214 protein-coding genes, 5 tRNA genes and 1 pseudogene (2 of these 220 cut by a window edge) are annotated in these 221,587 nt (G+C 66.0%); 112 read left to right on the top strand and 108 right to left on the bottom strand.

Annotated elements, in window-relative coordinates; all coding sequences use genetic code 11:
• Positions 1-1,092: the 5' portion of a glutamate--tRNA ligase gene (gene gltX, locus KUV38_RS08845; protein ID WP_222469688.1), read on the bottom strand. The gene continues 309 nt to the left of window position 1, outside the view; the window shows 1,092 of its 1,401 coding nt (coding positions 1-1,092); it begins with the start codon at positions 1,090-1,092; the stop codon falls past the left edge of the window.
• 221 nt (positions 1,093-1,313) lie between these two features.
• Between gltX and KUV38_RS08840 the strand changes: the two genes are divergently transcribed.
• Positions 1,314-3,218 carry a ComEC/Rec2 family competence protein gene (locus KUV38_RS08840; RefSeq protein WP_315898608.1) on the top strand — a complete coding sequence of 635 codons (1,905 nt, stop codon included), beginning with the start codon at positions 1,314-1,316 and terminating at the stop codon, positions 3,216-3,218.
• Between the two features lie 30 nt (positions 3,219-3,248).
• On the opposite strand, the gene lexA is transcribed toward KUV38_RS08840, so the two are convergent.
• The 7 genes from lexA to KUV38_RS08805 all read right to left on the bottom strand — a co-directional run bounded on the left by lexA (position 3,249) and on the right by KUV38_RS08805 (position 8,916).
• On the bottom strand, positions 3,249-3,944 hold the full coding sequence (lexA, locus tag KUV38_RS08835) for a transcriptional repressor LexA (protein WP_222469687.1): 696 nt from the start codon (positions 3,942-3,944) through the stop codon (positions 3,249-3,251).
• A gap of 84 nt (positions 3,945-4,028) precedes the next feature.
• Positions 4,029-5,198, bottom strand: coding sequence for a gephyrin-like molybdotransferase Glp (glp, locus tag KUV38_RS08830; protein ID WP_222469686.1), 1,170 nt, complete (start codon positions 5,196-5,198; stop codon positions 4,029-4,031).
• The gene (gene moaC / locus KUV38_RS08825) at positions 5,195-5,668 is read right to left on the bottom strand and encodes a cyclic pyranopterin monophosphate synthase MoaC (protein WP_222469685.1); all 474 of its coding nucleotides are present in this window, start codon (positions 5,666-5,668) and stop codon (positions 5,195-5,197) included. Before moaC ends, glp begins: the two co-directional genes overlap by 4 nt.
• A gap of 3 nt (positions 5,669-5,671) precedes the next feature.
• Positions 5,672-6,475, bottom strand: coding sequence for an indole-3-glycerol phosphate synthase TrpC (gene trpC / locus KUV38_RS08820; protein WP_222469684.1), 804 nt, complete (start codon positions 6,473-6,475; stop codon positions 5,672-5,674).
• A 42-nt stretch (positions 6,476-6,517) separates the two neighbouring features.
• The gene (locus KUV38_RS08815) at positions 6,518-7,219 is read right to left on the bottom strand and encodes a DUF3592 domain-containing protein (protein WP_222469683.1); all 702 of its coding nucleotides are present in this window, start codon (positions 7,217-7,219) and stop codon (positions 6,518-6,520) included.
• A 96-nt stretch (positions 7,220-7,315) separates the two neighbouring features.
• Entirely contained in the window at positions 7,316-8,335 is a 1,020-nt protein-coding gene (trpD, locus tag KUV38_RS08810) for an anthranilate phosphoribosyltransferase (RefSeq protein WP_222469682.1), read from the bottom strand.
• A complete protein-coding gene (locus KUV38_RS08805; RefSeq protein WP_222469681.1) occupies positions 8,332-8,916 on the bottom strand; it encodes an anthranilate synthase component II in 585 nt (194 codons plus the stop codon). Before KUV38_RS08805 ends, trpD begins: the two co-directional genes overlap by 4 nt.
• A 182-nt stretch (positions 8,917-9,098) precedes the next feature.
• Between KUV38_RS08805 and KUV38_RS08800 the strand changes: the two genes are divergently transcribed.
• Entirely contained in the window at positions 9,099-11,282 is a 2,184-nt protein-coding gene (locus KUV38_RS08800; RefSeq protein WP_222469680.1) for a divergent polysaccharide deacetylase family protein, read from the top strand.
• A 157-nt stretch (positions 11,283-11,439) separates the two neighbouring features.
• Here KUV38_RS08800 and trpE read toward each other — a convergent pair whose 3' ends face one another.
• The 4 genes from trpE to gpt all read right to left on the bottom strand — a co-directional run bounded on the left by trpE (position 11,440) and on the right by gpt (position 16,644).
• A complete protein-coding gene (gene trpE / locus KUV38_RS08795) occupies positions 11,440-12,954 on the bottom strand; it encodes an anthranilate synthase component I (RefSeq protein ID WP_222469679.1) in 1,515 nt (504 codons plus the stop codon).
• A 26-nt stretch (positions 12,955-12,980) separates the two neighbouring features.
• On the bottom strand, positions 12,981-14,840 hold the full coding sequence (locus tag KUV38_RS08790) for a peptidyl-prolyl cis-trans isomerase (protein ID WP_222469678.1): 1,860 nt from the start codon (positions 14,838-14,840) through the stop codon (positions 12,981-12,983).
• A 90-nt stretch (positions 14,841-14,930) separates the two neighbouring features.
• Positions 14,931-16,124 carry an aminotransferase gene (locus KUV38_RS08785; protein ID WP_222469677.1) on the bottom strand — a complete coding sequence of 398 codons (1,194 nt, stop codon included), beginning with the start codon at positions 16,122-16,124 and terminating at the stop codon, positions 14,931-14,933.
• 1 nt (position 16,125) lies between these two features.
• Positions 16,126-16,644, bottom strand: coding sequence for a xanthine phosphoribosyltransferase (gpt, locus tag KUV38_RS08780; RefSeq protein WP_222469676.1), 519 nt, complete (start codon positions 16,642-16,644; stop codon positions 16,126-16,128).
• Positions 16,645-16,781: 137 nt separating this feature from the next.
• On the opposite strand from gpt, the gene KUV38_RS08775 reads away from it, so the two are divergent.
• Both KUV38_RS08775 and KUV38_RS08770 read left to right on the top strand, forming a co-directional pair.
• On the top strand, positions 16,782-17,444 hold the full coding sequence (locus KUV38_RS08775) for a potassium channel family protein (RefSeq protein WP_222469675.1): 663 nt from the start codon (positions 16,782-16,784) through the stop codon (positions 17,442-17,444).
• Positions 17,441-18,796 carry a TrkH family potassium uptake protein gene (locus tag KUV38_RS08770; protein WP_222469674.1) on the top strand — a complete coding sequence of 452 codons (1,356 nt, stop codon included), beginning with the start codon at positions 17,441-17,443 and terminating at the stop codon, positions 18,794-18,796. The genes KUV38_RS08775 and KUV38_RS08770 overlap by 4 nt, the downstream gene beginning before the upstream one ends.
• A 29-nt stretch (positions 18,797-18,825) precedes the next feature.
• Here KUV38_RS08770 and KUV38_RS08765 read toward each other — a convergent pair whose 3' ends face one another.
• Together KUV38_RS08765 and fabI are read right to left on the bottom strand one after the other, a co-directional pair.
• Positions 18,826-19,242, bottom strand: a complete 417-nt coding sequence (locus KUV38_RS08765; protein WP_222469673.1) for a hypothetical protein — start codon at positions 19,240-19,242, stop codon at positions 18,826-18,828.
• 9 nt (positions 19,243-19,251) lie between these two features.
• Positions 19,252-20,076, bottom strand: a complete 825-nt coding sequence (fabI, locus tag KUV38_RS08760) for an enoyl-ACP reductase FabI (RefSeq protein ID WP_222469672.1) — start codon at positions 20,074-20,076, stop codon at positions 19,252-19,254.
• Positions 20,077-20,279: 203 nt separating this feature from the next.
• Between fabI and pdxH the strand changes: the two genes are divergently transcribed.
• The 5 genes from pdxH (at position 20,280) to KUV38_RS08735 (ending at position 26,794) form a co-directional block, all read left to right on the top strand.
• Positions 20,280-20,888, top strand: a complete 609-nt coding sequence (gene pdxH / locus KUV38_RS08755; protein WP_222469671.1) for a pyridoxamine 5'-phosphate oxidase — start codon at positions 20,280-20,282, stop codon at positions 20,886-20,888.
• Between the two features lie 116 nt (positions 20,889-21,004).
• On the top strand, positions 21,005-21,544 hold the full coding sequence (locus KUV38_RS08750; protein ID WP_222469670.1) for a cold-shock protein: 540 nt from the start codon (positions 21,005-21,007) through the stop codon (positions 21,542-21,544).
• A gap of 149 nt (positions 21,545-21,693) precedes the next feature.
• Entirely contained in the window at positions 21,694-22,152 is a 459-nt protein-coding gene (locus KUV38_RS08745) for a DUF192 domain-containing protein (RefSeq protein WP_222471021.1), read from the top strand.
• Between the two features lie 42 nt (positions 22,153-22,194).
• Positions 22,195-22,271 (top strand) — tRNA-Pro (locus KUV38_RS08740).
• A gap of 854 nt (positions 22,272-23,125) precedes the next feature.
• Complete coding sequence (locus KUV38_RS08735; protein ID WP_222469669.1) at positions 23,126-26,794, top strand: vitamin B12-dependent ribonucleotide reductase; 3,669 nt, start codon at positions 23,126-23,128, stop codon at positions 26,792-26,794.
• A gap of 338 nt (positions 26,795-27,132) precedes the next feature.
• Here KUV38_RS08735 and KUV38_RS08730 read toward each other — a convergent pair whose 3' ends face one another.
• The 3 genes from KUV38_RS08730 to KUV38_RS08720 form a co-directional block, all read right to left on the bottom strand.
• Positions 27,133-27,777 (bottom strand): SGNH/GDSL hydrolase family protein, encoded by a 645-nt coding sequence (locus KUV38_RS08730; RefSeq protein ID WP_222469668.1) that lies wholly within the window; start codon positions 27,775-27,777, stop codon positions 27,133-27,135.
• Between the two features lie 196 nt (positions 27,778-27,973).
• Positions 27,974-29,815, bottom strand: coding sequence for a toll/interleukin-1 receptor domain-containing protein (locus KUV38_RS08725; RefSeq protein WP_222469667.1), 1,842 nt, complete (start codon positions 29,813-29,815; stop codon positions 27,974-27,976).
• A 424-nt stretch (positions 29,816-30,239) separates the two neighbouring features.
• Positions 30,240-30,971, bottom strand: a complete 732-nt coding sequence (locus KUV38_RS08720; protein ID WP_222469666.1) for a L,D-transpeptidase — start codon at positions 30,969-30,971, stop codon at positions 30,240-30,242.
• A gap of 134 nt (positions 30,972-31,105) precedes the next feature.
• Between KUV38_RS08720 and KUV38_RS08715 the strand changes: the two genes are divergently transcribed.
• Positions 31,106-31,741 carry a pyridoxamine 5'-phosphate oxidase family protein gene (locus KUV38_RS08715; protein WP_222469665.1) on the top strand — a complete coding sequence of 212 codons (636 nt, stop codon included), beginning with the start codon at positions 31,106-31,108 and terminating at the stop codon, positions 31,739-31,741.
• A 54-nt stretch (positions 31,742-31,795) separates the two neighbouring features.
• Here KUV38_RS08715 and KUV38_RS08710 read toward each other — a convergent pair whose 3' ends face one another.
• From KUV38_RS08710 to mazG, 3 genes are all read right to left on the bottom strand, one after another.
• Positions 31,796-32,224: a peptidylprolyl isomerase gene (locus KUV38_RS08710; protein ID WP_222469664.1), complete on the bottom strand. Its 429-nt coding sequence runs from the start codon at positions 32,222-32,224 to the stop codon at positions 31,796-31,798.
• 192 nt (positions 32,225-32,416) lie between these two features.
• Positions 32,417-33,412, bottom strand: coding sequence for a Fe(3+) ABC transporter substrate-binding protein (locus KUV38_RS08705; protein ID WP_222469663.1), 996 nt, complete (start codon positions 33,410-33,412; stop codon positions 32,417-32,419).
• 254 nt (positions 33,413-33,666) lie between these two features.
• Positions 33,667-34,494: a nucleoside triphosphate pyrophosphohydrolase gene (gene mazG, locus KUV38_RS08700; RefSeq protein ID WP_222469662.1), complete on the bottom strand. Its 828-nt coding sequence runs from the start codon at positions 34,492-34,494 to the stop codon at positions 33,667-33,669.
• A gap of 61 nt (positions 34,495-34,555) precedes the next feature.
• Between mazG and KUV38_RS08695 the strand changes: the two genes are divergently transcribed.
• The 4 genes from KUV38_RS08695 (at position 34,556) to KUV38_RS08680 (ending at position 37,597) form a co-directional block, all read left to right on the top strand.
• Complete coding sequence (locus KUV38_RS08695) at positions 34,556-35,725, top strand: M20 aminoacylase family protein (protein ID WP_222469661.1); 1,170 nt, start codon at positions 34,556-34,558, stop codon at positions 35,723-35,725.
• A 3-nt stretch (positions 35,726-35,728) separates the two neighbouring features.
• The gene (gene speB, locus KUV38_RS08690; RefSeq protein WP_222469660.1) at positions 35,729-36,688 is read left to right on the top strand and encodes an agmatinase; all 960 of its coding nucleotides are present in this window, start codon (positions 35,729-35,731) and stop codon (positions 36,686-36,688) included.
• A 36-nt stretch (positions 36,689-36,724) separates the two neighbouring features.
• On the top strand, positions 36,725-37,102 hold the full coding sequence (locus tag KUV38_RS08685) for a hypothetical protein (protein ID WP_222469659.1): 378 nt from the start codon (positions 36,725-36,727) through the stop codon (positions 37,100-37,102).
• Positions 37,103-37,183: 81 nt separating this feature from the next.
• On the top strand, positions 37,184-37,597 hold the full coding sequence (locus KUV38_RS08680; RefSeq protein ID WP_222469658.1) for a DUF1499 domain-containing protein: 414 nt from the start codon (positions 37,184-37,186) through the stop codon (positions 37,595-37,597).
• Here the strand turns inward: KUV38_RS08680 and KUV38_RS08675 are convergent.
• Positions 37,536-37,817, bottom strand: a complete 282-nt coding sequence (locus KUV38_RS08675) for a hypothetical protein (RefSeq protein ID WP_222469657.1) — start codon at positions 37,815-37,817, stop codon at positions 37,536-37,538. The genes KUV38_RS08680 and KUV38_RS08675 overlap by 62 nt on opposite strands.
• A gap of 60 nt (positions 37,818-37,877) precedes the next feature.
• Here KUV38_RS08675 and prfA point away from each other — a divergent pair, with 60 nt between their 5' ends.
• The 3 genes from prfA (at position 37,878) to KUV38_RS08660 (ending at position 40,579) form a co-directional block, all read left to right on the top strand.
• Positions 37,878-38,933 carry a peptide chain release factor 1 gene (prfA, locus tag KUV38_RS08670; RefSeq protein WP_222469656.1) on the top strand — a complete coding sequence of 352 codons (1,056 nt, stop codon included), beginning with the start codon at positions 37,878-37,880 and terminating at the stop codon, positions 38,931-38,933.
• Entirely contained in the window at positions 38,930-39,757 is an 828-nt protein-coding gene (gene prmC, locus KUV38_RS08665) for a peptide chain release factor N(5)-glutamine methyltransferase (RefSeq protein WP_315898607.1), read from the top strand. Before prfA ends, prmC begins: the two co-directional genes overlap by 4 nt.
• A gap of 213 nt (positions 39,758-39,970) precedes the next feature.
• The gene (locus KUV38_RS08660; protein WP_222469655.1) at positions 39,971-40,579 is read left to right on the top strand and encodes a DUF4167 domain-containing protein; all 609 of its coding nucleotides are present in this window, start codon (positions 39,971-39,973) and stop codon (positions 40,577-40,579) included.
• A gap of 283 nt (positions 40,580-40,862) precedes the next feature.
• Here the strand turns inward: KUV38_RS08660 and KUV38_RS08655 are convergent, their stop codons facing one another.
• The 7 genes from KUV38_RS08655 to lptF form a co-directional block, all read right to left on the bottom strand.
• Complete coding sequence (locus KUV38_RS08655; protein WP_222469654.1) at positions 40,863-41,480, bottom strand: DUF3800 domain-containing protein; 618 nt, start codon at positions 41,478-41,480, stop codon at positions 40,863-40,865.
• A gap of 225 nt (positions 41,481-41,705) precedes the next feature.
• The gene (rsmA, locus tag KUV38_RS08650; protein ID WP_222469653.1) at positions 41,706-42,542 is read right to left on the bottom strand and encodes a 16S rRNA (adenine(1518)-N(6)/adenine(1519)-N(6))-dimethyltransferase RsmA; all 837 of its coding nucleotides are present in this window, start codon (positions 42,540-42,542) and stop codon (positions 41,706-41,708) included.
• Positions 42,529-43,551: a 4-hydroxythreonine-4-phosphate dehydrogenase PdxA gene (pdxA, locus tag KUV38_RS08645; RefSeq protein ID WP_222469652.1), complete on the bottom strand. Its 1,023-nt coding sequence runs from the start codon at positions 43,549-43,551 to the stop codon at positions 42,529-42,531. Before pdxA ends, rsmA begins: the two co-directional genes overlap by 14 nt.
• Positions 43,529-44,935: a peptidylprolyl isomerase gene (locus KUV38_RS08640; protein ID WP_222469651.1), complete on the bottom strand. Its 1,407-nt coding sequence runs from the start codon at positions 44,933-44,935 to the stop codon at positions 43,529-43,531. Before KUV38_RS08640 ends, pdxA begins: the two co-directional genes overlap by 23 nt.
• A 152-nt stretch (positions 44,936-45,087) precedes the next feature.
• On the bottom strand, positions 45,088-47,259 hold the full coding sequence (locus KUV38_RS08635; RefSeq protein WP_222469650.1) for an LPS-assembly protein LptD: 2,172 nt from the start codon (positions 47,257-47,259) through the stop codon (positions 45,088-45,090).
• Positions 47,256-48,365, bottom strand: a complete 1,110-nt coding sequence (lptG, locus tag KUV38_RS08630) for an LPS export ABC transporter permease LptG (RefSeq protein WP_222469649.1) — start codon at positions 48,363-48,365, stop codon at positions 47,256-47,258. Before lptG ends, KUV38_RS08635 begins: the two co-directional genes overlap by 4 nt.
• The gene (gene lptF / locus KUV38_RS08625; RefSeq protein WP_410000874.1) at positions 48,362-49,504 is read right to left on the bottom strand and encodes an LPS export ABC transporter permease LptF; all 1,143 of its coding nucleotides are present in this window, start codon (positions 49,502-49,504) and stop codon (positions 48,362-48,364) included. Before lptF ends, lptG begins: the two co-directional genes overlap by 4 nt.
• A gap of 121 nt (positions 49,505-49,625) precedes the next feature.
• Here lptF and KUV38_RS08620 point away from each other — a divergent pair, with 121 nt between their 5' ends.
• The 3 genes from KUV38_RS08620 to KUV38_RS08610 all read left to right on the top strand — a co-directional run bounded on the left by KUV38_RS08620 (position 49,626) and on the right by KUV38_RS08610 (position 52,907).
• A complete protein-coding gene (locus tag KUV38_RS08620; protein WP_222469647.1) occupies positions 49,626-50,900 on the top strand; it encodes an FAD-dependent oxidoreductase in 1,275 nt (424 codons plus the stop codon).
• A gap of 76 nt (positions 50,901-50,976) precedes the next feature.
• A complete protein-coding gene (locus KUV38_RS08615; RefSeq protein ID WP_222469646.1) occupies positions 50,977-52,437 on the top strand; it encodes a leucyl aminopeptidase in 1,461 nt (486 codons plus the stop codon).
• A 5-nt stretch (positions 52,438-52,442) separates the two neighbouring features.
• Positions 52,443-52,907: a DNA polymerase III subunit chi gene (locus KUV38_RS08610; RefSeq protein WP_222469645.1), complete on the top strand. Its 465-nt coding sequence runs from the start codon at positions 52,443-52,445 to the stop codon at positions 52,905-52,907.
• A gap of 148 nt (positions 52,908-53,055) precedes the next feature.
• On the opposite strand, the gene KUV38_RS08605 is transcribed toward KUV38_RS08610, so the two are convergent.
• The 9 genes from KUV38_RS08605 to cysG form a co-directional block, all read right to left on the bottom strand.
• The gene (locus tag KUV38_RS08605; protein WP_222469644.1) at positions 53,056-54,648 is read right to left on the bottom strand and encodes a tannase/feruloyl esterase family alpha/beta hydrolase; all 1,593 of its coding nucleotides are present in this window, start codon (positions 54,646-54,648) and stop codon (positions 53,056-53,058) included.
• A gap of 110 nt (positions 54,649-54,758) precedes the next feature.
• Complete coding sequence (locus KUV38_RS08600) at positions 54,759-55,340, bottom strand: TIGR02281 family clan AA aspartic protease (RefSeq protein WP_222469643.1); 582 nt, start codon at positions 55,338-55,340, stop codon at positions 54,759-54,761.
• 32 nt (positions 55,341-55,372) lie between these two features.
• Positions 55,373-55,987, bottom strand: a complete 615-nt coding sequence (locus KUV38_RS08595) for a MarC family protein (RefSeq protein ID WP_222469642.1) — start codon at positions 55,985-55,987, stop codon at positions 55,373-55,375.
• Positions 55,988-56,041: 54 nt separating this feature from the next.
• On the bottom strand, positions 56,042-56,899 hold the full coding sequence (locus tag KUV38_RS08590; protein ID WP_222469641.1) for a ferredoxin--NADP reductase: 858 nt from the start codon (positions 56,897-56,899) through the stop codon (positions 56,042-56,044).
• Positions 56,900-56,983: 84 nt separating this feature from the next.
• Positions 56,984-57,427, bottom strand: coding sequence for a DUF934 domain-containing protein (locus KUV38_RS08585; RefSeq protein ID WP_222469640.1), 444 nt, complete (start codon positions 57,425-57,427; stop codon positions 56,984-56,986).
• A gap of 1 nt (position 57,428) precedes the next feature.
• On the bottom strand, positions 57,429-58,247 hold the full coding sequence (locus KUV38_RS08580) for a phosphoadenylyl-sulfate reductase (protein ID WP_222469639.1): 819 nt from the start codon (positions 58,245-58,247) through the stop codon (positions 57,429-57,431).
• Entirely contained in the window at positions 58,237-59,904 is a 1,668-nt protein-coding gene (locus tag KUV38_RS08575; RefSeq protein ID WP_222469638.1) for a nitrite/sulfite reductase, read from the bottom strand. The genes KUV38_RS08580 and KUV38_RS08575 overlap by 11 nt, the downstream gene beginning before the upstream one ends.
• Positions 59,904-60,203, bottom strand: coding sequence for a DUF2849 domain-containing protein (locus KUV38_RS08570; RefSeq protein WP_222469637.1), 300 nt, complete (start codon positions 60,201-60,203; stop codon positions 59,904-59,906). The genes KUV38_RS08575 and KUV38_RS08570 overlap by 1 nt, the downstream gene beginning before the upstream one ends.
• The gene (cysG, locus tag KUV38_RS08565; RefSeq protein ID WP_222469636.1) at positions 60,203-61,582 is read right to left on the bottom strand and encodes a siroheme synthase CysG; all 1,380 of its coding nucleotides are present in this window, start codon (positions 61,580-61,582) and stop codon (positions 60,203-60,205) included. Before cysG ends, KUV38_RS08570 begins: the two co-directional genes overlap by 1 nt.
• Positions 61,583-61,719: 137 nt before the next feature.
• Between cysG and KUV38_RS08560 the strand changes: the two genes are divergently transcribed.
• Positions 61,720-62,190 carry an Lrp/AsnC family transcriptional regulator gene (locus tag KUV38_RS08560; RefSeq protein ID WP_222469635.1) on the top strand — a complete coding sequence of 157 codons (471 nt, stop codon included), beginning with the start codon at positions 61,720-61,722 and terminating at the stop codon, positions 62,188-62,190.
• 78 nt (positions 62,191-62,268) lie between these two features.
• Here the strand turns inward: KUV38_RS08560 and KUV38_RS08555 are convergent, their stop codons facing one another.
• Together KUV38_RS08555 and KUV38_RS08550 are read right to left on the bottom strand one after the other, a co-directional pair.
• Positions 62,269-62,766 (bottom strand): hypothetical protein, encoded by a 498-nt coding sequence (locus KUV38_RS08555; RefSeq protein WP_222469634.1) that lies wholly within the window; start codon positions 62,764-62,766, stop codon positions 62,269-62,271.
• 29 nt (positions 62,767-62,795) lie between these two features.
• Positions 62,796-63,977 (bottom strand): cytochrome P450, encoded by a 1,182-nt coding sequence (locus KUV38_RS08550; RefSeq protein ID WP_222469633.1) that lies wholly within the window; start codon positions 63,975-63,977, stop codon positions 62,796-62,798.
• 45 nt (positions 63,978-64,022) lie between these two features.
• On the opposite strand from KUV38_RS08550, the gene KUV38_RS08545 reads away from it, so the two are divergent.
• Both KUV38_RS08545 and KUV38_RS08540 read left to right on the top strand, forming a co-directional pair.
• On the top strand, positions 64,023-65,792 hold the full coding sequence (locus tag KUV38_RS08545; protein ID WP_222469632.1) for an ATP-binding protein: 1,770 nt from the start codon (positions 64,023-64,025) through the stop codon (positions 65,790-65,792).
• Positions 65,789-67,024 (top strand): sigma-54-dependent transcriptional regulator, encoded by a 1,236-nt coding sequence (locus tag KUV38_RS08540; protein ID WP_222469631.1) that lies wholly within the window; start codon positions 65,789-65,791, stop codon positions 67,022-67,024. The genes KUV38_RS08545 and KUV38_RS08540 overlap by 4 nt, the downstream gene beginning before the upstream one ends.
• A gap of 55 nt (positions 67,025-67,079) precedes the next feature.
• Here KUV38_RS08540 and purF read toward each other — a convergent pair whose 3' ends face one another.
• From purF to radA, 3 genes are all read right to left on the bottom strand, one after another.
• Positions 67,080-68,537: an amidophosphoribosyltransferase gene (gene purF / locus KUV38_RS08535; protein ID WP_222471019.1), complete on the bottom strand. Its 1,458-nt coding sequence runs from the start codon at positions 68,535-68,537 to the stop codon at positions 67,080-67,082.
• 183 nt (positions 68,538-68,720) lie between these two features.
• The gene (locus KUV38_RS08530) at positions 68,721-69,338 is read right to left on the bottom strand and encodes a CvpA family protein (RefSeq protein WP_222469630.1); all 618 of its coding nucleotides are present in this window, start codon (positions 69,336-69,338) and stop codon (positions 68,721-68,723) included.
• Between the two features lie 27 nt (positions 69,339-69,365).
• Positions 69,366-70,730: a DNA repair protein RadA gene (radA, locus tag KUV38_RS08525; protein WP_222469629.1), complete on the bottom strand. Its 1,365-nt coding sequence runs from the start codon at positions 70,728-70,730 to the stop codon at positions 69,366-69,368.
• Between the two features lie 135 nt (positions 70,731-70,865).
• On the opposite strand from radA, the gene KUV38_RS08520 reads away from it, so the two are divergent.
• The gene (locus tag KUV38_RS08520) at positions 70,866-71,960 is read left to right on the top strand and encodes a hypothetical protein (RefSeq protein WP_222469628.1); all 1,095 of its coding nucleotides are present in this window, start codon (positions 70,866-70,868) and stop codon (positions 71,958-71,960) included.
• An 84-nt stretch (positions 71,961-72,044) separates the two neighbouring features.
• Here KUV38_RS08520 and KUV38_RS08515 read toward each other — a convergent pair.
• The 9 genes and pseudogenes from KUV38_RS08515 to pyrC form a co-directional block, all read right to left on the bottom strand.
• A pseudogene (locus KUV38_RS08515) lies at positions 72,045-72,467 on the bottom strand (paraquat-inducible protein A); the annotation flags it as partial.
• 88 nt (positions 72,468-72,555) lie between these two features.
• Positions 72,556-73,314, bottom strand: coding sequence for an ABC transporter ATP-binding protein (locus tag KUV38_RS08510; protein WP_222469626.1), 759 nt, complete (start codon positions 73,312-73,314; stop codon positions 72,556-72,558).
• Entirely contained in the window at positions 73,311-74,096 is a 786-nt protein-coding gene (locus KUV38_RS08505) for an ABC transporter permease (RefSeq protein ID WP_315898606.1), read from the bottom strand. Before KUV38_RS08505 ends, KUV38_RS08510 begins: the two co-directional genes overlap by 4 nt.
• Positions 74,097-74,106: 10 nt before the next feature.
• Entirely contained in the window at positions 74,107-75,156 is a 1,050-nt protein-coding gene (alr, locus tag KUV38_RS08500; protein WP_222469624.1) for an alanine racemase, read from the bottom strand.
• Positions 75,157-75,233: 77 nt separating this feature from the next.
• Positions 75,234-76,016, bottom strand: coding sequence for a DUF1194 domain-containing protein (locus KUV38_RS08495; protein WP_222469623.1), 783 nt, complete (start codon positions 76,014-76,016; stop codon positions 75,234-75,236).
• 76 nt (positions 76,017-76,092) lie between these two features.
• Positions 76,093-77,418, bottom strand: coding sequence for an MBL fold metallo-hydrolase (locus KUV38_RS08490; RefSeq protein ID WP_222469622.1), 1,326 nt, complete (start codon positions 77,416-77,418; stop codon positions 76,093-76,095).
• 92 nt (positions 77,419-77,510) lie between these two features.
• Positions 77,511-78,998, bottom strand: a complete 1,488-nt coding sequence (locus KUV38_RS08485; RefSeq protein ID WP_222469621.1) for a replicative DNA helicase — start codon at positions 78,996-78,998, stop codon at positions 77,511-77,513.
• Positions 78,999-79,214: 216 nt separating this feature from the next.
• Positions 79,215-79,892: an orotate phosphoribosyltransferase gene (locus KUV38_RS08480; protein ID WP_222469620.1), complete on the bottom strand. Its 678-nt coding sequence runs from the start codon at positions 79,890-79,892 to the stop codon at positions 79,215-79,217.
• Between the two features lie 84 nt (positions 79,893-79,976).
• The gene (pyrC, locus tag KUV38_RS08475; RefSeq protein ID WP_222469619.1) at positions 79,977-81,026 is read right to left on the bottom strand and encodes a dihydroorotase; all 1,050 of its coding nucleotides are present in this window, start codon (positions 81,024-81,026) and stop codon (positions 79,977-79,979) included.
• A 412-nt stretch (positions 81,027-81,438) separates the two neighbouring features.
• Here pyrC and KUV38_RS08470 point away from each other — a divergent pair, with 412 nt between their 5' ends.
• Together KUV38_RS08470 and KUV38_RS08465 are read left to right on the top strand one after the other, a co-directional pair.
• The gene (locus KUV38_RS08470) at positions 81,439-82,386 is read left to right on the top strand and encodes a hypothetical protein (protein WP_222469618.1); all 948 of its coding nucleotides are present in this window, start codon (positions 81,439-81,441) and stop codon (positions 82,384-82,386) included.
• 287 nt (positions 82,387-82,673) lie between these two features.
• Positions 82,674-82,904 (top strand): hypothetical protein, encoded by a 231-nt coding sequence (locus KUV38_RS08465; RefSeq protein WP_222469617.1) that lies wholly within the window; start codon positions 82,674-82,676, stop codon positions 82,902-82,904.
• A 37-nt stretch (positions 82,905-82,941) separates the two neighbouring features.
• On the opposite strand, the gene KUV38_RS08460 is transcribed toward KUV38_RS08465, so the two are convergent.
• The gene (locus KUV38_RS08460) at positions 82,942-83,133 is read right to left on the bottom strand and encodes a hypothetical protein (RefSeq protein WP_222469616.1); all 192 of its coding nucleotides are present in this window, start codon (positions 83,131-83,133) and stop codon (positions 82,942-82,944) included.
• Positions 83,134-83,248: 115 nt separating this feature from the next.
• Between KUV38_RS08460 and KUV38_RS08455 the strand changes: the two genes are divergently transcribed.
• On the top strand, positions 83,249-83,869 hold the full coding sequence (locus tag KUV38_RS08455) for a hypothetical protein (RefSeq protein WP_222469615.1): 621 nt from the start codon (positions 83,249-83,251) through the stop codon (positions 83,867-83,869).
• A 168-nt stretch (positions 83,870-84,037) separates the two neighbouring features.
• Complete coding sequence (locus KUV38_RS08450; protein WP_261384553.1) at positions 84,038-84,265, top strand: DUF1127 domain-containing protein; 228 nt, start codon at positions 84,038-84,040, stop codon at positions 84,263-84,265.
• Between the two features lie 75 nt (positions 84,266-84,340).
• On the opposite strand, the gene KUV38_RS08445 is transcribed toward KUV38_RS08450, so the two are convergent.
• The 7 genes from KUV38_RS08445 to KUV38_RS08415 form a co-directional block, all read right to left on the bottom strand.
• Positions 84,341-85,324, bottom strand: a complete 984-nt coding sequence (locus KUV38_RS08445) for a phosphoadenosine phosphosulfate reductase (RefSeq protein ID WP_222469614.1) — start codon at positions 85,322-85,324, stop codon at positions 84,341-84,343.
• Positions 85,325-85,421: 97 nt separating this feature from the next.
• Positions 85,422-86,609, bottom strand: coding sequence for an acyl-CoA dehydrogenase (locus KUV38_RS08440; protein ID WP_222469613.1), 1,188 nt, complete (start codon positions 86,607-86,609; stop codon positions 85,422-85,424).
• Positions 86,610-86,757: 148 nt separating this feature from the next.
• Complete coding sequence (locus KUV38_RS08435; protein WP_222469612.1) at positions 86,758-89,100, bottom strand: glycosyltransferase family 2 protein; 2,343 nt, start codon at positions 89,098-89,100, stop codon at positions 86,758-86,760.
• A gap of 202 nt (positions 89,101-89,302) precedes the next feature.
• On the bottom strand, positions 89,303-90,280 hold the full coding sequence (locus KUV38_RS08430) for a hypothetical protein (RefSeq protein ID WP_222469611.1): 978 nt from the start codon (positions 90,278-90,280) through the stop codon (positions 89,303-89,305).
• Entirely contained in the window at positions 90,277-91,287 is a 1,011-nt protein-coding gene (locus tag KUV38_RS08425; RefSeq protein ID WP_222469610.1) for a hypothetical protein, read from the bottom strand. The genes KUV38_RS08430 and KUV38_RS08425 overlap by 4 nt, the downstream gene beginning before the upstream one ends.
• A gap of 164 nt (positions 91,288-91,451) precedes the next feature.
• Positions 91,452-92,483 carry a hypothetical protein gene (locus KUV38_RS08420; RefSeq protein ID WP_222469609.1) on the bottom strand — a complete coding sequence of 344 codons (1,032 nt, stop codon included), beginning with the start codon at positions 92,481-92,483 and terminating at the stop codon, positions 91,452-91,454.
• Between the two features lie 14 nt (positions 92,484-92,497).
• On the bottom strand, positions 92,498-93,577 hold the full coding sequence (locus KUV38_RS08415) for a PAAR domain-containing protein (RefSeq protein ID WP_261385185.1): 1,080 nt from the start codon (positions 93,575-93,577) through the stop codon (positions 92,498-92,500).
• Between the two features lie 332 nt (positions 93,578-93,909).
• Here KUV38_RS08415 and lon point away from each other — a divergent pair, with 332 nt between their 5' ends.
• The 7 genes from lon (at position 93,910) to KUV38_RS08380 (ending at position 103,332) form a co-directional block, all read left to right on the top strand.
• Complete coding sequence (gene lon / locus KUV38_RS08410; RefSeq protein ID WP_222469608.1) at positions 93,910-96,321, top strand: endopeptidase La; 2,412 nt, start codon at positions 93,910-93,912, stop codon at positions 96,319-96,321.
• 154 nt (positions 96,322-96,475) lie between these two features.
• A complete protein-coding gene (locus tag KUV38_RS08405) occupies positions 96,476-97,384 on the top strand; it encodes an AAA family ATPase (protein WP_222469607.1) in 909 nt (302 codons plus the stop codon).
• A gap of 68 nt (positions 97,385-97,452) precedes the next feature.
• Positions 97,453-97,893 (top strand): hypothetical protein, encoded by a 441-nt coding sequence (locus tag KUV38_RS08400; RefSeq protein WP_222469606.1) that lies wholly within the window; start codon positions 97,453-97,455, stop codon positions 97,891-97,893.
• 3 nt (positions 97,894-97,896) lie between these two features.
• A complete protein-coding gene (locus tag KUV38_RS08395) occupies positions 97,897-99,156 on the top strand; it encodes a vWA domain-containing protein (RefSeq protein WP_222469605.1) in 1,260 nt (419 codons plus the stop codon).
• A gap of 66 nt (positions 99,157-99,222) precedes the next feature.
• Positions 99,223-101,220: an OmpA family protein gene (locus tag KUV38_RS08390; protein WP_222469604.1), complete on the top strand. Its 1,998-nt coding sequence runs from the start codon at positions 99,223-99,225 to the stop codon at positions 101,218-101,220.
• 148 nt (positions 101,221-101,368) lie between these two features.
• Positions 101,369-102,346: an XdhC family protein gene (locus KUV38_RS08385; protein WP_410001025.1), complete on the top strand. Its 978-nt coding sequence runs from the start codon at positions 101,369-101,371 to the stop codon at positions 102,344-102,346.
• Positions 102,343-103,332, top strand: a complete 990-nt coding sequence (locus tag KUV38_RS08380; protein ID WP_222469603.1) for a molybdopterin-binding protein — start codon at positions 102,343-102,345, stop codon at positions 103,330-103,332. The genes KUV38_RS08385 and KUV38_RS08380 overlap by 4 nt, the downstream gene beginning before the upstream one ends.
• 89 nt (positions 103,333-103,421) lie before the next feature.
• Here KUV38_RS08380 and infC read toward each other — a convergent pair whose 3' ends face one another.
• Positions 103,422-103,967, bottom strand: coding sequence for a translation initiation factor IF-3 (infC, locus tag KUV38_RS08375; RefSeq protein WP_222471015.1), 546 nt, complete (start codon positions 103,965-103,967; stop codon positions 103,422-103,424).
• A 231-nt stretch (positions 103,968-104,198) separates the two neighbouring features.
• On the opposite strand from infC, the gene KUV38_RS08370 reads away from it, so the two are divergent.
• Positions 104,199-105,044, top strand: a complete 846-nt coding sequence (locus KUV38_RS08370) for a translation initiation factor 3 (RefSeq protein WP_222469602.1) — start codon at positions 104,199-104,201, stop codon at positions 105,042-105,044.
• Positions 105,045-105,148: 104 nt separating this feature from the next.
• Here the strand turns inward: KUV38_RS08370 and KUV38_RS08365 are convergent, their stop codons facing one another.
• The 3 genes from KUV38_RS08365 to KUV38_RS08355 are packed head-to-tail and all read right to left on the bottom strand — an operon-like array spanning position 105,149 to position 108,288.
• Entirely contained in the window at positions 105,149-107,005 is a 1,857-nt protein-coding gene (locus KUV38_RS08365; RefSeq protein WP_222469601.1) for an ABC-F family ATP-binding cassette domain-containing protein, read from the bottom strand.
• A 53-nt stretch (positions 107,006-107,058) separates the two neighbouring features.
• A complete protein-coding gene (locus tag KUV38_RS08360; RefSeq protein ID WP_222469600.1) occupies positions 107,059-107,541 on the bottom strand; it encodes a hypothetical protein in 483 nt (160 codons plus the stop codon).
• A gap of 51 nt (positions 107,542-107,592) precedes the next feature.
• The gene (locus tag KUV38_RS08355) at positions 107,593-108,288 is read right to left on the bottom strand and encodes an SDR family oxidoreductase (protein ID WP_222469599.1); all 696 of its coding nucleotides are present in this window, start codon (positions 108,286-108,288) and stop codon (positions 107,593-107,595) included.
• 108 nt (positions 108,289-108,396) lie between these two features.
• On the opposite strand from KUV38_RS08355, the gene ndk reads away from it, so the two are divergent.
• The gene (gene ndk, locus KUV38_RS08350) at positions 108,397-108,819 is read left to right on the top strand and encodes a nucleoside-diphosphate kinase (protein ID WP_222469598.1); all 423 of its coding nucleotides are present in this window, start codon (positions 108,397-108,399) and stop codon (positions 108,817-108,819) included.
• A 74-nt stretch (positions 108,820-108,893) separates the two neighbouring features.
• On the opposite strand, the gene KUV38_RS08345 is transcribed toward ndk, so the two are convergent.
• The 3 genes from KUV38_RS08345 to KUV38_RS08335 all read right to left on the bottom strand — a co-directional run bounded on the left by KUV38_RS08345 (position 108,894) and on the right by KUV38_RS08335 (position 109,916).
• Complete coding sequence (locus KUV38_RS08345) at positions 108,894-109,292, bottom strand: DUF4112 domain-containing protein (RefSeq protein ID WP_261385183.1); 399 nt, start codon at positions 109,290-109,292, stop codon at positions 108,894-108,896.
• Positions 109,293-109,349: 57 nt separating this feature from the next.
• A complete protein-coding gene (locus tag KUV38_RS08340) occupies positions 109,350-109,685 on the bottom strand; it encodes a TfoX/Sxy family protein (RefSeq protein WP_222469597.1) in 336 nt (111 codons plus the stop codon).
• 78 nt (positions 109,686-109,763) lie between these two features.
• The gene (locus KUV38_RS08335) at positions 109,764-109,916 is read right to left on the bottom strand and encodes a hypothetical protein (protein WP_222469596.1); all 153 of its coding nucleotides are present in this window, start codon (positions 109,914-109,916) and stop codon (positions 109,764-109,766) included.
• Positions 109,917-110,155: 239 nt separating this feature from the next.
• On the opposite strand from KUV38_RS08335, the gene KUV38_RS08330 reads away from it, so the two are divergent.
• The 4 genes from KUV38_RS08330 to KUV38_RS08315 all read left to right on the top strand — a co-directional run bounded on the left by KUV38_RS08330 (position 110,156) and on the right by KUV38_RS08315 (position 114,000).
• Positions 110,156-111,808, top strand: coding sequence for a thiamine pyrophosphate-dependent enzyme (locus tag KUV38_RS08330; RefSeq protein WP_222469595.1), 1,653 nt, complete (start codon positions 110,156-110,158; stop codon positions 111,806-111,808).
• A gap of 39 nt (positions 111,809-111,847) precedes the next feature.
• A complete protein-coding gene (locus KUV38_RS08325; RefSeq protein ID WP_222469594.1) occupies positions 111,848-112,567 on the top strand; it encodes a 3-oxoacid CoA-transferase subunit A in 720 nt (239 codons plus the stop codon).
• Positions 112,567-113,238: a 3-oxoacid CoA-transferase subunit B gene (locus KUV38_RS08320; RefSeq protein WP_222469593.1), complete on the top strand. Its 672-nt coding sequence runs from the start codon at positions 112,567-112,569 to the stop codon at positions 113,236-113,238. The genes KUV38_RS08325 and KUV38_RS08320 overlap by 1 nt, the downstream gene beginning before the upstream one ends.
• Positions 113,239-113,424: 186 nt before the next feature.
• Entirely contained in the window at positions 113,425-114,000 is a 576-nt protein-coding gene (locus KUV38_RS08315; protein ID WP_222469592.1) for a transglutaminase-like cysteine peptidase, read from the top strand.
• A gap of 39 nt (positions 114,001-114,039) precedes the next feature.
• Here the strand turns inward: KUV38_RS08315 and KUV38_RS08310 are convergent, their stop codons facing one another.
• The 4 genes from KUV38_RS08310 to KUV38_RS08295 form a co-directional block, all read right to left on the bottom strand.
• Entirely contained in the window at positions 114,040-114,441 is a 402-nt protein-coding gene (locus tag KUV38_RS08310; RefSeq protein ID WP_222469591.1) for a hypothetical protein, read from the bottom strand.
• A gap of 181 nt (positions 114,442-114,622) precedes the next feature.
• Positions 114,623-115,207 carry a hypothetical protein gene (locus KUV38_RS08305; RefSeq protein WP_222469590.1) on the bottom strand — a complete coding sequence of 195 codons (585 nt, stop codon included), beginning with the start codon at positions 115,205-115,207 and terminating at the stop codon, positions 114,623-114,625.
• Positions 115,208-115,543: 336 nt separating this feature from the next.
• A tRNA-Asn gene (locus tag KUV38_RS08300) sits at positions 115,544-115,618 on the bottom strand.
• A gap of 68 nt (positions 115,619-115,686) precedes the next feature.
• Complete coding sequence (locus KUV38_RS08295; protein ID WP_222469589.1) at positions 115,687-116,592, bottom strand: MBL fold metallo-hydrolase; 906 nt, start codon at positions 116,590-116,592, stop codon at positions 115,687-115,689.
• 36 nt (positions 116,593-116,628) lie between these two features.
• Between KUV38_RS08295 and KUV38_RS08290 the strand changes: the two genes are divergently transcribed.
• Positions 116,629-117,954 (top strand): ATP-binding protein, encoded by a 1,326-nt coding sequence (locus tag KUV38_RS08290; protein ID WP_222469588.1) that lies wholly within the window; start codon positions 116,629-116,631, stop codon positions 117,952-117,954.
• Positions 117,955-117,985: 31 nt separating this feature from the next.
• Here KUV38_RS08290 and rnd read toward each other — a convergent pair whose 3' ends face one another.
• The 3 genes from rnd to purM form a co-directional block, all read right to left on the bottom strand.
• Entirely contained in the window at positions 117,986-119,140 is a 1,155-nt protein-coding gene (gene rnd, locus KUV38_RS08285) for a ribonuclease D (RefSeq protein WP_222469587.1), read from the bottom strand.
• Between the two features lie 107 nt (positions 119,141-119,247).
• Positions 119,248-119,844, bottom strand: coding sequence for a phosphoribosylglycinamide formyltransferase (gene purN, locus KUV38_RS08280; RefSeq protein ID WP_222469586.1), 597 nt, complete (start codon positions 119,842-119,844; stop codon positions 119,248-119,250).
• Positions 119,841-120,887 carry a phosphoribosylformylglycinamidine cyclo-ligase gene (purM, locus tag KUV38_RS08275; protein ID WP_222469585.1) on the bottom strand — a complete coding sequence of 349 codons (1,047 nt, stop codon included), beginning with the start codon at positions 120,885-120,887 and terminating at the stop codon, positions 119,841-119,843. Before purM ends, purN begins: the two co-directional genes overlap by 4 nt.
• A 103-nt stretch (positions 120,888-120,990) precedes the next feature.
• On the opposite strand from purM, the gene KUV38_RS08270 reads away from it, so the two are divergent.
• Positions 120,991-121,067 (top strand) — tRNA-Ile (locus tag KUV38_RS08270).
• A gap of 45 nt (positions 121,068-121,112) precedes the next feature.
• Positions 121,113-122,321, top strand: coding sequence for a methyltransferase domain-containing protein (locus KUV38_RS08265; RefSeq protein WP_222469584.1), 1,209 nt, complete (start codon positions 121,113-121,115; stop codon positions 122,319-122,321).
• A 30-nt stretch (positions 122,322-122,351) separates the two neighbouring features.
• On the opposite strand, the gene KUV38_RS08260 is transcribed toward KUV38_RS08265, so the two are convergent.
• Positions 122,352-122,825: a hypothetical protein gene (locus tag KUV38_RS08260; RefSeq protein ID WP_222469583.1), complete on the bottom strand. Its 474-nt coding sequence runs from the start codon at positions 122,823-122,825 to the stop codon at positions 122,352-122,354.
• 124 nt (positions 122,826-122,949) lie between these two features.
• Between KUV38_RS08260 and KUV38_RS08255 the strand changes: the two genes are divergently transcribed.
• From KUV38_RS08255 to KUV38_RS08175, 17 genes are all read left to right on the top strand, one after another.
• Positions 122,950-123,378: a SufE family protein gene (locus KUV38_RS08255; protein ID WP_222469582.1), complete on the top strand. Its 429-nt coding sequence runs from the start codon at positions 122,950-122,952 to the stop codon at positions 123,376-123,378.
• A gap of 11 nt (positions 123,379-123,389) precedes the next feature.
• Positions 123,390-124,376: an oxidoreductase gene (gene acuI, locus KUV38_RS08250; RefSeq protein WP_222469581.1), complete on the top strand. Its 987-nt coding sequence runs from the start codon at positions 123,390-123,392 to the stop codon at positions 124,374-124,376.
• A 236-nt stretch (positions 124,377-124,612) separates the two neighbouring features.
• A complete protein-coding gene (locus KUV38_RS08245) occupies positions 124,613-126,322 on the top strand; it encodes a BCCT family transporter (protein WP_222469580.1) in 1,710 nt (569 codons plus the stop codon).
• A gap of 122 nt (positions 126,323-126,444) precedes the next feature.
• The gene (locus tag KUV38_RS08240; protein WP_222469579.1) at positions 126,445-127,566 is read left to right on the top strand and encodes a vWA domain-containing protein; all 1,122 of its coding nucleotides are present in this window, start codon (positions 126,445-126,447) and stop codon (positions 127,564-127,566) included.
• A gap of 211 nt (positions 127,567-127,777) precedes the next feature.
• Entirely contained in the window at positions 127,778-129,217 is a 1,440-nt protein-coding gene (locus KUV38_RS08235) for an alanine/glycine:cation symporter family protein (protein ID WP_222469578.1), read from the top strand.
• Between the two features lie 141 nt (positions 129,218-129,358).
• Positions 129,359-130,741, top strand: a complete 1,383-nt coding sequence (locus tag KUV38_RS08230; protein ID WP_222469577.1) for a cryptochrome/photolyase family protein — start codon at positions 129,359-129,361, stop codon at positions 130,739-130,741.
• Positions 130,742-130,877: 136 nt separating this feature from the next.
• Positions 130,878-131,384 carry a TrgA family protein gene (locus KUV38_RS08225; protein WP_222469576.1) on the top strand — a complete coding sequence of 169 codons (507 nt, stop codon included), beginning with the start codon at positions 130,878-130,880 and terminating at the stop codon, positions 131,382-131,384.
• A 31-nt stretch (positions 131,385-131,415) separates the two neighbouring features.
• Positions 131,416-132,549: an NUDIX domain-containing protein gene (locus KUV38_RS08220; RefSeq protein WP_222469575.1), complete on the top strand. Its 1,134-nt coding sequence runs from the start codon at positions 131,416-131,418 to the stop codon at positions 132,547-132,549.
• 213 nt (positions 132,550-132,762) lie between these two features.
• Positions 132,763-133,800 carry a cysteine synthase A gene (locus KUV38_RS08215; protein WP_222469574.1) on the top strand — a complete coding sequence of 346 codons (1,038 nt, stop codon included), beginning with the start codon at positions 132,763-132,765 and terminating at the stop codon, positions 133,798-133,800.
• Complete coding sequence (locus KUV38_RS08210) at positions 133,800-136,406, top strand: DUF3772 domain-containing protein (protein ID WP_222469573.1); 2,607 nt, start codon at positions 133,800-133,802, stop codon at positions 136,404-136,406. Before KUV38_RS08215 ends, KUV38_RS08210 begins: the two co-directional genes overlap by 1 nt.
• A complete protein-coding gene (locus tag KUV38_RS08205; RefSeq protein WP_222469572.1) occupies positions 136,403-137,119 on the top strand; it encodes an alanyl-tRNA editing protein in 717 nt (238 codons plus the stop codon). Before KUV38_RS08210 ends, KUV38_RS08205 begins: the two co-directional genes overlap by 4 nt.
• A gap of 113 nt (positions 137,120-137,232) precedes the next feature.
• On the top strand, positions 137,233-137,571 hold the full coding sequence (locus KUV38_RS08200; RefSeq protein WP_222469571.1) for a hypothetical protein: 339 nt from the start codon (positions 137,233-137,235) through the stop codon (positions 137,569-137,571).
• Between the two features lie 83 nt (positions 137,572-137,654).
• The gene (locus KUV38_RS08195) at positions 137,655-138,164 is read left to right on the top strand and encodes a hypothetical protein (protein ID WP_222469570.1); all 510 of its coding nucleotides are present in this window, start codon (positions 137,655-137,657) and stop codon (positions 138,162-138,164) included.
• 105 nt (positions 138,165-138,269) lie between these two features.
• The gene (locus tag KUV38_RS08190) at positions 138,270-138,803 is read left to right on the top strand and encodes a hypothetical protein (protein WP_222469569.1); all 534 of its coding nucleotides are present in this window, start codon (positions 138,270-138,272) and stop codon (positions 138,801-138,803) included.
• Between the two features lie 113 nt (positions 138,804-138,916).
• A tRNA-Ser gene (locus KUV38_RS08185) sits at positions 138,917-139,006 on the top strand.
• Between the two features lie 67 nt (positions 139,007-139,073).
• Positions 139,074-139,835, top strand: a complete 762-nt coding sequence (locus KUV38_RS08180) for a hypothetical protein (RefSeq protein WP_222469568.1) — start codon at positions 139,074-139,076, stop codon at positions 139,833-139,835.
• A gap of 7 nt (positions 139,836-139,842) precedes the next feature.
• Positions 139,843-140,265: a GFA family protein gene (locus tag KUV38_RS08175; RefSeq protein ID WP_222469567.1), complete on the top strand. Its 423-nt coding sequence runs from the start codon at positions 139,843-139,845 to the stop codon at positions 140,263-140,265.
• On the opposite strand, the gene KUV38_RS08170 is transcribed toward KUV38_RS08175, so the two are convergent.
• On the bottom strand, positions 140,262-141,278 hold the full coding sequence (locus KUV38_RS08170; protein WP_222469566.1) for a Gfo/Idh/MocA family protein: 1,017 nt from the start codon (positions 141,276-141,278) through the stop codon (positions 140,262-140,264). The genes KUV38_RS08175 and KUV38_RS08170 overlap by 4 nt on opposite strands.
• Positions 141,279-141,381: 103 nt before the next feature.
• Between KUV38_RS08170 and KUV38_RS08165 the strand changes: the two genes are divergently transcribed.
• The 32 genes from KUV38_RS08165 (at position 141,382) to KUV38_RS08010 (ending at position 168,103) form a co-directional block, all read left to right on the top strand.
• On the top strand, positions 141,382-142,404 hold the full coding sequence (locus tag KUV38_RS08165) for an SIS domain-containing protein (RefSeq protein ID WP_222469565.1): 1,023 nt from the start codon (positions 141,382-141,384) through the stop codon (positions 142,402-142,404).
• Positions 142,405-142,428: 24 nt separating this feature from the next.
• A complete protein-coding gene (locus KUV38_RS20890; RefSeq protein WP_261385181.1) occupies positions 142,429-142,815 on the top strand; it encodes a hypothetical protein in 387 nt (128 codons plus the stop codon).
• Between the two features lie 62 nt (positions 142,816-142,877).
• Complete coding sequence (locus tag KUV38_RS08155) at positions 142,878-143,768, top strand: LysR family transcriptional regulator (RefSeq protein ID WP_222469563.1); 891 nt, start codon at positions 142,878-142,880, stop codon at positions 143,766-143,768.
• A 139-nt stretch (positions 143,769-143,907) separates the two neighbouring features.
• Complete coding sequence (locus KUV38_RS08150) at positions 143,908-144,273, top strand: NADH-quinone oxidoreductase subunit A (protein ID WP_222469562.1); 366 nt, start codon at positions 143,908-143,910, stop codon at positions 144,271-144,273.
• On the top strand, positions 144,264-144,851 hold the full coding sequence (locus KUV38_RS08145) for a NuoB/complex I 20 kDa subunit family protein (RefSeq protein WP_261384559.1): 588 nt from the start codon (positions 144,264-144,266) through the stop codon (positions 144,849-144,851). Before KUV38_RS08150 ends, KUV38_RS08145 begins: the two co-directional genes overlap by 10 nt.
• A 19-nt stretch (positions 144,852-144,870) precedes the next feature.
• Entirely contained in the window at positions 144,871-145,479 is a 609-nt protein-coding gene (locus KUV38_RS08140) for an NADH-quinone oxidoreductase subunit C (protein ID WP_222469561.1), read from the top strand.
• Complete coding sequence (locus KUV38_RS08135) at positions 145,476-145,877, top strand: nuclear transport factor 2 family protein (protein WP_222469560.1); 402 nt, start codon at positions 145,476-145,478, stop codon at positions 145,875-145,877. The genes KUV38_RS08140 and KUV38_RS08135 overlap by 4 nt, the downstream gene beginning before the upstream one ends.
• A gap of 3 nt (positions 145,878-145,880) precedes the next feature.
• On the top strand, positions 145,881-146,777 hold the full coding sequence (locus tag KUV38_RS08130; RefSeq protein WP_222469559.1) for a sulfotransferase family protein: 897 nt from the start codon (positions 145,881-145,883) through the stop codon (positions 146,775-146,777).
• Positions 146,778-146,781: 4 nt separating this feature from the next.
• On the top strand, positions 146,782-147,999 hold the full coding sequence (locus tag KUV38_RS08125) for an NADH-quinone oxidoreductase subunit D (protein WP_222469558.1): 1,218 nt from the start codon (positions 146,782-146,784) through the stop codon (positions 147,997-147,999).
• 4 nt (positions 148,000-148,003) lie between these two features.
• On the top strand, positions 148,004-148,213 hold the full coding sequence (locus tag KUV38_RS08120; protein WP_222469557.1) for a hypothetical protein: 210 nt from the start codon (positions 148,004-148,006) through the stop codon (positions 148,211-148,213).
• Positions 148,214-148,216: 3 nt separating this feature from the next.
• Positions 148,217-149,560, top strand: a complete 1,344-nt coding sequence (locus tag KUV38_RS08115) for an NADH-quinone oxidoreductase subunit E (protein ID WP_222469556.1) — start codon at positions 148,217-148,219, stop codon at positions 149,558-149,560.
• Between the two features lie 22 nt (positions 149,561-149,582).
• Entirely contained in the window at positions 149,583-149,795 is a 213-nt protein-coding gene (locus KUV38_RS08110; protein WP_222469555.1) for a DUF5337 family protein, read from the top strand.
• A 123-nt stretch (positions 149,796-149,918) separates the two neighbouring features.
• On the top strand, positions 149,919-151,205 hold the full coding sequence (gene nuoF, locus KUV38_RS08105; RefSeq protein WP_222469554.1) for an NADH-quinone oxidoreductase subunit NuoF: 1,287 nt from the start codon (positions 149,919-149,921) through the stop codon (positions 151,203-151,205).
• The gene (locus tag KUV38_RS08100; RefSeq protein WP_222469553.1) at positions 151,202-151,495 is read left to right on the top strand and encodes a hypothetical protein; all 294 of its coding nucleotides are present in this window, start codon (positions 151,202-151,204) and stop codon (positions 151,493-151,495) included. Before nuoF ends, KUV38_RS08100 begins: the two co-directional genes overlap by 4 nt.
• Before the next feature lie 46 nt (positions 151,496-151,541).
• Positions 151,542-152,276, top strand: coding sequence for a class I SAM-dependent methyltransferase (locus tag KUV38_RS08095; protein WP_222469552.1), 735 nt, complete (start codon positions 151,542-151,544; stop codon positions 152,274-152,276).
• 170 nt (positions 152,277-152,446) lie between these two features.
• Complete coding sequence (locus KUV38_RS08090) at positions 152,447-152,863, top strand: DUF5333 domain-containing protein (protein WP_222469551.1); 417 nt, start codon at positions 152,447-152,449, stop codon at positions 152,861-152,863.
• Positions 152,864-153,048: 185 nt separating this feature from the next.
• A complete protein-coding gene (gene nuoG / locus KUV38_RS08085; RefSeq protein WP_222469550.1) occupies positions 153,049-155,076 on the top strand; it encodes an NADH-quinone oxidoreductase subunit NuoG in 2,028 nt (675 codons plus the stop codon).
• Positions 155,077-155,081: 5 nt separating this feature from the next.
• Positions 155,082-155,531 (top strand): hypothetical protein, encoded by a 450-nt coding sequence (locus KUV38_RS08080; RefSeq protein ID WP_222469549.1) that lies wholly within the window; start codon positions 155,082-155,084, stop codon positions 155,529-155,531.
• A 14-nt stretch (positions 155,532-155,545) separates the two neighbouring features.
• Complete coding sequence (gene nuoH, locus KUV38_RS08075; protein WP_222469548.1) at positions 155,546-156,586, top strand: NADH-quinone oxidoreductase subunit NuoH; 1,041 nt, start codon at positions 155,546-155,548, stop codon at positions 156,584-156,586.
• 3 nt (positions 156,587-156,589) lie between these two features.
• A complete protein-coding gene (locus tag KUV38_RS08070) occupies positions 156,590-157,039 on the top strand; it encodes a hypothetical protein (protein WP_222469547.1) in 450 nt (149 codons plus the stop codon).
• A gap of 10 nt (positions 157,040-157,049) precedes the next feature.
• On the top strand, positions 157,050-157,544 hold the full coding sequence (nuoI, locus tag KUV38_RS08065) for an NADH-quinone oxidoreductase subunit NuoI (RefSeq protein ID WP_222469546.1): 495 nt from the start codon (positions 157,050-157,052) through the stop codon (positions 157,542-157,544).
• Positions 157,541-157,951 (top strand): carboxymuconolactone decarboxylase family protein, encoded by a 411-nt coding sequence (locus KUV38_RS08060; RefSeq protein WP_222469545.1) that lies wholly within the window; start codon positions 157,541-157,543, stop codon positions 157,949-157,951. Before nuoI ends, KUV38_RS08060 begins: the two co-directional genes overlap by 4 nt.
• Positions 157,948-158,562 carry an NADH-quinone oxidoreductase subunit J gene (locus tag KUV38_RS08055; protein ID WP_222469544.1) on the top strand — a complete coding sequence of 205 codons (615 nt, stop codon included), beginning with the start codon at positions 157,948-157,950 and terminating at the stop codon, positions 158,560-158,562. The genes KUV38_RS08060 and KUV38_RS08055 overlap by 4 nt, the downstream gene beginning before the upstream one ends.
• Positions 158,563-158,715: a hypothetical protein gene (locus KUV38_RS08050; protein ID WP_222469543.1), complete on the top strand. Its 153-nt coding sequence runs from the start codon at positions 158,563-158,565 to the stop codon at positions 158,713-158,715.
• A gap of 22 nt (positions 158,716-158,737) precedes the next feature.
• Positions 158,738-159,043 carry an NADH-quinone oxidoreductase subunit NuoK gene (gene nuoK, locus KUV38_RS08045; RefSeq protein WP_074255352.1) on the top strand — a complete coding sequence of 102 codons (306 nt, stop codon included), beginning with the start codon at positions 158,738-158,740 and terminating at the stop codon, positions 159,041-159,043.
• Between the two features lie 6 nt (positions 159,044-159,049).
• Complete coding sequence (gene nuoL, locus KUV38_RS08040; RefSeq protein ID WP_222469542.1) at positions 159,050-161,218, top strand: NADH-quinone oxidoreductase subunit L; 2,169 nt, start codon at positions 159,050-159,052, stop codon at positions 161,216-161,218.
• Positions 161,218-162,768 carry an NADH-quinone oxidoreductase subunit M gene (locus KUV38_RS08035; protein ID WP_222469541.1) on the top strand — a complete coding sequence of 517 codons (1,551 nt, stop codon included), beginning with the start codon at positions 161,218-161,220 and terminating at the stop codon, positions 162,766-162,768. The genes nuoL and KUV38_RS08035 overlap by 1 nt, the downstream gene beginning before the upstream one ends.
• Positions 162,768-164,210, top strand: a complete 1,443-nt coding sequence (gene nuoN, locus KUV38_RS08030; protein WP_222469540.1) for an NADH-quinone oxidoreductase subunit NuoN — start codon at positions 162,768-162,770, stop codon at positions 164,208-164,210. The genes KUV38_RS08035 and nuoN overlap by 1 nt, the downstream gene beginning before the upstream one ends.
• Complete coding sequence (locus KUV38_RS08025) at positions 164,200-164,946, top strand: biotin--[acetyl-CoA-carboxylase] ligase (protein WP_261385180.1); 747 nt, start codon at positions 164,200-164,202, stop codon at positions 164,944-164,946. The genes nuoN and KUV38_RS08025 overlap by 11 nt, the downstream gene beginning before the upstream one ends.
• Positions 164,947-164,957: 11 nt before the next feature.
• Positions 164,958-165,743 (top strand): type III pantothenate kinase, encoded by a 786-nt coding sequence (locus KUV38_RS08020; protein WP_222469538.1) that lies wholly within the window; start codon positions 164,958-164,960, stop codon positions 165,741-165,743.
• Positions 165,740-167,407 carry a ribonuclease J gene (locus KUV38_RS08015; RefSeq protein ID WP_222469537.1) on the top strand — a complete coding sequence of 556 codons (1,668 nt, stop codon included), beginning with the start codon at positions 165,740-165,742 and terminating at the stop codon, positions 167,405-167,407. The genes KUV38_RS08020 and KUV38_RS08015 overlap by 4 nt, the downstream gene beginning before the upstream one ends.
• A 126-nt stretch (positions 167,408-167,533) precedes the next feature.
• Positions 167,534-168,103, top strand: a complete 570-nt coding sequence (locus KUV38_RS08010; RefSeq protein WP_222469536.1) for a hypothetical protein — start codon at positions 167,534-167,536, stop codon at positions 168,101-168,103.
• Between the two features lie 37 nt (positions 168,104-168,140).
• Here the strand turns inward: KUV38_RS08010 and KUV38_RS08005 are convergent, their stop codons facing one another.
• Positions 168,141-169,607, bottom strand: coding sequence for a DEAD/DEAH box helicase (locus KUV38_RS08005; RefSeq protein WP_222469535.1), 1,467 nt, complete (start codon positions 169,605-169,607; stop codon positions 168,141-168,143).
• A gap of 120 nt (positions 169,608-169,727) precedes the next feature.
• On the bottom strand, positions 169,728-170,567 hold the full coding sequence (locus KUV38_RS08000; RefSeq protein WP_222469534.1) for an alpha/beta hydrolase: 840 nt from the start codon (positions 170,565-170,567) through the stop codon (positions 169,728-169,730).
• A gap of 101 nt (positions 170,568-170,668) precedes the next feature.
• Here KUV38_RS08000 and KUV38_RS07995 point away from each other — a divergent pair, with 101 nt between their 5' ends.
• Positions 170,669-171,640: a serine hydrolase domain-containing protein gene (locus KUV38_RS07995; RefSeq protein ID WP_222469533.1), complete on the top strand. Its 972-nt coding sequence runs from the start codon at positions 170,669-170,671 to the stop codon at positions 171,638-171,640.
• Between the two features lie 12 nt (positions 171,641-171,652).
• On the opposite strand, the gene KUV38_RS07990 is transcribed toward KUV38_RS07995, so the two are convergent.
• A complete protein-coding gene (locus KUV38_RS07990) occupies positions 171,653-173,251 on the bottom strand; it encodes a peptide chain release factor 3 (RefSeq protein ID WP_222471012.1) in 1,599 nt (532 codons plus the stop codon).
• A gap of 70 nt (positions 173,252-173,321) precedes the next feature.
• Here KUV38_RS07990 and KUV38_RS07985 point away from each other — a divergent pair, with 70 nt between their 5' ends.
• Positions 173,322-173,588 (top strand): Rho termination factor N-terminal domain-containing protein, encoded by a 267-nt coding sequence (locus KUV38_RS07985; RefSeq protein ID WP_222469532.1) that lies wholly within the window; start codon positions 173,322-173,324, stop codon positions 173,586-173,588.
• 8 nt (positions 173,589-173,596) lie between these two features.
• Here KUV38_RS07985 and KUV38_RS07980 read toward each other — a convergent pair whose 3' ends face one another.
• Positions 173,597-174,646 (bottom strand): Hint domain-containing protein, encoded by a 1,050-nt coding sequence (locus KUV38_RS07980; RefSeq protein WP_222469531.1) that lies wholly within the window; start codon positions 174,644-174,646, stop codon positions 173,597-173,599.
• Between the two features lie 263 nt (positions 174,647-174,909).
• Here KUV38_RS07980 and KUV38_RS07975 point away from each other — a divergent pair, with 263 nt between their 5' ends.
• The 6 genes from KUV38_RS07975 (at position 174,910) to KUV38_RS07950 (ending at position 179,611) form a co-directional block, all read left to right on the top strand.
• Entirely contained in the window at positions 174,910-175,692 is a 783-nt protein-coding gene (locus KUV38_RS07975; RefSeq protein WP_222469530.1) for an SDR family oxidoreductase, read from the top strand.
• 85 nt (positions 175,693-175,777) lie between these two features.
• On the top strand, positions 175,778-176,857 hold the full coding sequence (locus KUV38_RS07970; protein ID WP_222469529.1) for an ABC transporter ATP-binding protein: 1,080 nt from the start codon (positions 175,778-175,780) through the stop codon (positions 176,855-176,857).
• Between the two features lie 159 nt (positions 176,858-177,016).
• Entirely contained in the window at positions 177,017-177,232 is a 216-nt protein-coding gene (gene tatA / locus KUV38_RS07965) for a twin-arginine translocase TatA/TatE family subunit (RefSeq protein ID WP_222471011.1), read from the top strand.
• Positions 177,233-177,253: 21 nt separating this feature from the next.
• Positions 177,254-177,910, top strand: coding sequence for a Sec-independent protein translocase protein TatB (tatB, locus tag KUV38_RS07960; protein WP_222469528.1), 657 nt, complete (start codon positions 177,254-177,256; stop codon positions 177,908-177,910).
• A gap of 4 nt (positions 177,911-177,914) precedes the next feature.
• Positions 177,915-178,772, top strand: a complete 858-nt coding sequence (tatC, locus tag KUV38_RS07955; protein WP_222469527.1) for a twin-arginine translocase subunit TatC — start codon at positions 177,915-177,917, stop codon at positions 178,770-178,772.
• Between the two features lie 44 nt (positions 178,773-178,816).
• On the top strand, positions 178,817-179,611 hold the full coding sequence (locus KUV38_RS07950; RefSeq protein WP_222471010.1) for an ATP-binding protein: 795 nt from the start codon (positions 178,817-178,819) through the stop codon (positions 179,609-179,611).
• 167 nt (positions 179,612-179,778) lie between these two features.
• On the opposite strand, the gene KUV38_RS07945 is transcribed toward KUV38_RS07950, so the two are convergent.
• From KUV38_RS07945 to tpiA, 7 genes are all read right to left on the bottom strand, one after another.
• Positions 179,779-180,954 carry a M23 family metallopeptidase gene (locus KUV38_RS07945; protein WP_222469526.1) on the bottom strand — a complete coding sequence of 392 codons (1,176 nt, stop codon included), beginning with the start codon at positions 180,952-180,954 and terminating at the stop codon, positions 179,779-179,781.
• Between the two features lie 52 nt (positions 180,955-181,006).
• On the bottom strand, positions 181,007-181,654 hold the full coding sequence (locus tag KUV38_RS07940) for a protein-L-isoaspartate(D-aspartate) O-methyltransferase (RefSeq protein WP_222469525.1): 648 nt from the start codon (positions 181,652-181,654) through the stop codon (positions 181,007-181,009).
• Complete coding sequence (gene surE / locus KUV38_RS07935) at positions 181,651-182,436, bottom strand: 5'/3'-nucleotidase SurE (RefSeq protein ID WP_222469524.1); 786 nt, start codon at positions 182,434-182,436, stop codon at positions 181,651-181,653. Before surE ends, KUV38_RS07940 begins: the two co-directional genes overlap by 4 nt.
• A gap of 122 nt (positions 182,437-182,558) precedes the next feature.
• Positions 182,559-183,212, bottom strand: a complete 654-nt coding sequence (locus tag KUV38_RS07930; RefSeq protein ID WP_222469523.1) for an SDR family NAD(P)-dependent oxidoreductase — start codon at positions 183,210-183,212, stop codon at positions 182,559-182,561.
• A 65-nt stretch (positions 183,213-183,277) separates the two neighbouring features.
• On the bottom strand, positions 183,278-183,538 hold the full coding sequence (locus KUV38_RS07925) for a hypothetical protein (protein ID WP_222469522.1): 261 nt from the start codon (positions 183,536-183,538) through the stop codon (positions 183,278-183,280).
• 142 nt (positions 183,539-183,680) lie between these two features.
• On the bottom strand, positions 183,681-184,370 hold the full coding sequence (locus tag KUV38_RS07920) for a DUF2199 domain-containing protein (RefSeq protein ID WP_222469521.1): 690 nt from the start codon (positions 184,368-184,370) through the stop codon (positions 183,681-183,683).
• Positions 184,371-184,544: 174 nt separating this feature from the next.
• A complete protein-coding gene (tpiA, locus tag KUV38_RS07915; RefSeq protein ID WP_222469520.1) occupies positions 184,545-185,306 on the bottom strand; it encodes a triose-phosphate isomerase in 762 nt (253 codons plus the stop codon).
• Positions 185,307-185,490: 184 nt separating this feature from the next.
• Between tpiA and KUV38_RS07910 the strand changes: the two genes are divergently transcribed.
• Together KUV38_RS07910 and KUV38_RS07905 are read left to right on the top strand one after the other, a co-directional pair.
• Positions 185,491-186,267 carry a hypothetical protein gene (locus KUV38_RS07910; RefSeq protein WP_222469519.1) on the top strand — a complete coding sequence of 259 codons (777 nt, stop codon included), beginning with the start codon at positions 185,491-185,493 and terminating at the stop codon, positions 186,265-186,267.
• Between the two features lie 75 nt (positions 186,268-186,342).
• Positions 186,343-187,257: an isopenicillin N synthase family dioxygenase gene (locus KUV38_RS07905; RefSeq protein WP_222469518.1), complete on the top strand. Its 915-nt coding sequence runs from the start codon at positions 186,343-186,345 to the stop codon at positions 187,255-187,257.
• Between the two features lie 255 nt (positions 187,258-187,512).
• Here the strand turns inward: KUV38_RS07905 and KUV38_RS07900 are convergent, their stop codons facing one another.
• From KUV38_RS07900 to KUV38_RS07880, 5 genes are all read right to left on the bottom strand, one after another.
• A complete protein-coding gene (locus tag KUV38_RS07900; RefSeq protein ID WP_222469517.1) occupies positions 187,513-188,802 on the bottom strand; it encodes an MFS transporter in 1,290 nt (429 codons plus the stop codon).
• A gap of 84 nt (positions 188,803-188,886) precedes the next feature.
• Positions 188,887-189,051: an apolipoprotein acyltransferase gene (locus tag KUV38_RS07895; protein ID WP_222469516.1), complete on the bottom strand. Its 165-nt coding sequence runs from the start codon at positions 189,049-189,051 to the stop codon at positions 188,887-188,889.
• Between the two features lie 112 nt (positions 189,052-189,163).
• Positions 189,164-190,549, bottom strand: coding sequence for a DUF2927 domain-containing protein (locus tag KUV38_RS07890; RefSeq protein ID WP_222469515.1), 1,386 nt, complete (start codon positions 190,547-190,549; stop codon positions 189,164-189,166).
• Positions 190,549-191,004 carry a GNAT family N-acetyltransferase gene (locus KUV38_RS07885; protein ID WP_222469514.1) on the bottom strand — a complete coding sequence of 152 codons (456 nt, stop codon included), beginning with the start codon at positions 191,002-191,004 and terminating at the stop codon, positions 190,549-190,551. The genes KUV38_RS07890 and KUV38_RS07885 overlap by 1 nt, the downstream gene beginning before the upstream one ends.
• Before the next feature lie 204 nt (positions 191,005-191,208).
• Entirely contained in the window at positions 191,209-192,492 is a 1,284-nt protein-coding gene (locus KUV38_RS07880; protein ID WP_222469513.1) for a cation:proton antiporter, read from the bottom strand.
• A gap of 63 nt (positions 192,493-192,555) precedes the next feature.
• Here KUV38_RS07880 and KUV38_RS07875 point away from each other — a divergent pair, with 63 nt between their 5' ends.
• Positions 192,556-193,479 carry a DMT family transporter gene (locus KUV38_RS07875; RefSeq protein ID WP_315898605.1) on the top strand — a complete coding sequence of 308 codons (924 nt, stop codon included), beginning with the start codon at positions 192,556-192,558 and terminating at the stop codon, positions 193,477-193,479.
• A 10-nt stretch (positions 193,480-193,489) separates the two neighbouring features.
• On the opposite strand, the gene KUV38_RS07870 is transcribed toward KUV38_RS07875, so the two are convergent.
• From KUV38_RS07870 to KUV38_RS07855, 4 genes are all read right to left on the bottom strand, one after another.
• Entirely contained in the window at positions 193,490-194,890 is a 1,401-nt protein-coding gene (locus KUV38_RS07870) for a protein adenylyltransferase SelO (RefSeq protein ID WP_222469512.1), read from the bottom strand.
• On the bottom strand, positions 194,887-195,354 hold the full coding sequence (locus KUV38_RS07865) for a GNAT family N-acetyltransferase (RefSeq protein WP_222469511.1): 468 nt from the start codon (positions 195,352-195,354) through the stop codon (positions 194,887-194,889). Before KUV38_RS07865 ends, KUV38_RS07870 begins: the two co-directional genes overlap by 4 nt.
• Entirely contained in the window at positions 195,351-196,292 is a 942-nt protein-coding gene (locus KUV38_RS07860; RefSeq protein ID WP_222469510.1) for a nucleoside hydrolase, read from the bottom strand. Before KUV38_RS07860 ends, KUV38_RS07865 begins: the two co-directional genes overlap by 4 nt.
• An 83-nt stretch (positions 196,293-196,375) precedes the next feature.
• Entirely contained in the window at positions 196,376-197,590 is a 1,215-nt protein-coding gene (locus tag KUV38_RS07855) for a bifunctional alpha/beta hydrolase/OsmC family protein (protein ID WP_222469509.1), read from the bottom strand.
• A gap of 53 nt (positions 197,591-197,643) precedes the next feature.
• On the opposite strand from KUV38_RS07855, the gene KUV38_RS07850 reads away from it, so the two are divergent.
• On the top strand, positions 197,644-198,531 hold the full coding sequence (locus tag KUV38_RS07850; RefSeq protein ID WP_222469508.1) for an endonuclease/exonuclease/phosphatase family protein: 888 nt from the start codon (positions 197,644-197,646) through the stop codon (positions 198,529-198,531).
• Positions 198,532-198,590: 59 nt separating this feature from the next.
• Here the strand turns inward: KUV38_RS07850 and KUV38_RS07845 are convergent, their stop codons facing one another.
• Together KUV38_RS07845 and dddP are read right to left on the bottom strand one after the other, a co-directional pair.
• The gene (locus tag KUV38_RS07845) at positions 198,591-199,397 is read right to left on the bottom strand and encodes a lytic transglycosylase domain-containing protein (RefSeq protein ID WP_222469507.1); all 807 of its coding nucleotides are present in this window, start codon (positions 199,395-199,397) and stop codon (positions 198,591-198,593) included.
• A gap of 120 nt (positions 199,398-199,517) precedes the next feature.
• Complete coding sequence (dddP, locus tag KUV38_RS07840) at positions 199,518-200,852, bottom strand: dimethylsulfonioproprionate lyase DddP (RefSeq protein ID WP_222469506.1); 1,335 nt, start codon at positions 200,850-200,852, stop codon at positions 199,518-199,520.
• 108 nt (positions 200,853-200,960) lie between these two features.
• Here dddP and KUV38_RS07835 point away from each other — a divergent pair, with 108 nt between their 5' ends.
• Positions 200,961-201,722: a heme-dependent oxidative N-demethylase family protein gene (locus KUV38_RS07835; RefSeq protein WP_222469505.1), complete on the top strand. Its 762-nt coding sequence runs from the start codon at positions 200,961-200,963 to the stop codon at positions 201,720-201,722.
• On the opposite strand, the gene KUV38_RS07830 is transcribed toward KUV38_RS07835, so the two are convergent.
• The 6 genes from KUV38_RS07830 to KUV38_RS07805 all read right to left on the bottom strand — a co-directional run bounded on the left by KUV38_RS07830 (position 201,719) and on the right by KUV38_RS07805 (position 208,034).
• Entirely contained in the window at positions 201,719-203,239 is a 1,521-nt protein-coding gene (locus KUV38_RS07830) for a hypothetical protein (protein ID WP_222469504.1), read from the bottom strand. The genes KUV38_RS07835 and KUV38_RS07830 overlap by 4 nt on opposite strands.
• A 115-nt stretch (positions 203,240-203,354) precedes the next feature.
• On the bottom strand, positions 203,355-203,666 hold the full coding sequence (locus KUV38_RS07825; protein WP_222469503.1) for a hypothetical protein: 312 nt from the start codon (positions 203,664-203,666) through the stop codon (positions 203,355-203,357).
• A 60-nt stretch (positions 203,667-203,726) separates the two neighbouring features.
• The gene (locus KUV38_RS07820; RefSeq protein WP_222469502.1) at positions 203,727-205,115 is read right to left on the bottom strand and encodes a nucleobase:cation symporter-2 family protein; all 1,389 of its coding nucleotides are present in this window, start codon (positions 205,113-205,115) and stop codon (positions 203,727-203,729) included.
• A 234-nt stretch (positions 205,116-205,349) separates the two neighbouring features.
• Positions 205,350-206,084: a hypothetical protein gene (locus KUV38_RS07815; RefSeq protein ID WP_222469501.1), complete on the bottom strand. Its 735-nt coding sequence runs from the start codon at positions 206,082-206,084 to the stop codon at positions 205,350-205,352.
• Positions 206,085-206,232: 148 nt separating this feature from the next.
• On the bottom strand, positions 206,233-207,639 hold the full coding sequence (gene glnA / locus KUV38_RS07810) for a type I glutamate--ammonia ligase (protein ID WP_222469500.1): 1,407 nt from the start codon (positions 207,637-207,639) through the stop codon (positions 206,233-206,235).
• 56 nt (positions 207,640-207,695) lie between these two features.
• Positions 207,696-208,034, bottom strand: a complete 339-nt coding sequence (locus KUV38_RS07805) for a P-II family nitrogen regulator (protein ID WP_222469499.1) — start codon at positions 208,032-208,034, stop codon at positions 207,696-207,698.
• Positions 208,035-208,213: 179 nt separating this feature from the next.
• Between KUV38_RS07805 and KUV38_RS07800 the strand changes: the two genes are divergently transcribed.
• Complete coding sequence (locus KUV38_RS07800) at positions 208,214-209,821, top strand: NAD(P)H-hydrate dehydratase (RefSeq protein WP_315898604.1); 1,608 nt, start codon at positions 208,214-208,216, stop codon at positions 209,819-209,821.
• A 28-nt stretch (positions 209,822-209,849) separates the two neighbouring features.
• Here KUV38_RS07800 and KUV38_RS07795 read toward each other — a convergent pair whose 3' ends face one another.
• On the bottom strand, positions 209,850-210,347 hold the full coding sequence (locus KUV38_RS07795) for a Hint domain-containing protein (protein ID WP_222469498.1): 498 nt from the start codon (positions 210,345-210,347) through the stop codon (positions 209,850-209,852).
• 158 nt (positions 210,348-210,505) lie between these two features.
• Here KUV38_RS07795 and KUV38_RS07790 point away from each other — a divergent pair.
• Positions 210,506-210,587, top strand: a tRNA-Leu gene (locus KUV38_RS07790).
• 65 nt (positions 210,588-210,652) lie between these two features.
• The gene (locus KUV38_RS07785) at positions 210,653-213,592 is read left to right on the top strand and encodes a CHAT domain-containing protein (protein ID WP_222469497.1); all 2,940 of its coding nucleotides are present in this window, start codon (positions 210,653-210,655) and stop codon (positions 213,590-213,592) included.
• A 47-nt stretch (positions 213,593-213,639) separates the two neighbouring features.
• Here the strand turns inward: KUV38_RS07785 and KUV38_RS07780 are convergent, their stop codons facing one another.
• Entirely contained in the window at positions 213,640-215,184 is a 1,545-nt protein-coding gene (locus KUV38_RS07780) for an alkaline phosphatase D family protein (protein ID WP_222469496.1), read from the bottom strand.
• Positions 215,185-215,459: 275 nt separating this feature from the next.
• Between KUV38_RS07780 and tig the strand changes: the two genes are divergently transcribed.
• Positions 215,460-216,785, top strand: coding sequence for a trigger factor (tig, locus tag KUV38_RS07775; RefSeq protein ID WP_222469495.1), 1,326 nt, complete (start codon positions 215,460-215,462; stop codon positions 216,783-216,785).
• Between the two features lie 67 nt (positions 216,786-216,852).
• A complete protein-coding gene (locus tag KUV38_RS07770; protein WP_222469494.1) occupies positions 216,853-217,791 on the top strand; it encodes a hypothetical protein in 939 nt (312 codons plus the stop codon).
• Between the two features lie 14 nt (positions 217,792-217,805).
• On the opposite strand, the gene KUV38_RS07765 is transcribed toward KUV38_RS07770, so the two are convergent.
• The 3 genes from KUV38_RS07765 to KUV38_RS07755 form a co-directional block, all read right to left on the bottom strand.
• Entirely contained in the window at positions 217,806-218,225 is a 420-nt protein-coding gene (locus KUV38_RS07765) for a PACE efflux transporter (protein WP_222469493.1), read from the bottom strand.
• Positions 218,226-218,393: 168 nt separating this feature from the next.
• Positions 218,394-220,343, bottom strand: a complete 1,950-nt coding sequence (locus tag KUV38_RS07760) for a bifunctional 2',3'-cyclic-nucleotide 2'-phosphodiesterase/3'-nucleotidase (RefSeq protein WP_222469492.1) — start codon at positions 220,341-220,343, stop codon at positions 218,394-218,396.
• 62 nt (positions 220,344-220,405) lie between these two features.
• Entirely contained in the window at positions 220,406-220,879 is a 474-nt protein-coding gene (locus KUV38_RS07755; RefSeq protein ID WP_222469491.1) for a lytic transglycosylase domain-containing protein, read from the bottom strand.
• A gap of 154 nt (positions 220,880-221,033) precedes the next feature.
• Here KUV38_RS07755 and KUV38_RS07750 point away from each other — a divergent pair, with 154 nt between their 5' ends.
• Positions 221,034-221,587, top strand: the 5' portion of a protein-coding gene (locus KUV38_RS07750; RefSeq protein WP_222469490.1) for a hypothetical protein. 175 nt of this gene lie beyond the right edge of the window; 554 of the gene's 729 nt are visible here — the first part of the coding sequence; its start codon is at positions 221,034-221,036; its stop codon lies beyond the right edge, outside the window.

Raw genomic sequence — 221,587 nt, 5'->3', positions numbered from 1 at the left:
TTCGAGCAGTTGGGGCAGGGTGCGGGCGGAGGGCTTGAGGCAATACATCGCCCGCAGCAGGCCGTCCTTCTGGGTTTCGGTCAGCTCCTGGGCCTCGATGGCGGTGAGGTAGGCCTCGATTTCGCCCATCAGGTCCATGTCGTCCATCGCGGCGATGTGCTGGCCGGAGAGATTGTCGAGCTTCTTGAAGTCGAAGCGGGCGGCGGCCTTGTTGATGCCGTCGAGCGAGAACCACTCGCGGGCCTGCTCGTCGGTGAAGAACTCGTCGTCGCCGTGGCTCCAGCCCAGACGGGCGAGGTAGTTGCGCATGGCGGGGGCCGGATAGCCCATCTTCTGATACTCCTCCACGCCGGTCGCGCCGTGGCGCTTGGAGAGCTTCTTGCCGTCCGGGCCGAGGATCAGCGGCAGGTGGGCATAGACCGGCAGGGGCCAGCCCATCGCGGTGTAGATGTGGCACTGGCGGGCGGCGTTGTTGAGGTGGTCGTCGCCCCGGATCACGTGGGTAACGCCCATGTCGAAATCATCCACCACCACTGCGAGCATGTAGGTGGGGGTGCCATCGGAGCGCAGCAGGATCATGTCATCGAGCGTGGAGTTCTTGAAGGTCACCGTGCCCTGCACCGCATCCTCGATCACCGTGTCGCCCTCGCGCGGGGCCTTGAGGCGGATCACGAAGGGGGCGTCGGGGTGGGTGGCCGGATCGGCATCGCGCCAGGGCGAGAGGTAGAGGGTGGAGCGGCCCTCGGCCTTGGCCTCTTCGCGGAAGGCGGCGATTTCATCCTGCGTGGCAAAGCACTTGTAGGCGGTGCCAGCGGCGAGCATCTGGTGGGCGACCTCGGCGTGGCGCTCGACCCGCTCGAACTGGCTCACGGCGTCGCCATCCCACTCCAGCCCGAGCCAGCGCATGCCGCCATAGATCGCATCGGTCGCCTCGGGGGTGGATCGCGCCCTGTCGGTATCTTCGATGCGCAGCAGGAACTTGCCGCCCATCTTGCGGGCGAAGATCCAGTTGAACAGCCCGGTGCGGGCGGTGCCGATGTGCATGGTGCCGGTGGGCGAGGGGGCGATACGGGTGACGACCTGGGCAGGCATGTCCGAAGGCATGGGGCGCGTTAACCTTTTGTAAAGGATGATTTGTATAGCTGGTCCCCGTGTATGCAATCGGCTCAGGCAGGGCAAGGCCACCACTTTGGGGGAGGCTGGCGCTGCCGTTCCTTGCCCAACGGGGGCACCTGCTGCTGTGGACTCCGGTCTGCCTGGGGCTGGGGATCGGTGGGTATTTCTCCCTCGCAGAAGAGCCGAGCGGCGGGCAGGTGAGCCTTGCGCTGGCCGCCGCCTGCGCCGCGCTGGTGCTGGCACGGCTGGCTGGTGAGGCGCTGGCGCCGCTCTTCGTGGCGCTCGCGCTGGTGCTGGCGGGCGGCGCGCTGGGGTGGGCGCGCACGGCGCTGGTGGCCGCTCCGGTGCTGGATTTTCGCTATTACGGGCCGGTGGAAGGCCGGATCATCGGGATCGACCGCTCGCAATCGGACGCGGTGCGGCTCACGCTCGACCGGGTTCAGCTGGGCGACATGCCCCCGGGTCGGGTGCCGGAGAAGGTGCGGGTTTCGCTGCATGGCGATCAGCGCTGGCTGGTGCCGGAGCCGGGGCTGGGGGTGATGCTGACCGCGAACCTCTCGCCGCCGCCGGGGCCGGTGGAGCCGGGAGGATACGACTTTCGGCGGCAGGCGTGGTTCGACGGGATCGGCGCAGTGGGCTACACCCGCACGCCGGCTTTTGCGGTGACCCCGGCGGAGCAGGGGCGCGCCGGGTTGGCGCTGTTTCGGGCCCGGGTGGCCCTGTCGGAGGCGATACGGGAACGGCTCGGCGGCCAGCCGGGGGCCTTTGCCGCCGCGCTGCTGACCGGGGACCGCTCGGCGGTGTCGCAGGACACGCTGGAGCACCTGCGGGCCTCGAACCTCGCGCATTTGCTGGCGATCTCGGGGCTGCACATGGGGCTGCTCACCGGCACGATCTTTACCGCCATCCGGGCGCTGATGGCGCTGGTGCCGTGGGTCGCGCTCAGGCTCGACGGACGGAAGGTGGCGGCGGTGATCGCGCTGGTGGCGGGGGCGGGCTACCTTGGCCTCTCGGGCGGCAACATCGCGACCGAGCGGGCGTTCATCATGGTGTCGGTCATGCTCGGCGCGGTGCTGATCGGGCGGCGGGCGATATCGCTCCGGGCGGTGGCGCTGGCGGCGGTGATCGTGCTGCTGCGGCGGCCCGAGGCGCTGCTTTCACCGGGGTTCCAGATGTCGTTCTCGGCGACCACGGCGCTGGTGGCGGTGTTCGCGGCGCTGCGGGATGCGGGCGGCTTTGGCCGGGGCTGGCCTGCGGTGCTGAAGGGCGCGGCGTCGCTGGTGATCTCCTCGGCGGTGGCGGGGGCGGCGACGGCGCCCTTTGCGGCGGCGCATTTCAACCGGATCGCGGATTACGGGTTGATCGCCAACCTTGCCTCGGTGCCGGTGATGGGGCTTTGGGTGATGCCCTGGGCGCTGGTGGCGGGGGTGCTGGCGCCACTGGGGCTGAGTTGGCTGCCGCTGCAGATCATGGGCTGGGGTTGCGCGTGGATTTTGGGCGTGGCGGCCTGGGTCGCTGGGCTGGAGGGCGCGGTGACCCATGTGATCGCGCCGGGGCCGTGGGTGCTGCCGTTGCTGGCGCTGGGGGCGCTCTGGCTGGTGCTCTGGCGCGGCGCGGGGCACTGGCTGGGGCTGAGCGGTGTGGCGGCGGCGCTGCTGCTCTGGACGCAGGCGGAACGCCCGGTGCTACTGGTGTCAGACCGGGGCGGGCTGGTCGGGCTGATGGGGCCGGAAGGCAGGGCGCTGTCGAAGGACAGGGGCGAGAGTTTTACCGCCGAGGTCTGGCTGGAGAATGACGGTGACGGTGCCACGCAGGAGGCGGCGGCGGCGCGAATGGGGGCGGCGGAGGAGGGCGTGCTGCGCTTTGAGGCGGCGGATCTGGCGGTGACCCATGTGTCGGGCCGGGGCGCGGCGGCGAAGGCGGCGGGGCTTTGCGGGCCGGGGCTGTTGATAAGCAGCGTGGAGCCGAAGCCTGCGGTGACCGGTGCCTGCGATCTTTGGAGTCCGAGGCGGATGCGGCAGACGGGCGCGTTGGCTGTGATGCCGGATGGGCGGCTGGTGACGGCTGCCGAAGTGGCAGGCCGCCGCCCGTGGTCGCCCTAGGGCGGGACGCGGCCCGCCTGTGGGAGTGGTTCAATAGGTGCGGATCAGCCCGACGAGGCGGCCCTGCACCTTGACCTGATCGTCGCGGAAGACGCGCGTTTCATAGGCCGGGTTGGCGGCCTCCAGCGCGATGGAATTGCCGTTGCGGCGGAAGCGCTTGAGCGTGGCCTCCTGATCCTCGACGAGGGCCACCACGATATCGCCGTTGTCGGCGGTGCTGCCCTCGCGGATCACCACGACATCGCCATCGTTGATGCCGGCGTCGATCATGGAATCGCCTTTGACTTCAAGCGCGTAGTGCTTGCCGCGGCTGACCATCGTGCTGGGCACGGCGACGTGGTGGCTGACCTGGCTGATGGCCTCGATCGGCACACCGGCGGCGATGCGGCCCATCACCGGCAACTCGGTGGCGGCAGCCTCGACCGGCATGGCACCGGGGGGCGGGGGCGCATCGGGGCGGGCGCCGTCGATCACCTTGGGGGTGAAACCGGTGGGGCGGCGCGACTCGAGTGCCTCGGGCAGCTTGACGATCTCGATAGCGCGGGCCTTGTGGGCCAAACGCCGGATGAAGCCACGCTCCTCCAGCGCCGTGATCAGGCGGTGGATGCCGGACTTGGAGCGCAGATCGAGCGCATCCTTCATCTCGTCGAAGGAGGGGGGCACACCGTCACGCCGCATCCGGGTGTCGATGAACTTCAACAAATCCAACTGCTTTCTGGTCAGCATCGGGCTCTCCATGCTCGGCCTCGTTTGCAGATGTTCTGGCAAAGTTCACGTTTTGTGTCAAGCCTCCTGACAGGGGCCGACAGATCAGAGGTCGATGACCTCGATCATCTCGCCTGCAGCGCGCGCCCCATCGCTGACCGGGCGGACCACCAGCGCATTGGCGGCGTCAAGCACGGAGAGCAGGGAGCTGTCTTGCCGGTCGAAGACGGTGACGGCGCCCTCGGAGACGGTGGCGCGCATGTAATGGGCGCGGGGGCCGTTGGCGGTGATTGGCTCGGCGAGCGGCAGGTGGCGGCGCGGGGCGTGTGCCTCGCCCAGACCGAGCATCTTGCGGATCGCGGGGCGGATGAAGACGTGGCCGCAAACGATTGACGATACGGGATTTCCGGGCAAGCCGACCATGGCCATGCCGAGCACGCGGCCCGCCATCAGCGGTTTGCCCGGGCGCATGGCGACCTTGTAGAAGGCGCGGTCCATCCCCAGTTCGGCGGCGACCTCGCCCACGAGGTCATGATCGCCCACCGAAGCGCCGCCGGTGGTGACCACCAGATCGGCGCCACGGGCGAGGGTGAAGGCCATCGAGAGGCTTTCGCGGTTGTCGCGGGCGATGGGCAGCAGGCGACATTCGGCGCCCTCGGCCTCGAAGAGAGCGGCGAGGGCGAAGCTGTTGGAGGCGATGATCTGGTCGGGGCCGGGGGCCTCGCCGGGCATGACCAGTTCGTCGCCGGTGGCGATGAGGGCGACCACGGGCTTGCGGGTGCAGGTGACGGTAGGCGCGCCCATCGCGGCGGCCAGTGCCAGTGCGTTGGGGCTGAGGCGGCGGCCCGGCTCGAGCCGGTCCCCCGCTTTGAAGTCACCGCCTGCGGGGCGGATGTGGGTGCCGTCATCGAGATTTTCGCGCAGGGTGATCGTGTTGTCACTCCGCTCGACATCTTCTTGTATGACAATGCGATCTGCGCCTTCGGGCAGGGGCGCGCCGGTGAAGATGCGCACCGCCTCGCCCGGCCCGACCGAGAGGCCCGAGGCACGGCCTGCGGCGCTTTCACCGATGACGGTGAACTGCTGGCCGGGGGCAACGGGGCCGCGCACAGCGTAGCCATCCATCGCGGAGGCGGAAAACGGGGGCTGGTCGCGGGGGGCGATGACTGGGGCGGCGAGCACGCGGCCTGCGGCTTGGCGGAGGGGGACAGGCTCGGTCGGCAGAGGCTCCACCAGCGCGAAGATCCGCGCGAGGGCCTCCTCGACCGAGATCAAAGCGCCTCGTAGCGGCCGGATTTGCCGCCATCCTTGAGGAGCACGCGGAGGCCGCCGATTTCCATCGCCTTATCAACGGCTTTCAGCATGTCGTAGACGGTGAGCCCGGCAACAGACGCCGCCGTGAGCGCCTCCATCTCCACCCCGGTCTGGCCAGTGGTCTTGACCGTCGCGGCGATGCGGATGCCGGGCAGATCGGCATCGGCCTCCAGCTCGACCGCGACCTTGGTGATGGGCAGCGGGTGGCAGAGCGGGATGAGATCAGGCGTGCGCTTGGCGGCCATGATGCCCGCGAGCCGCGCGACCCCCAGCACATCGCCTTTCTTGGCGCTGCCTTGCTGAACCATTTCAAGCGTTTCGGGCGACATCTTCACATGCGCCTCGGCCACGGCGATGCGGGAGGTGACGGCCTTGTCGGACACGTCGACCATATGGGCGCGGCCCTCTGCATCGAAATGGGTCAGCGTCACGGGTCAGGCCCTCGCGGTGTCGGACAGCAGGGCGCGGGTGGCGGCGGCCACGTCATCGGCCCGCATCAGGCTCTCGCCGATCAGGAAGCAGCGGGCGCCGTATTGGGCCAGCTCGGCCAGATCGGCGGGGGTGGCAAGGCCGCTTTCGGAGATCAGCAGGCGGTTGGCCTCGGCCAGGCGGGCCAGCTTTTTGGTGGTCTCCAGCGTGGTCTCGAAGGTGTGGAGATTGCGGTTGTTGATGCCCAGAAGGCGGGACTCGAGCCGCATGGCGCGCTCCAACTCCTCCTCGTTGTGGACCTCGACCAGCACATCCATGCCCTGCTCGGTGGCGGCGACCTCCAGATCATGGGCCAGCGCATCATCGACGGCGGCCATGATGATCAGGACGCAGTCGGCACCCCAGGCGCGGGCCTCCAGCACCTGATAGGTGTCGTAGAGAAAGTCCTTGCGGAGCACCGGCAGCGAGGTGGCCTCGCGCGCGGCGGTCAGGAACTCGGGCGCGCCCTGAAAGCTGGGGCCATCGGTGAGCACCGAGAGGCAGGCCGCGCCGCCGGACTCATAGGCCTGCGCCAGCGTGGGCGGGTCAAAATCGTCGCGGATCAAGCCCTTGGAGGGGCTGGCCTTTTTGACCTCGGCGATGAGGCCGTAGCCGTGGCGGGAGTGCTCGATCAGCGCGTCGCGGAAGCCCCGGACGGTGGGGGCGGAAGCGGCGGCGGAGAGCATTGCCTCTTCGGAGCGCTCGGCCTTGGCGGCGGCGATCTCTTCGAGCTTGTAGTCGCGGATGCGGTCGAGAATGGTCTGGCTCATGGGGCACATCTATTGCGCGGGCAGGGGCGGGGCAATGGCGATTTAGTCGAGGGTCGCGCTGAGCAGGGCCTGCGCGGGGTTTTCCGGCGCGTAGGTGATGGCGACCGGGTCGCCGGGTTTGGCGCCCATAACGAGCTTGGTGGGCGCGGGCGGGATCTCGGCCTGCTGGGCGCGGCCAAGACTGTCGGTGAAGGTCACGGTGAGGGCGGTGCGGTTGCCGACCGGGCGCAGCTCGGCGATGCGCGCCTCGGTGCGGTTGCCGTGGCGGCGCAGGGTGCGGGCGGCGGCCTGGGTGCTGTGGAAGAACCATGCGGCGACAAGGGCGAAGGCGATGAAGCCTGCGCCGACGAGGCCCGCGTAGAAGGCATTGTCGGACACGCCGCCCGGCTCGATCTCGACCTCCTCGGGCGCGCCAGGGAGGGTTTTGACGGTGATCGTGTCGCCCTCGCTGACGGAGAAATAGAAATCGGACGAGACTGTTTCGGTCGCGCGGTGAAAGGCGAGGTCGGGCGCTGTGCCGGAGGTGTAGGTGACGGTGATCAGGTAATCGGTGGTCGGCGTCTTGGAGCCGCCGATGCGCACCCGGCGGTCACGCTCAACGATCTTGGCGGAGGTCTCCACGCCGCTCTGGGCGAATTCGCGGCCGCGGGCGCCCTCGGAGACCCAGACCCAGAGGCCGATGGCACCGACGGCGAGCAGAAGCAGCACCAGCCAGCCGCCGCCGCGTATGAACCATCTGAACATGAGCCGTCTCCCGCTTGCCCCGGTGCAGGAAAGCGGGTGCGGGCGCAGGGGTCAAGCGCGGGGGGCGCCTCGGGCAAGTGCCCGGGGCGGGCGGGCTCAGGCCTTGGCGGAGGTGATGCGGGCCAGTGTTTGCACCTTGTCGAGCGCCTTGCCGCTGTCGATGCTCTCGGCGGCGGCGGCGACGCCATCGGCCTTGGTGGCCACTTTGCCGGCGATCATCAGCGCGGCGGCGGCGTTGAGCAGCACGGCGTCGCGGTAGGCGCTTTTCTCGCCGTCCAGCAGGGCGCGGAAGGCGGCGGCGTTCTCTGCCGGGGTGCCGCCGAGGATCGCCTCGAAGGGGTGCTGGGGCAGGCCGAACTCTTCGGGGTGGACCTCGAACTCGGTGATCTCGCCGTCATCCAGCGCGGCGACCTTGGATGCGGCGGCGATGGAGAGTTCATCGGTGCCGTCGCCGCCGTGGACGATCCATGCCGATGCGCTGCCCAGATCGCGCAGCACCTCGGCCATCGGCTTCAGCCATGCGGGCGAGAAGGCCCCGGTGAGCTGGCGTTTGACGCCTGCGGGGTTGGTCAGGGGGCCGAGGATGTTGAACACGGTGCGGGTGCCCAGCTCGGCGCGGGTGGGGCCGACATGGGCCATGGCGGGGTGGTGCATGGGGGCCATCATGAAGCCGATGCCCGCCTCGGCGATGGCGCGGTTAACCACTTGCGCATCGACCATGACCTCGACGCCCATCTGCCCCAGCGCATCGGCGGCGCCGGACTTGGAGGAGAGGTTGCGGTTGCCGTGCTTGGCCACAACCACGCCTGCGCCTGCCACCACGAAGGCGGTGGCGGTGGAGATGTTCAGCGTGCCTTTGCCATCGCCGCCGGTGCCGACGATGTCCATTGCGCCATCGGGGGCGGCCACCGGTTTGCAGCGGGCGCGCATGGCGGCGGCGGCGGCGGCGATTTCATCGACGGTTTCGCCGCGCACGCGGAGCGCCATGAGGAAGCCGCCGATCTGGCTTGGCGTGGCCTCGCCCTCGAAGAGCGCGGCAAAGGCGGCTTCGGCCTCGGGGCGGGTGAGAGGGCGCTCGGCGGCGGTGCCGATCAGGCTGCGGATGGTATCGCTCATGCGGGCTCGGCTGCCATGTTGAGGAAGTTCTGGAGCATGGCGTGGCCGTGCTCGGAGCGGATGCTCTCGGGGTGAAACTGCACGCCCTCGATGGGAAGCGAGGTGTGGCGCAGGCCCATGATGGTGCCATCTTCCAGCTCGGCGGTCACTTCGAGGCAGTCGGGCAGGCTTTCGCGCTCGACGATGAGGGAGTGGTAGCGCGTGGCCTTCAGCTCGCCCTGGGGCAGGCCTGCGAAGACGCCCTTGCCGGTGTGGCGGATCTGGCCGAGCTTGCCGTGGACGATCTCGCCGGCGCGCACCACCTTGCCGCCGAAGGCCTGCCCGATGGACTGGTGGCCGAGGCAGACGCCCATCAGCGGGATGCGGGCATCGGCCGCCGCGTGCACCAGATCGAGGCAGATGCCCGCCTCGTTCGGGGTGCAGGGGCCGGGGGAGAGCAGGATGGCCGAGGGGTTCAGCGCCATCGCCTCCTGCGGGTTCAGCGCATCGTTCCGGTGGACCTGCACATCGGCGCCAAGCTCGCCCAGATAGTGGACGAGGTTGTAGGTGAAGCTGTCGTAGTTATCGATCAGGAGCAGCATTTGGCCCTCGGGAAACTGGGATGCGCAAGGGGGGTGATCCGCCGCGCGGTTGGCGCTATACTTGCCCGCAGCCCGCCGCCGGGGTCAAGCCCATCCCTGGCTCGCAGTGCGGTGGGGCGTAACATGCGGTGCGCGTTCAGAAAATAGGCGCGTGCAGCGATAACAGGCGAAAGGTCGGGCACATGGGCAAGGGACTCCTCTCGGGTGTGGCATGGGGCGCGCTGGCAAGCGTGCTGGTGCTGGGCGGTGCGTCGGTGATGACGCCGCTGCCCGAGGATGTGGCGGCGCGTGCGGGCGCGGATGCGGGTGATGAGCCGGTGGACGGGCCAGTTGCGGCGGGCGGGCTGGAAGCGCCGGAGGCCGATGCGGCCCCCGAGGCGCCGGAGCCGATGGCCGATGCGGGCGCGGTGGAGACCGAGGCGGAGAGCGATCTGACGCCGCCGCCGGGCTCGGAATTTGCCCGCGCCGGAGAAGACCGTGCGCCCGAAGCGCCGGGTGCGGAGGCCGAGCCGGTGGCGCCTGCAGCCCCCGAGCAGCCCGATGTGGAGGTGGCGGTGGCCGAGAGCCCCGCGCCCGATACCGCTCCGCCCGCCGTGCCGGAAACCGCGACCGAGGGCGTGGCCGCTCCGGTCGCCCCGGTGGTGGAAGAGACCGCCCCGGTGATCGGCGGCAGTGATGGCGCGATGGCCGGAGCCGAAGCGCCGGATGCCGCCGCCCAGCCCGAGGCGGGCGCGGCGCCGGAGGTCGAGGCCGAAGCTGCACCCGATGTGCCGCGCAGCACGCCGGAGACCGTGGGCGCCGAGGCCGTGGCCGCCCCTGCGAGCGACAGCGAGGCGGTGGCCGCCTCGGAGAGCGAAGCGGCCCCGGTGGCGGCGGCAGAGGTGGCCTCGGGCGAGCAGGCCGAGCGTGCCGAGCCGGTGCGTGCCGAAAGCGGCGAGGCCGCGACGGGGGCGGAGGTTGCGCCAGAGGTGGTGGCCGAAGCGGCGGTGGAAGCCGTGGCGCCCGCCAGCGGCAGCGATGTGGCCCGGGTGGCTGGCGGTGAAACCGCCGAGCGCGCCGGGGAGGTCGAGGTGGCTGCGGCTTCCGAGGCGGAGGTTGTGACCGGCACGGAGCCGGTGGTGGACGCCGGTGAGGCGGCCGGGTCGGAGGCTGTGGCCCCGGCGGAGGTGGAAACGGCGGAGGGCGTGGCGCCGGAGGCGGCCCCTGAGGCTGTGGCCGAGACTGCACCGGAAGCCGCACCAGAGCTGGCCGAGGAACAGGCACCGGAGGTGGTGGAGATCGTGGAGCCTGAGGCCGAAGTGGCAGCGCGGCCCGCGCCCGAGGCGGAGGCCCCGGTGGCCGAAACGCCCGCTGTGCCGGTGTCTGACGGGCAAGCGCCTGCGCAGGCGGCGCCCGAGCGGGAGGCCCCTGCAGAGGTGGCCGAGGCCCCGGCCACGGCGGCGCCTGAGCGCGCCGCGGTGGAGCGGGAAACCGAGCTTCCGGCAGATCCCTCTGCGCCGCCCTCTTCGGTGCCGATCACCGAGCGGCAGCCGCGCACCGGCACCGGCGGCGGCACCTTGCCGCGCCGGATCGTGACCAATGGCGAGAGCGGTGGCGGCTTTGGCAAGCGGGTGGTGCCGCTGACCGAGCGCAACAAGCCCGGCTCGCGGCTTCCGGCCATCGGCGCCAGCGCAGAGGTCGAGGAGGCCGCCCCGGTGACGGCGCTGGCCGCCAATGCCGCGCCCTTCGCTAACGAGGACGGCAAGCCGGTTGTCTCGGTGATCCTCTTTGACGTGGGCGATCAGGGCGTGGACCGGGCGGCGCTGAAGGCGCTCGACTTTCCGGTGACCTTTGCCGTGGACCCGACCGATCCGGGCGCGGCGGAGACGGCGCAGGGCTACCGGGACGCGGGCTTCGAGGTGCTGATCCTGCCGGCAGGGCTGCCGTCGGGGGCCACGCCGCAGGACTTGGAAACCACGCTGCAAAGCTACTTTGGCCGCTTCCCCGGCGCGATGGGCCTGCTGGCTACCGGCGAAGAGGGGGTGATGGAAAGCCCGGCGCTGACCCGGCAGCTGCTCGCGATTGCGGGCGACACCGGGCATGGGCTGGTGTTTGTGGACAGCGGGCTGAACTCGGCCCGCCGCGGCGCGGAGAGCGCCGGGCTGCCCTCGACGCTGGTCTGGAAGGTTCTGGACGGCGCGCGGGAGGATGGCGGCGCGATTGGCCGGACGCTGGACCGCGCGGCCTTCAGGGCCGGGCAGGAGGGCGAGGTGGTGGTCATGGGCCACAGCTTTGGCCCGACCGTAGAGAGCCTGATGAACTGGGCCGCCGGGAGCAAGGGCCAGAGCGTGGCGCTGGCGCCGGTGTCGGCTGTGTTGATGCGGTAGGGCGCCGGGTGGTGGACAGGATTGCCCACCCTACGGGGCTGGCGAAGCTACGCTGGTGCTTGGGCTGAACCCGTTCGCAGCGGGGTCCAGCCCCCCGCACTCCCCGGAGATATTTCCAGCAAGAAAATGAGCAGGGACGGCGCGCGCCGGTGCGGGGTCAGCTGTTGCCGTTGCGGGTGAAGCGGGCGGCGTCGTCGGCTGCGGCCTTGATGGCTTTGCTCTTGTTCACGGTTTCCATGAACTCGGCCTCGGGGTCGCTGTCGTAGACGACCCCGCCGCCGGCTTGAATGTAGAGCGTCTCGTCCTTCAGGACGGCGGTGCGCAGGGCGATGCACATATCCATGTCGCCATCGGCGGAGAAGTAGCCGACGCCGCCGCCGTAGACGCCGCGTTTTTCGGGCTCCAGCTCGTCGATGATTTCCATCGCGCGGACCTTCGGTGCGCCGGAGACGGTGCCTGCGGGCAGGCCTGCGAGCAGGGCGGAGAGGGCATCTTCGCCGTCGTTCAGCTGGCCAACGACGTTGGAGACGATGTGCATGACGTGGCTGTAGCGCTCGACGATGAACTCTTCGGTCGGGCGGACGGTGCCGATCTTGGCGACGCGGCCCACATCGTTGCGGCCCAGGTCGAGCAGCATGAGGTGCTCGGCCAGTTCCTTTTCGTCCGAGAGCAGGTCGGCCTCGAGCGCGCGGTCCTCTTCCTCGTTGGCGCCGCGTTTGCGGGTACCGGCGATGGGGCGGATGGTGACCTCGCCCTCGCGCAGGCGCACGAGGATTTCGGGCGAGGCGCCGATGACCTGAAAGCCGCCGAAATTGAAGAAGAACATGAAGGGCGAGGGGTTGGTGCGGCGCAGTGAGCGGTAGAGCGCGAAGGGGGGCAGGGTGAAGGTTTGCGCCCACCGCTGGGAGGGCACGACCTGAAAGATGTCGCCCGCGCGGATGTAGTCCTTCGCCTTCTCGACGGCGGCCTTGTAGCCCTCGCGGGTGAAGTTGGAGACCGGCTCGGGGGTTTCATGCGCCGCCTCGAGCGCGCGGCTTTCGCCGGAGAGGCCGCGATCGAGGTCGCGCAGGGCATCCATCACCCGTTCGGCGGCCTGGGCATAGGCGGCGCGGGCCGACAGGCCAGAGGCGGTGAAGGCGGGGGAGACAAGCGTGACCTCGCCCTTCACGCCATCGAGCACGGCGACCACGGTGGGGCGCATCATCACCGCGTCGGGCAGGCCGAGGGTATCTTCGGGCACGTCGGGGAGGTGCTCGACGAGGCGGATCATGTCGTAGCCGAGGTAGCCGAAGAGGCCGGCGGCGGCGGAGGGCAGATCGTCGGGCAGGGTGATGCGGCATTCGGCCAGCAGGGCGCGCAGGCTGTCGAGCGGGGCGGCGGCCTCGGCCTCCCAGGCCTGCGGGTCGAAACGGGCCTGCCGGTTGATGCGGGCCTCCTGCCCATGGCACTGCCAGATCAGGTCGGGCTTCAGGCCGATGATGGAGTAGCGGCCGCGCACCTCGCCGCCGGTGACGCTTTCGAGCATGAAGCTGTCTTCGCGCGCGCCGGCGAGTTTGAGCATGAGCGACACAGGCGTGTCGAGGTCGGCGGCGAGGCGGGTGTAAACCACCTGGTTCTCGCCGGCCTCATAGCCCTTGGCGAAGCTCTCAAAGCTGGGTTCGATCGTGCTCATGGGGCGGTGTGTATCGCTTGTTGTGATTACTGCGTGGCGATCTGCGCGTGGACCTGCGACAGCGCGCCATTGTCGAACTCCACCCCGGCCTGCTGGGCCATCGCGCCCGCGAAGGCGGAGTAGAGATCGACCGAGAGCGACTGGGCGGCCTGCTGGGTGAGCAGCTGGGTGAGGAGGCCGACGCGCTCGTCCTCTGCGTCGGGGGCCTCCACCTTGGTCAGTTGCAGCAGGTAGACGTTGCCGAAGCCCTCGAGGATGGCGAGGCCGCCCTCTTCGAGTTCGAAGGCGGTGGTGATCAGCGCGGGGGGCGTGCCCTCGATGTGGGCCTCGCGGGTTTGCGCGTTGGCTTCGTCGACCGGGGCGGCGGAGGCGCTGAGGGCGGCACCGGCCTCGACCTGCGCCTGCAGATCGGCGGCCTGCACGCGCAGGCGCTTCTCGGTTTCCTGCGCTTCCCATCCGGCGAGCACCTTGCCGCGGACCTCGTCCAGCTCTTGCAGGCGCGGCTCCAGAATTTCATCGAGGCGCATGGCGAAGATGCCGCCGTCCTCGAGCCGGATCACGGTGGGGAAGTCATCTTGCGTGAGGGTAAGGGCGGCGTCGCGGAAGGCGTTGTAGCCTGCGATCATCTCGCCGGAGGCTTCCCACCAGTCGATCTGGTCGACGACCAGCTCGGTCTCTTCGGCCAGTTCTTCGAGCGTGGCGCCCTCGGCGAGCCGGTCTTCGACATCGATCTCCATGTCGGAGATCACCCGGCGGGCGCGCTCCTGTGCCAGTTCCTCGACGAGGTCCGCGCGGGCCTCCTCCAGCGGGATGTTCACTGCCGAGAGGATGCCGTTCATCCGGAAGAGGGCCGGGCCGAGATCGGTTTCGAAGGGGCCCGCGACGCCCGGCTCGGTGAGGGCGAACACGGCCTCGCCAGCGGCGCCGGGCAGGTCGGATTGGGTCAGCTCGCCAAGGTCGACATCTTCCAGCGTCAGGCCGCGGGCCTCGACGATGGACTGGAAGGTTGCGGAGCCGTCATCAAGCTGTGCCTTGGCCTCGGCGGCGGCCTCCTCGGTGGGAAAGATCAGCCGTTCGACAAGGCGGCGCTCCGGCTGCTGGAACTCGGCGGCGCGGCTCTCGTAGAGGCGGGCGATGGCGTCTTCGTCGATTTCGACGGTTTCCACCAGCATCTCGGGCAGCACCCATGCGTAGGTGATGCGCTTCATCTGGGGCAGGGTGAAATCGGGCGTGTTGGCCTGATAATAGGCGGTCAGCTCCTCTTCGGAAGGCTCGGGCAGCGGCTCGGCCAGCTGATCGGTGCCGAAGGTCGCCCAGCGGAAGCTGCGGCGCTCGCCGAAGTAGGTCATCAGCGTGTCGATCTGGACCTTGGGGGCGGGCACGCCGCCCACGACGGCGCCTTGCAGGATGGTGCGGGCGGTGTCCTTGCGCACGCCGGTCTCGAACTCGGCGACCGACATGCCGCGGTTGCGCAGGACGCCCTGGTAGGCGGCGCGGTCGAAATTGCCGTCGATCCCTTGGAACGCCTGCGCGGAGACGACCTGCTCGCGCACCCGCTCGTCGCCCACGGAGAGGCCCATGTTGGTGGCGGCATTGTCGAGCGCGGCGCGGTTGGTGAGCCGGGTGCGAACGCGGGCGAGGATGCCCGCCTGCTCAGCGTCGGAGATCGACAGCTGGCGGCCGGTGTCGCGCTCTTCGGCGGCGATTTCGGAGACCAGTTCGCGGTAATACTCGTTCACCGGCACCGGCTCGTCGCCGACGGTGCCGACGGCGCTGATGGAGCTGCCGAAACTGGTGATGCCGAAGCCGGTGAGACCGAGGATCAGGAGGCCCATGAGGACCCAGATCACGATGTTGCCCAGCTTCTTGCCCGCGCTCTGTGCCATTGCTCCGCCCGTTTGCTTTGTATGCAGTTGGCGTTTGTTATCCGGGCCTCGGGCGGGGGGCAAGGGTTGGGGCGGTCAGGGGGCCTTGAATTATGCGAGATTGAAGCTGGTTAGCCTATTGGCGAGCTGGCCGATGGCGGGGGCGTCGAGATTGGCGAAGGCGACCCGGAGGGCGCGAGCACCCACGGCATCGCCCGTGGGCGAGAAGAAGGTGCCGGGCAGGGCCAGCACCCCGGCCTCGCGCACCAGCGCCTTGGCGACTGTGGTGGCATCGGCCTCCATCGGGTGCTCGATCCACGCGAAGAAGCCGCCGAGGCCCGCCAGCCGCCAGCCGGCATCGGCCAGAGCGGGGGCGGCATCACGCATGGCAGCCTGACGGGCGAGCACCTCGTCGCGCTGGGAGGCGACCCATTGGCCGAGGTTCTGCAGGCCCCAGAGCGCGGCCTTCTGGCCCAGCGGGGTGGGGCAGATGGTGACGGTGTCGATGAACTTCTCGATCTCTGCCAGACGGGCGGGCGAGGTGGCCACGGCACCGACGCGGTGGCCCATCAGGCGGAAGCTCTTGGAGAAGGAGTAGATGTGGATGAGCGTGTCATCCCAGTCCGGATCGGTGAAGAGCCCGTGCGGCGCGCCGGTAGTGGCGGTGAAATCGCGGTAGGTTTCATCGACGATGAGGGCGAGGCCGCGGGCGCGGGCGAGGTCGCGGAAGGCGGCGAGCAGCGCGGGCGGATACTCGGCCCCGGTGGGGTTGTTGGGCGTGACCAGCACGATGGCGCGGGTGCGATCGGTGATGAGAGAGGCGGCCTCATCGGGGTCGGGCAGGAGCGTGGCGGCGTCACAAGGCAGCGGCACTGTGCCGATGTGGGCCATGTCGAGCCACATTTTATGGTTGAAATACCATGGCGTTGGCAGGATCACCTCATCCCCCGGCCCGGCCAGAGAGGCGAGCACGGCGCAGAAAGCGTGGTTGGCGCCGGAGGTGATGGCGACCTGCGCCGCGCTCACGCTGCCGCCGTAGGTGGTGGAGATATTGGCGGCCAGTTCCTCGCGCAGCGGCCCCAGCCCCAGCACGGCGCCGTAGTGGTGAGCGCTGTCATCGTTCAGCGCGGCCTCGGCGATGACGCGGCGCAGCGCCTCGGGCGGCGGGTCGGCGGGCGCGGCCTGGCCTGCGTCGATCAGCGGGCGCTCGGGCGGGAAGCTGAGGCCGGAAAGCCAGCTCTTGGCCTCCACCACGGGGGAGGCGAAGGTGCGGGCGGTGGGGGGCTGCGGCGGAAGCGGCGCCACCTCAGTCCTTGCCCCGGTAGGGCTCGACGTATTGCAGCGCCATGTCCCAGGGGAAGAAGATCCAGGTATCCTGGCTGACGCCGGTGATGAAGGTGTTCACCATCGGCTCGCCCTGCGGCTTGGCGTAGACGGTGGCGAAATGGGCGTTGGGGTAGAGCTCGCGCACCAGTTCGAGGGTTTTGCCGGTGTCGACGAGGTCATCGACGACGAGGATGCCGGTGCCGTCGCCCATCATCTCGGCGTCGGGGCTCTTGAGCACCTGAGCCTCACTGCGCTGGTCGGCCTTGCCGCCGCCGGAGTGGTAGCTTTTGACCGAGATCGTATCGACGGTGCGGATATCGAGCTCGCGGGCGACGATCATTGCCGGGGCCATGCCGCCGCGGGTGATGGCGACCACGGCCTTCCACGCGCCGTCATCGGGGCCTTTGCCATCGAGCCGCCACGCCAGCGCGCGGCTGTCGCGGTGGATCTGGTCCCAGGACACGTGAAAGCCTTTTTCGTGGGGCAGGCGGTCTGACATGGTTCGTCCTCGTGCAGCGTTTTGCCTCTCATATCCCCGTGAGCGCCCTGCCGTCGAGAGGAACCGGGCTGTTATGCGCGGGTTTTGCGGCGTAAAAGGCCGGAACGTCAGGGCCGGTGGCCCGGAGGGGATGCGATATGGCGAAGGAAAACCGCAGCTTTGCGGTGATCGGGCTGGGCGCCTTCGGGGGCACGGTCGCGACGGAGCTGGCGCGCTTTGGCAATCAGGTGATCGGGGTGGATATCGACGAGCTGCGGGTGGCGCGGCTGGCCGATGAGCTGACCTCGACGGTGATCCTCGACACGACCGACGAGCAGGGGCTGCGGGAGGCGGGAATCGACCGCTACGATGTGGCGCTGGTCTCGATTGGCGAGAACATCGAGGCGAGCATCCTGACGACGATGAACCTGAAGATGCTGGGCGTCGGGACCATCTGGGTGAAGGCGGCGAACCGGACCCATCACCGGATTCTGAGCAAGCTGGGCGCCGACCGGGTGATCCTGCCGGAGCAGGACATGGGCCAGCGGGTGAGCCAGATGCTGAACAACCCGGTGGTCGAGGATTACGCCAGCCTCCGCAACGGCTACTCGGTGGTGAACATTCACCTGCCCGAGCGGCTGGATGGCACCCAGCTGAACGCGCTGCGCCGGATCGCGGGTGAGGATCTGCGGTTTCTGGGGCTGATGCGGGGCACAGCCTTTCATTCGTGCAACGACAATGCGCTCACCGTGCAGGCCGATGACCGGCTGATCGTGTTGGGCAAGCGCGCCGATCTGCGCGCCTTTGGCGACGCGCTTTGAGCCGACGGGTCCGCCGCCACGCCAAGAGCCTTGCCCGCTGGCTCGCAGACCTCCCCGCGCCGCTGATCCTCGCGGGGGGCTATGCGGCCTTCATCGTGCTGGGGGCAGTTCTGTTCCGCCTGCCGTTCACTAGCCATGTGCCGGTGGGGTGGAGCGACGCGCTCTTCACTGCCACCTCGGCCGTGACGGTGACGGGGCTGGCTGTGTTTGACGTGGGCGCGGTGCTGACCTTCTGGGGCGAGCTGCTGCTGGCGGTGCTGATCCAGGTCGGCGGGCTGGGGCTGATGGTGTTTGCGGTGCTGCTCTTCTCGGCGCTGGGGCTGCCGGTGGGGCTGACGCAGACGACCTATCTGCGCGAAGACCTTGGCCAGTCGTCGCTGGCGCGGCTGGGGCTGCTGGTGGCGACGATCTTCAAGGTGGTGCTGGGCTGCGAGGTGGCGGGGGCGCTGTTCTTGTGCCTGACCTTCATCCCCGAGCAGGGTTTCTGGCCCGGGCTGTGGATGGCGATTTTCCATTCGGTTTCCGCCTTCAACAACGCGGGGTTCTCGACCATCGGGGCGGGGCTGGTGCCCTTTGCGACCGATCCGGTGATCAACATCGTGATTCCGGCGCTCTTTATCACCGGGGGCATCGGCTACGTGGTGCTCGATGACATCGGGCGCCGGCCCGGGTGGCGCTACTACACGCTGCACACCAAGATCATGCTGATCGGGACGGCGGTGCTGATCGTCTGGTCGATGGCCACCTTCGCGGTGCTGGAGTGGACCAACCCGCGCACGCTGGGCGCGCTCGGCTCGGACACGGCGCGGCTGGCGGTGAGCTGGTTTCAGGCGGTGACGCCGCGCACCGCCGGGTTCAACACAACCGATATCGGCGGGCTCCACGACTCGACGGCGCTGATGTTCATCTCGCTCATGCTGATCGGCGGCGGCCCGGCCTCGACGGCGGGGGGCATCAAGGTGACGACCTTCGTGGTGATGCTGCTGGCGACGGCGGCGTTTTTCCGGCGGCAGACGCAGCTCCACGCCTTTGGCCGCTCGATCGGGCTGGAGCAGGTGTTGAAGGTGATGGCGCTGACCGCGATCAGCATTCTGACGATCTTCGTGGCGACCTTTCTGATGGTTGCCAGCCATGACGGGCATTTCCTCGATATCGCCTTCGAGGTGGCCTCGGCCTTTGGCACCGTGGGGCTGAGCCGGGGCTATACCGGCGAGTTGACGGAGTTTGGCCGGGTGGTTTGCGAGGTGGTCATGTTCCTCGGGCGGGTGGGGCCGCTGACGCTGGGGTATTTTCTGGCCACGCGGTCCGTGCCGCGGGTGCGGTATCCGGAGGGGCAGATACATTTGGGGTAGGGGTGGTGGGGTGAACCCATCCATCGGCGCTAGGGTGACACCGAGAGGCGGAAAGCGACGCCCCGGGCCACGGCGCGGTTGAACACGCGCTCGGTCTCGTCGAGGAGCTCGGCGGTGTGTGCGGCCATCTGCGGCCATTCGGTGAAGAGCCCGGGCTGGTCGCGCAGGGCGGCACGGATGGCGGCGCAGATCTGGAGCATCGCCTCGGGCGGAAACCACGGGCTGTCACGCTCGGGGACATAGGGGCGGCGCATACTCTCGGGCATGGCTGCCGTCATGTCATGAAACTCGGCCTCCGACATGCCGACATAGGCCTCAATCGGGGCGAGGCCCGCGTCGATCAGGATGTCGGAGTAGGGCGTGCCGTAGAACATGGCGAGATCGATGTAATCGTCGCCCATGACCGCGGGGTCATCGGGGGCGAAGACGGGCCAGATCTCGGGCATGAGGCGGGCCTAGCCGTCCTTGCGCTTGGTGACCACGTCGATATCGGGGGCGTCGACCGCCTTCATGCCGACGGCGTGGTAGCCTGCGTCGACGTGGTGGATCTCGCCGGTCACGCCGGAGCCGAGATCGGAGAGCAGGTAGAGCGCGGATTTGCCGACATCGTCGATGGTCACGTTGCGGCGCAGCGGCGAGTTCAGCTCGTTCCATTTGAGGATGTAGCGGAAATCGCCGATGCCGGAAGCGGCCAGTGTCTTGATCGGGCCGGCGGAAATGCCGTTGACGCGGATGCCGTCCTTGCCGAGATCCTCGGCCAGATAGCGCACGGAGGCCTCGAGCGCGGCCTTGGCCACGCCCATCACGTTGTAATGCGGCATGACCTTTTCGGCGCCGTAGTAGGTGAGGGTGAGGCAGGAGCCGCCGTTCTTCATCAGCTTCTCGGCCCGCGCGGTGCAGGCGGTGAAGGAATAGACGGAGATTTCCATCGACATGCGGAAGTTCTCGACCGAGGTGTCGACATAGCGACCGCGCAGCTCGTTCTTGTCGGAGTAGCCGATGGCGTGAACGTAAAAGTCGAGGCCGCCCCACTCTTTTTCGATCTGGGCGAAGGCGGCGTCGACGCTCTCGGTGTTGCTCACATCGCAATCGGCCATGAGGGTGCAGCCGAGTTGCTCGGCCAGGGGGGTGACGCGCTTTTTGAAGGCATCGCCCTGATAGGTCAGCGCCAGTTCGGCGCCTGCATCGGCGAGCGCCTTGGCCACGCCCCAGGCGATGGATTTGTCATTGGCGAGCCCCATGATCAGCCCACGCTTGCCTGCCATCAGTTGTGATGTCATCGACCCCTCCGTCGCTTTCTGCATGATCCCTTTAGGGCAAGCCGGGGCGAGGTTGCAAGCGCTGGCGCAACAGGGCAAGACTGTGCGCGAAACATGCAACTGCGAGCGGCATGTCGACGATAGGACAGTGAATCTGTCCAAACGGACAGGTTGTGGAGCATCAACCCGAGGCGTACTCCGCACGGGATCAGGAACGGCAGGCAATGGCAGAACGCAGTGGACTCTTTGCAGGGGACGACCCCTTTGCGATCGCGCGGGCGTGGCTGGCGGAGGCGGAGGGGAGCGAAGTCAACGACCCCAACGCCATTGCGCTCTCGACCGTGGACGCGGAGGGATTGCCCAATGCCCGCATGGTTTTGCTGAAAGAAGTCGAAGATCACGGCTTTCTCTTTTATACCAACTGGGGTAGCGCTAAGGCACGAGAGATTGACGTTAACGGAAAGGCGGCCTTTGTCTGGCATGCCAAGTCCCTGCGGCGGCAGATCCGCGTCAGGGGCGTGACTGAGCGGGAAGACGGCCAGAAGGCCGATGCGTATTTTGCCTCCCGGTCTCTCAAATCCAGGTTGGGCGCCTGGGCCTCGCGGCAAAGCACGCCCCTGTCATCGCGTGCGACGCTCATTGCCGAGGTCGCGAAGGTGACAGCACAGCACGGGAAGAATCCCGAACGTCCTCCGTTCTGGGGCGGAATTCGTATCTTGCCACTCGAGATCGAATTCTGGGCGGATGGGGCGTTCAGGCTTCACGATCGTTTCCGGTGGACGCGTTCCGACGTGACCGATCGTGATTGGCAGGTACAGCGCCTCTATCCGTAACACTCGCGGATCGGCAGGCACTGTTTAAGCGGTAGGGGAATGCCCTTGTTAGTCGGGGCAGAGCGTCTGGCGGGCCAATGGCTCGGCATGCGCCATGAGGACAAAATTGAACCGGAATGGAAGAAGAAGAACACACAGCGGAAAAGCGGATCAGAGGACGTGTGAAGTGGTTTGATCCGGCCAAGGGCTTTGGCTTTGTCATCGCCGACGAAGGCGGCCCGGATATTCTGCTTCATGCGAATGTGCTGCGCAATTTCGGCCAGAGCTCCGTTGCGGACGGCGCCGGGATCGAGATCAGCGTGCAGGACACCAATCGCGGCCAGCAGGCGGTGGAGGTGTTCACCATCGATCCGCCCGAGCCGGGCGATGCCCCGCCGCTGGACGATGTGGCCGCGCTCGACCCAGACGAGCTTGCCGCGCTGCCGATGGAACCTGCACGGGTGAAGTGGTTCGACAAGGGCAAGGGCTTTGGCTTTGCCAATGTCTTCCGCCACCCGGAGGACATTTTCGTTCACATTGAAGTGCTTCGGCGCTCCGGCCTTGCAGACCTGCAACCGGGCGAGGCAATCTGCCTGAAGGTCGTCGAAGGGCGACGCGGACGGATGGCAACGCAGGTGCTTTCATGGGAATCGGCGCTCAAGGAAAAGAAGGACTGAGGGCATGGCGCGCGCGGCCTGAGCGGCGGCGTTCCATGCCCGGTCTGATTGTGGCGGCGGTTCTGGCGCTCACCCCTGCGACGCTTGCGGCGCAGGAGGGCGGGGCGCTTGACCTTGATGGCGCCCGAGAGACGGCGCCCTTTGCCGCCATGCCCGATGGGTCCGGGGCGGCGCTTGTGCCCGGGGTAGAGGGCTGCGAGCCCGGCGAGGTGCGGCTGCGCTGGGAGGGCGGGCAGGCCCGCTTCTCGGTGGAGATTGCCGATGATTCCGAGGAGCGCGCGCAGGGGCTGATGCACCGCGAGAGCATGGCCCGCTCGGCGGGGATGCTCTTTGTCTACCCGAGGGCGGGGCGCGTGAGCTTCTGGATGCGCAACACGCTCATTCCGCTCGACATGATCTTCCTAGATTCGCAGGGCGTGGTGCAAAAGGTCCACTCCAACGCGGTGCCCCATGACGAGACACCGATTCCCGGTGGTGACGGCATCCTTGCGGTGCTGGAGATCAACGGCGGGCTGGCGAAGGCTTTCGGCATCGGGCCGGGCGCGCAGATGCTGCATCCGGCCTTTGGCACAGGCGCCGCGTGGCCCTGTGGCGGCGAGGGCAGCTAGGGCCTTTCCTTTGGTCGCGGCACAGGCTAAACCGCGCCTCGTCGGGGCGTAGCGCAGCCTGGTAGCGCATCTGTTTTGGGAACAGAGGGTCGGGAGTTCGAATCTCTCCGCCCCGACCACCACCTCCACCACAAGATATGGGCCGCCTCACGCGGGCAAACCCCGGTTGGGGCCGCTCTGCCGGGCCGGGATTCGGGCCGGGGAGGGGCAAAAACTGCGAAAGCGGATTTGCGGATACCACTACATCTAGTGTCTCAGCTTCGCCCAAATCTTGGGCAGGGGGCCGGAAAAGGGCTGGGCGGGGCCTTGCCACTGTGGCGGGGATGCACTGGTAGGCCGGGGGGCGGGCAGGGGGCGGTGCGGGGTGCCTGGCTGTGGAGAAGCGTGGGGACAGGCGGCGTGTCGGCTGACATGATCGGGGCAAAAACCACCATATTTCGTATGACTTGGCGCGCGCCTCTACATCTTGTGGTGAACCTCTACGGGGTGTGAGTGAATCACGCGGCTGTGAGGGGATTCTGCGGATGGCCGATCCGTCAACAGAAAAGATTGCGGGATAGGTCGGATTTTAGCGTTGACGCTTCGCACCCCGATCGGGTTTCTTGTGGGGGCCGACTGAGCCGCCACAAGATGTTGGGGCACGGGCGAGGTGGCAGGGGGCATACCGGGGCGACCCGGATACCGGGGACACATGGGGCGCAGCGGCGCCTCCCGGCCTTCTGCCACTCGACCAAACCACACGCGGCCTCCCGGGCAACCGGAGGCAGGCGGGACGGTCGCAAGAGGGACGGTCACGAGACCATATCAGCCGAGAGGTAGGCCGCGCACAGCCTGCCACGACCGAGCGTCTGCGTTCGGCGGTGAGCCTCCTGCGCCCCATCGGCAGGGTAAATGAGCGTGGCCGAGCCGCGCCGGGACGCAACAGACAGGTGCCGCCAAAACAAGGCGCCAAATGTAGAAGAGGCATGTGACCATGAAGATTGAACGGAAGTTCACCACGTCCAAAGGCGCAGCGTACGGCGGGCTGGAGTTTACCACCACCACGTCTGAAATCCGCAACCCTGACGGCTCTGTCGTTTTCAAGCTCGACAACCTCGAAGTGCCCAGCTCCTGGAGCCAGGTGGCCTCGGATGTGATCGCGCAGAAGTACTTCCGTAAAGCCGGTGTGCCCGCCCGCCTCAAGAAGGTGAAGGAAAAGGGCGTGCCGGAGTTCCTGTGGCGCTCGGTGCCCGATGAGGCCGCGCTGAAAGAGCTGCCCGAAGACGAGCGCACCGGCGGCGAGACCTCGGCCAAGCAGGTGTTCGACCGTCTGGCCGGCGCATGGGCCTACTGGGGCTGGAAGGGCGGCTACTTTACTACCGAGGCCGACGCCAAGGCCTATTACGACGAGATGCGCCACATGCTGGCGACCCAGCGCGCCGCGCCGAACTCGCCGCAGTGGTTCAACACCGGCCTGCACTGGGCCTATGGCATCGACGGCCCGGCGCAGGGCCACCACTACGTGGATTACAAGTCGGGCAAGCTGACCAAGTCCAAGTCTTCCTACGAGCACCCGCAGCCGCACGCCTGCTTCATCCAGTCGGTCAGCGATGACCTTGTGAACGATGGCGGCATCATGGATCTCTGGGTCCGTGAGGCGCGGCTCTTCAAATACGGCTCTGGCACCGGCACGAACTTTTCCTCCCTGCGTGCCGAGGGCGAGGCTCTGTCGGGCGGGGGCAAGTCCTCCGGCCTGATGGGGTTCCTCAAGATTGGCGATCGCGCTGCCGGTGCGATCAAGTCGGGCGGCACCACCCGCCGGGCGGCGAAGATGGTGATCGTGGACGCCGACCACCCGGACATTCAGGAATACGTCAACTGGAAGGTGAAGGAAGAGCAGAAGGTGGCGAGCCTCGTCGCCGGCTCCAAGATGCACGAGGAGAAGCTGAACGCGATCTTCTCCGCGATCCGCGCCTTCGACGGCTCCGAGGATGGCGCCTATGACCCGAACGCGAACGACGCGCTGAAGGGCGCGGTGAAGGACGCCAAGAAGGCGCGTATTCCCGAGACCTACATCAAGCGCGTGCTGGATTACGCGCGGCAGGGCTACGCCTCGATCGAGTTTCCGACCTATGACACCGATTGGGACTCTGAGGCCTATGCGACCGTCTCCGGCCAGAACTCCAACAACTCGGTTCGCGTCACCGATGCCTTCCTGAAGGCGGTGAAGGACGACCTGCCGTGGGAGCTGGTGAACCGGACCGATGGCAAGGTGTCGAAGACCATCTCGGCCCGCGAGCTTTGGGAAGACATCGGCCACGCCGCATGGGCCTGCGCCGACCCGGGCATCCAGTATCATGACACCGTGAACGCATGGCACACCTGCCCGGAAGATGGCGCGATCCGGGGCTCGAACCCCTGCTCGGAATACATGTTCCTCGACGACACGGCCTGTAACCTGGCCTCGATGAACCTGCTGACCTTCCTGAAGGACGGCAAGTTTCAGGCCGAGGACTATGTGCACGCCACGCGGCTCTGGACCGTGACGCTGGAGATCAGCGTGATGATGGCGCAGTTCCCCTCCAAGGAGATCGCGCAGCGCAGCTACGACTTCCGCACGCTGGGGCTGGGCTACGCCAACATCGGCGGCCTGCTGATGAACCTCGGCCTCGGCTACGACAGCCGCGAGGGCCGGGCGCTGGGTGGCGCGCTGACCGCGATCATGACCGGCATCTCCTATGCCACCTCTGCCGAGATGGCCGGTGAGCTGGGCGCCTTCCCCGGTTATGCCAAGAACGCCGAGCACATGCTCCGCGTGATCCGCAACCACCGCCGCGCGGCCCATGGCGAGACCAAGGGCTACGAGGTGATGAATGTGAACCCGGTTGCGCTGGACCACGCCGGTTGCCCCGATAGCGACCTCGTGGCGCTGGCCAAGGAAGCTTGGGACGAGGCGCTGAGCCTCGGCGAGAAGAACGGCTACCGCAACGCGCAGGTTTCGGTGATTGCCCCGACCGGCACCATCGGCCTTGTGATGGACTGCGACACCACCGGCATCGAGCCCGACTTCGCTCTGGTGAAGTTCAAGAAGCTCGCGGGTGGCGGCTACTTCAAGATCATCAACCGCTCGGTTCCGGCGGCGCTGAAGAAGCTGGGCTACGGCGAGGCGCAGATCGGTGAGATCATCGCCTACGCGGTGGGCCACGGCTCCCTTGGCAATGCGCCCGGCATCAACCACACCGCGCTGGTGGGCCACGGCTTTGGGCAGGCGGAGATCGACAAGGTCGAAAAGGCGCTGGCCTCGGCCTTCGACATCCGTTTCGTCTTCAACCAGTGGACGCTGGGCGAAGAGTTCTGCACCGAGGTTCTGGGCATCCCGGCCGAAAAGCTGAACGACCCGGGCTTTGACCTGCTCTCCTCTCTGGGCTTCACCAAGGCGCAGATCGAGGCGGCCAACGACCACGTTTGCGGGACGATGACGCTGGAGGGTGCACCGCACCTGAAGGAAGAGCATCTGAACGTCTTCGATTGCGCCAACCCCTGCGGCAAGAAGGGCAAGCGGTTCCTCTCGGTGAATTCGCACATCGACATGATGGCCGCCGCCCAGAGCTTTATCTCAGGCGCGATTTCGAAAACCATTAACATGCCGAACGACGCCACCATCGAGGATTGCCAGGCCGCCTACGAGCGCAGCTGGCAGATGGGGATCAAGGCGAACGCGCTCTATCGCGACGGCTCCAAGCTCTCGCAGCCTCTCGCGGCTGCGCTGGTGGAGGATGACGAGGAGGCGCAGGAGGTGCTGGAAAGCGGCGCGCCCTCCGAGAAGGCCGTGGTTCTGGCCGAGAAGATCATCGAGAAGGTGGTGGTCAAAGAGGTCGTGCGCGCGGCCCGGACCAAGCTGCCGCACCGCCGCAAGGGATATACCCAGAAGGCGGTTGTGGGTGGGCACAAGGTGTACCTGCGCACCGGCGAGTATGAAGATGGCAAGCTCGGCGAGCTCTTCATCGACATGCACAAGGAAGGCGCTGGCTTCCGGGCGATGATGAACAACTTCGCCATCGCGGTGTCGGTTGGCCTGCAATACGGGGTGCCGCTGGAGGAGTTCGTGGACGCCTTCACCTTCACCAAGTTCGAGCCGGCCGGGATGGTGCAGGGGAACGACAGCATCAAGAATGCGACCTCGATCCTCGATTACATCTTCCGCGAGCTGGCGGTGAGCTACCTCGACCGGACGGATCTGGCCCATGTGAAGCCGGAAGGCGCGGCCTTTGACGATTTGGGCCGGGGCGAGGAAGAGGGGGTTTCCAACGTGTCGCCGGTGAGCGAGAGCGCGGCGTCCAAGTCCTTGGAAGTGCTGAAGCAAATCTCCTCCTCGGGTTATCTCCGCAAGCGGCTGCCCTCCGATCTGGTGGTGCTGCAAGGCGGGCTGGGCGGCGATGTTGCCGGGGCCGTGGCGCTGGATGCGAGCGTGGATCCGGCGGTGGCGCTGGAAACGCTGGTGCCGGAAGTTGCGAGCGTTTCCAACGGGTTGGATGCTCGGGCGAAGGCCAAGATGCAGGGTTACGAGGGCGAGGCCTGCGGGGAGTGCGGCAACTACACGCTGGTCCGCAACGGCACCTGCATGAAGTGCAACACCTGCGGCGGCACCTCCGGGTGCAGCTGAGCAGGGTAAGGTATAACCCACTGATTTCGGGTTAAAAAATTCCGGGGCGGGTGCGCTCGCCCCTGGCGCAGTTCAGGCCGCAGGCAAATAAACCGGGCGGTAACAACGATGAGCCTGAACGGCGAAACTGGGGGGCCTCGGCCCCCCTTTTTCTTTGCGATTTCAGGACGGTAAGGCGGCGACCGGGACTTCGGGAGGGGTTTTGCAAAAATGCAAGACCAATGGGGTGGTTTGGGCGTTAACCGTTATTTCGTGGGATGCACAAGCGATGCACATTCCATGCATACGACAAAAATGCAAAACGCCGAGAGGTTAAGGCCCCGCGCGGGCGGATCGGCTTAGCGCTGTAGCAAGGGGGCGACGAGGGCGGCGATGCGGGCGGAGCCCTTGGGGGAGGGATGGGTCCGGTCGGCGGCGAAGAGCGAGAGGTCGGCGGGGCTGAAGACATCGTCCATGTCGACGAGCGAGACGCCCGCGTCGCGGGCGGCCATGCGGCCAAGGCGGGATTCCAGCTCGCGGTAGGGGGCGACGCAGGCGGTGCCGGCGAAGCGGGGCGAGGTGTAGTAATCGGCCCAGACAACGCGGGAGCCGCGCTGCCGGAGGGAGGCCACGAGAGCCGGGATCGCGCCGCGACGGCCATCGGTGGAGATCAGCCGCTCGAGCACAGGGCCGCAACGGGTGCAATCGCAACTGGCGCTGATGTCATTGGCCCCGCCGTTCAGCACGACCCAAGGGGCGCTGACACCGCTGAGCTGGGTGGGGATGTTGAGCGACCCGCTGCCGCCGGCGACACGGGCGAGGGGCAGGGAGACATCGCCCACGGGCTCCCCGAGACGGGCCTGCAAGGCGCGGGCGACGGAAGCGCCGCTGCCGCGGTTCCAGGCCATGACGGAGTCGCCCGCGACGACGATGCGGGCGTTGTCAGGCACGCCGGGGGCGCAGGCGGCGAGGAGGAGAAGCGGGAGGAGGAGCCAGCGGGTCATGCTGGGGGAGGTAGGGTTGTGGGGGGAGGGGGCAAGGTTGGGGGGGCGGGGTGGGGATTCTGCGCAAATGCTCACGCAGAGCGTTAGTAAAGCCGCGGGAACTGTGAATTTGATAGGATAGGCGTGTTGCACATCCTATGTGTATGCAGATTTGCAGAGTTAGGGGCCAACCAGATATTTTGGAGTTCCTGAGTTGCTAGAAAAAGAACCTAAGGACTGCCTCGTATATGGGCCTTAACCGGCTAAAAAAAGTGGCAGCAGCGCTTGGTGCCGTTAATAAGTTGACGACTACACCCGTTCCAATCGCTGCAACAACGCTGCTAGAAACGAACACGATGCTGCTAAGTGCGCGCCTAAGCCGAGAAAACCGCTTGTGGTCATTAGCGGCTGAACTTTGTGCGTCGGAAATTTGATCTATCGCATTGTCGAGCATTTCTATCGTGTTGTCATCCAACGTCGCACGTGCATCCGCTGAGTGAAATTCAGATTTAAATCTATTTGCCAGCTCATTAACTACCTCTAAATCATCCTCCGTCACGATCGGGGCTGGTGGAGGGGGGCGCTGGGCGCCTGTTGTTGGATCCAGTTGTATTGGTTGTAAATACGGCCGAACTTGTTCAACCCGTTCCATTAGGTTCATTGCTCCTCGATAGACTGTTTTGTTCCAGGAATCAGCTGCAAAGCTATCAATCATACAGTCCTCTAGTATGACCTTCGCATCCTCGAGCGCATACCAAGTAACGGGTTCTGTTGACAGTGAAGAAGATAGCACCTCCAAGCAATGACCAAGCGCACGCGGCAACTGAAAGGCGGTGCTGTCAGAGCACATACGGCACATCGCAGCGGTAGAGGTCTTGAGCGCCAAAAGTCTTGTTTCCAGTTCTGCAGGATCCCAGAGCTCAGGCCGTAATCCTGACGGAGCGTCCTTGATTGCAATCTTCCCATTTCGGGACACCGCTTCCATAGGGTTTGAGCTGCCAATTCGAGCTTTTAGCTTTTCAAGGTTCGGCAGAGCCATTCGATCATTTATTGCATAGAGTAATTTTTGAAAATCTGGATGCCCCTGCGTTCCGTCCCAGCGACGAAGATCAACATACTGGGTCTCCGAAAACCCATATGGGATCTCGCAGTCCTCCACCTTGGCATGAACTAGTTTCTTCTTAGATTGCGCAATTGATGCTTCCTCCACAACCGCCAAAGAGTCGACGCTCTGAGGTGTCCAAAAAGTCAGCACGACGCTTGCGTCGTTCAAATTCTTCTTGATCTCGCTTCGCCATTCGGCACCGGCCTGAATATCTTGATCCCACCACAAGCTGAGGCCATTGCCTTCTATAGAAGTCTTGATGCTACGAACTAGGGCGCGATCCTTGCTCGAGTATGATACGAAGGTGAACTTTCCATCGGCTGCTCCGTTGGCGCTATGGACGCTGGAACCTTCAGCTTCAGAACTTGATTGCCTAGGATGAGAGGTCGGTTCGCTATTTCTCTTAGCTTGTTCTCTCGCTCGCCACTCGGCCTCGGTGAGAAGCAATTCTTCCGGTTCGAAGGTTGTCGCGTCAGTTGGTTCGATCAATGGCCGGGGTTCAGCGTACGCAAGATTCTTCGCGACTCCGTGTGCAATGAAATTCACTGCATCATAACGGGTGATGTCCTGTTCTCCCAGAAACAGCGCTGCGGCACTTTCGCGTTCTGCAAAAATTGCCACTAGGATATTGGCGCCAGTTACCTCAGATCGACCAGAGGATTGAACGTGGATGGCTGCTCTCTGTACCACCCTTTGAAATGCCGAGTTGGGAACGCTTTCCGCGTCTGGCTCCAATGGGATAAGCGGAGAGCCTTCGTCTTCGAGATACTCCAGTATAGCACTCTTTAGTTCTTCCAAATCAGCGTTGCAGGCCAAGAGGAGTTTTCGAGCATCGGGTTCATCGATAAGAGCAAGTAATAGGTGCTCAAGTCCAGAGTAGGCATGCCCACGATACTGTGCGGTGCTCAAGGCCGCGTGAATGGACGTCTCAAGGGTTCTCGTAAAGCTCGGCATGGATAGGTCTTTTGGAGATATTGATCAATTTCGGAGGATCGTACCATAGAGCGAGTTTACTACAACTTTAGTCTGTCACTCCCGATTGGCCCGCCCAATCTCGAGATCACGATCTCGTTCGCCACCAAGGCAATCGGTTCGTTTGGAGTGGTGGTCGTGAGCGGGGAAAGGCAAAAAATCACAGGAGTTTACACATCCTGCCATCGAGCGAGGCTCAGTCGACGCTATATCTTACACTGGTGCCTTGGTGTTACTATTCGTTACATTTGGCATCCAGCGAAACATTTCACCGATGCAGGCTCGTTTCCTCTCGGCATATTATGCGAGTTTTATCGGCGCGCATGCGCCTGAGGTACCACATCGTAGGAGCCCGACGTTGGGTGGCGGTATACATCGTGCTCTACGGTGCTGTTGCTAATTCACCCTACAGCGTCGACGTATCCTCAAGCGGGTTGCTGCCTGCCGTCAGGGCTTCGCTTGGTTCGGGGGCGGGCATGTCGGCCGGGTCGACCCAGGAGCCGGACTGGCTTTGGGGCAGGACGATCACCCGGGTTCCGTTGGGCGTATTCGCCGCAAGGTGCATGGCGTCCTGGTTGAACATGCGGATACAGCCGGAGGAGGCCTGCATGCCGATGGATTTGGGCTCTGAGGTGCCGTGGATGCGGTAGAGCGTGTCCTTGCCGTTCCGGTAGAGGTAGAGGGCGCGGGCGCCGAGGGGGTTGTCGAGGCCGCCGGGCTTTCCGTTCTTGATCGGGCCGTAGAGCTCGGGGTCGCGGCGGACCATGTTGGCGGTGGGCGTCCAGTAGGGCCAGTCGCGCTGGTAGGAGACGACGGCGTTTCCGGAGAAGCCGCGTCCGGCGCGGGCGACGCCGACGACGTAGCGCATGGCGCGGCCATTCCCCAGCAGCTGGTAGAGCCGCTTGGCGCCGGGATCGACGATGATGGTGCCGGCGGCGTGGGGGGCGGCGTAGTTGACCTCCTGCCGGGCGGTGGCCTCGGTGATGTATTCATCGGGCACGGCGGGCACGGTGATGGCGCCGTCCTGCACGGAGGCATAGAGAGCGCGGGTCTCGGGCGAGAGGCCGGAGGGATCGGTGATTTCGGCGCAGGCAGAGAGGGAGAGGGCGGCAGCGAGGGCGATGAGGGGGCGGAACATGGGGCCTTGGGGGTTGATGGCAGGGTTAACCGAGGGTTTGCCCGAGGCGGGCGGCAAGGGCAAGGGGGCTGGGCGGTTCTTGACCGGCGGTGTGGTTATGGCGTTGGGTGGCGGCGCAGAAGGAGGCGCGTGCGATGGAATTTGAGGATGTTGTGGCCGATGAGGCGGCGCTTAGGGCGCTCTATCCGGCGGTGTCGGAGTTGGCGGAGATCAAGAGCATGGCGGCGCTGGATGCCCATGCGCGGGCCTTCATCGCGCGTTCGCCGTTCGTGTGCATCGGCACGCAGGGGGCGGGCGGCCGGGCAGATGTAAGCCCGAGGGGCGATGCGCCGGGATTCGTGGAGGTGCTGGGCGACAGGCTGCTGGCGATCCCGGACCGGCCGGGGAACAACCGGCTGGATAGCCTGGCGAACATTCTGGCGAACGGGGCGGTGGGCCTGCTGTTCATGGTGCCGGGGTTCGACGAGACCTTGCGGGTGAACGGAAGGGCGAAGCTGGTGCGCGATGCGGCGCTCTTGGAGCGGATGGCAGTGAACGGGCGGGCGCCGCGGCTGGCCGTGGTGGTTGAGGTGGAGGAGGTGTTCCTGCACTGCGCCAAGGCCTTCCGCCGCTCAAAGCTGTGGGACCCGGCGGCGCGGCAGGACAGGGGCGAGATGCCGAGCCTGTCGAAGATGATCCTCGACCAGACGCGCGGCGCGCCGGAGGATGAGGGCGAGATGGCGAAGATCGACGCGGGGCTGGAGGAGGCCTACGCCAAGTCGATGTATTGAGGGCGGGGCGGGCTGGCTGCCCACCCCGCGGGCGCAGGGCGGGCGGTGGCCGCCTTAAGCGATTTCGACCAGTTCCACGTCGAAGGTGAGGGTCTTGCCGGCCAGTGGGTGGTTGGTGTCGAGCATCACGTGCTCGTCGTTGGCCTCGACCACGGTGACGGGCATGACTTGCCCTTGCGCTGTTTGGACCTGAAGCTGGGTGCCGGGGTCGGTGGGGATGTCATCGGGGAAGGCGGCGCGTTCGACGGCCTGCACGCGGCTGGCGTCGTGCTCGCCATAGGCCTCGGCCGGTTCGATCTGGACGGAGCGCTTTTCGCCCACTTCCATGCCGGTGACGCCGGCGTCGAGGCCAGGGATGATCTGGCCGGAGCCGAGCTCGAACTGGAGCGGGTCGCGGCCCTGGGAGCTGTCGAAGACGGTGCCGTCATCGAGGGTGCCGGTGTAATGAATATGAAGCGTGTCGCCGGCCTTGGCCTGGGTCATGGGGTATCCTTTCGGGAGGGGAGGTGGGTTTGCCGGGGCGCGCAGGCGGTGGCCCGGATGTTGCCGGGCAGAGTCGCAAATGGGCGCGCGAATGTAAACCGGGGGCCCTGGACAAGGAAAAGCCCCGCCGGGCGCGGGGCCGGCGGGGCTTGGGATATGTCGGTTGGCGGGGTGTCCGCCGGGCGTGTGCCCTCAGCCGTCGAAGTCGACTTCTTCGATCAGTTTGATCGCGTCGGGGCGGAGTTTGGCGATGTCGACGAGGTCGGTGTCATCGGGGGTGAATTCGCCCCAGCCTTTGACCAGCTCGGAGGCCTCGGTGCCGGGGGCGACCGGGTACTCGTTGTTCACCTCGGCATAGATTTCCTGCGCCTGCGAGGAGGCGAGGAATTCGATGAACTTCACCGCGTTCTCCTTGTTCGGCGCGGATTTGGTCAGCGCGACGCCGGAGAGGTTGATGTGGGTGCCGCCGTCTTCGAAGGTCGGGAAGGTGATGCGGACGCTTTCGGCCCACGGCACCTGCTCGGGGTCGGCCAGCATGGCGCCCATGTAGTAGGTGTTGCCAAGCGAGATGTCGCATTCCCCGGCCCAGATCGCCTTGACCTGCGCGCGGTCGTTGCCCTCGGGCTTGCGGGCGAGGTTGGCCTTCACGCCTTCGAGCCAGGTCTTGGTGTACTCTTCACCGTGGTGGTGCAGCATGGCCGAGACCAGTGCCACGTTATAGGCATGGGTGCCGGAGCGGGTGCAGATGCGGCCCTTCCACTTGGGGTCGGCCAGATCCTCGTAGGTGGTCACCTCGCCGTCGGCCACGCGCTCTTTGGAGGCGTAGACGATACGGGCGCGGGTGGTGACGCCCCACCATTGGCCATCGGGGCCGTGCAGTGCGGCGGGCACGTTGTCTGTCAGGGTCTGGGAGGAGAGCGGCTGGGTGACGCCGGCCTCGACCAGTTCGTTCAGGCGGGAGATGTCGACGGTGAGCACGACATCGGCGGGCGAACGGTCGCCCTCGGCCTGGAGGCGCTCCACCATGCCTTTGTTGAGGAAGGCCACGTTCACGTCGATGCCGGTTTCGGCGGTGAAGGCCTCGGTCAGCGGCGCGATCAGCTCAGGCTGGCGGTAGGAATAGACGTTGATCTCATCGGCCAGCGCCGGGCTGGCGGCGAGGGTGAGGGCGAGGGTAGTTCGCAGCATGGTGTGTCTCCCTGGTTGTGTCGGCCGCGCTTAAACCTGACTCTTTTTGTTGGGTCAATGGGTGAGTTTTTTGGTCGGGATAACGGGCGGGGTGGCCTATGGACGCGGTCGCGCAGCGCGCAGCGATGCCTGAGAGGCAGTCAGCCCGCTGTGCCGTGCGCGGGTACCCTGCTGCGGGCGTGGTGTGGGCAGAGGATGCGGGAGTGAGTATTTGCAGCAAGAAAAAGGGGCGGGGTGGCGCCTTGGGGCGCTGGTCAGGCCTTTTCGGCGCGTTTGATCGAAGTCCAGAGCGCGTCCATCTCCTCCAGCGTCGCCTGCTGCGGGCTGCTGCCCTTGGCCGCGAGCGCGTCTTCTATCGCGTTGAAACGGCGGGTGAACTTGGCGTTGGTGCGGCGCAGGGCGGCCTCCGGGTCGATGCCCTTGTGGCGGGCGAGGTTGGTGAGGACAAAGAGCATGTCGCCCATCTCGTCCTCCAGCGCGTCGGCGTCGCCTTCGGCCTCGGCCAGCTCTGCGGCCTCTTCCTGCAGCTTGGCGAGGACGTCCTGCACGTTGTCCCAATCAAACCCCACGCGGGCGGCGCGGTTTTGCAGCTTCAGTGCGCGGGTGAGGGCGGGCAGGCCGAGGGCGACGCCGTCCAGCGTGCGGGTCTCGCCCTTGGCGGCGCGCTCGGCGGCTTTTTGCTTTTCCCAGTCCAGCGTTTGCTGCTCGGCCGATTTGTCGCGCGACTCGGAACCGAAGATATGGGGGTGGCGGGCGACCATCTTGTCGGAGACGCTTTGGGCAATGGAGGCGAAGGTGAAGTGGCCGTCCTCGCGGCCCATCTGGGCGAAATAGACCGCTTGCAGCAGCAGGTCGCCGAGCTCGCCCTCCAACTCGCCCCATGCCGAGCGGGCGACCGCATCGGCCACCTCGTAGGCCTCCTCGATGGTGTAAGGGGCGATGGTGGCGTAGCTCTGCTCGATGTCCCAAGGGCAGCCCTGATCGGGGTCGCGCAGGCAGGCCATGATGGCGAGAAGCCGCTGCATCTGACGGGCGTCATCCGGGGTTTGGTCGAAAATCAGCGGGTCGGAAGGGTCGGCCATTGCGGGGGGGCTCCGGATGGGATTTGGTGGCAGTCGTCTCAGCAGAGAGGAACCTCAGCCCATGCCCATCGTCAACCGGATCGCCGGATATTCAGAGGAGATGACCGCATGGCGGCGGCATATCCACATGCACCCAGAGCTGGGATTCGACTGCCATGAGACGGCGGCCTTTGTGGCCGAGAAGCTGCGGGCCTTCGGGGTGGATGAGGTGCATGAGGGCATCGCCGAGAGCGGGCTAGTGGCGCTGATCCACGGCAAGGGCGCGAGCACGCGGCGGCTGGGGCTCAGGGCGGATATGGATGCGCTCCCGATAGAGGAGGCGACGGGGGCAGAGCATGCGAGCCGGGTGCCGGGCAAGATGCATGCCTGCGGCCATGACGGGCATACCACGATGCTGCTGGGCGCGGCGAAGTACCTTGCCGAGACGCGCAACTTTGCCGGGACGGTGGCGCTGATCTTCCAGCCGGCAGAAGAGGGCGGCGCGGGCGGCGAGGCCATGGTCAAGGCCGGTATCATGGACAAGTTCGGGATCACCGAGGTGTATGGCATCCACAATGCGCCGGGGATGGAGGAGGGCGAGTTCTTGACCACGCCCGGGCCGATTTTGGCGGCGGTGGACAGCTGGGAGGTGAACGTGAAGGGCGTGGGCGGGCATGGGGCGATGCCGCATCAGACCCGCGATCCGATCGTGGCCGCCGTGGGAATCGTGAGCGCGGTGAATACCATCGTCAGCCGGAACCATTATGCGATGGAGGAGCTGGTGGTGAGCGTGACGCAGATCCACACGGGGAGCGCCGACAACATCATCCCCGACACCGCCTGGGTCAACGGGACGGTGCGCACGCTGCAGCCCGAGGTGCGGGCGATGGTGCGGCGGCGGCTGGCGGAGATCGTGGCGGGGCAGGCGGCGGCCTATGGTGTGGAGGCGGAGCTGATCTACCACGAGGGCTATCCGGCGACGGTGAACGATGCGGCCAAGGCCGGGTTTGCCGCCGATGTGGCCGAAGAGATCAGCGGCGAGGGCCGGGTGGAGCGCGAGGGCACCGCCGAAATGGGGGCGGAGGACTTCTCCTACATGCTGGAGGCGCGGCCCGGGGCCTTCCTGTTCCTCGGGCAGGGGGATGGGGCCTCGCTCCATCATCCGAAGTATGATTTCAACGACAAGGTGGCGCCGGTGGGGGCCAGCTTCTTTGCCCGGCTCGTGGAGCGGGCGCAGCCGGTGGAGGCCTGAGGGATGGCGCTGGAAGACGCAAAAACGCAGGTGGATCAAGCCTTTACGCGCAAGGGGGCGCGGGGGGCGAGCTTTGAAAACACCTTTGGCGGGGCGACGAGCTTTTTGCGGCGGCGCTACACCAAGGATCTGAAAGGCTATGATCTGGCGGTGACGGGCGTGCCCTTTGACCAGGCGGTGACCAACCGGACCGGCACGCGGTTTGGGCCAAGGGCGATCCGCGAGGCGAGCACGCTGCAGCCCTATGACCCGCCCTATGGCTGGGATTACGACCCGTTGGAGGAGCTGGCGATTGCCGATTATGGCGATATGGCCTTTGACTATGCCAAGGTCTGGGAGTTCCCCAAGGCGCTGGAGGTCCATGTGGCGGGCATTCTCGGCGCGGGCTGCGGGTGCATCACGCTGGGAGGCGATCACTCGATCACCCTGCCGATCCTGCGGGCCCATGCGGCCAAGCACGGGCCGCTGGCCTATGTGCAGTTCGACGCGCACACAGATACATGGGTGGATGACGACCCGGAGCGGATCGACCACGGCACCTTTGCCTACAAGGCGGTGAAGGAGGGGCTGATCGACGTGGAGCGCGCCGTGCAGGTGGGTATCCGGACGGTGAACCCCGATACGATGGGGATCAAGATCATCGACGCGCCGGAGGTGCATGACATCGGCCCGCAGGCGGTGGCGGTGATGATCCGCGAGCGGGTGGGCGATGCACCCTGCTACGTGAGCTTTGACATCGACGGGCTGGACCCGGCCTTTGCGCCGGGCACGGGCACACCGGTGTGGGGCGGCCTCAGCTCTGCGCAGGCGGCGGCGATCCTGCGCGGGATGGCGGGCGTGAACGTGGTGGGCGGCGATGTGGTGGAAGTGAGTCCACCGTTTGACCATGGAGGCATTACCGCAGTTGCGGGCGCCCATGTGGCGATGGAGCTGATCTGCCTTTGGGGCGCCGGTCGGAGATAGCAATGGCGGGCATGACCTGCCGGAGGGGAGAATGAGATGTTCAAGACAACAGTGACGGCATGGCTGGTGCGGCTGGCGATCACATGGGTGGGCGCGGGCGTGATTGCCTTTCTGGTCGCCGACTACGTGCTGCGCGAGAACGTGGAGGCCACGGGCGCGGCGATGGGCGAGGTGAACGCCGCCGTGGGCCGGATCGAGGCCGGGATGGCGGCGCAGGACGGCGAGATCGCGGCGCTGAAGGCGGCTGTGGCGGGGCTTGCTGTGGCAGAGGTGCCTGCAGAAGAGGCGCCCGCAGAAGAGGCTCCGGCGGAAGAGGTGCCTGAAGAGGCGGCGCCGGAGGCTGGGGAGACGGCGCCGGAGGCTGATGAGGGCGAGCCGGAGGAAGACGCGGACGCTGAGGCGCCCTCTGAGTAGGGACTGCGGCTTTGTTCATGCCCTTGGGTGGGGCATGTGAGGCCGGTTCATTGCAGCGGACTAATGAGACAGGGGAGCGCCATGTTCTGGTGGTTGATCGCAATCGGGGCCGTGTTCATGGGGCTGGGGCTGCTGGTGCGGCTTTGGCCCATTCCGGAGGCGCGGCTCAGTGGTCAGCCGGGGCCGGAGGCGCCGGGCTGGCATGCGATGGCGGGCGGCGTGAAGCTGGTGATCCCGAATGCGCCCGCCGATGCCGAAGCACGGCTGAAGCGGGTGGCGCTGGACGATCTGCGCACCGTCAGCCCGCGTGAGGGCACTTATGTGACGCGCTCGATGATCTGGCAGTTCCCCGATGTCACCCGGGTCTGGCGTGACGCGGCGGGGGCGCTGCACATCCATGCCCATCTGGTGATCGGGCGGAGCGATCTGGGGGTCAACCGGAAGAGGTTGGAGCGGTGGATTGAAGAGGCTGGTCTGGCCGCAGCGAAGAGCTGAGGCAATTGGGCGAAACCTCGCGCCACATCGGCACGTTGAGCGACATCTGGCACTGCGCGGTGAAGCTGCGGCCGCCGACGGTGAGGCAGATGTTCTCGCCCAGTTCGACCCGGCTGCCCTTGCTGTCGGTGCAGTAGCAATCGACGGTCTTGCCGGCTGCGCCGAGGGGGCCTGCGAGGAGGCCTGAGAGGGCGAGCGAGAGGGCGAGAAGCCGTTTCATTCCGCCAGCATAGCATGGATGCGGCCTTGACCAAAGCGCGGTGATGGGGGAGAGGGGGCCATGGTTTCAGAAGAGCGATTGGCGGAGATCACGGCGCGGTTCGAGTTTCTCGAAGCGCGGATGAACGCGGGTGTCAGCGGCGAGGAGATCGCCAAGCTGGGGCGGGAATATGCCGAGTTGAAGCCGGTGGTGGAGCAGATCGCGGCCTGGCGGCAGGTGCGGCGCGACATTGCCGAGGCGGAGGCCATGCTGGCGGACCCGGAGATGGCGGAACTGGCGGAAGAGGAGCTGCCGGGCTTGCGGGCGCGGCTGCCGGAGATCGAGGGTGATCTGCAGCTGGCGCTGCTGCCCAAGGATGCCGCCGACGCCCGGCCTGCGATGATCGAGATCCGGCCCGGCACGGGCGGCGACGAGGCGGCGCTTTTTGCCGGGGACCTGCTGCGGATGTACCAGCGCTATGCCGAGGCGCAGGGCTGGAGCTTTGAGGTGCTGGAGCTGGCCGAGACCGAGCTGGGCGGCGTGAAGGAGGCGGTGGCCCATGTGAAGGGCGAGGGCGTGTTTGCACGTCTGAAGTTCGAGAGCGGGGTGCACCGGGTGCAGCGCGTGCCGGAGACTGAGAGCGGCGGGCGGATTCATACCTCCGCGGCCACGGTGGCGGTGCTGCCCGAAGCGGAGGAGGTCGATATCGACATTCCGGCGCAGGATATCCGGATCGACACGATGCGGGCCTCAGGCGCGGGCGGACAGCATGTGAACACCACCGATTCGGCGGTGCGGATCACCCACCTGCCGACCGGCGTGGTGGTGACCAGCAGCGAGAAGAGCCAGCACCGCAACCGCGAGATCGCCATGCAGGTGCTGCGCACGCGGCTCTACGACCTCGAGCGGCAAAGGGTGGATTCGGAGCGGTCGGCGGATCGCAAGAGCCAGGTCGGCTCGGGCGACCGGAGCGAGCGCATCCGGACCTACAACTTTCCGCAGGGGCGGGTGACGGACCACCGGATCAACCTGACGCTCTATGCGATCGACCGGGTGATGCAGGGCGAGCTGGGCGAGGTGATCGAGGCGCTGGTGGCCGACGATCAGGCCCGCAAGCTGGCGGAGCTGGGCGGGTGAGCACGGTGGGCGCGGCGCTGGGCGCCGTGGCCGGGGTGCTAGGCGCGGGCGGCGTGGAGGGCGCGCAGCGGGAGGCCTCGATGATCCTCGCCCATGTGCTGGGCGTGCCGCGCGACCGGGTCGGGCTGATGCGGGACGATCCGCTGGCGCCGGACGCGCTGGCCGAGGCCGAGGCGCTGGCTGTCCGGCGGGCAGCGGGGGAGCCGATGAGCCACATTCGCGGCTGGCGGGAGTTCTGGGGGCGGCGGTTTATCGTGACGCCGGATGTGCTGGACCCGCGGCCGGAGACGGAAATTCTGGTCTCTGCGGCGCTGGACGAGCCTTTTGCGGATGTGCTGGACCTTGGATCAGGGTCAGGCTGTATCCTCTTGTCTTTGCTGGCAGAACGCGAGAACGCGCGGGGCGTGGGGCTGGAGATTTCTGCCCCCGCGATTGTCGTGGCGGAGCGCAATGCGGAGGCGCTGGGGCTGAAGGGCCGCGCGGGATTTGTGCAGAGCGACTGGTATGCGCGCCTACGCGGGCGGTTCGACCTGATCGTGTCCAACCCGCCCTATATCGCGCAGGAGGAGATGGCGGGGCTGGCGCGGGAGCTGGCGCATGAGCCGCAGGGCGCGCTGACCGATGGCGGTGACGGGCTGAGCGCCTATCGCGCCATCGCCGCCGGGCTGGGCGATCATCTCGCGCCGGGCGGGCGGGTTCTGGTGGAAATCGGGCCGACGCAGGGGCCGGCGGTGGCCGCGCTTTTCGAGGCCGCGGGGCTGCGCGACGTGGCCGTGCGGCCCGACCTCGACGGGCGCGACCGGGTGGTGACAGGGCGGCGTTGAGGCGGCGGAAGGCCGCAAACCGGCCTATATGTGCCGCATTCACGTGATTTTTTGCTTGTCACCCGACAAAAGGGCCATATAACGAATGTCCAGAGGCGCGGTGCTCGGGCGCACCCCCTCTCGCTGTCATCCAATCGCCGACCGGAATTTTTCGAGACCGCAAATCAGCGGCCGGGTCGAGCAAAAACCGCAACAAGGCGGACCGTAGTATACATGAGATCTTCCAAGTCACGTTCGCGTTCCAAGGGGAACCGCTCGCGCTCCATGGGCAATATCGTCAACCGGGTTTTCGACAGCTCGGGGCCTGAAGGCAAGGTGCGCGGCACGCCGCAGCAGATCATCGACAAGTACCAGCAGCTGTTTCGCGATGCGCAGCTCGGCAATGACCGGGTGGCCGCGGAGAACTTTCAGCAGCATGCCGAGCATTACATCCGGATGCTGGGCGAGGCGCAGCGCGAGCAGCAGGAGCGCCAGCAGCAGCAACAGAACAACCAGCAGAACAACAACCAGCAGCACGGCGGCGGCAACGGCGGCCAGGAGCGGCAGCAGGGTGACGAGGGCGGCCAGCAGGGCGGAGACGACCGCAAGGGTCGCCAGAACGACCGTGGCGGCGACGCGCAGGGCGACCAGCAGGCCGGACGTCAGGGCGATGGCTCGGACGTGATGGATGTGATGGACGGCGAGAGCGGCGACAGCGGGCTGGTGGAAACCCCCGAGAGCAAGCCGCAGAAGCCGCGCCGCAAGCGCACCCGCAAGCCCGCTGCAGAGGCGGCAGACGCCGGTGGCGATAACGGCGGACAGGAGACCAAGGCGGCAGAGTGACGCCGGTTTCGGTTCGAGAATGGGGGGCGTGCCTGTTTGGTGCGCCCTTTTTCTTTGCGGATGGGGGTGACGTGCGTGCGCGCGACCCTAGGGTCTAGAAACGACGCTCTATCTGGTGGGAAAACGGAAGACTACTGGACGCAGGGGGGGCAGGAAGAACGCAAAAGATTGACTTTCGGAGCTGTCCGGCATATCTCCTCCGTGCAAGTCGCCTTTGGTTGCCGAATTGTCACCGTAGGGTGTGCGTTCTCTTCAATCGGAGAGATAGGCGCCAAGGCGCAGTTTATCTGAACTCCCAGACGTTTTCGATTTGACCATTCTTACGCAGTGTGGATCGCCAACGGTTGCTGTCCGCTCTTTCTGGATTGTAGGATCTGGCGATCGCACCGGCAGTCATGTCTGCGAGCTGTACCAGTGGGTCTTTGACGGAGTCGCGCAGCTCTAGTTTCTTCACGGCGTTCGAGTCTAAGTGTCTTCTCAAGTAGGAGCGAAACGCCCTCTTGAATGCCCTGTCTCCCGAGCCATCGACAACGACCTTTGCGTCTACAAGGGCGCCACCATCGTGTTGAAGCATGTTCCTGACGAAAAACTTGTAGAAGCTCTCTTTGACAGTTCTTAGGGCGTCCGAGTAGATTAACTCCTTTTGCACAACGACTGACCTTGTTCTAAATTCGTAGCGTCCCACAACTTCAAAAAACGTGTCGCGATGCGGACTGTAGAGTTTGCTAAACTTGAACTCTGGCTTGACCCTAAGGGCTTTCATTAGTTCGTAGATAGCCTTTTGGCAGGACTTTGCTTGCTCATGGTCGTCGAAAATTACCATCGTAGTAACAAAATTTGGCGAAGATCCCTTTGCCAACTTGAAACCGGGATCGCCACTCTCATCAATAAAGACCAACATGTTTTCAGCCTATGAGAGCGCTGAATCTTGAGCAAGGCACACTGGGTCTTTAGCGCACGAGCAAGCAACCGCCTTGAACTATGAAGACACTAGGAGAGCGTGGCGCGATTAATTCTGGCCCAAGACACCACTCAAATGCGGTGGAAGAAAGCAGACTAACCGGGACCGGGACAGTCGACCTCATCATTTATGCATTGGTGTCAACGCGCTGAGCGCTTCGCCGGTTCAGCCGAGGGTGCGGGCGAGGGCGGCGAATTGCTCGATGGAGAGGGTTTCGGCGCGGGCGGTGGGGGCGATGCCGGCCTCTTCGAGTTTGGCTTCGATCTGCGGGTGCAGGCCCTTGAGGGCGGCGCGGAGCATCTTGCGGCGCTGGTTGAAGGCCTTGGCGACGACCCGTTCCATCGCCGCCGGATCGGCGGGGAAGGCGGGCTGGGGCCGGGGGCGCAGGTGGACCACGGCGGAGGAGATCTTGGGCGGCGGGGTGAAGGCCTCGGGCGGCAGGGTGAGGGCGATGCGGGCCTCGGCCTTCCATTGGGCGAGCACGGCGAGGCGGCCGTAGGCCTTGGTGCCGGGCTGGGCGACGATGCGCTCGGCCACCTCGCGCTGGAACATGAGGGTGAGGCTCTGCCAGTAGGGCGGCCACTGGGCGGGGGTGAGCCAGCGGACCAGAAGCTCGGTGCCCACGTTGTAGGGCAGGTTGGCGACCACGTGGATCGGGCCGCTGAGATGCGCGCGGGCATCGACCTCGAGCGCGTCGCCTTCGATCACTTCGAGCCGGTCCGGGTAGGCCTCGGCGATCTCTGCAAGGGCGGGGAGGCAGCGTGTGTCTTTTTCGATCGCCAGCACGCGGCGGGCACCCTCGGCCAGCAGGCCGCGGGTGAGGCCGCCGGGGCCGGGGCCGACCTCGAGCACATCGGCCTGCGTGAGGTCGCCGGGGATGCGGGCGATGCGGGCGGTCAGGTTGAGGTCGAGCAGGAAGTTCTGCCCGAGCGACTTTTTGGCCGCGAGCCCGTGGGTGGCGATCACCTCGCGCAGGGGAGGGAGGCGATCAATCGGGGGCATGGGAGGCGCGGGCGGTGGCCATGCGGCGCGCCATTTCAAGCGCGGCGCAGAGGGAGGCGGGGGTGGCGAGGTCTTGCCCGGCGATGTCGTAGGCGGTGCCGTGGTCGGGCGAGGTGCGGATGAAGGGCAGGCCGAGGGTGACATTCACGGCGGTGTCGAAGGCCAGCGTTTTGGCCGGGATCAGGGCCTGATCGTGATACATGGCAATCGCCGCGTCGTAGCGGGCGCGGGCGGCGGCGTGGAACATGGTATCGGCAGGCAGGGGGCCGGAGAGGGCGAGGCCCTCGGCGCGCAGGTCGTCCAGCGTGTGCTCGATCCAGTCCAGCTCTTCGCTGCCGATCTTGCCGCCTTCGCCCGCGTGGGGGTTGAGGCCTGCCACGGCGAGCCGGGGCGCAACGATGCCGAAGTCGCGGCGCAGGGCGGCGACGGTGATACGGATGGTCTCGGTCAGCAGGCCGGGGGTGAGGGCCTCGGGCACATCGGCCAGCGGGATGTGGATGGTGACCGGCACGCAGCGGAGTGCCTCGGAGGCGAGCATCATCACCGGGCGGCGGGTGCCGCCGGCGAGGTGGGCGAGAAACTCGGTATGGCCGGGAAAGGCGAAGCCCGCGCCCTCGATCAGCGCCAGCTTGGAGATCGGGCAGGTGGTGAGGGCGGCGGCGTGGCCGGATTTGACCTCGTCCACCGCGCGGGTGATGGCGGCGATGACGGCTGCGGCATCCTCGGGGTCGGGCTGGCCGGGGCGGCTCTGGCCGGGAAACTCGATCTCGATCAGAGGCAGGGCCTCGCCGGCGACTTCGGCGGCCTCAGACGTGTTGGCGACGGTTTGCACCGGCAGGGCGGCGGGCAGGTGCTTGCGCGCGCCGATATAGGCGAAGGGCAGGGTGGCGCCGAGACGCTTCCAGGCCTTGACCGCGATTTCGGGGCCGATGCCCGCCGGATCGCCGCAGGAGAGTGCGATGGCGGCGGGCGGAGGGCCGGACCGCTCAGGGGTAGGTGATGATGGCATTGGCCTTCAGCTCGGCGAGGTAGCTTTCGGCGTAGCTCGCCACGATCTGGTTGATCAGCTGCTGGCGCACGGCGGCGCGGCGGACTTCGGGCACGCCCTCGACGGCGGTGGGGGCCGGGTCTTCCTCCGCCGTGGCAGCGGCGGCGGCCTCGGAGGCGCGGGCCTGATCGTCTTCATCGGTGTCGGCGCGGCCATCGCTTTGGCGCGGTGCAACGCCGGAGGTGCCTGCGGCGCTGTCATCGGCCAGCGTGGCGGTGGTGCGGCCGCAGAGCATGAGGAAGACCAGCGCGTTGCCGGAAGTCAGGGCAGTGGAGCTTTCACCCGGGTCCAGTTTGGCCAGTTCGATTGCGATATCGCCGGGCACGTCGCCTGCGGCCTTGGTCTCGCGGGTCAGGCGGTTGGCGGGCAGGCCCTTGGCGATGCCGTAGAGGTCATTGCAGCTGTCGACGCGGGTGCGGATCTTGGCGGCCTGGGCGAGGGTGTCTTCGGTGCGGCCACCGGGGATGAGGAAGCGGGCATATTCCAGCGCGACGGTCTCTTCGCCGGGGTCGGCGCTGTCGATCATGCGGCGCAGCTGGAAGATGGCGATGGCGTTGGGGATCGGGAAGGGCTCTGTCACGCCGCCGGGGGGCAGGGTGAGGAAGGCCTGTGCGATTTGCCCGGGCAGGTTGCCGAGCGGCACAGGCTCGGGCACGCGGCCGCCGCGGGCTCGGGAAGGCGAGGCCGAATAGCGCCGGGCGGCAGAGGAGAAGGCGGCATCGGACATGTTGGTGCCACCGAGTTCGGCGGCGATGCGCTCGGCCTGGGCCGCAGCGGCGGGGGTGTTGGCGGGCAGGATGATCTCGGCGAAATCGACCTTAACGCCGCCGCCCCGGCGCGAGGTGGCGGCGATGGCGTGCTGGATGTCGGTCTCTGTGACCTGGGCCTGCGCAAGCGGCGCGAAGCGGGTGGCCACCACCTGCCGCCAGAGCAGGCCGGCGGCGACGAAATCACGGTAGCTCTCACGGGCGACGCCAGCGCCTTCGAGCGCCTGAATGAATTGCTCGCGGGAGAGGTTGGCGCGGCCTGCGAACTCGGTTTCGCCCTCGATGATCTGCTCGTCGGAGAGCGCGAGGCCCATCTCGTCGGCGGCAAGGAAGCGCAGGCGATCATCGATCAGGGCTTCGAGCGCCTCTTTTTCGAGATCGCCGGGGCTGCGGAACAACTTCATCATCATGATGCGCTGCTGGTGCTCGAAGTTGGTGACGGCCTTGCCGTTGATCACCACCACCGGCTTGAACAGCTCGGTGGAGGCGACCTGTGCGAAGGCCGGGGCCGGTGCAGTGAGGGCGGTGGCCGTGGCCAGCGCGAGGCCCGCGAGGAAATGCTTGAAGGTCTGGATCATGGCTGCCCGCCCGATGTTCTCTTGGTTGTTCGGGTTCTTATCGCAAAGGCGGGAGGGTTTGTCACGCCCGCAAGGCACGGCGGCGGCAGCGCATTTGGCGGGCCTTCGGCGGGGCTGGCGGGATCGTGATGAGCGCGCGCGCCGGGACGGGCTCAGCCACGGCAGGCGCGGGCGAGGTGACGCTGGGAGGCGCGGCCCGCGCCGAAGCCGGTGAGCGAGACCTGAAGGCCAATGTCGGTGGTGGGGTCGACGGCGGTGGAGGAGGTGAAGCGACGGGAGACGGTGAAATCGACCTCGACGCATTCGTTGCGCCATTCGACGCCGAAGGTGGCCTCGGCGGCGCGGTCCTGCTCCACGTCGTAGCGCCAGTCGAGCGAGAGCAGCCAGTTGTCATCGACCTGCCAGGCGGTGTCGAGGGTCAGCTCGTTTACGTCGAGCGGGCGCTCCTCCAGCGGGTTGGCCTCCATCCAGATGTAGGAGCCTGCGACTGCGAGCCGGTCGCTGCGCCATGCGGCGCGCAGCTCGTTCTTGGCGAAGGAGAAATTGTCATCGAAGAGGGCGCGGTTGGTGAGGGTCAGCCGGTTGGGCAGCTCCAGTTGCACCGCTGCGAGCCAGTCGGATTTGCGGCCCTCCAGCCCCGGATAACCGGCGAACTGGCCGAGATCTTCGGAACGGATGATGCGCCCGAGGGTGACGCCGAGGGTCCAGCCGTTGGCATCGAAGCGGGTCCAGCGGAGGCCGATGTTGGTGCGCAGCCCGCGCTCGTAGACATCGCCGCCGGGGAAACGGTCGAGCGAGAAGAGGTTGCCCTCGTCGAGTTCCAGCAGGGTGCTTTCATCGTTGGGCAGGGCGGTGTCGGATTCGGGGGTCCAGGCAACCTGCACGATGGGTTCGAGAATGTGGGTGGCGTAGGGCGAGCGGCGGATGAAGGGCCAGCGCAGCTCGACGGCGGCCTGCGGCGTGACTTCGAAGACGCTCTCGGAATAGGCGGCATCGTCGGTGACGCTGGTCCAGTCGAAGTTCACCGCGCCGAGGGCGCCGATCAGGATGCCGTTGCTGAGCAGCCAGTCGCGGCGCCAATCCAGCCGGGCGGAGGCGCGGGTCACATCGCGGCCATCGACGATCAGGTCGTCGTCGACGCTGTCCACATCCAGCTCGGAGCGCCGGTAGTGGTTGTGCAGATCGAAGGTGAAGCCCGCCGAGCCGCCAATCCAGCGCGGGGTGAAGCGCTTTTCGTAGTGCAGGTCGGCGGTGATGGTGGGCTGGGTCTCGTTGCTCTCGCCGTCGCGCAGGGAGCGGTAGGCGGTGATGTTGAACTGGAAGTTCTGGTCGCGCCGGGTGCGTGCGATGGCAACGGTGCTGTCGAGCCGGTCCTTGTCGGAATAGCCGTAGTCGAGCAGGTAGCCGGTGTCGGAGACGGTCTCGACATCGAAGGTCAGCTCGTAGCCCCGTCCGATGTCGAACTGGCCTTCGACGAAGCCGTAGGAGCGCAGCTCGCCCTCGCGGATGTCATCCTCGGAGACGGCGCCGTTGAAGGTGAGCGTGCCAGCGCGGAAGGCGCGGCGGAAGCGCATCTCGAGCGTGCGGGTGGAGTTGGTGGAGAGGTAGGGCGTGAGCGTGAGGTCGGCGTGGTCGCCCAGCGTGATGAAGTAGGGGATCTTCACCCCGAAGCCGAGTTTGTCGGTGGAACGGAAGGTTGGGGCCAGAAAGCCGGTGGTGCGCTTCAGCGTGGGGTCGGGCAGGCGCAGGCGGGGCAGGTACATGATCGGCACCCCGGCGACCTCGAAACGAGCGCCGTCGAAGTAGAGTTGGCGGGCCTCCTCATCGTGGATGATCCGCTTGGCGCGGATCTGCCAGAGCGGCACGGGGCGTTTGCCGCAGACCTGACAGGTGGAGGCGACGGTTTTGTAGAGCTGGGTGTAGCGGCCGTTCACCCGGTTGATCTCTGCCGCGGCGAGCTGGAGTTGCTGGTTCAGCACCATCCGGGCGGAGCGCAGGAGGCCGTTGCGCAGATCGGTCGAGAGGGCGGCCTCGGAGGCGAGGATCACCGTGTCGGCGCCGTCGGTGAGGGTGATCGGGCCGTCGATCACCAGCATGTTGGTGCTCTGGTCGTAGAGGATGCGGCTTGCGGTCATCCGGGTGGTGCCTTGGAGCACCTCGACGTTGCCGGTGGCGATCAGTTGGTCGTTGCCGGCGATCTCGACGCGATCGGCCAGCAGGACGGCGTCGTCCTCCGATCCGGCGGATTGGGCGTTGGCCGGGCCGGTGAGCGCGGCGACGAGGCAGAGGGCCGCAAGGAGTGGGGCGAAGAGCGCGCGCATCATCCGTCCTCCAGATGCAGGAGCAGGGCGAGGGAGGCGAGGATTCCAGCGACGGGCGGTGTCCACGCGGCCATCGACACCGGGATCTGCCCGTTTTCGCCGAGGATCTGGGCGAAGTTACGGATGAAGTAGAGCGCAAGGCCGAGCATCAGCGCCAGCAGGACCATCACCCCGGTGCGCCCGAAGCGGGTGTGGCGCATGGTGAAGCCCGCCCCGACAAGCACCATCGCCATGAGGAAGAGCGGCAGCGCCAGTTCCATCTGCATCCAGACCCGGTGCAGCTTGGCCGAGAAGCCTGCGCCTTCGAGGTTGGCGATGAAAGCGGGCAGCTCCCAGATCGGGATGGCGGAGGGGGTGCCGAAGCTGTCGCGGATCTGGTCGAGTGTCAGCGTGGAGGGCAGCTCCAGCTCCATCGCGCGGGAGGAGGCGGCCTCGGGGTTGGGCACGCCGACGAGGGGCCAGACCTTTGCGTTTTCCAGCACCCAGCGGCCCGGTTCGAGCCGTGCGGAGGCGGCCTCGATCCGTTGCACCGGGCCCTGGACCTCGGCGCCTTCGGGCGCGAAGCTGATGAAGGTGACGCCTTCGAAGGCGGTGCCCTCGAGGTTGGCGCGGGACGCGCGGATGACCATTTGCCCCTCGGGGCCGCCCTGCCGGAGCCAGAGACCCTCACCGGAGATAGAGAGCACCGAGCCGCCGCCGGCCTCGAGATCGGCCGACTTTTGCTCGTAGCGGACCTGTGTGGCTGCGACGATGGGGTTCATCACCGCGATGCCGAGGGCGCCGAGCAGCAGCGCCACGACCACGGGGGAGATCAGCGCGCGCATGGCGGAGCGCCCGGCGGCGCGGGTGACCACCAGCTCGGAGCTGCGGGCGAGGCCGAGGAACAGGACCAGCGTGGCCAGCAGCACGATCAGCGGCAGGATGCGGTAGAGCGTTTGCGGCACCGACAGCAGCGAGAGCTCGAAGGCCCCGCCGAAGGAGATGCCCGCGTCGGAGAAGCGGCGCATCTGGTCGACGATGTCGAGCAGGGTCAGCAGGATGGCAAAGACCGCGAAGACGCCCGCGAGGGCGAAGGCGAACTTGCGGGCGAAGTAGAGGTGGAGCCTCATGCCGCCGCCTCCGCCGTGCCATTGACCCGGCGCCTGCGGGTGAAGAGGAAGGGCCTGTCGGCATACCACAGCAGCGCCGCGGTGATCGCCAGCCCGACGAGGATTGGCACGTAGACCAGCGGCCAGAGCGCGGCATCCTTGCGGGCGGCTCCTGCGGCCACGGTCTCCAGCACCTGCACCACGATGAGCAGCCCGACCGCGACGAGGATCTGCCGCCAGACCCCGAAGCGGGAGAAGCTGCCGGTGATCAGTGTGGCGAAGCCGATCAGCGCCGCCACCAGTGCCATGAAGGGCTGGGCGATGCGCAGGTTGGCCTCGTAGGTGAACTCCGCCGGGGAGCGCCCCGTGATTTCCAATATCTCCGGCGTTGGCGCGAAGAGCGCGGGTGTGGGGTAGTGGCGGATGTCTGTCATCGCGAACTCGCGCGCGGTGATCAGTGCGCCGATGTCGTAGGAAAAGTCGGAAAACGCGGTGGTGAAGAGGCGCTCGGTCTCGGCGGAGAGGGTTTGGGCCGCGCCGTCGAACATCACCAGCTTGGGGCCGGTCTCCTGCCGGACCAGAAAGGCGCGGGTGGCGGTGTAGGTGGTGCGTTCACCGGGGTTGCGGGCGTCGGACAGGAACACGTCGCGCAACTCGCCCTCGGGCGAGATCTGGCGGATGTAAAAGGTGATGCCATCTGCCGGATGCAGGAACCGCCCCTCGGTGAGGAACCGGGAGGTGATGTTGTTGGCGATCTCGGCCTGCCGCTCGGCCAATTGGCCACGGGACGTGGGCACCAGCACATGCACCAGCGCGGCCATCAGCAGAGCCACGAAGAGGCCGAAGAACAGCACTGGCCGCGCCATCCGCCACGACGAGAAGCCTGTGGCCTGGATCACCACCAGCTCGGACTCCGAGGCCAGCCGGTTGGTGGCGTAGACCGTGGCGACGAAGGCGGCCATCGGCAGCACGAGGCGGATCACGTTGGGCAGCGAGAGCGCGGTGAACTCCACGAAGACCCCGGCGGACTGGCCATCGGCGATGAGCTGGTCGAACAGGATCACCGCGCGGTTGACCCAATAGACCGAGACCAGCACCAGCGAGAAGAAGCCAAAGAGCACGAGGAGCTGGGACAGGATGTAGCGGTCGTATTTCGGCACGCGGACTGCCCCGGCGGTGTTGTTCTGGTTGCCGGGAAATCTAGCGGATCGCGGGCGGGGTTGAAACAGGCAATGATGCCGGGGCAGGCTGAGGGTGCGCAGGTTGCGGAAGGTGGCCGAAATGACTGTGGCACCGGAGTACGATTGCATCGTCGCCGGCGGCGGGCCGGCTGGCATGATGGCGGGCTTGCTCTTTGCCCGCGCTGGCTGCCGGGTGTTGGTGCTGGAAAAGCACGGCGACTTCCTGCGCGACTTTCGCGGCGACACTGTCCACCCCTCCACGCTGGATATTTTCGGTGATCTCGGCCTGCTGGACAGCTTTCTGGAGCTGCCGCATAGCCGATTGCCGCGTCTTGGCGGGGTCTTTGGCGACGAGCGGGTGGCGGTGGCGGATTTTTCGCGGCTGAAGGCGCGGTGCCGGTTCATCGCGATGGTGCCGCAGTGGCACTTGCTGGATTTCATCGCGCGGTCCGGGGCGCAATTGCCGGGGTTCGAGCTGCGGATGAGGGCCGAGGTGACCGGGCTGGTGGTGGACGGGCCGGAGGGCGCGGTGGGCGGGGTGACGGTGTTGGAGCAGGGCTGCGAGCGGCGCGTTACGGCGCGACTTGTGATCGGCGCGGACGGGCGGCACAGCCGGGTGCGGGAGGCGGCGGGGCTGCCGCTGAAGGAGGTGGGCGCGCCGATTGATGTGCTATGGTTTTCGCTGCCGCGCCCGGAGGGGGAGCAGAGCGCCGATGCGCCGGAGCCGCTGGTGCGCAGCCGGGGCGGGCGCATTCTGGTGACGATCGACCGGGGCGATTACTTTCAATGCGCCTATGTGATCCGCAAGGGCGGCGCGGCGCAGGTGCGGGCGGCGGGGATCGAGGCCTTTCGCCGCGAGGTGGCGGCGACGGTGCCTGAGTTTGCGGGCGTGGTGGCGCAGCTGGAGGACGTGGACGCGCTGAAGCTGCTCACGGTCCGCATGGACCGGCTGGAGCGGTGGTCGCGCCCCGGATTGGTGATGATCGGTGACGGGGCGCATGCGATGTCGCCGATTGGCGGGGTGGGGATCAACCTTGCGGTGCAGGATGCGGTCGCCGCCGCCAACCTTTTTGCCGGGCCGCTGGCGGAGGGGCGGCTTGGGGAGGTGGATCTTGAGGCGCTGCGCCGCCGCCGGGCTTGGCCGGCGCGGGCGACGCAGGCTTTGCAGGGGCTGATTCAGAACCGGCTGCTCGGCCCGATCCTCGAGAGCCGCGAGGGCGGCGAAGCGCCGCCGGATCGCGCGCCACTGCCGCTGCGGATCGTCTCGGCCATTCCCTGGCTGCAACGCCGCGTTGGCGCGGTGGTGGGCCTCGGGCTGCGCCCGGAGCACCCGCGCTCGCCCGAGCGCCACCGGCTGGAGCCGCCCGGAGGCTGACGCCGCGCAGCCCCCCTTTTCCTTCGGGGCGGTTTCGCCCTAGCTATGGGCGGCACGCAATCAAAGGAGTCGCCCCATGACCGATCTGCCCCGTTTCACCATCACCGAGACCGATATCGAGGCCATTGCCGGCGCGAAAGGGCGGGTCGTGGTGCTGGTGCCCGAGGAGGGCAAGCTGGACGTCCCCGCGCGGCGGGTGAACCGGCTGAGCCGGGGCGCGCTGAAGCGGCTGGTGGAGAGCGAGAGCTGGGGCAAGCTGGAGGAGGGCGAGGCCAAGGAGCTGACCTTCCCCGCAGGCATGGAGGCCGAGGTGGTGCAGGTGATCCGCCTCTCGCGCCGCCCTACGGTGGAGGCGGCTCGGCGTGCGGGGGCGCTGATTGGCAAGGCGGCGGGAGAGGGACCGGTGCTGGTGCTGGCGGGCGCCACCAAGCGGGCGGGCGAAGTGGTGCTGGGCGCGCTGCTGGGGGCCTATGACTATGTGGAGATGACCTCGAAAGAGGCCAAGCCGGCGGTGGAGATCACCGTGATGGCGAACAGTCCCGATGAGATCGACGCGGGCGTGGTGCAGGCGATGGCCGAAGGCGTGGCCTTTACCCGCGATCTGGTGAATGCGCCCGCCAACGTGCTGACCACCACCAGCTTTGCCGACCGGCTGAAGGCGCTTGAGGGCGATGGCCTCACGGTGGAGGTGCTCGAGGAGGACGAGCTGGCGAAGCTCGGCATGGGCTGCCTGCTTGGTGTGGGCATCGGCTCGGAGAGCCCCTCGAAGGTGGTGGTTATGCAGTGGAACGGCGGCGGTGACGAGCCCCCGCTGGCGCTGGTGGGCAAAGGCGTGGTGTTCGACACCGGGGGCATCAGCCTCAAGCCCGCGGGCGGCATGGAAGACATGACGATGGACATGGGCGGCGCGGGCGTGGTCAGCGGCGTGATGCAGCTGATGAAGGCGCGCAAGGCCAAGGCCAATGTGGTGGGCCTCGTCGGCCTCGTCGAGAACATGCCCGATGGCCGCGCCCAGCGGCCCGGCGATATCGTGACCTCGATGAAGGGCGACACGGTGGAGGTGATCAACACCGACGCCGAGGGCCGCCTCGTTCTGGCCGATGTCATGTGGTATGCGCAGGAGCGGTTCAAGCCGAGCGCGATGGTGGACCTCGCCACGTTGACCGGCGCGATCATCGTGGCGCTGGGCCATGAGAACGCGGGCGTGTTCTCCAACGACGACGGGTTTGCCGGGGCCTTCCTGAAGGCTGCTGCCGCCGAGGGCGAGGGCGCTTGGCGGATGCCGCTGGGCAAGGCCTACGCCAAGCAGCTGAAGAGCCGGAAGGCGGATGTGAAGAACGTGGGCACCCGCTGGGGCGGCTCTGTCACCGCCGCCGAGTTCCTCAAGCGCTTCGTGAAGGACGAAACGCCGTGGATCCACCTTGATATCGCGGGTGTCGCCCAACCTGCCGATGCGCCTGCGCTGGGGCCGAAGGGGGCCTCGGGTTGGGGCGTGCTGGCGCTGAACCGCATGATCGCGGACGGCTACGAAGGCTGACCGGTATGGGCAAGGCCATGTTCTACCACCTGACCCAGCGGCCCCTGGAGGCGACCCTCCCGGTGCTGCTGGAGCGCAGCCTTGCTGCGGGCTGGTGGGTGGCGGTGCGGGGCCGTGACCCGGGGCGGATGGGCTGGCTTGACGAGAAGCTGTGGCAGGGGCCGGATGAGCAGTTTCTGGCTCACGGGCTGGCGGGCGGGCCGCATGACGCCTTGCAGCCGGTGCTGCTGACCACCGAGGCCGCGCTGCCCAATGGCGCCACCTGCCTGATGGCGGTGGATGGCGCGGCGGTGGAAGCCGGTGAGGTGGCCGCGCTGGAGCGGGTCTGTGTGCTGTTCGACGGGCACGACCCGGATGCCGTGCAGCATGCACGGGGCCAGTGGAAGGCGCTCACCGGGGCCGGGGCTGCGGCTGAGTACTGGTCGGAAGAGAGCGGGCGCTGGGAGAAAAAGGCGGAGAGCGGCGGGTAGGAGCCGCTCTACGGGATGGCGAGAAAAGTCCCGCCCTGCGCTTGTGGCGCGGGCGGGAAGGTTTGGCCATTGGGTGGCCGGGTTGGCCGAAGGCCCAAGAAGTATTTCAGCCTCCGGCGGGAGATTTTTTGCCAAGAAAATGCGTTGGTTACTCGGTGACGCAGCTGTAGCTGGCGGCGGCGTTGAGGTCGTTGGCGCCCTCGTTCAGCCGCGCGAAGGCGGGGTATTCGCACATCGGGCGGCTGCGGCCTGCGGTGGCTTCGGCGGCGTCGGTCATCACGAGGCCCTCGGGGGCGGTGCCCTCTTCGACCCATGCGTCGAGCGCATCGAGGCTGGACCAGCGCATCTGGAACTCGCCGGAGCCGTGGCCGAAGCCGGGAACCAGCCAGAAGCGCAGGAAGTCGCGGGTGGCCTCCTCGCCCATTTCGGCCACCACGCGCTCGTACCAGTCGACGGTGTTGCCGAAGGGGATGGCGAAATCGGTGATGCCGTGCATCAGCAGCACCTTGGCGCCCTTGTCGGCAAAGCCCGACATATCGGCGGCCACGGCATCGGTGATTTCGGACAGTTCGGTGAGCCGGGCGGCGTGGGCCTTTGCGTCGAATTCGATCGTGTTGGCGTCCGGGTCGGCCAGCACGCCGTAGCGGATCATCGGGTCGGCCAGCACGGCGAGGCCGAAGTTGGCGACCGGGGTTGGCGGGTTGGTGAGCTCGGGCGATTTGCCCATGCCCCAGAGGCCGTAGAGATCGCCCGCGAGATAGATCGGCCAGCCGGAGAAGCCCTCGGCCCCGCCTTGCAGCGGCGGTGTGGGGGTGCGAGTGGCGATAACATCGAGCGCGGTGATCTGGGCTTGGGTCAGGCACTGGCCCTCCTGCGCAGTGTCGCCCTCGCAGGCGAGCGACTGCACGTCGAAGGCGGCCTCGCAGGCGGCGATATTGCCGATCAGCCGGTCTTCGGCGCCGTCGAGACTGTCACAGGCGGCGAAGACCGCGCCGTTCAGCAGCTCGACATCGGCGGGGGACATGTAGGCGCCCTCGGCGTAGAAGGCCTGGCCCGCGCGGTTGCCTGAGAGTTGCAGGCCGACAACGGGGTTGGCGGGGTGGACGACGACGGCGCCGTCGTAGTCATCGGGCCAGCGCTGGATGGCGATCATCGCCTCGTGGCCGCCCTGCGAGCTGCCTTGGAAATAGGTGCGGGAGGGGGCCTCGCCGTAGAAGGCCTCGAGCGCGGCCATGGCGGCATCGCGGGTTTTCTTCAGCTGTTCGCCGCCGAAGTTGCGCAGGGATTCCTCGTTCAGCATGAACGCGCCGGAGAGCGAGGAGCCGGATTGGTGGCCGCTGTCGCTGCCCCAAGTGGCGTAGCCCTTTTCGAGCGGGGTCGGCTCGGAGGCGGGGTTGAACTTGGCCTGATCGAGACCGGTGACGAGGGCGCCATTGTAACCGCCGCCGCCGTAGTGGAGGGCCTTGCCGTTCCACTCGGCGGGGAGGTTGACCTGAAAGTTGATGTCGGGCGCGGATGGGTCGACCGGGTCGATGGCGCCGTTCACCTGGCAATAGGGCGTCGGTGTTTCGATGAAGGTGACGGTGTGAATGTCGGCGCCGCCGCTGGGCAGGCCGATGGCCTCGGGCGCGACGGAGAGGCCGCGCAGGGCGGCGCAGCCCTTGGCATCGGGGGCGGCGGTGGCGAGGCCGGGGCTGCCGGCAAGCAGCAGCGCGGCCGCGGTCAGGCGGGTGCGTTTCATGGTATTCCTCCCTAGGTGCGCCAACAGGGCGCATGCGCCGAGCGTCGGGCCGGGACGGAGCGGGGGCCAATGAAAAATATGCCCGGCGCATAGAAATCCGCTTGAGCGGGTCAGCGCTGGAGGATCATCTCGCCGCGGGAGAAGCTGACGGAGGCGAAGCGTTCGAGGTAGCGCATGCCGAGGAGGGAACCCATCATCTCGCCGTCGTTCACCAGCGCGGTCACGCCGCGATCGGTTATGTCGCCGAGGCGCACCTCGTCGAGCCGGACTAGCGCGGTGCGGACCTCGCCGTTCGCCGTGTTGGCGCGGCCCATGTAGGCGAGGGTCTCCGGGTCGATCCCGGCGGCGCGGGCATCGTCGCGGCTGAGCACCATGTCGGAGGCGCCGGTATCCACCACGAAGCGGGTGGGGGCGCCGTTGATCTCGAGCGTCAGGTAGTAGTGCCCATCGGGAGAAACCGGCACCTCGACCCGGCCATCGCCCTCGAAGACCGATTGCTGCGGCATCACCTCGCGGCGCACGTCATCCCAGAGGCCGTAAGCCACGATGACGCCGAGGAAGATGAAGACCCAGAGCGCGGCGTGGCGGGCGGTCTGGCCCCAGTTGGTGCGGCCGGACACGAAGAAGTAGCTGCCGACGAAGACGCCGAGCAGGATGAGGTAGGTGAGCCGTCCGAGGGTATCGCCGTCCATATCAGGTATTTAGGCGGGGGCGCGGCGCATTTCTAGAGCAGGGAGAGGTCGCGCAGCCCGTCGATCACGAATTGGACCGAGAGGGCGGCGAGCAACATGCCGAGCAGGCGGGTGGCCACGTTGATGCCGGTCTTGCCAAGCAGGCGCGACAGAAGCCCGCCGCCGAGAAACAGGATCAGGACGATGGTGAGCACGGTGGCCATGACGCCGATCACCTGCAAGGTGGTCGTCCAGTCGGCATTGGGGGAGCCGGAGAGCAGGATCATCGAGGCAATGGCGCCCGGCCCGGCGATGAGCGGCGTGGCGAGGGGGAAAATGGAGGGATCGGGGCGATCCTCCTCGGCCTGATCCTCGCGGCGCTTGGTGCGGCGCTCGAAGAGCATTTCGAGCGCGGTGAGGAACAGCAGCAGGCCGCCGGAGATGCGGAAGGCCGGCATGGAGATGCCGACGAATTCGAGCACCGCCTCACCGGCAAGGCCGAAGATCAGCAGGATGGAGAAGCCGATGGCCACGGCGCGGATGGCGATGGCGCGGCGGCGGCCCTCTGTTTCGTCATGGGTGAGCGCGGCGAAGAGCGGGGCCAGGCCCAGCGGGTCGATCACCACGAAGAGGGTGACGAAGGCAGAGATGAGGAAGGCGGTATCCATGCCCCCGCCTAGGGCGAAAGGCGCGGCGGGGCAAGACCCACCGCGCCACAGCGATCAGTCGAGAAAGGCCTTTTCGACCACGTAATGCGCGGGCTTGGAATTGGCGCCCTCTTCGAGACCGTAGGCCTCGAGCATCTCCTTGAGTTCGAGATTGAAGGCGAGGTTGCCGCAGATCATCGCGCGGTCGGTCGTGGGGTTGAGCTCGGGCACGCCGAGGTCGGAGAAGGCCTCGCCGGTGCGCATCAGGTCGGTGATGCGGCCCATCTTGGCGCTCTCTTCGCGGGTGGTGGTGGGGTAGTACTTGATCTTCTTCCAGAAGCCCTCGCCGATCACCTCGTTCAGCAGCTCGTCGTCCTTGAGGCCCTCGATCAGGTCGCGGCCATAGGTCAGCTCGCCGGCCTCGCGGCAGGTGTGGGTGATCACCACTTCGTCGTAATCTTCATAGGTCTGCGGCTCGCGCAGCAGGGAGGCGAAGGGGGCGAAGCCGGTGCCGGTGGCGAAGAACCACAGGCGCTTGCCGGGCAGAAGGGCGTCATGCACCAGCGTGCCGACGGGCTTGGGCCGCAGGATCAACTCGTCGCCGGGCTGGATGTGCTGAAGCTTGGAGGTGAGCGGGCCGTCCTGCACCTTGATGGAATAGAACTCCAGCTCCTCGTCCCAGGAGGGGGAGGCGATGGAATAGGCGCGCAGCAGGGGCTTGACCTTGCCGGTCTTCGGATCGGGGTCGCCCATCAGGCCGATCATCACGAACTCGCCGGAGCGGAAGCGCAGGGAGGCGGGCCGGGTGCAGCGGAAGCTGAACAGACGGTCGGTGTAGTGCTTCACCTCCGTCACGGTCTGGGCATCGGGGAGGGCGGGCTTGGCTTTGACGGGTTGTGCGGCTTGTTCGGTCACGGGGCTCTGTTCGGTCATGGATACTGGTCGCTGGCTCTTACAGCCTCGCGGCTCCTTGCTGCTTTGATCTCTATCAGGATTTTTGAAGGCGTTCCAAGGGGCTCAGGCGCGCAGGCGCGCCTGATAGTCGTTTGCCTGCCAGTCGGCGCGGAACTTCCACTCGGCCTCGGGCTGGCGCGCGGCCAGCTCGGGGGAGATTTCGACCTCGTCGAAACCACAGCGGCGGGCCATGGCATATTGGTCGGAGATCACGTGACCGGCGGCGCGCAGGCGGCCGGAAAAGCCCATGCGGCGCAGGGTGCGGGCATGGGTGAAGCCGCGGCCATCGGCGAAGCTGGGGAAGGCGACGCGGATCAGGTCGATCTCATCAAGACGTGCCGAGAGCGTGGCCGGATCGTCGGCGGGGCCAAGATCGACCGCGAGCGCGGGGGCGGCGGAGTTGGCACCCAGCTCTTCGAGCGGGGTGAAGCCGTGGGTCCAGTCTTCTGCCGTGAAGCCGCTGTCGGTGACGATGATGTTTGCAGTCTCGGTCGTAAGCTCGGTCATGTCAGGCGCTCTTTCTCTCGGGGGCGGCTTCGGCGACGGGGTCAGAGGCGGGCTCGGACACGGGCAGGGGGCCGCGGACCACTTTGCCGTCGATGAAGTGGATGCCGCATTCTTCCTTTTCCTCGCCGCGCCAGCGACCGGCGCGCGGGTCTTCGCCCTCTTTCACGGGCGTGGTGCAGGGCCAGCAGCCGATGGAGGGGTAGCCCTTGGCGACCAGCGGGTGCCGCGGCAGATCGTGCTCATCCATGTAGGCCTTGAGGTCGGTGGCGGACCAGCCTGCGAGCGGGTTCACCTTGACCCGGGGGCCTTCGCTCTCGAAGTAATCGAGCGCGGCGCGGGCCTCGGCCTGAAAGCGTTTGCGGCCGGTGACCCAGCCATCATAGGCCAGCAGGGCATTGGCGAGCGGCACGGTCTTGCGCAGGTCGCAGCAGGCGTCGGTGGAGCGCTTGTGCAGGGTATCGTCCGGGTCGGCCTTGGCCAGCTCAGGCGCGGGGGCACGCACCACCTCGATGCCGGTGAGGCCGAGCTGTTCGGCCACATCGGTTTGATATTGCAGCGTTTCTTCAAAGAGCATCTGGGTGTCGATGAAGAGCACGGGCGCGGCGCGGTCGATCTGGGAGATCATGTGCAGCAGCACCACCGACTCGGCCCCGAAGGAGCTGACGGTGGCGATGCGGCCCATCGCCGGATCGGTCAGGGCGTGGCGCAGGACTTCCTGCGCCGTGGCCCCGGCGAACCGTTCGTTGAGGGCGCGGGCCTCGGCGGCGGCGCGGGCTTCGGCCACCTCGTCGGTCACGCCTGTGACGGTATCACGCGGCATTGCGGGCCTCGCTTTCGGGGTAGAGGGCGGCCTTGAAGGGCGCATCCCCAAGGCGGCGGAAGGTGGCGAGGAAGGTCTCCTCGGGCGCGTCGCGCAGCTCGAGGTAGGCCAGCATCAGCCGCTCGATGGCGGGCACGATCTCTTCGGCGGAGAAGCCCGGCCCCATGCGGGTGCCGATGGCCGCATCCTGCGTGCCGTCGCCGCCCAGCGTGACCTGGTAGTTCTCGACGCCAGCGCGATCCAGCCCGAGGATGCCGATGTGGCCCACGTGGTGGTGGCCGCAGGCGTTGATGCAGCCGGAGATCTTGATCTTCAGCTCACCGACCTCGTGCTCGATCTTCAGCTCGTCGACGCGGGTGGCGATTTCCTGCGCGATCGGGATCGAGCGGGCGGTGGCCAGCGCGCAGTAATCCATGCCGGGGCAGGCGATGATATCGGAGGCCAGCCCTATGTTGGCGGTGCCCAGCCCGGCGGCCTTCAGCGCCGCGTGGATCGCGGGCAGGTCGCCCTTGTGGACATGGGGCAGGATGACGTTCTGCTCGTGGCTGATGCGCAGCTCTCCGTGGGCATACTCTTCCGCCAAGGCGGCCATCAGGCGCATCTGGTCGGAGGTTGCATCTCCGGGTGTTTTACCGTGGGCCTTTATCGAAATTGTGACAATGGCGTGGTCCGCATCGCGGTGCGCGGTCAGGTTGGTATCGGCCCAGGCGCGGAAGACAGGGTCCATGTCGCGGGCGGCCTCATAGGCGGCCACGTCGCCCTCGCGGAGCGCGGGCGTTGCGAACTGGGACTTGATCGCGGCGAGCATCTCTTGGTCGACGCCGGTGAACTCGGGGCGGATTTCGGCAAAGCGGGCCTCGATCAGCTCGCGCATCGTGTCGATCCCGTTCTCGTGGACGGTGATCTTGATGCGGGCCTTGTACTTGTTATCGCGGCGGCCGAGCGTGTTGTAGACGTGGACGATGGCCTCGCAGTAGGGCAGCAGGTCGGCCTCGGGGAGGAACTCGCGCACCACTTTGCCGATCATGGGCGTGCGGCCCAGACCGCCGCCGATGATGACCTTGAAGCCGATCTCGCCGTTCTGCTCGACCAGTTGCAGGCCGATGTCGTGGGCGCGGATCACCGCGCGGTCGGCCTCGGCGCCGGTCACCGCGATCTTGAATTTGCGGGGCAGGAACTGGAACTCGGGGTGATCGGTCGACCACTGGCGCAGCAGCTCGGCGTAGGGGCGCGGATCGGCCACCTCGTCGCCGGCGGCGCCAGCGAAATGGTCGGAGGTCACGTTGCGGATGCAGTTGCCGGAGGTCTGGATCGCGTGCATCTGCACGTCGGCCAGCGCCTCGAGCATATCCGGCACGTCCTTCAACGCGGGCCAGTTGTACTGGATGTTCTGGCGGGTGGTGAAGTGGCCGTAGCCCTTGTCCCACTTGTCGGCGATGAAGGCGAGCTGGCGCATCTGGCGGGCCGAGATGGTGCCATAGGGGATGGCCACGCGCAGCATGTAGGCGTGGAGCTGAAGATAGAGGCCGTTCATCAGGCGCAGCGGCTTGAACTCGTCCTCGGTGAGCGAGCCGTCGATGCGGCGCTCCACCTGGGCACGGAACTGGCTGACGCGGTTGCGGACGAAGGCTTCGTCGAAGTCGGTATAGCTGTACATCAGAGGTCCACCTGTTTGCCGTGGGCGTAGTTGGAGGGGCCGGTGGCGCGGAAGGCCTCGCGGAAGTGGGTGGGCTTGGGGCCCTTGGGCGTGGCCTCGGCATCGGCGAGATAGGCGCCAACGATCTCGGAGGCCTGCAGCGCGGCGGCGGAGAGCGCGGCCTCGGCGGGGGCTTCCTCGGTGAAGAGGCGGGCATCCTCGTGGCGGCGTGACCACTCGCCGGAGTTGGTGAGATAGATCACGTCGCCTTCGATCAGCGCATTGGCCGTGACGACCTTGGGGGTGAATGGCTTGGGCATTACTGGGCGGCCTTCAGCTTGAGTTCGGTGGCGGCGTCGCGCGGGGCGAGGCCATAGAGGAGGACGGCGGGGCCGGAAAGGCCCTCGACCGTCTCGGGCAGGGCGGCAAGGGTGGTATGCAGGATGCGGGTATCGGGGCGCGAGGCGTTCTCGACCACGGTGACATCGGTGGCGGGGGAGGCGCCGTGCATCATCAGGCGGCCCTGCAGGAAGCGCGCGCCCTTCTTGGCCATGTAGATGGCGGCGACGGCACCGGGCGCGGCCAGCGCGTGCCAGTCCTGCTCGGTGAAGCCCTTGGTGTCATGCCCGGTCAGAAATCGAAGATCGGAGTTGCGGCCCCGCTTGGTCAGGCTCTGGCCGATGGAGGCGGCAGCGGCGGAGGCGGCGGTGATGCCGGGCAGGATGCGGGTTGCGATGCCGTGGGGGGCGAGCGCGTCGAGCTCTTCGTCGAGGCGGCCGTAGACGCCGGGATCGCCCGCCTTGAGGCGCACGACCTTTTCGCCCTTCAGCGCGTGGCCGACGATCAGCGCGTTGATCGCCTCCTGCGGGGTGGACTTGCCGAAGCCCTTCTTGCTCACGTCGATCATCAGCGCTTCGCGGCGGGCGAGTTCGAGGATCTCGGGCGAGACGAGGCCATCGTGGATGATCACCTCGGCCTCATCCAGCGCGCGGCGGGCGGCGAGGGTGAGCATCTCGGGATCGCCGGGGCCAGCGCCGACGAAGGCGACTTCGCCGGGCTCGGGGGCCTCGGAGAGGTGGCGGGTGAGCAGAGCGTCCAGCGCCTCGCGGGCGCTCTCTTCGCCCTTGGCGAGCGCCTTGGGGCCCTCGTTGAAGTAGTAGTCGGCCCAGAAGTCGCGGCGCTTCTTGCCCATCGGCAGGGCGTCAGCCGCGGTGCGGAAGGCCTTGCCGATGCGGGTGAGCAGGCCGAGCGAGCTGGGCAGGCGCTCTTCGAGGTCGCGCTTGATGGCGCGGGCGAGCACGGGGGCGGCGCCCTCGGTGCCGATCGCCACGGTCACCGGGTCACGATCGACGATGGCTGGGGTGATGAACTGGCTGTTGTGCAGGTCGTCGACGATGTTGACCAGCGCGCCCTCAGCCTCGGCCAGCGCCTTGATGCGGGTGTCTTCGGCGTGGTCTTCGTTGGCGCCATAGGCGAGACGGCTGCCGGTGAAGTCGCCCGCGCGGGCGGCGCGGCGGTGGAGCGTGAGGCGGCCCTCATCGGCCAGCGTTTCAAGATCGGCGTGGGGCTCGGCGGCGAAGACGTGAATGTCACCTTCCGTCTTCAGCAGCAGGCGCAGCTTGGCCAGCGCGGCCTCGCCGCCACCGGAGAGGGTGACGCGCTCACCACGGAGGTTCACGAAGATCGGAAAATGCTGCATTGCGGCGGCTCCTGTTGCGTAGGGGAAGATATAGAATTTTGTTCTGGTAATTGGCAGGGCTTCGCGGCAGTTAGGGAAAAACGTTCCGAGAAACTCTCCTGTAGGGCCGGAATTCCAACAAAGCTGGAGAAATGCGAATGTCTGTCCGTTTGGACAAGATCGACCGGAAAATCCTTGCGGAACTGCAAGCTGACGCTGCGCAATCCTTGGACGAAATTGCCAAGAAAGTGGGCAGTTCGAAGACGCCGGTTTGGAATCGGGTGCGCAAGATGCGGGAGGCCGGGGTGATCCGGCAGAACACCGTGCTGCTGAACGCCGAGGCGCTGGGGCTGGAGGCCTGTTTTTTCGTGCTGATCCGCACCTCAGAGCACGAGGCGGACTGGCAGCAGAAGTTCCTCAAAGCGCTCCGGGCGAGGCCCGAGGTGCTGGAGGCGCACCGGCTGGCGGGGGATATCGATTACATCCTGAAGGTGCAGGTGACGAACGCGCGGGCCTACGACGAATTCTACCAGGCGCTGATCTCGGAGGTGAAGATCCACAACGTGACGGCGCTGCTCTCGATGGAGGAGATCAAGAGCACCACGGCGTTGCCTGTTGGTGGGGAGTGAGCCGGGAGTTGGAGCGCGTTCCGGCCTGCGGGTGCCTGCTTTGATTTAGCAATGAAGTGAAGTGGTTGGGCGGGTAAGTTAATTTGCCTCGGCGAGCGCGTCGAAGACCGGTTCGAGCTTGCGGGCTAGGCCGGTGGAGAGGCCGTCGCGGATGACGCTTTGCTCGCCTGCGCCGATGCCGGAATCCTCCCAGAGCACCAGCCGCCCTTCGGGCACTTCGCGGTAGAGCGAGGCCCAGATCATGCCGCTGTTCGGCCCTGCGGTGGCGCGGATGTAGAAGGTCAGGTTGAGCGGCGCGATGAAGTCGAGGTCGTCGGGCGTGGGTGGAAACACATCGGTGCCGAAGCCCCATTCAGTCAGGCCGAGGTGGCGGTGCTTGAGACCCGCTTTGGAGGCCATTCCGGCGACCGAGGTGGCCAGCGGTGCGCACATGTCATTGGCGAAGCTCTCGCGGGTGAGGGTGACGCATTGGCTGATGATGCCATCGTAGCCCGAGGCCCGCTCGGGGGTGAGCACGCGCTCCTGCGCGGTGGCCGGAGAGAGGGAAAGGGCGAGGAAAAGAAGGGCGAACCGCATGAGAAACTCCTGAATGAATGGTCAGGAGGTTAGGCGGTGACGATCAGTTTTTCCAGCCCGTGGAAGTGGTAGACGGGGGCGTAGAGCGGCAGCTCGGCGAGCGAGAGGCCGGGGCAGGCGGTGAAGAGGGCTGGCAGGGCGATTTGCAACTCGAGCCGGGCGAGCGGCGCGCCGACGCAGAAGTGCAGCCCGGCGCCGAAGGCCATGTTGGAGGGGCCGCGGCGGGTGGGGTTGAAGCTGTCGGGGTCGGGGTAGGCATCGGGGTCGCGATTGGCTCCGGCGAGCAGGCAGGAGATGCGCTGGCCGCGTTTGAGGTGATGCCCGTAGATCTCGAAATCCTCGCGGGCGATGCGCTCGAAGATGTGCAGCGGCGGGGCGTGACGGAGGATCTCTTCGGTCAGCAGCGGGGCGTTCTCGGCGGATGAAGCATGGGCTGCAAGCTCATGTTCGCAAATGAGTTTTACCCCGTTACCGAGGGAGTGAACGGTGGCCTCGTGCCCGGCGTTCAGCAACAGGATGACGGTGGAGGTCAGCTCGTTTGCAGTGAGTTTCTCGCCCTCGGCCTCGGCGGCGATGAGCTGGGAGATGAGATCATCGGAAGGGCTGGCGCGGCGGCGGGTGATCTCCTCGGCGAGGAAGGCGGTGAAGGCCTGCGTGGCGGCGATGGCGGCCTCTTCCATCGCGCGGGTGCGGCCCGCCTGATACATGCCGACCATGGCGTTGGACCAGGCCAGAAGATCGGGCGCGCGGGCCGTATCGACGCCGAGCAGGGTGGCGATGGTGATCACCGGGAGCGGGCGGCAGAAGGCCTCGAGCAGGTCGAAGGGACCAGAGGGGAAGCGGGCGATGAGATCGGTGCAGAGTGCCTCGATTGCCGGGCGCTGCGCCTCGACGGTGGCGGAGGTGAAGGCCCGCAGCACCAGCCCGCGCAGGCGGGTGTGGCGGGGCGGGTCCAGCTCGAGCATCGAGTGGGCCTCGACATCGTAGAAGGGTTGCAGCCGTTCGGGCACGGGCGGCGCGAGACCGGCGGGCATCTCGCGACCGAGGCGACGGTCTTTCAGCAGGCGTTTGACCTGGGCGTAGCCTGCGGCGGCGAGTTGGCCATAATCCTCCCACAGAAACAGGTCTCCGGCGGCGCGGGCGCGGTGATAAAACGGGTAGGGGTCTTGCACGAAAGCCGGGTCGGTCGGGGATTGGGAGAGCGCCTGCATGGCGGCGACGCTTTCAGATGCGCATCGGATTGTCTAGGAAGAGGCATGACGCGACGGTGGCTCGTTATCCTACTCTACCTCGCCGCGGCGGCGCTGATCAGCGTGGCGGCGGGCTGGGGGGCTTTTGTGTCGGCGCTGGACGAGGTGGAGCGGCGCGGGCAGAGCGATTTGCGGCTTACCTCGCAGCGGCTCACGACACAGCTTCAGAGCTATGCCGAGCTGGCGGTGGCACTGGCCGACCGGCCCGAGCCGCAGGCGCAGGTGGCGGGACGTGGCCCGTCTGACTGGGTGTCGAGCCTGTTGGTGCGCCATGCGGATATGACCGGCAGCGCGGCGATCTTTTTGACCGACGAGGACGGGCGGATGCTGGCCTTTACCGGCGAGACCGCCCCGGCGCAGCTGACCGGCCCCGAGATCGTGCGGGCCCGGCAGGGGGCGCTGGGGAGCAGCCACCGGGTGGCGGAGGAGAGTGGGCGGCGGCTCTACTCCTTTGCCGCGCCGATCTTCGCGCCGGACGGGCCGGTGATGGGGATCGTGGTGGTGCAGGCGGACCTGCGGCTCATCGAGCTGGACTGGGCGGGCGACCCGGTGCCGGTGTTCTTTACCGACAGCGACGGCGTGGTGTTCGTGGCGAACCGAACCGAACTGCTGATGATGAGCCGGGACGGAGCGGCGGGCGAGGGGGTACATGCGGGCGCGGCGTTGAAGCCGTTCATCGGCTACCGCCCGTGGCAGGCGGGGGGGCGCGACCTGTGGTGGGTCGATGGCGGGCCGTATATTCCGCGCGCGGCCTTGCATCTGGTGCAGGAGTTGCCGGTGATCGGGATGCGGGGCGAGGCGCTGATCTCGCTGGCACCTGCGTTGCGGCTGGGGGCCTTGGCGACGGCGGCGGTGGCGGCGCTGTGCCTCGGGTTCGGGGCCTTCCTGTTCTTGCTGTCGGAGCGGCGGCGGGCGCTGGCGGAGCGGCTGGGCGTGGAGGCGCGGGCCAATGCGGTGCTCGAAGCGCGGGTGGAGAAGCGCACCGAGGCGCTTCAGGCGGCGAACTTGCGGCTGAAGGCGGAGGTGCATGAGCGCAAGGAGGCCGAGGCGGCGCTGCGCCGCGCGCAGGCGGAGCTGGTGCAGGCGGGCAAACTGAGTGCCTTGGGGCAGATGAGTGCGGGGCTGAGCCATGAGCTGAACCAGCCGCTGATGGCGATCCGCTCGTTTGCGGAGAATGCCGAGAGCTTTCTGGACCGGGGCAGTCCAGAGAAGGCGGCGCAGAACCTTGGCCGGATCGGCGACCTCGCCCGGCGGATGGGGCGGATCATCCGCAATCTGCGGGCCTTTGCCCGGCAGGAGAGCGAGCCGATTGGCCGGGTCGATTTGGGCGCGGTGGTGGAAACGGTGCTGGAACTGGTGGAGGGACGGATGGTGCAGGCGGGCGTGGCGCTCGATTGGGCCGCTCCGGAAGCGCCGGTCATGGTCCGGGGCGGGGAGGTGCGCTTGCAGCAGGTGGTGTTGAACCTCGTCAGCAACGGGATCGATGCGATGGCGGGGCGCGAGGAGGCGGAGTTGGGGATTGCGATCGAGCCGGGAGCGCCGGTGCGGCTGAGGGTGCGCGACAGCGGCGCGGGGATTGCCGAGCCGGACAAGATCTTTGACCCGTTCTACTCCACCAAGGAGGTGGGCGCGAGCGAGGGCATGGGGCTGGGCCTGTCGATCAGCTACGGGCTGGTGCAGAGCTTTGGCGGCAACATCCGGGGGGAGAACCGTCCGGGCGGCGGTGCGGAGTTTACGGTTGAGTTGCAGCCCGCCGGGTTGGAGGTGGCGGCATGAGCGGGCTCAGGCGGGTGCTGGTGGTGGATGACGATGCTGCTGTGCGCGAGGCGCTGGGGCAAACGCTGGAGCTGGCTGAGATCGAGCCGATCCTCGCGGGCAGCTACATCGAGGCGAAGGACCACATTGGCCCCGAGTTCGAGGGGGTCGTGGTGAGCGACATTCGGATGCCGGGGCGGGACGGATTCTTTTTGCTGGCGGAGGCGCGGCGGCGGGATGAGGAATTGCCGGTGATCCTGCTCACCGGCGAGGGCGATGTGCCGACGGCGGTGAAGGGGATTGCCGAGGGTGCCTTTGACTTTCTGGAAAAGCCCTGCGGCCCCAAGGAGTTGGTGGGCGTGGTGGAAAAGGCGCTGAAGGCCCGCGCGCTGGTGCTGGAGAACCGCCGCTTGAAGCGGGAGCTGGAGCGTGGAGATGCGGCGGCGCGGATGATCTTTGGCCATTCGGTCGAGGCGCAGGGGCTGCGGCGGCAGGTGCGTGCGGTGGCGCGGGCGGGCGCCGAGGTGCTGGTGACCGGTGGCCCCGGCTCGCAGACGGCGAAGGTGGCGGAGGTGATCCATCTGCTCTCGCCCGCCGCGCCGCAGCCCTTCGTGAAGCGCCTTGCGGCCTCGCTCGACGAGGCGCGGCTCGATGCGGCGATGGAGGCGGCGGGGGCGGGCACGCTCTTTCTGGACGAGATCAGCGCTTTGCCGGCGGCGGTCCAGCTTGTGCTGCTGGATCGGCTCGAAGCGCCGGGAGAGTCGCGGATCATCGCGGGCACCACGCGTGACCTTGTGGCCGAAATGGAGGAGGGCCGCTTTGCCGCCGATCTCTATTACCGGCTCGACGTAATGCATGTGCGCATTCCGACGCTGGAAGAGCGGCGGGAGGACATTCCGGTGATGTTCCGGGATTACGTGGCGCAGGCGGCGGAGCAGGCGGGCATTCCCGAGCCGGAGGTGAGCGAAGAGCATCTGGCGGAGTTGATGGCGCAGGATTGGCCGGGCAACTCGCGCTCACTGATGAGCGCCGCGATGCGCTTTGTGCTGGGCATGCCGGGCGAGGTGCAGGAGGCCGCCGAGCTGGGGCTGGCGGAGCAGATGGCGCGGGTGGAGAAATCGCTCATCGTGGCGGCGCTGGGGCGGCAGAACGGGAACGCCACGGCGGCGGCGGCGGCGCTGCACCTGCCGCGCAAGACCTTCTACGACAAGCTGGCCAAGCACGGGCTGAAGGCGGAGGATTTCCGGCGGTAGGGTGCGGGGTGCCTGGGGTCACCCACGGGGCAAGCCCGGGGATGACAGCGTTCGGTTACTCGGCGGCGGTCTTCATCTCGAAGCCCTGCTCGATCATGTCGGCAGGTTCGACCGGGTATTCGCCCGAGAAGCAGGCATCGCAGTAGGCCGGGCTCTTCGGGTCGCGGCCCTTGGCCTCGCCCACGGCACGGTAGAGGCCATCGAGCGAGATGAACTTGAGGCTGTCGACGCCGAGGTAATCGGCCATTTCATCGGCGCTCATGTTGGCCGCCAGAAGCTTGCTGCGTTCGGGCGTGTCGACGCCGTAGAAGCAGGGCCAGGCTGTGGGAGGTGAGGCGATGCGGAAGTGGACCTCGGCGGCGCCCGCGTCGAGGATCATTTCCTTGATCTTGCGGGAGGTCGTGCCGCGCACGACGCTGTCATCGACGAGGATCACCCGCTTGCCCTTGATCAGGGCGCGGTTGACGTTGAGCTTGAGCCGGACGCCCATGTTGCGGATCTGGTCGGTGGGCTCGATGAAGGTGCGGCCCATGTATTGGTTGCGGATGATCCCCATGCCGTAGGGAATGCCGCTTTCGAGGCTGAAGCCGATGGCTGCCGGGGTGCCGCTATCGGGCACGGGGCAGACGAGATCGGCCTCCACGGGCGCTTCTTTGGCGAGCTCGCGGCCAATGGCTTCGCGGGTCTCGTAAACAGAGCGGCCACCGAGGATGGAATCGGGGCGCGAGAAATAGACGTGCTCGAAGATGCAAAAGCGGCTCTTCTTGGGGCGGAAGGGGTGGCGGCTATCGACCCCGTCCTTGGTGATGACGACCATCTCGCCCGGCTCGATCTCGCGGACGAATTCGGCGCCGATGATGTCGAGTGCGCAAGTCTCGGAAGAGAGCGCCCAGCCGTCGCCGATTTTGCCAAGCACGAGGGGGCGCACGCCCAGCGGGTCGCGCACGCCGATCAGCTTTGTGCGGGTCATGGCGACGATGGAAAACGCGCCTTCGACCCGGCGCAGGGCATCTTCGAGTCGTGCGGGCACGTCACGCTGCAGCGAGCGGGCCATCAGGTGGATGATGCACTCGGAGTCCGACGAGCTTTGGAAGATCGAGCCGCGCTCGATCAGCTCGCGGCGCAGGGCACCGGCGTTGGTGATGTTGCCATTGTGGGCAATCGCCGCGCCGCCCATGGAGAACTCTCCAAAGAAGGGCTGCACATCGCGGATCTGGGTGTTGCCCTTGGAGCCGGCGGTGGAATAGCGCACGTGGCCGATGGAGAGCGGCCCGGGCAGCGTATCCATCAGCGAGGCCTTGGTGAAGTTGTCGCGGACGTAGCCGAAGCGGCGTGCGGAGTTGAAGCCGTGCTCGGCGTCATGGCTGACGATGCCGCCAGCCTCCTGGCCCCGGTGCTGCAGCGCGTGCAGACCGAGCGCGACGAAGTTGGCGGCCTGTTCGACGCCTGTCACGCCGAATACGCCGCATTCCTCGCGGAGCTTGTCATCATCGAAAGGGTGCGCGGGGGGCATGGCGGGGTGGCCGTGCTGAGTGTCGGGCAAGGGGCAGCTCCGAATCCGGCTTTGTGGGCGTTGGCCCCCGTTTAACGCTTGGGGCGGCGGCTGTCATCCCTTTGTCACGAGAGGGTGACGCGGGAAGGCGAAAGGTGCGCAATGAATGCGCACCCTCGGTTGCTATGCGGCTTTTGCGGGCCGTCAGTTGCCGGTGGCAGGCTGCTCGGGCAGGGCAGTCGGGTCTGCCGGGGCGACGGCGGGGGCGCCGCAGGCGCGGTCTGTCAGGTTCTCGAATTTCTCGCGGAACCAGTTCATCACGCCCTCCTGATCGGCGATCTCGCCGTCGATCCGGGTTTTCGCCGAGCCGAAGAGCTTGGCGGTCTGGCTGTCATCGACGAAGGCGAGGCTCTCGGATCCTGCGATGAAGTCGTAGAGCACCAGCGCGATGGCGATGAGGATCAGCCCGCGCAGGGCGCCGAAGAGAAAGCCGAGGCCCTGATCGAGCGCGTTGAGCGCCGAGCGCTGCACGAGGCTCGCGAAGAGCGGTGTGAAGAGGGCGAAGATGACGAGGCCGATGGCGAAGACCACGACGAAGCCTGCGCCGGTGGCCAGTTCGCAGTTGTCCAAGAAGTCCTGCACAACCGGGATTTCCTTCACCAGCGGCACGGCCTGCGGGGCGAAGAGATAGGCCAGCACCGCGGCACCGACCCAGCCCGCGATGGCGAGGATTTCGCGGACGAAGCCGCGGGAGTAGGCAAGAATTGCCGACAGGACGATGACGACGGCCACGCCCGCGTCGAAAATGGTGAAGCCTTCCATGTGCTCTCTTCTTGCCTTTCCGGTCTCTCAGCCTGCGCCGAACATCTCGCCCACGAAGCCCGTGAGGTCTGACATCTTGCGCAGATCCATGCCCCCGCTGGAGGTGGCCTTTGACCCCTCCGCCAGCGTTGCGGAGGAGAAACCAAGTTTTTGCGCCTCTTTCAACCTGTTTTCGGTTTGCGAGGAGGGGCGGAGGGCGCCGGTGAGGCTGATCTCGCCGAAAACCACCATGCGGGGCGGCAGGGCCACATCCTCGCGGGCCGACAGCAGGGCGGCGGCAACGGCGAGGTCGGCGGCGGGTTCGGAGACGCGTAGGCCGCCTGCGACGTTGAGGTACACATCCATCCCCGCAAAGGGGATGCCGCAGCGGGCCTCGAGCACGGCGAGGATCATTGCGAGGCGGCCCGAGTCCCAGCCGACCACGGAGCGGCGTGCCTGACCGGCGGGCGCAGGGGCGACGAGGGCCTGAAACTCCACCAGCACGGGGCGGGTGCCCTCGATTCCGGCAAAGACGGCGGTGCCGGGGGCGGGCGTTTCATTGTCGGACAGGAAGAGTGCGGAGGGGTTGAGCACCTGCGCGAGGCCTTCGCCTGTCATCTCGAAGACGCCGATCTCATCGGCGGGGCCGAAGCGGTTTTTCACCGCGCGAAGGATGCGGAACTGGTGACCGCGCTCGCCCTCGAAGTAGAGGACGGTATCGACCATGTGCTCGACGACGCGGGGGCCTGCGATCTGGCCTTCCTTGGTGACGTGGCCGACGAGGATGACGGCGGTGCCCCGCCGCTTGGCGAATTGGGTCAGCTCATGGGCGGCGGCACGGACCTGACTGACGGAGCCGGGGGCAGCCTCGACAGTGTCGGACCACATGGTCTGGATCGAATCGATGATGCAGAGGTCGGGGCGCTCGGCGTCGAGCGTGGTGAGGATGTCGCGCAGGCTCGTCTCGGTGGCGAGTTTCACGGGTGCATCCGCCAGACCGAGCCGCTGGGCGCGCATGCGGACCTGTGCCGAAGCCTCCTCCCCCGAGATGTAGATGGTTTTTTGCCCCGCGAGGGCGAAGCGGGCGGCGGCTTGCAACAGAAGGGTGGACTTGCCGATGCCGGGATCGCCGCCGACGAGCGTGGCGGAGGCGGGCACGAGGCCGCCGCCGAGCACGCGGTCAAACTCATCGAGGCCGGAGGTGGTGCGGGGCGGCGGGGCCTCGGGCGAGGCGAGATCGGCCAGCGCGATGGTGCTGCCCTTCTTGGCGCCGAGGCCCTTGCCTTTGGGGCCGGAGGAGAGCGGAGCCTCTTCAACGATGGTGTTCCACGCGCCGCAAGCGTCGCATTGGCCCGACCATTTGGAGTGGGACGCGCCGCAGGCGGTGCAGGAGAAGGCGAGGGCTTTGGCCATGCGCTTTCATGCCCGCTGGGGCGCGGATTGGAAAGGGGGCGCCGGAAGAGAGTTGAGGCTTGCGGCGGGGGATATCTGAGCCGGGAAAATGATCGGTGTTGGTGCTTGCCGGAGCGGCGAGTTATGGGTGCAGGCATGTTCGAGACCCTGACATTGCAGCCGTTGAGGTTGCCCGAGGATGCGCCGGTGCGGCGGGAGCGTTTGGCACCGGAGGCGGCGCGGGGGCCGAGGTATGACGCGATGTTTGACTTTCGCACGCTGGCCTACGGCGCGGTGCGGGCGAAGGGCGGGCTGGTGCTGGTGTGCCCCAAGCTGGGGCCGCTGGCGCGGGTGCTCAGGCGCGCGCGGTTTTCGGGCGGGTTGCGCTGGCGGGGGATGCGGCGGTTCAGGCGGTATGACGAGGTCTGGCTGGCGGGCAGTCCGGGGGAGGTTCTGGAGGTGGCGCTGCCGGAGGAGGCGGGCGGCGCGGTGCTTGCAACGCAGGTGCTGGGGCCGAGGCCGGAGTTCGAGGGGCTGGCTTGCCTGACGACCAAGAGCAAGGACAATGACCTGACGTGGATCGGCGACTGGGCGCGGCATCATGTGCGCGCGCAGGGGGCGGAGGGCGTGGTGCTGTTTGACAACGGCTCCAGCGCCTATGCGCCTGAAGAGGTGACGGAGGTGCTGGCGGGGGCCGGGCTGAAGGCGGCGCTGGTGGTGAGCGCGGACCTGCCGTTTGGCCCGACGGCGCTGAAGCCGCCGCGGCATCTGGCGCTCTACTTTCAGACCGCCACGCTGAACCTTGCCCGCCACTGGGCGCTGAAGGGCGCGGGAGCGGTGGCGGTGAACGACATCGACGAGCTCTTCCTCTCGCGTGGGCAACGTACGATCTTTGAGGCGGCGCGGGAGAGCCGGCTGGGCTACGTCACCGCGCAGGGCCATTGGCGGACACGGGAGGGCGCGGGGCCGCCGCGGCATGTGGAGCATGTGCTGCGGGATGTGCCGGAGGCGCTCTGCAAGGAGAAGTTCTGCGTGGTGCCGGGCGGGCCGCTGCGCTGGTTTGGTTGGGATGTGCATGGCGTGGGGCGTTACCAGTTCAATCGGCTGGTGCGGGCCCAGGACCTCTGGTTTGCACATTGCCGCGAGATATCCACGGGCTGGAAATACAAACGAGAGGGTGCGCAGGGGCCGGTGGAGCCCTGCGAGGAGACGCGGGCGGCGCTGGCGGCCTCACTCGGTGGTGGGGCGTAGCGGCGCGGGCTCGGGTGTGGGGTGCAGGGGGGCGGCTTGCGGGCTGCCCGGGGCGGGCAGGGCGGCGCGTTTGCGGCTGCGTTCGGTGGCCCATGAGATGCCGATGGAGGCGAGGATGCAGGCGGTGAAGAGGTAGAGGCCCCATGCGGTTTCGACCTTGCCGAAGCCGATGCCCTTGGCGACCACGATGTAGAGCGCGATCAAGAAGATATCGGCCATCGCGAGCTTGCCGAGCAGGTGCAGCGCGGGCAGCACCTTGCGGTGCATCAGGCCGAAGTGCAGCAGCGCGAGGCCGATGGTCTTGAGGTAGGGGGCGAAGAGAGCGAAACCGGTGACGAGGAGGGCGAGGAACACGTCCTTGCCCCAGAGTTCCTGCAGGCCGGAGATCACCGAAATTTCGGACAGGCCAAAGAGCGGCAGAAGGCCAGCGCGCAGCAGCGGAGCGAACCACGCGACGGGGAAGAGCAGGAGGAGCGAGAGGTTTGCGAGCTTGAGGGCGAGCGGCAAGGGCGGGCCTTTGGGCGGTTCAGGACACCCTTCACATAAGATCCTTGTTGCGCGATGTGAAGCCGGGGCCGCGCGCCAGACGCAGGCGTTAGCGCAGTGTTTCGATCGGCCCGGTGGCGCTGCCGGTGATGAACTGTGTCAGGTAAGCGTCTGATGCTGCGTCCATTTCGGCGACCGGGCCGGTCCAGCGGATCTTGCCGGCGTGGAGCATGGCGACATCGTCGGCGATGGCGCGCACGGAGGTCATATCGTGAGTGATGGTCACCGCTGTGGCGCCCATTTCGACCACGATCTCGCGGATCAGCTCGTTGATGACGCCGGCCATGATCGGGTCGAGGCCGGTTGTCGGCTCGTCGAAGAAGATGATCTCGGGGTCGGCGGCGATGGCGCGGGCAAGACCGACGCGTTTTTGCATGCCGCCCGAAAGCTCGGCGGGGAAGAGATCGGCGGTCTCGGCACCGAGGCCGACGCGGCGGAGCTTTTCGATGGCGATGTCGCGTGCCTCGGCCTTGGGGCGCTTCAACGCGCCGCGTAAGAGGCGAAAGGCGACGTTTTGCCAGACGGGGAGCGAGTCGAAGAGCGCGCCGCCTTGGAAGAGCATGCCGAAGCGGGCGAGGAAGGCCTCGCGGGCCTTGGCGGATTTGACCGCGGCGACGGGGGCGCCATCGACGGTGATGCTGCCTTGATCGGGGGTGACGAGGCCGAGGATGCACTTGAGGGTGACCGACTTGCCGGTGCCCGAGCCGCCGATGATGACCATGCTCCGGCCCTTGCCGACCGACAGATCGACCCCGCGCAGAACATCCTTTGGGCCGAAGCACTTATGGACGTTTTGCAACTCGATCATACGGAGAAGAACGCTTGGGTGAGCAAGAAGTTGGCCGCGAGGATGAGCACGGCGGCGGCGACCACCGAGGACTTGGTGGCTTGGCCCACGCCCTGCGCGCCGCGGCCGGAGTTCATGCCGTAGTAGCAGCCCATCAGCGCGGCGATGAAGCCGAATGCGGCGCCTTTGACGAGGCTGGAGACGATGTCGAGGGTCTCGAGGAAGTTCCATGTGTTTTGCAGGTAGGCGGCGGCGTTGAAGCCGAGGCGCTCGGTGGCGACGAGGAAGCCGCCCATGACGCCGATCACATCGCCTACGGCCACCAGTGCGGGCACGGTGATGAGGGCTGCGAGCACGCGGGGGACAGTGAGATACTTCATCGGGTGGGTCGATAGGGTGACGAGCGCGTCGATCTGCTCTGTGACCTTCATGGTGGCGATCTCGGCGGCCACGGAGGAGGTGACGCGGGCGGCGATCATCAGGCCGACGAGCACGGGGCCGAGCTCGCGCACCATGCCGATGGCGACGATCTGCGGCACCACCGCCTCGGCGTTGAAGCGGGAGCCGCCGGAGTAGATTTGCAGTGCCAGCGCGCCGCCCGTGAAAATGGCGGTGAGGCCGACCACGGGAAGGGAGAAATACCCAACGTTCAGAATGGCTTGCCACAGCTCCTTGAGGTAGAAGGGCGGGCGGGCCATGTGGCTGAGGGTGGAGAAGAGAAACAGCGCGACCCGGCCAATGGCGGCCAGCAGCGCAAGGGTGTTGCGGCCGATGAGCGCGAAGGGGTGGAGGAGCGTGGCCACGGGCCTCGGCTCAGCCCGCGCGGCCGGAGTAGCGGCGGGCGTAGCGGGGGCCGAGGGAGGTAAGGATTTCGTAGCCGATGGTCTTGCCTGCATCGGCGACCGCATCGACGCCCTGCTCAGGGCAGAGCAGCGACAGCTCGCGCGGCTCACGCTCGAGGCCGGAAATGTCGACGGTGATCGCATCCATCGAGACGCGGCCGAGGATCGGGCATTCGATGCCGTCTGACCAGAGGCTGCCAGTATTGGTGAGCGCCCGCAGGATGCCATCGGCATAGCCGCCCAGCACGGTGGCGGTGGGCGTGTCGGCCTCGGCCTCCCATGTGGCGTTGTAGCCGACCGCCTCGCCCTTCAGCACGACGCCGGTTTGCACCACGGGCAGGTCCAGCTGCACCACCGGGCGGGCGTCGGTGAAGGGGCGGCCGCCGTAGAGGCCGATGCCGGGGCGGGTCAGCTCGAAGTGATATTCCGGCCCCAAGAGGATGCCGCCGGTCGCGGCAAGGCTGCGGGGGATGCCGCAGCCTGCCGTCAGCTCGCGGAAAAGGGCGACCTGCGCCTTGTTCTGCGGGCTGGCCGGCTCGTCGGCAGAGGCGAGGTGCGACATGATCAGCCGCGGCTTGCGCGGAACGGCGACATCGCGCACCGCGGCCCATTCGCCCGGCTCCATGCCGAGCCGGTTCATGCCGGTGTCGAGCTGGATGCCGAAGGGGGCGTCGGGCAGGGCCTCGAAATGGCGGGTGAGCTGGTCGATCGAGTTGATCATGGGGATCAGGTCGAGATCGTTCAGCATGTCGGTGTCGCCGCGCATGTGCCCGGAAAACACGTAGATTTCAGGCCCGCGACCGAGGGCGTTGCGGATGGCGCCGCCCTCTTCGGCGTGGGCGACAAAGAAACGGCGGGCGCCTGCGTGGGCCAGTGCGCGGGCCACGCGGCCTGCGCCAAGGCCGTAGCCGTTTGCCTTGACCACGGCACCGGTTTCGGTGCTGCCGCCGGAGGCCGCATCAAGCGCCGTCCAGTTGGCGGCGATGGCGTCTAGATCAATCGTTAACTGCCCGGTTCCCATGGGTTGGGGTTGTGCGTTTGGCGGCGGGCGGCGTCAAGCGTGAATGCGCGCTGCGGTGCGGCGAGGGGAGGCTTGAGCTAGGGCTCGTCCCAGTAGCGGCGGCGCTCCTCCCACATCTTCTCGCCGATGAGGCAATCGAACTTGGCTTGGGCGCGGATGATCTGGGCGGGCGGTGGCAGGCCGGCGATTTCGAGCACCAGCTTGCGGCGGACGGCGGAGGCGAACTCGTTCCACTCCAGCACGGGGATGACGAAAGCGCCGGGGCCGCCGATGACGCAGTCGCGGTAGTAGAGGTCCAGCCCGCCGATATCCCAGTTACCGGATAGGCCCTCGTTGGTCATGAGGGGCAAGCCGTTGATGACGATGCCTTTTTCGACAGCGGCGTTGCGGGCGCGTTCGACGAGGCTGCCCTGATTGTTCGGCCCGTCTCCGGACACGTCGATCACCCGGCGCAGGCCGGTGAAGGCGTTTTTCTCGATTGCGTCCATGCCGTACTCGATGGCGCCGGATATGGAGGTGCGGCGCATGCCGCCGGCGAAGGTCTGGCTGAGGGCCTCCGCGAAGGCGCGGGCATCTTCCTGCGTCTGGATAACGGTCCAGGGGACGATCTCGCGCTGGGTGTAGTTGCCAGCCCATTCGACGTAGGTCACCGCGATGGAGCCAAGCAGGCCCGATTGCACGGCGGTCATGACCTCGTTGGAGAGGATCGCCTCGGCATAGCCGCGCCGCTGGATCTCGACCTCGTTCGGGGTCATCGAGCGGGAGACATCGACCATCAGGGCGAGCTCGACATCGACCTCGATCTGCTGGGCCTGAGCGGGCAGGGCGGCGAGGGCGAGGGCGAGGAGAGCGTTGCGCATGAGGGGGATCATGCGGGAGGTGGTGATTCTGGGGAAGAGGGTCGCGCGGTTGTGAACGGGGCAGGGCGGCAGGCAATCAGCCCTTGCCGTGCATCCGGGCAGAGACGCCGCGCAGGCGCTCAAGAAACACGCCGATGACCTGCCGCTCGAAGATGAGGCCGGGGCCGAAGCGGATGCCGAGGTTGTTCAGGTTCTCGATGGCGAGGCTGCGGGCGGCGCGGGAGAAGCCGCCGGGGCGGCTCTCTTCAAGGCAGCCGTTCACGGTGAGCGTGTCGAAGCCGAAGGAGTTGGAGAAGAGAAACCAGAGCGACTCGGAGTGCATGGTGAGGTCTGCGGGTGCCTCGGTGCGGGTAAAGCGGCGGCGGGCGATGTCGATGGAGAAGGTCTCGCCGATGTCGTCGCAGTGGACGGTGACGGGTTGGAACACGCGGATCGGGCTGGCGAGCTGGGCCAGCCGCATGGCCCATGTGGCGTTGTTGCGGTGGACCCGCTCGTCCCAACCCTCGAAGGCTTCGCGCAGTGTGCCGGGGCTGCGGCTTTCGTACTCCATCAGATCGAGGGGCGCCTCGGCCTTGGCCTCCCAGAAAGCCACGGCGGCTTGCGAGGCCTCCGCATCGGGCGCGGTGAAGGTGTCGCCGGGTTGCATGACCTGGAGGGCGAAGGGGGCGTCGGCGAAGGCTTGCGCCACCGTGGAGGCGCGGTTGGCGGCGTCGTTGAGGTAGGCGTTGCGGGTATTGGCGAAGGCCACGAAGCTGGCGAAGGGGATGACAGTGGAGGGCGTGAGCACCTCGGCCTGAATGCGGATGTTCTCGAGCTTTTCGCGGGCGGCCTCTTCGCGCCATACGCGGTTCTCCGGCCCGCCTTTCCACGCGGCGTAGGAGAACTGGGTGAGGAGGATGTCGCAGGGGCCGACCGCATCGCGGACCTCTTCGGCGCGGGCCCGGGTGGCGATGGCGCAATCGTTGAGGTTGAGGATGTGGGTATCGCCGACGCGGATGGAGAGGGCGGAATCGTAGAACTCATCTTTCAGGCAGGTGAGGGTGAGGCTGCCTGCGGTGAGGGACGTGCCGAAGGGCATTTCTGTCAGGTCGAAACCCTTGGCGCGCAGAAAGCCCGCGACGCGCTGATCGGCGATTTTCTGAAACAGCAGCTTGATGCCCCGCGCTTTGATCGTGTCGCCATGGGCGGCGAAGAAGGCGGGGGAGAAGTGATCGGGGTGCTCGTGGCTGATCCAGATGTGGGTGGTGCGGGCGAGCAGGGCCTCGACCTCGGCGGCGGGCGTTTTGTGCAGGAGGGACCAGCCCTTGTGGAAGGCGGGGCCAGCGTACCACGGGTCGGTCAGCAACGCAGTGCCCGCATGGGCGATGCGGACGGAGGCGTGGTTGACGAACTCGATTTCCATGAGCGGGGTTGTCGCGTGGCGGGCGCCTGCGGGTCAAGGCGGCGGGGGATTATCCCGCCCCGCACGAGACGGGGCGGGTGGTTCTTGCCTGCCTAGAATTGATCCACCTGTCCGCCGCCCTGCTGCCAGGGCTGGACGAGGTTGCCGAAGCGGGTGAACTCGCTCTCGAAGCTCAACTCCACCGTGCCGATGGGGCCGTGACGCTGCTTGCCGATGATGACTTCGGCCTTGCCGTGGAGGCGCGCCATGCGCTCCTGCCATTCGGCCATCTTGTCGAGTTGGTCGTCGGAGGGCTTCTCACGCTCGGCGTAATACTCTTCGCGGAACACGAACATCACCACGTCGGCGTCCTGCTCGATCGAGCCCGATTCCCGCAGGTCGGAGAGCTGGGGGCGCTTGTCGTCGCGGCTCTCGACCTGACGGGAGAGCTGTGAGAGCGCGATGACGGGGATGTTCAACTCCTTGGCGATGGCTTTCAGGCCCATCGAGATTTCGGCGATCTCCTGCACCCGGTTTTCGGCTGTGCCGCGCAGCAGCTGGAGGTAGTCGACGATGATCACGTCGAGCCCTTGGGTGCGCTTGAGGCGCCGGGCGCGGGCGGCGACCTGGGAGATCGGCAGGGCCGGCGTATCGTCGATGAAGAGCGGGCAGGCCTCGAGCGCTTTGGCCGCCTCGACGAAACGGCGAAACTCGGTTTCGTCCATGTCGCCTTGGCGGATCTTGTGAGAGCTGATCTCGGCGGCCTCGGAGAGAATCCGGCTGGCCAGCTGTTCGGCGCTCATCTCGAGCGAGAAGAAGCCCACCACGCCGCCATCCACGGCGCCCTCGTTGCCATCGGTCAGCTGGCCGCGCTTGTAGGCCTTGGCGATGTTGAAGGCGATGTTGGTCGCGAGCGAGGTCTTACCCATCGAAGGGCGACCGGCGAGGATGAGCAGGTCAGAAGGGTGCAGGCCGCCGAGCTTGCGGTCCATGTCGGCCAGCCCGGTGGAAATGCCGGCGAGGCCGCCCTCGCGCTGGTAGGCGGCGTTGGCGACATTCACCGCGTCGGTCACAGCCTTGAGGAAGCTCTGGAATCCGCTCTCGGTGCGGCCCTGCTCGGAGAGCTTGTAGAGCGCCTGTTCGGCCTCGACGATCTGGTCTTTCGGTTCGGAGGCGACGTTTACGTCGGAGGCCTTGGCGGCAATGTCGCGGCCCAGCCCCATCAGCTCGCGGCGGATCGCGAGGTCATAGACTATCTGAGCGTAATCCTTGGCGGCGAAGCTGGCGACGGCGACACCGGCCAGCTTGGCAAGGTAGGCGGCGCCACCCACATCTTTAAGGCCCGGCTCGTCCTCGAGATAGCTCTTGAGCGAGACCGGTGTGGCCGCGAGGTTCTTGGCGATCCGCGCGGCGGCGACCTCGTAGATGCGGGCGTGAAGCGGGTCGTAGAAGTGCTCGGAGCCAACCACCATCGCGACACGGTCGAAGATGTCGTTGTTGGTGAGGATGGCTCCGAGCAGCTGCTGCTCGGCCTCGATGTTATGCGGCGCAGTGTCCTGCGCCTCCGACCCTTCCGGCCGGAAAGCGGTGATCTCGTTCATGCTGCTCGGTCCCCCTGTGGAGGAAGGTGATACTGTGATTCCGCGCCCGAGGGGTATCTGGAAATCTCTGTGGATAAGAGGCTTCAAACCCTGTGGGGCGGTCGGGCTCCGGGGGTGGTTTTACCACATCTTGCGGTTTCGCGCGAGAGCGGCCTCAAGATCGGCGCTGTCCCGAACCGGGCGACTCGGGGTTTTCTCAGGTTTTATCCCCTGAAATTAATTCCCGTGTTGTTCCCGCCACTTGGCCGGATCGTTCAGGAAAGCCTCGACCCCGTCGAGCGTTTCGGCATCGAAACTGCCGCGCTCGCGGGCGACGGCCAGAACATCCCACCAGGTGCAGAGGTGGTGCAGGGTGACGCCATGATCGCCGAGGGTTTTCTCGGTTTCGGGGAAGATGCCGTAGTAAAAGATGACCGCCGTGTGGGCGCAGCTTGCGCCGGTTTCGCGGATGGCATCGACGAAGGAGATTTTCGAGCCGCCGTCGGTGGTGAGGTCTTCCACCAGCAGCACCCGCTCACCCTCGGCCATCGCGCCCTCGATCCGGGCGTTGCGGCCATAGCCCTTGGGCTTCTTGCGGACGTAGCTCATGGGCAGGGCCATGCGGTCGGCGACGAAGGCGGCGAAGGGGATGCCCGCGGTCTCGCCGCCTGCGATGTTGTCGAAGGCCTCGAAGCCCGCGTCGCGCATGACCTTCACCACCAAAAAATCCATCAGGGTGGAGCGGATGCGCGGGAAGCTGATGAGCTTGCGGCAGTCGATATAGGTCGGGCCCTTCAGGCCGGAGGAATAGGTGAAGGGCTCGCGCTGGTTGAAGTGGACGGCCTCGATCTCCAGCAGCATCCCCGCCGAGATGCGGGCAATCGTGGCGTCATCGAGGTGCGAGGTGGGGATCATGGCGCGGCTCCTGTCATTTTCTTGCTGTAAATACTCAATCGTCCGGCATCGCAAGGCGCGGGGCGGCCGCTTTGGCGCGTGCGGTCAGAGCTCGTCCTCGACGTGCCAGTGCAGCGGGCGGCCGGGATCGAACACCACGACGGGGCCGTTCTCGGTTTCGATCTGTGGCGGGAAGGTGAGGGGCTCGTCCTGACGGCTCAGGGTGATCGTGGCCTCGTTGGGGGGCAGACGGTAGAAGGCCGGGCCGTTGAGCGAGGCATAGCCTTCGAGCTTGTCGAGCGCGCCTGCGTCTTCGAAGACGGCAGCCAAGCAGCTCATGGTGACGGGCGCGGAGAATACGCCGGCGCAGCCGCAGGGGCTTTGCTTGTCGCTGGCGAGGTGAGGCGCGCTGTCGGTGCCGAGGAAGCAGCGGGAGAAGCCGGAGGTGGCCAGAGTGGCGAGGGCCTCGCGGTGGCGCTCGCGTTTGACCACGGGCAGGCAGTAGTAATGCGGGCGGATGCCGCCGACCAGCATGTGGTTGCGGTTGATCATCAGGTGATGCGTGGTGATCGTGGCGCCGAGGTCATCGCCGCCCTCGCGCAGGTATTCCACCGCGTCGGCGGTAGTGATGTGCTCCATCACCACGCGCAGGCCGGGCGTGGCTTGGCGCAGCGGGTCGAGCACGGTTTCGATGAAGCTGGCCTCACGGTCGAAGATATCGACATCGTGGGTCGTGACCTCGCCGTGGACGCAGAGCGGCATGCCGATCTCGGCCATCTTCTCCAGCACCGGGCGGACCTTATCCATGTCACGCACGCCGGAGGCGGAGTTGGTGGTGGCGCCTGCTGGGTAAAGCTTGACCGCCTTCACGAGGCCGGAGGCGTGGGCCGCGGCGACATCTTCGGGGTCGGTCTCTTCGGTGAGATAGAGGGTCATCAGCGGCTCAAAGAGGCCGACGCCGGGCGAGGCGGCGAGGATGCGCTCGCGGTAGGCCATGGCGTGGGCCATGGTCACCACCGGCGGCACGAGGTTGGGCATGATGATGGCCCGGGCAAAGTGGGCGACGGTCTCGGGCAGGACGGCCTTGAGCATCGCGCTATCGCGCAGGTGCAGGTGCCAGTCATCGGGGCGGCGGAGGGTGAGGCGCTGGGTCATGGCGCAGGCATAGCGCGACAGGCGGACGGGCGCCAGTGGGGCGAAATGGGGTGTTTGGCGACGGCGTTGACGGGGCTGACGCCGGGGTAGCGGTGATTGTGCAGCGATTTCACAGGGATGGCGGGTGGAGGGCGCGCCGGGCCTGCTGCATTGCGGCATTTTTGTGTTGCCTGCTTGCTGTGCAACTGCGTTCAGATCAATGAAAAAAGGTTAAAAGTGATTGCCTGCGGCGAGATGGGGTCTTTTCGCGGGTGCAGCAATTGTATAGGTTGACCGGGAAGGTGGCCTTTGTGCCTGCCGGGCTGTGCGTGCTTCAGCGGGCGGTCCGGATCGGGGGCGGGCTGGCGAGGTTTGCCAGGTTGAAGGCCCTTGGGGCGATCCTCCGGGGGACAGTGCAGAAAGAGGATATCCAATGCGGCAAGCATTCACGGCGATCGACATGTGGCGCAATGGCGTTGTGCTCTGGAGTTCGATGATCGAAACCCAGGTGAACATGGCCCGCGCGGGCTTTGGCATGATGGAGTTCTGGCCCGGCACCGGTGAGCGGATCGTGACCAAGCCGAAGCCGAGCAAAGCCCCGGCGAAAGCACCGGCCAAGACAAAGGCGCCCGAGAAGGCGGCAGCCGAGGTTGTGCCGCTTGCGCCCAAGGCGGAAGAGGCCCCGGCCAAACCTGCTGCGAAGAAACCGGTGGCGAAGAAGCCCGCGGCCAAGAAGGCTGTTGCGAAGAAAACGGCCGCGAAGAAGCCTGCAGCCAAGACCGCCGCGCCGAAACCGGCTGCCACCAAGGCAGCACCCAAACCTGCGGCGAAGAAGCCTGCTGCCAAGGCCACGCCCGCTAGCAAAGCTGCGGAGAAGGTGGAGACCAAGACGGAAGCCCCGGTGAAAGCGCCGGAAACTCCGAAGGCTGCGCCCGCCAAGCCTGCTGCCAAAGCCGCGCCGAAGCGCCGGACGGCGGCGAAGAAAGCCGCGCCGAACCCTGCGGTTGCGAAGAAGACGGCAGCGCCGAAGCCCGCGACTGAGGTGAAGTCGGAGGCGCCGAAGCCTGCGGTGGAAGCGAAACCCGAGGCCGCGAAGCCTGTGGCGGAGGCCAACGTTGAGGCTCCGAAGGCCGCGCCGGAGACGAATGCGGAAGCGTCGAAGTCCGAGGCCAAGCATGAAGCGCCGAAGCCGGACGTGAAAGCTGAAGCGCCCGCGCCCAAGGCCGACGCTCCCGAAGCGAATGCCGAGGCTCCGAAGGTGGAGGAGGCGAAAGCCGAAACACCCAAGCCTGCGTCGGAGGCCCCTAAGGCGGAAAGCTCTGCGCGGCGTCCGGGCGGCAAAGGCAAGATCACTCTCGCGCCCGATTTCGAGCCGCGCTGAGGCGGATCGGGTCGAATCGCGACCCGCAATGACCGCAGCCACAATGGCGGAGGCCCGCATCTGGGCCTCCCCTTTCAAGGAGCACCCCACTGGCCCCCTACATCCCCACACAGGCTGACCCGTCGTGGCCAAGCCTTTCGACCGTCCGGCCCGAGCGGCTGGCGCTGGAGGTCTGGTCCACCGGCCTTCAGGCCGCGTGGCTGGTGGCGGAGAGCCAATCTGTCATCTCGCACCGGTTGATGGGGTTTTCGGGCCTCGAGCCGCGAGGGCGGGACGAGGTGCACCGGATGTTTCTGGAAAAGAGCACGGCATTCTCGGCGGCGGCGATTGCCGGGGCGATGCTGGCGCTCAGCGGGCGGCGGCCCGATGAGATCTGGCGGGCGATGATGCACCCGCTGCGCTATACCACAGCGCGCAACCTGAGGCGGCTGCAACGCATTCGCACCCTGCATGGCGGCAGACGCCGCATGGCGCGGGCGCGGTTGGGCGCTGGGTTGAAACACCGGATGGCGGAGTAGGGCCCGAGCCACCACGCGAAGCGACGGCGCGGCGCGGTCAGCTCCGTGCGCTGAGCCTGCGCTGGCGGCGGGCCTCTTCCAGCTTCACGGCCTCTTCGCCCTCTTCATCCTCGAACCATTCGTCCGGCGGAAGCTGCGAAAGATCCGGAAATCGCAGGAAAACCACAGAGGGCCCATCGGCCCCGGGCGGCTTGCTGCCGCGGTCTGAATTGCCTTGATCGTTCGACATGCCCCACCATACCACGAAACTCTTGCCATATGCCTGCACCTTCGGCATTTCCGCAAGGGAGCGTAGGGATTGTGTGACACTTGGCAGCGGCCAAAGCGCTTGGGGAGCGGTTACGATGGCGATTTCGGTCAGATTATTGCTTGCGGCGGGTGGAGCGTGCGCCGGGCTGGCGGCGCCCGTGTCGGCCGACTGCCCGCAGCCCGGAGACCTCGCGGATGGCATTTCCCTGCGGGATGACAGCGGCGGGGTTACCACCTTTCGCCCCGGCGCGGCGCCGGGGGAGGTGATGGAAACCACGCTCTTTGATGACAACACCGGCTTCTTCGTTCGTTCCACCGGCGGGCTGCTGGTGGAAGAGAGCCATGACATCGAAAACGGCGCGCCGGTGGAGAGCACCGTTGTCGATACACGGTTCGAGGGCACGGAGCAGGCCTTTCCAGTGGCTGAAGGGCGGCGGCTGGAACTTGCTGGCACCGAAGTGGATGCGACAGGCGCAGAGACGGCGATCACCGTGCTGATCGAGACCAGCTTGATGCGGCAGGTGCTCTATGGCGACTGCGCTGTGCAGGCGATTCCGGTGCGGATGACCTATACCTACGGCGGCGAGGCCTCGGAGGTGGAGTATCTCGACTACCTGCCGGAGTTCGGGATCTCGCTGTTTCTTGGCGCGGGCGAGCTGGGCGGGGCGCCGGACATCTACCGGATCGTCGAGCTCTTCAAGGCGCTGCCGCAGTAATCTGACCGCGCCTTCGCGCCTGCGGCATTTCTCTCCTCAAACTTTCTGCGTTGCAGCAGGCGCAACCCGGGCATGCGGGATTGTCTGTGGTGGATCAGTCACTTGGCAGCCTATGTTGAAGGCAAGGGAGGAAACCACAGAGACAAAGCAGTTCCAGGAGGTTTCCAGATGGCAACGCAAGCAACTGACATTCAATTCGCCCGCCCCGGTTTCATGGCCCGTGTGGGTGCCGGTTTTGACCGTGTTCTGACCGCCCTCGTGGCGATGGCCGAGGCCAACCCGCGGATGAAGGCGGTGAAGCGCCTGAGCGAGATGAGCGACGAGCAACTCGACGCCCGTGGCCTGAAGCGCGAAGACATCGTGCGCCACGTGTTCCGCGACATCTACTACGTGTAAGTGCTGCCTGCGGGCGCAGAGCCCGCGTGCAACGCCCGCCTGTTCCGGGAGGGACGGACGCAAGGAGGCTGCCGTTTATTCGGCGGCCTCTTTCTGTTTTTGCGGGCTGTCAGGGTCTGGCTCGGGGCCGGGCGGGGGCAGGCTGCGCCCGGACTTGGCCAACGCCTCGCTGGAGGCGGCGAAAGCATCGCGGAAGCGCGGCCAGTCGAAGCGGGCGAGCGCGGCGCGCGCGGCCAGCCCGGTGAGCCAGGGCCTTTCGGTGGCGGCAAGCTCGCCGACGAAGCGGCGCAGCCATGGACCGAACCGGTGACGTGACCGGTAGAGCTTGGCGAAGCCCTCTGGCGTCAGCTTGCCACGGGTGGCTGCGCGGAGCATCGGCTCCAGCACGCCCATGTCTTCGAGGTCGGAGTCCAGCCGATTGCCTAGCCAGCGTGTGGGCAACGGGGTGACATTGGGCGAGCGGAAGAGCGAGGCGTGGACCGCGTCCTTGGTGTTGGCGGGGTTGTAGACGATGAAAGCGGCTTCGGCGGCCTCCAGCATGGCGGGGGCGTAGCCGTAGCGGCGGGTGAAATCGGTGCGCCGCATCGCGGGGTAGCGGTTGTCCCAACGAGTGAGGGGCGGGTGTAGGGTGGCCAACGGGGCCAGAAGGACGGCGGTGGAGAAGGGCGCACAGACCGAAAAGGCCGCTGCCGCGTAGCCGCAAGGGCCGCAGCCGTAAAACACGACCCGGTCGAACTCGTCGAAGAAGCCCTCGTCGACCAGCCCGTCGAAATAGTCGAACACCTCCGGCACCCGGAAGAAGCCATCGGTCTCGGAATAGAGGCAGAGCTGCGAGCAGCCTTCACGCCCGGCGATCTGGAGGCCGTAAGGTAGGGCGCCTTGACCGTTGTCGCGGATCGTTTCGGCCATCTCGAAGGTGACGAGCAGGGTCTCGCCATCTTCGGTGAAGAGCGCGCCGTGGTCTTCGCCGAGGCGCAGATGGGCCCCCTGCTCGGCGCCATGTGCGTCGAGCGTCACGCGCCAGCGGGCGCGGCGAGTGGATTCTTCCGTCTGGGTCATGGCAGCCCCGGCGCACCCCACGTGCGCTTCCGGGGATAACCATAAAACCTAAGCGGATCGGAATCCATCGCCTGCAAGCGCTGTTTCCGAATGAGCGCTAGAAGAACGCTTGGAGGCCGGTTTGTGCACGCCCGAGGATCAATGCGTGGATGTCGTGGGTGCCCTCGTAGGTGTTGACCGTTTCGAGGTTGGCGGCGTGGCGCATGACCTGGAACTCCTCGGAAATGCCGTTGCCGCCATGCATGTCACGCGCGATGCGGGCGATCTCGAGCGCCTTGCCGCAGTTGTTGCGCTTCATCAGGGAGATCAGCTCGGGCGGGCAGCCGGAACCGTCGAAGAGCTGGGCGGCGCGGAGGGCGCCTTGCAGGCCGAGGGCGATCTCGGTTTGCATATTGGCGAGCTTGAGCTGGAAGAGCTGGGTGCCCGCCAGCGGCTTGCCGAATTGCTTGCGGTCGAGGCCGTATTGCCGTGCGGCGTGCCAGCAGAATTCGGCGGCGCCCATCGCGCCCCAGGCGATGCCGAAGCGCGCACGGTTGAGGCAGCCGAAGGGGCCGGATAGGCCCTCGGCGTTGGGCAACAGCGCATCATCGCCGACTTCGACGCCATCCATCACGATCTCGCCGGTGACGGAGGCGCGCAGGCTGAGTTTTCCGCCGATCTTGGGCGCGGAAAGGCCTTTCATGCCTTTCTCCAGCACGAAGCCCTTGATCTTGCCGCCATGCTCCTCGGACTTGGCCCAGACCACGAAGACATCTGCGATGGGGGCGTTGGAGATCCACATCTTGGAGCCGGTGAGCTTGTAGCCGGTGGCGGTTTTCTCGGCGCGGGTTTTCATGCCGCCGGGGTCGGAGCCGGCATCGGGCTCGGTCAGGCCGAAGCAGCCGATCAGCTCGCCGGAGCAGAGGCCGGGCAGGTACTTTTTGCGCTGCTCGTCGGAGCCGTAGGCGTTGATCGGGTGGATCACGAGGGAACTCTGCACCGACATCATGGAGCGGTAGCCCGAGTCGACGCGCTCCACCTCGCGGGCGATCAGGCCGTATGATGTGTAGGAGGCGCCGAGGCCGCCGTATTCCTCGGGGATGGTCACGCCGAGCAGACCGGCGGCGCCCATGAGCGGGAAAAGCTCGGGCGCGACGGTGGCCTCGCGGTAGGCCTCGACGATCCGGGGGGCCAGCTCGGCCTGGGCAAACTCGGCGGCGGCGCGGGAGAGCATGCGCTCGTCCTCACCCAGCTGGTCATCGAGGTGGAAGGGATCTTCCCAGGTGAATGTGGCTTTGTCGGACATTTGCGTCTCCTCCCGATGGTTCGGGGCGCAAGGTAACGGATTGGGCGGCGGAGGAAAGGGGGTGCGGAACGGCGTTTCGCTGCGCGGGTGGGGAAGGTGAGGCAAATAGGTGGCGGCCGGACTGATGAGGCCAGCGCAAACCCGGAGGTCAGAGCCAGCGTGACAGCAGGCGGCGGGCCCAGGGGCGAAGGCGAATGACGAGCTTGGGATCGCGCGGGGCGGGCCTGGGTGGGGCAGGGAGGGTGCCGGGGGCGGTGGCGGTGCCGCCTGTCATCAGGCCGGGGCTGGCGGTGCCGGCGTGGAGCAGGTCTGCGAGGCGTGCCGGGTCGATGGGTTTGGTGGGGTGCCAGCCATCACCCTCAAGTGCGGCGATCAATCCGGCAATGTCGGCACTATAGCCGCGCTCTGCGGCCCATGGCGCGCTGGTGGCGAGGAATTGCTCAAGCAGCGCAATGCGGTCGGCTGGGGGCAGAAGGCTTGCGCGGTCACGCGGGGCAGTGTTGAGGGCGAAGTAGCCGCGGATGATCTCGCGGCGGGTGTCACGGTCTGGGGTCAGCAGGTTCACGAGGCGGATCAGCTCGGTGCTCTCGCGGTCGGGTGAGGGGTAGCGCGGCAGGCCGGAGGGGGCGGGCAGGCCGCCCGGCAGGCCGGCGAGGTCGCAGAAGCCGCTCCAGAGCCGGCCTTCGGTTTTCAGCCGGTCGAAATCGGCCAGCTTGACTTGCACCCCGGCGGCGGCCTCCCAGGGCGAAAAGAGCGCAGGCCAGTCGGTGAGCGTGCTGGCGTGGTCGACGAGGAACTCGGCGATCGTGCGCGCCCCGCCGCGGCCACCGTCGGTGACCCATTCCTTGTAGAGCGCCTCGGCATAGGCATCGGCGCGGCGGCCGAAACCGACCAGTTCCACCTGCTTGAAGCCCGAAAGCCGGGCCATCAGCGCCGGGATCATCTCGGCGCGGGCGGCATCGGTGGGCAGGAGCATGTTCTCGCAGGAGATCAGAGTGGTGGCGCAGCCCGCGCCGATGATCTCGCGGTAGAGCGCCCTCCATGTGTTGTCGTCGCCAGCGCGGTGTGCGGCCAGCAGGCCCTGATGGCCGGGGAATCCGCCAGGGCGGGGGCGGGCGGCGTCTGGCTCGGCGAGGCCGGTTTCGGGCAGGAGCACGCCCGCCTCCGCCAGCGCCTCGCGGCGGCTGAGCAGGGCGTGCTGGAGAAAGGTGGTGCCGGTCTTGTGCAGACCGAGATGCAGCACCAAGCGGCCGGGCAAGGGCGGGCAGGGCATGGCGGGTTTCGCAGGCGTGGGCGCGCGGGCGGCCAGAAGGGCGGCGGCACCGGGCCAGTCGCCCTCGCGCATCATCCGGTGCAGCTCGAAGAAATCGAGCCGGGTGATCCGCCCGCGCCGGGTTTTCATGCCCACGCGGGAGGTTTTGACGACCATCGGATCGTCGAAGAAGCTATTGGCGAAGCTGTCCTCGCCCAGAAGGGCTTGCACGCGGGGGCCAAGGTCGGCGGTTTGCGCGTTATCCGGAGCTGCGGCCAGCATCGGGATCAGCTCCATGTCCCAGATCAGGCGGGAGACGCAGTTGAAGAGTTCGCGCTTTTCGAACCGGGGCGGGAGATGCCCGGCGGCGACCTCGGCGCGAATGACGGCGAGGCATTTCTCCAGCAGTTGCACCTGAAGGCGGAGGGTTTCTGGCGTGACCTTGGTCACGGAGATCGACCCGGCCCGTCGCCGCCAGACCCGTGTGGGCTGGCCGAGATAGGCGATCTTGCGGGCGCGGGTGGTGGTTTGGAGCACGAAGAGCCGATCTTCGAAGCGGGGCTGAGCCTCGTCGAAGCGCAGCGCGTTGTCTTCCAGAAATCGGCTGGCGTAGAGCGAGGACCACGACGAGACGATGAATTGCGCCTCCTCGGCGTCACGCAGGCCGTCGGTCACGCGGGGCTCCATGTGCAAGGCCTCGTCGCGGTGCAGGACCGAGAGACCGGGGCTGCCGGGGTCGGAGAGGTAGCAGGGGGCGTGGGTGATATCGGCACCGGTGCGGCGGGCGAGGTCCAACTGGGCGGATAGCCCGTCTGTTACGTAGTAGTCGTCGGAATCGAGGAAGGCGATGACATCGCCGTTGGCGGCGGCGAGGCCGGTGTTGCGGGCAGCAGAGAGGCCGCGGTTGGCCTCGTGGCGGAGCACGGTGACCGGGCTTTTGCCCTCGGGCGCGGGCCAGCCGGTGGCGGCGAGCTCGGCCACCTCGTCGCGGCTGAAGCGCTCGGGGTTGTCATTGACCACGATCACTTCCACCCCTTCGATCCGTTGGGCCCGGATGGAGCGCAGGGCGGCGGCGAGGAAGGCGGTTTCGTCGTAGAACGGCAAGATGACTGTGAGCGCGCAGCCCTGCGGTTTGAGGCTCTTGCGGATGTGCGACGAGAGGGCGTCGGGGGTGGTGCCGCGACGCGGGGCGTTCATGGCAACGTCAGAGGCTTTCTTGATCGAGGGAACGGTCGTCATCCGTGTCATCGATGACGGCAATGGAGAAGACGAGCCCCAGAAGGGTGAGCACAAGAATAGTGCTGATACCGTATTCCACTGCCTGCCTGCCCCACCGAGAGAGTCACTCTATTTTGAATAATATTAGACAAATCTGTGGCTTGCCGCAAGGCCGGGGCCGGCGCGGAGCGGGTATTTTAGGCGGCTTCTCCGGCGCGTTGTTTCAGGCTTTGGCCGGGCGGAAACAGGCGGCGGTGAAGGTGCCATCGGGCTGGCCAGAGATTTGCGCGGCTGCGTGGGCCCAATAGTCGGTGCTGCGGTCTTCCATCGGGTCGGCGCAGAGGGTGGAAAGCGTGTGCGGCTCGCGGGTGTGGACCTCGACCAGCGTGCTGGTCTGGCCCTTGGGCGTGAGCGTGACGGTTTCGCCATGCGTACTATCCGCGCTGTCCAGATCTGCGCGGGTGAGCGCGGACATTACAGTGAACTGCCTGCCGGGGATTTCGGCGGTGTAGCGTAGCCAGAGCGGGTAGCTGGCCTTGCGGCGGCGCACTTCGACCTTCAGCAGGCTGTCATCGCCGGGGGTTATCTCGGCGATCTCGGCCCAGCCCTTGTCCCAATGCGGACGACCCGGGTGCGCGCGCAGGTGGCGGTAGGCCTCATCGGGTGGGAGCGGCAGTGAGAACCGGGCGCGGTGGTGTCGGGTCAGCGCGGGCAAAGGGCGGAAGGCGAGGCCGGACTTTATCAGTGTGAAGTTCAGCGCCCAACTGCCCATCAGAAGGTAGAAGGCCCAGTTTGGCATGGCCTCCATAATGCCGGGCGCGTGGGTTTTGAGCACCGCGCCGATGAAGACGAGTGTGGCGATCCACTCGGGCAGAGCGCGGAACGGCAGGACGAAAAGCATCGTCACCGCCCAGATGGCGGCATAGGCGAGGCTGGCGATCAGGGTGAAGATGAGCCAGACGAGGGCGGGTTGAACCAGCGACGACCGGGCCGAGAAGCCATCGGCCACGAAAGAGAGTATGCCGAGCAGCACATGGAAGGGGTCGCTCAGCACCAGCCCGGTGAGCAGGGCGAGGAAGATCGCGTAGAACAGGCGGCCCCGGCTGTGGCGCAGGCGGATCAGACGTGCGGCAAGCCGGGTGGGCAGGCCATGAGGGTGCCCGGCCGACGCCGGGGCGGCGACGGGGGCAGCCTCGTTCACTCGCCGACCGCCTTTCTCACCGCCTCCAGTGTGAGGTGATCTTCGGGCAGTTTGGCGAGGTTCTTCATGTTGCGCGGAGTGCCGCGCAACTTGGCGGCGGCCCCCGAGGCGGCTGTGCCGCGGGCATCGGGCTGAAGCTCTTCAAGGCTGGCGGCCTGCTGCCCCGGGGCGGGGAGGGCGGCGGCCGCTTCGGCATCGCGCTCGGCCGGTTCGGGCGGGTTGAGGGTGAGGAAGTGCGCCTGAAGGTGACGCAACTCTCCGCCCAGAACATCATCGAACCAGCGTTCGATTACCTCGCCGGCCAGCATGCCCTCGCGGGTTTCATGCAGGTCGACATGGGTGCTGTCGGGGTCCATCTCGGTGATCTTCACGGTCAGGATGCCAGAGGACATGACGTGCGCCGCATCCTCGCCCTCGATGTGAATGCGGGCCACGCCGGAACTGTCGCGCTCCAGCAGGGTCAGCGTGGCCTCTTCGGCCAGCTCGCCGCAGGCCATGAGGGCGCAGTAGAAGGTGTTGCGCTCCGGGTCGTCGGGGCAGGCCTCGAGGTCGATCAGACGCTCCGACACCAGCCGGTCCCCAGCGCCGGGCACGAGGGCAGACCAGATCTCGGCCCCGTCGGCGCGGACATGGCCGGAGGCGGCGGTAGCGAAGTTGAGCTTGAGGGGGATCTTGTCGGCCCAGGCTTCGTGCAGGGCCATGACCAGACCGGCGGAGATGAGGATGGCGAGCGGCAGGCCGATCAGCCCGTCATACCGGGTGAGGGCGCCGAGGACACCGCCCAGCAGCACGCCGGTGCCGATGCATTCGAGCCAGCCGCGCTTCGCGGGGACGTAGGCCAGCACGGCGGCGGCGATGCCCGCCATGACGAAGGGGGCGAAGAGGAAGGAGATGGCCTTGGTGTACCAGCGCAACCCGGGGAGCAGGCCGATCAGCAGCAGGCCGATGGCCATCGTGGCTGCAAAATAGGCGATCCGGCGGCGTTGGGCCGAGAGGACAGAGAGCATTGATATAACCCGCACGTATTTCGTTGCCCCGAGACTCGCCGGGAATTGCGGCGAAGACACGGCGGGAGCTGTGGGATTTGGTGGTGAAAAGGCGCGTAGGCGGAAACAATCGCATCGCGCACGGGGCATTGGACGGCAGGAATAGGTCGGAATGGGGCGGAGGCTTACCCGGCGGGGCGCAGGCTCTGCAGCATGACCTGAAAGGCGCGGCGGTTGACGGCCATCGCGTCGCGGTTGCTCTGCTCGGAGGGGCTGAGGAGCGCGAGGCAGGCGGAGACCTCGGGCGTTTCGGCGCGGGCTGTCATCACGATCATCTCGACCTCGCCGCCGCGCAGGGCGCGGTCAGACCGGGCGAGGATGTTCATGAAGGCGCTGGGCACGAGTAGGGTGCTTTCATCCGGCTCGGGGATCTTGACTCCGTTGGCCTCCAGCGTGCCGAGCAGCACCTCCTCGAGCATTTCGGAGTTGTCGCAGCCCGGCATTGTGGAGAGCATGAGGGTGCCGAAGCCGTTGTTGTCCCACGTGATTGCGGCACCGTCGGGCGGGGCCTTTTGCTGCGCGGTCATCTGCCAGCTTTCGGGGGCGAGCAGGGTGAGCGGCAGGGCGCCTTCGGTGGTGACATCGTCGAAGGGTTCGGCGAAGCGGTCGCGGGTGGGGTGGGCCAGTTCGAAGCTGGAGGCGGCGACGAGGAAGGCGTTTTGCATCAGCGTGATGAGGTTTTCATCGTCGCGCCGGGCCTTGGCCTCGATCAGGAAGAGGCGGTTGCCGTCCTTGATGGTCAGCGAGCGGCGGGTGCCGGGTACGGATTTGTCGAGCCGGTGGGTGAGCACATCGGCGAGCACGCCATAGTCGGTATCGAAGTTCTTGGCGTCGATGATGCCGTGTTCGGTGAAGTCGAGCCATTGGTCGAGCCAGTCAACCGGGTTGATCTCACGCGTCAGCACCGTGGCCCATATGCGGATCTCGACATCGCGGGTGTGCTCGGGGCTCGCGTGGAACAGCAACTCGGGCTGCGTCCCGGCCTGCGGCACGGCATCGGGATAGAATGACACCCACCAACCACGGGGCAGCTTGAGCGTGAAATCGAAGAGCGGCCCGGCGTTGGAGTGGCTGCGGGCTGCGCCGAGCGTGTCCGAGAGCTGCTCGGCCGAGAAGGTCGGGGCCTCGAGGAGCTTGGGGGAGGGGGCTTGCGACACGGGGGCGGTTCCGATCAGAGTTTGCGGCCTTCGCGGCTGGTGTAGGGCGGCCCGTAGCTGAAATCGAGCCCGCCTTCGACCCCCGCGCCGGCGTGGACCTCGCCGACACCGCCCATGTGGTTGCGCCCGGTGGTCTTGTCTTGCACGCCCCAGCCGCCGAGTTCGCCGCCGCCAGAGAAGGCACCGCCGCCCGCCTTGCCGCGCAGGCTGGTTGTGTTGCCGTACTGATCGGGCGGGGAGTTCAACTCGCCGAAGACCTCTGCGGCCGCGCCCTCGGCAGAGGCTTTGCCGCGCAGTTGCAGACCGGTGACATCGCCGCCTTCGCCAACCGCGACGTCGCCTGCAGCCTCTGCTTGGGCAATCGCGCCGCCTGCGCCAATTTCGAGGTAGGGGTTGTTGGGATCTCCGGCAAAGACCGAGCCCTTGCCGCCCAGACCGACGAACTTGGCCTGGCCGTGGGCATCGGCGCCGTGGACGAGCCCGCCGGAGAGGCCGAGATCGACCGCCCAGTACTGCAGCTGCCCGGCGCCGCCGACTTGGCCGACGACAGGCAGGTTGACTGTGCCGACGCCGTTCAGCTCGAAGAGGCGGAACTCGACCTTGCCGGTGAAGGAGCCCAGCCAGCCTTCGCTCTTGGCGCCCGGTGTCCATTTGATAGCGAGGAACTTGCACCAGTCGTTGTTGATCAGGCCCGCGTCGAAGCCTTGGGTCACGCCGTCCCACACCGTGTGGGCGAAGTCGATGACCAGCTGGAGCATGAAGGCACCGAAGCCGGCGGCGAGGTCGGGGATGGAGATGCCGACCATGCCGATGAGCACGGTGGGCAGGCCGGTGGTGATGACTCCGCCCTTCACGGTGAGGTCGGTCATGCGAGAGGCGGGCAGGCCCTGCACCAGCACGGTGGGCGAGCCGGTCAGGATCACATCGCCGGGGCCAAAGGGGGGCGGGGGGATGCACACGCAGATGTCGGTCATGCGGGCCTGGGGCAGGTTGCCGACCAGAACTGTGAGCCCGGCAGGGGGAAGAATGGGGCCGGAAGGGCACATCGCGCAGGAATGGATGTCGGTCACGCGGGCCGCGGGCATGTTCATCATGGCAAAGGCTCGAACAAATTTTTGATCAATATAGGCACACTATGTGAAGGCCCGCCCCCTCGATCAATGACAAATCCGGTCATTCCAATGGATTGGGCGAAATATGTGCTGAAAACAGGCAATTCGGACCGATTTTACGGGTAAAATACGGGACGATCCGCGCTTGTGCCTGCTGGCCGCGGGAGGCAGGATGGAGGGGCTGGAACGGGTGCGCTTGAATTGCGGGCAGAAGGCCCCAATTGATGAAGCATACCGGAGGGGGCCGTGGCTGCCGCGATACGCCTGGAAACGGGCTGGGGCCGGTGCCTCCTTGCCAATAACAAGGAACTGACATGCACGAGCAATTGAGCCAATCCTACCCTGTGCTGCCGCTGCGCGACATCGTGGTGTTTCCGCACATGATCGTCCCGCTCTTCGTGGGCCGGGAGAAGTCCGTGCGGGCGCTGGAAGAGGTGATGGGGGATGACAAGCAGATCCTGCTGGCCTCCCAGATCGACCCCAGCGTGGACGAACCTACCACCGATGGCATCTACAAGGCCGGGGTGCTGGCGAACGTTCTGCAACTGCTGAAGCTGCCCGATGGCACCGTGAAGGTGCTGGTCGAGGGCCGCAAGCGGGTGCGGATCGAGGAATATCTGGAAAACGACGAATACTTCGAGGCCTCCGCTGCCCTGCTCACCGAGATGCCGGGCGATGAAGAGACCGTGCGCGCGCTCACCGGCTCCGTGGCCGAGGAGTTCGAGCGCTATGCGAAGGTGAAGAAGAACATCCCCGAGGAGGCACTGGCCGCCGTGGCCGAGGCCGAGGCGGCTGACAAGCTGGCCGACCTCGTGAGCGGCCATCTTGGTGTGGAGGTGGACCAGAAGCAGGAGCTGCTGGAGACCCTCAACGTGGCCGAGCGTCTGGAGAAGGTCTATGGCCTGATGCAGGGCGAGATGAGCGTTCTGCAGGTCGAGAAGAAGATCAAGACCCGGGTGAAGAGCCAGATGGAGCGCACCCAGCGCGAGTACTATCTGAATGAGCAGATGAAGGCCATTCAGAAGGAGCTGGGCGACGGCGAGGAAGGCCAGAACGAGGTGGTCGAGCTGGAGGCGAAGGTCGCCGAGACCAAGCTGAGCAAGGAAGCCCGCGAAAAGGCCGACGCCGAGATCAAGAAGCTCAAGAACATGAGCCCGATGAGCGCCGAGGCGACCGTGGTGCGCAACTACCTCGACTGGATGCTGAGCATTCCGTGGGGTGTGAAGAGCCGCGTGAAGAAAGACCTTGGCCGCGCCGAGAAGATCCTCGACGAGGATCACTACGGGCTGGAGAAGGTAAAGGAGCGGATCGTCGAATACCTCGCCGTTCAGCAGCGTTCGAAGAAGCTGAAGGGGCCGATCCTCTGCCTCGTCGGCCCTCCTGGCGTGGGTAAAACGTCGCTCGGCAAGTCTGTGGCGAAGGCCACGGGGCGTGAGTTCATCCGCATCAGCCTCGGTGGCGTGCGCGACGAGAGCGAGATCCGCGGCCACCGCCGGACCTACATTGGCTCGATGCCCGGCAAGATCATTCAGGCGCTGAAGAAGGCAAAGACCACCAACCCGCTCATCCTTCTCGACGAGATCGACAAGATGGGGCAGGACTTCCGCGGTGATCCGGCGTCGGCCATGCTCGAAGTGCTCGACCCGGAGCAGAATGGCACCTTCGTGGACCACTATCTTGAGGTGGAATACGACCTCAGCAACGTGATGTTCCTGACCACGGCGAACTCCTACAACATGCCGGGGCCGCTGCTGGACCGGATGGAGATCATCAGCCTTGCCGGCTACACCGAAGACGAGAAGCGCGAGATCGCCAAGCAGCACCTGATCGAGAAGCAGAAGAAGAACCACGGGCTGAAGAAGGCCGAGTTCTCGCTCGATGATGAGGCGCTGACCGAGATCATCCGCCGCTACACCCGCGAGGCGGGCGTGCGGAACCTCGAGCGCGAGCTGGCCAAGCTGGCGCGCAAGGCCGTGACCCGGATCGTCCGGAAGAAGGACGAGAAGGTGGAGATCGGCATCGAGGATCTCGAGGATTATCTCGGCGTCAAGCGGCACCGGTATGGTCTGGCCGAGATGGAAGACCAGATCGGCGTGGTGACGGGCCTTGCCTGGACCTCTGTTGGGGGTGACCTGCTCTCGATCGAAGCCCTCAAACTGCCCGGCAAGGGCCGGATGAAGACCACCGGTAAGCTGGGCGACGTGATGAAGGAGAGCATCGAAGCCGCATCGAGCTACGTGCGCTCGATCAGCCCGCAGATCGGGGTGAAGCCGCCGCAGTTCGAGCGGTGGGACATTCACGTGCACGTTCCGGATGGGGCGACCCCGAAGGACGGACCGAGCGCGGGCCTCGCGATGGTGACCGCCATCGTCTCGGTGCTGACCCAGATCCCGGTGCGTAGGGACATCGCCATGACCGGCGAGGTCACCCTGCGGGGCAACGCCACCGCCATCGGCGGGTTGAAGGAGAAGCTCCTTGCGGCGCTCCGGGGCGGCATCAAGACGGTGCTGATTCCGGAAGAGAACGAGAAGGACCTGCGCGACATCCCCGACAACGTGAAGGAGGGGCTGGAGATCATCCCCGTGACCCACGTGCGCGACGTGCTGAAGCATGCGCTGGTGCGTGAGCCGGAAGCGATTGAGTGGGATGAGGCCGCCGAAGAGGCCGCCGCCGCCGCAGCTGCCGCCGCCAAGGGTGGCGAAGGCGGGAGTGCCGTGGCGCACTGAGCCGTCAGGCCGTTGAGAACAAGGGGCGCGCTCTGCCGGGCGCGCCCTTTTTGTTGCGGGAACCGGGCCAGGCCGCGACACCGTGGTGCTTTGGTCGCCCTTGCAACTGGGCATGGGCCATGCAGCATGGGCCCGCAGAGGAGGACCGGGCCGGATGACATCACTCAATTCGATCGACGAGGTGCAGCAGGCACTGGCGGCGCAGGATTATGTCTGCGGGCGGGCGCTGGCGACGGTGGTGTTTTTGAGCCTCAAACTTGGGCGGCCGCTGTTCCTTGAAGGCGAGGCGGGCGTTGGCAAGACCGAGATCGCCAAGGCGATTGCCGCCGCGCTGGGCCGCCGTTTGATCCGGCTGCAATGCTACGAGGGGCTGGATGCCTCGAGCGCAGTTTACGAGTGGAACTTCGCGGAGCAGATGATCGCCATCCGCACGGCGGAGGCCAGTGGCGGGGCGGATCGGGATGCTCTGAAGAGCGAGCTCTTCACCGAGGATTACCTGATCGCGCGGCCCCTGCTAGAGGCGATGCGCCCCCAGCCGGGCGGGGCGCCGGTGCTGCTGATCGACGAGCTGGACCGGACCGACGAACCATTCGAGGCGTTCCTGCTGGAGGCGCTCAGCGATTTTCAGGTGACGATCCCCGAGCTGGGCACCATTGCCGCGCCGGAGCCGCCCATCGTGATCCTGACCTCCAACCGGACGCGGGAGGTGCATGACGCGCTGAAGCGCAGGTGCCTGTACCACTGGGTCGATTACCCCAGCTTTGACCGCGAGTTGGAAATCCTGCATGCGAGAGCGCCGGAGGCGGCGGAGGCCTTGAGCCGTGAGATCGTGGCCTTCGTGCAGAAGCTTCGGACGGAAGACCTGTTCAAGAAGCCGGGTGTGGCCGAGACAATCGACTGGGCGAAGTGCCTGCTGGCACTGGATGTTTTGACGATCAGCCCCGAGACCATTGCCGACACCATCGGCGCCATCCTGAAGTATCAGGACGATATCGCCCGCCTTCAGGGCGGCGAGGCCTCGCGTATCCTCGACGAGGTGCGGGCAGAGCTTGCCCCTGCCTGAGCAGTGTGAAACTTCTTTGTCATCTGCCGCCTGTATCGAGGCAGGGAAGTCATTGAAAGGATTGTGAGATGGGTTTGGAGAACGACGCGCTGGGCAAGGGGGTCGGCGGGGCTGTCGACATGTTTGCCAGCTTCATGCAGGGGCAGGTCAACCGGGCCGTCATGCATCAGGCGCGGCAGCAGTGGTATGAGTATCACCGCGACCGGGTGCTGGAGACGCTGCGCAATCCGCCGACCGAATCCCGCGACCAGTGCCTTGTGCCGGGGGCCATTACCGGCGTGCTGCTGGTGATCGGCGTCGAGGAGCCGCGCACGGTGGACCTTGGGCTGGAGCCGCGCTGGCGGCGCTTTCTGGCGCTGGGCGTGGCCGGATACGGCAATGACCCGGTGCGGGTGAAGGAGGAATACCTGCGCCAGCCCCGGATTGAGGCGATCCCCGAGAACAACCGCTCGCTGATGCGTGTGAACTACTATGTCTGGATGGATTATGCCCAGGCACTGAGCTGGTAAGCGGTGGAAGGGCTCGCGCCGCTTGAAATCCCCGAGCACCCGCGCCTGGTGGAGAATATCACCTGGTTTGCGCGGGCGCTTCGTAAGGCCGGGTTGCCGATTGGCCCCGGCCGGGTGATCGATGCGGTGCGGGCCGTCGAGGCGGCGGGGTTCACCAGCCGTGCGGATTTTTACCACGCGCTTCAGGCCTGCTTTGTCAGCCGGCCTGAGCAGCGCGCGGTTTTTGCGCAGATCTTCCGGCTCTACTGGCGCGATCCGCGTTACATGGAGCACATGATGAGCCTGATGCTCCCCTCGGTGCGCGGGGTGCAGGAGGAGAAGGCGGCGCAGGCGGCCGAGAAGCGCGCGGCAGAGGCGCTGCTGGACGGGGTGGAGCGCGAGGCGCCCGAGATCCCCGAGAGCGACGAAGAGCAGAAGATCGAGATTGATGCCTCGGCCACGGCTTCTGGCGAGGAGCGGCTGAAGACGCTGGACTTCGAACAGATGAGCACGGCGGAGGTGGCCGAGGCCAAGCGGGTGATTGCCCGGATCGAGCTGCCCGTGCGCCCGCTGGTGAGCCGCCGTACGCGGGCGGATGCGCAGGGGCGTGTGGCGGACTGGCGGGCGACCATGCGCGCCGCGCTCCGGCGGGGCGGCGAGGTGCATGAGTTTGCCACGAAGAACCGGGTGCAGCGCTGGCCGGATCTCGTGGCGCTTTGCGATATCTCAGGTTCCATGAGCCAATACAGCCGGCTCGTTTTGCATTTTCTTCACGCTGCAGCCAACGCCAAGGGTGCGGGGTGGGCGCGGGTGCATGGGTTCACCTTTGGCACTCGGCTCACCAACATCACCCGGCATCTGGCGACGCGCGATGTGGATGCTGCCCTCGCCGCTGCGGGGGCTGAGGCGCAGGATTGGGAGGGCGGCACCCGGATTGGCGCTTGCCTGCATGAGTTCAACCGAGACTGGTCGCGCCGGGTGCTGAGCCGGGGTGCGGTGGTGCTGCTGATCACTGACGGGCTGGACCGGGGCGCGCCGGAGGATCTGGCCCGCGAGATGGAAAGGCTTGGCCTTTCGGCCCGGCGGCTCATCTGGGTGAACCCCCTGCTGCGCTGGGATGGCTTTGCCCCGAAAGCTGCGGGGATCGCGGCGATGCTGCCGCATGTCAGCAGCTTTCGTGCAGGCCACAACATCGCCTCGTTGGAGGCGCTGGCAAAGGCGCTTTCGCGCGAGGATGGCGGCGGTGAAAAAGCGCGGCTGATGCAGATGCTGCAGCACGGCTAGGCGGAACCCTTGGGGCAGGGGCCGCGTTGTGGCCCCAACGATAACCCCATTGGAGGAGCAGTCGACATGTATGCGAAGTTCCGCAACACAACGGCCCTCGTCGCCGCAATTTCCCTTTCTATTCCGGCCGTTGCGCCGGCGCAGCAGGTTGTTGACCGCTGCGAGGCAGGCACCATCGGCATCTCTGCCGAGGTGGCCGACGAGCTTGGCCTGACCCTCACCGACGAGCAGCAGGCAGCGCTCGACGGTGGCGCATCGAGCGATGCCGTAATCGTGAGCAATTTCGACCCTGCCGCCCCTGAGCTCTGCATGACCGTTGCCGAGCTGGAAGAGATGGGCGTGACGGAAGCCGAGGTAGTCATGGCCGTAGAGGCCGCGCCGACCGCCGAAGAACTGGGCGGCGAGGCTGCTGCTGCGGCAGAGGTGGAAACCGAAGAGAAAGGCGTGCTTGAGAAGGCGCTTGATGCCGTGACCGGTGATGATACCGCCGAAGAGCCCGCCGAAGCCGAAGTGGCTGCCGAGCCGGAGGCCGAGGTCGAAGCTGAGGTGACGGCTGAGGCTGAGCCGGAAGTGGAGGCTGAAGCTGAAGCGACCGCCGAAGCCGAAGTCGAGCCGGAAACTGAAGCGACCGCTGAGGCCGAATTCGAGCCGGAAGCCGAAGTGACCGCAGAGGTCGAAGCAGAGGCTGAGGTTGAAGCCGAAGCTGAGGTAGAAGCAGAGGCTACCGCAGAAGGCGACGACAGCGGCAGCGCGCTTCAGGAATCCCTCAACGAGGTGACGGGCAATGATGTTGCCACGCCCGAAGAGGCAGAGGAAGCCGCCGCAGAAGCCGAAGCCGAGACTGCGCCGGAGGCAGAGATGACTGCCGAAGCGGAGGCAGAAGCCGAGGCCGATGCTGAAGCCAACCCGGCTGTGCCGGATGTTGTGGCCGAGATCGCGAAGGCGATTGAAGCCCAATCCGCCGAAGAAGCCGACCCTGAAGAGCAAGCGGCAGCGGCTGAGACCGAGGCGCCTGAAGCCTCTGCCGCGACGGATGAGACCGCCGAAGCTGCCGATGTGGAAGAGACCACGGTGACCGAAGAGAGCGCACGCTCCAGCTCGGAAGAGTTCCTCGACAAAGTGACGGGCACGAAGGCCGATACCTCCGCTTCTGCCAGCGCCAGCAATGACGATGATGGCGGGCTGAGCGACCTCGAGAAGGCTCTTCTCGTGGGGCTGGGAGCCGTTGTTGTCGGTAAAGCTCTTGAAGGCAATGGCGATGCGCAGGTCGTGACCAAGTCCGACGACCGTGTGGTTGTGCTGGAAGATGGCCGCTACCGTGTGATCCGCGACGATAACGAGCTGATCGAACGCCCGGGCTCCACGGTGCGCCGCGAGACCTTCCAGGACGGCTCGACCCGCACGATTGTGACGCGTGAGAACGGCGTGCAGATCATCACCATTCGTGACCCCGAGTTGCGCGTTCTGCGCCGTATCCGTGTGGATGCCGAGGGCAACCGCACTGTCTTGATCGACGATACCGCCGATGTCGAACCCGTCGACGTGGCCGCGCTGCCTGATCCGGTAGCCGAAGCCGAAGTGGACGCGGGCACCGATGCAGAGACCCTGCGGGCCGTGCTTTCGACCAAGAGCGCTGCCGACCGCCGCTTTGCGCTCTACCAGGTGCGTAACATCGAGCGGGTCCGTAAGCTGGCCCCGGCGATTGACCTCGATGCGATCAACTTCCGCACCGGGTCTGCCGTGATCGACCCGCAGGAGGCGGAGGAGCTGAGCGAGCTCGGTAACCTCATCGCCGCCTACGTGGAAGAGAACCCCGGTGAGGTGTTCCTCGTAGAAGGGCACACCGATGCGGTGGGCAATGCGGCCTTCAACCTTGCTCTGTCCGACCGCCGCGCCGAGAGCGTGGCGTTGGCACTGACCGAGTACTTCGACGTGCCGCCGGAGAACCTCGTGGTGCAAGGCTATGGTGAAAGCGACCTCAAGGTGAAGACGCTGGATGACGAACGCGCCAACCGCCGTGCTGCTGTGCGCCGGATCACCCCGCTGATCGCGAGCGGGTCGTAACCCCCTTATTTCGTGACCCTTCGGTTAACGAGTGGAGAGGCGGGCCCTGCGGGGTCCGTCTCTTTGTTTTAACGGGGGCAAGGATGCGACCAAGGTGGGCGAGACATTTGCTATCGGCGTGCTAGGTTCTGCCGGCGAGGAGGGCCGCATGATGGCTGAGATTTCCGACAATATCCCCGGCGTGGCGCTGGCTTGGCATCAGGCTGGCAAGGGGGCGGTACTGGCAACGGTGGTCGAAACGTGGGGCTCAGCACCGAGGCCTGTGGGCGCGCATCTGGCGATTTCCGGGGCCGGGGAACTTGAGGGCTCGGTCTCGGGTGGTTGCGTCGAGGGCGCGGTGGTGGCCGAGGCGTTCGAGGCCTTGGAGACCGGGCAGAGCAAGCTGCTGACCTATGGCGTGAGCGATGACGAGGCGTTCCACGTGGGGCTCGCCTGCGGGGGCACGATCCGCGTGATGGTGCAGCCGGTGGGCGCGGGCATGAGCGAGGCGGCACTGGCTGAGGTGGTTGGGGCGATCGAAGCCCGGCGCCCGGTGGCCTACGTGGTGGATACCGAAAGTTGGGGCGCGCGGGTGCAGGGGCCGGAAGGCCTGGAAGAGCGGTTCCGCGCGGATCGTTCCGGGTTCGAGGAAGACGGCAAGACCTTTGTGGGCATTCACAACCCGCCGCTGCGGATGGCGGTCGTGGGGGCGGTGCATATTGCCCAGTTCCTCGTGCCGATGGCGCACATGGCGGGCTATGACCCTTTCATCGTGGACCCGCGCGAAGCCTTTGCGACGCCCGAGCGATTCCCGGAGACCACGATCAGCCATGACTGGCCCGATGAGGCGCTGGCCGCCTGGGGGCTCGATGCCCGCACGGCGGTGGTGACGCTGACCCATGATCCAAAGATCGACGACCCCGCGATTGCGGCGGCACTTGCCTCCGATTGCTTTTACCTCGGGTGCCTTGGCTCGACCCGGACCCACGGCAAACGGGTGGATCGGCTGAAGGCGGCGGGAGCATCCGAGGCGGATATCGCCCGTATCCACGCGCCGGTGGGTCTGAATATTGGCGCGAAGAGCCCGGCGGAGATTGCCGTTTCGGTGCTGGCGCAGGTGACCGAGGTGCTGCGGGGCCGCAAGTGAAGTTTGGGCCAGTTCCTGTTGGCGAGGCCGAGGGCGCGGTGCTGGCGCATTCGGTGCGCGCGGGCGGGCGAATGCTGAAGAAGGGCGCCGTGCTGGGCGCGGAGGCTGTCGCGGCGCTGGCTGCAGACGGGCTTGCTGAGGTGATCGTGGCGCGGCTGGAGCCCGGCGATGTGGCCGAGGATGAGGCGGCGGAGGCGCTGGCGCGGGCTGTGAAGGGCAGCGGGTTGAAGCTGACGGCGGCGCATACCGGGCGGGTGAATTTCAAGGCGAAGGGGCCGGGGGTGCTTGTGGTGGATGCCGCGAAGGTGCGGGCCATCAACGCAGTGGACCCGGGGCTGACGCTGGCGACGCTTGCGCCCTACACGCGGGTCACGCCGGGGCTGCTGGCGGGGACGGTCAAGGTGATCCCCTATGCTGTGCCGGGGGCGGCGCTGGAGGCGGCGGTGGCTGCGGCAGAGGGTGCGATGCGGCTGGCGCCGGTTGTGCTGGAGCGGGCCGTGGTGGTGCTGACGGAGGTGCCGGGGCAGAAGCCTTCGATCACCGAGAAGGGCCGCGCGGCAGTTGAGGGGCGGCTGAAGGCTTTGGGAATCGCGGTTGCTGCAGTGGAGGTGGTGCCGCATGAGACCGGCGCGGTGGCTGCGGCGCTCCGCGCGGCGGAGGCGGACCTTGCGTTGATCCTGACCGGCTCGGCCACATCGGACGCGCATGACGTGGCCCCGCAGGCGCTACGGGAGGCCGGGGGCACGGTGGAGCGCTTCGGGATGCCGGTGGACCCGGGGAACCTGCTGTTTCTGGGTGCTCTGGGCGAGATGCCGGTGATCGGCTTGCCGGGTTGCGCCCGCTCGCCTGCGCTCAACGGGGCGGATTGGGTGCTGGAGCGGGTGGCCTGCGGCTTGCCGCCGGGGCCGGAGGAGTTTGCCGAGATGGGTGTCGGAGGTTTGCTGAAGGAGATCCCGATCAGGCCGCAGCCTCGGGAGGGGCGTTAGGGCGCGCGCTAAGAATGCGCACAGCGAATAGGTCACCCATGAAAAAGGGCGGCACCGGGCCGCCCTGATCGCATCTCTGAGGGTCTGCCTTACTTGGGCAGCGGATTGATCATCATCACCATCTGACGGCCTTCCATCTTGGGCATCGACTCGATCTTGCCGATTTCCTTGATGTCATCCGCTACCCGCTCAAGCAGAGCCCGGCCAACATCTTGGTGCGCCATCTCCCGGCCCCGGAAGCGCAGGGTGATCTTCACTTTGTCGCCGTTCTCGAGGAACTTGAACACGTTGCGCATTTTGACGTCGTAGTCATGCGTGTCGGTGTTGGGGCGGAACTTGATTTCCTTGATCTCGATGATCTTTTGCTTCTTCCGCGCCTCGGCTTCCTTCTTCTGGGTCTCGTACTTGTACTTGCCGAAATCCATGATCTTGCAAACGGGCGGGGTCGCGTTGGGCGAGATCTCGACGAGGTCGAGACCGACCTGTTCGGCGAGCTCCATCGCGCGCTGGGGCGTGACCACGCCCACGTTCTGTCCTTCGTGTCCGATGAGCCGGATTTCGGAGGCCGTGATGCGATCGTTCACGCGGGGGCCTGTGTCACGCACCGGCGGGGCGTTGTGGGGTCTGCGGGCTATGGGATATCTCCTGTGGAAGCCTTGGGTTGAATGGGCGGCAAAATAGACGGCGCATGGACGCGGTTCAAGCGGATTGCGGGGCAAGGGCACAGCGAAACGCATCTGCGCGGGTTTCGGCGGAGCGGCGCGGGTTATGCCGCACTGCCGCAAACGCGCTTTTCATTCTGGCAGGGGATGTCATATGATGGGGCGGGCCTTTTGAAAGGCAAGTGTGGGACAAGGAATTACCCTATGGATAACAAGATGATCGGCGGCGTCGTTGTGGCCGCACTCGCCATCGGCGGCTACATTTACGCCACCCAGAGCGGCGATGAACCGGCGCCCGAGGCCACCGAGGCCGCGGTTGACACCACTGAAGCAACCGAAGAGGCAGTTGAGACGGCTGAAGAGACTGCCGAGTCCACCGAAGAAGCCGTTGAAGAGACCACAGAGGAAGCGGCTGCCGAGGGCGAGAGCGCCATCGAGGAGGCTGTGGAAGAGGTGGTTGAGGAAACCACCGAGGCTGCCGATGCGGTAACCGAGGCTGCCGAAGAGGCGGCTGGCGACGCGATGGAAGCGGTGGAAGGCGCTGCGGATGCAGCGGCCGAGACCGCCGAGGAAGTGGTGGACGAGACCGCGACTGCCGTGGAAGCTGCGGGCGATGCAGCCGAAGCCGCGATGGAACAGGCTGCCGATGCCGTGGACGCTGCCGAAGAGGGCGCGACCGAGGCTGCCGCCGAGGCGATGGAAGCGGCGTCTGAGTCGATGGAAGCCGCCTCTGAGGCCATGGGTGAGGCCGCCGAGGCTGTGGACGGCGCGACCGAAGCTGCTGCCGACACCACGACGGAAGCTGCCGAAGGCGCCACTGCCGCCGCCGAAGCCACGGCTGATGCTGCGGGCGAGGCTGCAGAGGGCATGGACCTGACCGCACTCACCGCCGAAGGCTTCGACCTGGAGAAGGTGACCGAGATGATCGAAGGGTCCGATCTTGGCGACTTCCAGAAGACTGCCCTTGTGAAGGCCGTCGAAGCCGCCAAGGACAACCCCGAGGCGCTGACCGGCGCGCTCGACAAGGTCAAGGAAGCGCTCGGCCTCTAAGAGGTGGGCTTCTCCAGCCTAAGAAAAATTCAAGCCCCGCGCTGCAAGGCGCGGGGCTTTTCTTTTAGTTATTGGGTTTTGAGGGGCAGAGTTGAGGCAGTGCCTCAGGCGGCGTCTTGCGCGTTTTCGAGCTTTTCGCCGACGCTCATCCAGATCGCCTCGGCGCGCTCCAGTCCTTCCATGACCTCGGCGTATTTGGCGTTCCAGGTGGCGAGCTCGCCCTTGCGGGCGTCTTCGTAAAGATCGGGGTCGGCCAGCTTGGTGGCGAGTTTGTCGCGCATTTCTTCCAGCTTGGCGACGCGGGCTTCCGCCTTTTTCAGTTCCGACCGGAGGGCTTGGATATCGGCCTGGCTCACTCGTTTGGCGTGTTTGGGCTTTTCCTTGTCTTTGCCGGGTTTCTCGGGCGTGGCGAGGAGCAGGCGGCGGTAGGCTTCGAGATCTTCGTCAAAGGGTTTGACGGTGCCACCATCGACCAGCCAGAGCCGATCGGCAACGTGGCTCAGAAGGTGCATGTCGTGGCTCACGAGCACCACGGCGCCGGTGTAGGCCGTGAGTGCCTCGACCAGAGCCTCACGGCTTTCCATGTCGAGGTGGTTGGTGGGCTCGTCGAGGATGAGCATGTGGGGGGCTTCGAGTGTGGCGATGAGCAAAGAGAGCCGCGCCTTCTGGCCACCGGAGAGCTTGCCCACGGGGGTTTCTGCCTGTGCCGCCATGACGCCAAAGCCTGCGAGCCGGGCGCGGTGCTTGCCGGGCAGCTCATCGGGTTTCATCCGGCGCAGGTGCTCGAGCGGGGTCTCTTCGGGGCGCAGCTCGTCGAGTTGGTGCTGGGCGAAGTAGCCGATGCGGAGTTTGCGGGCCGAGATCATCCGCCCCGAGAGGGCTTCGAGTTTGCCGGCGAGCAACTTGGAGAGGGTGGATTTGCCCTGACCGTTGCGGCCCAGCAGGGCGATGCGGTCATCTTGGTCGATGCGCAGGCTGAGGCGGTGCAGGACTGGCGTGCCGTCATAGCCTACGGCAGCGCCTTCCATGTTGATGATGGGGGGCGAGAGCTCTTCGGGCTCGGGGAAGGTAAAGACCTTGAGCGCGGCTTCCTGCGGCGTGCTGATGGGCTTGAGGCGGGCGAGCATCTTGAGGCGGCTTTGCGCCTGTACGGCCTTGGAGGCCTTTGCGCGGAATCGGTCAACGAAGCTTTGCAGGTGCGCGCGGCGGGCCTCTTGCTTGCGGTTTTCGGCCTCGGCCACCGCGAGGCGGGCGGCGCGGGTTTCGGCGAAGCTGTCGTAATTGCCTTGATAGAAGGTCAGCTTGCGGTCTTCGAGGTGAAGGATTCCCCCGACGGCGCGGTTCAGCAGGCCCCTGTCATGCGAAATTACAATGACGGTGTGCGGGTAGCGGGCGAGATAGCTCTCGAGCCAGAGCGCGCCTTCTAGGTCGAGATAGTTGGTCGGCTCGTCGAGCAGCAGCAGGTCGGGCTGAGAAAAGAGCACGGCGGCGAGGGCCACACGCATCCGCCAGCCGCCGGAGAAATCGGCGCAGGAGCGCTGCTGGTCTTCGTGCGAGAAGCCGAGGCCGGAGAGGATCGAGGCGGCGCGGGCTTCGGCAGACCATGCGTCGATATCAGCCAGGCGGGTTTGCACCTCAGCGATGCGATGGGGGTCGGTGGCTGTTTCGGACTCAGCCAGCAGTGCGGCGCGCTCTGTGTCGGCGGCCAGAACGGTGGTGAGCAGCGAGTCGTCGGTTGCCGGCGCTTCCTGTGCCACGCCGCCGATGCGGGCGCGGGTAGGGTAGGAGATGTCGCCACCCTCAAGCGCGAGTTCACCGCGGATCAGGCGGAAGAGTGTTGTCTTGCCCGTGCCGTTGCGCCCGACGAGGCCAACCTTGTGGCCCTCGGGGATGGTCGCGGAGGCATGCTTGAAGAGCGGGCGGCCTTCCATGGCGAAGGATATGTCGGAAATGCGCAGCATGGCGCGGGCCTAGCAGAGCCCGCGCGGCAGTTCCATAGGCATCGAAAGGCAGGTTACTCGAGCGTCACGTCGAGTGCGGCGCCGTTGTTGCCCCAGCCCCACTTGTCGCGCGAGGCGACGATCGCGGAGGTAGCAATGGCGGCAACGATGCCCACCGGCGATGCGCCTGCGACAACGGTGCCCTGAATCTGCGGCTGGATCACCGCATCACCCTCTCCAGAGGCGCTTTGGCACGAGATGCGCAGGGGCGTTGGCTTCCCTTTCAACTCGGGCAGGCGCAGGGTGACCGGGGTGGTCAGCGGCGGCATGGTAAACTCGGCGCTGTCGAGTGTGCAGCGGGCGCCGACGACCTCCTTGCGCTTGGAACCCTTGCCCACATAGCTGCGCAGGACCGGCTCGGAGAAGCCGAGGATCCGGTCATTGATGCTGGCGTGTTTGGCGCGGGCAGTGACGGGCGCTTGGGTAACGGGCGCGCCGCTCATGCAGGCAGAGAGCGTGAGCAGGGCGGCGGTGGCGGCGATCTGTGCTTTCATCATATTTCCCGGTGTTTTCAAGGCGATGCTTGATAGGGTGCCGGGCGCCATGGATCAAGGCGTGATCTCCTTACCGTCCCATGCAAAGAGCTTGCCGCTGTCGTCCGGGGTGGTGGCCGCGATGGTGCGCCAGAGGTGGGCGGCACTCTCTGACGGTGTGAAGACTTTGGGGGCATTGCCCCGGAAGGGCTGCGAGAGTGCGGTAGCAACAGTGCCGGGGTGGAGGCCGATGAGACGCGCCTGCGGGTGCGAGCGGGCGAGTTCGATGGAGAAGGTGCGGATGACCTGGTTCAGCGCTGCCTTGGACGCGCGGTAGCTGACCCAGCCGCCGAGGTTGTTGTCGGAGATCGAGCCGACGCGGGCGGAGAGCGCGGCGGCGAAGGCGGGGGCCTTGCGGGGCAGGCGCGGCAGGAAGTGTTTGAAGATCGTGGCGGGCAGAATGGCGTTGACGCGGTAAACCTCGGCCATTGCAGCAGGGTCGAGGGCTTTGAGGCTCTTCTCCGGCGCGTAGGTTTCGGTGTGCAGCGTGCCGAGGGTGATGAGAAGGCCGGAAATCTCGGGCAGATCCTCGGCCAGCTGCGCGAGGGCTGTTTCGTTACCCGGATCGAGATGATGGGCAGTCGTGCCTTCGGGCGCTGTGCCACGGGTGACGACATGCACGGGTGGGGCTTTGGGCGCGGTGAGGGCGGCCTGCGCAAGCGCGGTGCCGATGCTGCCAGCGCCGAAGATCAGGAGGGGCGGGGTGCTCATGCGGCTTAGCTAGGGCGCATTCGGGGGCTTTCAAAACCGAATGCCGCGTGTTACCGCAGCCGCGAAATTCGGACCGGGCCAGCGCCCGGCACATAAAGGAGATGCCAGATGGCCACCGAACGCACGCTTTCCATCATCAAGCCCGATGCCACCCGCCGCAACCTGACCGGCAAGATCAACGCCAAGTTCGAAGAGGCCGGTCTGCGGATCGTCGCCCAGAAGCGGATCAAGCTCTCGATGGAGCAGGCCGGCAAGTTCTACGAAGTGCACGCCGAGCGCCCGTTTTACGGTGAGCTTTGCGAGTTCATGGCCTCCGAGCCGGTGGTTGTGCAGGTGCTGGAAGGCGAGGGCGCCATCCTGAAGAACCGCGAAGTGATGGGCGCGACCAACCCCGCCGATGCGGCCCCGGGCACCATCCGCGCCGAGTTTGCCGAGTCGGTTGGCGAGAACTCCGTCCACGGTTCGGACGCCCCCGAGACCGCCGCGCAGGAGATCGCATTCTTCTTCAGCGGGCTTGAGCTGGTCGGCTAAGGCCGAAGGGATATGGCGGACGGATGTTCGCCGGCCAAGGGGCGCTCTTCGGGGCGCCCTTTTTGCTTTGAGCGTTAACCGGGAACGGTCACATCTCGAGCGAGTGTGGCCTGTTTGGCGAGGTTCTTCTCCAGCAGGCACACGTTGCGGATGTTGGCGTTGTAGGCGGCGTCGAAGATGTCGCCCAGCACCGGGATCGAGCCGATTGACCAGTCGAGCGCCATGTTGAACCCCATGTAGGCCAGGGCGCCGGGTGTGGCCCCGAGGCGGTGGGCCTTCCAGATGATATAGGCGGAGGGGGCGGCGGCGAGGGTGTCGCCGACCACGGGGATCAGGCCGAGGAGCGTGTCGAGGCCCACGTCGATCTGGGTGCCGGGCACGCGCACGAGCGCGTCCATCCGCCGGGCAAGGCGGTGAAGCGCGGCGATTTCGGCGTCGATGGCCGGGCCGGAGAGAGGCATTGGCGTGGTCATATAGAGTATATGGGGACGAGCGGGTCCAATGTGAAGGGTGTTCACATCGGAGGCATCTCAGCGCGGGCGCACGCCGATCTGGTCGAGCATACGCTCAAGTTCGGAAAGTCCGGGGTCATGCGCGTCTGCAACGATTGCATCGAAGCGGGCTCGGAGGCGCTCCTTTTCCTTGCCTTTGCAGTCGTTCCACGGGCGGCCCTGCAGGCCCATCTCGATCACGTAGTAGGCGATGAAATGGGGGCGGGCGCCGTTCTTCAGCAGGCGACGGTAGGTTTCATCGGCCCCCAGGGCCGCGAGCTCTTCGGCCGAGTGGATACCGGCACGGGCACAGGAGGCCTCCATTGCGGGGCCGAGATTGCGGATCGAGGAAACGGGGGAGGGGGAGTCGGCCATGTTGGCCGGAACTTAGCGCCGGGTTTCGGCGCGGAACAGGGGCGAGCGTCGCCCCTGCTGACAGATCGTGTCAGCGGGTCAGATGCTGGCCCAGTCGGTGATGATGTACCGCTTGTCTGTCTCGGCATCGGGGGAAATATCCCAGATGTCGGACTTGTTTTCGCGCTGGCGCTTGTCGGCGGCGCGCTCTTCGGTCTTCATCTCCGGCTTGGCGGATTTCTTCGGTGCCATTGCCCTTTTCCTTTGCTGTGTCACCACCCCAACGGGCGCTGCCCGGCGATGGTTCCTGCCTCATATGTGGGAGTTTGCCTCCTCTGTCTGGATATTGGGTGCCGCAATTGTGACCAAAATGGGGCGGGGATATTGGATTTGCCTCGAAATGAAGGGGTGTGGCAGGAAGGCCGCGACGGTCCTTGTGGGTATCGGGGAAATATGCTTAACATGTGAACAAACTGGCCAGGGAGGGCGGCATGAGCGGCAACACGGCACAGCTGACAACAGGCGAGGCGCTGGCTGCGGGACTGGCCGAGGCCGGGACCGAGGTGGTTTTCGGCATACCCGGTGCGCATATGTACGCCTTCAACGACGCCTTGGCGCGAGAGGCCGGGCGCATCCGGTTTATCCACACGCGGCATGAGCAGGGGGCGGGCTACATGGCTTATGGCTACGCCCGCTCGTCCGGCAAGCCCGGCGTGTTTACCGTGGTACCGGGGCCGGGGGTGCTGAATGCGGGGGCCGCGGTGAGCACGGCCTATGCCGGGGGGACGCCGGTGCTTTGCGTGACCGGCAACATCTTTTCAAACCTGATCGGGCAGGGCCGGGGGCAGCTGCATGAGCTGCCCGACCAGCTGGCCACGCTGGGCAGCTTCACCCGTTGGGCGGGCCGGATCGAGCATGCCAGCGAGACCGGGCGGATGCTGGGCCGGGCCTTTGCCGAGATGGCGCGGGGCCGGGGCGGGCCTGCGGCGATCGAGGCGCCATGGGATGTGATGGCCGACAAGGGGACCGTGCGCGGGGGCTTCGAGCGTGAGGAGGTGCTGGCGCCGCCTTTGGACGAGGGACAACTGGCGCAGGCCGCCGAGATGATTGCTGCCGCCGAGAGCCCGATGATCTTCGTCGGCTTCGGCGCGATGGAGGCGGGCGCAGAGGTACTCGCGCTGGCCCGCAAGCTGGGCGTACCCGTGGTTGCGCATCGCTCCGGCAAGGGGGTGATCCCGGAGGATGACCCGCTGAGTGTGAACATGGTGGCGGCATATGACCTATACCGGGAGTGTGACCTAATCGTGGGCATCGGCTCGCGGCTGGAGCTGCCGTTCATGCGGTGGCAGTGGAAGCCCGAGGGGGTGAAGTGCCTGCGGATCGACATCGACCCGACCGAGGCGGTGCGCCTGAAGCCGGATGCCTTTGTGCTTGGCGATGCGGCGGAGGCCTGCGCGGCGCTGCTGGGCCGCGTGACGCAGGGCCCGGATCGGAGCGAGGCGATTGGCGCGGCGCGGGCGGCGGCTGAGGAGAAGATTGACGAGATCCAGCCTCAGGTGGGCTTCCTCAAGGCGATCCGGGCGGCGCTGCCGCGCGACGGGTTCTTTGTGGAAGAGATCAGCCAGGTGGGGTTCACCGCGCGGTTTGCCTTTCCGGTCTATGAGCCGCGGACCTATGTGACCTCCGCCTATCAGGAGAACCTCGGGTTTGGCTACAACACCGCGCTGGGGGTGAAGGTGGCCAACCCGGACAAGGCTGTGGTGGCGGTGACGGGGGATGGCGGCTTTTTGTTTGGCGCACAGGAAATGGCGACGGCGGCGCAGCACGGGATCGGCGTGGTTGTGGTGGTCTTCGACAACGGGGCCTTTGGCAACGTGCTGCGGGATCAGGACACACAATACGAGGGCCGCAGGATCGGTGCCGAGCTGGGGAACCCGGATTTTGTGGCGATGGCGAAGAGCTTTGGGCTGCATGCCGAGCGGGCCGATACGCCTGAGGCGCTGGAGGTTGCGTTGAAGGCGGCGATCGAGCGGGATGAACCGGCGCTGATCTGCGTGAAACAGGAACGCGGCTCCGATGGTTCGCCCTGGCCGCTCTTGATGCCCGCTCCACATGGGGCGCCGCCGAAGAAGGGCTATTTCTGAGCCGACTTGCCCGCTAGGGTCCGGGCGAGGGAGGACGGCATGGACAAGTCTGTGGCAAGCCTTGAGGCGGCGGTGGCGGACATCGCCGACGGGGCGGTGGTGATGATCGCGGGCTTCGGCGGTTCAGGGATCCCGGTGGAGCTGATCCACGCGCTGGTGGCGCGGTTTCGGGCGACGGGGCATCCCGGTGGGCTGACGGTGGTGAACAACAATGCAGGCACCGGCGCGGTGGGCATTGCGGCGATGCTGGATGCGGGGATGGTGGCCAAGGTGATCTGCTCCTTTCCGCGCTCGTCGCAGCCGCAGGCGTTTCAGCGGCGTTACGAGGCGGGCGAGGTTGAGCTGGAGCTGGTGCCGCAGGGCACGTTGGCTGAGCGGATCCGGGCGGGGGGCGCGGGCATTCCGGCCTTCTACACCGCGACGGGTGTGGGCACCGAACTGGCGGAGGGCAAGCCGGTGGAGGAGTTCGACGGGAGGATGTATCTGCGTGAGCGCTGGCTGAAGGCGGATGTGGCGCTGGTGAAGGGCGAGCTGAGCGATGCCCATGGCAACCTGACCTACCGGCTGGCGGCGCGGAACTTTGCGCCGATCATGGCGATGGCGGCGGGCTGCACGATTGCGCAGGTCTCAAAGCTGGTGGCGCCGGGAGACATTGCGCCGGAGCAGGTGGTGACGCCCGGGATCTTCGTGGCGCGCCTGGTCGAGGTGCCTGAGCCCGCGCAGGAGGAGGTTCTGGTGCGGGCGGGGGAGGCATTTTGATGGAGAAGCTCAGCAGCGCGGGTATTGTCTGGCGGGCGGCGCAGGACATCGCGGACGGCGCATATGTGAACCTCGGCATCGGGTTTCCGGAGATGGTGGCACAGTTTCAGCCCCCCGGCCGCCATGTGACCTATCACAGCGAGAACGGCATCCTCGGGATGGGGCCTGCGCCGGAGGAGGGCGCGGAGGATTGGGATGTGATCAATGCCGGCAAGAAGGCGGTGACGCTGAACCCGGGTGCAAGCATCTTTCACCATGCTGACAGTTTCGCCATGGTGCGGGGCGGGCATATCGATTTGGCCGTGCTGGGCGCCTATGAAGTGGCCGAGAACGGCGACCTCGCCAACTGGCGGATCGGCAACAAGGGCACGCCCGCGGTAGGCGGCGCGATGGACATGGTGACGGGCGCGAGGCGGGTGGCGGTGGTGACCGAGCATGTGACCAAGACCGGGGCGCCGAAGCTGGTGGAACGCTGCGCCAACCCGCTGACGGGGGTGGGCTGCGTCGCGCGGGTTTATACCTCGCTGGCGGTGGTGGACGTGGTCGACGGCCGCTTCGTGCTGCGGGAGAAACTCCCAAGCGTGACGTTTGAAGCCCTTCAGGCCGTCACCGGCGCGCAACTCCATCAGGCGGGGCCGGTGGGCGCCTTAGTGGTGCCGGAGGGGCTCTGAAGCTGCGTGTGGCGCGATTGCGCCCATATTGCCGCAGTTTTTGCGGGAACCTTGCGCATTAAGCCCGGGTTAGTCATTCAAGACCAATAAAAGGGACGACTGCGTGGCCTGAGGGCTGCGCCCTCGTCTCTGACTGAGCAGAGCCGAGATGCCGAATTAACGGCACAACAGCGATTGAGGTGGCAGATGAAGTCAGGTCTTTCCTGGAGCGTGAGAGCTGCGTTCGCAGCGGCACTGGCCCTAACAGCACTTCCGGCAGCGGCGACTGTGGGCGGCAGCTTTCTGGTGGCGGCACGTGCGGCGCCAGCACCCAGCGGGGCACAGTCGCTCTGTTCGACATACAGCTGGGCCTGCGACGGCCGAGCAGGGGCGCAGCGCTCCCGTGAGATGGATCTCGTCAAGCGCGTCAACCGCTCGGTCAACGCATCGACCCGCGAAATCTCTGACCGCAGCCAATATGCGCGCGAGGAGCACTGGGCGTTGCCCACCCGGCGGGGCGGTGACTGCGAGGACTTTGCCCTCATCAAGAAGCGCGAACTCATCCGCAGCGGTGTTGCGCCCGCACGGCTTTTGATTGCGACTGCGCTCGACCGCCAGAGGCGGTCTCACGCGGTGCTGATCTACCGCAGCGCGGGCGGCGATGTTGTGCTCGACAACCAGACCGACCGCCTGCGCGGCTGGCAGCAGACCGGCTACGTGTTCCTGCGGATGCAGGACCCGGCCGATCCGCGCCGATGGGTCTCTGGCTTTACCAGCCGCTAGGCGAAGGCGCTCTCAGAGCGCCTTGTTCTTTGGTTCGACTTAAACCTGGTCGTAGTAGTCATCGTAGCACTTTTCCGGTTCCTGCTCCGGCTCTTCCTCCGGCTCCGGTTCAGAGACGGTTGTCACGGGGCCGCGGCCGCTGGGCGGGTTGGAGATGGCCGGGGCCGGGGCCGCGGTGGGCAGGTCGGTGAGCAGGACGCCCAACTTCGGGCACTGCTGCTGCACGGTCGTCAGCAGGCCGGGGAAGTTGTCCTTCCGGGTGACGCTGCGTAGGAAGCCTTGGGTCACCACCTCACAGCCGCAGAGCTCGGCGGCAGAACTCATGCCGCTGGCGGTGAAGGCAGAGCACCGCTGCTGGGCAGCTGACTGGCTCGGCGCGATGAGGCCGAGACCGAGTGCTGCAGTGAGTACAATCGAGGTACGGGTCAGATAACGTGTCATTGAAAATCCTCCTTGAGGCACGTGGAAACAAGTCAAGTAATGCCGATAGGTTATGTGCCTTGCTCGTTTTCCCGCCATGGGGGCTGTGCTGCTTTCACGGCCGGCCCCCTGAAATTCACGCGGCGTTCACCATGATGCGGTGAGGTCGCTACCGAGGCGTGCTGCCCCGGCCCGAGGGAGGTCAGTGGCCCTTACCTTTCCCTTTGCCGCCGCCCTTGCCGCCATCGGATTTGCCTTTGCTGCCGCCGCCCCAATCTCCTTTGCTGGGAGCTTCACCGGCCTTCCCGACATCCTTGTCGTTTCCGGGATTGCCTGAGCTGCCGCCAGGGTCGCCGCTGCCGTCAGTAGTATCGCCGCCGGTCCCACCGTCGCCGGTGTCACCCTCGTCAGAGCCGCCATCGGTGCCACCGGTATTTCCGGTATCGCCACCACCGTCCCCGCCAGTGCTTGCGGACCCGCCAGGCCCATCACTGCCATCGCCGCTGCCCAGATCGATCGCCGCTGTTGGCAGGTCGGTCAGCACGATGGCGAGTTTCGGACACTGCGATTCAATGGCCCCCAACAGCTCTGGGAACTGCGGGCTGCGTTGTACGTGCCGGATGAAGCTCTGGGTTACAACGGCGCACCCGCAGAGGGCATCGACCGAGGCGTAGGTCGTGGAGCCCGTGCAGCGTTTGCCTTCGGCGGCAAAACTTGCTGGAGCGGTGGCGACAGAACCGGAGAGACAGAGCAGCGCTGCCGCTACGGCATGAGGTTTGGGAAACATGGCAACTCCCCCAGTGGAAAAAAATTTTCGAAATAGGTCTAAACGTGCCTCAGAATGAGCGAATTTTTGCCATAATTCAACAATATTGAGACAATTTTCTGCCACATTCCCTGATGAGGGGGCAATGAGACGGGTGACCGGGGATTGTTTCTGTTTGGGCTGAAGTGGTCGCGACCGCCTGTATGGGCGATGGGCCTTTAGGAGGGCCATCTGTGGAGCGGCCATACAGAAGTGCGCACTCCACAAGCAGGCTTCGTTCCACGGGAACGCATGCGATGAATTCGCCGTACGTCGCACGGCTGCAGATCCTGGAGTTTCCTTAGAAACTTGGGAAATTGGCTCCGGCGGTAGGGATCGAACCTACGACCAATTGATTAACAGTCAACTGCTCTACCGCTGAGCTACGCCGGAACACTGGCCGGGCTTTTAGCAATGGGTCGGGGGGGCGTCCAGAGGGTTTTGCGGAAAAATTTCGGGCGTTACGCGAGGGCGTATGTGGCGCTGGCCGAAAGCGTGGGATTGGCGGTTGCGAGGCCCTGTTCGGTTAGGGCGATGAGCTGGGCGAGGAGGTTGCGCTCGGCGGCGGGGAGGAGGGCGGGCGGGACGTCGGTGTAGACCCGTGCGGTGAGCTCTGCCGGGGTAGCGGGGCCGGCGGCGAGGGCTTGGAGCACCTGGGATTCGCGGGCGCGGCGATGATCGGCGAGCCAGGTGAGTCGCGCGGCGGGCTCTGAGATGGTGGCGCCGTGTCCCGGGTGGTAGACGCGGGAAGGGCGCTCGGCCAGCAGGGCCAGGGAGGCCATGAAGGCTGTCACATCGCCATCGGGGGGGCTGATGAGCGAGCTTGCCCAGCCCATCACATGGTCGCCGGTAAAGACGGCCTCGCCCTCGGGGCGCTCGAGCGCGAAACTGAGATGGTTGGCGATGTGACCGGGGGTGTGAAGTGCGGTGAGCCTCCAGCCGGGCCCCTCCAGGACGTCACCATGGACGAGGCGGATGTCAGGGGCAAAATCGGCGTCGATCCCTTCTCCGCCGCCTGCGAGGCCGCTTTCGGCAAGGCTTTGCATCACCTGGCGTCGACCGTCGACGTGGGTGCCGAAGGCGTAGATGGGCGCGCCGGTTTCGGCGCTCATGTGCGCAGCGAGCGGCGAGTGGTCGAGATGCGAGTGGGTGCAGAGTATGTGGGTGATCTTCTGACCGGGCTTCAGTGCGGCGAGCAGTGCCTCGGCGTGGGGGGGCAGGTTCGGCCCGGGGTCAATCAGGGCCAGCTCGGTCTCGCCGACGAGGTAGCTGTTGGTGCCCCAATGGGTCATCGGGGAGGGGTTGGGCGCGATCACGCGGGTGATGCCCGGCTCCAGCTCCACGGGCTTGCCTGTCTCGCTTTGCATCTTTCGTTCCCTGCCTGCCGCCCGTAACCTTGTGGCATGGATTTTTCGTGGTTGAAACGCTCGATGCCAAAGGGGATCTACGGCCGGGCCGCGCTGATCCTGCTTCTACCTATCGTTGTGCTTCAGGTCGTGGTTTCTGTGGTGTTCATCCAGCGGCACTTCGAGGATGTGACGCAGCAGATGACCGACTCGCTGTTGCTGGAATTGCGGCACCTGACTGAGGAAGTCGAGGCGGCGCCAGATGCGGAGGCGGCCCTGCAATCGGTTGCGGGGCTTGCTGCAGCGCTCCGGCTCGAATTGACGCTACCTGCGGAGGAGATGCACGGGTTTCGGCGGGCGTTCTACGATGTTTCGGGCGCGACGGTGATCGCCGAGTTGCGCCGCGGGCTTGATGGCGTGGAGGCGGTGGACCTTTCGGAGAGTTCTCGTCGGGTGCTCCTGCAGGTCACCACCCGGCACGGGCCGCTTGGCATTAGCTTTGACAGGCGAAGGGTTAGCGCCTCCAACCCGCATCAGTTTTTGGTGCTGATGGGGTTCGTCGGGGTCGTGATGGCACTCGTTGCGTTCATCTATCTGCGCAACCAGCTTCGGCCGATCACGCGGCTTGCGGCGGCGGCGGAGGCGTTCGGCAGAGGACGGATCGAGCCCTACAAGCCCGCGGGCGCGGTGGAAGTGCGGTCGGCCGGCCATGCCTTTCTGGACATGCGGGCACGGATCGAGCGGCAGACAGCGCAGCGCACTATGCTGCTCAGTGGTGTGAGCCACGACCTGCGGACGCCACTGACGCGGATGAAGCTGGGCCTGTCGCTGGCCGAGGCCGATGGTGCCGACGTGGAAGACCTGGGGCGCGATGTGGCCGAGATGGAGGCCATGCTGGATGGGTTTCTTGCCTTCGTCCGCTCCGAGGCCGGGGAGGCCGCGGAGCGGGTGAATGCAGTAGAGCTTGCCGAACAGGTGGCCGAGAAGGCACGGCGTGCGGGCGGCAAGGTTGAGGTGGAGCGGCGTGGAGAGGGTGAGGAGGAGATCGCGGTGCGGGCGCTTTCGGTCGAGCGGGCGCTGACCAACCTGCTCTCAAACGCGCGGCGCTACGGGCAGACGGCGAAGCTCAGTGTCGATCTGGGCGAGCGCATGGTGCGGTTTACGGTGGAAGATGACGGACCGGGCATCCCTGAAGCGCGGCGGGAGGAGGCGGTCAAAGCCTTTACCCGGCTTGATGCGGCCCGCAATCAGGATGCAGGTGGCGGAGTCGGGCTTGGGCTTGCGATTGCGCTAGATGTGGCGCGCAGCCACGGCGGCACACTGCGCCTCGGCGACAGCGAGGCGCTGGGTGGGCTGAAGGCGGAACTGGTTCTGGCGCGGTAGGGGTGCGGCCCGCAGGGGCCACGCCCGGTGTTCAGAGCGCCACGATCTCGACGTTCTCGCCCTTGAGAGCCAGCGCGACCCGCCCCTCGCAGAGCTTCAGGGCATCTTCACCGAAGACCTCGCGCCGCCAGCCTTTCATGGCCGGGATGTCGCGCTCGCCTGCGGCGATCTCATCCAGCTCAGCGGCGGAGGCTATGAGTCGCTGGGCGACGTTGAAGCGCTCGCCTTTTGCCTTGAGCAGCACGCGGAGAAGATCGGCCAGAGCGGGGTTGACCTGCAACTTCTCGCGCCGCCTGTCGACCTTTGGGAAACTCTCGGGATCTGCTTCTAGCCCGGCCGAAACCGCTGTCAGGATGCCTTCAGCAATCTCGCCGCGGCGCGCTTCGCGCAGAAGGAGGCGAGAGCGGGACAATTCTTTTTCATTCCCGGGCTTTGTGGAGGCAAGCTCAAGCAGTGCATCATCCTTGAAGACCCGGTTGCGGGGCACGTTGCGTGCCTGCGCATAGCCCTCGCGGAAGCGCGCGAGTTCACGGACGATCGCCAGAAAGCGGCCAGAGTTCGTGCGGGTCTTAACCCGCTTCCAGGCCTCGTCTGGATGAATCACGTAGGTCTCGGGGCTGAGCAGAACGCCAAGCTCCTCCTCGACCCATGGGGCGCGCCCGGTTTTGGCCAACTCGGCTGCGAGATATTCGTAGACGACCCGCAGGTGGGTCACGTCGGCCAGAGCATATTCTTTCTGCGCATCGGTCAGCGGGCGGCGGGACCAGTCGGTGAACCGACTGGACTTGTCGACCTGCGCCTTCACGATCCGCTTTACCAACGTTTCATAGCCGACCTGCTCGCCAAAGCCGCAGACCATGGCGGCAACCTGGGTGTCGAAGAGCGGCTCGGGGATCACCCCGCCCTCGACGAAGAAGATCTCCAGATCCTGCCGCGCGGCGTGGAAGACCTTCACCACATCGGGGTTGCGGAACAGCTCGTAGAGCGGCTCGAGCGACATGTCTTCGCCAAGGATCGGGTCCACCAGCACGGCCTCGCCGTCGCCGGGGAGGGCAAGCTGCACGAGGCAGAGTTTGGAGTAGTAGGTACGTTCCCGCAGGAACTCGGTGTCGACGGTGATGTAGGGGGCCGTGGCCGCTGTCTGGCAGTAGGCCTCCAGCTCCTCGGTGGTCGTCAAAGTGCGCATAGATTGCGGGGCTCTCTTGTTGCAGGCGCGTCTCGCGCCACTGTTCTTTCCGCTCCACGTTTTCTAGGCGCAAGCGCTGGGAAAGGAAACCCTGCCTTGACGTCGATTCACGACAGCCAGATCGGCTCGCGCTCGCCAGCGGCGAACCGGCGAAGGCAGGCCGGGTAGAGCCGGTGCTCCTGTGCGAGCACCCTTGCGGCGAGCGCATCAGGCGTGTCGCCACTCAAGATAGGCACGCGGGCCTGGCCGAGAATCGGTCCTTTATCCAACGCAGGCGTGACCTCGTGCACAGTGCAGCCAGCCTCGTCGTCGCCGGCCTCGAGGGCGCGAGCGTGGGTATGCAGGCCACGGTACTTTGGCAGCAGTGAGGGGTGGATGTTGAGCATGCGCCCCTCCCAGTGGCGGACGAAGCCCTCGGTCAGCACCCGCATGAAGCCCGCGAGGCAGATTAGTTCTGCCCCGGCGGCCTCTAGGCGTTTGGTGAGTTCGGCCTCGAAGGCCGGGCGATCCTTGCCGAAGGGGCGGTGATTGACCGCGTCAGTTGCCACGCCGAGGGCCTGTGCCTTGGCCAGCCCGCCTGCGCCTGGATCGTTCGACATGACAAGTACGGGCCGGGCGGGGTGGCCCGGTTCGGCCATGCTCTCGACGAGCTTCGCCATGTTCGAGCCGCCGCCCGAGAGCAGAATCGCGCAGGCTTTGGTCAAAGCAGCTTGCCTGTGTAAGACACGCCTTCGCCTGCCACCACGCGGCCCAGCACGCTGACCCGCTCGCCGGTGTCTTCCAACAGCGATGTGAGCGCCTCTGCCTGATCGGCGGCGACGACGAGCACCATTCCGATGCCTGCGTTGAAGGTCTTCAGCAGTTCAGCTTCTTCCAGCCCGCCTGTTTCAGCCAGCCAGCGGAAGACCGGGGGCAGATTCCATGCGCCAAGGTCCACCTCGGCGCCGAGGCCTTCGGGGAAGACGCGGGGCAGGTTCTCGGTCAGCCCGCCGCCGGTAATGTGGGCCAGCCCATGGACACCGCCTGCGCGGATCGCGGCGAGCACCTGACGGACGTAGATGCGGGTGGGGGTAAGCAGGGCCTCGCCAAGCGTGCCATCGCTGAAGGGCGAAGGGGCCCCCCAGCCCAACCCGGCCATCTCGACCACGCGACGCACGAGGCTGTAGCCGTTGGAGTGGACTCCGTCAGAGGTCAGCCCGAGCAGCACGTCCCCTTCGGATACGCCATCGGGCAGAGCGGCGCCGCGTTCCATCGCGCCCACGGCGAACCCGGCAAGGTCGAAATCCTTGCCCTCGTACATGCCGGGCATTTCAGCCGTCTCGCCGCCGATGAGTGCCGCACCAGCCGCCTTGCAGCCTGCGGCGATGCCCTCGACGATGGCCGCGCCTGCGGTGACATCGAGTTTGCCGGTGGCAAAGTAGTCAAGGAAGAAGAGCGGCTCGGCGCCTTGGCAGACGAGGTCATTCACGCACATGGCGACAAGGTCGATACCCACGCCGTTCACCACGCCGGTATCAATCGCGATCCGCAGCTTGGTGCCCACGCCATCGGTGGCGGCGACCAGAACCGGGTCGTTGAAGCCAGCGGCCTTGAGGTCGAAAAGCCCGCCAAAGCCGCCGATGGAGCCCATCACGCCTGCCCGGTCGGTCGATTTCACCGCGGGCTTGATTGCCTCCACGAGCGCATTGCCCGCGTCGATGTCCACGCCCGCCTGTGCATAGGTCAAACCATTCTTGCCGTCGCTCATTCGCGCTCTCCTCGGTGCCGTCGCCCGCGCTTTAAGCCAAGCAGACCGCAATTGCCAGACGCGCTTGACCATGCCGGGCCGCGCGCCTAATCAGTCCCTCGGCGGGCCTGTAGCTCAATTGGTTAGAGCAGAGCGCTCATAACGCTTTGGTTGCGGGTTCAAGTCCTGCCGGGCCTACCACATGTTTCTCCTCGCCGTCCTCTCTGATCCGCGTTAGCGTGCCGCATGGTCGACGATCTCACCCCCGCCCGCATCCCTTTGGCAGAGGCCGTGCAGGCCGCCCGCGCGGGGGATGAGGCAGGCTTGAAGGGCCATGCTTTGAAGGCCCTCGCGATCAAGGAAATCTCGGCGCCAGAGCTCAGCAAAGCTGTTGGGCTTTTGCTGGAGGCGGGGCAGTCGCAGGCGGCGTTACGGGCGGTCAAAAAGCACTGTGAGGGCAAGGCACCCTTGGCGGCGGGCTTCGCCAGCCTCGGCGCCTTGCATTTCGAGGCGGGCAAGGCTGGCCCGGCGGTGCGGGCGCTCCAACGAGCCTTGAAGATGCAGCCCGACGACCGGCAGAGTGCCTTTTTGCTCGCAGACCTGATGCTCCAGAAGGGGGATGAGGCGGAAGCCGAGGCGGTGTGGAGCCGGGTTTTTGCGGCGCGCCCGGCAGATGCCGATATTCGCCTGAGGGCGGCGACGCAGATGGCGCATTTCGGGGCGGCAGCGGCGGCGCGGCGCGCTGTGGAGCAGGCCGAGCCTCTGCATGGTGACCCGGCCGAGTTTGCCTTCATGGCCGCCGCGATCACCGGGGACGATCCGCCGGAGCTGCCGGATGCGGGCTACATCGCCCGGTTCTTTGACCGCACAGCGGCGCATTTCGACCAGAGTTTGGCGGGAGTGCAGTATCGCGGGCCGGAGGTGCTGGCTGGTGCGCTGGAGGCGGTTGGGATCGCGCCCGGCGCGGGCCTGACGGTTCTTGACGCAGGCTGCGGGTCAGGACTCTCAGCCCCGATCCTTGCGCCAGTGGCCGCTCGACTCGACGGGCTGGATATCAGCCCGGGCATTCTGGAAGAAGCCGCAAAGACAGGCGTTTATGCTGAGCTCTTCACATGCGACCTTGCCCGCGAAAGCCTACCAGAGCTAGGCCTCTACGACCTGATCGTGGTGATGGATGTGTTCATTTACACCGGCGATATAGCTCTGCCGCTCGCCAGGCTCGCCAAGGGCCTGAAACCGGGAGGCCGGTTGATTTTCACATGTGAGGCGGCAGTGGACAAGCCGGGTGGCTGGCAGCTCACGCCGAGCGGGCGCTATCGGCATGGCGAGAAGTTCATCTGCGAGGCGCTGGAGCGCAACGGGTTCAACCCGCCAGACCTGATGGTCACGGAGGTGCTGCGAAACGAGTTTCGTCGGCCGGTTGAAGGATTCGCGGTGGCTGCGACTCTCGCCTGAAAAGCGCGGAATGTGCCTCCCACTGTCAGCTCAGCGGCTGGCGCTCCGCTGGTTGACCTGACCGCGCACGATGATGCGGCTGATGGAGGCCAGCTCAATGTTGGACAGGTGGATACCCACGGTGACTTCACGCGAGCGGGGCGGCCCCTCGATCTGAAACTCGAGCGGGCGCTCGATGCGGAAGTCGTAAACCATCACGCCGTTCCGGGGCAGGCCGTCAGGGGTGGCGGGCACAAGTTCGGCGTCCCAGTAGCCCTGCGACGGCGGAAGGCCGACCGCGGTGATGATCGCGCCGCCCGGCGTGCGCTCTACGCTAAGGCGGGTGACCTGACCGACAAGCTGGCGGCTGTCGCGCACGGTGACGGTTTCAACCGCCGGGGCGGTACGGGCCTCGGAGCGTGAGCCGCCAAACCAGTTGAACGGGTTGATCCGGCTTTCCGCAAGGCGGGAACAGCCTGTCAGCGCTGTCACCAGCACCATGGTGGCCAGAAGCGGTTTGATCATGCTCGTCCCTCGGCTTTTCTTTCATTGAGGGTTAGCGCAAAGGCGGGGCGTTGAAAAGCCCGGTGGAGGGCTGGACCTCGGGCGACTGAGGCCCTAGCTCTGGCCTTCGAAAGGAGCCCGCACCATGGCGAGAGACGCGTTTGAGGAGATCGTCGAGACCTTCGAGTTTCTGGACGACTGGGAAGACCGGTATCGGCACGTCATCGAGTTGGGCAAGGGAATGGAGCCTTTGCCGGAGGCGCAGAAGGTGCCGGCGACCAAGGTGGAGGGCTGCGCAAGCCAGGTCTGGCTGGTGCCGGAGGTCGAGGGTGCAGGGCCGGGGGCGGTGCTGAGTTTTACTGGCGAGAGCGACGCGATGATCGTGAATGGGCTGATCGCAGTTCTGAAGGCGCTTTACTCGGGGGCGTCGGTTGCCGAGGTGCAGGCCGTGGATGCCCCGGCAGAACTGAAGCGGCTGGGGCTGGATGAGCATTTGAGTTCGCAACGGTCGAACGGGTTGAGGGCCATGGTGGCGCGAGTGCGCGCGGTGGCGGAGAAAGCGGCAGCAGCCTGAGGGAGAGAAACATGCGTGCATTGATCGTTGAGAAGGATGACGAGGGTAAGACCTCGGCCAGTGTTCAGGAGATCGAGGAGAGCCGGTTGCCCGAGGGCGAGGTGACGGTCGCGGTCGAATATTCGACGGTGAACTACAAGGACGGGCTCTGCATTGGCCCGGGCGGCGGGCTGGTGCGCAACTACCCCCATGTCCCCGGAATCGATTTTGCCGGCACCGTCGAGGCCAGCGATGACCCGCGTTACAGGGCGGGCGACAAGGTTGTGCTCACGGGCTGGCGTGTGGGTGAGGCGCATTGGGGCGGCTATGCCGAGAAGGCGCGGGTGAAGGCTGACTGGCTGGTGCCACTGCCCGATGGACTCAGCACGCGGGCGGCGATGGCTGTTGGCACCGCCGGGTTTACCGCGATGCTGGCTGTGATGGCGCTGGAGAAGCACGGGTTGAAGCCGGGGCAGGGGCCTGTGCTGGTCACCGGCGCTTCGGGCGGGGTGGGCTCGGTTGCCACTGCGATTCTGGCGAAGCTTGGCTACGAGGTGGCGGGCGTCACCGGGCGGCCCGAGTCGGCAGATTACCTGCGCGATCTCGGTGCCACCCAGATCGTTGCGCGGGATGAGATTGCCGAGACCGTGAAGCGCCCGCTCGAAAGCGAGACATGGGCGGGCTGTGTGGATGCCGTGGGTGGCGCGATGCTGGCCCGTGTTTTGGGCCAGATGAAATATGGCGCATCCGTTGCGGCTGTGGGCCTTGCAGGCGGTGCGGGCCTTCCGGCAACTGTCGTGCCGTTCCTGTTGCGCGGAGTTAATCTGCTGGGCATCGACTCGGTCATGCAGCCCTATGAGAGCCGCCTTGAAGCGTGGAAGCGGGTCGCCACGGATCTGCCGATGGAAAAGCTCGAAGCGATGATCAAGCCCGCAACGCTGGCCGATTTGCCCGGGCTGGGCGCCGATATCCTAAAGGGGCAAGTCCGCGGCCGGGTGGTGGTTGACGTCAACGCCTGAGGCAAGCTGCGGCCACGCGCTGGCCGCCATATGTCGGAATCCGTGAAAGAAATGCCGGGGGCGGGTGTCGTCTCCGGCATTCTCACGTTACACTTGTCTCACATCTGCTCAATTTTCGGGCGGCACAGAGTGGCCGAACCCGGGTAGCCAGCCCGACGGCGGTTCCCGGGGCCAGTCTCTCGCATGCGCCGCGCTTTGGAGAAGCAGAGACAAAGGAAACAGCGTGGGGACATACCATGAGTGACACAACCACTGACGATCAGGGCATACCGGCGCCGGAAGGCACCGCGGCCGTGATCGAGACCGATCACGAGATCGGCGAGAATAATATCGAGGGGAAGTTCGGCCCCTACGGATTTGACATTCACAACCCGGTCTTCTGGATCTCGGCGGTGATCATCGTGGCCTTCGTGGCCTTTGCGCTCCTTGCGCCCGGCACCGCCTCGGCCATCTTTAACGGGGTAAATGCGGCAGAGGTCGAGGGCTGCGAGGCCGGCGCCTTTTGTGACCTCGGGCTGCGCGCCTGGATGACCTCGACCTTCGACTGGTTCTTCCTCTGGGGCGCCAACATCTTCGTCATCGTCTGCCTCGTGCTCATCGTCAGCCCCTGGGGCTCGGTGCGGCTAGGCGGCTCGGAAGCCACGCCCGATTACAGCTACGCCGGCTGGTTCGCGATGCTCTTCGCCGCTGGCATGGGCATTGGCCTGATGTTCTTTGGCGTGCTTGAGCCTGCCTATTACTTTGGCACCCCTTGGGGCGACGCGCCGCTCGGCGCCGCGCGGCCTTTTGATGCCGATGGCAACCTGATCATGGAGAACGTGGATGAGGCGCGGCGCATGGCGCTGGCGGCGACTTCCTTCCACTGGGCGCTGCACCCTTGGGCGATCTACGCGATTGTGGCTCTGGCGCTCGCGCTCTTCAGCTACAACAAGGGCCTGCCGCTCTCGATCCGCTCAGCCTTCTACCCGATCCTCGGTGAGCGGGTTTGGGGCTTCTGGGGCCACCTGATCGACATCACGGCGGTCTTTGCCACGCTCTTCGGCCTTGCCACGTCGCTGGGTCTTGGGGCGCAGCAGGCGAATGCGGGCCTGAATTTCGTGTACGGCGTTCCGGCCAACACGACGGTGCAGATCATCCTGATCTGTGCGATCACCGCCATCGCGCTCGTCTCCGTGCTGCGTGGCCTCGAGGGCGGCGTGAAGCTGCTCTCGGAGGTCAACATGGTGATCGCCGTGCTGCTGCTGGCCTTCGTGTTCTTTGCCGCGGGCGCTGTGGCGATCCTTAGCGACTTCGTCGCGACGCTTGGGGCGTACCTGCAGGAGGTGATCCCGCTCTCCAACCCGCACGGCCGCGAAGATCTTGGCTACATGCAGGGCTGGACGGCCTTCTACTGGGCCTGGTGGATCAGCTGGTCACCGTTCGTGGGCATGTTCATCGCCCGCGTGTCGCGGGGCCGTTCGGTGCGCGAATTCATCATCTGCGTGCTCATCATCCCGAGCCTCGTCTGCGTGTTCTGGATGGCGGTGTTCGGCGGTGCGGCGATCAACGATATGGTTGCAAACCCGGAGACGAGCCTCGTGAAGGCGCAGGTGATCGACGCCTACAAGCCCGAGCTTTCGCTCTTTGCCATGCTTCAGGGCCTGCCCTGGACCTCGGTGACGTCGACCATCGGCATCGTGCTGGTCATCGTGTTCTTCGTGACCAGCTCCGACTCCGGCTCTCTGGTGATCGACACGATCACTGCGGGCGGCAAGGTCGATGCGCCGGTGCCCCAGCGGGTGTTCTGGTGCACCTTCGAAGGGTTGGTGGCCATTGCGCTGCTGCTCGGCGGTGGGCTGGGGGCCTTGCAGGCCATGGTGATCTCGACGGGCTTGCCCTTCACCATCGTGCTGCTCCTGATGTGCTTTGCCATTTTCAAAGGGCTGATGGCTGAAAAGCGGGCCTGACACCCGCGATTGAGCAAGAATTTGCCCGCCCGGAGCGATCCGGGCGGGTTTCTTTTTTGGCACCTTTGTGCAGGCGTGGGCGGCTGTTAGGCTGCTTTCGTGCGGTAAACGTGGGGGGTGCCATGAGACGAGTTGCTTTTGCCTTCTGGCTTGTTCTGGCCAGCGGAAGCGCGGGTGTGGGGCAGGAAGGCGGCGTAGATTGCGTCGCGCTCTATGCGGATCTTGCCAATCAGTTCCCTGTTAGCCTTGAGCAATGTGAGCCGAAGGAGGTGGGTTTTACGCTGGAGACCTGCGAGCCACCCACGAGCTTTGAGGCAAGCAGCGTGACGACCCATATTATTCTGGCTCTGGATGCCTCGGGGTCGATGGCCGGGTCGGCGGGCAGCCTCTCGAAGATGGAGGCGGCGAAGCGGGAGGCAAAGACATTCCTCGGGGATGTGCACAAGGATGTGGACGTTGGCCTCATGGTCTACGGGCACAAGGGTTCCAACAAGCCGGAAGGCAAGGCCGAGAGCTGCGCGGCGACGGAAATGGTGCACGACTTTGACAGCTCGCGGCGCAAGCTGGGAGAGACCATCGACGCCTTGCGACCTGTTGGCTACACGCCGCTTGCGGGAGCGTTGGAAGAGGCGGGGCGGCTCATTGCGGCGCTGCCCGAGGGCAAGGAGGGCGAAAGCCCTGTGCCGGTCGTCTATCTGATTTCCGATGGCGAGGAGACCTGTGATGGTGACCCGGTTGCGGCGGCCAAAGCGCTGATCGAGGCCGGTGTGAAGACGACCGTGAACACGATCGGCTTTGCTGTGGATGCCGAGACCGAGGCGCAGCTTCAGGCCATCGCGGAGGCCGGGGGCGGCAGCTATTACCCGGCGGAGGATGCCAACGCGCTGCAAAGGCAGCTGAACGCGATCAAGGAAGCCGAAGACTCGGGGCATCGCTACCGGTATTGCGTTGAGCAGAACGTGGGGAAGATCGGAGTGGCGACGCATAACGAGATCATCCGCATCACGGGATGTTTCCAGAAGAACGGCCCGGCTCGTGCGCAGAGCGGGATCAACAAGTTCTTGCGCGAGGCCAAGCGCGACAGCAGACCCGAGGCGGCCTGTGCGGGGGAAGTGAACCTGATGATGAGCCGCGATTTGAGGCCGAAGTTCAGATGGCTCTCGGAGCGGACCAAGGTGCTGAATGATCAGGCTCAAGCGGACATAGCGGCCTATCGCGCGACAACGGGGTTTGCTGCCGATTAACCCATTTGGCTTGAGATTTGCGCAAACGGCGGCTTCTTCGTTGTGTGCAATTTGCATCTAATGAGCGAGCGACTGCTCATTGAGCGGGCGAATGCGCGGTTTTCATGCGCCAATCCGCTCAGATGTGTCACGCTCCCGTTACCTTCGCCGCCCCGCAGGGCAAGCTGAAGGATGAACAACCGCGAACAGAGCCAACAAGGAGACGCGGACGATGGGATTTCTGGACAGTATCTTCAATGTCATCAATGACCTGACATGGGGCTGGGCGCTTGTGCCCTTCCTCGTGGTGTTGGGTTGTTTCTTCACCATTTCCAGCGGGTTTGTGCAGTTCCGCTTCTTTACCCGCATGTTCAAGGTGCTGACCGGCACCGATGAAGATAACGACCCCACTAAAATCAGCGCCCGCGAGGCGCTCTTCGTTTCGGTCGGCGGGCGCGTGGGCGGCGGCAATATTGCCGGCGTTGCGGTGGCAATCACCGCAGGCGGGCCGGGCGCGGTTTTCTGGATGTGGGCTATTGCGCTCGTGGGCATGTGCTCGGCACTGGTCGAGGCCACGCTCGCGCAGGTGTTCAAGCGCACCGAGGAAAACGGCGACTATCGCGGCGGCCCAGCGCGGGCCATCATCCACGGGCTGGGCATGAACTATCGCTGGCTGGCAGTGATCTATGCGGTGTGCCTGATCGCCTCCTTCTCCATCGGGTTCAACGCCTTCCAAGGCAACACGGTGGCGGGCGCGGCGCTCGACAGCATGAACATTCCGCGCCTCGCAACGGGTGCCGTTCTGGCCGTGCTGACGGCGGTGATCGTCTGGGGCGGTATCCACCGCATCGCCAAAGCGGCAGACATCATCATCCCGGTCATGGCCTTCATGTACATCGGCATGGCGCTGGTGATCATCGTGATCAACATCGGGTCGCTCCCGGGTGTGATCACCGACATCGTAGCCAACGCCTTCGGGTTCCGTGAAGCGGTCGCGGGCGGCATGGGTGCAGCCATTGCAAACGGGTTGCGGCGTGGCCTCTTCTCGAACGAGGCAGGGCTCGGCTCAGCGCCCAACGTGGCGGCGACCGCTTATGTGAAGCACCCGGTCAGCCAGGGCATCACCCAGAGCTTCTCGGTCTTCATCGACACGATCATCATTTGCTCCTGCACGGCTTTCGTGATCCTGCTGGGCGATGTTTATCAGCCCGGCGCTGAAGGCATCGATGGTGTGGCGTTGACGCAGCAGAGCATGGTGGGCCATGTCGGCGGCTGGGTGCAGTATTATCTGACCGTGGCGATCCTGCTCTTCAGCTTCTCTTCGATCATGTACAACTACTACCTCGGCGAGAACGCACTGACCTTCATGACCGACAGCAAGATGGCCATTCAGGTGCTGCGGGTGGCGATCGTGTGCATCGTCTTCCTTGGCGCGGTGGCGCCCGGCGCGACCTTCGTGTTCAACTTCTCCGACCCGATGATGGGCATTCTGGCAGTGGTGAACCTGCTGGCGCTGGCGATGCTCTTCCCGGTGGCGGTGCGGCTGATCAACGACTTCCGCGGGCAGTTGAAGGCGGGCGTGAAGATGCCTGTGTTCGACCCTGCGAAGTTCCCGGATATCGACAGTGACCCGACGGCTTGGCCCGATGCGCCGAAGGCGCCCGCCGAGTAAGCGATAGGCGCTGGAAAAAGCCCCGTCCGGTGCGCGCCGGGCGGGGTTTTATTATTCGGGCGTCTGTTGGGGCGGCTCAGGAATATTTGACCCGTTGCGCTGGCCTGTGCGTTACGTCCGTGACGATTGAACGGAGGCCCCATGACCCGCACCACGATTCTCTGGCACCGCCGCGACCTGCGGCTCTCCGATCTGCCTGCCTTGATGGCGGCGCGGGAGCAAGGCGCGGTGATCCCGGTGTTCATCCGAGAGCGGAAGGTAGATGCCTTGGGGGCTGCCCCAGCTTGGCGGCTCGGCCTTTCGCTGGAGGCGCATGCCAAGCAACTGGAGGCACTTGGCAGCAGGTTGATCTTGCGGTCGGGCGATGCGTTGGACGTGCTTCGCTCGCTGGTGGCGGAGACCGGGGCGGAGGCAGTTTGCTGGAGCCGGGAGTATGACCCGGTGAGCATCGAGCGGGACAGCGAAGTCAAGGCGGCGCTGCGTGACGATGGGGTCGAGGCCAAGAGCTTTGCCGGAAAGCTGCTGTGGGAGCCTTGGGAGGTGAAGACGGGGCAGGGGACGCCTTACAAGGTCTTCTCGCCGATGTGGAAGACGATGAAGGGCGAAGCGCCCGGTGAGGAGTGCCCACGCCCGCGGGAGCTGACCAGCCCGGAGGACTGGCCAGAGAGCGAGGCGTTGGGGGATTGGGCGCTGGGTGCCGGGATGCGGCGCGGCGCCGAAGTGGTGGCCCGGCATGCGGTGGTGGGCGAAAAGGCGGCCCAGAAGCGGCTGCGGGATTTCGTTTCGGACCGGATGCACAATTACCCCAAGGGGCGCGACATGCTTGCGGAGAGTTGGACATCGGGGCTGAGCGAAAACCTGACCTATGGCGAGATCTCTCCCCGCCAGTGCTGGAACGCGGCGGAGGGCGAGGGCCGCGAGACCTTCCGCAAGGAGTTGGCATGGCGCGAGTTCGGCTGGCAGCTGGGCTATCACTTTCCCCATATGTTCGAGCGGGAATGGCGCGAGGAGTGGAGCCGTTTTCCATGGAAGGATGATGAGCGCGCAGCCGAGGTGAAAGCCTGGAAGCAGGGGCGCACGGGGGTGGAGGTTGTGGATGCAGCGATGCGTGAGCTGTACGTCACCGGCACAATGCACAACCGGGCCCGGATGATCGTGGCAAGCTATCTGACCAAGCACATGATGACCGATTGGCGCGTGGGCCGTGATTGGTTCGCCGATACGCTGATTGATTGGGACGAGGCCTCGAACAGTCTTGGGTGGCAATGGACGGCAGGTTGCGGGCCTGATGCGGCACCGTATTTTCGGGTCTTCAACCCGGCAAGTCAGGCCGAGAAGTTCGATGCCAAGGGGGGGTACCGCGAGCAATGGCTCGGCAACGGTGAGGACGCCGCGAGTTACTACGAGGCTGTTCCCGAAAGCTGGAAGCTTGAGCCGGGGAAGGACCGGCCCGATGAACCGGTTGTCGGGCTGGACGAAGGCCGCAAGGCGGCGCTGGAGGCCTACGAAAACCGCGATTTCTGAATGGGCGACAATGGGCAGCGCAGCCAGGCTCTGTCGCGGGTTTCCCGAGGTTTTGCCATATTTTCGCCGGTTTCACATGGTGTGATCGCCCCATTCGAGGGGCAGTCACGCGCCCTTGTCATGTGATGGAACGCCGATGCCTACCGCAACCAAACTGATGTCTGCGCTGGTCTTTGCTTTGCTGGCCTTCTTTGCGTCCGAGGTCTTCAAGCCGCTTTTGCCTGAGGGCACGAAGATGGGCCTGCTCTCCTTCGTAAATGCGGGGATCGGGCTGCTTTGCGGCTGGATGATCATGGGGCGCCTCGCCGGGCGCGGCAAGTTCGCCGCTGCCGGGGGCGGAGTCCGTACATCGCTTGCGCTGGCCTTCTGGTGCCTGCTCTTCTGGTCGATCTGGGAAATGCTGCGCCAGTCGACGCGGCCGGGCACCTATGAAGGCGTGGTCGAGGCGATCAATGGCGCCTTTGCGCTGATGTTTGATTACGCCCTGCTGATCCTGACCGACGCAAGAATGGCCTTTACCCTCGCCGAGGGAAGCTATTTTCTGCCGCAGGTGCCGGTGGTCCTGATCGTCGGTGGCATGCTCTGCGGATGGTTCGCGGAGTGGACCGAGGAGCGCTCGGCGGACGCAGGCAAGATCGCCTGATCTCCCACTTGCGCCCGGATGGAAGGGGTGCATGGCCGATATCTTCATTTACGGAACACTGATGCACGAGCCGCTCTTGCGGGTGGTGCTCGGCGCTGGCTTTGATGTGGTCGAGCAGGTCGCTGCGCGACTGCCGGGATGGCGGGTCGAGGCGGTGCCGGGCGAAGTCTACCCAATGGTGCGGGCCGACGCGGAGGCCGAGGCGCACGGGCTCTTGCTGCGGGGCCTCACGGATGAGGCCCTCGCGCGCGCCGATTTCTACGAAGGGCTCGATAACTACGGCTATCTTCGCAAGCCTGTCATGGTGCAGACGGAGGATGGCCCTGCTGAGGCGACCGTTTATGTGCCGCTCAGTCAGGATGGCGTCAGTGCAGGGGACTGGAGCCTTGCGGCTTGGGCGGAGAAGTGGGGCGAGCTTTCAACGCTCGCTGCCGAAGAGGTGATGTGGTGGATGGGCCGGGCGACGACAGCCGAAGTCGGCCGGCGCTATGGGGTCATCTGCACGAGGGCACAGGCGCGGCTGAATGCGCGGGAGGAAGCCCCGACAACGCTTCGCCGCAGGGCGCGTGAGGGAGATGTGAGGGTAAATGCCCTGCGTCGCCCCTATGCAGGGTTCTTCGCGGTGGAAGAACTTGAGCTGTCGCATATCCGTTTCGATGGCGGCGATGGTGGGCCGATCCAGCGGGCAGCGTTTGTGTCTGCCGATGCGGCGACCGTGCTGCCCTATGACCCGAAGCGTGACCGAGTGATGTTGGTTGAGCAGATGCGCCCCGGCCCGCTAGCACGCGGCGATGCCCAGCCTTGGGTATTGGAGCCCATTGCTGGCCGCGTCGACCCGGGTGAAAGCCCGGAGGAATGCGCACACCGCGAGGCGATGGAAGAGGCTGGGCTGGTGCTGGAACGTCTCATTTCAACAGGTGGCTACTACCCGAGCCCCGGTGCCAAGACCGAGTATCTGTACGGCTTCATCGGTCTTGCGGACTTGCACGATGACGCGGCAGGGCTCGGGGGTGTGGCTGGCGAGGGGGAAGACATTCGCGCTCATCTCGTCAGTTTCGACGCCGCTATGGGGTTGCTGGAGAGTGGGGAGATCAACGTGGGCACCACGGTCGCCTCGCTCCTCCACCTTGCCGCGCGGCGCGACGGTTTGCGCGGCCAGAGCTAGAAAATCACACAGAATTCGCAGCTGTGGGCAAAGACGCGAAGAATGTTCTGCGCGCTCAAGGTGCGCTGAACTCTGTCAGGCGGAGTGCTTGGTGATTGGGCCGTCGTTCCGCCGCCCTTCGCCTGCGACGCTGCCACCCCTGTTGACCTCGCCTGCCGCTGGCCTATCAAGTGGACGAGCGCCCGAACCGGGCCCGAAGGAAGGACGGCCGTCATGGATATCAAACCCGATCTCGCCGCAGCGGTGGGGAACACTCCGCTCATCCGGCTCAACAAGGTCAGTGAAGCGACCGGCTGTGAGATTCTCGGGAAATGCGAGTTCCTGAATCCTGGCCAATCGATCAAGGACCGCGCTGCGCTCTTCATCATCAAGGATGCGGTGGCCAAGGGCACGCTGCGGCCAGGTGGGACGATTGTTGAGGGGACGGCGGGCAACACGGGCATCGGCCTCGCGCTTGTGGGTAGTTCGATGGGGTTCAAGACGGTGATCGTGATCCCGCGGACCCAGAGTCAGGAAAAGAAAGACATGATCCGCCTCGCCGGTGCAGAGCTGGTCGAGGTGGATGCCAACCCCTATCGGAACCCGAACAACTATGTGCGCTACTCCGGGCGGCTTGCCGAGAGGCTCGCGCAGAGTGAGCACAACGGGGCGATCTGGGCCAACCAGTTTGACAACGTCGCCAACCGGCAGGCTCATGTTGAAGGCACCGGCCCGGAAATCTGGGCGCAGACCGAGGGCAAGGTGGATGGGTTCATCTGCGCCGTTGGCTCCGGCGGTACGCTGGCCGGGGTAGCAGAGGTGCTTCAGCCGAAGGGCGTGAAGGTCGGCCTCGCCGACCCGATGGGGGCGACGCTCTTCAATTACTACACCACCGGTGAGCACAAGTCGGAGGGAGGCTCGATCACCGAAGGCATCGGGCAGGGGCGGATCACCGCCAACCTCGAGGGCTTCACCCCGGACATGGCCTATCAGATCCCGGATGCTGAGGCGTTGCCGTATGTATTTGACCTGCTTGAAGAGGAAGGCCTCTGCCTTGGTGGCTCCAGTGCGATCAACATTGCCGGTGCGGTGCGAATGGCCAAGGAGATGGGACCGGGGCACCGGATCGTGACCGTGTTGTGCGACTATGGCACGCGCTATGCGACCAAGCTCTTCAACCCTGAGTTCCTGCGCGAGAAAGACCTGCCGGTGCCCGAGTTTCTGACCCGTGGCACCCGGACGGACATGCCGGACATGACGCTCGACGCATGATGCGCCTGCTTCTCCTTCTGAGCTTTCTCGCCACTGCCGCGCTGCCGGTGGCCGGACAGGCGCAATCGCTGGCCGATGATCTGGTGAACGGGGCAGGGGAGCCGGGCGCGACCGTCTCCGATGCCAACCCCGGGGATGAGGGCACCACGGTGCCTGCTGTGACCGACGCGCTTGAGGCGGCTTCGCTGAGCCTGCCCGGTGGCCCGGATTATGAGGCTTGGGAGAAAGTCGCCAGCCAGGCGGAAGATGTGCTCGACAGTGATGGCGCCTCGTCTCTTGCGCTCGAGCAGCTGCGTGAACGGTTGGCCGATTGGCGCATCGAGTTTCAAGACGCGCAGTCAACCAACTCCGGGCGGATCGATATTTTGCGCCGGCAGATCGATGCGCTGGGCCCTGCGCCGGCCGAGGGGGAGACAGAGGCCGTTGAACTGGCACAGCGACGTGATGAACTGACCTCGCAGCTCTCACGCCTGCTGGTGCCAATCCGTGCTGCGGAAGAGGCGTACATCCGTGCCGATGGGCTGATCGGCGAGGTCGATGCCGTTCTGCGCGATCGTCAAACGCGCGAGCTGCTGGATGTCGGGCCAAGTCCACTGTTCCCGAACAATTGGGCCGAACCTCTCGAACAGCTTGGCGGCGTGGGTGAGACCTTGCGCTCCAATTTGCGGTCGAGCTGGGAGAACCAGATACAGCAGGCGAAGCTGAGCAAGAACGCGGCGCCAGCGATAATCGTGGCGCTCATTGGTCTGATTCTGGTGATCCGGGGGCGGGGCTGGAGTATGCGGCTCTCGGAACGGCTGCTGACCCGGTCCGGTCGGCAGCAGCGCACGGTGATCTTTGCCATGCTGGTCTCGGTGGGGCAGCTCCTCTTGCCGCAGATCGGCCTGGTGCTAATCGTGGTCGGTGTGACGATTACCGGCATTGGTGGTCTGCTGACCGATCAGGTTCTGCAGACCATCCCGGTGATGGGCATCCTCATTTTCGGTGCGCGTTGGCTTGGCTTCCACAGCTTCCCGAAGATCGAAATTTTGCCGCCGCCGCTGGAGCATGACGCCGCGCAGCGCACCTCCGGACGGCTCTGGGCCACGATGGCGGGTGTTTCGGGCGCGCTGGGCGCTCTTCTGCTTTCTCTCACGGCTTTCTCGGGGATCACCGAGGAAGCAGCGGCCTTTCTCAACTTCCCGGTCCTTCTGCTGGGTGCCGTTGCGCTGTTCCGGCTGGGGCAACTCTTGGTGGTCCACGCGCGCGGCGGCGCTGGCGAGGAGATCGATGAGCATACGTCGAAGGGGTTCCGTGCTCGCGTGGTCCACCTAATCGGGCGGGCTGCCGTGCTCTTGGCACTCGCGGGACCGGTGATGGCGGCGCTGGGGTACCTGAAGGCGGGGGACTTCCTGATCTCCGCACCGCTCTCGACCCTCGCGGTGCTCGCCGTGGTCTCGCTGCTCCAGCGGTTCTTCAGCCACCTCTACGCGCTCTTCTTCGGGCGGCAGGCCGACGGAACCGACGGGCTTGTGGCGGTTCTGATCTCCTTCCTGATCATGCTGCTCGCCCTGCCGCTGCTCGCGCTTATCTGGGGCGCGCGCACGGCAGACCTCACCGAGTTGTGGTCGCAGTTCATGGGCGGATTTTCTGTTGGCGAAAGCACCATCAGCCCCTCGAACTTCCTGCTCTTCGCGGTGGTCTTCGTGCTGGGCTTCATGGTCACGAGGCTCTTGCAGGGCGCGCTGCGCACCTCCGTCTTGCCCAAGACCCGCATCGACACTGGCGGGCAGACGGCAATCCTCTCGGGCGTCAGCTACATCGGCATATTTCTGGCCGCCGTGATTGCGATCACCGCGGCGGGTATCGACCTGTCGAGCCTCGCCATCGTCGCGGGTGCGCTTTCGGTCGGCATCGGCTTTGGCCTGCAAACCATTGTCAGCAACTTCGTCTCTGGCATCATTCTGCTGATCGAGCGACCGATCTCTGAGGGCGACTGGATTAGCTCGGGTGGGGTTATGGGGATCGTGAAGAAGATCTCGGTGCGCTCTACCCGGATCGAGACGTTCGACAAGACGGATGTGATCGTTCCCAACGCCGATCTCATCAGCGGGCAAGTGACGAACTACACCAAAACCAACATGTCGGGCCGTCTGCTCATTCCGGTCGGGGTGGCCTACGGATCGGACACCCGCAAGGTGGCCGAGGTACTGCAAGGCGTGGCCGAAGAGCACCCCATCGTCATTCTGAACCCGCCGCCGCAGGTGGTGTTCACCGGTTTCGGCGCCGACAGCCTCGACTTCGAGATCCGGGTCATCCTGCGGGATGTCTTTTCGATCATCGTGGTCCAGACCGAGATCCGCCACCGGATAGCTGAGCGGTTCAAGGAAGAGGGGATCGAGATCCCCTTCGCACAGCGCGACCTTTGGCTGCGCAACCCCGAAGCCCTTGGAGATGCCATCCGAGGTGCGCGCGCGGGTGGTGCGGTGGTCGAGGCCGAGCCTGTCATTCCCGGGACGGAGGCAACGCCGCCTGAAGAACCTGAAACGCCCTCCCGAGCCGCGGCCCGAGCCGGTCTGACGCAGGACGACTTCGAGGGCGGCGGAGACGGAGGAGGCGACCGATGACTTTGGCCCTGTATCGTGACGATCCCTACATGCGCGATGCCCGAGGGACCGTGCTGGCGCAGACTTCCGAGGGCGGCCTCGTGCTGGATGCCTCGATCTTCTATCCGACCGGCGGTGGCCAGCCGGGAGATGCGGGCATGCTGCACTGGGACGGCGGGCAGATGGAAATCGCCACCTCGGTCAAGGGTGAGGGCGATCAGGTTGTACTGGTACCATCAGCACCGGGCACCTTGCCGGAGGTCGGGCAGGATTTGAGGCAATCGCTCGACTGGGAGCGCCGCTATGCCCACATGCGTATTCACACCGCGCTCCACCTGCTTTCGGTCGTGCTGCCGTTTCCGGTGACTGGCGGCAGCATCGGGGCAGAGAAGGGACGGCTCGACTTCATGATGGAAGAGCCGATCGAGGACCGCGATGCTGTTGAGGCCGCTTTGAACGATCTGGTCGGGCGTGACTTGCCAGTGACGGAAGAGTGGATCACGGATGAAGAGCTCGACGCCAATCCTGGTCTGATAAAGACCATGTCTGTCGCGCCGCCGCGGGGAAGCGGAAAGGTGCGGCTGGTCCGGATCGGTGCAGGGGAGGATCAGGTAGATCTCCAACCCTGCGGCGGCACCCATGTTTCGCGGACCGGCGAGATCGGGCCGCTGAAACTAGGCAAGCTCGAGAAGAAGGGCCGTGCGAACCGTCGGGTGAACATCACCTTCGGATGAGCTGATCGGCCGTTTCGATCCACCGGCGAGGTCGAGCCTGAGAAAATGGAGCAAGTCGGCGGCTGGAACGCTCTGAGCGCGTCGAGCGTTAGCCCTCCAAGGGAGGCAACGCCATGGCAGAGCACACACAGCCGACAGTAGACATGATTGAGCGTCTGCTCTCACACCCGGATATCGCCGGGCATGTCTCGGGCCTGTCGCGCCTGCGGGTGGCTGTGAACCCTGAGGCAGGGGCGGTGTCGGGCCATAGTCGCGCTGGGGGCACTGAACTGGTCATAACTGGCCCGGTGGATGCCGAGACGGCGGAATTGGCATTTCATTTCAGCCGGGTGATCCCGCAAGATGATGGCGGTCTGCGTGTCGATTTTTCCTATCCGCCCGCAGACCTTTCGGGCACGGCCCGCATCGATGCCAGCGGATTGCTTGTGGCGGTCGAGGCCAACGACGGCTGACCTTGCAGCTTTGCGCGCGCCATCCTGCGTGCTAGCCTATTGGCATTTGTAGCACCAAACGGCCCATTTTCCGGAGCAGTTCAATGATTTTTGCCCATGCATTCCGCAAGGATTTTCCGCTCACCACTGTCTTTCTCAGAAGCCGGCTTCCTTCGACGCCGCATTGGGCTTCGATCTGGCCCGCCTTCAAGAAATGGGGCCAGCTGAGCGAGCAGGAGGCGTTGGATGCGATCACCGAGGGCAACCCGCCCACCATCAATTGCGGCGAGTTTCCGAACGGCAGCTACGGCGACTATTGGGGCGATAGCGACCCAAGCCAGAAGAATTACATCTACCTGAATTCCCAATACCTTCGATACTTCGAGTTCTCCTACGCCAATCGAAGCGACCTGCTCTTTCAGCGCTTCCTGCATGCGGTCACCCTGCACGAGATGGTGCATTGGGGCGACAACCGCGACGGGGTGGATCAGGCGCCAGAAGAGGGCAACGAGTTCGAGAAGGAAGTCTGGGGCGCCCGGGTTGGCGACTGGGACTATTGGCGCACGAACGCTGAGGCGACGCTGCACAGCCGCTACCCGCGCGCGACGCTCTAGTCCGGGCCAGGATCTGTCCGGCAATGCGACCAAGGCTTGCACCACAGCCCTGCGGCTGACAGGCTATCAGCGGGAAGGGTCGCCCCGGATGGAAGGCGACGCAAAATGCGATTTGCACCCGAGATGCGGACAGAATTTCCGCTCGCCACGGCGTTTCTGATCGCCCACATTCCTGCAATCATGGACTGGTGGCGCTGGCGTGTCCGGCTGGCCTTCCGCACAACGGCAGAGGTGAGCAGAGAGCAGCTTGCCAAGGCCGTCTCACCACATGGCTGGCCGCTGTTCAAGGCTGCCGATCTCGACCTGTTCGGCAAGAGCCAGGAAGATTTCTGTGCCGGGCGCTTTCCCGGTACGATATCGAGCGCCGCCGAGTTCAAGCAGGTGATCGACCTCAGCAAGCACATGCTGCGCTGGTATGAGTGGTCCGAGCGCAACCGGGCCGATCGAAACATGCGGTTTTTTCTGCAGGTCACCGCATGGCACGAGATGGTGCATTGGGCAGATCAGCTTGATGGCAAGGACAACCCCGAGGAAATGGATCACCGGTTCGAGGGCCGTGCCTTTGGAACCAACGTCAGCCCAAGCGTCGACAAGTGGAACGAAGCCGTGCGCCTCGAGCACGGAGTTAGCCTCGCTTGAGGCGCGTTTGACCGCGGCCGCGCAGGACGAAAGCCACGGAAAAACGCAGATCGCATCTTCGCGCCAAACCCCTCTTGCACGCCGCGCCCCACCTGCGCTAAGAGGCGCGGGCCGGAGAGGTGGCCGAGTGGTCGAAGGCGCACGCCTGGAAAGTGTGTAGGCGGGAAACCGTCTCCAGGGTTCGAATCCCTGTCTCTCCGCCAGCATCCCCCCAAAGCTGTGACTTGACCGGTTGCCGCGCCGCCCCGCAGGGTGGCGTCGGGGGTAAACATGCGTTTTCTCAGCCTGATCCTGTTCTGCTTTGCTACCACGCCCGCTGTGGCGGAACTGGTGCATCGGGAAACGCTGGGCGGGCTACGCGGGGTCTCTCTGGCTTACGATGCTGAGGTTTGCGGGGTCTGGGTGGCGACCGAAGGCCGAGAGGTCATCCTGATCGGCACGACCGGGCGTGAGATCATGCGGTTCGACAGCGGGATGCGCTCGGTCCGCAGCCTTACCGTCGAGCCTGACGGGCTGTTGTTGGCAGATGGCTGGGGCACCTTTCGGCGAGTAGATCGTGACGGGCGACCGCGCGAAGAAGATTTCAGCCTCTCGGCCACGCTGGTGGATACGGAGGGTCTGCACCGCGATGCGGATGGCAGCTTTTTGGTGGTGGAGGATGACCCCTCGCGCCTGATGCGGGTTGCACCCGATGGCGCTGTTCTGATGGAACTCTGGGGAGACGGTTTTGAGCCGCCGATGGTTGAGCCGCAGGGCGTCGAGCGGGATCCGTTCTCGGGCAACATTCTCGTAGTAGATGACAACGAAGGGCTGAATGCGCTCTTCGAACTGGCGCCGGATGGGCAAGTGCTCACCGTCACGCCACTATCGGAGTGGGGGGGCGACGCTGAGGGAGTTGCGCTTCAGCCGGAGACAGGGACGCTCTTCATTGGGTTCGATGGCGGGCAGGCGGTGGCGATTTTTGAGTGGCGCCCGTCCGGCATGTCGATCGCAGAGCCGCTGGATCGGGGGCCGGATTGCGCATTCATGTGAGGGCAGGATGAGCAACGATCAGGTGGAATGGACGGGCGGCTGTTTTTGCGGTGCCCTGCGCTACCGGGTGACTACCGAGCCGCAGTTGAAGGCCCAGTGCCATTGCCGGGCCTGCACCCATATCTCGGGCGGAGGTGTGAACACCTTCATGCTGATCCCGCCGGGTGGCTTTGCTTGGGAGGTTGGTGAGCCCGCCAGATTTCAGCATCCGGAAAGCCAACGCGCGGTAGAGCGGTTCTTCTGCGCGACCTGCGGCACCCACATTCTCACCCAGCGGGGTGGGTTGGAGGGCGTGGTGCTAAAGGTCGGTACCCTCGATGCGCCAGAGGTATTCGGTGGGCCGAGCATTGCGATCTTCTGCGAGGAAGGGCAGGCGTGGCATAATGTGCCGGAGGGCGTTGCAGCATTCGAACGTTCGCCGCCGGGCTAGAGAGCCACGATCTGTCCTGACCGGATGCTCTCGTCGGCGGCAAGGCAGATGGCAAGGCTCTGCACGGCATCTTCTATATGGCGGGTGAGGTCGATGTCTTCGGCAATCGCGCGCAGTAAGAAGTCCTGCTCGGCGTCGCAAAGGGCCTGATGGTTGGGTTCATCGGGCAGGTCGATCAACCTGTCACCAGACGGCTGATGCACCAGCAAACCGCCCACGCGGGTGTGCCCCTCGATTTCGGCGCTGCCACCCTTGTCGCCATCCATGATCGAGACTGAGCCGGCCGGGCTGACGATGTCTTTCACGAAAAAGGCAGTTTCGGAGATCATCGGCCCCCAGCCGGCCTCATACCATCCTACGGACCCGTCATCGAAGACGACCTGAAACTGGCCGTAGTTGTACATGTCCTCCGCGATCTCATCCGAGAGCCGCAACCCCATGCCATGCACGCGAACCGGGCGGGCATCGGTGATCTGGCACATGACATCGACGTAGTGCACGCCGCAGTCGACGATGGGCGACATGGTGCGCATGAGCGCCTTGTGCGCTTCCCAAGCAGCTCCGGTGGATTGCTGGTTGAGATTGAGCCGGAACACGTAGGGGCCGCCAAGCGCGCGAGCCTCGGCAATGAGCCTCTGCCACGAGGGGTGGTGCCGCAGGATGTAGCCGACGGTGAGTTTGCGCCCGGTGGCGCGGGCGCAGTCCACCACGCGGCGGGCGTCCTCGACCGTGGCGGCGATCGGCTTTTCGATGAACACGTGGGCGCCCGCTTCCATCGCGGCGATGGCGAGGGAGGCGTGACTGTCGGCGTGGGTCGCGATCACCACCAGATCGGGTTTGAGTGACAGCCCTTCCTCGGCAGTAGTGAAGAGCGGATAGCCTGCCAGCGGCTCAGGCAAATCAGGCTGCGAGCGGTTCACGAGGCCAATGATCTCACACTCAGGGTTGGTGTGGTGCGCCAGTGCATGACTCTTGCCCATGTTGCCAAGGCCGATGATCAGAACGCGTGTCATATGGGGCTCCCTTTTGCGGGAGACTGGCGTGGCTGGCAGGCGAGGGCAAGCATTGTGGACGCAGCGGGGGTGGGGCAAGGTAGCGCTAACAGGGAGGCGCGTGATGACAGACAAGAGCCTGATGCGGCAGGAGATCGAAGAGATCCCAGAGGCCGTGGATCGGTTGCTGGCAGCAGGGCGGGTTCCGGAGGTCGCGCGAGCGATTGTGGCGCTTGATCCCCGGTACTTCGTAACCGTCGCGAGGGGTTCGTCAGACCATGCCTGCACGTTCTTCAAATACGCGGCCGAGCTGATGCTCGGGCGGGTTTCTGCCTCGGTCGGGCCTTCCGTTGCCTCCGTCTATGGAGCGCCACTCTCCCTCGAAGGTGCAGTTGCGCTCTCGATTTCTCAGTCGGGCGGGAGCCCGGACATCGTGCAGATGACTCAAGCGGCCCGGGCAGGCGGTGCGCTGACCGTAGCCTTCACCAATACGTCGGGCTCGCCCATGACCGAAGCTGCCGAGCAGGTGGTTGATATCTGCGCTGGGCCAGAGCGCTCGGTTGCCGCGACCAAGAGCTTTGTCACCTCGGCTCTGGCGGCGCTTTGGCTGGTGGCCGAGGTGGCGCAGGACGCCGCGCTGCTCGCGGCCATCCGCGCGCTGCCGGAGGCACTTGCGCGAGCTGTGCAGGCCGATTGGAGCCTTGCGGAGCGGGCAATGGATGAGGGCGGGTCGCTCTACGTGCTTGGCCGTGGGCCTGGCTGGGCGATCGCGCAGGAGGCGGCGTTGAAATTTAAGGAATGCTGCCAGACCCATGCAGAGGCCTATTCTTCTGCCGAGGTTTTGCATGGCCCGGTTTCCATCGTGGGGCGCGGCTTTCCGGTGCTCGCGCTGGCCTGTGGCGATGCCGCCGAGGGCGGGGTGGCCCAGATGGCGGACCGACTGGTTAGGCAGGGCGCGGATGTGTTTGCGACCACGTCCAAGGTGCAGGCGGCGCAAGTTCTGGAGGTACCGCGCACCGGGCATGGCCTGACGGACCCGCTTGCATTGATCGTGGCGTTCTATGCGATGGCCGAGCGCGTTGCCCGCGCCAGAGGTCTGAACCCGGATCAGCCCCCGCATTTGCAGAAGGCGACTGAGACGCTGTGAGTTTCTTGGTGGTCCGAGTAGGACGTGGCCGCCCAGAACAGGGCGGCCACCGCAGCTTCAACGCGCCCGGAGCTTTGGGCGCTCAAGGTCCACGTTCCGGTTGCTAAGGGCACGACGGCGGAGGCTGTCATCTGGCGCCTCTGGGTGGCTGGTCGCATAGTCAAGGTCAGCGCGGGTGATGCCGATGTCGCGCAGCATACGGTCGTCGAGGTGCTCGATCCGGCGGACGCGCCGCTGACGAGCGCGGCGCTCTGCGCGGGCTCGGAAGTTTTGCGCGATGGCACGCCCAAGTCGGGCAAAAATGCTCCGCAGGATCGGAAGGCGCGCGGCTTCGGCGGGGTGGTAATGAATATGGGCCATGTCTTGGCTCCTCTCTTCGGCGTTTCGATTGCCTCAAAAGGTGCGCCTTGACTGAAGTTCAATCAAACGAATAGTATTGAGTTTATCGTTCAGTAAAATTGAAAGATAGTCCGATGCTCGCGCCGCAGATGATCGACACCGACCTCATTCGCACCTTTCTGGCGATCCACGACACCGGCTCGTTCAGCGCGGCCGCCAAGACTGTTCTGCGAACGCCATCTGCGGTTTCGATGCAGGTGAAGCGGCTCGAAGAACAGTTGGGACGCTGCCTGTTCGAGCGCCTGCCGCGCGAGGTTCGGCTCACCGGCGATGGCGAGGCTTTTCTGGCCTATGCCGAAGAGATCATGCGCGTGAGCGAGGCGGCGCTGGCGCGCTTTGCGGGCACGCCGATGGAGGGCGAGGTGCATCTGGGCGCACCGGGCGATATGGGCGCCCATGCGCTGCCAATCATCCTGAAGCGCTTTGCTACCACCCACCCGGGTGTGCATGTGCGGGTCACTCTCGATACGTCTGCACGGATCATTGAAGCCTCCAAAGCCGGTGACCTCGACGTGGCGCTGAACACAGTCTGTGCCATCGAGGGCGGACCGGGCCGGGTCGTTTATGAAGAAGCACTGGCCTGGGCCGGCAAGCGCGGTGGCCGGGCGTGGAAAGCCGACCCTGTGCCACTGGCGTTGGCGCAGGAAGGCTGCATCTGGCGTCGGAAGGCGCTGAAATCGTTGGGCCGCGCCGGCAAGACCTCTCGTATTGCCTATGTATCGGAGAGCGGGCAGGCGCTCTTGGCGGCAGTCGAGGCTGACCTCGCGGTGAGCCCGCTGCCAGTTGCCAATTTCACGCCCGAGATGGAGCGTTTGGGGCCCGAACAGGGCTTCGAGGAAATCGGCCGTTACCAGCTTCGCATGATCGAGCAGGAGGAGCCCGGCTGCTGTGCTGCGGCGCTCGCCGAGCACGTGGTCGAAAGCTTTCGCACCCGGGTCGATGGCCCGGCCATCGCAGCGGAATAAAGCCGCCTGAAAAGCCGGGAATTTGAAGGGGCTGCAGGTTGACCCTCCACCGGGGCGGGAGTAAGACCTGAGGCAGCCACGATGCGCGTGCGCCGGGGGCCGGACCCCGCCCGTGCAGCACGCGAGAAAGGAGCCGGCTTTGGACGCTTTGCTCAGGGAATACCTGCCCATCGTCATCTTTCTGGCCATTGCAATCGGCCTTGGACTGGTGCTGATCCTTGCGGCTGCCGTGCTGGCGGTGCGCAACCCCGATGCGGAAAAGGTCAGCGCCTACGAATGCGGTTTCAATGCCTTCGACGATGCCCGGATGAAGTTTGACGTACGGTTCTACCTCGTCTCCATCCTGTTCATCATCTTCGACCTCGAGATCGCTTTTCTCTTCCCGTGGGCCGTGGCTTTTGCCGACATGAGCATGCTGGCCTTCTGGTCGATGATGGTGTTCCTCGCCGTGCTCACCGTGGGCTTTGCCTATGAATGGAAGAAAGGGGCTCTCGAATGGGAGTGACGACCAAACCCGAGAGCCCGCTGGCGCCGCCGCAGGTGCAGGGTGAACTGGCCCCTTATGGCGCCACCACTGCCGGGGCCGACAAGGAAGTAGCCGTTCAGTCGCTGAACCGCGACCTGCAGGACAAGGGCTTTCTGCTCACCTCCACCGAGGACCTGATCAACTGGGCGCGCACCGGCTCGCTGCACTGGATGACCTTCGGCCTCGCCTGCTGCGCCGTGGAGATGATGCACACATCAATGCCGCGCTATGATGCCGAGCGCTTCGGGATCGCGCCGCGTGCCTCCCCGCGCCAGTCTGACGTGATGATCGTGGCTGGCACGCTGACCAACAAGATGGCCCCGGCGCTACGGAAGGTTTACGACCAGATGGCCGAGCCGCGCTATGTGATCTCGATGGGCTCCTGTGCCAATGGTGGCGGCTACTATCACTACAGCTACTCGGTCGTCCGTGGCTGTGACCGGATCGTGCCGGTCGACATCTACGTGCCGGGCTGTCCGCCCACGGCAGAGGCGCTGATGTACGGCCTGCTGCAGCTCCAGCGCCGCATCCGGCGCACCGGCACCTTGGTACGCTGACCCAGGAAGGGACGACCCTATGAGCGATGCTCTGAACGAACTCGGCCAGCACCTTGAGGCGCGCCGTCCGGACTGCGTGGTGAGTTGGGATGTGGCCTTTGGTGAGCTGAATGTCGATGTGGCGCCGTCGAACCTGCGGGGCTTCGTGGAGTTCCTGAAGGCCGATGCGAATTGCCGGTTTTCGACGCTGGTGGATATCACCGCCGTCGATTACCCCGAGCGGGACAAGCGCTTTGACGTGGTCTACCACTTCCTCAGCATGTACCAGAACCAGCGCATCCGCCTGCGGGTAGCCGTGCGCGAAGACGAGATGGTGCCCTCGATCGTGGGCGAGCACCCTTCGGCCAACTGGTTTGAGCGCGAGGTTTTCGACATGTTCGGCATCATGTTCTCCGGCCACCCGGACCTGCGCCGCATCCTGACGGACTACGGCTTCCGTGGGTATCCGCTGCGCAAGGACTTCCCGACCACGGGTTACACCGAGGTCCGCTACGACGAAGTTGAAAAGCGGGTTGTCTACGAGCCGGTCAAGCTGACCCAGGATTACCGCCAGTTCGACTTCATGAGCCCTTGGGAGGGTGCAGAATACATCCTGCCGGGCGATGAGAAGACGGAAGAGGCGAAATGAACAAGCACCTCGACGCAGAGATCGACGCGGAGTTGGCCGCAGCCATCGAAAGCTATTGCCGCGCCCTGCACGAGGGGGATGGCGCCGTTCTGGACACGCTCTGCGATGATCGTTTTCTGATGCATTGGCTCGGCGCCGATGGTCAGACAAAGGCGCTCGACAAGGCCGGCTTCGTTGCGCGCGTAGGTGGGCGAGATGCCTTCCCCGGTGCGCCCGACTTCCGGGTTTTGCGGGTGTCGAGTGCGAGCGAAGACATGGCGCAGGTCAAAGTCGATGTGCGGGTGCCGCCGCGAGTGTTTTGCGATGAGCTCGGATTTCTGCGCACGGCGCAAGGCTGGCGGCTGATCACCAAGGTGTTCCGCGTTGCCGATGGCCCCGCGATGGAAGCCAAGGCCTGACCGGTGAGCACGCAGGCAACATTGCTCTATGCCATCGGGGCACCCAAGACCGGCACAAGCTGGCTCTACGGGTTTCTCGACGCGCATCCGCAGTGTGCCATGCCGGTCGCCAAGGAGTTGCACTACTGGGATAGCATCGAGGGCCTTAAGCCAGAGTGGCAGAGGGACCAGGTGGTTGCCCAGATTGGGCGTTTGCGCGACCGGATTGCACGGGTGGAAGCGGGAGCAGAGGAGGGGCGCCTGCCGCGCCTGCGCCGCCGCCTCAAGCAGACGGAGCGTTGGCTGGCAGCCCTAGTGATCGGTGAACGCGACCATCGCGCATATATCGACCTGCTCTATGACGGTGCGGGCGACGCAAAGCTGGTGGCGGATATCACGCCGTCCTACTGCCTGCTGCCGCAGAAGCGGCTGTGCGAGATGGCGGACCTCGTACCAGACACCCGGTTCCTCTTTCTCATGCGCGACCCGGTGGAGCGCTACTGGAGCCAGTGCCGTTTCATGGCCGGCAAGCGGGCAGAGCGGGGCCGGACGAACGATGCGAACGCCTACGCGCTGCAGTTGCTGGATAAGGCGCTGCGGGGCGAGAACGCCGATATTGCGCAACGGAGCGACTATGCTTCGGTTCTGGCAAAAATGGCGGCGCTGCCCAAGAGCCGCGTGATGTGCGGCTTCTACGAAGATCTCTTCAAGCCCGGCTCAATCCGGGCGCTCTGTGACTTTCTCGGCATCGACCGGATGAAGGCAGAGCTGAAAGAAAAGGTGAATGCAGGGCCGGAACTGGAGCTGGACGACAGCCGCCGCGCCGCCCTGCAAAGATTGCTGGCGCCGCAATATGCGGCGGTAGCCGACGAGATGGGGGCGCTGCCCGAGGTTTGGCAGCGCAACATGGAAAGGGTCTGAGACGATGGACGGCAAGGGCTTTGATGACGCGCTGACAGGTGAGCAGCAGATCCGTAATTTCAACATCAACTTCGGTCCGCAACACCCTGCGGCGCACGGCGTTTTGCGTCTGGTTTTGGAGCTTGACGGCGAAATCGTGGAGCGGTGCGACCCGCATATCGGCTTGCTGCACCGTGGCACCGAGAAGCTGATGGAGAGCCGAACCTACCTCCAGAACCTGCCCTACCTCGACCGACTCGATTACGTAGCTCCGATGAACCAGGAGCATGCTTGGTGCCTCGCCATCGAAAAGCTGACCGGCACGCCGGTCCCGCGCAGGGCCTCTCTGATCCGCGTGCTCTTTTCCGAGATCGGCCGCGTGCTGAACCACCTGCTCAACGTGACCACGCAGGCGATGGACGTGGGCGCACTGACCCCGCCGCTCTGGGGCTTCGAGGAACGCGAAGACCTGATGATTTTCTACGAGCGGGCCTGCGGCGCGCGGCTCCACGCGGCCTACTTCCGGCCCGGCGGCGTGCACCAGGATCTGCCACCCGAGCTGCTGGACGATATCGAAGCCTGGGCAAATAAGTTTCCCAACCGCCTCGATGACATCGACGGGCTGCTTACCGAGAACCGCATCTTCAAGCAGCGCAACGCCGATATCGGCGTGGTCAGCCAGCAGGAGGCGTTGGACTGGGGCTATTCGGGCGTGATGGTGCGCGGCTCGGGCATGGCTTGGGATCTGCGCCGCGCGCAGCCCTACGAGTGCTACGACGAGTTCGACTTCAAAGTGCCGATCGGCAAGAACGGCGACTGCTACGACCGATACCTCGTGCGGATGGAGGAAATGCGCCAGTCGACCAGCATCATCCTGCAAGCCATCCAAAAGCTGCGCGCACCGGAGGGGCAGGGCGACATCCTGGCTCGCGGCAAGATCACTCCGCCGAAACGCGGTGAGATGAAGCAGTCGATGGAAGCGCTGATCCATCACTTCAAGCTCTATACCGAGGGCTTCCATGTGCCCGAAGGCGAGGTCTATTGCGCCGTTGAAGCGCCGAAAGGCGAGTTTGGCGTGTATCTAAAGGCCGATGGCACCAACAAACCCTACCGCGCCAAACTGCGTGCGCCGGGCTATCTGCACCTGCAGTCGATGGACCACATCGCCAAAGGTCACCAACTGGCCGATATTGCCGCCATCATCGGCACGATGGATATCGTGTTCGGCGAGGTGGATCGCTGAGCCGATGACGCCTGTGCTCGTCTCCCTCCTGATGCTGATCGCATCGCTGTCAGTCACGATCTTCGTGGCTCGCCGGGTTCCGAGTGCGCTGATGGCCTATCCGGTGGCCATCGTGGCGGGCGGGGCGACCTTCATCGCGCTCTTCCTGCTTTTCACATTCACGCTCTCCTTCGCGCTGCTGAACGAGATGCCGACCTTCCCGACCACGGAGTAAGCCATGCTTCGCCGCCTCTATCATGATCAGCCCGATAGCTTCGCCTTCACCCCCGCCAATCAGGCATGGGCCGAAGGGCAGATCACCAAGTATCCCGAGGGCCGTCAGGCGAGTGCCGTGATCCCGCTGCTGTGGCGGGCGCAGGAGCAGGAGGGGTGGTTGACCCGCCCGGCGATCGAGCATGTGGCCGATATGTTGGGCATGGCTGACATCCGGGTGCTGGAGGTGGCGAGCTTCTACTTCATGTTCCAGCTGCAACCCGTTGGTTCCGTTGCACACATTCAGGTTTGCGGCACCACCAGCTGCATGATCTGCGGCGCGGAAGATCTGATCGGGGTGTGCCGCGAGAAGATCGCGGCGAACCCGCATGAGATTTCGGAAGATGGCAAGTTTAGTTGGGAGGAGGTCGAGTGCCTCGGCTCCTGCGCCAATGCGCCGATGGCTCAGATCGGCAAGGACTACTACGAGGATCTGACCGCCAAACGCTTTGGCGAGATGATCGACGAGTTCCGGGCCGGCAAGGTGCCGGTGCCCGGCCCGCAAAATGGTCGCTATGGCGCTGAACCCTTGAGCGGTCTGACCTCACTGACCGAACACGAAAGCGGCAAGACCAAGTACAACGCGAGCGTTCAGCTTGCGACTGATATCGGCGATACGGTCAAACGGATCGACGGCAGCGAAGTGCCCCTTCTGACTCCGTGGTCGGGCAAGAACGCCACACCGACCTCCAAGGCTCGCGCGGAAGCCGCCGGGCTGGCGGGCAAACCTGAAAAGCCGGAAGCGCCGAAATCCGCTGTTCAACAGGCGGCTGAAGCCAAGAAAAAGCCTGCCGCCAAGGCCAAGCAGGCCGAAGCGGACCATGAGAAGGTCGATGGCGCAGGTGATGCCGAGCGTGAGGAAGATGCCGGCAAGGACGCCAAGGACGCCAAGGGTCAGGCGACCGCGCCCAGTGGAGGCGCCGGGGCGGATAAGAGTTCCAAGGATGGTGGCAGGGCCAGCGAAGCGAAGGCCGAAAAGCCCGGCCCGAAGGCGGGCGCAAAAGACGCAGAGCCCGCGGCAGGCAGCAAGCCGGAGACGCTGTCAGAGGCCCGTGGCGGCAAGGCCGATGACTTGAAGGCCATCAAGGGGGTCGGGCCGAAGCTCGAAAAGCTCCTCCATTCCATGGGCTTCTATCATTATGACCAGATCGCCAAGTGGACAGATGAAGAGCTGGAGTGGGTCAATCAGAACCTCGAAGGCTTCAAGGGCCGTGCCCGGCGTGACCAATGGGTCGGCCAGGCGCGGACGTTGGCCGAAGGTGGCGACACGGAGTTCTCAAATCGCGTGAAGAAGGGCGATGTCTACTAAGGCCGCCTGCGGAGCCGCGCCCATGACGCCAGAAGAGGAAAAGGCCTTTGCCCGAGCCGGTCGGCGGATCGCACTTTTGATCGCGGCGGCGGGTGTTTTGGCGGTGCTGGCCCCGTGGCTGGTGGTCAAGCTGGGGCTTGAGGCACGCTACGAGCTCTTCTTTTATCTCGTGGCCATGGCGTGCTTTGTCTTCGCGATGGTAAATCTTGCCGCGATGTGGCGGCAGAGAAAGTGACGGAGGCCTAGAGCCGCAGGTACAGGGCCACGGAATGTAAACCTGCCGGTGTGAGAACACACTGGAATTGAGCCGGGGGGTCCGCTATCTCCCGAGTTGCGAAGCCGAATTTGGAGCCATCCCATGTTGCAGGACAGCGACCGCATCTTCACCAACATCTACGGGATGCATGACCGCACCCTGAAGGGAGCGCAGAAGCGGGGTCACTGGGATGGTACGGCGGACCTAATCACGAAGGGCCGCGACTGGATCATCGACGAGATGAAGGCGTCCGGTCTGCGCGGACGCGGCGGCGCAGGCTTTCCGACCGGCTTGAAGTGGAGCTTCATGCCCAAGGAAAGCGACGGGCGCCCGGCCTACCTCGTGGTAAACGCCGACGAATCCGAGCCCGGCACCTGCAAGGACCGGGAGATCATGCGCCATGATCCGCACACGCTGATCGAGGGCTGCCTGATCGCCAGTTTCGCGATGAACGCGAACACTTGCTACATTTATATCCGCGGCGAATACATCCGCGAGCGCGAGGCGCTTCAAGCTGCCATCGACGAGGCCTATGACGCCGGGCTGGTGGGCAAGAACGCTGCTGGCTCCGGCTGGGATTTCGACATCTTCCTGCACCACGGGGCAGGGGCCTACATTTGCGGCGAGGAGACCGCGCTGCTCGAGAGCCTCGAAGGCAAGAAGGGCATGCCCCGGATGAAGCCGCCGTTCCCGGCGGGCGCGGGCCTGTATGGCTGCCCGACCACAGTGAACAACGTCGAAAGCATCGCCGTGGTGCCGACCATCCTGCGCCGTGGCGGAGCGTGGTTTGCAGGTTTCGGTCGCCAGAACAACGCGGGTACCAAGCTGTTTGCCGTCTCGGGCCACGTCAACAACCCCTGCGTGGTTGAGGAGGCAATGTCGATCACCTTCGAAGAGCTGATCGAGAAGCATTGCGGCGGAATTCGCGGCGGCTGGGATAACCTGCTTGCGGTCATTCCCGGCGGCTCCTCGGTGCCCTGCGTCCGTGGCGAGAAGATGAAAGACGCCATCATGGACTTCGATTACCTGCGCGGCGAGCTGGGCTCCGGCCTCGGCACGGCGGCGGTCATCGTGATGGACAAGAGCACCGATATCATCAAGGCGATCTGGCGGCTGTCGAAGTTCTACAAGCACGAGAGCTGCGGCCAGTGCACGCCGTGCCGCGAAGGCACCGGCTGGATGATGCGGGTGATGGACCGTTTGGTGAAGGGCGAGGCGAGCGTGGAAGAGATCGACATGCTCTTCGACGTGACCAAGCAGGTCGAGGGCCACACGATCTGTGCCCTCGGCGACGCGGCGGCCTGGCCGATCCAGGGCCTGATCCGCAACTTCCGCGACGTGATCGAGGATCGTATCGCGGGCAAACGCGGCGCAATCGCGGCGGAATGACCGAAACCGCCATCATCGCCGGGCAAGTAATAGGGTACCTTTCGGGCCTGATCCTCGCCGGTGCGATCGGCCTCGTCGCCCTGAGGGCCGGGCTCGGCACGGGCGCTGCCCTCGGCGTCAGCCTAGGGATGGTTCTCGTGGGTATGGTCGTTCCCTACGGATTGCGGAGCGTTGGTTATACGTTCGGGTTGCCGCCGGAATTGCTTTTTCTGGCCTATCCTGTCTGCGGGTTGATCTCTTCTGGCCTTGCACTTGTGATTGCCCTGATGCCTTGGCCGCGCCCGCAGTGATCATTGATCAGGGCCAGTATCCGGCGCTTGGCGAGTGGAGGTGTGTATGATCGGCAAGTTCCGTTTTAAGGGCGGGCCTGAAGAGGTCGCGACCGATATCCGGGAAACATACGGCTACGATGGGCCGATGTTGGACGCCTATGTTGGCAATGAAGGGCCAAGGGTTCACAAGTGGCATCACTACCTCCCGCTCTATGATCGCTACTTCGGGCGTTTTCGCGGAAAGCCGGTGAAGTTCCTTGAAATAGGGGTCTGGGAGGGCGGCAGCCTGCAAATGTGGCGCCGGTTCTTTGGGCCGGATGCCGTGATCTTCGGCATCGATATAGACCCAAAATGCGCCGCACTCGATGGCAAGGCCGCGCAGGTGCGGATCGGCTCGCAAGACGATCCGGCATTTCTGGCCGAAGTGGTGCACGAGATGGGAGGGATCGACGTGGTGCTGGACGATGGCAGTCACAAGATGCGGCATATCCAGGCCTCTTTGGTCGAGCTGTTCCCGAAGCTCAGCATCGGCGGCACCTACATGATCGAAGATTTGCACACGGCCTACTGGCCCAATTGGGGCGGGGGCGTGGGCGCGCCGCGCAACTTCTTCAATACCTTGCGGCCGATCATCGACGACATGCACCGCTGGTACCACGCCCAGAGGCTGAGCAGGCCCCGTCTGCGCGGTGAAATCTCCGGAATTCACGTTCACGATTCGATTGTGGTGTTCGACAAGGACCCGGTCCACCCGCCGCGCCAGTCGATGATCGGGGATCCGCCGCGCCCCGCGGTGTAGAAGATCGTGCGTGGTCGGCGCTGGGGGGAAACGAAACAAATTCAACCGTTTGAGAGCGGATGTCATTGGATTTCAGGGGCCGCGTTATTGCATAGCAGATGGCACAGCACCATGTGAAACCCCGAAACCGAGGTGCGGAGCGCACCCAGAACGGACGGAGTGGACGACCAATGACAAATGCAGGCAGGGCTCTGGCAGGGGCAGTTATCGCGGTGATCTTGGCGCTTGGATTCTCGGGCGCGGCATCGGCAAAATCGCTGGCCGACAGCAAGGCGGTGAACTCCGGCCTGATCTCGGTGGGCATTGCGCTCGAGATTTCGGAGAAATGCCCTGATATCTCCGCGCGGACCATTCGCGGCTACAGCTTTCTGAACAGCCTCAAGAAGCAAGCCCGGGCCGAAGGCTTCTCTGATGCAGAGATCGACGCCTACGTTGACGACAAGGCTCAGAAGGCCCGTCTGATCAAGAAAGCGCGCGCTTACATGGCCTCCAAGGGCGCGAACGGCAGCACCGAAAGCTACTGCAAAGTCGGGCGTGCGGAGATTGCCGCAGGCACCCAGGCCGGCAACCTGATGCGGGCCCGGTAGGCGGCGCACGCGCAACTGCGCAAATGCGCCGATAAGGCGCGGCGAGTGTTAAGGATTTTTCGGGAGCGTGAGGGTTGAAACTCACCCTCCCGCAAGCCTAAAAGAGCGCAGCACCACCCGGATGCGGCGCGGCGGGGCAGGGGCCCACAGCAGGCGCCCGTTCGGGGCAGCCAAGAGGGCCCCGCATGAGCGACCTGCGCAAGATCATCATCGACGATCAGGAGATTGAGGTAGAGGGCGCGATGACGCTCATCCAGGCTTGCGAGCAAGCCGGGATCGAGGTGCCGCGTTTCTGCTATCACGAGCGCCTGAGCATTGCCGGCAACTGCCGCATGTGCCTTGTGGAGGTTGTCGGAGGCCCGCCCAAGCCTGCCGCCTCCTGCGCCATGCAGGTCAAAGACCTGCGCCCGGGGCCGGAGGGCCAGCCGCCGGTGGTGAAGACCAACTCCCCGATGGTGAAGAAGGCCCGCGAAGGGGTGATGGAATTTTTGCTCATTAATCACCCGCTGGATTGCCCGATCTGCGATCAGGGCGGCGAGTGCGACCTACAAGATCAGGCCATGGCCTACGGCGTGGACTTCAGCCGCTACCGTGAGCCCAAGCGTGCGGTGGACGATCTCGATCTCGGCCCGCTGGTCGAGACTCACATGACCCGCTGCATCAGTTGCACCCGCTGTGTGCGCTTTACCACTGAGGTGGCCGGTATCACCCAGATGGGCCAGACCGGCCGCGGCGAGGATGCCGAGATCACCTCCTACCTTGGTGAGACCCTCGACTCGGAGCTTCAGGGCAACATCATCGACCTCTGCCCGGTGGGCGCGCTGGTGAGCAAGCCTTATGCCTTCACCGCCCGCCCGTGGGAGCTGACCAAGACAGAAACAATCGACGTGATGGACGCGCTCGGCTCCAACATTCGCGTGGATGTGAAAGGTCGCGAAGTCATGCGCATCCTGCCCCGCAACCATGACGGGGTGAACGAGGAGTGGCTTTCCGACAAGTCGCGGTTTGTCTGGGATGGCCTGCGCCGTCAGCGGCTCGACAAGCCCTACATCCGCGAAAACGGCAAGCTTCGGCCCGCAACATGGGGCGAGGCATTGACCAAGGTTGCCGAGGCGACCAAGGGCAAAAAAATCGCTGGCCTTGTCGGGGATCTGGCCCCGGTCGAGGCCGCCTTTGCGCTGAATCAGCTGGTCGAGAGCCGAGGTGGCAACGTCGAGTGCCGCACCGATGGTGCTAAGCTGCCTGCCGGCAACCGCTCCGGCTATGCTGGCACGGCCCGCATTGAGGACATCGACGAGGCAAATGGCATCCTGCTGATCGGTTGCAACCCGCGCAGTGAAGCGCCGGTTTTGAACGCGCGCATTCGCCAGGCATGGCTGAAGGGTGCGCAGGTCGGCGTGATCGGCGCGATGGCTGATCTGACCTATGATACTCATAATTTCGGCGCGGACCGGTCGGCATTGACCGAACACATCAAGCTGGCAAAGAGTGAGCCGGTGGGCGATGACGAGCGGGGGATCGTGATTGTGGGGCAGGGCGCGATCCGTGAGGCGGATGGTGCGGCTGTTCTGGCTGCGGCGATGGAGATTGCCACGGCCCGCAAGGCCAAGCTGATGATCCTACACACCGCTGCCTCCCGTGTGGGAGCGATGGATGTGGGTGCGGTGACCGATGGCGGCATGGAAAAGGCCATCGAAGGGGCCGAGGTCATCTGGAACCTCGGTGCCGATGAGGTCGAGGTCGGCGACGGGCCCTTCGTGATTTATCAGGGCAGCCACGGTGACAGAGGTGCTCACCGCGCAGATGTGATCCTGCCCGCCGCTGCATGGACCGAGGAGAACGGCCTCTTCGTCAACACCGAGGGCCGCCCGCAACTGGCCTTCCGCGCGGGCTTCCCTCCGGGTGAAGCCAAGGAAAACTGGGCAATCCTGCGCGCCGCCTCGGCGCAGATGGAGGGCGACGCCCAACCTTGGGACAGCCTCGCGCAGCTCCGTCAGGCGCTGGTGGGCGAAGCACCGCATCTTGCGGGGATCGACGAGGTGCCGGAGAACGACTGGCAACCCGAAGCCACCGGCAAGCTCGGGTCGGCCGACTTTGTGCCCGCGATCAAAGATCACTACCTCACCAACCCGATTGCCCGTGCAAGCCAGGTGCTGGCGGAGCTCTCCGCCAACGCCAAGGCACGGCGCGAAACCCCGCTGGCGGCGGAGTAAGCCGGGTGCGCACGGCACTTCCCTTCGTCGCGGCGCTTCTCGTCGCCGGGTGCTCCGCCCGGGCGCCCGAGGGGCATGGCATTGCCTTTGACAACCCCGAAGGTGATGCGCTGCCAGAGGTGGTGAGCCGCCGCGCGCTGCCTTTCGAGCCGAGTTACAAGGGTATCGATACGCGCCTTCTCGATGGCGATCTCGTCAGCTTTGTCGTGGAGATGGAAGGGGCCCGCGACGAGGTGGATGTGGAGGAATACGCGCTTTGCGCCGCCGCCCAATACACGCTGATCCGGGGCTATGGTTTCGTGCGGCATGTCCGGACCCGGGTCGCCGAAGAGGCTGGCCTTTGGCGGGCGGATGCTGTTTACACCATATCGCCAGCGCTCCCGAGCGGGCCGACCAATATCGACGCGGAAGTGACGGTAGAGGATTGCAAGGCTCGGGGCATACCCACGGTTTGAGGACGTAAGGCAGAATGGCAGAATTCTTCACCAACACCGGCTTCGGCATCTTCCTTCTGACCGTGGGGCAGATCCTGCTGCTGGTGATCCCGTTGATGGTGGCGCTCGCCTTCCTGATGTACGCCGACCGGAAGATCTGGGCGGCTGTTCAGATGCGGAAAGGCCCCAACATCGTAGGTGTCTTCGGCTTGCTCCAGTCCTTCGCTGACTTCGGCAAATACATCGTGAAAGAGATCGTGGTGCCCGCCGGGGCCGACAAGGCGGTGTTCTTCCTCGCGCCGATGGTCAGCCTGGTGATGGCGCTGATTGCCTGGGCCGTGATCCCGTTCAATGACGGCTGGGTGCTGGCCGATATCAACGTGGCCATTCTCTACGTCTTCGCCGTCTCATCGCTCGAGGTTTATGGCGTGATCATGGGCGGCTGGGCCTCGAACTCGAAGTATCCCTTCCTCGGCTCGCTCCGCTCTGCCGCGCAGATGATCTCCTACGAGGTCTCCATCGGCCTCATCATTATCGGCGTGATCATCTCCACCGGCTCGATGAACTTCGGGGCCATCGTGGCTGCGCAAGATACCGGCTGGGGCGCGCTCGGCTGGTATTGGCTGCCGCACTTCCCGATGGTCTTCCTGTTCTTCATCTCGGCACTGGCCGAAACCAACCGTCCGCCCTTCGATCTGCCAGAGGCGGAATCGGAGTTGGTGGCAGGCTATCAGGTTGAATACTCCTCCACCCCCTTCCTGCTCTTCATGATCGGCGAGCTTGTGGCGGTGGTGCTGATGTGTGCGCTGGTCACGCTCCTCTTCTTCGGCGGCTGGCTCTCGCCCATCCCCGGGCTGCCCGACGGCATCCTCTGGATGGTGCTGAAGATGTGCTTTTTCTTCTTCATCTTCTCGATGATCAAGGCGATCACCCCGCGCTACCGCTATGATCAGCTTATGCGGATCGGCTGGAAGGTGTTTTTGCCATTCTCGCTGGCTTGGGTGGTGCTCATCGCCTTCCTCGCCAAGTTCGAAGTTTTCGGTGCCTTCTGGGCGCGGTTTGCGATGGGAGGATAAAGCATGAGCGAAGGTGAACAGACCCCGGCCGATGTAATTGCCACCTGGATGGAAGAGGCCCCGCATCAGACGATCTACAAGGAAGCGGGCGACTTTCGGACCGTGATGCTCGGCAGCTTTGGCGAGAGCAAACCCAAGTGGGATCAAATCACGCCCGAAAGTACTGGCATGGTCGTCAACAACTGGCTCGCGCAGGAGCGGCTGGGGTATGACTTGCCGGCCCTCGAAGGCGAGCAGCTGGCCAAGACCGGGCGGGTGGTGAACGAGTGGTTCAGCCACCTTGCACAAAAGGTCAAAACGCCCGCGCTTGTGAGCGTCGATGATTTCACCGGCGTCCTGCATGCCCTTCATTGCTCGCTGCGCGGGGTCGACCCCTTCGCCGAGATGAAGGAGCAGGAAGAGAAGATGAAGAACGCGCCCAAGATGCGCAGCGATTTCAACCTGCGGGGATGACGAGACCCATATGACCCAGATCGACTGGAACCGCGCGACCAAGTACTTCCTGCTGTCCGATTGGATTGCAGGCTTCAAGCTTGGTCTGAAATACTTCTTCGCTCCAAAGGCCACGCTGAACTACCCGCATGAGAAGGGGCCACTCAGCCCGCGCTTCCGCGGCGAGCACGCGCTCCGGCGTTATCCGAACGGGGAAGAGCGCTGCATCGCCTGCAAACTCTGCGAGGCGATCTGCCCGGCTCAGGCCATCACGATTGATGCCGAACCGCGTGAAGACGGCTCGCGCCGGACAACACGCTACGACATCGACATGACCAAGTGCATCTACTGCGGTTTCTGCCAAGAAGCCTGCCCGGTGGATGCCATCGTCGAAGGCCCCAACTTTGAGTTCGCCACTGAGACCCGCGAAGAACTTTTCTACGACAAGGAAAAGCTGCTGGCGAACGGCGAGCGCTGGGAAGCCGAGATCGCCCGCAACCTCGAGTTGGATGCGCCCTACCGATGACCGCTGATTTCACCAAACTCTTCCAGCAGCTCATGGAGCAGGGGCAGGAGATGGCCAAATCCATCAACCCTGACCTCGCCTCCTTCAAGATGCCCGGGATGGGGGACTTCATGCCCACCATGCCCAAGGACATGATGGAGATGTGGATGGGCAAGACGTTCAACCCCGAGGGGCTGGACGCGCGGACCCGTCTGCTGGTGACGCTGGCTGCCCTCACGGTGCTGGGCGCGCAGGCCGAAGACCAGATCACGCTTACCGTACGGCACGCGCTGGAGGCCGGGGCCACCCCGCAGGAGGTGGCCGAGGTCATCGCCATGATGAGCATGTTCGGCGGCGTTCCGGCGATGACCAAAGCCATGGAGCTGGCGCAGGCCGAAATTCAGAAATCCAAGGGAGAGGGCGCATGACGGTTGCCGACTTCGCCTTTTACGTGGCCGCGTTCATCGTGGTGGTGGCGGGTTTCTTCGTGGTGGTCAGCCGCAATCCGGTGCACTCGGTGCTCTGGCTGATCCTTTCCTTTCTCTCTGCTGCCGGGCTCTTCGTTCTGCTCGGCGCCGAGTTCGTGGCGATGCTTCTGGTCATCGTCTACGTGGGCGCCGTCGCGGTGCTCTTCCTCTTCGTCGTGATGATGCTCGATGTCGACTTCGCCGAGCTGCGGGGTGAGATGGCCAAATACGTGCCATTGGCCGCCGTAATCGGCGTGGTGCTGCTGATGGAATTGGGAATGATCTACGGCGCTTGGAGCGCCGCGGATGGTGTAGCCGTGGCAGGCAGCCTCGGCGAGATCACCCCCACCAACGACCCGAACACCGGCCTGCTGGGCATGGTCATCTATGACCAGTACTTTCTGCTCTTCCAAGTCGCTGGCCTGATCCTTCTGGTCGCCATGATTGGGGCCATCGTTCTGACCCTGCGCCACCGGACCGACGTCAAGCGGCAGGACGTGCTCGCGCAGATGTACCGTGATCCGGCCAAGGCGATGGAAGTGGTCGATGTGAAGCCGGGGCAGGGTCTTTGAATGGTGGATCTTGCAGAGATGATCTTTGCCAGCATCGGGCTTGGCGGGCTGGCCGCGCTCTGGGTGCTGAAAGCGGTGCTGGGTATCGGCGCATTGCGCCTCTGGCGGCGCTGGCGTAACCGACGGGCCGTGCTGGCCACGCCGGAAGTCTGAAAGAGAAGAAACGAGGGACCAGATGGTCGGACTTGAACATTACCTGACGGTGGCCGCCGCGCTCTTCGTCATCGGGATCTTCGGGATCTTCCTCAACCGGAAGAACGTGATCATCATCCTGATGTCGATCGAGCTGATGCTGCTGGCAGTCAACATCAACCTCGTCGCCTTCTCCGCCTTTTTGGGCGACCTCACGGGGCAGGTCTTCACCCTCTTCGTGCTGACGGTCGCCGCCGCAGAGGCCGCCATCGGCCTCGCCATCCTTGTCTGCTTCTTCCGCAACCGTGGCACGATCGCGGTGGAAGATGTCAACAACATGAAGGGGTAAGGGGCCATGGAAACCATCATCCTCTTCGCGCCACTTCTCGGTGCCATCATCTGCGGCTTCGGCTGGCGGATCGTCGGCGAGAAGGCGGGCATGGTCATTGCCACCGGGCTGCTGTTTCTCTCGGCGATCCTGAGTTGGATCGTCTTCTTCAGCTTCGATGGGCAGACCGAGCAAATTACTATCATGCGGTGGATTGAGAGCGGCTCACTCTCCACTGATTGGGCGATCCGGCTCGACCGACTCACCGCGATCATGCTGATCGTGGTCACCACGGTCTCCAGCCTCGTGCACCTTTATTCCTTCGGCTACATGGCGCATGACGAGCACTTCCGCGATGGCGAGAGCTATCGCCCGCGCTTCTTCGCCTACCTGTCGTTCTTCACCTTCGCGATGCTCAGCCTCGTGACGGCCGACAACCTCGTGCAGATGTTCTTCGGCTGGGAAGGCGTCGGCGTGGCCTCCTACCTTCTGATCGGCTTCTACATCCGGAAGCCCTCTGCCGGTGCGGCGTCGATCAAGGCCTTCGTGGTTAACCGGGTGGGCGATTTCGGCTTTGCGCTCGGCATCTTCGGCCTCTTCTTCCTGACCGACAGCATCGACTTCGATGTGATCTTCGCCTCCGCGCCTGAGCTGGCCGAGACCAACATCACCTTCCTCTGGACAGAGTGGAACGCAGCCAACCTGCTGGGCTTCCTGCTTTTCGTGGGCGCGATGGGCAAATCGGCCCAGCTCTTCCTGCACACCTGGCTGCCGGACGCGATGGAAGGCCCGACCCCAGTGTCGGCCCTGATCCACGCGGCAACCATGGTGACGGCGGGGGTGTTCCTCGTCTGCCGGATGTCGCCGCTTTACGAATTTGCGCCCACGGCGGCCACCTTCATCGTCTACATCGGTGCCTTCACCGCCTTCTTCGCGGCCACGGTCGGCCTCGTGCAGAACGACATCAAACGCGTGATCGCCTATTCGACGTGTTCGCAGCTCGGCTACATGTTCGTGGCCGCGGGTGTGGGCATGTATTCCGCCGCGATGTTCCACCTCTTCACCCACGCCTTCTTCAAGGCGATGCTGTTCCTCGGTGCCGGCTCGGTCATCCATGGAATGCACCACGAACAGGACATGCGGAACTATGGCGGGCTGAAGGACAAGCTGCCGATCACCTTCTGGGCGATGATGATCGGGACGCTGGCGATTACCGGCGTGGGCATTCCGCTCACCTACATCGGCTTTGCAGGGTTCCTCTCGAAGGACGCAATCATCGAGAGCGCCTTTGCGGCGGGCACACCTGCAGGCCAACTTGGCTTCTGGCTGCTTGTGATCGCCGCAGCCATGACCAGCTTCTACTCTTGGCGGCTCATTTTCCTGACGTTCTTCGGCGCACCGCGGGGTGACAAGCACACCCATGAGCACGCGCATGAGAGCCCTATGACCATGCTGATCCCGCTCGGTGTACTGGCGCTCGGCGCGGTGTTCGCAGGCATGATCTGGATGAGCAGCTTTTTTGGGCACACCGATCAGGTTGCCAGGTTCTACGGCATCCCGCTGGCCGGTGAGGTCCATGCGGAGGAAGGCCACGGCGAAGAGGCTGCGGACGGGGACCACGAAGAAGAGGCCGCGGGCGAGGAGCACGGCACCGAGATGGCGACCAGCCCCGAAGACGTGGAAGTTGTCGTGACCGATCATGCGATGGACGGCGAGCACCACGCGGCCTTCGGTGGCAACCCCGGTGACGGCGCGCTCTACTTCGGGCCGGAAAACACCGTGCTGGACGACGCGCACAACGTGCCCAAGTGGGTCAAGCTCTCGCCCTTCCTCGCCATGCTCTTCGGTCTCGGCCTGGCTTGGGTTTTCTACATCCGCCGCCCCGAAACGCCCAAGCAACTGGCCGAGAACCAACCCATTCTCTACCAGTTCCTGCTGAACAAGTGGTACTTTGACGAGATCTATGACGCGGTCTTCGTCCGGCCTGCCAAGAGCCTTGGCAACTTCCTTTGGAAGAAGGGCGACACGGCGACCATCGATGGTGGGATCAACGGCTTGGCGATGGGGATCATCCCGTTCTTCACCCGGCTCGCGGGCCGGGCGCAGTCCGGCTACATCTTCGCCTATGCGGCGGCGATGGTGCTCGGAATCGTGGTGCTCGTCACTTGGATGTCTATCACTGGAGGGGCGAACTGATGGACAACCTGCTCTCTATCATCACCTTCATCCCCGCCATTGCGGCGGTGATCCTCGCGCTCTTCCTGCGCGGGGAGGATGCGGCAGCCCAGAAGAACGCAAAGTGGCTGGCCCTGATCGCCACCGGTGCAACCTTCATCGTCTCGCTCTTCCTTATTGCGCAGTTCGACCCGGCTGACACCGGCTTCCAGTTCGTGGAAGAGCGGGAGTGGTTGATGGGGCTGAAGTACAAGATGGGCGTCGATGGCATATCGGTGCTCTTCGTCATGCTCACCACCTTCCTGATGCCGCTTACCATCTGGTCGGCTTGGAACGTCAAGGTGCGCGTGAAGGAGTACATGATCGCCTTCCTGCTGCTGGAAACGCTGATGCTCGGCGTCTTCTGCGCGCTCGATCTGGTGCTGTTCTACCTGTTCTTCGAGGCGGGCCTCATACCGATGTTCCTGATCATCGGCATCTGGGGCGGAGCGAACCGGATCTACGCGGCCTTCAAGTTCTTCCTCTACACCTTCCTTGGCTCTGTGCTCATGCTGGTGGCGATGATCGCCATGTACGTCGATGCAGGCACCACAGATATCGCCGCGCTGCTTCAGCACAACTTCTCGACCGGCACGATCAGCCTTTTCGGTTTCCAAATCCTCGGCGGATTGCAGACTCTGCTGTTCCTCGCCTTCTTCGCCAGCTTCGCGGTGAAGATGCCGATGTGGCCGGTGCACACCTGGCTGCCAGATGCTCACGTGCAGGCGCCCACGGCCGGTTCCGTGGTGCTGGCCGCCATCTTGCTGAAGATGGGTGGCTATGGCTTCCTCCGGTTCAGCCTGCCGATGTTCCCGGTCGGGTCCGAAATTCTGGCGCCACTGGTCTTCTGGATGAGCGCCATTGCCATCGTCTACACCTCGCTGGTCGCGCTGGCGCAGGAGGACATGAAGAAGCTCATCGCCTATTCGTCGGTGGCGCACATGGGCTATGTGACCATGGGCATCTTCGCGGCCAACCAGCAGGGGATCGATGGCGCGATCTTCCAGATGATCAGCCACGGCTTCATCTCGGGCGCGCTCTTCCTCATCGTCGGGGTGATCTATGACCGGATGCACACCCGCGAGATCGACGCCTATGGCGGCCTCATCAACCGGATGCCGGCCTATGCGCTGATCTTCTGCTTCTTCACCATGGCCAACGTCGGCCTGCCGGGCACCTCGGGCTTCATCGGCGAGTTCCTCGTGCTGATGGGCATTTTCCAGGTGAACACCTGGGTCGCGCTCTTCGCCACCTCCGGCGTGATCCTCTCTGCGGCTTATGCGCTCTGGCTCTACCGCCGCGTGGTGCTGGGCGACCTGATCAAGGAAAGCCTGAAGACCATCACCGACATGTCGCGCCGCGAGCGCGCGATCTTCGCGCCGCTGGTGGTGATGACCCTGCTGCTCGGCGTGTACCCGGCTCTGGTGACCGATATCATCGGGCCCTCGGTGGAAGCCCTCATCGGCAAGTATGAAACCGCCGTGGCAGACTTCAGCCCGGCGACCCAAGTGGCGGAAACGGGAGACCACTGATGATTTCGACCGACCTCGCCATTCTGCTGCCCGAGATCTTCCTCTCGCTCTTCGCGATGGTCGCGCTCATCGGGGCCGTCTACACCGAGAAGGATGGGCTGGCTGGCACCATCACATGGGCGGCCAGCGCGGTGATGATTGCGGTTGCAATCTGGGTGCTCATGTCGGGCGGCAATGACCGCACGGCCTTCGGCGGCCTGTTCATTGACGATGGCTTCTCGCGCTTTGCCAAGGTGGTGATCCTCATCAGCGCGGCCTGCGTGCTTATGATGGGACAGGAGTTCATGGCCCGCCGCGGGCTGCTGAAGTTCGAGTATCCGGTGCTGGTGGTGCTCGCCGTCGTTGGCATGATGCTGATGGTCTCGGCGGGAGATCTGATGGCGCTATACATGGGGTTGGAGCTGCAATCTTTGGCACTCTACGTGGTTGCGGCGATCCGGCGAGACGGGGTGAAGTCCACCGAGGCGGGCCTGAAGTATTTCGTGCTCGGCGCTCTCTCTTCAGGCTTGTTGCTCTACGGCGCCTCGCTGACCTATGGCTACGCAGGCACAACGCAGTTTGCCGGCATCATCGCGGCGGCAGGCGAGGGGGCCATGCCGATCGGGCTGCTCATCGGCCTCGTCTTCATCATCTCGGGCCTCGCCTTCAAGATTTCCGCCGTGCCTTTCCACATGTGGACACCGGACGTGTACGAAGGCGCACCCACGCCGATCACCGCCTTCTTCGCGACTGCGCCCAAGGTGGCGGCCATGGGCCTCTTCGCTCGCGTGCTGCATGATGCCTTCGGCAATGCCACCGGCGATTGGGGGCAGATCCTCGCGCTCCTTGCCGTGCTCTCGATGTTCCTCGGAGCCGTTGCTGCCGTGGGCCAGCGCGACATCAAGCGGCTGATGGCCTATTCCTCGATTGCTCACATGGGCTACGCGCTCGTGGGCCTTGCTTCAGGTACCGAGCAGGGCGTAACGGCGATGCTGATCTACATGGCGATCTACGTGACCATGAACATCGGCACCTTCGCCTTCATTCTCTCGATGGAACGCGATGGGCGTCACATCACCACGATCGACAGCCTGCGTCAGCTGGGCAGCCGCGAGCCAGTGAAGGCGCTGGCCCTGCTGGTGCTCATGTTCTCGCTCGCGGGCGTGCCGCCGCTTCTGGGCTTCTTCGGCAAGTTCGCCGTGCTGATGGCCGCCGTGGACGCAGACATGACCTGGCTCGCCGTGCTGGGCGCAATCGCTTCGGTGATCGGTGCTTTCTACTACCTGCGGATCGTCTACTTCATGTACTTCGGCGACGAGAGCGTGGAGCCGGTAGAGGGGCACATGAGCCCGCTCGCCTTCGGCTTCCTCGTGGCTTCGGCGGCGATCATGATCCTCGGCATCGTCAACCTTTTCGGGGTCGACGGCTACGCAGCGGCGGCGGCGGCCACCCTTGTCAACTGACGCAGGACGAGTCGTTCTCGACAGCTGTCCTTCCACGATGACGGTGGCCCGCGACGGTTTCGCGGGTTACACGCGCCCGACCTGGGTGCTGGCGCACCGCCAGACCGGCGGCCATGGGCGACGCGGCCGGCCATGGGCCAACCCGCGTGGAGCCTTTACCGCCACGCTAGCCCTGCCGAACCCCGGCACCGCGCAGGCGGCGGCTCAGCGGAGTTTCGTGGCGGCAATGGCCCTTTTCGATGCGTTTGTTGCCGTCACCGGGCGGCCTGACGGGCTCTCACTGAAGTGGCCGAATGACGTGTTGCTGAATGGCGGCAAGGTGGCGGGCATCCTGTTGGAAAGCCTTGGGCCACGACCGGATGGTTTGCTCGACGGGCTGCTCATTGGCATTGGCGTCAACCTGATCGAGCCGCCTGACGTGGGTGAGGTTGAACCCGGCGCCGTGCGCCCCGTTGCGCTAGCGCAGGAGGCAGGCGTGAAGGCGACGCCGGAAGAGTTTCTCGACGCGCTCGCACCGGCCTATGACCGACACGAGGGCAGCTTCACCACCCACGGCTTTGCCCCGATCCGCCGGGCGTGGCTCGACCGGGCCGCGAAGCTCGGCCAAACCATCACCGCGCGGCTCCCCGGCGAGGAGTTGACCGGCACCTTCAAAACCATCGACGAGATGGGCTACCTTCAGCTTCAAACTCAATCCGGCCTGCGCGGCATCGCTGCTGCCGAGGTCTTTTTCTAAGAGGCGCGCCCATGCTCCTTTGCATCGATTGCGGCAACACCAACACAGTCTTCTCCGTCTGGGACGGTGAGAAGTGGCTCGCCACGCTGCGCACTTCGACCGAGCACCAGCGCACGGCGGATCAATATTGGGTTTGGTTCAGCCAATTGATGGAGCACCGCTGCGTGGAGGTGAATATCGACGCGGTGATCATCTCGTCGACCGTGCCGCGCGTGGTTTTCAATCTGCGGGTCTTCTCTGACCGCTACTTCAACTGCCGCCCAATGGTGGTGGGCAAACCGGGCTGCGAGTTGCCCACGGCGCCCCGGGTGGATGCTGGCGTTGCGGTTGGCCCGGATAGGCTGGTGAACACCGCGGGCGCCTTCGATCGGCACGGCGGCGATCTCATCGTGGTGGATTTCGGCACTGCCACCACCTTTGACGTTGTGGCCAAGGACGGCGCCTATGTGGGCGGTGTGATCGCTCCGGGCGTCAACCTCAGCCTCGAGGCGCTGCACATGGCCGCCGCCGCGCTGCCCCATGTGGATGTGACCAAGCCGGACAAGGTGATTGGAACCAACACGGTGGCCTGTATGCAATCGGGCGTGTTCTGGGGCTACGTGGGCCTCGTCAACGGTATCTGCGACCAGATAAAGGCCGAATATGGCAGGGAAATGCGGGTGATTTCGACCGGCGGGCTTGCACCGCTGTTCCAGATGGGACATGCCCGGTTCGACGCGTTTGAAGACGATCTGACGATGCATGGGCTGACGGTGATCCATGCCTATAACATGAGCCAAGCGGGGCAGACGGAATGAGTGACGAGCGGTTGATCTACCTGCCTCTGGGCGGGGCCGGGGAGGTGGGCATGAACGCCTATGTCTACGGCTACGGCAAGCCGGGGCAGGAGCGCCTGATCCTTGTCGATCTCGGCGTGACCTTCCCCGACATGGATGGCACCCCCGGCGTTGACCTCATCTTCCCGGACATGAGCTGGCTGAAGGAAAATCGCGACCGGCTGGACGCGATCTTCATCACCCACGGGCATGAAGACCATGTTGGCGGCATCGGTCACTTCTGGGCCGATCTGCGCGCGCCGGTCTACTGCCGTCGCTTCACCGCCGCGCTGGCGGTGCGCAAGATGGATGAGCAGGGGCAGGACGTTGAGCATGTGAATGCGGTCGGCCCTTACCCCGAAACCGTCGAGGCCGGGCCGTTCAAGGTGGCTTTCGTGCCGGTGTCACACTCGATCCCCGAAAGCTCCGGCCTCGTGATCGACACGCCTGCCGGGCGGGTGGTGCATACCGGCGACTTCAAACTCGACGGCAACCCGGTTGTAGGGGAGGCATTCGACCCGGAACTCTGGAACGAAATCGCCAAACCGGGGGTGCAGGCGCTGACCTGCGACAGCACCAACATCATGAGCCCCCATCCGGGCCGTTCCGAGGCCACCTTGCCGCCAGCGATCATAGAACTGGTCGAGAAATCCGAAGGCATGATCGTGGCCACCACCTTTGCCTCCAATGTGGCGCGGGTGAAGACGCTGGCGGAAGCCGGGGCCAAGGCGGGCCGCTCCGTCTGCCTTCTGGGGCGCGCGATGAAGCGCATGGTCGCCGTGGCCATCGATACCGGCGTGATGGAGAAGTTTCCGCACACCGTGACTCCCGAAGAAGCCGCTGACATTCCACGCGAGAACCTGATGCTGATCGTCACCGGCTCGCAGGGTGAGCGCCGCGCAGCATCAGCGCAGCTTTCGCGGGGCAAGTTCCTCGGCCTGACGATGAAGCAGGGTGATACCTTCCTGTTTTCCTCCAAGACCATCCCTGGGAATGAGCGGGGCGTGCTGCGGATCGTGAATGCGTTTTCCGAGATGGGCGTCGATGTGATCGACGACCGCAGTGATCTCTATCACGTCTCCGGCCACGCAAACCGGCCCGACCTTGAGGCAATGCACGACCTGATGCACCCCAAGATGCTTGTGCCGATGCATGGTGAGCACCGGATGCTGCGTGAACACGCCAAGGTGGGCGAAGCCAAGGGCATTCCCTCCGTGGTGGCCGTAAACGGCTCCATGGTGGACCTCACCGGCCCTCAGCCGGAGATCGTGGAGTACATCGAAACCGGGCGGACCTATCTGGACGGTTCAGTGAAGATCGGTGCCCTGGATGGCGTCGTACGCGACCGTATTCGGGTGGCGCTGAACGGCCAGGTCTTCCTCACGTTGATCCTCGACGAAAACGATGAGCCTCTCGGCGAGCCTTGGGCCGAGCTTGTCGGCCTGCCTGAAGAGGGCCGCTCGCGCGCGCCGCTGGTGGAGTTGATCGAATCTGCCGCTGACGCCTTCCTTGGCCGGGCGGACGATAAGGTTCTGACCGACGACGACAAACTTGAAGAAGGTCTGCGGCGTGTCGTCCGGCAGACCTCCGTCGAGGAAATCGGCAAAAAGCCAGAGGTCGTGGTGGTGATCAGCCGCTTGAGCTGATGTCGGGGGCCTCGTTGCCCCGGCCCCGTCCCGGATGACTTTGGTGTGCTAGGATACCCCGGCGCGCCGCGGTTTTGACGCCTGACTATTTTTTGGCGCGAAAGTCATTGGGGAAGGAACGGGGACATGAATTCCGGGATATGGTTCGGCTTTGCCGTCGACGTGGGCGGGCACTTGGGCATATGGGGCACCAACACCATGTATGCCAATTTCTATTCGCTCGACAGTTATCAGAAGAGCTTTAGCGTGCAGAGTGAGCGCACCCGCTGGGGGCCGGGGCTGGGCGGCGGGATCGGGCTGAACTTCTACATCGTGCCCTCGCTGCAGGACCCTATGGGCGTGCAGGCGATGAAGACCGAGACATGGGACTTCCAGCTCGCCATCGGTGCCAAGTGGGGCGCGTTGATCAAGGGGCTGTCAAAATCGCGGAAGCTGGCTCAGGTGGTCAAACACGCCTCAGAGACCAAGGGCCTGACCAAGGCGGCGCTGAAGCTGATGACCCGGCTGGAGCCGGGTGATTACGTGGATATCTCGAAGCGACTGCGGGAGATGGTGCAGTCGATGGACCTGAAGACCGATGCGGCCACACCCCAGACCTTCAACATGGGCATTCCAATCCCTGGCGCGCTGGAGGTGAGCGTGTTCAAGCAGTACGGCACCTGGACGGTGCTCTCGGTCAACCAGCCGACGCCCTGACCCTAGAGAGACAGGGGCCGCCGGCCTGCCCCGTGGCTTAAGCAGTCGGATCCGGCGTTTCGGATCGGTCGGCAAAGCTGCGGGCGATGAAGTCCGGCAGGTGGTCGCCCAAGCCTTGCGGGGTCTGTCCACCACGCTCGCCGCCGCGATCCCCGCCCCGGTCTCCGCCACGACCACGGCCACCGCGGGAGCGGCGGCGTGGTTCACGCTCTTCGCTTTGCTCAGGTGCCGCCTCGGTTGCGGCCTCGGGGGCAGGGCTCTCTTCGGGCGTTTCGTCCTTCTTGCGACGGGAGCGCGAGCGGCTGCGCTTGGGCTTCTCTTCGGTAGTCTCTTCGGCAGCCGCGGGGGACGGAGTGCCTTCGGGCGCGTCAAGGCGCTGGATCTCGGACTGAACGAGCCGCTCGATGTCGGCGAGGTTCTTCTCGTCAATCGGAGCGCAGATCATGTAGGCCACGCCCGACCGGCCGGCACGTCCCGTGCGGCCAATGCGGTGCACGTAGTCTTCTGCGTGGCTAGGCACATCGTAGTTGAACACGTGGCTGACGGTCGGAATGTCGAGCCCGCGTGCGGCGACATCGGAAGCGATCAGGAAGCGGATGCTGCCATCGCGGAAGCCGGCGAGCGTCTTCATCCGCTGGGACTGATCAAGGTCACCGTGGATCGGCTCAGCGTTATAGCCGTATTTCTTCAGCGACTTAGCGACCACATCGACATCGACCTTGCGGTTGCAGAAGATAATCGCGTTGGTGCAGGCGTCGCCTTCGGCGTCGATCAACCCGCGCAGGATCTTGCGCTTCTCGGTCGCTGCGCGGTCGCGGCGCGAGGGTTTGAACATCAGCACACCCTGCTTGATGTTCTCACCCGTAGTCGCCGCACGGGCCACCTCAATCTTCTCGGGGTTCGAGAGGAAGGTGTTGGTGATCCGCTCGATCTCGGGCGCCATGGTGGCGGAGAAAAACAGGGTCTGGCGGGTGAAGGGCGTGAGTTGGAAGATGCGCTCGATATCGGGGATGAAGCCCATGTCGAGCATCCGGTCGGCCTCGTCGACCACCATGATCTGCACGCCGGTCAGCAGCAGCTTGCCGCGCTCGAAATGGTCGAGAAGGCGGCCTGGGGTTGCGATCAGCACGTCGACGCCGCGGTCGATCAGCTTGTCCTGCTCGCCGAATGAGACGCCACCGATCAGCAGGGCTTTGGTGAGCTTGGTGTGCTGGGCATAGATGTCGAAGTTTTCGGCCACCTGGGCGGCGAGCTCGCGGGTGGGCGCCAGCACGAGAGAGCGGGGCATCCGGGCGCGGGCTCGGCCGCGCTTCAGGAGCGAGATCATCGGAAGCGTGAAGCTCGCCGTCTTGCCGGTGCCCGTCTGGGCAATGCCCAGAACATCGCGGCCTTCGAGGGCGGGCGGGATCGCGCCGGCCTGGATCGGGGTGGGGGTTTCGTAGCCGGCATCTTCGACGGCTTTGAGGACCTTCGGGTCCAGCTTCAGATCGCTAAATTTTGTCATGTACGTCCGTGTCTTGCGGGGTCGAACCCCGCGGGATTGGGACGCAATGATCAGGCGCCCCGCGCTGCCCGCACGCGCATCGTGAGAGCATTGGCCACCTAACCCAGTTTGGCGGCAAGGTCAATCAACCAAGCCCTGGCGCGCAAGGAAGGCATCGACCGTGTCCGTATAGGGGCCGGGCAGGCCGAGGGCGCTGTTGATCGCAGCGTGTGAATAGTCAATCTCGTAGGTCTCCGCCGCGACCTTTCGGGCCTTGGCGACGCGGGCAAAATTGCGGGCTGCCGAGAGCGAGGCGCGGCGTTTGGCGGAGGCGACGAGTAGGAAGGGCGTAGCGCCAGGGCCGAGGCGGGCCATAGGAGAGGCATCCTGCCAGAAGGCGCGACTTGTGCCGAAGGCACGGCGGTGGATGCGCGAGGGCTTGCGGGCCATGTAGCGCTCGGTGTCGTAGACGGCGGAATCCAGCGCCACCGTGGCCCGCCATGGGCCAGCGCCCCACCGGCGGGCAAGGCCCGGATCGGCGCCCAGCAGGGCAGCGAGATGAGCCCCGGCAGAATGGCCCATCAGCGCAATCCTCGCTGGGTCGGCGCCCCAGCCCCGCGCGTTCTGCTGCACATGGGCCAGCGCCCGGGCAAGATCGGCGGCCTGCTGCATCGGGTCGGCCTCGGGCAGCAGCCGGGTGTTGACCGAGACAAAGCCAATGCCGCGCCCGTTCCAATGCGCCGACTTCGCCTTCCAGACATTGTCATTTGCCTTGTCGCCAAAGGCCCAGCCGCCGCCGTGGAGGAACACCACCAGAGGCGCCGCCGAAGCGCCCTCGGGCATGTAGACATCGTAGCGCTGCAAGGCGTGCGGCCCGTAGGCCTGATCGCGGCGCAGAGTAGCGGCACGGGCGGGCAGGGCGCTTGCGGCAGCCAAGGCAGCGAGTCCTGCGAGGGTGCGGCGGCGTGTGATAATGGGCATTTCGTCCCTCCTTGCGGCATCTTACGCGTGCCGCGGCGTTTGCCTACGCGATCACAAAAAGGTTTCTTGGCCTGCGGCTTCTGCGCCGCAAATCTTGGCGCATGATCACCCGCCGCACCATGCTCGCCGCCCCCGCTCTGCTACTCGTCGCCCGTCCGCTGATGGCCCAAAGCGTGGAGGAAAAGGCCCGGAGCTATGAACAACTCCGCTGCCTCATCGTGCAGCGCGGCGGCGAACGGGTCGTGGAAGAGGTTGTGGCCGGCCCAGCTGTGACCCGGCCGGTGAACGTGAAGTCAGTGTCAAAGACCCTCGTTGCGGCCTTGCTCGGCTGCGCGGTGGATCGTGGAGAGTTGAGCGGTGTGGCGGCCACGTTGGGGGAGGTGACGCCGGGGCTGATCCCCTCGGGCGCTGACAGCGGAGTTGCCGGGATCACGATGGAGGATCTCGTCACCCTCAGGGCAGGGCTTGAGCGCACATCGGGGGCGAATTACGGCGCATGGGTTTCGAGTAGCAACTGGGTCGCCAATGCCTTGGGGCGCGAGATGGTCGCCGCGCCGGGTGGGCGGATGCTCTACTCCACCGGCACGACCCACGTGCTGGGCGCCGTGCTGGCCGAGGTGGGCGATGCCTCTCTGCTCACGCTCATGCGCGACCGGCTCGGCGTGGTTCTGGGCGAGATCCCAGCGTGGACGCGTGACCCGCAGGGCCGCTATCTCGGCGGCAACGAGATGGCCGTTTCACCCGATGGTCTCACCCGTTTTGGCGAGATGGTCCGTGCGGGTGGTCTGTGGCAGGGCGAGCGGCTCTTGAGCGAAGAATGGATCGAGGCGAGCTTCGTGCCGCGCACCCGCTCGCCGTGGTCCGGGCTGGGCTATGGTTATGGTTGGTTCATTGGCGAATCTGGCGGCATGTCCTACGCCCTCGCAAGGGGCTACGGCGGGCAGGTTCTGGCGGTTTGCCCGGAGGCCGAGGTGGTGGTGACGATCACCTCCGATCCGACCCAGCCCGCCCGCAGCGGCGGCTACTTCGGGCAGCTGCAGGCGCTGGTGGAACAGGTGATCGCCGAGGCTTGAGGCGAGCCGGACCTACACCATCATTTCCTTGGTCGCGGTGAGCCGGACATCGGGGTAATCGCGCTTGACCCGGTCAATATCCCATTGAAGACGCGTGAGATAAACGAGGTCGCCGTCGTTATCCTCGCCCATGTGCTGCTTGTTGGCCGCGGCGAACTTCTCCACTGCCTCCTTAGGGCCGGAGACCCAGCGGGCGGAGGTGAACTGCGAGGCCTCGAAGCGGACGGGCAGGCCGTACTCCAGCTCGATCCGGGAGGCCAGAACCTCGAACTGGAGCTGCCCCACAACGCCGACGATGAAGCCCGAGCCGAAGGTGGGTTTGAACACCTTGGCAGCGCCTTCCTCGGCGAACTGCATCAGCGCCTTGTCGAGGTGCTTGGCCTTCAGCGGGTCGCCCGCGCGGCAGTTTTGCAGGAGCTCCGGTGCGAAGGAGGGGATGCCGGTGACCTTCAGCGCTTCGCCCTCGGTCAGAGTGTCGCCGATGCGCAGCTGGCCGTGGTTGGGAATACCGATGATGTCGCCGGCCCAGGCCTCTTCTGCCAGCTCCCGATCTGATGCGAGGAAGAGCACGGGGGACGACACGGCCATCGGTTTCTTGGTGCGCACATGGGTCAGCTTCATGCCGCGCTGGAAGTGGCCGGAGGCGAGGCGGAGGAAGGCCACGCGGTCGCGGTGCTTTGGGTCCATGTTCGCCTGAACTTTGAAGACAAAGCCGGAAACCTTTGTTTCCTCGGGCGAAATCTGGCGCGGCTCGGCACTCTGCGGCTGCGGCTCGGGGCCGTATTCGGCGATGCCGTCCATCAGTTCCTTCACGCCGAAACTGTTGATCGCGGAGCCGAACCAGATGGGGGTGAGCGTACCTTCAGAGAGCGCCTGCGCATCAAGCGGGGGCAGCAATTCGCGGGCCATCTCGACCTCTTCGAGCAGCTTTTCCAGCAGGTCGGCGGGCACATGCTCGGCCAGTTTGGGGTCGTCGAGACCGTTGATCTTGATGCTCTCGGCCACCTTGTTGCGGTCGGCACGGTCCATCAGCTCGAGGCGGTTGTGGATCATGTCGTAGCAGCCGAGGAAGTCGCGGCCGACGCCGATGGGCCAGCTTGCCGGGGTTACGTCGATCGCCAGCATCTCCTGGATCTCGTCGATGATCTCGAAGGTGTCGCGGCTCTCGCGGTCCATCTTGTTACAGAAGGTCAGGATCGGCAGGTCGCGCAGGCGGCAGACTTCGAACAGCTTTTGCGTTTGGCTCTCTACGCCCTTGGCGCCGTCGATCACCATCACGGCGGCATCCACCGCCGTCAGGGTGCGGTAGGTGTCTTCGGAAAAGTCGCTGTGGCCCGGCGTGTCGACGAGGTTGAAGCGGAATTTGCCGTAGTCGAACGACATGGCGGAGGCGGAGACCGAGATGCCCCGGTCCTTCTCCATCTGCATGAAGTCCGAGCGCGTGCGCCGCGCCTCGCCCTTGGCCCGCACTTGGCCAGCCATCTGGATCGCGCCGCCGTAGAGCAGGAACTTCTCGGTCAGCGTGGTCTTGCCGGCGTCGGGGTGCGAGATGATCGCAAAGGTCCGGCGGCGGGCGATTTCTGGGGGCAGGGTGGGGCGATTATCGAGCATGGCGCTCTCTACCATGCCCGGCGGGAACGGCAAGCGGGCATGGGCGTTGTGCCGTTGAAGGAGACACAAAATGGCGAAGAAAGAAGACCCGGGCCCGAGCGTGAAGGACCACGACACCTACGAGGCGTTGCGCGACAAGGGTTACTCGAAGGAGAAGTCGGCACGGATCGCCAATGCGCAGGCGAACCCCGATATGGACCCGAGCGAGAAGGGCGGGAAGGCGCCGCCCTATGAGGAGTGGACGGCCAAGGAGCTTTATGAGCGGGCGCAGGAGCTTGATGTTGCGGGGCGCAGCGAGATGACCAAGGATGAGCTCATCGAGGCGCTGCGGAACTAAAGAAAGCCTTAACGCCCCGCACTGCCCTTGAAGATCTTGCGGCGCTTGTCGGCGCTGAGTTCCTTGCCCGAGACCTCGGTGCCGAAAGCGGGCGTGTGGGCGAGATCACCAAACTCCGCCTCGATCCCGGCGGCGATTTCACCGGGCAGGCTTTGCCTTGTGTCCGGTGAAAGCTCCAGCGATTCCACAGGGATACACTCGGCGTAGATCACCTCGTGGTGGTCGAAGACGAGCGTGAAGTAGTCAACAAAGCCGCCCTTGCGGATGAAAACCGCATCGTCATCGACCAGCAGCGTGGCTTTGACGAGCATCTCAGCGGTCTCCGTCACTCGGTCGGCGCCGCGTTGATAAACGAAAAGCCGCTGGTGTTGGCTGAGGATCAGATCGGCGGCATTGCCCAGCGTGTCTTTTGAGATCACCACGGGCGCATAGGCCCCGACCGCCCGGACCGTTTGCACGCCGATCCAGCGCACGGGTTGGGCGCCGTGGTCGCGGGTCAGCACCCTGTCACCGGCTTCCAACTCCTCCACCGGCTTTTGTGCGCCGGAGGCGAGGGTGATCGCCGTGCCGCGGGCGAAGGCGAAGGAGGTGAGATCGGAGAGTTGCACCTCGCCCGGCTCGTCCGACACGCCGATGAGGGCGTAATCTACGCGGGGCTCCATTGGCTGAAGCGGCAGGAAGTGGCGTGCGTTGCCATCAGGGCCGGGCAGTTCGATTACCAACAGGTCCATCCCGCCGCCGTCGCCGCCCATGAAGGTCAACCGACCGGCGAGGGTGACGGCATTGCCCGGCTCGCCCAGCTCTGAATCGCTGGCGACGAGCAGGCGGCCCTCTTCTGTTATCAGCGCGAGCTTGGAAACCTCGGCCTCCTCCGACAGCCCGTAGGTATCGCCCTCGCAAAGCTCGTCAATCGGGCCGAGCGTGTCGCCAAGGTTGGCACCTGAGGTCACGTGCAGATCATCCCCGGCGAACACGTGGCAGCCATAGCTCGCGCGGCGCGGGCTGCTGGTTGCCGGGGTGTCCGGCCGGTCTTCAGATGAGGCGTGTGGCGTGGTCATCAGCACTCGAATTCTTCGTGTCTTGCGGAATTTCTTCCGCAACCTGTCATGCCACCACCTGCAAAAACCCTTACCTGAGGTCGCGTCGAGGTCAAGCAGGCGGGCTTGGCGCGGCGGTCTGGTGCGGCGGATTGCCCAGAGCTTGTGGCAATTGTGCAGGCTGACAATTAACAAGGACATAACGCGCGGTGCCACCCCGACCAGTCTGGCGAATCGACGGGCGGGCGGGCACCACGGCGGCAATACAATCAGGGAGAACCAAGATGGATCTGGGAATTTCAGGCAAGCGCGCACTGGTGGCGGCGTCTTCCAAGGGCCTCGGCCTGGGCTGCGCACGGGCGCTGGCAGAGGCGGGCTGTTCGCTGGTGATGAACGCACGCGGCGAAGAGGCGCTGCAAGCCTCGGCAGAAGCGATCCGCAAGGACTTTGGCGTGGAGGTCGAGACCGTGGCCTGCGACGTGACCACCGAGGAAGGTCGGAGCAAGCTGCTGGGCGCGGCCGGCACCGTCGAGATCCTCGTGACCAATGCGGGCGGCCCGCCCCCGGGCATGTGGCAGGACTGGGACCGGGACGACTTCATCGCCGCGCTGGATGCCAACATGCTCACGCCCATTGCGCTTATGCAGGCGGCGCTGCCGGGCATGATCGAGCGGCGCTGGGGCAAGGTGGTGAACATCACCAGCCAGTCGGTCAAAAGCCCGATTGCGGTGCTCGGTCTCTCGAACTCTGCGCGTGCAGGGCTGACCGGGTTTGTGGCGGGCACGGCGCGGCAGGTGGCGGAATATGGCGTCAATATCAACAACCTGCTGCCCGGTATTCACGCGACCGACCGGGCGGATTCGCTCGACAAAGGAGTTTGCGAGAAGGAAGGCATCAGCATGGAAGAGGCGCGGGCCAAGCGTGCCTCGACCATTCCGGCCAACCGCTATGGCACGATTGAGGAGTTCGGGGCGACCTGTGCCTTCCTCTGCTCCAAGCACGCGGGCTACATGATCGGCCAGAACATCCTGCTGGATGGTGGTTCGCTCAACTACACGCTGGCCTGACCGGGCCGACTTGCCGGGCGGTGGGGCGGCTGCTACCACCGCCCGAAACCCGATTTTTTCGGTCGGGTAACGGGAAGGCTTTGGCGTGGCGGAGAGCGACAGGCTTGTTGTGCAAAACCTCACCCGCCGGCTTGGCGGGCGAGAAGTGGTGCGCGACCTGTCGCTTCAGGTGGCGCCCGGGCAGGTGACCTGCCTGCTTGGCCCTTCGGGCTGCGGCAAATCCACTACGCTGCGCATGATCGCCGGCGTCGACCGGCCCGATGCAGGGCGGGTGCTTTCGGAGGGCAGGGTGCTCTCGGACGCAGGCAGCTTTGTGCCGCCGGAAGAGCGACAGATTGGCCTGATGTTTCAGGACTTTGCCCTGTTTCCGCACCTGACGGTGGCGAAGAACGTGGCGTTCGGCCTCAAGCGCGGCGGGGCGCGGGCGCGAGTGGCGGAGCTGCTCGAACGCGTAGGCCTCAGCCGCCATGCCGAGGCCTACCCGCACGAACTTTCGGGCGGGGAGCAACAGCGGGTGGCGCTGGCGCGTGCGCTGGCCCCGCGGCCCCGTGTGATGCTGATGGATGAGCCCTTCTCCGGCCTCGACATGCGGCTGAGAGACGATATCCGCGACCAGACGCTGAGCGTGCTAAAGGAAGAGGGCACGGCGGTTCTGCTGGTTACCCACGAGCCGGATGAGGCGATGCGGATGGCCGACGAGATCCTGCTGATGCGGGATGGCGTGATTGTGCAGAGGGGCGCGCCATACACAGTTTACAACAACCCGGCGGACCGGAAGGCGGCGGCGTTTTTCAGCGATATCAACATTCTGCGTGGCAAAGTTGAAGGGGCACTGACGGAAACGCCCTTTGGCTCCTTCCTCGCGCCCGGCGTGCCGGACGGGCGGGAAGTCGAGATCGTCTTTCGCCCACAGCACCTGACAATCGACTTTGACCGGGGCGGGCGCGGACCGAACCCGACAGAGAGCCACGGGATGCCCGCACGGGGCGTTGTGCAGCGCGCGCGCTTCATGGGGCGCGAGAGCCTTGTGGAGCTGCAGATGGACCATGACGGCGAGGTGCTGAAAGCGACGATTCCCTCGGTCTTCCTGCCCAAGCCGGGCACTGTGCTGTGGCTCACCATTCGGCGCGACAGGTGCTTTCTGTTTCCTCTTCGCAAGGATTGACGGGGCGCTGCGGCGGTTTGACCGCGGGATTTGCCCAATCGTGATGTAAACGCCCCTTTCGCCCGGGCCGGAAACTCCATAAATAGGGACGACTTCGCGGGCCCTCCGGGCTCCGTTGCAAGGCTTCAGGGATCAAAGGACGGGCAAATCATGCAAGCGATGTTCATCACCAATATCCCCCCGGTCGGCTGGCTTCTCATCGCCGTCGTGGTGCTGGTGCTCTTCGGGCGCGGCAAGATCTCTTCGCTGATGGGCGAAGTGGGCAAGGGGATCACCTCCTTCAAGAAGGGCGTTTCGGAAGGCACGAAAGAGTTGGAAGAGGCCGATGCCGCTGCCGCGCGTGACGTGACGCCGGAAGAGAAAGACAAGGCCTGACAGGCGCTTAGGGGCTGACGAATGGGCTGGAGCGAGCTTCTGCTGATCGGCGTTGTGGCGCTGATCGTGGTCGGTCCGAAGGACCTTCCGGTGATGTTCCAGTCGCTCGGAAAGATGACGGCCAAGGTGAAGCGGATGGCGCGCGAGTTTTCGCGAGCCATGGAGGATGCCGCCGACAGCACCGGCATGAAAGACGTGGCCTCGGACCTCAACAAGACGATGAATCCCAAGTCGATGGGGATCGACAAGCTGCGTGACGCCGCTGACCGGTTCGACAAATGGGAGCCGGGCAAGAAGGAAGCGGAGAAAAAGCCGCTCGGGCCGGAAACCCAGAAGCTCTCGGAAGAGCGGGCGGAGGCCAAGCGCAAGATCCACGACGCCACCGCCAAGGCCGCCGAGGAGCGCAAGGCGCGGGAGGCTGCGGCTGCGGCCTCGGAGGCGGCGGAGCTTTCGGGCGAGCCGGAGCCCGGTGGAGGCGCGGTTAACGGGGCGGACGCTGCCGCAACGCCTGCGCCCAAGAAGCCCGCTGCCAAGAAGCCCGCTACAAAGAAGACGGCGGCGAAGAAACCTGCGGCAAAGAAGGCGCCTGCCAAGCCTGCCGCCAAGAAAACCGCTGCAAAAACAAAGCCCAAGCCGGCCCCCAAATCCGGCGCTTCGGGCGATGCGGGCGTGAGCTGACCCTATGACACAGGCCGAAGACGAACTTGAGGACAGCTCCGCGCCGCTGATCGAGCATCTGGCGGAATTGCGGACGCGGCTGATCCGCTCGGCGATTGCCTTCATCATCGCGGTCTTCATCTGCTTCTATTTTGCAGGCCAGATCTTCGATTTTCTTAAACAGCCGGTCTGCGACGCGATGGCGGAGCGGATGCAGAGCTGTAACCTGCAGATGATCCGCCTGCAGGACGGGTTCTTCGTGCAGATCCGCATCGCCATGCTGGCCGGTTTCGCGCTGGCCTTCCCGGTGATCGGCTTCCAGCTCTGGCGGTTCGTGGCGCCCGGCCTTTACCGCTCGGAGCGCTCGGCCTTCCTGCCGTTCATGGTGTCTTCGCCCGCGATGTTCCTGCTGGGTGCGGCCTTCTGCTATTACATCGTGATCCCGCTGGCTTACGACTTTTTCCTTGGGTTCCAAGACTTTGGCGGCAGCGTGCCGGCCGGGGAGACGGCGGATGGCGATCAGGTTGCGGCGGGCTCGGGCTCGGTTGTTTTCCAAGGTTCGATCTCGGAATACCTCTCGCTGACCATCACCTTCGTCATGGCCTTTGGCATCTGCTTCCAGCTGCCGGTGCTGCTGACACTGCTGGGCAAGGCGGGCCTCGTCAGCGCTGCCGGGCTGGCCGCGGTGCGGAAATACGCGGTGGTGGCGATCCTCGTGCTGGCGGGCATCGTGACCCCGCCCGATATCTTCACCCAAGTCATTCTGTTCGTTGCGGTTTATGGCCTCTACGAGATTTCGATCTTCCTCGTGGCGCGGGTTGAGCGGAAGCGGACGGCGCGGCTGCGGGCCGAGGGCATTCTGGACGAGGACGAAGAGTTTTGAGCGTCGACGACCCGCTGGACCGTATCGCCAAGGCGCTGGAGCGGATGGCCCCGCCGCCGCTGGAAAACCCCGACTTTACAAGCGCTTCTGCCTTCCTCTGGCACGCTGATCCGGACGGGCTGGAGCCGGTGACGCAGGTGAACCGGGTCGACATTGGCCTGCTGGTGGGGATCGACCGCTCGCGCAATACGCTGGTGGAGAACACCCGCCAGTTTGCCGCCGGGCTGCCTGCCAACAACGCGCTGCTCTGGGGCGCGCGCGGCATGGGAAAATCCAGCCTTGTCAAAGCGGTGCATGCCGCCGTTCAGGCGGACTTCCCCGAATTGAAGCTGATCGAAGTGCAGCGCGAAGACCTGCCCTCCATCGGGCGGCTGCTTGGGCATTTGCGCCGGTCTGACGCGCGATTCCTGCTGTTCTGCGATGACCTCTCGTTCAGCCATGACGATGAGCATTACAAATCCCTTAAGGCGGTGCTCGATGGGGGCATAGCTGGCCGGCCGGAAAACGTGGTGTTTTATGCCACTTCGAACCGCCGCCACCTGATGCCGCGCGACATGATCGAGAACGAGCGCAGCACCGCGATCAGCCCGAGTGAGGCGACCGAGGAGAAGGTCTCTCTGAGTGACCGCTTCGGGCTGTGGCTGGGCTTCCACCCCTGCAGCCAGGATGAGTATCTGGCCATGATTTCAGGCTATTGCGCCGAGCATGGGCTTGAGGTGGATGCCGATGAGTTGCGCGCCGAGGCGATTGAATGGCAAGCCACGCGCGGCGGCCGTTCGGGCCGGGTGGCGTGGCAGTTCTTCACCGATCTGGCGGGCCGGAAGGGCGTGAAACTCTAAGAGCTGGCGGCGTTCATCCACCCCTCACAGCACCCCAGTTTCGTTAACTTTTGCACCGTTAACTCTGCGTTTCGGGCGATGCACAACTGATGCACATCCCATGCACATCCGATGCATACGCGATAAGCATCGGAGTGGTTAACGTAACCCCGCCGAACGGGGGCTGATCAGGGCAGGTAGCCGGAGGGATCGACCGCCTTTGTGCCGTTGCGGACCTCGAAGTGGAGGAACGACGGATTGCCCGCGCGGACCTTGGCAATGGTCTGGCCCTTGGACACCTTGTCGCCCTTTGCCACGCTCACACCATCGACGTTGGCATAGACGGTGAAGAGGCCGCCTGCGTGGCGGACCAGCAGGATCGGCACCTTGTCGGTGCTTTGGGTGATGGCGGCCACGGTGCCCGCATCGGCGGCTTTCACGGCGGTGCCCGCAGGTGCGCCGATGTCGATGCCGTTGGACTTGGCCGAGAAGGCGCGAATGATGTTGCCCTGCACCGGGGAGGCAAAGCGCGACGAGCTGGCGGAGGCCGAGGTGGCCTGCTTGCCCAGATCGGGGCTGTCGGGCGTGCCGGGGGCGGGCTTGGCCTCGGCCGTGCGGGTCTGGGCTGCGGGCTCATCCTTGGGCAGGGGCGTGGAGGCCGAGGGCGGCGTGGGGGTGGCCGTGCCGGCACCGGGCTTGGTGACAGTGGTCGCAGCGGGGCGCGTGGGTGCCTCCGGTGGGATCAGGAGGGTCTGGCCGACGCGGAGGGTCAGCTTGTCATCCAGCCCGTTCCAATCGTCGAGCGCCTTGACCGAGACGCCGTAGAGCCGGGAGACGGAATAGGCCGTTTCACCCGATTTCACCACGTGGCGGATGGGCTCCTGGCCGGTTTGCGGCTTGCGGGTCGGCGTGGTGGCCGGGGTGATTGTGCCCTCGGCGCGGGAGATCGCATTGTCGGCCAGAACGGCGACATCGACCTGCTCGGGTGGGCGGATCGGGCCGGTGGTGACGGCGCCGGTGGCGGGCGAAGGCTCGGCCACGCGGCGCGGCAGCAGCAGGACGGCTCCCGCGTTCAGCGGTGCGCCGGGCGGCACGGAGTTGCGGGCGGCAAGCTCGCTCTCGGGCAGGCCGATGCGGGCGGCGACGGAACTGACGGTATCTCCGCGCCGGGCGACGGCAACCTGATAGCCGGGGTAGGAGAGGATGCCGCGGTTGTCGGGCGCGGGGCGCGGCTCGGTGGCCTTTTGCGCGGCGGATGTGGTGTTGAACCCACCGCCGAAGCCACGGAAATCGCTATCGAAATCTTCACAGGCGGCAAGCGCGAACAGGCTTGCGGATGCCACGAGAGTTGCGGTGAGACGCATGACGCTCGTTCCCTCAATATGGTGGGGGCGCCTTGTTTCGGCACCTCCCTGACTACTCCTTGCCCAACCCCTCGAGGAGCGGAACGAAACGCACGTCGCGCAGCTCGTCGTAGTGCAGGCCTTCTTCGGTGCGGCGCACGCGGATCAGGCTTTGCACCGCGTCCGACTGGCCAACGGGCAGCACCATGATACCGCCAATCCGAAGCTGGGCCAAGAGCGGGCCGGGCGGGTCTTCGGCCGCGGCGGTCACGAGGATCTTGTCGAAGGGGGCGTGCTCGGGCAAGCCGTGGGAGCCATCGGCGGTGAAGGTGGTGATATTGGTCAGATCGAGGCTGCGGAAGAGCTCCTCGGCGGTGCGGGTGAGGCGGCGGAAGCGGTCGACGGTATAGACCCGGCGGACCAGCAGGCTGAGGATCGCGGCCTGGTAGCCGGAGCCGGTGCCGACCTCGAGCACCTTGTCGCGCGGGGTCAGTTGCAGCGCCTGGGTCATCAAGCCGACGATGGAGGGCTGCGAGATGGTCTGGCCGCAGGCGATGGGCAGGGGGGTGTCGTCATAGGCGCGGCCCGAGAACAGGCCCTGGACAAAGGCGCCACGGTCGATCTTTTCCATCGCCGAGAGCACGGCCTTGTCGGTCACCCCGCGGGAGCGCAGGGCGAAGAGGAACTGCATCTTGCGTTCCGCTTCGGAGCCGTCGGTCATCCCAGCTTCTCCCGGAGCGGCGCGAGGGCGTCATGGGCCGTCAGGTCGGCGCGCATGGGGGTGATGGAGATGTGGTTGTCGAGCGTGGCCTCCACATCGGTGCCGGGGCCGGTGCGCTCGTGCTGGGGGCCGCCCTTGATCCAGAGGAACCGGCGGCCGGAGGGGGCGATATGGGGCTCGACGGCGAAATTGGTATTCTTTCTGCGGCCTTGGGTGGTGACCTTCATCTCGCCAACATCCCCAGCCGGGCAGGGCGGGAAGTTGACGTTGTAGAAGGTGTGGTAGTCGCGGCCCTCCCATGTGCCGTGCTCCAACAAGGCCCGGACGGTGGCGGCGCCATGGGCGGCGGAGGCCTCGAACGGGTTTTCGAGCGACACATTGTCGGGGCCGTAGAACTGGGAGAGCGCGATGGAGCGGACGCCCTGAAGCGCGCCCTCCATCGCGCCGCCGATGGTGCCGGAGTAGAGCGTGTTCTCGCCCGCGTTGTTGCCGCGGTTCACGCCGGAGAGCACGAGGTCGGGGCGCGCACCGTCGAGCACATCGTAGAGGCCGGCGAGGACGCAATCGGCCGGGCTGCCCTCGGCGGCGAAGCGGCGCTCGCCGAGCTGGGCGATCATGGTGGGGTGGGTGTAGCTGATGCAATGGCCGACGCCCGATTGCTCGAAGGCGGGCGCCACGACCCAGACCTCGCCGGAGGGACCGGCCAGCTCGGTGGCGATCTCTTCGAGCACGGCGAGCCCCGGTGCGTTGATGCCGTCGTCATTGGTGATCAGAATGCGCATGCTGCCCCGCTTTTTGCTTGCTCCCTGAATAGGCGAGGCCCCGCCCACTCACAAGCGGGAGGCTGCCCGGCGGGCGCGCCGGGGTACATTTTGTTGCTGAAAACCGCGGGAAGGCGCCGCGCTCAGGCCAGCAGCTCGGGCAGTAGGCGGGTGGCCTCGTCTTGCGGAGAGGTCAGGGGGGCGCGGTCTTCGCCGGGGAAGAAGCGGGCGCGGGTGGCGGTGGGCATGGGCGCGGGCTCCAGCACCAGCACGCGTGGGCCGGTCTTGACGGTTTCGGCCTGCCAGCTGCGCACCAGCGCCATTTGCGCCGCCTTGGTGGTGCCGTAGTGGCCGAAGAACTTTTGCCCGCCGCGCGGATCGTCGAAGAAGACAGCGCGGCCCTCGCGGGCGAGGAGCAGCGGCTCGACCAGTCCGATCAGCCGCCGGGTGGCGGTGACGTTGGTGTCGAGGCTCTTTTGCCAGTCTTTCTCGTCGAGGTGCGCCGCCGGGCCGAGGGGGGCGGCGTGGATGGCGGCATGGACCCAGAGATCCAGCCCGCCCCAGCGCCCGGCCACGGAGGCCACGAGCTGCTGCATGGCCGGCTCGACGCCGATATCCATCGGCGCGAGGGTGGCCGCCCCGCCGCGGGCGCGGACCCGGTCATCGAGCTCTTCGAGCGCGCCGGTGGTGCGGGCCACGGCGATGATGTGATGGGTCGGCGCAAGGGCCTCGGCCAGGGCGGCGCCAAGGCCGCGTGAGGCGCCGGTGATGAGGGCTGTTTTCTCGGGCGTGGTCATGGGCCGGGTTTGGCGTGGGGCGGGGGCGGCGTCAAGAGGTGGGCCGCGTCAGGAGGTGAGGGATGTCAGCCGGGGAGGGCGAGGCGGAGTGGCTTGCCGTCGAGCTTGAGGGTCAGGCTGTTGCTGTCGATCCCGGTGACGGTGCCGCCAGCGGCGCTGCTGCCCTCTGTCACCGTCTCGGTCCGGCCCGAGCGGTGGCGCAGGATCGCGCGGCGTGCGTTGGGGCTGCCGGTGACGGCGATGAGGCTCAGCGCGCGCAGGTTCAGCGCGTTGGGCGTGGTGGCGAGGCGTGCGGCGTCTTTCTGGCCTGCCGTGGGTTGGGTCATTCTCTTCGCTCCGTGTGTGCAGCGCCCGGGGAGGCCGGGCGGAGCGGCGGCCTAACAGGGCAACGAGAGAAGGGCGAGAGGGGCAGGAGGTCGCAGCCGGACACGGCTGCGTGAAGCGGCAGAGACCCGCCGGTCGGGGTTGTCAGACGGGCTGGTCGGGTGGTTCCTCGGCGTGAGCTTGAGCGATTTCGAAGCCGCAGCTCTCCCCCTCTTCGGTGGCGAGGTGGGCGGCAAGGTTGGTGCCGGTGGTGGCGTAGAGTTCGAGCAACTGGTCGAAGCTGACCCCGCCCTGCTGGGCCGCCCGCATCGGCCCATCATGCGGAAAGAGCGCTGGCCGGTCGGAGGGGCCGGAGGTGGTGAGCAGGCAGGCGGTGGGCAGGCGCGGGTTGGAGCCGGGCAGCCCGTTGGCCAGCACCGCATCGCAGCCGTCGAAGGGCGGGAAGGGCGGCAGGGTGGACTGCGCATAGGCCTCGAAATGCTCCCGCGCCACCCGCGCCCAGGGGCCGAAGCAGAAGTAACCATCATAGCCACGGATCGGCACCGGCAGGATGCAGCGGATGAAATGGGCGTCCTTGAAGCGGCAGAGGTCGGAGGTGAGCCTGTCGGCGCCCGCTTGCATCAGGTGCTCGCCGGTGGCGTGGCGGGAGCCATGGGGCCAGACATCGGGGTGATCGAAGCCAAGGTCGGTGAGGCCGGGCGAGCTGCGCCCGCAGCCGGGGCAGCGCCACTCGGGATCGATGAACCGGGCCCATCGCGGGTCACGGTCGAGCGCGGGGTCGCCGGAGGCGGTGGTGAGCGCGTCGGAGAACCATTGGGGGGCGTTGAAAGGCATGGGGCGATCTGGCGTGAATGGGGGCGGGGGGTCAAGGGGCGGCCTGCGCTGTGCGTGCAGCGTGCGCCGGGCATGGCACGGCTCCCGCCCACCCACCCCGCCGCACCATGCCCGGCTTGGGCGCAGGCGGGGAAAACTCTGGACTCACCAAAGCAGGATGGCATGTGGTGGGTGTCAGCCCTGAGTGGGGGCGGCCTCGAGGGCGGTGATGATGGCCGAGAAGTCTGCGGCCTTCAGGCTGGCGCCGCCGACGAGGGCGCCGTCGACGTTGCTGACGGCGAAGATTTCGGCGGCGTTGGAAGGTTTCACCGAGCCGCCGTAGAGGATGCGGGTGGAGCGGCCTACGCCCGCGCCGAATCGACGCTCGAGCCGCATACGGATGAAGTCGTGGACCTCGCCGATCTGGTCGAGGGTGGGGGTGCGGCCGGTGCCGATGGCCCAGATCGGCTCGTAGGCGACGACGAGGCTGTGGCCGGTCACGCCATCGGGGATGGAGCCGGAGAGCTGGCCGCCGATGATGTCGAGCGTGTTGGAGGCATCGCGCTCGGCCTCGCTTTCGCCCACGCAGATGACGCAGGTGAGCCCGGCCTCCAGCGCGGCGTTGGCCTTGGCACGCACGTCTTCGTTGTGCTCGTCGTGATCCTGCCGGCGTTCGGAGTGGCCGAGGATCACGTGGGTCGCTCCGGCATCGGCCAGCATGGCGGCGGAGATGTCGCCGGTGTGGGCGCCTGAGGCGGCGGCGTGGCAATCCTGCCCGCCGGTGGCGAGCGCGCTGCCTTCGGCGGCGGCGGCCATGGGGGCAATGAGCGTAGCGGGCGGGCAGAGCAGGATATCGACGCCGGGCGCACCATGGGCCTCGGTGAGTGCGGTGACCTCGGCGAGGTTGGCCTTCAGGCCGTTCATCTTCCAGTTGCCTGCGGCGAGCTTCTTGCGCATCCCGATCCTCCCTTGGCGGTTTGGCGCGAGTAAGCCCGGAACGGGGCGGGCTTGCAAGGTGGGAGGTTTGGGCGAAATGGCGCGGGTTGGGGGCCGCAGAGGGGAAAGGATTGGAACCGGGCGGGGCGGATGGTGTTGACTGAGCATGGGGGCGCGGTGGTTGCGCCCCGAGGAGGCTGCCCTGATGAAACTTCCGATGACACGCCCGATCCGAAAGATTGCCGTTGTGAGCCTGATTGCGGCGATGGCTGTTGTGCAGGCGCCTGGTCAAGCGGCGGCACAGGGGTTTCTGAAGCAGTTCGAGCGCGATCTGAAAGAGGCGCGGCGGGATTTGCGGCGCAAGATGGGCGTGGATATCCGCGTGGAGCGGCAGCGCACCCAGCCAAGGCAGACCGGGCCGCGCGGGCCGGTGATCCGCCGGGAGAGCGGGTTGGTGGCCACCTCGCTGCGGCCCGAGATGCGGCCGGGCAGCGAGACGCGCGAGAGCGCGGCGACGGCGCTGCCGCAGAGCCGGGCGGGGCGGAACCTTGAGACGCTGCTGAGCGCTGCGGTGGCCACGGGCGATGTGGCGCCGGAGGTGGCGCAGGTGATCCGGGCCGGGAGCTTTCCGACGATGGAAGAGCTTGAGGCGCGAACGGCGGGGCTGGGCAATGGCTGGTTGCCGGGCGGCGTGACCCATGCGCTGGAGGCGGGCAAGGTGGTGTGCTCTGACAGTGGAAGCGGAGGCTGCGCCAAGGTGGCGGAGGATGCCACGCTGGCCGATGTGCGCGAGGAAATTGGCGTGATCGAGGCGCAGGCGGAGGCTGTTATGGCGGTCGCTGCGGTGCCGGGGCTGGCCGAGGCGATGGAAGAGGTCGCGGCGGAGCGGGCGGCGGCGGCGGAGCCGGAGCGGGCCTATCCGGTGGCGCGGGGCGAAGAATTGCCGCCGATCGACAGTCTGCTGGACGCGCAGGGCCAGTAGAGGCCGGGCGGCGCGACGCTTGAACCCGGCGCGAGGCTGGGGCATCACCTCCGCGATGCGGAGAGAGGGTGCGAGATGATCCCGAGAATTGATGCGAAGGCCCTGCTGGGCGGAGAGGCGGCGGCGCTGGAGGCGGTGCGGGCTGCGGCCTTTGATACCGGCTTCATGGTGCTGGAGAACACGCCCTTTGCGCCCGAGCGGATGGCGCGGCTGATCGAGACCTACCGCGCGTTCTTTCACCTTCCCGAGGCGGAGAAGGCGCGGGTGGACATGGCGGCGACCGGCTCCAACCGGGGCTGGGGCGGGATGCGCAGCGAGCAGGTGGACCCGGAGAGCAACCCGGACCTCAAGGAGGTGTTCGACTGCGGGTATGAGTGGCCGGGTGCGGCGGATGCGGGTGCGCCGGAGCGTTACTATGCGCCGAACTTATGGCCGGAGGCGCCCGAGGGCTTCCGGGCCGAGGTGGAGGGATATTACCGGGAGGCGCTGGGGTTTTGCCGGGAGCTGCTGGGGGCTGTGGCGGAAGCGATTGGGGAGGATCGGGGATATTTTGCCGAGAAGTTCGCGCATCCGATGGCGCTGCTCAGGGCCAACTTCTACCCCGCGCGGCCGGCCTGGGCAGGCGACAAGGACTTCGGCATCGCGCCGCACACAGATTACGGCTGCCTGACCCTGCTGGCGACCGACGGGGCGGCGGGGCTTGAGGTGCTGCGGCGGGACGGCACGTGGGAGCCGGTGGCGGCGGCGCCGGGGGCTTTTGTGATCAACTTCGGCGAGATGCTGGAGATGTGGTCAGGCGGGCGGGTGAAGGCCACGCTGCACCGGGTGAAGGGCGGCGCTGCGGAGCGGATTTCGATTCCGCTGTTCTTCAACCCCGAGTGGGATGCGGATGTGTCGCCCGAGGGCGCGGAGGCGCCGATCCGGGCGGGGGACCATCTGTCGAAGCGGTATGACGAAACCTACCTGCATATGAGCAAGGCGGGGCGCTGAGGGGCGGGTTTGTGGTGCGGCCCATTCCAGCAGAGCCGGGCAGGGCCGACCTGCGGGGTGGCGCATGCAACGGGTGTTCGGGGCACTTTATGGTGCTGTTTTCATCTTGCCTATGTGTGTAGTCGCAACCTCGCAGAAGCGCCGCCCCGGGGGGCGGGTCGGCGCTGCCCGGCGCCTTTCGGCGCGCATCGGGCGTTAGGGGGTGAGGGCTGACTGCGGGATGGGCTGAGCCCCTCCGGTCAGAAACGCAACTGGCTAAACGGGGGCGGCGGCGAGGCGTTTGGCGAGTATCCAGCTCAGCATCAAGGCCAGCAGCAGGAAGGCCGCAGCGGCGCTCCATGCGATGGGCGTGGAGTAGGCTTCGGCCAGGGCTCCGACCATCACCAGCCCGATCATGGCGCCGAGTTGCTGCAGGAGGGAGCGCAGGGAGAGCATGGTGGAGCGCTGATGGTTCTCCACGCAGCGATGCAGGAGACTGCTGGCGGGTGTTTCGCTGACGCCGAGGCTGATGGAATAGGCGATGAAGACGCCGATGAAACCGACGATGCCCACCTGCATGGCCAAGATGACTTGGAGCACCGCGAGGCAGGCGAAGGTCGCGGCGAGCGTGACGGCGTGGCGCCGCTGGAAGACGCGGCTGACATAGGGGGACAGGGTGGCGCCGAGGGCAATTGCAAAGAAGTAGGTTGCGGTGAGGGCACCGATGGCGGTGTTGGCAAAGCCTTCGTCCAGCATGGGCTTGGCATAGGTCGGCCAGATCACCTCGACCGGGTTGGTTGCCATCGCGAAGAGGGCCAAGGCCGCGAGGAGCAGTGACAGGGTGGCGTGCTTCAGGGCCAAAGCGCTGGCCTCGGCAATGACCGAAGGCACGGTGGCGAAGCCCTGCTTGAGGGCGCTCGGGCGGAGGGGGCGTGGCGGCTCCGAGATGGCGAAGTAGGTGAAGAGCAGAACGCCGATCATCACGGCAAAGCTGGCGGCGTAGGACACGTCATAGACGCTGATCCCGTGGCGCAGGCCCGCCGCGCCGAAGAGGTCGGGCAGGAGGCCGCCGAACACGGCGCCGGTTGCGAGGCCCATCGCATTGGCCCATTGCGCCTTGGCGAGCGCGGGTTGGACATCGACATTCGGTGCGGCTTCTCGAAACGTTTCGACAAACCATGCGTCGAGCGTGCCGGAGCGCAGCGCGCGGCCAAAGCCGATGAAGGCGAAGGAGAGCGCGAGGACGGTGAAGCTGCTGGACGACAGGAAGAGCGCCAGCGAGATCAGGCTGGCCACGACCGCGGAGAGGAACACCGGTTTGCGGCCGATTGCGTCGGCCAATCCGCCGAAGGGGAGTTCCATCGTCATGGTTGTGAGGGAGTAGACGCCGAAGAGCAGCGAGATCTGAAACAGGTCCATGCCGCGGTCGGTCAGGGCGAGGGCGACGACGGCCACGGTGAGGCCCATCGCGAAGCGGTCGAGGAACTGGTGTATCTGGAACACCCGGATGTGGCGCCGCGCTGCGTGGCTCAAGGCCTTGAAGGAAAACTCGATTTCGGTCGCCATGGCGGCAGCATCTGCCTTTGGGCGTGGCTGCGCAATGGGGCTTGGCAATGGGGGTCGACCGGCGCGGATCGCCGGGCTGGCGCCTTAGAGCATCTTCTCGAGAGCGATGGTCACGAAGAGGGCGACGATGGCGAAGATGAGGGCGTAGACGGCCATGTATTGCAGCTTGTCGAGCCGGTTGCCCTTGCGGCGGCTGGCGTGGAGGAGGCCCGCGAGGGCGCCGAGGATGATGGCGAGAAGAACGATCATGGCTGCGGTTCCGGCAAATGCTTCGGGGCGCCTTCTAGTGCAGAAGACGCCCCGTTGAAAGCGGGCTCGCCCCGGTGCGGCGCAATGGCCGCAGGGGCGGCGGTGCGGGTGCTTAGTTGAAGCGCGGGCGGCGGGACGGGGTGAGGGCGGAGATTTCACCCGCGCGGGCGCGCACCACGGAATCGGCGCCAAAGCCGTAGCGTGCCCAGCCCAATGCCTCGGTGCGCACGGCGGCAGCCGGGCCGGTGCGGCCCATCAGCTCGTAGGCCTCGGCCTTCAGCAGCAGCAGGGTGGAGAGCAGCGCGGCGTTCTCGGCGCGGCGCACGGCGGGCAGCACCTCGTCGATCAGCCCGATGGTGCCATCGGCCTGGCCCGAGCTGAGCGAGAAGGCGGCGAGCTGCATTGCCACATGCGCGGCCTGGATCTGGGTTTCGGGGTTGTTGCGGTAGAGGCGCGAGGCTTCGATGAAGCTGGCCAGCGCCAGCTCCGGTTCAGCGGAAAGCGCGAGGCGTCCGAGCGCGTAGAGCGAGAAGGCGGCGCGGTTGTCACGCCAGCCCTGCGCCTTGGAGATGTTCACGGCGCGCTTGGCGGCGTCGAGCCGGGCCGAAGGCCGGGCGCGCGGGCCGAGCGCGGCTTCGATCGAGTCGATCCAGGCGCGGGGGGTGTAGGAGGCGTGGCCGCCGCCGCCGCGATTGCCGCCCGGATTGATGCGCCCGAAGATGGCGGGCAGGCGGGCAGCGACCTGTTCACGGCTCATGCCGGAGTGCAGCGAGGGGTCGTAATAGGCGCGCAGCATCAGCATGTCGAAGCCGGTGAGCACGGTGTGGAAGTTGTCGTCGTTGAAGACCGAATCCGGCAGGCGGTAGAGGTCGTTCAGCGGGCCGAGAGCCTGGGCGATTTCTTCATGCAGGCAGTCGCGCACCTCTTGCGGGCTCACGTCGCCGGGCAGGAAGACGGCGATCTGCTGGCGCTCGCCGAGCGAGGCCCAATCGACCGTGCGGCTGCGGCGGGCCTTGCGGAACTCGGACCAGCTGGAGACGCGCGGCACCACGAAGCAGGCGGCCTGCGGGACCAGACGCTGCAGCTCGCGCTTGGGCACGATCTGTACGGTGATGGAGGGCTTGGCCTCGCCGCCGCGGGACAGGTGCACGTCGATCCGGGCCTCGGAGCGGAGCCGGGCCACGAGGCGGGAGAGGTCGCCGGTGAGCGAGGCGGGGGCCGCGCCCTTGACGGCGATGGTGACCGGCCCCTCGAAGCGGGAGAACTGGGGCAGCTTGCGGCCGCTTTCCATCTGGAAGCTCAACTCGAGAAAATCGGCAGCGAGCTGGGCGTTGGAGCGGTAGGTGGGCACCGCGCGGGGCGTGGAGAAGGTGCGCATGGCCGGCAGGTCACCGGTGTAGCTGGCGCGCCGCTGGGGCACATCGACATCTGGAATGGACGAGGTCGAACAGGCAGCGAGGACAAGGGCAAGACCCGCAGGCAGCAAGCGGTTCAGCATCAGGCAGCTCTCCGTTGGTATTTGATGAAGGGCGTCAGCTCACCGATCCGGTCGTAGAGCTTGCGCGCTTCGATATTGAAGTCCTGCGTCATCCAGTAGACGTAAGGCGCCCCCAGCGCCTCGGCGTGGCTGTAGACAGCCTCGATCAGAGCCCGCCCGGCGCCGGTGCCGCGCAGGGTCGGGTCCACGTAGAGATCGCCGAGGTAGCAGACATCCTCGACCCTCCAGAGGTGGCGGTGGATCACGCAGTTCACCAGCCCCACGGGCTGCCCCTCGACCTCGGCGATGAAGCCGAAGGTGCCGGTATCGGACGGATCGACAAGCCGGGCGAAGGTGGTGGCATACACCTCCTCGGGCCGGGTGGCCTTGTAGAACGTCAGATAGTCGGTCCAGAGCCTGCGCCAAGCGACTTCGTCGCCGGGCGCGAGGGCTCGGATGGAGGCAGTAGAGGGCATGGCGGTCCCATATGTCAGGCGAGGGGTAGATTACCCGGAGTCTGCGCGAGGGCGAGCGAAAATGTCAGAAAAAGGGCAAGTATGTGGCGTGGTGTTCCAATGGCCCCAATGGGTTAGGACACAAACCTCAAGTAGTGGGCGCATTGTTGCCTGCCCCAAGATATTGCCGCACCGCGCCAGTTTCTGGTTGGGAAACAGTGGTGATCAGGCGCGGTTTTTATCCAGTTTCGAGGCAAAAGGCGCCACTGTGAGGCCCTGAACGATGATCGAGAACAGCACGATCACGTAGGTTGTGGTCAGAATCAGGGGCTTCCACTCCGAATCGGGCAGGCTGAGCGCGAGGGCGACGGAAATGCCGCCCTTGAGGCCGCCCCAGGTCATCACCGGGATGACGTTTTCGGGCATGGTGCGGAAGGGTTTGAGGATCAGCACCGGCACCGCCACGGCGGCGAGGCGGGCCAGCATGGCAAGGCCGATGGCGGCGGCGGCGGAGGTGAGGAAGCTGGCGTCGAAGCTGACTGCGAAGATTTCGACCCCGATCAGCAGGAAGAGCACGGCGTTGAGGATTTCGTCGATCAGTTTCCAGAAGGCATCGACGTATTCGCGGGTCTCCTCGGACATGGCGTCACGGTAGCTGACCTCGCCGATCAGCAGGCCGGCGCAGACCGCCATAATGGGGGCGGAGACGTGGAGCCAGATGGCCAGCTCGTAGCCGCCGAACGCGAGGGCGAGGGTAATGAGCACCTCCAGCGAATAGTCGTTGATCCGGCGCATGACGCGCCATGTGATCCAGCCGAGGATCATGCCGAGCGCCGCGCCGCCGAGCGCCTCCTGGGCGAAGAGGATGGCAGCGTTGGTCAGGGCGGTTGAGGTCTCTTCGGCGTGTTCGGCGCCGTGGGCCGCCGCCTCGCCGTGACCGCCTGCGCCGGGGAAGGCGAGGCCGACGAGCACGAGGTAGACGACGTAGCCCACGCCATCGTTGAAGAGGCTCTCACCGGCGATCTTGGTCTCGAGCCGCTTGTCGAGCTTGGCCTCGCGCAGCACGCCCAGCACCGCCACGGGATCGGTGGGGGAGATCAGCGCGCCGAAGACCAGCGCGATGAGCAGGGGCATGCCGGTGATCCACGAAAAGCCCACGCCCGCGATGGCGGTGGAGAGGCCGACGCCGATAGTGGCCATGAGCAGGACGGCGGGCCACTCGGCGCGCAGATCGGCGATTTTGACGTGCAGAGCGCCTGCAAAGAGCAGGAGGCCGAGCATGCCCTCCAGCAGCGCATCGGAGAACTCGATGCCCTTCACCACGGCGGTGATGCTCTCTTCGACATTGGAGGCGGGGAAGACCGCATCGAAGGCCAGCACGCCGAGCGAGGCGAGCAGGGCCACGATGAGGATGCCGATGGCGGAGGGGAGCCGGAGGAAGAAGTAGTTGATGGTGCCGAAGGCGGCGGCGAGGACGATGAGGAGCGAGGCGATTTGCAGGAGGGTCATGGGGGCGTGGAGGTCTCTTGCTTGCGGCCCCGCGGGGCCTGTGATCTGGGTGCCGGAGCGGCGTTGGGTCCGGTTATAGGCGAGGGGCCGATGGAGCGGAAAGACAGAATTGATGCCTTCGGGGCGGCCTCGCTGGTGGGGTTCTCGCTGCTCTTGGGCTTCGGGCAGGTCATCATCAAGGTGGGCAACGAGGGGTTCGGGCCGGTGTTCTTTGCCGGGCTGCGCTCGGTGTTGTCGCTTGCTGTGCTGCTGCTGTGGATGCGGGCGCGGGGGATCAGGCTGGAGCTGGGGCGCGGCAACTGGGGGCCGGCTCTGGTGATGGGGCTGTTCTTTACCGGAGAGTTCGTGGCGTTGTTCATCGCGCTCGATCTCACCACCGTCGCCCGCTCGGCGCTGATGTTCTACACCATGCCGGTCTGGCTGGCGCTGATGGCGCATTTTCTGCTGCCGGGTGAAAAGCTGACCGCGATCAAGCTGGCCGGGCTGGCGCTGGCCTTTGCCGGGGTGGCGCTGGCGCTGCTTGTGGGGGAGACGGGGGAGGGCGCGTTGATCGGCGATCTATGCGCGCTGGCCGGCGCGTGGTGCTGGGCCGGGCTGGCGCTAATGGCGCGGGCGACGCGGCTGCGGGAGATGCGGGCCGAGAGCCAGCTGGCGTGGCAGCTGGCGGTGAGTGCGGTGCTGCTCTGCGCAATGGCGCCGCTCTTCGGGCCGCTGCTGCGGGGGCCGGAGCTTATTCACTGGGGCGTTCTGGGGGTGCAGGCGCTGGTGATTTCGGGCGCGGGATTTCTGTTCTGGATGTGGATCCTGAAGATCTACCCGGCGAGCTCGGTGGCGAGCTTCGGGTTTTTGACACCGGTCTTCGCCAGCCTGCTTGGCTGGCTGATGCTGAACGAGGCGCTGCGGCCCTCGGTGCTGATGGCGCTGGTGCTGGTGGCGGCAGGATTGTGGCTGGTGAACCGGCCCGTGGGGCGTGTGCGCACGCAGTGACAGGGCCGGATCAGGTGCCGCAGAAGGTGGCTTGCACGACCTCATGCGGCTCGGGAGGCAGCCGCAGGTCTTCGCTGCTTTCGGGCGGGTCGTAGGGCCGGGCCAGCACTTCGATCAGACGGGTGGCGGGGGCGAGGTTGCCTGCGACGGCGGCTTGAATCGCCTCTTCGATGCGATGATTGCGGGGAATGATGGCGGGGTTGGCCTGCGCCATCACCTGAAGGTCCGGCGTGCGGGCCTGCCAGCGGCCATGCCATGCGGCGAAAGCGAGGCTGTCGGGCAGCGGGTTGTGGCCCTCGGTAAGGGCGCGGAAGGTGTTGGTGAAATCGGCCTCTTCCTCGGCCATGATCCCGAGGAGGTCGGTGATCAGCGGCAGGTCGTCCGCCGTGGGATCGGACAAGCCGAGCTTGGCGCCGAAGCGGGCGATGTAGGCCTGCTGGTAGGCATCGCGGAAGGCGTTGACCCGTTCGGTGGCCTCGGGGATCGCCTCTTCGCCGCCCATGATCGGCAGGAGTGCGGAGGCCAGCTGGGCGAGGTTCCAGCCGCCGATCTGGGCCTGCTGGTCGTAGGCGTAGCGGCCCATGCGGTCGATCGAGGAATAGACGGTTTGCGGGTGGTAGCCATCCATGAAGGCGCAGGGGCCGTAATCGATGGTCTGGCCCGATATCGCCATGTTGTCGGTGTTCATGACGCCGTGGATGAAGCCGAGAGACATCCAGTCGGCGATGAGCTTGGCCTGCGCCGCGACCACGGCGGAGAGCAGGCCCATCGGGCCCTCGGCCTCGGGGTAGTGGCGTTTGAGCGCGTAGGCGGTGAGCGCCTCCAACGCCTCGGTGTCATTTCGGGCGGCGAAATACTGGAAGGTGCCGACGCGGATATGGCTGGCGGCCACGCGGGTGAGGATGGCGCCGGGGTAGGCGCGCTCGCGCTGCACCCGCTCGCCGGTGGCCACGGCGGCCAGCGCGCGGGTGGTGGGCACGCCCATCGCATGCATGGCCTCTGAGACGATGAACTCGCGCAGGACCGGCCCGAGCCATGCCCGGCCATCGCCGTTGCGCGAATATGGGGTGCGGCCGGAGCCCTTGAGTTGGATGTCGAAAGTGCCTTGGGGCGTTTCGACCTCGCCCAGAAGCAGCGCCCGGCCATCGCCGAGCTGGGGGGACCAGCCGCCGAACTGGTGGCCGGCGTAGACCTGCGCGATGGGGCTGTGCTGGGCGGGGGGCGCATTGCCGGAGAGCAGGGCGAGGCCCTCGGGGGATTTCAGCGCCTCGGGATCCAGCCCGAGGCTGCGGGCGAGCGCCTCGTTCAGCAGGAGCAGCTCGGGCGCGGCGACAGGCTCGGCCTCCTGCGCATGAAAGAAGCGGGGGCCGAGGGCGGTGTAGCTTTGGGTCAGGTGCAGGTGGAGGGTCATGCCTTGAGGGGTTTGCTGAGGTCCTTTGACATCAGTACGTAGCGCTCGCGCAGTTCGAAGCCAGAGCGGCGGTAGAGGCGTTGGGCCTTCTCGTCATCGCGGTCAACCTCCATGTGCATGAAGCGGACCCCGGCGGCGGCCAGCGCGGGCAGCAGCTTGTGGAGGGCCTCGGCGCCGATGCCGCGACCACGGACGGAGGGGCGGATCCAGAATTCATCGATGAAGCCGTCGATGCCGCCCATTTCGATGGCCCAGCCGAAGCAGACGCAGATGTAACCCACCGGGGCGCGGCGGGGGCCGATCAGATAGATCGCGCCGAGCGGGTTGCCCTCGAGCAGGGGCAGGACGGCGCTGGCGCGGTGCTCGTCGGAGAGGTCGAGGCCGAACTCCTCGTGGAAGCGGGCGACCATGGAGAGCACGCGGTCGGCGTCATCGGGGCCGGCGAGGTGAATCTGGGCGCTCATGGCAGGGCTGCCAGACGCTCGGTGAGGAGCTTGAAGAAGCCGGGCGCATCGACGGCGCCCATGAAGGTGGCATTGGGCGTGCGGTCGGTGACGCCCCACCAGTCGGCCACGGTCATGCCGCGGGTGAGGGGTGAGGCGACCTCGATCTCGACGTTGATGTGGCGGCCGGTGAAGAGGGTGGGATCGAGCAGGTAGGCGATGGTGGAAGGGTCGTGCAGCGGCGCGCCCTCGGAGCCATACTTCGCGGTGTCGAAGCGCTCGAAGAAGCCGATCCAGCCTGCGACCACCTCGCCGGTGCGGTTGCCGAGGGCGTGGATCGCCTCGACCCGGGGGCGGGTGACGAGCATCTTGTGGGTCACGTCGAGCGACATGACGGTGAGCGGGACGCCGGATTTGAACACGATGTCAGCGGCTTCGGGGTCGACGTAGATGTTGAACTCGGCGGCGGGCGTGTAGTTGCCGACCTCGAAATAGGCGCCGCCCATGAGCACGATCTCGGCGATCTTGGGGGCGATGTCGGGCGCACGCTGCAGCGCGGTGGCGATGTTGGTGAGGGGGGCCAGCGGGCAGAGGGTAACGGTGCCGGGCGGCTCGGCGCGGAGCGTTTCGATGATGAAATCGACGGCGTGCTGCTCTTGCAGGGGGAGCGTGGGGTCGGGGAGGTCGTAGCCATCCAGCCCGGTCTGGCCGTGGACGTGCTCGGCGGTGGTGAGGCTGTGGGCCAGCGGCTTCTCGCAGCCGGCGAAGACGGGGATATCGGTGCGGCCGGCCACCTCGACGGTTTTGCGTGCGTTGAGCGAGGTGAGCGCGAGCGGGATGTTGCCGGCGACGGCGGTGATGCCCACCACTTCGAGCTCGGGCGAGGCGAGGGCAAGCAGAATCGCGACGGCGTCATCCTGGCCGGGGTCGGTGTCAATTATGATCTTGCGGGGGGACATGGCGGCTCCTTTGGCGCGGAGAGTGGGGCTGGGGGTGCGGGATGTCCAGTCGGTCGGATGGGGTGCAGGGGTGGAGTGGTCCGTCAGTCGGCGAGGGTGGTGGCGATCTCGGAGCTTTGTTCGAGGGTGCGGTGGACCGGGCATTTGTCGGCGATCGCGAGCAGGCGCCGGCGCTGGTCTGGGGTGAGATCACCGGTCAGGTGGATGGTGCGGTGGAAGTGATCGACCTTGGCGGGGGCCTCGGTTTCGGCATCTGTCGCGTGCTGCTTGTCGTGGGTCACGTCGACGCTGACGTGGGTGAGGGGCCAGCCTTTGCGGCGGGCGTACATCCGGATGGTCATGGAGGTGCAGGCGCCGAGACCGGCGGCGAGGAAGCCGTAAGGGGTCATCCCGCGGTTGTTGCCGCCGAAGCTGACCGGCTCGTCGGCCAGCGTGTGGTGGTGGGGGCCGGATTGCACGTCTTGTAGAAACCCCTCTGGGTCGGCCTCGGAGACGCGGGTGACGCCCTCTGGCGCGCCTTCTGGCGCAGGCGGCTCGGGGAGGTCGAGGTAGCGGTCGGCCCAGGTGGCGATGACCTCGGCGGCGTATTCGGCGTCGTCCGCCGAGGTCACGAGATGGTCGGCGTCATCGAGGGTGACGAAGCTCTTGGGGTGCTTGGCGGCGGTGAAGATCTGGGTGGCGTTCTCGATGCCCACCACGGCGTCGCGGGGTGCGTGGAGGATCAGGAGGGCGCGGTGCAGCCCGGCAATGTCGGGCGCGAGGTTTTCGGCGCGGACATCGTCGAGGAACGCGCGCCGGATGGTGAAGGGGCGGCCGCCGAGGTCGACCTCGGCCGCGCCTTCGGCCTCGATGGTCTCGATTGCGGGGCCGAAGTTGTGGGTCACATGGGCCGGGTCGAAGGGGGCGCCGATGGTGGCGATGGCGCGGGCACTCTCGATCCGGCGGGCGGCCTTGAGCATGGCGGCGCCGCCGAGGCTGTGGCCGATGAGGAGGGTGGGGGCCATGCCCTGCGCCGCGAGCCATGCGGCGGCGGCCTGGAGATCGGCCACGTTTGAGGTGAAATCGGTATTGGCGAACTCGCCCTCGGAATGGCCCAGCCCGGTGAAGTCGAACCGCAGCACGGCGAAGCCCTCGGCGGCCAGCCGGGCGGCGATGCGGCGGGCGGCGGGGATATCCTTGGAGCAGGTGAAGCAATGGGCGAAGAGCGCGGTCGCCAGATGCTCCCCCTCGGGCCGGTCGAGACGGGCGGCGAGAGCGTGGCCAGAGGCGGAGGGGAAGGTGATGCGTTCGGTGGGCATGGGCGGCTCCGCGGGGTAAGGGTTGGCCCTGTTGTGAAGGGATTCGACGCAGGATGGAACTGATCCGGGGTGTGATGGTGGTTGTGGCCTTGCTGGGGCTGGGTGCGCTCGGGGCCAGCCTTGCCGGGCGCTGGTGGGCTTGGGGCGACAGCCTTGCGGTGGCCCGCAGCACCGTGGGTTTGGCCGGGTTGGTCTGGCTGGTTCTATGCGGATTGGCGGGCGCGATGACATGGGGCTGGGTCGGCGCGCTCTGGCTGGTGGTATTGGCGGCGCTTGCGCCGGTGGGCTGGGCCAAGTGGAGGCCGGAGCCGGGCGGCGCGGCGGCGCTGGTGCTCTATCAGAAGAACATGAACTTCCGGATGCCCTCGGTGGAGCCGCTGCTGGCGGATATCCTAGAGGTCGCGCCTGATCTGGTGGCGCTGCAGGAGGTGGATGCGGAAAACCGCGCGATCCTCGCTGCGCTGGCGGAGCGCTATCCGGGGCAACACAGCTGCGACTTTACCGGGGTGGGTGGCCCGGCGGTGCTGGCGAAATGGCCCGCGTTGGAGACGGCTTGCGGCTATGGGTGGGCCGCGATGCAGGTGGATCATCCGGACGGGGCCTTCTGGCTGGTGTCGGTGCATCTGCATTGGCCCGCGCCCCATGCGCAGCACGCCCATCTGGCGCAGGCGCTGCCCGAGTTGGCGGCTCTGGAGGGGCCCGTCTTCATGGGGGGAGACTTCAACATGGTGCCGTGGTCGGGCGCGATGGCGCGGGTGGGCGAGGCCGTGGGCGGTGTGATGGTCGGCAAGGCGCGGCTGAGCATCGAGCAGATCGGCGGCAAACTGTGGTTGCCGATCGACCATGTGCTGGCGCCCAAAGGCTGGCGCGGGCGCAATGTAACACGCTCGCAGCTCGGGTCGGACCATTTTGGCGTGGTGGCGGAACTGGTGGCGCCTTGAGCGGCGCTGGTGCGCGGTAAGGCGAGACACGTCCCGCCCTACGGTGCAGTGCGAGCAGATCAGCCGTCGATGGCGGTGCCCATGATGGCGAGGCTCTGCTGATAGACGGTGGCGGCGTTCCACTCTTTCAACACACGGAAATTGTGGGTGCCTTCGCCGTAGGGCTGCCCGGCGCGCCAGCCTTTGGCGCGGAGGTAGTTGGCGGTGGAGGCCAGCGCATCGGACTGGTTGTTCAGGTCCAGCCGGCCATCGCCATTGCCGTCGACGCCATACTTCAGCGCGTTGCCCGGCAGGAACTGGGTGTGGCCCAGCTCGCCGTGCTTGGCGCCGATGGCACCGGGCGACATGATCCCGCGGTCGATCATCCGCAGGGCGGCGATGGCGTGGGGCAGGAAGAAGGCCGGGCGGCGGCAGTCGTAGGCGAGGGTGATGGTGGCGTTCAGAACGTTGCTGTCGCCCATGTAGTTGCCGAAGGCGGTTTCCATCCCGTGGATCGCGATGATGATCCCGGCGGGCACGCCGAAACGCTGCTCCAGCCCGTTGTAGTAGTTGGCATTGCGCGCGCGGCGCTTCTTGCCTTGGGCGATGATGGTGTTGGAGCCGCGCACCTGCATGAACTTTTGCAGGCTGTATTTGAAGCTCTTCTGGTTGCGGTCGGCGGCGATGGTGCGCTTGGCGTAGCTGGTCCCGGCGAGGGCTTGAAGGCCGCGCTGGCCGATGCCGTTCTGCTGCGCCACCTTGGCGAAATCTTTCTTCCAGGCCTCGAAACCGCCAGCGTTGTTGCCGCAGCCGATGGCCATGGCGGAGGCCGGGGCGAGGGCGATGAGGGCGGCGGTGAGGAGGGGTTTGAAGAGGGGTTTCAACATGGGGACAATGCCTCGGAAAAATGAACTTTCCGGCAGGTTAAGGGGGCGGCGGGGAATGGCCAAGTCACAAACCGGCTATGGCGGATTTTTGCCGGGCGCGATGACGTTTGCGTCAAGCTGTCAGGGTAGCAGGCGGGGGTCGAACGGGTAGGAGGAGAGGCGCTCGTGCCCGGACTCAGTGACGAGCACCTGCTCTTCGAGCTTGATGCAGAAGTCGCCGGGCGTTTCACCCACCAGCGCCTCGACGCAGAGCACCATGCCGGGCAGGAGGGGGTAGTCGAAGCCGCCGTGATCATCTTCGGGGTAGGCGACGTGGGGCCACTCGTCGCATAGGCCGACGCCGTGGGCGAGGCATGAGTAGCGGCCTGCGGTGTATCGCGGCGCGAGGCGGTGGCTCTGGGCTGTCCACTCGGGGATTGTGAGGCCGGGGCGGATGAGGGCCATGTTGGCCTCGATGTGCTCGACGGCGTGGGCCATTGCGGCGCGCATGGGCGCGGGGGCCGGACCATCGCCCAGCCACCATGTGCGGGAGATGTCGGTGCAGATGCCGTAGGGGCCGATTAGGTCGGTATCGAAGGCGAGGATCTCGTTTTGCTGCACCTCTCGGGGGCCGCATTCCTGAAACCACGGGTTGGTGCGGGGGCCGGAGGTGAGCAGGCGGGTTTCGATCCACTCGCCGCCACGGCGGATGTTCTCGGCGTGGAGGACGGCCCAGATATCATTTTCGGTCACGCCGCCGTTGGGCACGTTGGTTCGGGCGAAATCTTCCATCACCTGCATGGAGGCCTCGCAGGCGTGGATGGCGCAGCGCATGGCGGCGATCTCATCGGGGCATTTCACCGCGCGGGCGTGTTCGGTGACCTCTTCGCCGGGGAGCAGCTCGAAGCCTTGCTGGCGCAGGGCGTCAACGCCGTGGAGCATGGGTTTGTCGACCGCGAGGCGACGGTTGCCGGGGCTGTGGGCGGAGAGGATCTCGGCCACTTCGGCGGAGAAACGGCGGGCGGCATCGGCGGTGGTGTCGCCGGTGGCGAAGTAGAACATGGAGGCCCCGCCGCGCCGCTCGGAGACCAGCGGGTTGAACTCGGAGAGAAAGGGCGAGCGGTCATAATCCCAGAGCACCATATGGCCGTCTGGGCAGACGAGGCAGGCGCGGAACGGGTTGTGGGCGTTCCAGAGCTGCATGTTGGTGCTGTCGGTGGCGTATCGGATGTTGAGCGGGTCGAACATCAGCAGGCCGGCGTAGTCGCGGCTTTGCAGCGCGTCGGTGAGGCGGGAGAGGCGGTAGGCGCGGAGGGTGGCGAGGTTGGGGGCGGCGAGGCCTGCGGCCTCCCACTCGCGCGGGGCGAGGGGTGTTGGGCCAATCTCGACCCGGTCAGCATCGTTCGGGGTGCCATCGGGCAGGCGGGGGCCGCGGGTGGGGTCGATCTTGCGGGTGGCGGCGTAGGGCGTGTCCATGCCGCAAGGGTGGCGGCGGGACGCGGGGTGAGTCTGAGCGGTTTGCGACGCGCGGGGCGTCGGTTTTGTGGGCTTGTGGGGCGCGCGGGATTTGCCCACGGTGCGGGGATGGAAGCGATTTTACAGACGCGATTGGGAGAGCTGCCGCCGGGCTATGGGCGGCTGCCGGGGACGGGGCCGCTGGATATGGCACGGTGGCTGATGGTGGATGACGCCTATGCCGCCCAGATGGCAGAGCGGGAGCGGCTGCTGCGCGATCATCGCGGCGAGGTGGTGGCGCTGGAGGCGGGCCGCGAGGGGGTGGCTGCGGAGGCGCTGCGCATGGTTCTGGCGCATCTTGGCGAGCGGGACGAGTGGGACCTGGAGGTGGGCCGGGTGGCCTGCCCGGATGGGCGAAGTGTGACGGTCGACGAGGCCGACCCGCTGGGCACGCTGGGGCGGCTCATTGCGGAGGATATCTGCCTGCTGGAAGCGCGCGATGGGGCGCAGGTGCTGGTGGGGGCGGTGCTGTGCTTTCCGTCCCGCTGGGTGCTGGCGGAGAAGATCGGCCGGCCGATGCTGCGCATTCATGCGCCGGTGCCGGGCTATGGCGAGGCTCTGAACGCGCGGGTGGAACGGATGATGGGGGCGCTCAGGCCGGGGGTGGGGCTGTGGCGGGCGAATGGGCATTTTCACTCCGACCCGAAGCTGTTCTACCCACGGCCCGAAGTCGCGGAGAAGGAATGGGAGGCGGAGGCGCGCTACTTCAGGAGTGAGCGGCAGGCGCTGATGCGGATGCCGGAGACGGGGGCGACGCTGTTCTCGATCCACACGACGGTGGTGGAGGCGGCGGCCCTGACCGAGGCGCAGCGGGCGCGGGTGGGCGGTTAGAAGATGCCACCGAGCAGGGCGGACCAGCCGGAGCGCGGCTCGCCGTAACTTTCGTAATAGTCGCGCTCGACGAGGTTGGTCGGCTCATAGGCGGAGCCGCTGACGAGTGAGACCTCGCCGCCCATGACAAGCGATATCAGATCCATGTAGCCGAGCTGCGGTGAAGCGCCGGTGAGCACGGCGCCGAAGACCACGAGGCAGGCGAGCCCGCCATAGACGTAGTAGGGCATCGGGCGCAGCAGGTGCAGCACGAGCATCAGCGCGGCGGCGATGGGGTGGACCATGGCGACGGCGGCGATGGCGAGCCACGGCAGGGCCTTTTGCAGGCCGGGCGAGGTGGCGGCGGTCTGCCAGCCGGGAATGCCCGCGCCGAAGAGGAAGCCGACCCATTGCATCTGCTTCACATGGGCCTCTGACTTGCGCTTCTCCCGATCCATCCGGTCTTTCGAGGCGGCGCGCAGGGCGTCGATGCCGCCGAGGGCATCGCTGGCGGTGCCGGCGAGGCCGCCCATGGCGTTGGGGCGCATGACCCCAGCGGTGGCGGCCTGACCGATGCGCTCGCGGGCGGCGGAATCGGGCGTGGAGAAGAAATCATCCACCGCGTTGCCGGTTTTGCCCGCGGGCGGCAGGGGGCCAGCGGGGGCGGTTTCTGGCGCGGCCTCGGCCATGCCTTCGGGGTTGTAGGCGCCATCGGGCTGAAGCTGGAACACGCCCTCGCGCTCGCGCAGGGTCAGTTCGATATGGCCCTGCGGATACTCTTCCGAAGGCGGCTTCATGGCGACGGCGATCACCTCGCCGGGGGAGGCGCCGAATTGGGCACCATCGCCGAGGATGCGCCCGTTCTCGCGGCAGTGGTCGATGAAGGCGTAGGCGCGGTCGAGCAGGTAGGGCAGGCGGGCCGGGGCCTCGCGGAAGAGCAGCGGGCGGCCCAGTACCTGATCTGCCCGCTCTAGCCGGAAGCCGATGCATTGGGTGCCCTCTGCCACCCGGCCCGAGGAGAACGGGCGGGCGTGGCAGAAGAGCGGCAGCGGGAAGAGCACATCGGCCATCGCCAGAAAGCGCTCGGGCGAGAAGAGCTGATCGGACTGGCCCCAGTGGATCGCCAGCGGCTCGGCCTCCATCGCGATGTGGCTGGTGGCGATCTGGGTGAGGGCCAACAGGGTCTCGAAGGTATCCTGGCTGCCGGCGTCGAAGCCCTTGGCCTCGGCCACCACGGCGACGAAGGCATGGTGCGCGGCGACTTCGGCGGGGCCGTCGAGCCCGGTGAGGCGGGTGTAATCGGAGGCCATGGCCTTGGCGAGACGGGTCTCGGTGAGCCGTTTGCCCGCCATCGCGATGGTGAGCGACAGGCCCTGCGACTCCAGTTTGGCGCCTTGGCCAGGCTTCATGGTGGTGGTTTGCAGGGCGATCCCGGCGGGCGCCATGATGGCGTTCACGCGCTCCGCGATGGCGGCGAAATCCGGGTTGGGGACGGCGGCATAGAGAAGCGCGGCGTCGACCTTGGCGGGAAGGGGCATGTTATTGCCTCTGTTCTGTTTGCACTGCTTGGCCCGCGTGATGGCAGGGCAATCGGGCCTTTCTAGGGCAGGCAGGGGGCGCGAATGGGTGAGGTGGTTGAACTTGGGGGCGGCGTCAGCCCCCGGCAGCCTCGTGAAAGGCGATCAGCCCGTCGACCCATGCGGTGAAGCGGGCCGGGCCGGAGGCTTTGTCTTTCAGGTGCACGGCGCAGCCCTTGTGGGCGGTGAGCGCGGCCTCGGCGATGGCGAGGCGCTCGGCCATCGGGCTGCCTGCTCCCATCACCACGGCATCGAGCGGTTGGGCGGCGATCACGGCCTGCGCCTCGGCCAGCGTGGTGGCCGGGTGGCAGTGGGCGCGGGGCGCGAGGGCGGCGCAGGTTTGGGCGATCACTTCGGGGCGGGAGCCGACGAGGAGGAGGTGGAGCATGGGGTGGCCTCGCGCTGGGGTGGCGCGAGGGTGGCATGGTCCGCGGCGCGGGGGAAGCGCTCAGATGCCCTGTTCGATGCTGTCTTGCAGCGCGTCCTGCGGTTCGGGCTGCTCGGCGCCGGAGGTGTCGGGGATCGCCAGCGACAGGATGATGGCGGAGAGGCCGGAGAGGGTAATCGGCGTGGCGACCACTTGCTTGAAGAAGGCGGGCAGGTGCTGGGTGGCCTCGGGCACGAGGGTCACGCCAAGGCCGAGGCCGAAGCTGACGGCCATGATGTAGACCTTGCGGCGGTCGATCTCCTGCGTGGCAAGAATGCGGATACCGGCCACGGCGATTGTGCCGAAAAGCACCAGCGTGGCCCCGCCGAGCACCGGCTTGGGGACCAGCAGGAAGACCTGCCCGATCACCGGCAGGAAGCCCAGCACGACGAGGATGCCTGCGATGTAGAGGCCGACGTGGCGGGATGCGACGCCGGTCATCTGGATGACGCCGTTGTTCTGCGAAAACGTGGTGTTGGGGAAGGTGTTGAAAAGCGCGGCGAGGCCGGAGTTGATGCCGTCGGCAAGGATGCCGCCCTTGATCCGCTTCAGGTAGACCGGCCCCTTGACCGGCTGGCCGGAGATCACGGAGTTGGCGGTGAGGTCGCCGGAGGTTTCGATGGCCGTGACGAGGAAGACGAAGGCGATGGGCAGGAAGAGCAGCAAGTCGAAATCCAGCCCGTATTTGAGCGGCTGCGGGATGGCCACCCAGTCGCCCTGACCGAGGCGGGAGAAGTCCACCATGCCGAAGATTGCTGCCACCACGGTGCCGAGCAGGATGCCGATCATGATGGCCGAGATGCGCAGGGTGGGGTTGCCGAGGAAGGTGCAGGTGAGGATGACCGCCATGACCAGCGCCCCGAGCGCGAGGTTGAGTGGCGCTCCGAGGCTCTCGCCCGCCGTGGCACCGCCCGCAAAATCGGTGAAGCCCACCTTCACGAGGCTGAGGCCGATGACAGTGATGACGATGCCGGTCACGGTGGGGGTGATGATGCGGCCCAGCTTGGTGATGAACTGCGACAGGATGATCTCGACGAGGCAGCCGACGAGGCAGAGGCCGAAGATCATCGCCAGCATGTCTTCGGGTGCGCCGCCATCGTTTTTGACCGCGAAGCCTGCTGCGAGGATCGGACCTAGGAAGGCGAAGGAGGTGCCTTGCACCGAGAGCAGGCCGGAGCCGACCGGGCCGAGGCGGTAGCACTGGATGAAGGTCGCCACGCCGGAGACGAAGAGCGACATGGCGATGAGGTAGGGGATCAACGGGCCGAGGCCGAGCACGCCGCCGATGACAAGGCTGGGCGTGACGATACCGACGATGGAGGCGAGGATGTGCTGGAGCGCGGCAAGGGCGGCGGGGCCGGGGGCGGGCGTGTCTTCAAGCCCGTAGATCAGCGTGCTCTGGTCTGACATCGGTGTCCCCCTCGGTGTCATGTCCTTCAATGCGAAGTCGTGGAGGGGCAGCCTCGCGCAGGCCGCTCCCCCGGTGGAATGCTGCGCCCGGGGCGGGCGCTTCGCCAATGGAGCGGGGTCGGGCGGCGGGGCGGAGGGCACGGCGTTGTGCGTTTTCCGGCCGGATGCGCCGGGTTTGCCGGGTTTTTTGGCGGTTTGGGGATGGGAGCAGGGCATGGGTGCCCGCCCGGGCGGTCAGAGCGGGAAATGAACCAGCGCGAGGCCGCTCTCGTGGAGGCGCACCAACCAACCGCCCTGCCAGAGGCGGAAAAGCTCGGCGTAGAGGCGGCTTTCGTCCTCGGTGAGCAGGGCGGCGGTGATCCAGTCGCGGGGCGCGTAGGTGTTGCCGCCGGCCATGTAGAGCGGCTCGTCGAGAAAGTCGCGCGCGGCCTCGGTGGGAAGGGTCTCGGGTGGAATGGGGGCGAGGACGGAGCCTTCGAGCAGCACCGTGATGTCATCGGACCTGCGCAGGATCTCCTGCCCCTCGGGAGTGGTGCTGTCGGCGACGGCGCTGATGGAGAACTCCCAGGGCTCGTTTGTTCCGACCTGCTCGAAGAGGGCGGCGAGGCCGGGAATGGCGGCGCGGGCCTCGGCCTCTGGCATCGGCGCGGGGCGGCTGGAGAGGAAGGCCTCTGTCCGCCGGTGCAGCTCGGCGCCGAGTGGCAGGAGGGCAAGGCAGGCGCGGCGGGTTTCGGGCAGGGTGCGGGAGAACTCGCATATCAGCCGGTAGTCGCGGTTGATCTCGTCGGGAAGCGGGTCGTCGCGGGTGCTGCACTCGGCGATGAGCTTTTCGTCACGGTCGAAGATGTCGTGCCAGGCCAGCTGCCACTCGCGATGGCGGGCCTTGACCCAGGCCCTCTGCTCGGCGCGCTCCGTGGGGAGCGGATCGGGGCGGGCGCCGGGGAGGAGGGCTTTGAGCCAGTTGGGCATGGGCAGACTTTCGGTCGGGTGATCGAGGCGGGTGGTGCGGGCGTCAGATTGCCCACCCTGCGGGCCGTTGGAAAGGGGCTGTGGAGCTGCCCACGAAAAAGGGGCGCCCCGTGGAGCGCCCCTTTGGTTTTCACTGTCCCACGCTTTATCAGCAGGAGTAATACATTTTGTATTCCATCGGGTGCGGCGTGTGCTCGTAGGCGTAGATCTCTTCCCACTTGAGGTCCATGTAGCCCTCGATCTGGTCTTGGGTGAAGACATCGCCGGCGGTGAGGAAGTCGCTGTCTTTTTCCAACTCTTCCATCGCCTCACGCAGCGAGGCGCAGACGGTGGGGATGCCGGCCAGTTCTTCGGGCGGCAGGTCGTAGAGGTCCTTGTCCATGGCTTCGCCGGGGTGGATCTTGTTCTTGATCCCGTCGAGGCCGGCCATCAGCAGGGCCGAGAAGCACAGGTAGGGGTTGGACGAGGGATCCGGGAAGCGGGCCTCGACGCGCTTGGCTTTCGGCGACTCCGCCCACGGGATACGGATGCAGCCCGACCGGTTGTTGGCCGAGTAGGCGCGCAGAACCGGGGCTTCGAAGCCGGGGATCAGGCGCTTGTAGCTGTTGGTCGACGGGTTGGTGAAGGCGTTGAGTGCCTTGGCGTGCTTCAGGATGCCGCCGATGTAGTAGAGCGCCTCGTCGGAGAGGTCGGCATATTTGTCACCTGCGAAGAGCGGCTTGCCGTCTTTCCAGATCGACATGTTCACGTGCATGCCGGTGCCGTTGTCGCCCGCGATGGGCTTGGGCATGAAGGTGGCCGATTTGCCGTAGGCGTTGGCCACGTTGTGGATGACGTACTTGTACTTCTGAAGCTCGTCGGCCTGCTTGGTGAGCGAGCCGAAGATCAGGCCCAGCTCGTGCTGACAGGAGGCCACCTCGTGGTGGTGCTTGTCGACCTTCATGCCCATGCGCTTCATGGTCGAGAGCATCTCGGAGCGCAGATCCTGAGCGTCGTCGGTCGGGTTCACGGGGAAGTAGCCGCCCTTGATGCCGGGACGGTGGCCCATGTTGCCCATGTCAAACTCGGTGTCGGTGTTCCAGGCGGCGTCGCCTGCATCGACTTGGTAGCTCACCTTGTTCATCTCGACGGAGTAGCGCACGTCGTCGAAGAGGAAGAACTCGGCCTCGGGGCCGAAGTAGGAGGTGTCACCGATGCCGGAGGACTTGAGGTAGGCCTCGGCCAGCTGGGCGGTGCCGCGCGGGTCGCGGTTGTAGGCTTCGCCGGTGTCGGGCTCGACCACGGAGCAGTGCACGCAGAGGGTCTTCTCGGCATAGAACGGGTCCATGTAGGCCGAGGAGGCATCGGGCATCAGCTTCATGTCGGACTTGTCGATCGACTTCCAGCCGGCGATGGAGGAGCCGTCGAACATGAAGCCCTCTTCGAGGAAGTCCTCGTCGACCTGATCAGACATGACCGTGACGTGCTGAAGCTTGCCGCGCGGGTCGGTGAAGCGGATGTCGACGTATTCGACGTCTTCATCCTTGATTGTCTTGAGAACGTCCTTGTTGCTCATGATGACTTCTCTTTCTCCTTGCTAGAAGTATGGTCTCGGGCGGTTGGGCAGCGCGCTCAGAGCGCGTCTTCGCCGTCTTCGCCGGTGCGGATGCGGATGGCCTGTTCGATGGTGGAGACGAAGATTTTGCCGTCGCCGATCTTGTCGGTCTTGGCGGCGTTCATGATCGCCTCGATGGCGGCATCGAGCTGGTCATCGGCCAGCACCACCTCGATCTTCACCTTCGGCAGGAAATCGACGACGTATTCGGCGCCACGATACAGCTCGGTGTGCCCCTTCTGCCGCCCGAAGCCCTTGACCTCGATGACGGAAAGCCCCTGCACGCCGATGTCCTGGAGAGCCTCCTTCACGTCGTCGAGTTTGAAGGGTTTGATGATTGCCTCGATCTTTTTCATGACAGACCGACTCCCTTGATGTCCGTTCCGCTAGGGGTGAGAACACTTATCGCGCAGGGCGGCAACGGGGCCGCCTCACGCGCGGGTGAGCGTCTCGGGTGAATTCTCGGGTGTGATGAAAAAATGTGCAAGTCGATTTGCGCTTAGGCGGTTTGGAAACTTTTTGGGCGGAGGGGCCGGTGGAACTTCTGACATCTGCACAAATGCGCGCCATCGAGACGGCGGCGATCGAGGCCGGAGAGGTCACCGGGCTGGAATTGATGGAGCGCGCAGGCCGCGGCGTGGTGGAGGCGGTGTTCGAGGAATGGCCGGAGCTGGCGGCGGGGACTTACCGCGCGGTGGTGCTTTGCGGGCCGGGGAATAATGGGGGCGACGGGTTCGTCATTGCCCGCGTGCTGGAAGGACGCGGCTGGACGGTCGAGCTGTTCCATTGGGGAGACCCAGAGAGGTTGCCAGTGGATGCGGCCCGGATGCGGGAACTGTGGGGCGGCGAGAGCCGGGAGATGGGGGCGGCGGCGGTCTCGGCCTGCGAGCGGCCAGCTCTCATTGTCGACGCGGTGTTTGGCACCGGGCTGACGCGGCCGCTGCCGGAACCGGTTGCCGAGGCACTCGACGTGAAGCGGGCCGACGGCTGGAAGGGCCGGGGCCGGGTGAAACGGGTGGCGGTCGATTGCCCGAGCGGGTTGAACCTGGATGACGGGATGATCTCGCTGGCCTGTGATGCGGAGATTCCGCAACATCTCATTTCCGCGGATCTGACGGTGACGTTCCACGCGCCCAAGCTGGGGCATTTTCTCGGGCTGGGGCCGACGCTCTGTGGCCGGGTCGAGGTCGTGGACATCGGTCTCAAGGATCGCGGGCGCGGCATGATCGGCCTGCCGCCCGACAGAGAACGCGTGCGGCTAGTCGCGCGGCCGGACGGACCTGCAGCGCGGGTTTGGCCGCTGAGCCTGATGGGGCGCAAGCGTGGCGGAGCGCACAAGTATGACCACGGCAGCGTTGCTGTGTTTGCCGGCGGCGTCGGGCGCGGGGGCGCGGCGCGGCTGGCGGCGCGGGCGGCGCTTCGGGTGGGTGCGGGGCTTGTAACGGTGGTCGCACCGAAGGCGGCGCTGATAGAGAATGCAGCGCGTCTGGATGCGGTAATGTTGCGCGGGCTTGGGGATGTCGCCGGGTTCGATGAAGTGGTAGATCCTCGGGTGAGCGGGTTTGTCATTGGGCCGGGGTTGGGCGTGGGCACCAGGGCGAGAGAGATCGTCGCGGCGGCCTGCGCGCGAGAGGATGACTGGCGCAGGACAGTGGTGGTGCTCGACGCGGATGCGCTGACGAGCTTCGAGGAGGACCCGGCTTCGCTATTTGCCCTGCTGCACGAGCGGTGCATCCTGACGCCCCATGAGGGCGAATTCCGCCGGTTGTTTCCAGACCTTACCGACGGCTCGAAGGTGGACCGGGCGCGGTCGGCGGCGGCGCGGGCGGGCTGTGTCGTGCTGTTGAAGGGTTCCGACACGATCATTGCCTCGCCGAGCGGCGGGGCCAGTGTGCATTCGGCGGACTACGAGCGGTCCGCGCCGTGGCTGGCAACGGCGGGGGCAGGGGATGTGCTGGCGGGGCTGATTGCCGGGCTGGCGGCATCGCCGGTGTCGGCGGACCTGCACCAGATGGCCGAGGCGGCGGCCTGGCTGCATGTGGAATGCGCGCGGGAATTCGGGCCGGGGCTGATTGCGGAGGATTTGCCGGAGATGTTGCCGCGCGTATTGGCGCGGCTGGAAGCCGGGGACGGTGCGCAGTGAATGCGCACCTCAAGCGGTGGTGTGCTGGTCAGGCGGCTTGTGCAGCCTCGTCCGGCTCGAAGGCGCATTCGAGCATGCCGATGTAGAGGATCTGGGGCGCGTCGAATTGGAGCGTGACCATCTCCATCCCCTTCAGCCGGGGCGTGCGGGTGATGTAGCCGCCGTCGACCAGCGCGGCGGCGGGGGCGAGGGCGGCGGAACTGCCGTAGAGCAGCTTGGCGCGCCAGTCGCGCAGCAGGAGTTTTTGCGCGGGGCTGACGTGCAGCAGGTCGGAGGGCCGGCCATTGCCGAGCGCATGGGGCGCCAACGCGATGGGCACGGCCTCGCAGGTGAAGCGGGCGAGGCCGGTCAGCCGGATCATGCCGGAGGTACGGGAGACGATCCTGTCTCCGGGCTCCAACTCGCCAAGACGGCGCTCGCCATCGGCGGTCAGAATACGGGCGGAGGCGGAAATGCCCGCCGGCCCGAGATCGGGAGATTGCACCTGCGCTGCCCGGCGCAGGCCTCCCAGTGTCATGTCAGACATGGGGTGCTCGCTATGAAACTGCCTCGTTTTTCTTTCACGCTACCGTAAAGGAAGCGTTTATGGCCAGAGTTATCCACAGGCTTTGGCCTTTTTTGTGGCGGTTGATTTTCGGGCTTCCGTGGGCCGGGCGGCGCTGTTAGACACCGCACCCACGGATAGCGGGTGTGGCGAAATTGGTAGACGCACCAGATTTAGGTTCTGGCGCCGCGAGGCGTGGGGGTTCAAGTCCCTCCACCCGCACCGAAATTCTCTCAAGGCAGGTCTTCAGATGGCGGCGGGCGGCTGGTAGCGTCGCGGCTATGGGATTGGCTGTTTTGACGCGCTTCGGTTTGGCTTTTGGGCTGGCTCTGCTGATCGCGGGCGGGGCGCGGGCGCAGGGCTCGCTCTACGAGGAGCTGGGCGCGGCCTACGGGCAGATCGCGCAGGATGCCAGGGCCGCCGCCGAACAGCTGGGCGGGCTGGTGGCGCGCTATGATGAGGACGGGGTGGATGACCCTTTCCTGCTTTCGGACATCTACCTTGCGCTGGTGCTGGCGCATCACGCAGCAGGGGAAGAGAGCGCGGCGCTGGCGCGGCTGGACGAGGCCGGGGCAAGGCAGCCGATGCTGACCAAGCGCATCCCCGAGAGGGCCTATCTGCGGGGCGAGATCCTTTCGGGCTTCGGGCTCTTCGCGCAGGCCGGGGCATCTTATGGCAATGCGGCGGATTACATGGCGCTTGGCGGCTGGGCGGAGCGGTTTGATACGGCCACGCGGGCGCGGGTGCAGCTGCTCGGGCTGCATGCCGAGGCGCGGGCGGCCTGGGTGGCCGATGAGGGCGCGCGGGTGGCCGAGGCGGAGGCGTTGCTGCCCGCGCTGGCGCCGGTGATCGGGCAGCCGGGCGGGGCGGTGCTGCCGCTTTTACCGCTGAGAATGAAGGAATACCGGGGCGAGCTGCTTGCGGCGCGGGAGGGCTACCTGGCGCAGGCGAAGGGCAGCGAATTGCGCGCCGGGCTGCTGGCCTTGGCGGCGCTTGCGGACTGGCGGCTTGGGCGAAGAGATCTGGCGCGCAAGGAGGCCGAGGCGGCGCTGGCTGATGGCGGGCTGGGGCCGAAGCGGGCGGCGCTCATGGAGGCGGTGATGCTGCTCACCGCCGAGGGCGTGCCGGACATGGCGGCGATGGCCCCGCTGGTCGCCCGTTTCGCGCCGGAGCCGGGGACGGACTATGTGCATGCCGACATGGTGGACCTGCTCGAACTGATGACGATGCTGGTGCAGGTGGTGGCCGCCGCGCCCGAGGGCGAGCGGCCGGAAGTGGCGGCGCTGGAGATCCCCGCGCCGCTGCTCGATTTCGACACCATGTCGCAGGACGGCTACGGGCGGCGGCTGATTGCGGCGCTGCGGCTCGATCTGGCGCGGATGCTGGAGGCGGAGGGCAAGGCGGAGGCGGCGCAGGCGCATTACAGCGCGGTGCGCTTGCAGGTGGATGCGACGCTGGGCGAGTTGGCGGTGGCGCTGGCTGGGCTGTCGCGCGTGGGCGGCGAACGGCCAGAGATTCTCACCAGCTTTGCATACGCCGCCGCGCAGGTGGCGCGGGGGCAGGTGGAGGCGGTGCCGTCACGGATGAGCGCGGAAGCGCGGCGCCAGCAGGAGGCCTATGCCGCGCTCTTCGAGGGTGGGGTCGATGCGATCTACGACCGGATGGAGGCCGACCCGCCGATGGGGCCGATGGGGGCCGCGCATGTGACCGACTTCGTACAGAGCGGACCTTACGTGTTTCCGTGGCGGGAGGCGGATAGCTATGTGCCGCTGGAGGCGGGCCGGTTCTGGGTGGACCGGCTGGAGGAGGCCTTTGGCATGATGCAATCGGCACGGCAGAGCGCGGCGGGCCGGGCGATCGAGGCGATGACGGCGCGGCTGGCGGCAGGGGGCGGCGAGGTGGGCCGGCTGCTGCGGGCGCGAGATGCGGCGCTGGTGCGGCGCGACGCGCTGGTGGCGCGGGGGCCTGCGGGGCAGGCGGAGGTCGCTGCGGTGGATGCCGAGCTGGACAGGATCGAGGCGGCGTTGGCAGAGACCGCGCCAGAGTGGCAGGCCGCCGCTGCGCCGGAGCCGCTGGGGCTGGAGGAGGCGCGAGACCTGCTGGGCGAGGGCGAGGCGCTGCTGGTGCAATTGCAGACGGCGCGGGGCTTTCACGTGTTCATCGTGACGCCCGATGTGGTGGTCTGGCAGCGGAGTGACGTGAGCGCAGGTGAGATTGGCGAGGGTGTGCGGCGGCTCCGGCGCGCGCTGGACCCCTCCGTCCCGCAGAGGGCTGCGGTGGCGCTGAAGGCGGCAGAGGAAGCGCCGGAGGTGTTTGACCGGGCATTGGCGGAGAGGCTGCACGGTGCTGCGCTGGGGGCGGCGGTGGGGTTCGTGCCCGAGGAGACGGTGATCTTTGCGGTGCCGGATGGGGCGTTTCAGGCCTTGCCGCTCGGGGTGCTCTTGGCCTCGCCTGCGGGCGAGGGGGACGGCTGGGGCGAGATGGATTGGGCGATCCGCCACCACGCTTTTGCCACGCTGCCGCTGCCTGCCTCGCTCCGGGCGCTGAGGGACGGGGCCGGGGCGAGCGCGGGGGAACTGGCGTTTTTGGGTCTCGCGGACCCGGCTTTTGGGGCCGCGCAGGCCGGGCTGAGCCTGCCGCGCCTGCCGGAGACGGTGGGCGAGGTGGAGGCGCTGAACGGCGCGGTGGCGGGCGGCGCGGGACGGCTGGTGACGGGTGCAGCGGTGCAGGAGGCGGCGCTGGGGGCGGAGATACCGCTGGGCGCGGCGCGGGTGGTTGCCTTTGCCACCCACGGGTTGCTGGGCGGCGAGGCGGCGGGGCTGACCGAACCTGCGCTGGCGCTGGCCGCGCCGGAGGGCGGGGGCGACGGGCTGCTCTCGGCCAGTGAAATCGCGCTGCTGGAACTGGATGCCGACTGGGTGTTGCTCTCGGCCTGCAACACGGCGCTGGGGCCGGGTGGCGAGGGGGCAGAGGGGCTCTCGGGGCTTGCGCGGGCGTTCCTTTATGCTGGCGCACGGCGGCTGCTGGTGAGCCATTGGGCGGTGGACTCGCTGGCGACGGTGGAGCTGACGACAGGGATGTTCGACGCGATGGCGGAGGCAGAGCCGGGGCCGGCGGCGGGGGCGCGGGCGCTGAGGGCGGCGATGTTGGGGATGATCGATGAGCCTGCCCGCCCGCGCTATGCGCATCCGGCGGCATGGGCGCCGTTTGTGACTGTGGGCGGCTAGGAGGGGCGGGAGGGGCCTTGGGAAAGGCCGCTCCCCTTGGTGCTTGTTCAGGCGTGCTCGGGGTCCAGCGTGGTGGCCCAGAGCTCGGTGTTGGCGCGGTCCATCAGGCGGACGGTGAGCTGCTCTGTCGCGCCGTCGATCTCGACGAGACCGAAGAATTGCAGCCCGGCGGAGGGCGGCAGGTTGGCCTGACCGGCCTCGGGGGCCTTCACGTAGCGGACCTCGGGGCCGAAGGTCATATCCAGATCGTTCGGGCCGAAGGTGCCGGCGTGGATCGGGCCGGAGACGAACTCCCAGAAGGGGGCGAAATCCTGAAACTGGGCGCGGTCGGGCGAGTAGTGGTGGGCGGCGGTGTAATGCACGTCGGCGGTGAGCCAGACGGTGTTTTTGATCTCGGCCGCCTTGATGAAGCGCAACAGCCCGGCGATCTCAAGCTCGCGGCCCTTGGCGGGGCCGTTGTCGCCGTTGGCGACTGCCTCGGCGCCGCCGCCGACGACGAGGCCGATGGGCATGTCGGAGGCGATGACCTTCCACGTGGCGCGGCTGTTCGTCAGCTCACGCTTGAGCCACGCCATTTGTTCGGCGCCGAGGATGCGGCTCTCGTCGGTCAGCTCCTCCTGCATGTTGTCGGAGTTCGGGCCGCGATAGCTGCGCAGATCGAGGAAGAAGATGTCGAGCATCGGGCCGTAGCTGATCTTGCGATAGACGCGGCCCGGCTCGGCGGGGGTGTAGCGGATCGGGGCCATCTCGTGGAAGGCCTGTGCGGCGCGGGCGGCGAGGACGTGGATGTTCTTTTCCGAGTAGCGCTCGTCTTCCATGATCGAGCGGGAGGAGGACCAGTTGTTGATCACCTCGTGGTCATCCCACTGGAAGAAGGTGGGCACCTCGGCGTTGAGGGCCAGCACGTGCTCGTCCATCATGTTGTAGAGCCACTGGCCGCGATACTCGTCGAGGGTTTCGGCGACCTTGCGCTTGGCATCGGTGTTGACCGTGTTGCGCCAGATCACGGTGCCGCTTTCGTCGGTCACCTCATCTTCCAGCGGGCCGTCGGCATAGATGGTGTCGCCGGAGTGCAGGAAGAAGTCGGGCTGGTGGGAGGCCATTGTGCGGTAGCAGGCCATGCCCTCCTCGTCGATGCCCCAGCCCTGACCGGCGGTGTCGCCGGACCATGCGAACTTGACCGAGCGGCGCGAGCCGGGGGCAGTGCGAAAGCGGCCCACGAGCGGCTCGGAGGTGGCGTTGACATCAGAGAGGTCCATCGCGGTGAAACGGTAGAAGATGTCCTGGTCGGAGGGCAGGCCATCCACCAGACGTTTGATCGCCATGTCGGAGCCGGGCAGGGCGTTCATCGGGGCGAGCTGGCGGGCGTTGGAGAAGCTCTCGGTGGTGGCGACCTCCATCATCACCTTGGCGGGACGGTCGGTGCGGGTCCAGATCATGCCGGAGGACGCATCGACATCGCCGGACTGCACGCCGTGGGTGAAGACCGGGCGCGATTGGGCGCGCGAGATGGCGGGCATGGCGAGGGTGGTGGCGAGGGCGGAGCCGCCGATGAGAAGGTTGCGGCGGGAAAGGCCTTTGAGTTGGGTCATGTCTGTCCTCTTGCGGGCGTGAATGTGCTGGCTGGCGCGCGCCGGGCGCGGTGCGGGCAAGCTCTGCCGGGCGGGTGACAGGCGCGTTACTCCGGGCTCACAGTTTCATGACGATGCCCGCTTTGGGCGGATGGGCGCCGGGCGCGGCCGGGCGGGCAAGCGGCGCCCGCGTGAATCGCCTTGCAACCCTGCCCTTGGCCACCTAAAAGGCGCCTGATTTATCACCCCCTCGGCACCGAGGGGGTTGCGGTGCTTATACGAAGAAGGAAGCAGGAATGCAGGTCACCGAGACCCAGAACGAAGGCCTCAAGCGCGGCTACGAGATCACCATTCCGGCCGGTGAGCTGGACGAGAAGGTGAGCGGCAAGCTGGAAGAAGCCCGCCCTGACATCGAGATGAAGGGTTTCCGCAAGGGCAAGGTGCCGATGGCCCTGCTGAAAAAGCAGTTCGGCCCGCGCCTGTTGGGCGAAGCCATGCAGGAAGCCATCGACGGCGCCATGGCCAAGCACTTTGAAGACAGCGGCGACCGCCCGGCGATGCAGCCCGAGGTCAAGATGACCAACGACGACTGGAAAGAGGGCGACGATGTTGTCGTCTCCATGTCTTACGAGGCGCTGCCGGAGATCCCTGAGGTGGACCTCAAGCAGGTGAAACTCGAAAAGCTCGTGGTGAAGGCCGACGATGCCGCCGTGACCGAGGCGCTGGAAGGGCTGGCCGAGCAGGCCAAGACCTTCGAGACCAAGAAGAGCGCGGCCAAGGACGGTGACCAGGTGGTCATGGACTTCCTCGGAAAGGTCGATGGCGAAGCTTTCGAGGGCGGCGCTGCGGAAGACTTTCCCCTGGTGCTCGGCTCGGGCCAGTTCATCCCCGGCTTCGAAGAGCAGCTGGTTGGCGTGAAGGCCGGTGACGAGAAGAACGTGGAAGTGAGCTTCCCCGAGGAGTACCAGGCCGAACATCTGGCCGGGAAGGCCGCTGTCTTCGAGTGCAAGATCAAGGAAGTGAAGAAGCCGGCCAAGGCCAAGCTCGACGACGAGCTGGCCAAGCAGTTCGGTGCCGAGGATCTCGAGGCGCTGAAGGGCCAGATCACCGAGCGTCTGGAAGCCGAATATGCCGGTGCCTCGCGCGCTGTCATGAAGCGTGGCCTGCTGGACGAGCTGGACAAGCTGGTGAGCTTCGAGCTGCCGCCGACCCTGCTGGACGCCGAGGCCGGCCAGATTGCCCACCAGCTGTGGCATGAGGACAACCCCGAGGTGGAAGGCCACGATCACCCCGAGATCGAGACCACCGAAGAGCACAAGACTCTTGCCGCGCGGCGCGTGCGCCTTGGCCTTCTGCTCGCCGAGATGGGCCAGAAGAACAGCATCGAGGTGTCTGACGCCGAGATGACCCAAGCGATCATGGCGCAGGCCCGGCAATACCCCGGCCAAGAGCGCGAGTTCTTCGAGTTCGTGAAGAACAACGCCCAGGTGCAGCAGCAGATGCGCGCCCCGCTGTTCGAGGACAAGGTCGTGGACTACATCTTCGAGCTGGCCGATGTGAGCGAGAAGGAAGTCAGCAAGGACGAGCTGAAAGAGGCCGTGGACAAGCTCGAAGACGAGTGAGTTTTACCTTGCATGGAATTGGAAAGGGCCGCCCACTGGGGCGGCCCTTTTGCTTTGGGAGCGGTGGATGGACTTCTTTGAGCGGCTGACCGGCTTCGTGGAGCGCGGGCCGGAGCGTGTGCGGGAGAACCTCGTGGCGGAGGGGGGCGTTCTGCGCAGCCGGGTGAACGGGCGGGTGATGCGGCCGGGCGTGTTGGAGCGGGTGACGAGTGCCGGGCTGGGGCCGGTGCCGGAGCGGGGGGCATCGCGGTTTTCACAGGTGGTGGAGGATGCGCAGGCGCTGCATCTGGCGCACCCCGGCGCGCTGTTTCAGGTGGCCTCGCAGTTCAACCTGCTGGAGATGATAGGGCCGGATGTGACGCCTGCGATGGGGATCACCCGATATGCAGGCGACCCGACACAGGGGCCGGCCTGCGCGATTGCCTGCGCGGCGGGCACGATCTGGCGGAACTACTTTGCGGAGCATGATGGCTATGTCGGGCAATGCGAGCGGCAAATCGATTGCCTTGCGCCGCTTGGGCAGGCTCTGGGCAATGAGTGGGGCACGCTCTGGGAGATGCGCAACGGCTATGCCCTGCCGCACCCCGGTGGGCTAGAGGAGGTGCAGGAGAAGCTACTGGGCCGGTTTGACGACTATCGCGGTTTGTTGGAGGTGGGCCTGCAGCGGGGCACCGAGGTGACGCTAGAGGGCGGCGGGCATGAGGTGCATCAGGTCTATTGCTCGGCCCTGCCGGTGGCCTACGGCGGCGAGGGAGAATGGCAGCTCTTCGCCCGGCTGGTGCTTGAAGAGGCCTACGAGATCACGCTGGGGCTGGCCGCACGGCTGGAGGTGCCGGTGTTTTTGACGCTGCTGGGCGGCGGCGCCTTTGGCAACGATAAGTGGTGGATATTGGAGGCGATGGGCCGGGCGATGCGAATGTATCGGAACGCCGGGCTGGACGTACGGGTGGTGAGCTACCGGGCGGAGGATGGCGAGGTGGCGGGGCTGATCGAGAGTTTGGGGTAGCGGGCGCCAGTGGGTCAGGCGGGCCTGCGGGGCGGGTCGATCAGGTCGTAGAGCCAATTGAAGATGAAGGCGTAGACCAGATAGAAGAACGCGAAGGCGATATCCATCTGCAGCGCCTGCCAGAGCGACACCCCGAGATACCATGCGATGAAGGGCAAGAGCGCCAGCAGGAGGCCCGCCTCGAAGAGCAGCGCGTGCAGGATGCGAAGCGGCATGCTTTTGGCCGTGTGGCCTTGCAGGCGCTGCAGCGCGTGGTCGAATCCGAGGTTGTAGAGGTAGTTCCAGACCGTCGCCAGCGTGGCGCCGACCACTGCGACAACGCCGCCTTCGCCCATGTCGACGCCGAAGAGCAGTGAGAAGGCGGGGATAACGATGGCGAGGCCGATCAGCTCGAAGCTGAGGGCGTGGATGATACGGGATCTGGTGCTGCGCATGGGGTGGCCCTTTCGATATCTGCGGGCCGTCCCGAATGCGTGGCTTGGTGGCCGGAGGTCGTCCTCCTTGATGGCCATCACCTATGCCATCTGGCCGGGAATGCAAGCGCCCGCGCTTGGGCGGCGCGGGCGCTGTGTTTGGAGGCGGGCAGGGTCTGCCCGGATGGGTCAGAGCGTGATGCGGAAGGCGGCGAAGCCGTCTGCGCCGTCGCCGGCCGGTTCGATGGTGACGCCTTCGACCGAGGCCGCGTAATCGGCGGCCTTGGGGCCGGTCTCGAAGATCACGGTGGTGCCGTCGAGGGGGGCGAAGGTCCAGTTGGCATCGGCGGCGGGAGAGATCTCGCCCTTGTCGACGATGTAGCGCACGATCACGTCGCGGTTGGTGTCTGGGCCTTCGAAGATCACGGTGGAGCCATCGGCACCGGGGAAGCTGCCGCCGCCGGAGGCGCGGTAGTTGTTGGTGGCGACGACGAACTTTTGCTCGGGATCAATGGAGGCGCCATTGAACTGAAGGTTCACGATGCGGCTCGCCTCGGGGTTCAGTGGCTCGCCCTTGGGGCCGTACTTCGACGGCTGGGACAGGTCGATCTGGTAGGTGACGCCATCCATGATGTCGAAGTTGTAGGAGGGGAAATCGGGGTTGAGCAGCACGGCATCCTGGCTGCCCGGCTCGATCTGGTTGAACATGCCCGCCGAGCGCTCGAGCCAGTCCTTGACCGTGGCGCCGTCGATCAGCACGGCGCGGACGGTGTTGGGGTAGAGGTAGAGGTCGGCCACGTTCTTGATGGCGACGGCGCCGGGGGCGACATCGGTGTAATACTCGGGGCCGCCACGGCCACCGGCCTTGAAGGGGGCGGCGGCGGAGAGGATGGGCAGGCCCTCCCACTCGGTGCCCTGCATCATCTGCTCGATATACCAGGTCTGGGCGTTGCTCACGATCTGGACCGAGGGATCGTCGGCCACGAGGGCGAAATAGCTGTGGAGCGGGACGGCGGTGGTGCCGACGGCGCGGCGGACGTATTCGAGCGTGGCCTCGTGCTCGGCCTTCACGCTCTCCAGCACGGCGGCGTCATCTTCCACCAGCGCGGTAATCGAGCGGTCTTCGTTGCGCTGGGAGATTGGCCGGGCCTCGGAGCTGTGGCCGGTGACGCGCCAGCTTGAGCCGTCTTTTTCAAGCATCAGGTCGATGAGGCCGAGGTGGCTGCCCCAGAAACCGGCCATCGCGGCGGGTTTGCCGTGGATGGTGCCGGCCTCGGCATCGACGGCGGCAAAGTCGGCGTAGTTAGAGGAAGGGAAGACGAGGTGGCTGTGGCCGGTGAGGATACAGTCGATCCCGTCGACGGTGGCAAGGGGGACGGAGGCGTTTTCCATCATCTCGGTCTCATCCGCCGAGCCGATGCCGGAGTGGGAGAGGGCGATGACGATGTCGGCGCCTTTTTCCTTCATCTCGGGCACGAGGGCGCGGGCTGTGGCGACGATGTCGCGGGCCTCGACGTTGCCTTCAAGATGCTTGCGATCCCAGTTCATCACTTGCGGCGGCACGAAGCCGATGATGCCGATCTTGATCGGGTGGGCCTCGCCCGCGCCATCGGTGATCTCGCGGTCGAGAATGACGTAGGGCTCCAGCAGGGTCTCGCTGCTGCCGGGCTTCACGATGTTGGCGCAGACCACCGGGAAGCCGGAGCCGGCGAGGGCCTTGGTGAGGAACTCGAGGCCGTAATTGAACTCGTGGTTGCCCAGCGTGCTGGCCTCGATGCCGACGGTGTTCATGGCGGTGATGACAGGGTGGCTGTCACCCTCCTTCATGCCGCGCTCATAGGCGATGTAATCGCCCATCGGGTTGCCCTGCAGGAAGTCGCCGTTGTCGAGCAACAGGGAGTTGGTGGCTTCGGCGCGGATCTCGTTCACGATGGAGGCGGTGCGGGAGAGGCCCAGCGTGTCGACCTCGCGGTCGGCGTAATAGTCGTAGGGGTAGACGTGAACGTGCAGGTCGGTGGTTTCCATCACCCGGAGGTGGGCCTGACCGGCGGCGGCGCGCAGCGAAAAGGGGTGCAGCGCGATGAGGCTGCCTGCGGCGGTGGAGGCGAGAAAGCTGCGGCGGGACAGGGTGATGGTCATGGGGGCGGTCCTCTCTGTTGTGCGTTGTCGCCGGTGTGCCCCGGCCTTGTAACGCGGGTGTGTCAGGTTCTGAGACCTGTTTCGTATAGCAGGCCGAGGCGCTTGGCCTCGTAGTAATAGCCGCGGGCATACCAGCCGATCGCTTCGTCGATATCGCCGCCGGAGACGAGCCAGGCGCCCTTGAGGTACTTGCCCGCGTATTTCAGGTTGGTCTCGGCATCGAGCAATTCGGAGGGCGGGCCGCGGTGGCCCATCGTGCGCGCGGTTTGCGGCAGCACCTGCATCAGCCCGTAATAGGGACCGTTGCGGGCCTTGGGGTTGTGGGTGCTCTCGCGGATGCAGACCCGGTGGATCAGCTCGCGGGGGATGTCGTGGATCGCCGCGTATTTGTTGATCAGCGCTCGCAGTTCCGGCGTTTCCTGCGGGTAGAGCGGCGGGTCGAATGCCTCACGGCTGGCAGGTTCGGGGCTGCCCCCGCCGCAGGCGGCGAGCGGCAGGGCGGCGAGGCAGGCGATAAAGGCGCGGCGAGTCGTCATCCGGCGAGGGTGGCAGGATGGCGGAGGCTTGGCGAGAGGCAGCGGGGCGACAGGGGGGATATTTGCCGATCCGGACGGGGCCGATGCCGCATTTCTGCCCCAATTCGAATGCTGGGATGGCTCAACAAACGACTCGCATAAGAGGAGCAGGCATATGGGGCAGCACGGCACGGTTGAGGGGTTCTTCCGCGATAATCCGGAGGACAGCGGTGCGTGCCTTGCTGAGTGGCTGGTCGGTCAGAGCCAAGAGGTTTGGGCCCATGTTATCCGCGGATTGGAGGGGCAGGGGCACACGCCGGAAGGCCGGGCGTTGGAGTGGATGGTGGGCCGCCGTGAGTTGGACCGCTCCAACGCGGTGCGGCTTTTCTGGAGCCTGTTCGACTCGGAGGTCTGGATGGGCACCCGCGAGGATGCGCGGCTGGCGGCGGCGATGGAGCGGCTGGTGGAGCGGTTCGAGGCCGGGTTTTACACGGTGCAGGCGCTCGAGATTACGCGGGCGGAGGCCTTTTGCTTTCGGCACCGGCTGCGCCGTGTGGTGCGCCGGGCCCGGCACGAGGGGTGGCAGGAGGGCGCGGCGGTGTGTTCGGTACCCGAGGCCTTTGTGCGGCCGATGAAGGGGCTGCCAGTGGCGGAACAGCCCGGCTTGCACCCCTCGCGGAGCCTGACCGGAGAGGCGCGGCGGGTGGCGGAGGCGTTGGGCGCAGGGCT

Origin of the sequence: Vannielia litorea (assembly GCF_019801175.1) — a bacterium.
Classification (GTDB): Bacteria; Pseudomonadota; Alphaproteobacteria; order Rhodobacterales; family Rhodobacteraceae; genus Vannielia; species Vannielia litorea_B.
This window is presented reverse-complemented; position numbering and strand designations above follow the sequence as displayed.

Bases quoted from the DNA above. Each gene is read 5' to 3' on its own strand.
- lexA (WP_222469687.1), bottom strand. From the start codon at position 3,944: ATGCTGACCAGAAAGCAGTTGGATTTGTTGAAGTTCATCGACACCCGG.
- trpC (WP_222469684.1), bottom strand. From the start codon at position 6,475: ATGAGCCAGACCATTCTCGACCGCATCCGCGACTACAAGCTCGAAGAG.
- KUV38_RS08815 (WP_222469683.1), bottom strand. From the start codon at position 7,219: ATGTTCAGATGGTTCATACGCGGCGGCGGCTGGCTGGTGCTGCTTCTG.
- trpD (WP_222469682.1), bottom strand. From the start codon at position 8,335: ATGAGCGATACCATCCGCAGCCTGATCGGCACCGCCGCCGAGCGCCCT.
- KUV38_RS08805 (WP_222469681.1), bottom strand. From the start codon at position 8,916: ATGCTGCTCCTGATCGATAACTACGACAGCTTCACCTACAACCTCGTC.
- KUV38_RS08800 (WP_222469680.1), top strand. From the start codon at position 9,099: ATGGGCAAGGGACTCCTCTCGGGTGTGGCATGGGGCGCGCTGGCAAGC.
- trpE (WP_222469679.1), bottom strand. From the start codon at position 12,954: ATGAGCACGATCGAACCCAGCTTTGAGAGCTTCGCCAAGGGCTATGAG.
- KUV38_RS08790 (WP_222469678.1), bottom strand. From the start codon at position 14,840: ATGGCACAGAGCGCGGGCAAGAAGCTGGGCAACATCGTGATCTGGGTC.
- gpt (WP_222469676.1), bottom strand. From the start codon at position 16,644: ATGTCAGACCGCCTGCCCCACGAAAAAGGCTTTCACGTGTCCTGGGAC.
- KUV38_RS08775 (WP_222469675.1), top strand. From the start codon at position 16,782: ATGGCGAAGGAAAACCGCAGCTTTGCGGTGATCGGGCTGGGCGCCTTC.
- KUV38_RS08765 (WP_222469673.1), bottom strand. From the start codon at position 19,242: ATGCCCGAGATCTGGCCCGTCTTCGCCCCCGATGACCCCGCGGTCATG.
- fabI (WP_222469672.1), bottom strand. From the start codon at position 20,076: ATGACATCACAACTGATGGCAGGCAAGCGTGGGCTGATCATGGGGCTC.
- pdxH (WP_222469671.1), top strand. From the start codon at position 20,280: ATGGCAGAACGCAGTGGACTCTTTGCAGGGGACGACCCCTTTGCGATC.
- KUV38_RS08750 (WP_222469670.1), top strand. From the start codon at position 21,005: ATGGAAGAAGAAGAACACACAGCGGAAAAGCGGATCAGAGGACGTGTG.
- KUV38_RS08745 (WP_222471021.1), top strand. From the start codon at position 21,694: ATGCCCGATGGGTCCGGGGCGGCGCTTGTGCCCGGGGTAGAGGGCTGC.
- KUV38_RS08735 (WP_222469669.1), top strand. From the start codon at position 23,126: ATGAAGATTGAACGGAAGTTCACCACGTCCAAAGGCGCAGCGTACGGC.
- KUV38_RS08730 (WP_222469668.1), bottom strand. From the start codon at position 27,777: ATGACCCGCTGGCTCCTCCTCCCGCTTCTCCTCCTCGCCGCCTGCGCC.
- KUV38_RS08725 (WP_222469667.1), bottom strand. From the start codon at position 29,815: ATGCCGAGCTTTACGAGAACCCTTGAGACGTCCATTCACGCGGCCTTG.
- KUV38_RS08720 (WP_222469666.1), bottom strand. From the start codon at position 30,971: ATGTTCCGCCCCCTCATCGCCCTCGCTGCCGCCCTCTCCCTCTCTGCC.
- KUV38_RS08715 (WP_222469665.1), top strand. From the start codon at position 31,106: ATGGAATTTGAGGATGTTGTGGCCGATGAGGCGGCGCTTAGGGCGCTC.
- KUV38_RS08710 (WP_222469664.1), bottom strand. From the start codon at position 32,224: ATGACCCAGGCCAAGGCCGGCGACACGCTTCATATTCATTACACCGGC.
- KUV38_RS08705 (WP_222469663.1), bottom strand. From the start codon at position 33,412: ATGCTGCGAACTACCCTCGCCCTCACCCTCGCCGCCAGCCCGGCGCTG.
- mazG (WP_222469662.1), bottom strand. From the start codon at position 34,494: ATGGCCGACCCTTCCGACCCGCTGATTTTCGACCAAACCCCGGATGAC.
- KUV38_RS08695 (WP_222469661.1), top strand. From the start codon at position 34,556: ATGCCCATCGTCAACCGGATCGCCGGATATTCAGAGGAGATGACCGCA.
- speB (WP_222469660.1), top strand. From the start codon at position 35,729: ATGGCGCTGGAAGACGCAAAAACGCAGGTGGATCAAGCCTTTACGCGC.
- KUV38_RS08685 (WP_222469659.1), top strand. From the start codon at position 36,725: ATGTTCAAGACAACAGTGACGGCATGGCTGGTGCGGCTGGCGATCACA.
- KUV38_RS08680 (WP_222469658.1), top strand. From the start codon at position 37,184: ATGTTCTGGTGGTTGATCGCAATCGGGGCCGTGTTCATGGGGCTGGGG.
- KUV38_RS08675 (WP_222469657.1), bottom strand. From the start codon at position 37,817: ATGAAACGGCTTCTCGCCCTCTCGCTCGCCCTCTCAGGCCTCCTCGCA.
- prfA (WP_222469656.1), top strand. From the start codon at position 37,878: ATGGTTTCAGAAGAGCGATTGGCGGAGATCACGGCGCGGTTCGAGTTT.
- KUV38_RS08660 (WP_222469655.1), top strand. From the start codon at position 39,971: ATGAGATCTTCCAAGTCACGTTCGCGTTCCAAGGGGAACCGCTCGCGC.
- KUV38_RS08655 (WP_222469654.1), bottom strand. From the start codon at position 41,480: ATGTTGGTCTTTATTGATGAGAGTGGCGATCCCGGTTTCAAGTTGGCA.
- rsmA (WP_222469653.1), bottom strand. From the start codon at position 42,542: ATGCCCCCGATTGATCGCCTCCCTCCCCTGCGCGAGGTGATCGCCACC.
- pdxA (WP_222469652.1), bottom strand. From the start codon at position 43,551: ATGCCATCATCACCTACCCCTGAGCGGTCCGGCCCTCCGCCCGCCGCC.
- KUV38_RS08640 (WP_222469651.1), bottom strand. From the start codon at position 44,935: ATGATCCAGACCTTCAAGCATTTCCTCGCGGGCCTCGCGCTGGCCACG.
- KUV38_RS08635 (WP_222469650.1), bottom strand. From the start codon at position 47,259: ATGATGCGCGCGCTCTTCGCCCCACTCCTTGCGGCCCTCTGCCTCGTC.
- lptG (WP_222469649.1), bottom strand. From the start codon at position 48,365: ATGAGGCTCCACCTCTACTTCGCCCGCAAGTTCGCCTTCGCCCTCGCG.
- KUV38_RS08620 (WP_222469647.1), top strand. From the start codon at position 49,626: ATGACTGTGGCACCGGAGTACGATTGCATCGTCGCCGGCGGCGGGCCG.
- KUV38_RS08615 (WP_222469646.1), top strand. From the start codon at position 50,977: ATGACCGATCTGCCCCGTTTCACCATCACCGAGACCGATATCGAGGCC.
- KUV38_RS08610 (WP_222469645.1), top strand. From the start codon at position 52,443: ATGGGCAAGGCCATGTTCTACCACCTGACCCAGCGGCCCCTGGAGGCG.
- KUV38_RS08605 (WP_222469644.1), bottom strand. From the start codon at position 54,648: ATGAAACGCACCCGCCTGACCGCGGCCGCGCTGCTGCTTGCCGGCAGC.
- KUV38_RS08600 (WP_222469643.1), bottom strand. From the start codon at position 55,340: ATGGACGGCGATACCCTCGGACGGCTCACCTACCTCATCCTGCTCGGC.
- KUV38_RS08595 (WP_222469642.1), bottom strand. From the start codon at position 55,987: ATGGATACCGCCTTCCTCATCTCTGCCTTCGTCACCCTCTTCGTGGTG.
- KUV38_RS08590 (WP_222469641.1), bottom strand. From the start codon at position 56,899: ATGACCGAACAGAGCCCCGTGACCGAACAAGCCGCACAACCCGTCAAA.
- KUV38_RS08585 (WP_222469640.1), bottom strand. From the start codon at position 57,427: ATGACCGAGCTTACGACCGAGACTGCAAACATCATCGTCACCGACAGC.
- KUV38_RS08580 (WP_222469639.1), bottom strand. From the start codon at position 58,247: ATGCCGCGTGATACCGTCACAGGCGTGACCGACGAGGTGGCCGAAGCC.
- KUV38_RS08575 (WP_222469638.1), bottom strand. From the start codon at position 59,904: ATGTACAGCTATACCGACTTCGACGAAGCCTTCGTCCGCAACCGCGTC.
- KUV38_RS08570 (WP_222469637.1), bottom strand. From the start codon at position 60,203: ATGCCCAAGCCATTCACCCCCAAGGTCGTCACGGCCAATGCGCTGATC.
- cysG (WP_222469636.1), bottom strand. From the start codon at position 61,582: ATGCAGCATTTTCCGATCTTCGTGAACCTCCGTGGTGAGCGCGTCACC.
- KUV38_RS08560 (WP_222469635.1), top strand. From the start codon at position 61,720: ATGTCTGTCCGTTTGGACAAGATCGACCGGAAAATCCTTGCGGAACTG.
- KUV38_RS08555 (WP_222469634.1), bottom strand. From the start codon at position 62,766: ATGCGGTTCGCCCTTCTTTTCCTCGCCCTTTCCCTCTCTCCGGCCACC.
- KUV38_RS08550 (WP_222469633.1), bottom strand. From the start codon at position 63,977: ATGCAGGCGCTCTCCCAATCCCCGACCGACCCGGCTTTCGTGCAAGAC.
- KUV38_RS08545 (WP_222469632.1), top strand. From the start codon at position 64,023: ATGACGCGACGGTGGCTCGTTATCCTACTCTACCTCGCCGCGGCGGCG.
- KUV38_RS08540 (WP_222469631.1), top strand. From the start codon at position 65,789: ATGAGCGGGCTCAGGCGGGTGCTGGTGGTGGATGACGATGCTGCTGTG.
- purF (WP_222471019.1), bottom strand. From the start codon at position 68,537: ATGCCCCCCGCGCACCCTTTCGATGATGACAAGCTCCGCGAGGAATGC.
- KUV38_RS08530 (WP_222469630.1), bottom strand. From the start codon at position 69,338: ATGGAAGGCTTCACCATTTTCGACGCGGGCGTGGCCGTCGTCATCGTC.
- radA (WP_222469629.1), bottom strand. From the start codon at position 70,730: ATGGCCAAAGCCCTCGCCTTCTCCTGCACCGCCTGCGGCGCGTCCCAC.
- KUV38_RS08520 (WP_222469628.1), top strand. From the start codon at position 70,866: ATGTTCGAGACCCTGACATTGCAGCCGTTGAGGTTGCCCGAGGATGCG.
- KUV38_RS08510 (WP_222469626.1), bottom strand. From the start codon at position 73,314: ATGATCGAGTTGCAAAACGTCCATAAGTGCTTCGGCCCAAAGGATGTT.
- alr (WP_222469624.1), bottom strand. From the start codon at position 75,156: ATGGGAACCGGGCAGTTAACGATTGATCTAGACGCCATCGCCGCCAAC.
- KUV38_RS08495 (WP_222469623.1), bottom strand. From the start codon at position 76,016: ATGCGCAACGCTCTCCTCGCCCTCGCCCTCGCCGCCCTGCCCGCTCAG.
- KUV38_RS08490 (WP_222469622.1), bottom strand. From the start codon at position 77,418: ATGGAAATCGAGTTCGTCAACCACGCCTCCGTCCGCATCGCCCATGCG.
- KUV38_RS08485 (WP_222469621.1), bottom strand. From the start codon at position 78,998: ATGAACGAGATCACCGCTTTCCGGCCGGAAGGGTCGGAGGCGCAGGAC.
- KUV38_RS08480 (WP_222469620.1), bottom strand. From the start codon at position 79,892: ATGATCCCCACCTCGCACCTCGATGACGCCACGATTGCCCGCATCTCG.
- pyrC (WP_222469619.1), bottom strand. From the start codon at position 81,026: ATGACCCAGCGCCTCACCCTCCGCCGCCCCGATGACTGGCACCTGCAC.
- KUV38_RS08470 (WP_222469618.1), top strand. From the start codon at position 81,439: ATGCGGCAAGCATTCACGGCGATCGACATGTGGCGCAATGGCGTTGTG.
- KUV38_RS08465 (WP_222469617.1), top strand. From the start codon at position 82,674: ATGTTTCTGGAAAAGAGCACGGCATTCTCGGCGGCGGCGATTGCCGGG.
- KUV38_RS08460 (WP_222469616.1), bottom strand. From the start codon at position 83,133: ATGTCGAACGATCAAGGCAATTCAGACCGCGGCAGCAAGCCGCCCGGG.
- KUV38_RS08455 (WP_222469615.1), top strand. From the start codon at position 83,249: ATGGCGATTTCGGTCAGATTATTGCTTGCGGCGGGTGGAGCGTGCGCC.
- KUV38_RS08450 (WP_261384553.1), top strand. From the start codon at position 84,038: ATGGCAACGCAAGCAACTGACATTCAATTCGCCCGCCCCGGTTTCATG.
- KUV38_RS08445 (WP_222469614.1), bottom strand. From the start codon at position 85,324: ATGACCCAGACGGAAGAATCCACTCGCCGCGCCCGCTGGCGCGTGACG.
- KUV38_RS08440 (WP_222469613.1), bottom strand. From the start codon at position 86,609: ATGTCCGACAAAGCCACATTCACCTGGGAAGATCCCTTCCACCTCGAT.
- KUV38_RS08435 (WP_222469612.1), bottom strand. From the start codon at position 89,100: ATGACGACCGTTCCCTCGATCAAGAAAGCCTCTGACGTTGCCATGAAC.
- KUV38_RS08425 (WP_222469610.1), bottom strand. From the start codon at position 91,287: ATGCTCTCTGTCCTCTCGGCCCAACGCCGCCGGATCGCCTATTTTGCA.
- KUV38_RS08415 (WP_261385185.1), bottom strand. From the start codon at position 93,577: ATGATGAACATGCCCGCGGCCCGCGTGACCGACATCCATTCCTGCGCG.
- lon (WP_222469608.1), top strand. From the start codon at position 93,910: ATGCACGAGCAATTGAGCCAATCCTACCCTGTGCTGCCGCTGCGCGAC.
- KUV38_RS08405 (WP_222469607.1), top strand. From the start codon at position 96,476: ATGACATCACTCAATTCGATCGACGAGGTGCAGCAGGCACTGGCGGCG.
- KUV38_RS08400 (WP_222469606.1), top strand. From the start codon at position 97,453: ATGGGTTTGGAGAACGACGCGCTGGGCAAGGGGGTCGGCGGGGCTGTC.
- KUV38_RS08390 (WP_222469604.1), top strand. From the start codon at position 99,223: ATGTATGCGAAGTTCCGCAACACAACGGCCCTCGTCGCCGCAATTTCC.
- KUV38_RS08385 (WP_410001025.1), top strand. From the start codon at position 101,369: ATGATGGCTGAGATTTCCGACAATATCCCCGGCGTGGCGCTGGCTTGG.
- KUV38_RS08370 (WP_222469602.1), top strand. From the start codon at position 104,199: ATGGATAACAAGATGATCGGCGGCGTCGTTGTGGCCGCACTCGCCATC.
- KUV38_RS08365 (WP_222469601.1), bottom strand. From the start codon at position 107,005: ATGCTGCGCATTTCCGACATATCCTTCGCCATGGAAGGCCGCCCGCTC.
- KUV38_RS08360 (WP_222469600.1), bottom strand. From the start codon at position 107,541: ATGATGAAAGCACAGATCGCCGCCACCGCCGCCCTGCTCACGCTCTCT.
- KUV38_RS08355 (WP_222469599.1), bottom strand. From the start codon at position 108,288: ATGAGCACCCCGCCCCTCCTGATCTTCGGCGCTGGCAGCATCGGCACC.
- ndk (WP_222469598.1), top strand. From the start codon at position 108,397: ATGGCCACCGAACGCACGCTTTCCATCATCAAGCCCGATGCCACCCGC.
- KUV38_RS08345 (WP_261385183.1), bottom strand. From the start codon at position 109,292: ATGACCACGCCAATGCCTCTCTCCGGCCCGGCCATCGACGCCGAAATC.
- KUV38_RS08340 (WP_222469597.1), bottom strand. From the start codon at position 109,685: ATGGCCGACTCCCCCTCCCCCGTTTCCTCGATCCGCAATCTCGGCCCC.
- KUV38_RS08335 (WP_222469596.1), bottom strand. From the start codon at position 109,916: ATGGCACCGAAGAAATCCGCCAAGCCGGAGATGAAGACCGAAGAGCGC.
- KUV38_RS08330 (WP_222469595.1), top strand. From the start codon at position 110,156: ATGAGCGGCAACACGGCACAGCTGACAACAGGCGAGGCGCTGGCTGCG.
- KUV38_RS08325 (WP_222469594.1), top strand. From the start codon at position 111,848: ATGGACAAGTCTGTGGCAAGCCTTGAGGCGGCGGTGGCGGACATCGCC.
- KUV38_RS08320 (WP_222469593.1), top strand. From the start codon at position 112,567: ATGGAGAAGCTCAGCAGCGCGGGTATTGTCTGGCGGGCGGCGCAGGAC.
- KUV38_RS08315 (WP_222469592.1), top strand. From the start codon at position 113,425: ATGAAGTCAGGTCTTTCCTGGAGCGTGAGAGCTGCGTTCGCAGCGGCA.
- KUV38_RS08310 (WP_222469591.1), bottom strand. From the start codon at position 114,441: ATGACACGTTATCTGACCCGTACCTCGATTGTACTCACTGCAGCACTC.
- KUV38_RS08305 (WP_222469590.1), bottom strand. From the start codon at position 115,207: ATGTTTCCCAAACCTCATGCCGTAGCGGCAGCGCTGCTCTGTCTCTCC.
- KUV38_RS08295 (WP_222469589.1), bottom strand. From the start codon at position 116,592: ATGCAAAGCGAGACAGGCAAGCCCGTGGAGCTGGAGCCGGGCATCACC.
- KUV38_RS08290 (WP_222469588.1), top strand. From the start codon at position 116,629: ATGGATTTTTCGTGGTTGAAACGCTCGATGCCAAAGGGGATCTACGGC.
- rnd (WP_222469587.1), bottom strand. From the start codon at position 119,140: ATGCGCACTTTGACGACCACCGAGGAGCTGGAGGCCTACTGCCAGACA.
- purM (WP_222469585.1), bottom strand. From the start codon at position 120,887: ATGAGCGACGGCAAGAATGGTTTGACCTATGCACAGGCGGGCGTGGAC.
- KUV38_RS08265 (WP_222469584.1), top strand. From the start codon at position 121,113: ATGGTCGACGATCTCACCCCCGCCCGCATCCCTTTGGCAGAGGCCGTG.
- KUV38_RS08260 (WP_222469583.1), bottom strand. From the start codon at position 122,825: ATGATCAAACCGCTTCTGGCCACCATGGTGCTGGTGACAGCGCTGACA.
- KUV38_RS08255 (WP_222469582.1), top strand. From the start codon at position 122,950: ATGGCGAGAGACGCGTTTGAGGAGATCGTCGAGACCTTCGAGTTTCTG.
- acuI (WP_222469581.1), top strand. From the start codon at position 123,390: ATGCGTGCATTGATCGTTGAGAAGGATGACGAGGGTAAGACCTCGGCC.
- KUV38_RS08245 (WP_222469580.1), top strand. From the start codon at position 124,613: ATGAGTGACACAACCACTGACGATCAGGGCATACCGGCGCCGGAAGGC.
- KUV38_RS08240 (WP_222469579.1), top strand. From the start codon at position 126,445: ATGAGACGAGTTGCTTTTGCCTTCTGGCTTGTTCTGGCCAGCGGAAGC.
- KUV38_RS08235 (WP_222469578.1), top strand. From the start codon at position 127,778: ATGGGATTTCTGGACAGTATCTTCAATGTCATCAATGACCTGACATGG.
- KUV38_RS08230 (WP_222469577.1), top strand. From the start codon at position 129,359: ATGACCCGCACCACGATTCTCTGGCACCGCCGCGACCTGCGGCTCTCC.
- KUV38_RS08225 (WP_222469576.1), top strand. From the start codon at position 130,878: ATGCCTACCGCAACCAAACTGATGTCTGCGCTGGTCTTTGCTTTGCTG.
- KUV38_RS08220 (WP_222469575.1), top strand. From the start codon at position 131,416: ATGGCCGATATCTTCATTTACGGAACACTGATGCACGAGCCGCTCTTG.
- KUV38_RS08215 (WP_222469574.1), top strand. From the start codon at position 132,763: ATGGATATCAAACCCGATCTCGCCGCAGCGGTGGGGAACACTCCGCTC.
- KUV38_RS08210 (WP_222469573.1), top strand. From the start codon at position 133,800: ATGCGCCTGCTTCTCCTTCTGAGCTTTCTCGCCACTGCCGCGCTGCCG.
- KUV38_RS08205 (WP_222469572.1), top strand. From the start codon at position 136,403: ATGACTTTGGCCCTGTATCGTGACGATCCCTACATGCGCGATGCCCGA.
- KUV38_RS08200 (WP_222469571.1), top strand. From the start codon at position 137,233: ATGGCAGAGCACACACAGCCGACAGTAGACATGATTGAGCGTCTGCTC.
- KUV38_RS08195 (WP_222469570.1), top strand. From the start codon at position 137,655: ATGATTTTTGCCCATGCATTCCGCAAGGATTTTCCGCTCACCACTGTC.
- KUV38_RS08190 (WP_222469569.1), top strand. From the start codon at position 138,270: ATGCGATTTGCACCCGAGATGCGGACAGAATTTCCGCTCGCCACGGCG.
- KUV38_RS08180 (WP_222469568.1), top strand. From the start codon at position 139,074: ATGCGTTTTCTCAGCCTGATCCTGTTCTGCTTTGCTACCACGCCCGCT.
- KUV38_RS08175 (WP_222469567.1), top strand. From the start codon at position 139,843: ATGAGCAACGATCAGGTGGAATGGACGGGCGGCTGTTTTTGCGGTGCC.
- KUV38_RS08170 (WP_222469566.1), bottom strand. From the start codon at position 141,278: ATGACACGCGTTCTGATCATCGGCCTTGGCAACATGGGCAAGAGTCAT.
- KUV38_RS08165 (WP_222469565.1), top strand. From the start codon at position 141,382: ATGACAGACAAGAGCCTGATGCGGCAGGAGATCGAAGAGATCCCAGAG.
- KUV38_RS08155 (WP_222469563.1), top strand. From the start codon at position 142,878: ATGCTCGCGCCGCAGATGATCGACACCGACCTCATTCGCACCTTTCTG.
- KUV38_RS08145 (WP_261384559.1), top strand. From the start codon at position 144,264: ATGGGAGTGACGACCAAACCCGAGAGCCCGCTGGCGCCGCCGCAGGTG.
- KUV38_RS08140 (WP_222469561.1), top strand. From the start codon at position 144,871: ATGAGCGATGCTCTGAACGAACTCGGCCAGCACCTTGAGGCGCGCCGT.
- KUV38_RS08135 (WP_222469560.1), top strand. From the start codon at position 145,476: ATGAACAAGCACCTCGACGCAGAGATCGACGCGGAGTTGGCCGCAGCC.
- KUV38_RS08125 (WP_222469558.1), top strand. From the start codon at position 146,782: ATGGACGGCAAGGGCTTTGATGACGCGCTGACAGGTGAGCAGCAGATC.
- KUV38_RS08120 (WP_222469557.1), top strand. From the start codon at position 148,004: ATGACGCCTGTGCTCGTCTCCCTCCTGATGCTGATCGCATCGCTGTCA.
- KUV38_RS08115 (WP_222469556.1), top strand. From the start codon at position 148,217: ATGCTTCGCCGCCTCTATCATGATCAGCCCGATAGCTTCGCCTTCACC.
- KUV38_RS08110 (WP_222469555.1), top strand. From the start codon at position 149,583: ATGACGCCAGAAGAGGAAAAGGCCTTTGCCCGAGCCGGTCGGCGGATC.
- nuoF (WP_222469554.1), top strand. From the start codon at position 149,919: ATGTTGCAGGACAGCGACCGCATCTTCACCAACATCTACGGGATGCAT.
- KUV38_RS08100 (WP_222469553.1), top strand. From the start codon at position 151,202: ATGACCGAAACCGCCATCATCGCCGGGCAAGTAATAGGGTACCTTTCG.
- KUV38_RS08095 (WP_222469552.1), top strand. From the start codon at position 151,542: ATGATCGGCAAGTTCCGTTTTAAGGGCGGGCCTGAAGAGGTCGCGACC.
- KUV38_RS08090 (WP_222469551.1), top strand. From the start codon at position 152,447: ATGACAAATGCAGGCAGGGCTCTGGCAGGGGCAGTTATCGCGGTGATC.
- nuoG (WP_222469550.1), top strand. From the start codon at position 153,049: ATGAGCGACCTGCGCAAGATCATCATCGACGATCAGGAGATTGAGGTA.
- nuoH (WP_222469548.1), top strand. From the start codon at position 155,546: ATGGCAGAATTCTTCACCAACACCGGCTTCGGCATCTTCCTTCTGACC.
- KUV38_RS08070 (WP_222469547.1), top strand. From the start codon at position 156,590: ATGAGCGAAGGTGAACAGACCCCGGCCGATGTAATTGCCACCTGGATG.
- nuoI (WP_222469546.1), top strand. From the start codon at position 157,050: ATGACCCAGATCGACTGGAACCGCGCGACCAAGTACTTCCTGCTGTCC.
- KUV38_RS08060 (WP_222469545.1), top strand. From the start codon at position 157,541: ATGACCGCTGATTTCACCAAACTCTTCCAGCAGCTCATGGAGCAGGGG.
- KUV38_RS08055 (WP_222469544.1), top strand. From the start codon at position 157,948: ATGACGGTTGCCGACTTCGCCTTTTACGTGGCCGCGTTCATCGTGGTG.
- KUV38_RS08050 (WP_222469543.1), top strand. From the start codon at position 158,563: ATGGTGGATCTTGCAGAGATGATCTTTGCCAGCATCGGGCTTGGCGGG.
- nuoK (WP_074255352.1), top strand. From the start codon at position 158,738: ATGGTCGGACTTGAACATTACCTGACGGTGGCCGCCGCGCTCTTCGTC.
- nuoL (WP_222469542.1), top strand. From the start codon at position 159,050: ATGGAAACCATCATCCTCTTCGCGCCACTTCTCGGTGCCATCATCTGC.
- KUV38_RS08035 (WP_222469541.1), top strand. From the start codon at position 161,218: ATGGACAACCTGCTCTCTATCATCACCTTCATCCCCGCCATTGCGGCG.
- nuoN (WP_222469540.1), top strand. From the start codon at position 162,768: ATGATTTCGACCGACCTCGCCATTCTGCTGCCCGAGATCTTCCTCTCG.
- KUV38_RS08020 (WP_222469538.1), top strand. From the start codon at position 164,958: ATGCTCCTTTGCATCGATTGCGGCAACACCAACACAGTCTTCTCCGTC.
- KUV38_RS08015 (WP_222469537.1), top strand. From the start codon at position 165,740: ATGAGTGACGAGCGGTTGATCTACCTGCCTCTGGGCGGGGCCGGGGAG.
- KUV38_RS08010 (WP_222469536.1), top strand. From the start codon at position 167,534: ATGAATTCCGGGATATGGTTCGGCTTTGCCGTCGACGTGGGCGGGCAC.
- KUV38_RS08005 (WP_222469535.1), bottom strand. From the start codon at position 169,607: ATGACAAAATTTAGCGATCTGAAGCTGGACCCGAAGGTCCTCAAAGCC.
- KUV38_RS08000 (WP_222469534.1), bottom strand. From the start codon at position 170,567: ATGCCCATTATCACACGCCGCCGCACCCTCGCAGGACTCGCTGCCTTG.
- KUV38_RS07995 (WP_222469533.1), top strand. From the start codon at position 170,669: ATGATCACCCGCCGCACCATGCTCGCCGCCCCCGCTCTGCTACTCGTC.
- KUV38_RS07990 (WP_222471012.1), bottom strand. From the start codon at position 173,251: ATGCTCGATAATCGCCCCACCCTGCCCCCAGAAATCGCCCGCCGCCGG.
- KUV38_RS07985 (WP_222469532.1), top strand. From the start codon at position 173,322: ATGGCGAAGAAAGAAGACCCGGGCCCGAGCGTGAAGGACCACGACACC.
- KUV38_RS07980 (WP_222469531.1), bottom strand. From the start codon at position 174,646: ATGACCACGCCACACGCCTCATCTGAAGACCGGCCGGACACCCCGGCA.
- KUV38_RS07975 (WP_222469530.1), top strand. From the start codon at position 174,910: ATGGATCTGGGAATTTCAGGCAAGCGCGCACTGGTGGCGGCGTCTTCC.
- tatA (WP_222471011.1), top strand. From the start codon at position 177,017: ATGTTCATCACCAATATCCCCCCGGTCGGCTGGCTTCTCATCGCCGTC.
- tatB (WP_222469528.1), top strand. From the start codon at position 177,254: ATGGGCTGGAGCGAGCTTCTGCTGATCGGCGTTGTGGCGCTGATCGTG.
- tatC (WP_222469527.1), top strand. From the start codon at position 177,915: ATGACACAGGCCGAAGACGAACTTGAGGACAGCTCCGCGCCGCTGATC.
- KUV38_RS07950 (WP_222471010.1), top strand. From the start codon at position 178,817: ATGGCCCCGCCGCCGCTGGAAAACCCCGACTTTACAAGCGCTTCTGCC.
- KUV38_RS07945 (WP_222469526.1), bottom strand. From the start codon at position 180,954: ATGCGTCTCACCGCAACTCTCGTGGCATCCGCAAGCCTGTTCGCGCTT.
- KUV38_RS07940 (WP_222469525.1), bottom strand. From the start codon at position 181,654: ATGACCGACGGCTCCGAAGCGGAACGCAAGATGCAGTTCCTCTTCGCC.
- surE (WP_222469524.1), bottom strand. From the start codon at position 182,436: ATGCGCATTCTGATCACCAATGACGACGGCATCAACGCACCGGGGCTC.
- KUV38_RS07930 (WP_222469523.1), bottom strand. From the start codon at position 183,212: ATGACCACGCCCGAGAAAACAGCCCTCATCACCGGCGCCTCACGCGGC.
- KUV38_RS07925 (WP_222469522.1), bottom strand. From the start codon at position 183,538: ATGACCCAACCCACGGCAGGCCAGAAAGACGCCGCACGCCTCGCCACC.
- KUV38_RS07920 (WP_222469521.1), bottom strand. From the start codon at position 184,370: ATGCCTTTCAACGCCCCCCAATGGTTCTCCGACGCGCTCACCACCGCC.
- tpiA (WP_222469520.1), bottom strand. From the start codon at position 185,306: ATGCGCAAGAAGCTCGCCGCAGGCAACTGGAAGATGAACGGCCTGAAG.
- KUV38_RS07910 (WP_222469519.1), top strand. From the start codon at position 185,491: ATGAAACTTCCGATGACACGCCCGATCCGAAAGATTGCCGTTGTGAGC.
- KUV38_RS07905 (WP_222469518.1), top strand. From the start codon at position 186,343: ATGATCCCGAGAATTGATGCGAAGGCCCTGCTGGGCGGAGAGGCGGCG.
- KUV38_RS07900 (WP_222469517.1), bottom strand. From the start codon at position 188,802: ATGGCGACCGAAATCGAGTTTTCCTTCAAGGCCTTGAGCCACGCAGCG.
- KUV38_RS07895 (WP_222469516.1), bottom strand. From the start codon at position 189,051: ATGATCGTTCTTCTCGCCATCATCCTCGGCGCCCTCGCGGGCCTCCTC.
- KUV38_RS07890 (WP_222469515.1), bottom strand. From the start codon at position 190,549: ATGCTGAACCGCTTGCTGCCTGCGGGTCTTGCCCTTGTCCTCGCTGCC.
- KUV38_RS07885 (WP_222469514.1), bottom strand. From the start codon at position 191,004: ATGCCCTCTACTGCCTCCATCCGAGCCCTCGCGCCCGGCGACGAAGTC.
- KUV38_RS07880 (WP_222469513.1), bottom strand. From the start codon at position 192,492: ATGACCCTCCTGCAAATCGCCTCGCTCCTCATCGTCCTCGCCGCCGCC.
- KUV38_RS07870 (WP_222469512.1), bottom strand. From the start codon at position 194,890: ATGACCCTCCACCTGCACCTGACCCAAAGCTACACCGCCCTCGGCCCC.
- KUV38_RS07865 (WP_222469511.1), bottom strand. From the start codon at position 195,354: ATGAGCGCCCAGATTCACCTCGCCGGCCCCGATGACGCCGACCGCGTG.
- KUV38_RS07860 (WP_222469510.1), bottom strand. From the start codon at position 196,292: ATGTCCCCCCGCAAGATCATAATTGACACCGACCCCGGCCAGGATGAC.
- KUV38_RS07855 (WP_222469509.1), bottom strand. From the start codon at position 197,590: ATGCCCACCGAACGCATCACCTTCCCCTCCGCCTCTGGCCACGCTCTC.
- KUV38_RS07850 (WP_222469508.1), top strand. From the start codon at position 197,644: ATGGAACTGATCCGGGGTGTGATGGTGGTTGTGGCCTTGCTGGGGCTG.
- KUV38_RS07845 (WP_222469507.1), bottom strand. From the start codon at position 199,397: ATGTTGAAACCCCTCTTCAAACCCCTCCTCACCGCCGCCCTCATCGCC.
- dddP (WP_222469506.1), bottom strand. From the start codon at position 200,852: ATGGACACGCCCTACGCCGCCACCCGCAAGATCGACCCCACCCGCGGC.
- KUV38_RS07835 (WP_222469505.1), top strand. From the start codon at position 200,961: ATGGAAGCGATTTTACAGACGCGATTGGGAGAGCTGCCGCCGGGCTAT.
- KUV38_RS07830 (WP_222469504.1), bottom strand. From the start codon at position 203,239: ATGCCCCTTCCCGCCAAGGTCGACGCCGCGCTTCTCTATGCCGCCGTC.
- KUV38_RS07825 (WP_222469503.1), bottom strand. From the start codon at position 203,666: ATGCTCCACCTCCTCCTCGTCGGCTCCCGCCCCGAAGTGATCGCCCAA.
- KUV38_RS07820 (WP_222469502.1), bottom strand. From the start codon at position 205,115: ATGTCAGACCAGAGCACGCTGATCTACGGGCTTGAAGACACGCCCGCC.
- KUV38_RS07815 (WP_222469501.1), bottom strand. From the start codon at position 206,084: ATGCCCAACTGGCTCAAAGCCCTCCTCCCCGGCGCCCGCCCCGATCCG.
- glnA (WP_222469500.1), bottom strand. From the start codon at position 207,639: ATGAGCAACAAGGACGTTCTCAAGACAATCAAGGATGAAGACGTCGAA.
- KUV38_RS07805 (WP_222469499.1), bottom strand. From the start codon at position 208,034: ATGAAAAAGATCGAGGCAATCATCAAACCCTTCAAACTCGACGACGTG.
- KUV38_RS07795 (WP_222469498.1), bottom strand. From the start codon at position 210,347: ATGTCTGACATGACACTGGGAGGCCTGCGCCGGGCAGCGCAGGTGCAA.
- KUV38_RS07780 (WP_222469496.1), bottom strand. From the start codon at position 215,184: ATGACCCAACTCAAAGGCCTTTCCCGCCGCAACCTTCTCATCGGCGGC.
- tig (WP_222469495.1), top strand. From the start codon at position 215,460: ATGCAGGTCACCGAGACCCAGAACGAAGGCCTCAAGCGCGGCTACGAG.
- KUV38_RS07770 (WP_222469494.1), top strand. From the start codon at position 216,853: ATGGACTTCTTTGAGCGGCTGACCGGCTTCGTGGAGCGCGGGCCGGAG.
- KUV38_RS07765 (WP_222469493.1), bottom strand. From the start codon at position 218,225: ATGCGCAGCACCAGATCCCGTATCATCCACGCCCTCAGCTTCGAGCTG.
- KUV38_RS07760 (WP_222469492.1), bottom strand. From the start codon at position 220,343: ATGACCATCACCCTGTCCCGCCGCAGCTTTCTCGCCTCCACCGCCGCA.
- KUV38_RS07755 (WP_222469491.1), bottom strand. From the start codon at position 220,879: ATGACGACTCGCCGCGCCTTTATCGCCTGCCTCGCCGCCCTGCCGCTC.